This is a genomic window from Nocardioides sp. Z35_8 (assembly GCF_059621125.1).
The window spans coordinates 904026-1130461 of record NZ_JCAQIE010000001.1 but is presented as its reverse complement, the minus strand read 5'-3'; the positions used below and the strand labels follow the sequence as shown (position 1 = coordinate 1130461).

Here is a 226436-nt window from a genome sequence, read left to right as displayed (position 1 = left end):
TTCCCGCGGCTCGAGGCCGTCGACGGCGACGACGTGCTGGCCCGACGACCGATGACCGGCGAGCGCGACATCCGCTCCGAGGACCGCCAGCTCCTGCTCGACGCGATCGGCGCCGCCACCGAGACGCTCGTGGTGACCTACGCCGGCCGCGGCGAGCACACCAACGACGACAAGCCGCCGGCCGTCCCGCTCGGCGAGCTCCTCGACGCGCTCGACCGCACGGCCAGCGCGCCCGTGCGGGACCACGTCCTCGTCCACCACCCGCTCCAGCCCTTCGACGAGGCCAACCTCACCGCAGGCGCGCTGGTCGCCCCCGGCGACCGCCCTTTCTCCTTCGACCGCACGGCACTCGCCGGCGCCCAGGCGGCGCGGGCACCCCGGCCGGCGCCGCGCTCGCTCGTGCCGGGCCCGCTCGCGCCGCCCGAGCCCGCCCGCGAGGTGGAGCTCGCCGACCTCCACGACTTCCTCGCCCACCCGGTGCGCAGCTTCCTGCGCCACCAGCTGCGCATCACCACCCCCTACGACGTCGACGAGACCAAGGACGCGATCCCGATCTCGCTCGACGGGCTGGAGAAGTGGGACGTCGGCGACCGGCTGGTGCGCGACGTGCTCGACGGCGGCGAGCCCCAGGCCGCGATGCTCGCCGAGCAGCTGCGCGGGCTCCTCCCGCCCGAGGACCTCGGCGCCGCCATGCTCACCGAGATCGTCCAGCGGGTGCGTCCGCTCGTCGAGGCCGCGGTGCCGTTGCGCCGGGGTCCCGCCCGCACCCTCGACGTCGACATCGACCTCGGCGACCGCCGGCTGACCGGCACGGTGGGCGGCGTCTTCGGCAACAACCTCGTCGCGGTGAGCTACTCCAGCCTCGGCGCCAAGCACCGGCTGGCCGCGTGGCTCGACGCCCTGGCCCTGGCCGCCGGCCACCCCGACGAGAACTGGACCGCCCACACGATCGGCCGATGGGGGCGATCCGGACGTCGGGCGCTGGTGTCCCCGATGCCCGACGACGACGCCCGCGCCCACCTGCGCGACCTCGTGGCCGTGATGGAGCGCGGACGCTGCGAGCCCCTGCCGCTGCCGGTGCGCACCAGCCTGGCCTACGCCGAGGAGCACGCCATCGCCACCCGCGCGGGCGGCGGCAGCCAGGCCGACCCCGACGCCAAGGCCCGCGCCGAGTGGGAGACCCCGCGCTTCAACGAGTCCGGCTTCCCCAAGGAGGACGGCGACCAGTGGCACGTCCGCGCCTGGGGCGAGCGCGCCCCCTACGACCTGCTCGCGGCGCCGCTGCTCCCCGACGAGCGGGCCGCAGTCGACGAGCCGGCCGGTGGCACCGCGGCCCCCCACCGCCTGGGCCACTACGCCCTGCGGGTCTGGTCGCCGCTGCTCGCCCACGAGCTGGTACGGGGGATCTGAGATGAGCGAGCTGCCCGACCTGGCTGCCATGGAGACCTTCGACATCTGCGGCCCCCTGCCCACGGGCACCACCCTGCTCGAGGCGAGCGCCGGCACCGGCAAGACCTGGACGATCGCCGCGCTGGTGACGCGCTACGTCGTCGAGGGCGTGGCCACGTTGGAGGAGATGCTCGTCGTCACCTTCACCCGCGCGGCCAGCCAGGAGCTGCGCGACCGGGTGCGCCGCCAGCTCGACGAGGCTGCCGCCGTCCTCGCCGACCCGACCACCGCCGACCCGGCCAACCGCCTGCACCACTGGCTCCTCGACGCCGACGAGGCCGAGCGCGTCGTGCGCCGCGCCCGGCTCACCGAGGCGCTGACCTCGTTCGACGCCGCGACCATCGCCACCATCCACCAGTTCTGCCAGCTGGTGCTGCGCAGCCTCGGCGTCGCCGGCGACACCGACACCGGCGCCGTCCTCGTCGAGGACCTGGAGCAGCTGACCACCGAGGTCACCGACGACCGCTACCTCCACCTCTTCGCCCGTCAGCAGCACGCCTCGTGGACCCGCGACGACGCGCTGGGCATCGCCCGCGCGGTCGTGGGCGATCCCCGCGCCCGGGTGGCGCCGCAGGAGGCGCTGGTCGAGGAGCCCGACGGGCTCCCGGCCGCGCGCGTGCGGTTCGCCTGCGACGTGCTCGGCGAGATCGAGCGCCGCAAGCGCCGCCTGGGCGTGCTGTCCTACGACGACCTCCTCGGCCAGCTCGCCGACGCGCTGCGCGACGACGACGCCCCGGCCCGCGCCCGGATGCGCCAGCGCTGGAAGGTCGCGCTGATCGACGAGTTCCAGGACACCGACCCGGTGCAGTGGCAGGTCTTCGAGCGGGCGTTCCACGGCGTCGCCACGCTGGTGCTCATCGGCGACCCCAAGCAGGCCATCTACGCCTTCCGCGGCGGCGACATCGTCACCTACCTCGAGGCGGCCGAGCAGGCCACGACCCGGCAGACCCTCGGGGTCAACTGGCGTGCCGACCAGCCGCTGCTCGACTCGCTCCACGTGCTGGTCGAGGGCGCCGCCCTGGGCGACGAGCGCATCGCCGTCCACCCCGTGTCCGCGCACCACCGCACCCCCCGGCTCGACGGGGCCGGGCCGCCGTTCCGGCTGCGGGTGGTGCGCCACGACGAGCTCGGGCGCCGGCGTCCGCGCATCGGCGACTGGCGCCAGCACGTGCTCACCGACCTCGCCGCCGACGTCAAGCGGCTGCTGACCAGCGACGCCACCGTCGGCGCGGGCGACGAGACCCGGCCGATCGAGCCCAAGGACGTCGCGGTGCTCGCCGCCCGTCGAGCCGACCTGCTCGCCGCGCAGGACGCCCTGGCCGCCGTCGGGGTGCCCGCCGTGCTCAACGCCGGCGGCTCGGTCTTCAAGACCGCCGCGGCCACCCAGTGGCTCACGCTGCTCGAGGCGCTCGAGCAGCCCCACCGCGCCGACCGGGTGCGCGCCGCGGCGCTGACCGACTTCTTCGGGCGCACGGCCGAGGACCTCCAGGCCACGCCCGACCCCACCGACGCGCTGAGCGAGCACGTACGCCGCCTCGCCGACGTCTTCGCCGCCCGCGGGGTCGCCGCGGTGCTGGAGAGTGCGGTGCTCGACGGGCTCACCGCCCGGGTGCTGGGCCGCGTCGCGGGCGAGCGCACGCTCACCGACCTGCGCCACGTCGGCGAGGCGCTGCACAAGGTCACCGTGAGCGAACGGCTCGGCGTGGTCGGCCTGCTCGGCTGGCTGCGCGCGCAGGTGGCCGACGACAAGGTCGAGGTCGCCTCCGAGCGCACCCGACGGCTCGACTCCGACGCCGCCGCCGTCCAGCTGGTCACGATCCACGGCAGCAAGGGACTCGAGTACCCCGTCGTCTACCTGCCGACGCTCTGGGACCGCTGGGTGCGCGACGAGGACGTGCCGCTCTTCCACGACGCCGACGGCGAGCGCTGCCGCGACGTCGGGGGCCCCAGCCGGTGGCGCGACGCGGCCGTCGCCGCGAGCCGCCACGAGGACGCCGGCGAGTCCCTCCGGCTGCTCTACGTCGCCCTCACCCGGGCGCAGTCGCAGGTCGTCGCGTGGTACTGCCCCACCGCCAACAACACCGCCAGCGCGCCGCTCCACCGGATGCTCTTCGGGCGCGCGCCCGGGCACCCCCGCGTCAACGACGAGCAGCCGGTCGTCGGCGACGACGAGCTGGTCGAGATCCTGGGCCGCTGGAAGTCGGCCGGCGGGCCGCAGCCCGAGCTCGCCGTCCTCGCGCCCGTCGACACCACCCCGATCCAGCGCGACCTCCCCCCGCTGGCGGTGCGCCGCTTCGACCGCGACGTCGACACCGACTGGCGCCGTACGTCCTACTCCGCGCTGGCCGCGGCCGGCGCCCCGCACGGCGGTGCCGCCGAGCGGGTGCTGTCCGAGCCCGACGACGCGCCCGAGCTCGACGACGTCGAGCTCGACCCGCTCGACGACGGGCCCGTCCTCGACCCCGACCTCGACCTGGCGGCCGTCGCCTCGCCCATGGCCGACCTCCCGGTGGGCGCGGAGTTCGGCTCGCTGGTCCACGAGGTCCTCGAGCACGCCGACCCCGCCTCGCCCGACCTCCGCGCCGAGCTGCTGGCGCAGATCGAGGAGCACCGCGCGTGGTGGGCCGTCGACGTCGACGCCGACGCCCTCGCCGACGCGCTCGTCGCGGTCTGCGACTCCCCGCTGGGCCCGCTCGCTGGTGGGCTGACGCTGCGCGACATCCACGTCGGCGACCGGCTGCGCGAGCTCGACTTCGAGGTGCCCCTCGCCGGCGGCGACCTGGCCGCCGCGCGCGACGCGGCCCCGGTCGTCCTCGGCGACCTCGGCCCGCTGCTCCGTGCGCACCTGCCGGCCGGCGACCCCCTGCTGGCCTTCGCCGCGACGCTCGAGTCCGATCCCGACCTCGCGGCGCAGCGCCTGCTGGGCTACCTCACCGGCTCGATCGACGTGGTGGTCCGGGTGCCGGTCGAGGGCCGCACCCGCTACCTGACCGTCGACTACAAGACCAACTGGCTGGGCGACCGCGCCACGCCGGCGACGGCCTGGGACTACCGCCCGGCCGTCCTCGACGAGGCGATGGGGCACTCCGACTACCCCCTCCAAGCGCTGCTCTACGTCGTGGTGCTCCACCGCTACCTGCGCTGGCGGCTGCCGGACTACGAGCCTCACCTGCACCTCGGTGGGGTGCTCTACCTCTACCTGCGCGGCATGTGCGGCCCCGAGACGCCCAGCGTCGACGGCCGGCCGTGCGGCGTCTTCTCGTGGCAGCCGCCGGTCGCCCTCGTCACGTCGGTGTCCGACCTGCTCGACGGGGTGCGGCCGTGAACGCCCCCCGCCGTCCCTCACGCCCGCTGCGCTCCTCCGACCGACGCCCCAGGGACCCCGCATGAGCGACCTCTTCGAGCCGGTCGACGGCACCGACGCCCGGCTGGCGCTGGGTGCCACCGGGCTGCTGGCGGCCTTCAACGCCGCCGGCGTCCTCACCACCGCCGACGTCCACGTCGCCGCCGCCCTCGGCCGCCTCGGCCAGGAGTCCGACGAGCGGGTGCTGCTCGCCGTCGCGCTGGCCGTGCGCGCCGTGCGTGGCGGGTCCGTGTGCGTCGACCTGGCGACGGTCGCCGACCCGCCCGACCTGCCCTGGCCCGAGACCGGCGACTGGACCGCATCGGTCGCCGCGAGCCCGCTGGTGACGGCCGGCCTGGTGCGCTGGGACAACGACCTGCTCTACCTCGACCGCTACCACGAGCAGGAGACCCAGGTCGTCGACGACCTGCTCTCGCGCGCCGCCACCTCGCCCGAGCACGACCCCGACCTCATGCGCGCCTCGATGGCCCGGGTGGTGGCGGCGATGCAGCAGGCGCGCCCCGGGACGACCTACGACGAGCAGGTGGCGGCGTGCCTCGCGGCGGCGGGCCAGTGGACCACCGTGCTCACCGGCGGCCCGGGCACCGGCAAGACCACCGCCGTCGCCTCGCTGCTCGTCGGGCTCCTCGACCAGCACCCGCGCGGGCTGCGGATCGCGCTCGCCGCCCCGACCGGCAAGGCGGCGGCGCGCCTGCAGCAGGCGGTGCACCAGGAGGCGGAGGCCTTCGAGGAGGCCGACCGGCTGCGCCTGGCCGGTGTCACGGCCTCCACCCTGCACCGGCTGCTGCGACCCGACCCGGGCAACTCGACCCGCTTCCGCCACCACCGCGGCAACCGGCTGCCCCACGACGTGGTCGTCGTCGACGAGTCGTCGATGGTCTCGCTGACCCAGATGGCGCGCCTGCTCGAGGCGGTGCGCCCCGACGCACGCCTGGTGCTGGTCGGCGACCCGCACCAGCTGTCGTCGGTGGAGGCCGGCGCGGTGCTCAGCGACGTGGTGCGCGGCTTCGCGGGACGGGCCGACTCGCCGGTCACGGCGCTGGAGTCCACCCACCGCTTCGGCCCCGACATCCGCGAGCTGGCCGAGGCGCTGCGCACCGGCGACGCCGACGCCGCGCTGGAGGTGCTGGCGGCCGGTCACGACGCGGTCGAGTGGGTCGACGAGCCCGACCCGTCCTCGCGCATCCGCACCACCGCCCTCGACGCGGCACTCGCCGTGCGCGACGCCGCCGAGCGCGGCGACGTGCCCGGTGCCCTCGCCGCGCTCGACCGGCACCGCCTGCTCTGCGCGCACCGCGACGGCCCGTTCGGCGTACGCCACTGGAACCGGCGCATCGAGCACTGGCTCACCGCCGTCACCGGCGACCCGCTCCACGAGCGGGCCTACGTCGGCCGGCCGCTGCTGGTCACGGCCAACGACCACCAGCTCGGCGTCTACAACGGCGACAGCGGAGTGGTCGTGCTGACCCCCGCCGGGCCCCGCGCGGTGATCGCCGCCAGCGACGGACCGCGCGACCTGGCGCCCTCCCGCCTCGGCGACGTCGAGACCATGCACGCGATGACGATCCACAAGTCGCAGGGCTCGCAGGCCGACGTCGTCACGGTGCTGCTGCCCGACGAGGACTCCCGGCTGCTCTCGCGCGAGCTCTTCTACACCGCTGTCACCCGGGCCCGGTCCCGCGTGCGCGTCGTCGGCTCGGAGCCGGCGATCCGGGCGGCGATCGGGCGCCGGGCCCAGCGCGCGAGCGGCCTCGCGGTGCGGCTCGCGGCCGCGGGGCGCTCCGGCGACCATGACGACGACCACGGCGTCGGCGCCCCGCCGTCGCGCGTCTGAAATGTGCATGACACGCGTGACCGCTAGCCTCGACGCATGCCCTACCTGATGCGCGTCGAGCTCCCGGACGTCCCCGGGTCGCTGGGTCGTGTCGCGACCGCCATCGGTGAGGCCGGCGGCGACATCGACGCGATCGAGATCGTCGAGAAGCGTGACGGCTTCGCCGTCGACGACGTGCTCCTCGAGATGGCGCACGGGACGATGCCCGACTCGGTGGTCTCCGCCTGCGGCACCCTCGACGGCGTCAGCGTGCTGTGGATCAACCGCTACGCCGCGGGCGGCAACCTCTTCCTCGACCTCGAGGTCGTCGAGGCCCTCACCGAGGACCCCTCCACCGCGCCCGACCGGCTCGTCGAGATGCTGCCGGTCGCCTTCCGCGTCGACTGGGCGGCCCGCGTCACGCCCGGCGTCGACGGCGTCGGGGCGCGGGTCGTCCACGCCACCGACGCCGCGCCGTCGGCCTACGACGTCGAGCAGGTCGCCACCCCCACCCGCCTGCCGGGCGACGAGGTCTACGTGGAGTGCGCCGCTCCCTTCGGCGACGACCTCGTCCTGATGGGACGTCGCGGCGGCCCGGAGTTCCTCGACTCCGAGCTCGCGCGGTTCGGGCACCTCCTGGGCCTGGCGATGACGATCAGCCGCGCCTGAGCGCTCCGCTCCAGGCGTGCGCGAGGCGTCCGGCTCCAGCCGTCCCGGACCGGTCGTCCCGGCCGCGGCGGAGTCTCCCCGCGACCGGCCCACCGGGTCGAACGGCACCGGTCGGACGCCTCTGGGCAGCCGCGCGTGTGCGCATAGCCTCGATTGAGGACCCACACAACCGCGCAGATCGGAGATGAGTCATGACCTCACCGCAGACAGACGGCCCGTCGGAGCCGCTCTTCTCTCGGCCCGGCGAGGCGACCGTCGCCCCGCGCCGCACCATCCCCCAGCAGGAGTCGTTGCCGGAGACGGCGAAGCAGATCGTCGACGACGAGACCATCCTCGACGGCAACTCGCGGCTGAACCTGGCGACCTTCGTCGGGACGTGGATGGACGACGACGCCCGTCAGGTGTACGAGAACGCGTTCGACAAGAACATGATCGACAAGGACGAGTACCCGCAGACCGCCGCGATCGAGGACAACTGCTGGCACATGCTCGCCGGTCTGTGGAACGCGCCGGACCCCGAGACGAGCATCGGCACCTCAACCATCGGCTCCTCGGAGGCGTGCATGCTGGGCGGGCTCGCGTTCAAGCGTCGCTGGCAGCACGCGCGCCGCGAGGCGGGCAAGGACACCACCAAGCCCAACCTCGTGATGTCCTCGGCGGTGCAGGTCTGCTGGGAGAAGTTCTGCAACTACTTCGACGTCGAGGCCCGCCTGGTGCCCATCAGCGAGGAGCACAAGACGCTCGACGGCCACGACCTGGACACCTACGTCGACGAGAACACCATCGGCGTCGTCGCCATCATGGGCGTGACCTACACCGGCATGTACGAGCCGGTGGCCGACATCGCCCGGGCGCTGGACGAGATCCAGGCCAAGACGGGCCTCGATGTCCCCATCCACGTCGACGGAGCCTCCGGGGCGATGATCGCGCCGTTCCTCCAGCCCGACCTCCTCTGGGACTTCCGCCTCGAGCGCGTGCACTCGATCAGCACGTCGGGCCACAAGTACGGCCTGGTGTTCCCGGGCCTCGGCTGGATCGTCTGGCGCGATCGCCAGTGGCTGCCCGAGGACCTCGTCTTCGAGGTCAGCTACCTCGGCGGCGAGATGCCCACCTTCGCGCTGAACTTCTCCCGGCCGGGCGCCCAGGTGCTGCTGCAGTACTACATGTTCCTGCGACTGGGTTACGAGGGATACCGGTCGGTGCAGCAGGAGTCGCAGAAGGTGGCGAAGTTCCTCGCCGAGGGCATCGCCAAGATCGACGCGTTCGAGCTGTGGAACGACGCCAGCGACATCCCCGTCTTCGCCTGGCGTCTCAAGAAGGGCCACACCGACAACTGGAACCTCTACCACCTCCAGGACCGGTTGCGGATGAAGGGCTGGCTGGTGCCGGCCTACCCGATGCCCGACGACATGACCGACCTCACGGTCCAGCGGATCGTGGTGCGCAACGGCCTGAGCATGGACCTGGCCGCCGATCTCCTCGCCGACATCGAGAAGGAGACGGTCTACCTCGACAACCTCGAGGGGCCGATGCCGGTCGAGGCTCCCCACCCCGCCTTCCACCACTGAGGGTCTGCCGCTGCAGCGAGCCGGAGCCCCCGCACCCGGTCACCTGGGTCGGGGTCGCTCCGGGTCGGGCTCCGTGGCGGTGGCGTCAGGAGGAGCTGCGGCAGGCGGCGGCTCCGCGCCGACGGCCGGCTGAGGCTCGGACCAGAGCCACTCCGCGGCCATGGTGAGCAGCACCCAGCACAGTCCGGTCACGAGCAGGTAGCGACCGAGGGCGACGTCGAGCGGCACGGCACCGGTCGCGGCGCCCGCCAGGGCCGGCGAGGTGAGGAGCGCGGCGACGACCAGCACCGTCCCGGAGATCGGCTTCACGCGGTCACCGCCAGGCGGTCGCCGGTGACGGTGCCGGCCGAGCGCACCTGCGCGGCGCCGGCGAGCTCGGTGTAGGACAGGACGGGGGTGCTCGGCAGCGCCGGGGCGACCATGCGGCGTACGGCCGCGCGCAGCTGGGGCGCGCAGACCACGACCGGGCGCAGGCCGCGCTCCTCCGCAGCCGTGCGCAGGTCGGACAGCTCGCCGAGCACGCTCTGGGCGATCATCGGGTCGAGCGCGACGACCGGGCCGTGGTCGCCGGGACGGACCGCCTCGAGCATCCGCTGCTCGAGCATCGGCTCGAAGCTGATGACGTGGATCGCGCCCTCCGTCAGGTGCGGGGCGGCGATGGCCGGGCCGAGCGAGGCGCGAGCGGCCTCGACCAGGACGTCGGGGTCCTTGGTGGCCTGCGCCTCGAGCGAGAGCGCCTCGAAGATGCGCACCAGGTCGCGCACCGCGACGCCCTCGGCGAGCAGGCCCTGCAGCACGCGCTGCACCTCGCCGAGGCTCAGCTGGGCCGGGGTCAGCTCCTCCACCACGACCGGGTGGCTGCTCCGGACCAGGTCGGTCAGCGTCTTGACGTCCTCGCGGCCCAGCAGCCGGGCGGCGTGCTGGCCCACGACCTCGGCGAGGTGGGTGGTGATGACCGAGGACCGGTCGACGACCGTGGCCCCGTTGAGCTCGGCCTGCACCCGCAGCTCGGCGGGGATCCACGACGCCTCGAGCCCGAAGACGGGCTCGCGGGTGGGCTGGCCGGGCAGGGCGCCGAGGTGGTCGCCGATCGCGAGGACGGTGCCGCGCGGGGCCTCGCCGCGCGCGACCTCGATGCCGAAGAGGCGGATGGCGTACGTGCTCGCGGGCAGGTCGATGCTGTCGCGGGTGCGCACGGGCGGCACGATGATGCCGAGCTCGCCGGCGATCTTGCGGCGCAGGCCCTTGACCCGGTCGAGCAGGTCGCCGCCGCTGGCGGGGTCGACGAGGTCGATGATGTCGGGCGAGAGCTCGAGGCCGAGCGGGTCGACCCGGATCTCGGCGGCGAGCAGCTCGGGGGTGTCGGGCGCGGAGCTCAGCGCCTGCTCCGCCACCACCTCGGGCTCGTCGGCGGCCGGCTGGGGCACCCGCGTCGAGGCCAGCAGCATGATCCCGCCGGCGACGACGAAGGGCAGCTTGGGCAGGCCCGGGATCAGGCAGATGCCGAGCGCGCCGAAGCCGGCGATCTGCAGCGGCACCTTGTTGTTGGTGAGCTGTCGCAGGATGTCGGAGCCCATGTCGGAGTCGCCGGTGTTGCGGGTGACGATGAGGCCGGTGGCCGTCGACAGCAGCAGGGCGGGGATCTGCGAGACCAGGCCGTCGCCGACCGAGAGCAGGCTGTAGGTGGTGATCGCGTCGCCGAACGACATGCCCCGCTGCGCCATCCCGACGGCGAACCCGCCGAGGAGGTTGACGAGGGTGATCACGATCGCGGCGATGGCGTCGCCCTTGACGAACTTCGACGCGCCGTCCATCGAGCCGTAGAAGTCGGCCTCGGCGTGCACCTCGTGGCGGCGTCGCCGGGCCTCGTCCTCGTCGATGAGCCCGGAGTTGAGGTCGGCGTCGATGGCCATCTGCTTGCCGGGCATCGCATCGAGGGTGAAGCGCGCGCCCACCTCCGCGACCCGCTCGGCGCCCTTGGTGATCACGACGAACTGGATGACCAGCAGGATCGCGAAGACGATCAGCCCGACGATCAGCGAGCCGCCCACCACGAAGTGGCCGAAGGTGTCGATGACCTTGCCGGCGTAGCCGTCGAGCAGGACCAGCCGGGTGGCGCTGACGTTGAGCGCCAGGCGGAAGAGGGTGAGCACCAGCACGACGGCGGGGAAGGCCGCGAACTCCAGGGGCCGGTGCACGAACATCGCGACGAGCAGCACCAGCAGGGCGCTGGTGATGTTGAACGCGATGAGCATGTCGAGCATGACCGGCGGCAACGGCACCACCAGCATCACGATGATGAGCACGATGCCGGCGGGCACACCCAGCTGGAGAAGGCGCTTGGAGACCACGGGTGAGGATGCCTTTCGGGTCGTCGCTGACGCGGGTCGCGCCGTCCGTGGCACCGGGTGACGCCGTCCTGGCCTCACGCCTCCCATCGGCCGGCGGCGCCCGCACCTGAGGGATTGGCGGTGGCCGGTCCCGGCGCGACGGGAGCAGCGGGCCCGACCGCCCGGCGCCGACGTCCCGCCGCGGGCGCGTCCGGCAGCTCGGGGTCGGTCCGCGGGGTGCCGTGCTCGCCGCCGCGCACCCCGGACACGCGGCGCGAGATGACGAACGCGAGGACCTGCGCGACCGCGGCGTAGAGCTCGGCCGGGATCTCCTGGCCGACCGTGGTGGAGCGGTGCAGGGCCCGGGCCAGCGGCACGTCCCGCACCAGCGGCACGCCGTGCTCGAAGGCCCGCTCGCGGATCCGCTGGGCCACCAGCCCCTGGCCGCGGGCCACCACTCGCGGCGCCCCCCGGCTGGCGTCGTACGACAGCGCGACGGCGACGTGGGTGGGGTTGACGAGCACCACGTCGGCGGTGGGCACGTCGGCCATCATCCGGTTGCGCGAGGCGGCCAGCTGGCGCGAGCGGATCGCCCCCTTGAGCATCGGGTCGCCCTCGGTCTGCTTGCTCTCCTGCTTGACCTCGTGCTTGGACATCCGGGTCTTCTTGCCCATCCGGCGCCGCACGACCGCGTAGTCGGCGACGGCCATGACGAGCCCGGCGACCGCGACGGTGCGCAGCAGGCCGAGCACCTCGTCGTGGACCGCCTCGAGCACCGCGCTGATCGGCACGAGGCCGCCGATCAGCGGCATGATGGCCGTCACCGCGCCGTAGGCCACGAAGCCGACGACGGCGCTCTTGAGCATCATCTTGGCGCCCTCCCACAGCGCCTGCGGGCCGAAGACGCGCTTGAAGCCCTGGATCGGGTCGAGCTTCTTGAGCGAGGGCTTGACCGACTTGGTCGCCATGAAGAACCCGCCCTGGGCCAGCGCTGCGGCCACGCCGACGACCATCACCGCCGAGCCGAGCACCACCAGCGTCACCAGCACGTGCTGGGCCCCGCGGCCGAGCAGCGTGGTGGCGTCGGCGACCTCCACCCGGCCGTCGAGGCTGAAGCAGTCGCGCATCAGCTCGGCGAGGGCCGTGAGCTCGCGGCCGAGCAGGGGCGGCAGCACCATCGCCACGATCAGCAGCGTCAGCCACCCGCCGAGCTCCTGGGTGCGCGGGACCTGGCCCTCCTTGCGCGACTCCTTGCGCCGGCGCGCGGTGGGCTTCTCGGTCTTCTCCTCCGACATCGCTCACCCACCCACGAGCGTGAACTGGGCCTCGTTGGCGAGGTCGACGAGACGCGAGACCGCCTCCGGGAGCACGGGGAAGGACAGGCCGAGCAGCAGCAGGGTGAGGCCGATCTTGGCCGGGAACATCACGTTGATGGCGTTGAGGTGAGGCGCCACCTTGGTGAGCAGCGCCAGCCCGAGGTCGGCGACGAAGAGGACCGCCACGAGCGGCAGCGCGATCTGCACGGCGGTCACGAAGAACATGCCGAACGCCGTCAGCAGCACGTGCGAGGCGCCCTCGAGGCGCGGCACCTCACCGAGCGGCAGCACGTCGAAGGTGCGCAGCAGGCCGCCGAGGACCAGCAGGTGCCCGCCCGTGGCGAACAGGATCATCACGGCGAGCATCTGGTGGAGCTTGCCGAAGACGGTGTTCATGTTCATCGACAGCGGGTCGAAGCCCTGGGCGAGCTGGAAGCCGCCGAAGGTGTCGATGAGCGAGCCGGCCGTCGCGACCGCCGCCAGCAGGACGTAGGTCACCAGGCCCAGCGCCGAGCCGACGACGACCTGGGTGAGCGTGGTCAGGAGCAGCCCGCCCGTCGCGGTGGGGATGCTGCCGCCCTCGACGGAGGGCACGACGGCGAAGGCGAGGCCGAGCGAGAGCACCACCTTGGCCATGAGCGGGACGGCGCGGCCGGCGAAGGGCGGCACGAGGGCCAGCCAGGCGATGATGCGCACCGACGCCAGCAGGTAGGCCAGCAGCGGCTCGCCCGCCACGGTCAGGGTCATGGCTCAGCCCAGCAGCGTGGGGATGAGGTCGAAGAGGTCCTCGGTGAAGTCGACGAGGGTCTGCAGCATCCAGCCGCCCGAGATCAGCAGCGCGACCCCGACCCCGACCAGCTTGGGCACGAAGGCGAGGGTGAACTCCTGGATCTGGGTCATCGACTGGAACAGCGAGATGGTGAACCCGATGACCAGCGAGGTCACCAGGATCGGCGCGGAGAGCTTCAGCGCGACCACCATGGTCTGCAGGGCGATGTTGATGACGGTGGTGTCGGTCATGGCGGCCTACCGATAGCTCGACACGACGGAGGTGATGACCAGGCCCCACCCGTCGACGAGGACGAAGAGCAGCAGCTTGAACGGCAGCGACACCATCACCGGCGGCATCATCATCATGCCCAGCGCCATCAGCGCCCCGCTCACCACGATGTCGATGACGAGGAACGGGATGAAGACGATGAAGCCGATGATGAAGGCCTGCTTGAGCTCGCTGAGCACGAAGGACGGCACGAGCGTGGCCATCGACACGTCGTCCCGGTTGGCGGGCAGGTCGCGCCCGGCCACGTTGGTCAGCAGTCGCAGCTCGTCGTCGCCGGTCTGGTCGAGCATGAAGTCGCGCAACGGCTCGACGCCGTCCCCGTAGGCCGCGGTGGCGGTCTTGTCGCCGTCGAGGTAGGGCTGGAGGCCGGTGTCGTTCATCTGGCCCAGCACCGGCGCCATGATGAACAGCGACAGGAAGAGGGCGAGCCCGGCGAGCACCTGGTTGGGCGGGATGCCCTGCAGGCCGAGGGCGTTGCGGGTCAGGCCGAGCACCACCAGGACCTTGGTGAAGCTCGTGCAGGTCAGCAGGATGGCCGGGAGCAGCGAGAGCAGCGACAGCGCCAGGATGACGGTGACCGGCGTGCTGGGCTTGTCGGTGAGGCCACCGAGGTCGATCGTCACCGAGCTGTCCCCGCCGCCGGGGCCGTCGGGGGCGCGCGGGCCGCGGGGGCCGTCGGGCGCCGTGGGCGTCATCGGCACCGCGACCACCACGGTCGCCGCGGGGCCGGCGGCCGGGGCCGCCGCGGCCGCCGGAGCGCCCAGTCCGAGCAGCACGGCGACGGCTCCCAGGGCCGAGGCGACGGTGGCGACCAGGAGTCGGGCCAGGAGTCGGGCGAGCCGCCTGCGCGCGCTCACGACGCCTTGCCCGTGGCGGCCGCGACGGCCTGGCGCCACGTCTGCGCGGACAGGACCGACCCGGACAGGACCGACCCGGACAGCGCGCCGTGCTCGGACGGCGTACGTCGTGCGGCGGGGGTGGCGCGGTGTGCCCCGCGCCGGGCGTCGGCGACGTCGACCGGACGCGGCGCGGGTGCCTCGGCGACGGCGCAGGCGGGCAGCTCGTGGTCGAGGAGCGCCCCGTCGAGCCCGTCGAGCCCGTCGAGCCCGTCGAGCTCGTCGGGGTCGAGCTCGGCGAGCAGGCTGACCTGGTGGTCGGTGCTGCCGAGGACCAGCACCCGCCCGCCCACGGTGATCACCGAGACGGAGGCGCTGCGCGAGAGCGCTTGGCGGTGCACGACCTGCACCGGGGCACCGGGGCGGGCGCCGTAGCGCTTGCCGACCAGTCGCGCGAGCAGCAGCAGGAGTCCCACGACGACCGCCAGGGAGGCGACCAGTCGTACGGTCAGCTCGAGCACGTCAGCCCGCTGCGCTGTCGTCGACGATCTCGGTGATCCGCAGGCCGAAGTCCTCGTCGACGATGACGACCTCGCCGCGGGCGATGAGGCGGCCGTTGACCAACAGGTCGGCGGGGCCGCCGGCGGCGCGGTCGAGCTCCAGCACGTCGCCGGGTGAGAGGGCGAGCAGCTCGCGCACGGTCATCCGGGTGCGGCCGAGCTCGACGGCGACCTCGAGGTCGACCCCGTACAGCATCTCGATGCCGCGCGAGGCGGGCAGCGCGATGGCCTCCTCGGGGGCTGCGGAGGCGACACCTGGGGCGAGCGCACCCGCCGTCGCGATCACCGCGTCGGGCACGAGAAGCGCGCCGCACGGCACGCCGCCGCCCAGGAGCGGGACCGCGGTGGCGGGCCCGGCGACGTCGGATCCGACGAGCTCGGTCGCGACCTCGCGGGCCGCCCCGCACCCGGTGCCGAGCGCGGCGGCTGCGGCGTCGAGGGCCGGCTGCGTCGCAGCGGCCAGGTCGAGGCCACCGAGCGGGCTGGCGGCGAGGGCGTCGACGAGGTCGGCGCCCACCAGGACGGCGATGCGCGGCGCGCCCGGGAGGTGCAGGTCGGCGACGACCGCCCCGGCGAAGCCCGCCGCGGCGTCCGGGCCACCGGGCGCCGGCGTGCCCGCGACGAGGGCCGTCGGCGCCGGCAGCACGCCGGCCGCGGCCGCGGCGGCCGCCGTGACGGGTCCGAGGGCCTGCTCGGCGGTGGGGACGGTCAGGGTGCTCATGCGTTCTCCTTGGTCGTGCCGACGACCAGCGCGGCGAGCCGGGCACCGTGGGTGCCGGCCGTGGCCTGGGCGAAGGTGGTCTCGCCGACGACGACGTCGAGCGGGTCGGTGGCGCCGTGGCCGAGGCGCACCACGTCGCCGACGGCGAGGGTGGCGAGGGCGTCGGGCGGAAGGTGGGACGTGCGGAACCGGACGACGGCGTCGACGGGCACGTCCCGGAAGCGCCGGTCGACGAGCTCGGCCGCCCGGGAGCGCTGCTGTCGCTGCTTCTCGGTGACCGGTGCGGGGGCCGCGGCGCGGACCAGGTGGGGGTGAAGGCCCACGAGCGGCAGGCACAACGTCACCGGATGCCGGCGGTCCCCGACGAGGAGCTCGAACGCGGCGACGACGACCGTCTCGCCGGGCGCGGCCGCCTGGACCATCCGGGGGTCGTACTCCACGCCGACGAGGGCCGGTGTGGTCGCGACGATGCCGGCGAGGCTGCGGGAGAGCTCGTCGAGCAGCCGCACCGCGAGGTCGTGCACGACGGCGGACTCGAGCTCGGTGAGCGGGCGCCGGGGCTGCACACCGGCGCCGGCGCCGCCGAGCATGTGGTCGATCGCGCTCATCACGAACGACAGCGGCACGTCGAGCAGCGCGTGCCCGGGCAGCGGCTCGGCACTCATCGTCACCGCGTACGTCAGCTCGTCCAGCGTGGCGACGTGCTCGTCGTAGGTGCGCTCCGACACGTCGAGCAGCTGCGCGGTGCACACCGTGCGGAGCGCGGACGTGACCACCGTCGCCATCTGGCGCGCGAACCGGTCGAGGCACACCTGGAGGAGCCGGGCGTGCTCGCGGGACAGCTGCACGGGCCGGCGGAAGTCGTACGCCGTCGGTGTCGCGCCGCCGCGGGCGCGCCGGCGCGACCGGGCACCGGAGTGCACGGTGGGGCGCAGGTCGTCGCGGGGCGGCGGGGAGGTCACGCACCACCCATCGGCCCGGGCCGGACCGAGTTGAGGACTACTGGGTGACGAACTCTGTGAAGTACACCTCCAGCACGTCGCCGTGGTAGTCCTCGTGGAGCCGCTCCTCGAGCCGGTCCTTGAGCTTCTGGCGCTCGCCCGCCTTCGCCAGCTGGGCCTCGTCCCCGCCGCTGAAGAGGTCGATCGTCGCGTCGAGCGCCTTGCTGCCGTCGGCCGCGTGGGCGTCGGCGGAGAGCTGGAGCGCGACGCCGATGCGGAGGTAGTGGCCGTCGGCGAGGTTGATCTGGATCGGCTCCATCGTCATCACCTCGCCCGGCTCCGGCTCGGTGGGCGCGCCGGGTCTCAGCAGGAACCACCAGCCGGCGGCGACCAGCGCCAGGGCCAGGCCGACGAGGACGAGCGTGTTCTTGCCCCGCTTCGGCGCCGCGGTCTCGGTCGCGGGCGCGGTGGGCCGGTCCAGCATGGTGCTCATGACGATCCTCCGGTGGTCGGGTCAGGGGTGGCCGCGACGTCGTCGAGCAGCTCGCGAGCCGAGGCGGGGAGCGCGGAGAGGACGACGAGGTCCACCCGCTTGTTGACCCGCTGCGACCCCGGCCGCGCGGGGTCCACGAGCGGGTCCTCGTGGCCGAACGCCGCGGCGCTGAGGCGTTCGCCGGGCAGGCCGCCGACCTCCTGCAGGTAGCGCAGCACGGTCACCGCCCGCGCCGAGGACAGATCCCAGTCGGTGGCGAAGTAGCGCGGCTTCACCGGCACCTGGTTGGTGTGGCCGTCGATGCGCAGGTCCTCGGTGCTCGCGCGGAGCACCGGCGCGACGGCCTCGAGCACCCGGCGGCCGCGACCGCTGAGCTCGGCACGGTCGGGCTCGAAGACGACGTGGCGCGAGGTGAGGCTCAGCACCAGGCCGCGGTCGTCGATGGTGCGGGTGACGTCGTCGGCCAGCCCGGCGCGGCGCAGCGCCCGGGCGAGCTGGTCGCCGAGCTCGTCGAGCCGGGCGAGCTCGGCACGCGCGTCGGCGTACCGCGCCTCCTGGGCGGCCAGCGCCCGCTCGGCGCGCTGGTCCCTCGGCGAGGATCCGGGGAAGTTCTCGGCACGCACCGGTGCGATCGAGGCCGTGCCGGGCTGCTCGAGGATCGACTCCGAGCCCGTCATCACCGACGTGGACTCCCCGAAGCCGGCGGCGAGGCCGGCCTTGAGGGCGTTGAACTTGCGCTCGTCGACGACGCTCATCGAGAACATCACGATGAACAGCACCATCAGCAGCGTGACCATGTCGGCGTAGGTGACCAGCCACCGCTCGTGGTTCTCGTGCTCCTCGGGCTCCTCCACCCGACGCCGGCGCGACCCGGCGCTCACGACACCGCCCCGCACACGTCAGGCCGCCTTCGCGTCGGCGGGCTGCTCGCCGGCCGGCAGGAGGGAGGACAGCTTCTGGGCGATGATCCGCGGGTTGGCGCCGGCCTGGATGGCCGCGACGCCCTCGATGACGAGCTCCATGCGCGCCGCCTCGAGCTCGGTGAGCCGCTTGAGGCGGTTGCCGATGGGCAGCCAGATGACGTTGGCCGACATCACGCCCCACAGGGTCGCGATGAAGGCGGCGGCGATGAGGTGGCCGAGCTCCTCGGGCTGGGCGAGGTTCTCCAGCACGTGGACCAGGCCCATCACCGTGCCGACGATGCCGATCGTCGGGGCGTACGCGCCGGCGTCGGCGAAGAACTTCGCCGACTGCCTGCCCTGCGCCTTGCCGGCGCGCACCTCCGCCTCGAGGATGTCGCGCACCTCCTCCGGGTCGGTGCCGTCGATGGCCAGGGTGACCCCCTTGACGAGGAACGGGTCGTCGACCGACTTCAGGTCCTCCTCCAGCGCGAGGAGGCCCTCGCGGCGCGCCTTCTCGGCGAGCGCGACGACCATCGGGACGATGTCGCCGGCCGGGCGCACCTTGGCGGTGAAGGCGGTCTTGAGCGAGACCAGTGCGTGCTTGGCGTCGGGGATCGTGCCGCCGGCCATCGTCACCATCAGCGTGGTGCCGAGGACGAGCAGCATCGGCGGGGCGAGCAGCAGGCTGGTGGGGTCGCCGCCCTCCATGACGTTGGCGACGACGATGATGACGAGACCCGCCAGGACCCCGATCAGGGTTGCCGGATCCATCAGTCCTCCGCTCCCGTCGCGACAGTGCTGGGCACGGCGGCCAGGTGGGCGCGCTGCGCCCAGGCGTGGGCCTCGCCTCCGGTGCTGGCCGCGATGATGCCGCCACGCCAGGCGCGGACCAGGTCGACGACCTGGGCCAGGCCCTCGGCGACGACGTACTTCTTGCCGTCGACGAGGGTGACCACCGTGTCCGGCGTGCTGTCGAGTCGCTCGATCAGGTCGGCGTTCAGGACGAACGCGGAGCCGGAGAGCCGGGTCAACACAATCATGTCGGTGCACCATCCCTGTGCGAGAGAACGCGATGCCCGTCCGTGGGCCTCGACTCCCCCATCGGTCCCCGGGCGCCCGACCTGAGACAAGCGCGGGAGGGAAATTCGCCCACGCGGAGTGGGACGTGCAGTGGGCGCGGTCAGCAGGCGCCGGAGGAGTACTCGACGTCGACGTCGACGTCCGCGTCCTGGAACAGGCCGCCCTCGTAGGACACCTCGAGGCAGCCGGCGATGGAGGCGTCCTCGGCGCTCACGAGCTCGAAGCGGTCGGTGGTGGGGGTGGGCGCGCCGAACGCCGAGTCCTCGGTGACCGTGCCGGCCTCGGTCACCGTGACGTCACCGCGTCCGAGCGCCTTCGCGACCCGCTCGACCCCGGGCGTGCCGTACTTGAAGTAGGGGCCGGCGAGCTCGCTGGCCGCGTTGCGGCCCGCCGCGTCGAGCCGGTCCTGGCTGAGCGGTGCGGCGGCGCCGGCCGTCGAGACCAGCGCGGCCAGGCCGACGACCACGGCCGCGACTCCCGACACGACCCGGCCCAGCGCGAACACCGCCGCGGACGGCTCGTTGGCCTCCGGGTGCCTGAACTGCCAGGCGGTCGTGGCGTACCAGAGCCTGCGGGGATCGATGACCGTCAGGAGTACCAGCACGATCGTGAGGAGCCACAGCACGGCGATCATGACCCGCACCGTTCCCCCCACGCCGGCGGGCCAAACGCCCGCCGCGACCGACCCCCGTGGCCGGGCGGCGAGCGGGCCGCCCGGCCACCGCGGTCGTCAGCGCTTCTGCCGGAATGTCAGGGGTGTCTCCTCTGTCCGTTGAGAACGAGGGTGTCTCTGCCGTTTGAAGACCCCTCACAGTGCTCGGAGCATCAAACCTGTCTCTAGTATCGGCCGCCGACCAAGCACCTTGAGGGTGCGACTGCGCGGCCGACTGGATGGGTCTAGCGCCGACGTCGCTTGGCTCGGTTGGCAGCGGCTTCGACTCGCCGTTTGATGTCCGGCGTCTCCTGGACGTACAGCAGCGGCATGCCCATCGACAGGACCGAGAACGAGTACCCGGGGCCGTCATCGTCCTGCGGCGGGGACAGGAGCGCGGAGATGGTCTCGCGCTGGAGCGGCTTGACGCGATGCTTGCCGGTCTGGTTGGTGTAGCGGAGGCGAGCGACGGTCCAGAGGTTCTCGATCTGGTCGATCACCAGGTGGGTGAGGGCCAGCCTGCGGTCCGCTGGGATCCAGTGGGTGGTCTGCTGCCACTGGCTGCGTCCCGCCTTGTCGTTCATGACCGTTTCGAGGAGGGTGATCGAGGGGCCCGTGCTGGACAAGAACGGGTTGGCCGGGTCGTCTTGCGACAGCATCTGCATGGCTGCGTTGCCGGGGACAGCACTGAGGCCGTGCTTGGCGGAGTTGTACAGGCTGGCCTCGCGGTCGTGGCGGTCGCAGCACTCGCCGATCAGGATCGTGAGCCCCTCCATGGCGGAGACCCATGCCTCCTCGCTCGTGTCAGGGGGGAGGGTGTTGCGGTCCTGTCGGTAGTAGAAGACCTTGGCGAGGTTGTCCTGGGTGTGTGGTTCGAACAGTCGCTTGCGGAGGTCGCGCAGTCGCTGAGGGTAGACACCCCGCTGCTTGAGGCGAGCGACCTCCAGCCATGGGCAGAGCGCGTCGTTCTCCAACGCGATGAGGAGGCGCAGCAGGGTCTCGGCGGCATGGTGGAACAGCACGATGGCTTCGAGTGCGACAAACAGCGATCGGTCGTCGTCGGTGACGTCGTCTCCACCCATGTCGCCGCGGCTCTCCAGTTCGCCCACCTTCAGGCCAGCGTCGAGAGCCGCCTGGACGTGCTCGCCTCCGTGCGCGACGAGCATGGCCCCTTGCAGGCGGTGACGGAGGAAGACGTGGGGGGCGTGCTGACCGGTGAAGAACTGCTGATTGAGGTCGTCGTACTGCTCGACTGCGAGCCCGATGTCCTCGATTCGTTCCGCCCCCATGTGACAGAACGTATGCGACATCGGGGGCTCCCGTGGGCGAACACCTCGTCATCCAGTGGTGGGGTGTCGGGAGAGGTGGCTACGGTCGTCCGTACAGGTCGCATGGTCGAGCGACGCCCATCTAGTGACGCTGGCGAGGTTCGACCGTGATCGAGGAGATCGAGATCCCGTGGCCGGTCGAGGTGCTGCGAGACCTTGGCTTCCAACCGCGTGACGCGGTCCGGCTCAGCGCTGTGCTGCCGCCGGTGGAGGTGGGCGTCGTGGCGCCGCTGCATCAGCATGTGCTGGAGACGACTCCCGAGATGCGCTACTGGTACTGGCACGAGCCAGCCGCACACGTCTTGTGGGCGCTGACAAACATCACCATCCACCAAGCCATCAGCCTGACCAGAGCAGGGCGAGGCCTCATCGACGTGATCGTCATCTACGACGCCGTCGAGGCTCATGTACACCGGCGGATGTCGATCGAAGGCTTCGACATCGTGCACGCGTGGGCGATGGAGCGGCTGGTCCCCCGTCACCGGCTGGCGCGGTACATCGGCCTGGGCTTCCCTCCGGCGAAGGCTGCTGCGTTGGAGGCTGATCCCGGCGGGCCACCCTCGGAGGACGCGCTCGACATGCTTGCCGCACTGCGGCGGTCCCCGCTCTAACCGAGCCCAGACCGGCTCGCGGCTCGCCTCCGATCGAGGACTTGGCCGCTCACGCAACCCCGGCCGAGGAGGACGAGGATGCGCCCATGAAAGTGACCCGAGCCGCCTGCAACGACGGCTCGGGCCACTCGGGATGATCCAGTTCGCCTACCACTGCGCCCCGGACCCACGCGGTCAACGTCGAGAGCCCTAGCACCGGCCCTCGACGCGACAACGCTGGGTGGCGCAGTCCACCTGTCAACCGTGGACCGATCCACCACAGTCAGTATGGGTCAGAGGACCGACGGCCCCGGTAGAACCGAAGCCGGAGGCCTCGCAGCCAGCCCTGTGTGAGCCCATCGCGGCCGATCCGGACACCCGCGATCTAGTGCTCGGCGGGCGGGACGACCTCGTCCCTAGCGCTTCTGCGTCGTACATGCTCGTCGACCACCTGTTGGTGCGTGCTGGTCCTGCCAGCCTCGGCGTCGGACAGGCCCTCCCGAATTGCGGCCATCAGCGTTGTGTCAGCGAGAACCTCCGCGGTGACGGCCTCTGGGTCCTCGTGCCCCGCCATGCGCACAAGACTACGCCGACTGCGCTCCGTCGGGAGCGCCCGCGAAGCAGCGACGGGCCCGCACGCCGCATGCCGGAATCCGGCGCCATCAGTGGCCTATTGGGCGAACACGGACGCACTCATCGCGGCAGATCCGGACGTCTGGCCGCGTGGCAGGCACAGAGATTGGTGATCCGCTGCTGGAACGGCGGATGGGACCGTAGCGTCCAACGCCTATTCGAGGAGGGGCGTTATGCAGACTCAACGACTGCGGGGGGCTTGTGCCCTGGCCCTCCTCCTCACCTGCGGTTGCGGCCATGGTCAAGCCGCCGAGCCTGCGAACGAGTCTGAGGCTTCCTCAGGGGTGTCACTCCCTTGCACCCGTACTCGTCAGACGCTCATCGACTACGGCGGACCCGGACAGCCGTCGCCCGAGGAGGCGGTTGCGCCGTTTGCCGGCGGCCTCACGCTCGTGTCGGAAGGGACCGCGAATGCTCCGCGCATCCACGGACTGGACACTGATGGCACCGTCGTCCGCACCTTCAAGGTCGCGAAGCACGACGACGGATGGTGGACCGACGGATGGGCTGACTGCGGAAACTAGGCCTAAGCCGCATACGCATCTCGGCAGATCCGTGCGTGGCCTCTCGGGATTCAGCCCTCAGCCGATGGGCTGGAAGGGCAGCACGCGCGCCTCTTCGAGCCCTTGGTCGCCCTCGATGGCTCGAAGGCGCTCGTGTGCCGCGAGGGCGTATCGACGGAGGTGTTCGTGGCGTTCGGTGAGGGCGGCATGGTCTGCACGGAGTGCGGCTAGTGAGGTATCGCGCTGCTGGAGGTCGTCGCGGAGCCGGGCGGCTGCGGCAGGGTCGACGACGTCGTCGGCCATCTCGGCGACGAGGTGGGGAACACGCTCACAGAGTGCGGCGAGGAGGTCGCTGTAGTGGGTCTGTGAACTGCCGTAGGAGTAGCCGCCGACCTTGGACATGCCGAGCCGGGTGGGGGCGCCCCCGCGTGCGCTCATCAGGACAGCGGCGATGAGGGCGCGGGTGGGGACGGCTACCTGTTCCTCGCGGAGGGCTTCGGCGAGGGCTTGGGCCAGTTCGCGGTTGGTGGTCATGCGGTGGGCTCCTCTTGTGCGGCGCGGGCGATGGGGAAGGGGAGGTCGTTGATGACGAGGTTGCGGACGGCGTCGTCGTCGAGGGAGGCGAACTCTGCTTCGAGGTCGGGGGCGTCCTCGTCGATCTTGGTTCGGGCGCGTTGGAAGACGCCGTCGCGTCGGGCCCAGCCGCGTCGTCGCAGTTCGAGTCGGGCTCGTTGGGCGCGGGTCATGGCTGAGTTCTTGCACTTGAAGGGGCGGCACAGGAGCCAGTCGGCTTCGTCCTCGCTCCCGCACAGGCCGCCTGGACCTTGGACGCAGACGGTGAGTTCGCCAACGAAGACGTGCTCGGTCTGGCGCGCGAGGACGTTCAACTGGCGTTGGGTCACGGCGCCGGTGGCGAGGTCGAGCGCCTTGGTCTCGTCGAGGAGGGTCCGGAGCCGTTTGCTGCCGCCTCCTGCGACCTCGGTGGGGTCGGCGTCGACGGTGGCCGCGATGTCGAGGAGGGCTTCGGTGCGAGCGGCCTCGACGGCCTCCTCGATCGCGTCGGGGTCGGCGAGGTAGACCGAGCGTGGGAGGTGGCCGAGGTAGCCCTCCGCGACCGTGCGGTTCGACCAGTGCGCTTGTGCGGCTGCGAGGGCGTCGCCCCAGGTCTGGCTGGCGTAGGACTGGATGCCGGTGATCCTGAGCGTGCGGTGGCTCAGCCACGCAGGCAGGTCGGGGAGGGGCGGCACGATGCCGCGTTCGGCAAGGTGCGCGCCGGAGGTGCGGAACCAGCGGAGCCACGAGAGTTGCAGGGTGAGGGTGTCCTGCTCCTTCTCCGCGCCGCGTGCGCGGCCGAGGTCTGGGTGCAGGAGTACTTCGCGGCCGGTCTGAGGGTGGAACTTGGGTTCGAGGCCGAGTGCGGCCTTGAGGCGGTGGAGCACCGTGACGGCTCGCACGACGTCATCGGAGATGACCCACGTTGAGGGCACAGGGGTGTCCCGGTTCTTGACGAGGAAGCCGGACATGCGGGCGACTGGGACGTCCGCGTCGCCTCGGTCGTAGGTGTCGAAGCGGAGGCAGTCATGGGGCAGCGCCGCGAGTTCTCGGTCGCGGACGGTGGTCAGCATCGTGATCGTGAGGGCGCAGGCGTAGGCGAGCGCAGGTACCCAGTGGTCGAGGCCGAGGCGGAACTTGCTGGCGGGCAGAGCGTCGACCCAGGGCACGAGCGCGCCTGATGCATCTGGGACCTCGGTGATGCCGAGGTCGAAGCCGTCCTCACGGGTCGAGATGGGGAGTTCATGGCGTAGCCGGTTGAACTCCTTGCCCGAGCGTCCCACGGGGTTCCGCATCACCTTGTTGGAGCACCCAGCCAATCGCACAAACACACCCCACGAAGCGCTGAGTTCGCCCGTCTTGAGGTCAGGGAGGGCGGGCAAGGCACGGCCGCTACGTTCGTAGTCCCGAAGGACGGCGAGCACGTGTTCGTCTTGGTCATCGCGGCTCAGCCCTGAACGGTCGGGGACTGCTGCGAGCGCATCGAGGCGGGTCAGGACGTCCTCCGCGCAGTGGTCGAGCATGAACAGCGCCAGACCAAGGAGCGGCCCACACAGTTCGGCATTGGGCCTGGTGCCGTTCTGGAACCTGTCCGGCACCTTGAACAGTTTCTCGACGGTGCGCCCGTTAAAAGGGGTGCCGCCGAACAGGTCCTCTGGCAGTCCGACGACGGTCCGGTAGGACCACAGCGAGATGAGAGGTCGGGCGTACCCGGCGAGGGTCGCAGCCGTCGCGTTGGGGTAGGTCGCCCGCATGGTCGTGGCGAACTGGTTCCACTCGGCTGCTTCCAGCCGCTGGTGGGCCAGCCGGTCGATGACAGTGAGGCTGGCACCCACTGCGTGGATGTACGCCGCGGCGCTGGGCACCTTGAGGGGCTTCTCGTGGGAGGCGACCTCAGCCATGGCTACGCCGACGTGGAGGCCTGAGTCGCCCGAGCGCGCGAGTTCGGGGTTGAGTCGCATGAGGACCCAGTCCTTGACCGCAGGACGCCAGCGGGCCGGGACGTCAGCGAAGTCGAGGTAGGTGACCGTCTGGTTCACGAAGGGGTACCCAGCGAAGTCCCAGCGCTCATCCGAGTAGCGGATGGGCGTGCTGATGCGGTGGCCGTCGTCAAGCAGGTCACGCACGTCGATGTGGTCGCCGAGGGTGTCGATGGCGCCTTGAACGGCGAGCGAGCGCACCTGTGGGGCGAGGGCTTGTTCAGTCACGTCGGCGGCCTTCCATGTAGACGCAGGCGATGAGGACGCGGGCGTTGTTGACGTCGTCGCGACTGACGGCCGCCACGACAGGTTGAGGGAACTGATCGAGGGACTTGCGGGCCAACGTGTTGAGGACGGGGGCTTCGCCGGAGACCCACTCGTGGGGCTCGTGTTTCCGGATGCCGTCGGTGAACTCGACAGCAGCGACCAGTCCGGGGATGACTTCGGGCGTGCGGTACCCGTTGGGGCACACGAAGCAGGCAACAGGTCCGAGCCCGCACGGCTTGTCGTTGTCGGTCGGGGACTGCCCGTTGCTGGCACACATAGCGACGCCCACGTCCAACACCGCCGCGGCGGCCACGAGGTCGTCGGCCGCCTCCTGATCGTCGGATCGAGTGGGGATCATCTGGGTGCGCCAGTAGTCCGTCACGCTGTTCTGGGTGTCGACGAGTCCGGGGATGAGGATGACGTCTGGGAGAGCGTCAGCGAGGTAGAGCCGAGCGGTGCGTCGACTCTGACCGACCACGACCCGTGCGTGCTTCTTGCCGCGCAGGAGTGCTGCCTTGCGAAGCCGTGGAAACGACAGGGTGTCGGGCCGAGGGATGTCTGGGTCTGGCCACTCTGCAGCGGTGCTGCGCCACCATCCGTTGACCTGCTGGGCGGTTGTCACTCTCGTGCCACCCGTGGCGACGAAGAGGAGTCGGGCGAAGTCGGATCCGTCGTCACGGTAGTGCCGGGCCACCCTCGTCGCGGCAGTGACGAACTCCAGCAGCCCCGCGTACGAGAACAGGCCGCCCCGGGGTGCAGGTGTGTGGAGCACCTGGCGGTTGCGCGCCTTGACGCTCGTGACGAACGCGTCATCCCCGGCGGCCTCGACCGAGTCACTGGTGTGCGAGTGGATGACCGAGAGGTTCGGACCCTTGTCGTCAATCAGGCTCAGCAAGACCATCGCCGCAGCAACTTCCTGGTGGGTGACCACGAAGAGACCTGGGCATAGCGCGGCATCGCCGCATAGGTCCTCCGCCGGGAGGCGCATCCAGTCGCGCGGCAGGTCACCGAGTGCCTCGCGAACGGCCTCCTGGTGGCGGACGAACCATCGTCCGACGTGCACCTTCGCGACCCGTTCGATGGCATCGGTCACATCGGGCGCGTAACCCTCCAAGTCGTACTGCTCCACCGGCAGCGACCGTCCGTGCAGTAGCGACCGGTGGCTTTGGTGGTCGGTCCGCAGACTCCGGAGCGTTTCAGCCAGGAACGTGCGGAAGTTGCGCTGCCGACCGCCGGACCCACCCACGGCGGACACTCCTTGCCACGCCATTGCAGGCGTGAACTCAGGACTCGTCAGATCGTCGATCGCAGCCTCGTCGCGCAGCCAGCGAAGGAAGGTCTGACACGACAAGCGTTGCTTGTCGAACGTCGCCCACGAGGTCCATGTGCCCCCGCGAATGTGGAGGTGATCCAACAGTGATTCAGTGAGTTGCAGACCGGCCGGGCCGTCGAGGACTGCCCGGCGGTAAGGCTGCGATGTCCCCCTGGTGTGAATCAGGATGAAGCCGTCGACCACTTCGGCCTGGGTGACGAAGTTGATATGCACGCCAGCGTCGTCGGCGGTCTTACGGCGTGGGACCTCGCGGTCGCTTCGACTCGGCATCAAGACCGCCCGAGGAAGTCGCCGAGGGTGTGCCGCGTGACCATGAGACCGATCTGCTGCGTATAAAGCGCCGTCGTCCCCTCGTTGAGGTGCCCTAAACCAATCGAGGCCATCTGGATGGCGTTGCCGATGTCGACACGGTGGGGCCTGCCATGCATGTCGCGGTCGTTGCTCGTTGGGACGCCGAGCATGAAGGCCGCGGCGAGGTGTGTGGCGTAGGTGTGTCGCAGGTCGTGAGTGTGGACGTGAGGGAACGAGGTGTCGTTCAAGTGGGCATTGTCTTCGGCGATGCGAGAGACGTCCCCCGTGATGGCCTGCGCACTGTCGCGCGACAAGGGTCCACCGGCGTAGGCCGTGAGGAACAGGAGGGGCGAGTGCCCTTCTCGCGTGACGAGGCGTCGACGTTCGTCGGGCTTGAGTTCGTTGAAGGCGTGCTGGCGTCCTTGGTCGTCGGTGATGCCCCAGAAGCGGCCGGACGTGTTGTGTACGTCCGCGACGCGGATGGGGTCCTTGGGTCGCCAGTCCTTGAGGAGCAGGTTGCGCGAACCGCTGGTGGGGTGTGCGTAGGACCAAACGTGCTTGAGGTGTGCCCGGAACGCGGGCAGGCGGACCTCGCGTCGGCCCTTGACGATGGCTCCCGGCAGGCGCATCTCGATCAGGTCACCCGGCTGTGAGGGGTCGGGGAGTTCCCAAACGGTGAGGTGCGTGAGGGTGTTGAGTCGAGCCCCGCACGCCAGTCCCAAACCGATGAAGGCGGCGTCGCGGCCACCGACCAGTGTGTCGCCGAGGGTGCCGTTCGGGCTCATGCGCCACGCGGCCGCCAACAGGTCAGGGATCTGCGATGGGGTCAGAGGGGTGCCGGAGGCAGCCGAGGATGGGACGCCTCGCCCCTCTTGCATCGACTCCACCGGACCGCGTGGGGTCTGGACAGTGGTGAGCGTGAAAGGGATGGCGATGCCGTACATCTCGCGGAGCCATGTGTGGAACTGCTTGATCGCGGTGCGGTCGCGTTGCCAGGTGGTACCCGCGACCCGGGTGTCTGAATCAACCGTGCGGACCTTCACGTACTCGATGAAGTGGTCGCGGGTGGCGCCGCGCAGGTTCGTGTTGTGACGGAGGAGGTGAGCAACCCACGCCGCAAGGCTGTCGCCGTACGACTGAGCCGTAGCAGTGCCGTCAGTGCGCGCGTGGACCTCGGAGAGCCACCGGGTCGCGTCCGGCTCGATGCGGCCGTCGACGAGCAGGACTGGAGATAGGACTGGCCGGAGGTCGAGCGGTGGGATGCCGAGGTCTCCTTTGATGACCTCGGCATCCCATGTGCCGCCTTGAACTACTTGCACGCGGGTCACGCGCTTCCCCTGCCTCAGACTGCTGCCTGGTCGTTGTGAGATGACCTTGACAGAGACAACCGACATTCCGGGAATAACGCTTACGACACGCCCTTCCTCGAACGAGGAGGAGACACCTAAAGATTGCTGCTTTTCAGCGCTTGATGTTGACGAGCTCCTCGAGCACCTGGTCGGAGGTGGTGATCACGCGCGAGCTGGCCTGGAAGCCGCGCTGGGCGAGGATCAGGTTGGTGAACTCGGCCGACAGGTCGACGTTGGACATCTCGAGGGCGCCGCCCACGAGGTCGCCGCGACTGCCCTGCCCGGCGACGCCGAGCTCGGGGGCGCCGGAGTTGGCGCTGGCCCGGAACGCCGTCTCGCCCACCCGCTCGAGCCCGGCCGGGTTGGTGAAGTCGGCGACCGCGACGACGGCGATGTCGCGCTGCACGTCGTCGGAGAACGTGCCGCGGACCACGCCGTCGCTGCCGATCGAGTAGGAGGTCATCTCCACGCCGGCCGGCAGGCTGGCGGCGAGGGCGTCGAGGTTGACGTCCACCAGGGCGCCGCCGGTGGCGCCGGGGGCGTAGCCCTGCACCTTCTTGCCGCTGGCGGAGACCAGGTTTCCGGCCTTGTCCCAGGTGAAGGCGCCCGAGCGGGTGTAGACCCTCTCGTCACCGGAGCCGAGCACGAACATCCCGTCGCCCTGGATCATCAGGTCGGTGGCCGAGCCGGTGGCCTGCGCCGAGCCCTGGGTGAAGTTGCCGCGGGTCGCGGCGACCTGCACGCCCAGGCCGACCTGGATCGGGTTGGTGCCGCCGTTGCCGTTGCCGGCCGCGGCGGCGCCCCGCATGACCTGGCTCAGCGTGTCCTGGAAGACGGTGGTGGAGGCCTTGAAGCCGACGGTGTTGGCGTTGGCGATGTTGTTGCCGGTGACGTCGAGCATCGTCTGGTTGGCGCGCAGGCCACTGATGCCGGAGAAGAGTGAGCGAAGCATGGGTGGGGTCCTTTCGGTGACGGCCTCAGGCCGTGGCGGGGTCGGTGGTCCCGGGAGTGGTGCCGGGAGTGGTGCCGGGAGTGGTGGTGCCGACGGAGAGGAGCTGCGCGAGCGGCACCTGTGCGCCGTCGATCTCGAAGACGGGGCCCTGCGCGCCGAAGGTGACCCCGGCGATCGCCCCCGAGTGCGTGGTCACCCCGTCGGCGTCGATCCACGAGACCTGCTGGCCGACCATGGCGCCGGCGCCGAAGGCCATCTGCGAGCCCAGCAGCGCACCGACGCGGTCGGAGACGTCCTGCATCTTCTCCAGCGCGGTGAACTGCGCCGACTGGGCGAGGAACGCGCTCGAGTCGGTCGGGTTGAGCGGGTCCTGGTAGCGCAGCTGCGCGACCATCAGCTCCAGGAACATCTGCTTGTCGTCGGCGGACGCCGGTGACGTCGACGTCCCCGTGGGAAATGCGGTGGTCGCGGTGGTCGACGCCTCGGTGGCGGAGATCGACACGACTCCTCCTCACATGGTCAGGTCGATGCCCTGCCGGGCACCGCCGACCTGGTCTGGACGGGGCGCGGTCGCTCCGTCGGTGACGCCGTCCGTGGCTGCTGGTCCGCCGTGCGTCCGTGCGCGGCGGTCGTGCTGCGCGGCGTCCCCACCCGGGGACGGCGTGTCGCCGCCCGCGCTGCTGCGCGGGTCGTACGACGTGTCGTGGCTGCCGGTGCCCGTGGCCGCCGGCGCCGGGCTCGCGGCCTGACCGGCGAGGTCGCGCACGACGACACGCGCCTCGCTCGCCCCGGCGAGCTCGAGCACGCGACGCAGCTCGGGGGCCCCTTCGGTGAGGGCGCGGACGGCCTCGCCGCCGCCGCTCAGCTGCACCTGGACGGCGCCGTCGCGGACGGTGAGGGTCACCCGCACCTCGCCGAGCGCCTCCGGCTGCAGGAGCATGGTGAGCCGGTGCACGCCGTTGCCCCGGGAGACCAGGCGGGTCACCTCCGGCACGACCTGGGAGACGGCGGGCGGGGGCGGCGCGGGGCTCGCCACGGCGGCGCCCGGCGTGGTCGACACCGTGGTCGACGCCATGGTCATCCCCCCGGTGGCCAGCCCGGTCGCCGACGCGGCCGCCGAGCCCGACGCGGCACCGGACACCGCACCGGACACCGCACCGGCCGCCGGTGCCGGGCCGGTGTCGTCGGCGGGGCCGCCCGGCGTCCCACTGGGGGTCTCCGGAACGTCGGTGGCGGGGGTGGGACCGGCGTCCGGACCGGCGCCCTGGCCGCTGCCGGACCCGGCACCGCCGGTCGTGGTCGCGCCGGCGGAGACCGTGACCGGGGCACCGGCGTCGCCCGGCGCGGCCGGCGCGGCGTGCCCTGACGGGTCGACCACGAGGGCCGCCTCCGGCGCGGCGGCGGGGACGCCCGCGGCGAGCGTCGAGGCGAGGTGGGGCGCGACGGCGGCGAGCGGTGCGGTGGGCACCACGACGGGCGGAACGGCGGACGCGGTGTCCGCGCCGTCCTCCGTCCCCGCCTCCCCGGAGTCCGCCGGAGCCGGCGCCGGATCGCCGCCGTCCGCGCCTGCGACGGTGTCGCCGCTCTCGCCGGCGAGGAGCTGGGCGACCAGCGCGGCGAACCCCGCGGGACCGGCCTGCTCGCCGACCGCACCGGGTCTCCCGGCCGGAGCGGACGTCGGGGCGACCCCGGGCATCCGGCCGGCCGGCGGGGCGGCGCCGGTGATGGTGGTCGAGATCGTGCTCATGCGGCCCCCTGCCAGCTGGTCATCACGGACTGCACGTAGGCGCGCGTCTCCGGGTAGGGCGGCACCCCGTCGTAGCGCATCACGGCCCCGGGGCCGGCGTTGTAGGCCGCCAGGGCCAGCTCGACCGAGCCGAAGCGGGTGAGCAGGTCGCCGATCAGCCGCGCCGCTCCGTCGACCGCCTGCGCCGGGTCGAACGGGTCGGCGACGCCGAGTCCGCGGGCCGTGGCCGGCATCAGCTGCATCAGCCCCTGCGCACCGGCGGGGCTCACCGCTCGCGGGTCGAAGCCCGACTCGTGGCGGGCCACCGCGGCCAGGAGGGCGGGGTCGACACCGCGGGTCGAGCCCGCTCGTTGGAAGAGGTCGGCGTAGGGCGTGCCGGCGGGGGCCGCGCCCGGCGCGGTGGCCGCCGTCGGCGCCGTGGCCGGCGTGGTGGCGAAGGGCGCGGGGTCGGCGAGGATGCGCCGGACGTAGTCGGGCGGGGTGGTCACGGGGACGACCTGCACCTCACCGCCGGGGCGCGGCGCCTCGATCATCATCCCGTTGCCGATGTAGATGGCGATGTGGTCGGCGCCGACGTTGCGCCCGGAGTTGTCCCAGGCGATGAGGTCGCCCGGCAGCGCCTGGTCGAGGCTCGCGACCGGCGTTCCGGCGCGGGCCTGGTCGGCGGACAGCCGGGGCAGGTCAATGCCGAAGGTGGAGTAGACGGACTTCACCAGCCCGGAGCAGTCCACGCCGCGCTCGGGGTCGGTGCCGCCCCACACGTAGGGCAGCCCGACGAGCTCGAGGGCGCGCGTGACGACCTGGTCGCCCGTCACCGACCCGGCCGGGCCGGGCGCGCCCGCGGGGGCACCCGGCGCGTAGGCCGCCGTGGTGCGCGACAGCGCGTCGGTGAAGGTGGCCGACGCGCCGCCGGCGCGCGGCAGCAGGGCGAGCTGGGCCTGGATCTGGGAGATGCGGGCGGTGACGTCGGTGATGCTCATGCGGCGCCTCCGGCGCTGGGGTCGGTCAGAGGGTCGGTCAGGGGGTCGGCCGAGGGCTCGGTGGGGCGGGCGCGCATCCAGCGGGCGGCGACGAGGTCGTCGACCTCGACCCGTTCGCGTCGCAGCCGCTCGGCGCGGCGCTGCTGCGCGCGGTGCTCGAGCAGCAGCTCGACGGCCGAGAGCCGGGTGCGGTCGCGCTGCCAGTGCTCGCGCGCGAGGGTGGTGAGCGTCGCGGCCGATGCGAGGGCGGCCCGGGACGCGGTGACGTCCGCGGCGAGCGCGGCGGCGGCGCGCCTGGCGGCCGTGTACGCCTCCGGGTCGGCGACCGACGGCTCGGCGGCGGAGGCGAGGCGCGCGACCACCGCGTCGAGGCGGCGTGCGGACTCGCGCTCGTCGGCGGCGGCGCGGGCCACGCCGAGGCGGCTGTCCTGCTCGCGCACGCCGCGCACGCGGGCGACGGCGCGCATCCCGGCGTCCGGGTCGTTGTCGCGCGCCATCAGGCCACCAGCTCGCGCAGGCTCTGCCAGGTGGTGGCCAGGTCGCTCGGCTCGTCCATGCCCTGGCGGAGGAACGCGTCGATCGCGGGCATCCGGGCGAGCGCGACGTCGGCGTCGGGGTCGGCGCCCGCGACGTAGGCGCCGATCTCGACGAGCTCGCGCACCGAGCGGTGTGCGGCCAGCAGGCGCCGCAGCCGGGTGGCGTCGGCGCGCTGGGCGACGTCGGTGACGGAGCCGGTGACCCGCGAGATCGACTCGAGCACGTCGATGCTGGGGAAGTGGCCAGCGGTCGCGAGGCGGCGCGACAGCACGACGTGGCCGTCGAGGATCGACCGCGCGGTGTCGCCGATCGGGTCCTGCATGTCGTCGCCCTCGACCAGCACGGTGTAGAGCCCGGTGATGCTGCCGGTCGGCGACGTGCCGGCCCGCTCGAGCAGCTGGGGGAGCAGGGTGAAGACGCTGGGCGGGTAGCCGCGCGTGGCCGGCGGCTCGCCCGCCGAGAGGCCGATCTCGCGCTGGGCCATGGCGACCCGGGTGAGGCTGTCCATCATCAGCACCACGTGCTTGCCGCTGTCGCGGAAGTGCTCGGCGACGCGGGTGGCGACGGCGGCCGCACGCAGGCGCTCGACCGGCGGTGCGTCGGAGGTGGCGACGACGACGACCGAGCGCGCCAGGCCCTCGGGGCCGAGGTCGTTGTCGATGAACTCGCGGACCTCGCGGCCGCGCTCACCGATCAGCGCGATGACCGAGACCTCGGCGTCGGTGCCGCGCGCGACCATCGAGAGCAGGCTCGACTTGCCGACGCCGGAGCCGGCCATGATGCCGATGCGCTGGCCGCGGCCGCAGGGGGTGAGGGCGTCGAGCGCGCGGACTCCGAGGCCCACCTGGTGGTCGATGCGCGGGCGGCTCAGGGCGGCGGGCGCGGCCTGGGAGACGCCGACCTGCGGCAGGTGGTCGAGCGACGGTCCGCCGTCGAGAGGACGGCCGAGCCCGTCGAGCACCCGCCCGCGCAGCTCGTCGCCCACCCGCACGAGCAGCGGGCCGCCCGTGTGGCGTACGACGTCGCCGACCCGCAGGCCGGTCGTGCTGCCCAGCGGCAGGCAGGTCAGGCCGCCGGGGCCGCTGGCGGCCACCTCGGCCAGGACGACGGCCCCGCGCTCCCCCTCGACCGAGACGAGGTCGCCGACGGCCGCGGCCAGCCCGGTGATCCGGAGCCGGAGGCCGAGGAGCTCGGCGACGCGGCCGAGCCGGAGCGGCGCCACGGCGTCGAGGGCACGCGCTCGGAGGTCGGGGGACAGGACGCTCATCGCAGCACCTCGGCCAGCCGGGCCAGCGCCTCGTCGACGCGGAGGTCGACGACGTGGTCGCCGGCGTGGGCGACAGCGTCGGCGCGCCCGAGCGTCGGGTCGGCCACGACGGCGATGGACAGCTCGCGGAGGTCGTCGGCCAGCGGGGCGACGTCGGGGTGCAGGCTCACCGAGACCACCGCGTGCTCGGGGAGCAGCCCGAGGACCCGTCCGAGGACGTGCGCCGGGTCGGGCTGGGCCGCGCCGACCAGGGCTCGGGTGAGCTCGAGGGCGAGCGCGGCGGCCTGGTCGTCGACGCGCCGGCAGGCGTCGGCCAGGAGCTCGTGCGCCGCGCGCGCGGCCTCCCGGAGAGCGTCCATGGTGGCGGCGTGCTCGGCCCCGCGGCGGGCCTCCTCGGCCGCCGCCCGGCGGGCGAGCTCGTCGGCCTGGGCCGCCGCGGCGGCCGCGGCCTCGCGGCGACCCTGCGCCCAGCCCACGGCGTAGCCCTGTGCCTGTGCGGCCGCACGACTGGTCTCCACGGTCTGCAGCTCGGGCATCCGCAGCGTCGACAGGGCCGGCAGCGCCGCGGCGCCGGCCCCTGCCCGGGCCTCAGTCGATGAACTCATCGTCGCCTGCCCTCCGCACCACGACCTCGCCGCGCTCCTCCATCGCGCGGATCGTGGCGATGATCGCCTGCTGGGCCTCCTCCACCCGCGTGAGCCGCACCGGGCCGAGGATCTCGACCTCCTCGAGCACGTTCTCCGCGGCGCGCTCGGACAGGTTGTGGGTGATCTTGTCGCGCACCGGAGCCGAGACGCCCTTGAGCGCCAGCGCGAGCTGCGCGGTCTCGATCTGGCGCAGCACCTGCTGCACGTCGCGGTCCGAGAGTCGGATGATGTCGTCGAACACGAACATCCGGCTCCGCACCTCCTCGGCCAGCGTGGCGTCCAGTGACTCCAGGCCCGCCACGATCTGGCGCTCGGTGGAGCGGTCCGCGCGGTTGATGATGTCGACGAGCGGGCCGAGCCCGCCGACGCGGGAGGCGTCGCTGGGCGCCAGCACGGAGGAGAACCGTCGCTCGAGGACGGACTCCACGACCCGCACCGCGGTCGGGTTGGCGCGGTCCATCGTCGCGATGCGGTGCGCCACCTCGGCCTGGAGCTCCGACGCGAGCCCGGAGAGCACCAGCGACGCCTTCTCGGCACTCATGTGGGCCAGCACGATCGCGATGACCTGGGGGTGCTCGTCGCGGACGAACGAGCGCAGCTGGTCGGGATCGGCCCGGCTCAGGAGCTGGAAGGGCAGCTGCACCGCCCGTGCGTGCAGCCGCTGCACGGCCTCCTCGGCGCGGTCGTCGCCCAGGGAGCGCTGCAGCAGGTCGCGCGCGAGGTCCATGCCGCCCTGGAGCTGGCGGCGGCGCGCGGCGAACAGGTCGGAGAACTCCCCCATCACGGTCTGCGCCTCGGCCGGCTCCACGGCCGCGAGCTGGGCGATCTCGGCGGAGACCACCTCGACCTCCTCGTCGCTCATGTGGGACATGACCTCCGCGGCCCGGTCCTTGCCCAGGCGCACCAGCACGATGGCCACCTTGCGGGCCCCGGTCCCGGTCACGACGCCCATCACGGGCGCTCCACGAGCCAGCCGCGCAGCAGCGAGGCGACCTCGTCCGGCTGGCGCTCGACGAGGGCGACCAGCTCGTCCCGCATCCCGTCCACGGGCTCGACGACCGGCGCCATCGCGAGCGCGGTCGGCGCGTCGTCCACGACCTGCGAGGCCTGCAGCGCGGCCCGCGTCGCCTGCTCCTGCCGCAGCTGCTCCACGACGTAGGTGGTCGCGTGCTCGCGGGCCTGGGCGTTGCGGCGCGCGCGCAGCCACGCCAGGCACACCAGCAGCAGGACCCCGCCGCCGAGCGCACCGTTGCGCAGCCAGGCGTTGCGCTTGGCGGCCGCCTCCTCGGCGGCCGCGCGCTCGAGCGCGGCGGCGTTGGCGTCCTTGAGCGAGGTGTCGAAGGGGACGCTGGAGGTCTCGATGGTGTCGCCGCGCTCGGGCACGATGCCGATCGCCGACGACACGAGCGCGTCGATCTCGCTGGCGTCGACCGCGACCGCGGAGTTGGTGTCGATCACGACGGCCGCGTGCAGCGAGTCGACCGACCCGGGCGAGGTCTCCGACTGCTCGACGACCTTGTCGACGCCGTTCTCGCGGACGGTGGCGGAGTTGTTGTAGCTGCCGTCGCCACCGGCGCCCCCGGTCTCGAGCTGGGCGTCCGGGCCCACGACGCCACCGGCGGTGCCGGGCGCCGCGGAGCCGGAGTAGGTCTCCGACTGCACCGACTCGGAGAGGGTCGGGGCGTTCTTCCGCCCGTAGGTGGTGGTCTCGGTGACCACCTTGTCGAAGTCGAGCACCGCGGTGACCTGGACGGAGGAGTTGCCCGGGCCGAAGACCCGGTCGAGCATGGCCTGCGCCTTGGCGGCCAGCTGGTCCTGGTAGTCCTGCACCTGACGGTTGCGACCGCTGCTGAGCCCGCCGGCCCCGTCCCCGCTGTCGGACAGCACCCGGCCGGTCGCATCGGCGACGGTCACCTTCGCCGGGTCGAGGCCGTCGACGCTGGAGGCGACGAGGTGCACCACGGCCTGCACCTGGTCTGGCGTGAGCGTGCGGCCCCCGGAGTCGATGAGCACCGACGCGGTGGCCGGGTCCTGCTCCTCGGCGAAGACCTCCTTGGGCGGCAGGGCCAGGAGCACGTCGGCGGCGTCGACGCCGTCGATGGACTCGATCGTGGCGGCGAGCTCGCCCTCCATCGCCCGCTTGAAGTCGGTCTGCTCCTTGAACTGCGAGGTCGAGATGTCCTGGCCGTCGAGGAGGGCGTAGCCGCCGTCGCCGTTGGCGGAGGGGATGCCCTCGCCGGACAGCGCGATGCGCGTGGCGTAGACCCGGTCGCGGGGCACCGAGATGGTGCCGCCGCCCCCGCCGATCTCGTAGGACACACCGTCCGCCTCGAGCTGCTCGACGACCGCCGAGGCGTCCTCGGCGGAGAGGTTGGAGAACAGCGGGGCGTACGACGGCGCGGAGGCCCAGCGGAACACCATGACGGCGGCCAGCAGCAGCGCCGCCGTGCCGATCACGGCGACGACCTTCTGGCCCGGGCTGAAGAGCGCGAACGAGCGGCGGAGACGGTCCAGCGCGCGGGTGATCCCGGTCCTCATCAGCCGACCTGCATCCGCATGATCTCGGTGAACGCCTCGATGGCCTTGTTGCGCACGGCGACGGTCAGCTTGGTCGCGACCTCCGCCTCGGTCGCGGCCAGCGTGTAGTCATGGATGTTGGGCAGCGTGCCCGACGCGGCCCGCACCGCGAGGGTGTCGGCGGAGTCCTGGATGCCCTCGAGGCGCTCGAGCCCGTCGAGCACCATGCTCCCGAAGTCGGCGCCGGAGGTCGGGGCCGTGGCCGTCGACGGGGCGGAGACGACGGGTGCGGCCAGCGGCATGAAGCCGCCGATCGACTCGATGCCACCGATGCTCATCAGCGCTGCCCGATCTGGAGGGCGGCGGTGTAGGTGTCCTGCGCGGTGCGGGTGACCTGCACCGAGGCCTGGAAGCCGCGCTGGGCCTGCACGAGGCTGGTCATCTGCACCGTCATGTCCATGCCCGGCACGCGCACCATGCCGTCGGCGTCGGCGAGGGGATGGTCGGGGGCGTGCTGCAGGACGCCCTCGGCGTCGCCGAGCTCGATGCCGCTCACGTCGACACCGCCGTCGGGGCGGGCCGTGGCGACCACGAGCTGCTCCTGGAAGGCGTCCTCGCTCGTCGCCCGGACGGTGGACGCGTTGGCGATGTTGTGGGCCAGCGCGTCGAGCCACGTCTGGTGCATGCCCAGGCTGCTGTTGGCGATGCGCAGCATGTCGAAGGCGCCCATCACATGGCCCCGGCGGCGACCGAGAGGAGCGAGGCGCGGTCGGAGACGGCGCGGGTCATCACCTGGTACTGGAACTGCGACTGCACCGCGGCGAGCGACTCCTTGCGCAGGTCGACGTTGTTGCCGTCCTGGCCGGCGGGCGCGTTGGTCGCTCGAGCGACGGGGGCCACGCCGGAGGCGGGCATCTCACCGTGCTGCAGGGCGGCCGCGAGCGAGGACTCGAAGTCGACGCTGGTGGCGCGGAAGCCCGGCGTGTCGACGTTGGCGATGTTGTCGGCGATGACGCTCTGGCGCAGCGCCAGGCCGTCGAGGGCCGAGACGAGGACGGACGACACGGCGTCGGGCATGCCCAGGGACACGGGTGCTCCTGCAGGAGGAATCGGGTGCCGGTCCGTCGGCGGGGGTCGAGCGTTCCGTGCTCACCCCCCGCATCGGCCGTTCGCGCTCCTCGCTGAGGGAATCGGGGCGACTTCCTGGCCCGCGGCCCGAGGTCGGGACCTTGGTCCCGGCGCGCACCACCCGGCCGTGCCATGCCGGGCCCACCCGGCCGGGAGGCTCAGGCGGAGAGGTCGACGTACGCCGGGCCCGTCGCCCGGGCGACCGGCGCGGTGCGCCTCAACCGGGCGAGGTCGACCCGGGCGCTGCCGACGGCGCCCGCCAGCTGCTCGCGGACGGCGGCCTGGCGGCGCAGCAGGGCTGCGGCCCGGGGGACGAGGGTGGCGGGGATCGTGCCCTCCAGCTCGGTGGGCACCCATCCGCTGGGCAGCTCGGCCCCGCGGGCCAGCACGCCGGCCGGGTCGGCCACGAAGCCCTCGGCCAGGAGCACGTCACGCTCGAGGGCGTCGATCGCCCGCTCCCACGCGTGGAACAGCTCCTCGCCGTCCAGGGGGACTCGCCCGATCATGCCGTCACCGCGGCCTGCAGGGCGGCCTGGCGCCAGGCGTCGGCGAGGCCGTCGACGAGGTCGAGGCAGTGCCGTGTCGCGACGACGTCGCGGTCGACGTTGGCGCGCACGAGCTGCACGAGCAGGTGGGAGTAGAGCGCGGAGAGTCCGGGGCCACCGTCCCAGGCGTCGACCCGGAGCGAGGAGTGCAGCTCGGTGACGATGTCCTGCGCGTGCAGCAGCTGGGGGCGGGCGGCGTCGTGGTCGCCGGCCTCCTGGGCCGCGACGGCGCGGCGGCAGTCGAGGGCGAGCCGGTCGTAGAGCATCACCAGCAGCCGGGCCGGACTGGCGGTCTCGACGGACGCCTGCAGGTAGGCGGCGGGGTTGGAGTAGGCCATGAGGGTGCTGTCCTTAGCTTCCCGGGGGCGTGAGTGCGGAGATCTGGCCGGCCAGCCACGAGGACTGGCTGTTCATCTGGCTGAGCGCCGTCTCCAGGGCGGTGAACTGCCGGGTGAGCGCGGTCCGTCGCAGCTCGAGCCGGAGGTCCCACGCCTCGATGCCCTCGTCGAGGCGACCGATGGCGTCGTTGCGGCCGGTGATGGCGCTGGTGACCGTGCCGTCGACGCGGTCGCTGGCGACCTTGGCGACGTCGGCGATGCGGGCGACGAACCCCGTCGCGGGGGCGGTGAGCCGGGCCTGGACGCCGGCCGGGTCGGCGGCGTACGCCTTGGTGAAGGCCGCCTCGTCGAGGACGAGCTTGCCGTAGCGGTCGGTCTGCACCCCGAGGTCGGCCAGGCTGCCGTCGCCGGCGAACACCGACGACAGGAGCCGGTCCCGCAGCGAGAGCAGGGTGCTGTCGCCCGCGAGGGGCCCCCTGCTGCCCGTGCCGGTCCGGGTCTGGGCGTCGATGTCGGAGAGCGCGGAGTTGACCGCGTCGACGAGGCCTTTGAGCGCCGTCGTGGCGGCCGCGGGGTCACGGGCCAGGGCCACCTGCGAGGTGGTGCCGGTGGCGTCGGAGGCCAGGGTGAGGGTCACACCGGGGATGAGGTCGGCGAAGGTGTTGGTGACCGACGTGGCCACGATCGAGTCACCGATGGTGACCTGCGCGTCCCGCCCGGCGCGGACGGTGGCCCCGCCGAGCAGGTCGGACCCGTCGGCGGCGGTGAGCGTGAAGTCACCGGCGGCGCCGGTCTCGGCCGCCTCCACCACGAGCCGGTACTGCTCGGTGCCGACCTTGACGGTCGTGGCGCGCAGGCCGGTGGCGTTGGCCGGGTCGTTGATCGCGGCGGCGAGGCCGGCGAGCGTTCCGTCGGTGGTGAGGTCGAGGGGTGCGGAGCCGTCGAGCCGGTCCAGCCGCAGGGCGGTGGGGACGGTGCCTGCCGCGTCCAGCCCGACCGCTGTCGCGAGCTCGAGCCGGTGGCTGGCGGCGGTCTGGTCGACGCGCACCGAGAAGCCGGCGGGGCTGGCACCGGCCGAGGCGCTGACCGCCACCTTGGTGTCGGAGCTGGTGGCGGTGAGCGGCGTGAGGCCGCCCGGCTTGACCAGGTCGCCCGCCCGCGTCGCGAGGGCCGCGATCTTGGTGTTGAGCGCCTGGAGGAGTGAGACGACCGACCTCTCCGTGGCGGCCCGGGACTTCAGCCGCGTCTGCCCGACCGCCTCGAGCTGCATGAACTGGTCGACGATCGTCGCGGTGTCGAGGCCGCTGCCGAGCCCGCTGATGCTGGCCGATCCCATCGCCGTCCCCTCTCGTCGGTCGGCCCCGATCAGGACCGGTGGTGCCGGGCGGGTCGCGACGGCCGCGACCCGCCCGGCATCGGGTGGGTGAGAGCTCCCTCAGCCGATCAGCGGAGGAGGGACAGCACGCCCTGCGAGGCCTGGTTGGCCTGCGCCAGCATCGCCGTGCCGGCCTGGGACAGGATCTGCGAGCGGGTGAAGCTCATCATCTCCTGCGCCATGTCGGTGTCGCGGATGCGCGACTCCGACGCCGACAGGTTCTCGATCGCGACGTTCACGTTGTTGATGGTGTGCTCGAAGCGGTTCTGGATGGCACCCAGCTCGGCACGCTGCGTCGAGACCTCCTTGATGGCGGCCTGGACCGTGTTGCTGTCGGTGATGGCGACCGCCGCCATGTCCGTGCCCTCGTTGAAGTTCGCCAGGGCCGTGACGGAGACCGCGATGATGTCGCCGCTGTCGTGGCCGACCTGGAAGTTCTTCTCCACCCCGCCGAAGAGCACGTCGCCGTTGAACTTGGTGTTCTCCTGGATCCGACCGATCTCTTCCTTGAGCTGGTCGAACTCAGCCGTGAGCGCAGCCTGCGAGTCGGCGTTCTGGGTGCCGCTCTTGTGCTGCACGGCGAGGTCGTTCATCCGCTGCAGCATGGAGTGGACCTCGGTCAGCGCGCCTTCGGCGGTCTGGACGAGGCTGACGCCGTCCTGGGCGTTGCGGGCGCCCACCTTGAGGCCACCCACCTGCGAGCGCAGGCCCTCGGAGATGGCCAGGCCGGACGCGTCGTCGGCGGCGCGGTTGATGCGGAAGCCGGAGGACAGCTTCTCGAGCGACTTGGACATCTGGCCCTGCGTGACCGACAGGTTGCGGTACGAGTTGGCGGCGTCGATGTTCTGGTTGATGCGAAGACCCATGATGGATTCCTTCCGTGGTGTGGATCACTAGCTGGAGTCCGTCCGTGGACTCCGTCGAGGTCCTGTTCGGTCGCCCGGGTGGGCACCTGAGGTTTTCGGGGGAGGTTTCTGCCGCGGCGCCGGTCAGGCGCTCGTCGCCACCCGCGCGGCGGGGGCGTGCGCCGCGGCGTGCCGCTCGGCCACCGCGGCGAAGTAGGCCTCGCGCCGGCGCGCGGCCACGCCGCCGGGCCGCTCGTGGGCGGGCACCAGCAGCGGGTCGAGCTGGGAGTTGATGCCGTCGCGCAGCAGCACCATCGCCTCGGCGCGCAGCTGGGAGATGCGCGACTCGGTGACGCCGAGCTCCGCGGCGAGCTCGGCCATCGGCTGCTCGGCGAGGAAGAAGCCCTCCACGACGCGACGCAACCGCTCGGGCAGCGCGGCGACCGCGTCGGCGAGGTAGTCGAGCAGCTCGGCGTGCACCAGGGCCTGCTCGGGGGTCGGAGTGGTGGACACCAGCGAGCCGGCGTACGACCCGTGGGCGTCGTCGGCCTCGAGCGACCTCACCTGGGCCCGCGCGAGGTCCTCGCGGTTGGCCAGCACGTCGTCGACGGCGATGCCCTGCGCCGAGGCGACCTCGGCATCGGTGGGCACCCGGCCCAGGCTCTGGGTCAGGCGGGTCCGCGTCTCGTCGAGGCCTCGCGCGGTGCGTCGCACCGAGCGCGTCGCCCAGTCGACCCCGCGCAGCTCGTCGAGCAGCGCCCCCCGGACGCGGGTCGAGGCATACCGCGCGAACGGCACCCCGCGGGCGGCGTCGAAGCCCTGCGCCGCCTGCACCAGGGCGGTCAGGCCGGCCGAGGTCAGGTCGTCGCGGTCGACGTGGCCGGGCACGCGCGCCAGCACCTCTCGCACCAGGTGTCCCACGAGCGGGATGTGGGCGGTCACCAGGTCGTCGGTCGTCGCCGGGGCGGCGGCGGGGGACCCTGCGGACGACGGGCTGGCGACCGCAGCGGTCTGGACCGGGGAAGGGAGCGAAGGACTAGCAGGCACGGGGTAGATGCTTGGTGCCCCGGGGCGATTCCGCTGCCGGATCAGCACATCCGAGGACCTTCGCGGCCTGATCGAGGACCGTGGTCCCGACCGGGATGGCCCGAACGGGCCACGGGTGGGTGGTCAGTCCCGCCGGACGGGCATGACCCGACCCGCCGCGCGGGCGTCGCCGCCTCCGCCGCGAACTCCTCAGGTGGCTGCCGGCGCGGCCGATGGACGTCTCGTGACCATCACTGACACCCCGCCGGCGGCTGTGGAGCGGCTCTCCCTCGTGCTCTGGCGCGAGCGCGAGCTGCTCGAGGAGCTCCACTACCGGCTCGAGGTCGAGCAGCTGGTGCTGGCCAGCGGCCGGAGCCGTTGGCTGGCGCACGCCACGCGCGACATCGACGGCCTGCTGGCGACGATCCGCGAGACCGAGGTGCTGCGCGCGGTCGCGGCCGACGCGGCCGCAGCGGCGTTCGGGATGGAGGCCAACCTGAGCCTGGCCTCCCTCGCGGAGGCGGCCGACGAGCCGTGGCGCACGATCCTCACCGAGCACCGTGAGGCGTTCGTCCAGCTCACGCACGAGATCACCCGTCTCGCCGACTCCAACAAGCACCTGATCTCCGCCGGCTACCGCTCGGCGCGCGAGACCCTGCTCTCCCTCGGTGACTCCGTCGACGGCTACTCCGCCGACGGCAGCGCGACCGCCGAGCCCGCCCGCAACCGCCTCGTCGACCGGAGCCTGTGACGTGGCCGGCACCTTCGGCTCGATCTCCACCTCCGCCAGCGCGCTGCGCTACCACCAGGCGGTGATGGAGGTGGCGAGCGGCAACATCGCCAACGTCGCGACCGACGGCTACGCCCGCCGCCGGGTCGTCGGCCTCTCCGTCGGCGCGCCCGCGCAGCCGGCCATGTGGAGTCGCTACGAGGGCCACGGCGAAGGGGTGCGCGTCGGATCGGTCGACCGGCTCGTCGACCCGCTCCTCGACGCCCGCGCCCGCCGCGAGCACGGCAGCCAGGCCTACCTCGACACCCGCGCCGCCGCCCTCGCCCGCGTGGAGGCCTCCCTCGGCGAGCCGGCCGGCGACGGGATCTCCGGCGCCCTGGGCGAGGTGCGCAAGGCCTGGCACGACCTGGCCAACCACCCCGACTCCGCCGCCGTGCGCAGCCAGGTGCTCGCCACCTCGCAGACCCTCGTCGAGGCGGTCGCCGCCCAGCGCCGCAACGTCGCCGCCGAGGAGGGCGACCAGCGGATGTCGCTGCTCGCCGATGTCGGCGAGACCAACACGCTGGCGCGGGACCTCGCTGCGGCCAACGAGGCGATCACCGCCGCCCGACTCTCCAACACCGACGCGTCCGGCCTGCTCGACGCGCGTGACCAGATGGCGCTGCGGCTGGCCGAGCTGACCGGCGGCACCGCCGTCGAGAACGGCCAGGGCGGCCTCGACGTCAGCGTCGGCGGCGTCGCCCTCGTGACGGGCAGCCGGGCCGGCAGCCTCGCGGTGACGAGTGGCGTCGCGCCCGACGGGACCGCAGACGGTGCGGCGCTCGCGCTCGCGGTGACCGGGCCGGACGGCGCCACCACCCCCGTGTCGGGGCTGCGCGGCGAGATCGGCGGCACCTCCGAGCTGCTGACCACCACCCTCCCCGGGCTGCGCGCGGACCTCCAGGCCGTCGCGCAGCACCTCGCCGACGCCGTCAACGCCGCGCACGGCGCGGGGCACGACGCCAGCGGTGCGCCCGGACAGCCCGTCTTCGCGGTGGACCCGAACGCCCCCGGCGGTCCCCTCGTGCTGCTCCTCACCGACCCGGCCGCGCTCGCCGCGTCGGGAGTCGCCGGCGGCGCCAACCGCGACGGGAGCAACGCGACGGCCGTAGCCGCTGCCCTCGGCGGGCCCGAGCAGGGCTACCAGAGGTTCGTGAGCGTCCTGGGGACGGAGGTCTCCTCCGTCCGGCGCCTCGCCGCCGCGCAGGCCGGCCTCACCGGCCAGGTCGACGGCGCGCGTGAGCAGCTGTCCGGGGTCAACCTCGACGAGGAGATGGTGACGATGATGCAGGCCCAGCGCGCCTACGAGGCCGCGGCCCGGGTGATGACGACCCTCGACTCGGTGCTCGACACCCTCATCAACCGCACCGGGCTGGTGCGCTGATGACGACCATCAATCGCGTCACCCAGTCGATGCTCACCGACCGGTCCCTCGACCGGCTCCAGGGCAGCCTGTCGCGCCTCGCGGAGATCCAGGAGCACCTGTCCACCGGCCGCGTGCTCAACCGTGCCTCCGACAACCCCGGCGACGCCGCCACCGCGATGCGGCTGCGCGCGTCCATCGGCGCTCAGCAGCAGTACGCCCGCAACGCCGCGGACGGCACCGGCTGGCTCGACACCCTCGACAGCACCCTCGGGGCGTCCAACGACCTGGTGCGCCGCGCCCGCGAGCTCGGCATCCAGGCCGTCAGCGGTGCCGCCGGCCCCCAGTCGCGTGAGGCGCTGGCGGTCGAGATCGACCAGCTCCGCTCCGCGCTCCTCGGCGTCGCCAACACCACCTACGTCGACCGACCGGTGCTGGGCGGCACCACGGCCGGGTCCGCCGCCTTCACCGAGGCGGGCGGTGCCGTCACCTTCGCCGGCGACGCGCACCCGGTCCACCGCACGGTCGCCGACGGCGTCGTCGTCGACGTGTCGCTGCCCGGGCCCGCCGCGTTCGGCGCCGACGGCGACAACGTCTTCGACCACCTCACGGCGCTCTCCGCGGCGCTGCGCTCGGGCGACGAGACCGGCATCCGCGCCGGGGTCGCCGCGCTCGAGGACGACGGCAACCGGCTCGTCGTGGCCCGTGCCGACGTGGGCGCGCGAGCGGCCCGGGTCGAGCGGGCGAGCACCGCCGCGGTCGACGCGGAGCTGTCCCTGACGAGCGCGCTCGCCGAGATCGAGAACGCCGACCTGCCCCGCACCATGGTGGACCTCAAGATGCAGGAGGTCGCCTACCAGGCAGCGCTCGCGGCGACCGCCCGCGTCCTCCAGCCGAGCCTGATGGACTTTCTGCGATGATCGCCACGATGGAGACCGTGATGCCGCCGAGCAGTGCCCCCGAGATCCCGGTGATCGAGCTCGCCCAGCCGCTGCCCGGCTTCCCCGGGCGCGAGCGTTTCGCGCTGGTGCAGGTCGACGACGACGGCGTGCTGTGCAGCCTCACCTCGCTCGACGAGCCGGGGCTGCGCTTCCTCGTGGTGCCGCCGGCGCCGTTCTTCCCCGACTACGCCCCCGAGGTGGACGAGGCGGTCCTCACCGAGCTGCGCTCGACGTCGGTCGACGACCTCGTCGTGCTCTGCGTGCTCACCGCCGGCGCGTCCCTCGCCAGCACCACGGCCAACCTGGCCGCGCCCGTCGTGCTCGACGTCGCCACCCACCGCGCGGTGCAGGTGGTGCTCGACGACCCGGGCCTGTCGGTCGCCACGCCCCTGATCGCGTGAGGCGTCGCGCGACGCCTCGGGTAGCGTGACGCCATGCTGGTCGTGAGCCGCCGTGCCGGAGAGAGCGTCGTCATCGGCGATGACGTCACCGTCTCGGTGCTCGAGGTGCGCGGCGACGTCGTCCGCATCGGCATCGACGCGCCGCGGTCGGTCGCCGTCCACCGCGCCGAGCTCCTGGCCCAGCTGGCCCGGTCCAACCAGGAGGCCGCCTCCCCGACCGAGGACGCCGTCGACTCGCTGCTCAGCGCGATCCGCGACCGCCCGCAGGGCGACTGACCGGTCCCACCGGCCCCTCCCCGGGGCCGGCTGCCGGGACTGGCCCCCGTGTCGGGTCCGGCGTCAGCGGGGTCGCCGGCGCCCGAGCGCAGAGGCCAGCACCGCGGCCTGGGTGCGACGCTGCACGCCCAGCTTGGCGAGCAGGCCGGTGATCTGGTTCTTGACCGTCTTCTCCGCGAGGTGCAGCCGCTCGCCGATCTGCCGGTTGGTCATCCCCTCGGCGATGAGGTCGAGGACCCGCCACTCGCCGTCGGTGAGCCGGGACAGGCCCGGAGCCTGGTTCCGCGCTCCCATGCGCTCCACGACACGGAGGGCGACATCGGAGCCGACGAGGGACTGGCCGTGCCCCACCGCCCGCACGGCGTCGACCAGCTCACGCTCGTCGGCGGTCTTGAGGACGTAGCCGGACGCACCGGCCAGGACCGAGTCGACCATCGCGTCCTCGTCGTCGTCGCAGGCGAGGATCAGCGCCTGCACGCGCGGCTCGGCCGACCTGACCTCGCGGCACACGTCGATGCCGCTGCCGTCGGGCAACCGTCCGTCGAGGACGGCGACGTCGGGCACCAGCTCGCGGATCTGGGGCACCGCCTCGGCCACGGTGCCCGACTCACCGACGATCGCGATGCCGTTCTCCGCCTCGAGCACCGCCCGGAGCCCCCGCCGCACGACCACGTGGTCGTCGAGCAGGTAGACCCTCAGGGCCGTCGATCCGTCCGTGCCAGCAGTGCCAGTCATGCCACATCCCCCCGTTGTCCCGAGGGCCCCACCCTAGGCGGGCGGGGTAGCCGTGACGAAGCAGCGGGGTGTCAACGGCAGACCGGGCTGCGCGCCGGCGTCAGACGCGCTCGAGCAGGAAGAGCGGGATCTCGCGGTCGGTCTTCTCCTGGTAGGAGGCGTACGTCGGCCACGTGGCGACCGCGTGCTCCCACCAGTCGGCGCGCTCCTCGCCCTCGAGGATGCGGGCGGTGTAGACGTGCTTCTCCGCCCCGTCCTGCAGCTCGACCTCGGGGTGGGCGACGAAGTTGTAGTACCACTCCGGGTTGTCCGGGGCGCCGCCCTTGGAGGCGACCGCGAGGTAGGCGCCGTCGCGCTCGACCCGCATCACCGGGTTCTTGCGCAGGTTGCCCGACTTCGCGCCGACCGAGGTCACGACCACGATCGGGTAGTCGGTGTCGCCCAGCGTGTTGGCCCGCTGGCCGTCACTCGCCTCGAACTCGGCCACCTGGTTGCGGACCCACTCGGAGCTGCTGGGGACGTACGTTCCTGTCAGTGCCATGCCTGCCACAACACCACGGGCGGCGGCGATCTTCCAGTCCCCGTCGGGGTGGGGCCGCAGGGGGCGGTCGGCGGGCGGGCCTCGGGGCAGCCGCCTCCCACGGGACCATCGGGCGATAGCCTCCGGATCCATGAGTGCGATCGAGGGCGTCAGTGAGATCTTCGACCCCGAGGACTGGGACGTGGTGCCCGGCTTCGACGACCTCACCGACCTGACCTACCACCGTGCGCGCGAGCACGGCACCGTGCGCATCGCGTTCGACCGCCCCGACGTGCTCAACGCGTTCCGCCCGCACACCGTCGACGAGCTGCTGCGCACCCTCGAGCACGCGCGCACGTCGGCCGACGTCGGCTGCGTGATCCTGACCGGCAACGGACCGAGCGCCAAGAACGGCAAGTGGGCCTTCTGCACCGGCGGCGACCAGCGCATCCGTGGGCGCGCCGGCTACCAGTACGAGGACACCTCCGCCGGCGCCACCGACACCGGGGCCGAGGAGCCCAGCCCCATCGACAAGGCCAGGCTCGCGCGCCTGCACATCCTGGAGTGCCAGCGGCTGATCCGCTTCATGCCGAAGGTCGTCATCTGCGTGGTCCCGGGCTGGGCGGCCGGCGGCGGGCACAGCCTCCACGTCGTCGCCGACCTCACCCTCGCCAGCCGCGAGCACGCCCGCTTCAAGCAGACCGACGCCGACGTCGGCTCGTTCGACGGCGGCTACGGCTCGGCCTACCTCGCGCGCCAGGTGGGGCAGAAGCTCGCCCGCGAGATCTTCTTCCTCGGCGACGAGTACGACGCCGAGGAGATGCACCGGATGGGCGCGGTCAACCGCGTCGTCGCGCACGCCGAGCTGGAGAAGGTCGCACTCGACTGGGGCCGGAAGATCAACGGCAAGTCCCCGACCGCCCAGCGGATGCTGAAGTACTCCTTCAACCTCCTCGACGACGGCCTCGTCGGCCAGCAGCTCTTCGCCGGCGAGACGACCCGCCTGGCCTACATGACCGACGAGGCGCAGGAGGGACGCGACCAGTTCCTGGAGAAGCGCGAGCCCGACTGGTCGCCCTACCCCTGGTACTACTGATCTTGACATGGCGCCAGATTGGGCGTGGGGTACCGCGATTCGTGCGGTCTTCGCAGGAGTTTTCGTTCTCCGACGGGTCCCTGGGCGGGCGTAGACTCGACCCATGTCCATGAGCGAGTCGGAGGCCTACGAGGCGGGGATGTCCCTGCCGAGTGATGCGCGCAGACGCCTCGCAATCCGACTCCTCGAGTCGGTCGACCCCGATGAGGCGTTCGACGCGGCAGCGGAGTCGTGGCTTCGCAACGAAGCCGCCGCGGCGTACGACGCTCTCAAGGCGGATCCGTCGCGAGCCATCCCGGCTGAAGATGTGCGCGCCCGCTTCGAAGCCAAGTGGGCCGCCCGTTCATGACGGGCCGCATCAACCTCACTCCGGAAGCCGAACGGCAACTCAACGAGATCGACGACTGGATCGCCAAGAACGCGACCTCTGAGATTGCTCGGCGCTTCGTCTCGGCGATCCTCGAACACATCGACGCGCTTCTCGTGTTCCCGCTCGCCGGTCGACCGCGCGACGACGTACGGCCGGGTATGCGGACGACCACCCACCAGAAGCGGACGCTCGTGGCCTACGAGGTTGACGAGTCGTCTGGCGAGATCGTGGTCAACGTCGTCGGCGTGTTCCACGGCGGCCAGAACTGGGAGGCCGCGCTCAGCGCCGATGACGACTCGGAAGAAGGCTGACAGCGTGGCCCCGTGCGTGGCAAAAGCGTGGCAGGAGAGTCGTCGTAGGCCGTCGGCGACCAACGCCCCCAATCACGTTTCCGCAGGTCAGCCGCATAGTGCCGTCACTGACCACCAACAACCGCTGAGCGTGCCGCCCTACCCCTGGTACTACTGAGCGTCCCTCCCGTCGCCGGGGCAGGCCTCAGCTGGTCGCGAGGGTGTGGTTGTCGATCTCGGGGTAGTGGCGGCGGATGTCCACCTTGCGCTCGAGCTCGGCGATGATCGCGGGGGCGAAGTTGACCTCGTAGAGCGCGTGGGCGCTGCCGAGGCCGCCGGGGCTGAAGACGTTGATCTCCATCAGCTTGTCGCCCACGATGTCGAGGCCGACGAGGAACATCCCGTCGGCGACGAGCTTGGGCCGCACCACCTCGACCATCGCGAGCATGTCGTCGGTGACCTTGACCTTCTCGGCCTTGCCGCCGGCGGACATGTTGGAGCGGATGTCCTTGGTGGAGGGGGTGCGCCGGAACGCCGCGTACTCGCCGTCGACGACCAGCGGCCGGCCGTTCATCACGAACATCCGCACGTCGCCCTTGGCCGCCTCGGGGAGGTACTCCTGGGCCACGACGTAGCCGTCGCGGGAGATGGCCTCGATGATCTGCTTGAGGTTGGGCGCCTCCTTGCGGTCGACGAGGAACACACCCGCGCCACCCGAGCCCTGCAGAGGCTTGAGCACCGCCTTGCCGCCGAGGTCGGTGATGAAGTCCTCGATCATGTCCTCGTCGCGCGAGATGAGCGTGCGCGGTCGCACGATCTCGGGGAAGTGCTGGAAGTAGGCCTTGGACAGCGCGTTGGCGAGGCTGGTGGGGTCGTTGACCACGAGCACCCCGCTGGAGGCGATGAGCTGGCCGAAGGCGACGCCCGCGTTGTTGCGCCACGGGTCGGTCTCGGCGTCGTCGGCCGGGTCGTTGCGCAGCATCACCACGTCGAACTCGTCGAGGCCGATGAGCTGCTCGACGTCGGGCTTCTGCACGTCGGCGAGGTGCCGGTCGAGCGAGCGGTAGGTCTTGGCGTGGCCCGCGCGGGCCTTGGTGCTCAGCGACCCGTCCGGCTCGTAGGCGAAGTCGCCGATGCCCATGTACCAGGCCTCGTGCCCCATCTCCTTCGCCGCGAGAGCCAGCCGGTTGGTGGTGTACTCAGCCTTCTCCGTCTCGATGTCGTTGACGACGAATCCGATCTTCATGCGGGTCCTTCCAGGAGTGTGCTGAGGTCGTCGGTGCCGGCCGCACGGGCCAGGTGGTCGTGCGCGGCCGGGTCGCGCAGGTAGCGCGGCAGCACCCGGGGCGGGTGCAGCAGCCCGCGGGACTCGAGGTCCCCGACCAGGGGCAGGTCGCGCAGGGAGAATTTCCCGAGCCAGAGCTGGTCGAGCGAGCCGCCGGAGCCGAGGTGGTCGAGCAGCTCGACGAGCCCGCGGAGGTAGATCGCGTCCTTGGTCATGCCGCCGGAGCGGTAGACCCGCATGACCGTGGTCCAGGCGCTGGCGCTGGGGAAGTCGTCGGCGACGAGCGCCTCGTGGGCCTCGGCGAACGTCGCGCCGCCGATCATCCGGTGCACCGTCACGACGCGGCCGGCGAGCTGGCGCAGCCGGAACGCCGTCAGGCCGCCGCAGGCGATCTCGGCGAGCACGGCGAGTCCCTCCTGCGTCTCGTCGTAGCCCGCCAGCCCGACGCCGAGCACCTTGATCGGCTGGTGGCTGCCGTTGGCCTGCGTCACCAGGTGGGTGCCGACCTCGTGGTGCAGCAGCGCCTGCGCGCGGGCGCGCTGCACCCGGGTCTCGGGTCCGATGAGGAGCACGTCACCCGAGACCATCACGCCGTTGACGTCCGAGCGGATCTCGGCGTGCATGTCGAGGTCGGGATCCTCGTCGCGGTAGCGCGCGATCTCGGCGTCCGCGAGCGCGAGGAACTCCTCGGCGTCGAGGGCCGTGCCGCTGGGCTCGGTGCGGGTGATGCCCGTCAGCAGCGCCTCGGCCTGGGCGCGCAGCGCCGGCGACACGCCGCCGTAGAGCTCCACGCTCAGCGGGAGGAAGTCCTCGGTGTCGCGCGCCTCGAGCATGTCGAGCTGGAGCTCCATCTCGCGCTGCTTGGCCCGCAGCAGCTGGCCGAGGACGGCGTCGTCGACCGCACCGGGGTCGATGTCGTCGAGCTCGGCGCGTACGACGGCGGGGTCGGTCTCGAGCTCGCGGTAGGTGAACGGCGGGTCGGGCTCCCGACCGGCCAGGAAGTCCTCACGCAGGTCTTCGGCGTCGACCGGCGTGACGTCGAGCAGGAAGCGGAAGCTCTGGGCGAGCAGGGAGAGTCGGTGGTCGACGGCCAAGTCGGCGGCGCTGAGCCCGGCACCCGGTCGGGCCGGGTCGCCGTCGCTCACCGCAGGCGCTCGAGCTCGTCGTGGAGGCCCGGCACGGCTGCGGCGAGGCCTTCCTGGGCGCGGCGGAACCGCTCGGCGTCCAGCTCGCCGGACCACTCGTCCATGAAGGTCTTCTTGAACTCGATGGCCAGCACGCAGCCCACCCGCGGGTAGCGGTCGTGCACCCACCACGCGAGGCCGCGGCCCTCGAAGACGACGTTCTCGCGGGCGTCGAGCGGCCCGCAGCCCACCGACGCGTCGCGCAGGTCGGCCATGAACCGCTCGACCAACGGGCCGAACAGCTCGTGGTCGAGGCTGCCGGTGCCGACGTTGACCTCCGGGTTGTCCTCGGCGGGGGCGGCCGGCCGGTCGGCGCCGTCGCGGCGGTGGTTGTAGGAGTGCACGTCGAGCAGCACGAACGGTCCGCGCTCGGCGAGCGCGTCGAGCCGCGGGGCCAGGGCGTCGTAGAAGGCGTCGTAGGTGGCCAGGCTGCCCTCGTAGAGCTCCTCGGACAGCACGCCGTCGCGCCACACCTCGAGCCCCCAGCAGTCGTCGGGCTTGCGGTAGATGGCCTCGCGGCGAGGCCGGTTGAGGTCGGCCTCGAAGCGCGAGCGCCGCGTCACCACCCGGTCGGGCACCACGGCGGCGAGCCGGTCGGTGAACGGGTCCTCCTCGCGGAGGCGCTCCGCCTCGTCGAGCACCATCGCCTCGGCGATCTCGGGGCGCAGGTCGTGTCCGGCGTGCACGGCGGTCGCCACGACCGGGCCGTCCCACTCGCCGACGAACGCGACGGCGCCCGGGGTCCCTCCGACGTCAGCCATGGCGGAGTGTTCTACCGGAGTCCGCACCTCACCTCCACCCGGCTCGCACCCCTACGGGTGACCGGCTGGTAGGACTGGGGCCATGAGGATCGTCGTGCTGACCGGGGCGGGCATCTCGGCCGAGAGCGGCCTGACCACCTTCCGTGACGCGGGTGGGCTGTGGGAGGGCCACGACCCGATGCAGGTGGCGACGCCGGAGGCCTACGCCGACGACCCCGGCCTCGTGCAGCGCTTCTACGACGCGCGGCGGGCGGCCCTCGCCCGGGTCGAGCCCAACGCCGCACACCACGCGCTCGCCCGCCTCGAGGACGCGCTCGGTGACGACCTGCTCCTCGTCACCCAGAACGTCGACGACCTCCACGAGCGCGCCGGCTCGCGACGGGTCCACCACATCCACGGCCGGCTGCAGGCGGCGTGGTGCACCGGCTGCGACGAGCGGCACGAGTGGCACGGCACCCTGGCTGACGAGCCGCCGTGCCCCGGGTGCGGCGCGAGCGACCTGCGTCCCGACATCGTCTGGTTCGGCGAGGTGCCCTACGGCATGGACGTGGTCGAGGAGGCCCTCGAGCGGTGCGACCTCTTCGTCTCGATCGGCACGTCGGGCGTCGTCTACCCGGCCGCGGCGTTCGTCCACTGGGCCGCCGGCGAGACCCTCGAGCTCAACCTCGAGCCGAGCGCCGGCGCGTCCGACTTCGACGCCTCCCGGCAGGGCCCGGCCACCCGGCTCGTCCCCGCGTGGGTCGACGAGCTGCTGGGCTGAGCCGCGTCAGGGCCCCGCGGCCCCGTGGTGCGCGAGGGGCCGGAAGTGCAGGCGTACGCGGGTGCCGCGACCGAGCACCGACTCGATCTCGATGCGCCCGCCGTGCCGTTGCATGATCTCGCGCACGATGCCGAGGCCGAGGCCGGTGCCCGGGCGCATCAGCGCCTCCTCGTTGGTCGAGCGGAACAGTGGCGAGAACAGGTCGGCCTGGTCGGCCTCGGAGATCCCGATGCCCTCGTCCCTGCAGGAGAAGGAGAGCCCGCCGTCGGCGCGGCGCTCGATGCCGATCCACACCTCGTCGCCGGGGTCGGAGTACTTCACCGCGTTGTCGACGAGGTTGGACACCGCGCTCGCGATCTCGCGCGGGTCGCCCAGCACGACGGCCTCGCTCAGGTCCCCGACGAGCTGGAGGGTGACGCCCGACCGCTCGGCCACGGCGGTCATCGCCGCGACCGTCTCCTCCACCACGGGGACGAGGTCGACGTGCTGCATCGCCGGGCGGTGCTGCGGGTCGCTGACCCGGGTCAGCATCGCCAGGCCCTCGAGCAGCTGGCCGAGTCGCTCGCTGCCGCGCAGGATGGCCTGCGCGCGCCTGCGGTCCTGCGCGTCGGCGTCCTGGCTCTCGAGCAGGAACTCCGCGTTGGCGGCGATGACGGTCATCGGGTTGTTGATCTCGTGGGTCAGCTCGCGCAGGAACCGGTGCCGGGCCCCCTCGACGCCGCGCAGCTCCTCGAGCAGCCGGCGTTCGCGCTGGGTCGCGCGGGCGTTGGCGATGGCGCGACCGAGGTCGTGGCCGAGCTCCAGCGCCGCGTGGCCCTCGCTGTCGGTCCAGCGTCGTGAGCCGGTGCGCCGTGCGCACATGAGCATGCCCAGCAGCTCGTCGTCGACACCCACGGGCGCCACGACCACCGCCTCCAGCCGGGCCAGGCCCAAGGCGTCGGTGAACCAGCCGGTGTGGGCCGCGAGAGCGGCGTCGCCCCAGACCTGGCCGGGCTCGATGATGGTCACCCGCTGTGCCGCCCAGGCGCGGGCGGCGGCGGCGTCGAGCGCGCTCCTCACCTCGGGGACCGTGTCGAGGCCCAGCACGTCGGGGCCTTCGCGGTCGTCGCGGAAGAACACGCGGATCTCGAGCTCGTCGACCGACAGCGCACCGAGCAGCGTCGAGCGGGCCTCGCGCAGGAGGTGGTTGACGTCGTGGCGCGCCGTGTTGGACCGGGCCAGGCGCCGGGTGGCACGGATGACCCTCATGTGGTCGGCGTACTCCTCGCGCTCCACCACGGCGAGGATCGAGCGCAGCACCACCTCCAGGTCGTCGCCCAGCTCGAGGAGGCGCGCGACGCCGGGTCGGCGCAGGTCGGTCGGGACGTCGAGGTAGAGCAGCGCCCGCAGGTCGCCGCGCTCGTCGGTGATCTCCGCGACGAGCATGTCGAAGGCGTGCCACGTGTCGGGGCAGTCGGTCACCGGGATCTCGGGCACCACGACCACGCCGTCGATGCTCTCGCGGACCTCCTCGGACAGGCTGTCGGCCGAGATCCACACGAGGTGGCCCAGGCGCACGCCCTGTGCGAAGACGAGCTGCATGTCGACGAGGCTGGACGCGGTGCCGAGCCGCTCCTCCGCGTTGGGCTCGTCGCCGACGATCGCGACGAACTCGAGCAGACCCTGGGGCCGCACGACCTCGATGGCGCAGACGTCGAATCCGGCGCGCCTCGCCGCGTCGCGGGCCAGGTCGTGCATCAACGCCCGGGCGCGCGCGTCACCCCAGCTGAGGTCGCGCGTCCTGCGCTCCTCGGTCCGCGCCTGCTCCATGGCGTCGTCGCCCTCCCCATCCCCACCGGCGATCGTAGGGGGCCGGCCCCGTCGCGCCGGTCGGTATCCACCCACCGGGCCCGATCTTCACCGTCGGGCGTCGCCGTCAGGCGGGCGGGCGCGGCCCTCCGGCCGGGATCCACGCGGCGAACGTGGTGCCCTCCCCCAGCGTCGAGGTGACCTCGAGGGTGCCCCCGTGGGTGGTCACGACGCGCTCGATGATGGCCAGGCCCAGCCCTGTGCCCGGACGCCGCCGTGCCTCGGCGCTGCTGGATCGGAAGAACGGCTGGAACACCTTGTCGAGCTCGTCGGCAGCGATGCCGATGCCGGTGTCGGCGCAGGTCATCCGTACGCCGTCCACGCCGCCGGCGGCGTGCGCCGACGCCACCAGGGCGACCCGCCCGCCGGCCGGGGTGTACTTGACCGCGTTGCCCACCAGGTTGGCCACCATCCGCTGCAGGCCGGCGGCCTCGCCGATCAGCGTCAGACCGTCGGCCACCGAGGAATCCACCTCCACTCCGGCCGCGGCCGCGGTCGACGCCAGGTCGCCGCAGGTCTCGCGGACCAGCGCCGACAGGTCGACCTCCAGCGCCGCCGGCCCGTTGTCGGGGTCGCTCACCGAGGCCAGGGTCATCAGGTCGGCGACCATGTCCTCGATGCGCCGGGCCGAGCGGCCGAGCGCCCCGAGGGAGTCGCGGACGTCGTCGGGCGTGGGGTCCTGGTCGAGCAGCTCGAGGTGGGTGAACAGCACGCTCACCGGGTTGCGGAGCTCGTGGGCGAGGGTCAGCACCATGTCGCGCCGGTAGTCGTTGACCTCGCGCAGCTGGGCGTTGAGCGCCCGCTCGCGCTCCATCAGCCGTGCCTCGAGCATCAGCCGTGCCACGTCGCCGGCGACCGTGGTGGCGGCGTTGATCTCGGAGGCGTTCCAGCGCGGCGCGTCGGGTGCGCGTCCCATCACCAGCGTGGCGAGGTACTCCTCTCCCGCCCCGATCGGCACGAGCAGCCCGGACCCCATGCCGCGGGCGTCGAGCAGGCGCACCAGGGCGTCCGGTGTCTCGATCGACTCCTCGTGCATGCTCCAGGTGCGCTGCGTCTCGACCACGACGTGCCCACGCCGGCGCCACTGGTGGCGCATCAGCTCGGCGAGCTCGGCGCGTGCGGCCTGGAGTCCCTCGACCACGGTGCCCGTCGCGACCACGGCGACCTCGGCCGTGTCCATCGCCTCGGTCATCGCCCGGGACAGCTCACCGACGAGCTCCTGCGCGCCCAGGCCGGGGCGTACGCTCTCGATCGCCCGGCGCGCCTGGGTGACCATGCGGAGCTGCTCGCCGTAGAGCTCGCGCTCCACGATGCTGATGACCGCGTCGAACATCGCGCCGACCTCGAGGTTGATCGCCTCCGCCGTCTTGGCCGTCGGACGCAGCCCCGAGTGCGGCTCGTCGAGGTAGACGATCGCGCGCAGGTCGCCGTCCTCGTTCTCCAGCAGGCGCAGCATCTGGTCGTCGGGGTCCCACCCGTCGGGCAGGCCGGACGGGGCCGTCGCGGGCTTGTGGCCGTACTCGTCGAGCCACGCGCGGGTGTCGTCGTCGAGGCGCTCGCCCGCGATGTGGCGCCAGCCCGCGAGGTCCTCCCCGAGCGCGTGGATGTGGTCGAGTGCGAGCGGCGAGGCCTGGCCGATCATCTTGTCGCGAGCCGCGTCGTCGCCGGCGATCGCCACGAACTCCAAGAAGCCGTCCGTGCGCAGCGCCTCGATGGCCACGACCTTGTGCTGGGTGCGGCGCGCCAGGTCCTCCGCGACGGCGTGCAGGACCGCGCGCTGGGCCTCGTTGCCCCACGCCTTCCCCCGTGGGCGCACCCACCCCGCGTCGTCGCCCACCAATGCTCCTGCCACCGAGACGAGCCAGATGGCGCGACGTTACCCGCCATCGGCGGGTTCGGTGCGGCTCTTGGGCAGGATCGTCGAGATGGTGACCCGCGGGTAACATAGCGGCATGAAGCGTGAGATCTACGACGAGGACCACGAGGCCTTCCGCGCCTCCGTCAAGCAGTTCCTGGACCGCGAGGTCGTCCCGCACCTCGACAGCTATGCCGGCAACCACGGCCTGGACCGCGACTTCTGGCTCGCGGCGGGCAAGCAGGGCTTCCTCGGCCTCGAGATCCCGGAGGCCTTCGGCGGCGCCGAGGCCGGCGACTACCGCTTCAACGCGGTGCTCACCGAGGAGCTCGCCAAGGTCAACATGACCCTTCCGAGCTGCGTGGGCATCCACGCCGACATCACCGTGCCCTACCTCGTGCACCTGACGAACGACGAGCAGAAGGCCCGCTGGCTGCCGCGCTGCGCGACCGGCGAGCTGGTCACGGCCATCGGGATGACCGAGCCCGGCGGCGGCTCCGACCTGGCCAACCTCAAGACGACGGCCGTGCGCGACGGCGACGACTGGATCATCAACGGGTCCAAGACCTTCATCACCAACGGTGGCTCCGCCGACCTCGTGCTGGTCGCGGCGCGCACCAGCCCGGAGAAGAAGGCCAAGGGCATCTCGCTCTTCGCCGTCGACACCACGCTCGACGGCTTCAGCGTCGGCCGGGTGCTCGACAAGGTCGGCCAGGACGAGTCCGACACCGCCGAGCTGTCGTTCGAGGACGTGCGGGTCAGCAACGACGACCTCGTCGGCCCGCTCGACACCGGCTTCATCTCGATGATGCAGTTCCTGCCGCAGGAGCGCCTCGGCTCGGCCGTCACCAACCTGGCCCACGCCCGGCAGATCCTCGAGGAGACGATCCAGTACGCCAAGGACCGTCAGGCGTTCGGCCAGCCGATCGGCGCCTTCCAGAACACCCAGTTCCTGCTGGCCGACCTGGTCACCCGCGTCGACGTCACCCAGGCGTTCGTCGACCAGTGCGTGCTCGCGCACACCAAGAAGGAGCTGACCCCCGTCGACGCCGCCAAGGCGAAGTGGTGGACCTCGCAGGTGCAGAACGACGTGCTCGACCACTGCGTGCAGGTGCACGGCGGCTACGGCTACATGAACGAGTACCGCGTCGCCCGCGCCTGGCGCGACGCGCGCGTGACGAAGATCTGGGCCGGCTCGAACGAGATCATGAAGATGCTGATCGGGCGCGACCTGGGCCTGTGATGCGGGCCTTCGTCGCCGTCCTGCCGCCGGCGGGGGTCGTCGAGCACCTCGACGACTTCCTGGCCGTGCGTCGGGAGGCGGCGGAGCTCCGCTGGTCCGCGCCCGAGCAGTGGCACGTGACCCTGGCGTTCGCGGCATCGTTGCCCGAGCGCTCGCTCGACCAGCTCGAGGAGCTGCTGGCCGCGGCCGCCGGGCGGCGGGCGTCCTTCGAGATGCTCGTCGCCGGCGGCGGCGCCTTCCCTCACCCCGACGCCGCACGCGTGCTGCACGCCGGCCTCGAGGTCGACGACGACGCCGGGCTCGACCGGCTCGCGGCGGCCTGCCGGGCCGCGGTGTCCCGTGCGGGCGGCCGGGTCGACGGCCAGCGGTTCCGCCCGCACCTCACCCTCGCCCGGCTCGGCAGGCCGGCCAACGTCACCTCGTGGGTCCGGGTCCTCGACACCTACGCGGGCCCGCGCTGGCAGGTCACCGAGGTCGCGCTGGTGGCCTCCCACCTCGGCGAGGGCCCACGCCGAGGCCCGCGCCACGAGGTCGTCGCGACCTTCCCCCTCGGCTGACGCCGGGCTCGCAGCCAAGGCTCCCCTTCGTTGCATCCGGCCGGGCGCCGAGCGACGATCGATGGGTGATCCCGGAGACCGGCACCGACGACGACCCGAAGCACTTCCATGCCGAGATGGGCGGCGCCGTCGGCGAGCGCCTCAACTGGCTGCGGGCCGCGGTGCTCGGCGCCAACGACGGCATCGTGTCGACCGCCGGCGTCGTGATGGGCGTGGCGGGCGCGACCGACGACAGCGGCGCCATCGTGATCGCCGGCATCGCCGCCCTGACCGCCGGCGCGCTCAGCATGGGCGCCGGCGAGTACGTCTCGGTCAGCACGCAGCGCGACTCCGAGCGGGCGCTGCTCGACCTGGAGGCGAACGAGCTGCAGCAGATGCCGCAGACCGAGGAGCGCGAGCTCGCCCAGAAGTACGTCGACAAGGGCCTGTCGCCCGAGACCGCGGAGCAGGTCGCCCGCGAGCTCACCGAGCACGACGCCCTGCGCGCGCACGCCGAGATCGAGTTCGGCATCGACCCCGACAACCTGACCAACCCCTGGCACGCCGCCTGGGCCTCGATCCTCGCCTTCACCGCGGGCGCGCTGCTGCCGCTGCTGATCGTGGCGTACGTCCCCGCCGGGCAGCGGATCCTCGTCACGGTGCTCAGCGTCGCCGCGGCGCTCGCGCTCACCGGCTTCGTCAGCGCGCGGCTCGGCTACAGCCCGCGAGGCCCTGCCGTGGTGCGCAACGTCGGCGGTGGGCTGCTCGCGATGGGCGTGACCTACCTGATCGGCACGCTGGCCGGCGTGCAGGTCGGCTGAGCCGCCCCTCCAGCGGAGCGAGGTCGGGCGTCGCGGTCGTCATCGTGGGCGCTGCGCGGCCAGGGTGACGTACGCCGGTCCGGTCTGCCCCGCGCCGCTGGTTCATCAAGGTATGTCGACGAACCGTCACTTCCCACGGCGAGTTCACGCAGGGAAGTGCGGGTTGGTCTGCATACCTTGATGAACCGTCACGGCGGCGCGCCAGGCGCAGCACGAGCTGCGGGTCGATGGCGTACGACGACGGGGCCCCGGGGGTCCGCCGTCAGGACAGCGCGGACGCCACGTCGCGCGCGAGCCCGAGCCATCGCTCGAGCTCGTCGGCGTCCGGCTCCCAGTGCGCCATGACCGTCACGACGCCACCGGAGACCACCACCCACACGCCGCTGTCGACGATGCGCTGCATGAGCGGGGCCAACCGCTCCCGCGTCGCCGCGACGTCACCCGCCGCCAGCACCCGCTGCGGGCCGGCGTCGCTCGCCCGTCCGTGGAACCGGTCGGGGAACAGCAGGGGGGTCCACACCACGGGCAGGTCGCGCACGACCAGGTCGGCCTCGACCCCGGGCGCCTCGACCTGCGTGACGTGCACCCGGATGGCGTACTTCATGCCCGAGCCGCGCCGGGAGGTGTACGCCGTCCACGACCGTGACCGGAAGCCCTCGCCCGTCACGTCGAGGTCGCACTCGCCCACGTCGATCGCGTGGGCGCGCAGGTCGGCGGGGAAGGCACCCGCGGCGGCCGGGCCGCGGCGTACGGTCCAGCCGCGGTCGGCGGCGAGCCGGACCACGCTCTCCTGCGTGGCGTGCGCCTTCTCGACGAGCTCGCGGTCGCCCGCTCCGCCGCGACGGTAGTGACGCAGCCACGACCGTGCGCGCAGTGCGAGCACGACGACCAGGACGACGAGCAGGCCGACCCGCAACCAGTCCGAGATCTCCACGCGGCGGAACCTAGTAGCCCCTCGCCCGCCGCGCCCAGTCCTCGTCGTCCTCGTCGTCCTCGAGGCTGGCCGGGTCGACGTGCGCGGCGAGGTCGACGTCGCTCTGGGTCTGGATGTGCGTGCGGAGCTGGTCGTCCTCGGCCAGCTCGTGCTCGGTGATCTCGCGCACCTGGCGGTTCCAGTCGGCGACCGCCCGGTCGTGCGCCTGCTTGACCATCTGGCCGAGCACGGCGTGCGAGGAGGCGGCTCCCTCGGAGAACCGGATGTCGGTGACGACGGCGCTGCCGTCGACGGTGACCTCGACGAGCCCGCGACTCGAGCGGCCGACTGCGACGATCGCCATGATCCGGTCGCCCGCCGCGTCGGCGCGGCGGGCCCGCGCGGTGTGCTCCTCGCGCAGCCGGGCGAGGCCCGCCTCGGTGAACTCGGTGGGGATCTCGAAGCTCATGCGCCGGCACCGCCGCGGTCGATGCCGGAGTCGACGGCCTGGACGGCGTTGAGCATCGCGCCCCAGCCCGTGTCGACGAGCTCGGCGACGATCTTGAAGTCGGTCATGCCGCGCACCAGCGCCTGCGTGAAGGTGGTGCAGTCGGTGACCGTGATGCTGATCCGGGCGGTGGCCTTCGGGATGACCCACGACGCTCCGATGCCGACGGTCGCGGCGACCTCGCCGGCCCACGCGATGAGCGCCCCCACCAGGTCGGCGATCAGGTCGCGGACGAAGCTGCGCACGGCCTGGACGACCCCGCTGGCCAGCTGCATGCCCTGGGCGATGCACCGGCAGACGAACGCCGAGCGGTGCATCGCGTCGACCAGCGCGGCTGCCACCACACCGAAGGCGGTGGCGGCGAGTCCGCTCCAGCCGGACATCGCCGCGTTGAGGGCACTCATCAGGTCGGCCGCGGAGGACTCGAGGTGGTCGGCGATGTTGCCCCAGGAGACGCCGATCGACTCCACCAGCGCCGGGTTGCCGGCCAGCGAGTCGAGCATCTGCGGCAGGGGCGGGACGTAGTCCATGAGGAACCCGGCCACGCTGCTGAGCAGCGTCGCGAACGGGTCGATGGCCATCATCACCATGTCGGTGGCGACGCCGGCGAGGGCGATGACGCCGCTGAGCTCGTCGCCCTGGGCGAACGCCTGCCCGGCCGCCACGGCGCTGGAGGCGCCGGGGTGGAAGCCGACCAGACCGGAGTAGTCGCCCCCCGCCACCTGCTCGTAGGGAGAGCCCGCGAGGTCGATCGGCTCGACGGCGATCAGGTCGGACATCAGAGTGTTCCTCTCAGCTTGTCGTGCATCTGCGCCACGGCCGCGTCGGTCTTCTGGAAGTCGGCCGAGCACGCGTCCACCGCACCGGCCCCCTTGCCGAGGGCGCCCTCGATGGCCCCGATCGCCGTCAGCGCGGCGCTCGAGAAGGCCAGGCACGGCGGGGTGAAGAACGAGCAGATGATGCCGAACGCCTGCGGCGAGAGCGCCGTGACCGCGGCGCCGGCGGATCCGGCCTCTCCTGTCTGACCGGCGGCAGTGCTCAGCGCGGCCGAGATCCTGGACAGCTCGGACGGTTCGACGTAGAACCCGTTGCTCACGGTGTCTCCTGGGGGTCGAGGAAGCGGAGCAGCGCCTGTGCCACGCTGCGGTCGAAGAGTGCGTCCACGGCCCGACCCGCGGACCGGGACCCGAGACCGAGGCCGGCCTTGGCCTGCTGCAGCGCCGCCAGCGTCTCCTCGCGGAGCTCGTCGGCGCTCAGCCCGGTGATGCCCGGCTCGAACGACACCGACTGGATCATCCCCCGGGAGTCGACGCGCACCTGGACCGCACCGTCGAGGGCCTCGCCGCTGGCGCCGGAGCCGGGGGTGAGCATCTGCTCCTTGGCGGCGGCGTCCAGCTCACGAGCCCTCTCCAGCTTGCGCAGCACCTGCTCGTGGATCTCGTCCATCAGCTCGCGCTGCGCCGCGGACGCGCGGACCGGATCGGCGGGCGGCCGGACCGGTCGCAGCCACGGGCCGGGGGGAAGTTGGTCGGTCATGGGTGGATAGATACCGTCTCGCGGCCGGCTCAAACACGTGTCTCACGATCGTGGGCAGATCCCTGCCCCGATGCGCCCCGCACGCGCCCCTCAGCCGAGCGCCGCGACGATCTCGGTGACCTTGTCCTTGGCGTCGCCGAAGAGCATCTGGGTGTTGTCCTTGAAGAAGAGCGGGTTCTGCACCCCGGCGTAGCCGGTGGCCATCGACCGCTTGAAGACGATCACGTCGCGGGCCTTCCACACCTCGAGCACCGGCATGCCCGCGATCGGCGAGCCGGGCTCCTCGAGCGCGGCCGGGTTGACGGTGTCGTTGGCGCCGATGACCAGCACGACGTCGGTGTCGGCGAGGTCGTCGTTGATCTCGTCCATCTCGAGCACGATGTCGTAGGGGACCTTCGCCTCGGCGAGCAGGACGTTCATGTGCCCGGGCAGGCGGCCCGCGACGGGGTGGATGCCGAAGCGGACGTCGACGCCCTTGTCGCGCAGCTTCCGCGTCAGCTCGGCGACGGGGTACTGCGCCTGGGCCACGGCCATGCCGTAGCCGGGCGTGATGACCACCGACGAGGCCCCGGCGAGCAGGTCGGCGACCTCGCCCGCCTGGATCTCGCGGTGCTCGCCGTAGTCGCGGTCACCGCCCACGGTGGCGCCGTCCGAGCCGAAGCCACCGGCGATGACGCTGACGAACGAGCGGTTCATCGCCGTGCACATGAGGTAGCTGAGGATCGCGCCGGACGAGCCGACGAGCGCGCCGGTGATGATCAGCAGGTCGTTGCCGAGCATGAAGCCCGCCGCGGCCGCGGCCCACCCCGAGTAGCTGTTGAGCATCGACACCACGACCGGCATGTCACCGCCGCCGATGGCGGCGACGAGGTGGAAGCCCAGCGCCAGCGCGAGGACGGTCATGAGCGCGAGCGGCACCATCCCCACCCACCCGTCGGCGAGCATGAACCACACCATCAGCGCGGCGGACACCAGCAGGACGGCGAGGTTGAGCAGGTGGCGCGCGGGCAGCACCAGCGGCGAGGACTTCATCCGGGCGCTGAGCTTGAGGTTGGCCACGATCGAGCCGGTGAAGGTCACCGCGCCGATGAACACGCCCAGGAAGACCTCGGCGTTGTGCACCGCGTCGGACTCCAGCCCGAGCTCGCCGTGCAGGGAGGCGACCTCGATGAAGGTGTTGTAGCCGACCAGCACGGCGGCGAGGCCGACGAAGCTGTGCATCATCGCGATCAGCTCGGGCATGCCGGTCATCTCGACGCGCCGGGCGAGCCGGATCCCGATGACCGCGCCCACCGTGCCGGCGACGAGGATGATGACGAGCCCGACCACGACCGGGCCCTGGTCGACGTAGTCGGCGCCGAGGCGGTCGAGCACCAGCAGCAGGCTCGCGACCAGCGCGAGGGCCATGCCGGCCATGCCGAACGCGTTGCCGCGCCGTGCCGTCTCGTGCTTGCTCAGCCCGGCGAGGGCGAGGATGAACAGCAGCGCCGCGAGGATGTAGGCGCCCGTGACGAACGAGACCAGGCTCGAGTCCCTACCGAGGTCCATGCCGGTCTCAGCCCTTCTGGAACATGTTGAGCATCCGCCGGGTGACCAGGAAGCCACCGAAGACGTTGATGCTGGCGAGCAGGATGGCCACCCCGGCGACGATCTGGACCGCGAGGTTGTCGACCGGGGCCTGCAGGATCGCCCCGACGACGATGATGCCGCTGATCGCGTTGGTGACGCTCATCAGCGGGGTGTGCAGCGCGTGGTGCACGTTGCCGATGACGTAGAAGCCGATCACGACGGCGAGCACGAAGACCGTGAGGCTCGGCAGGAAGCTCACCGGCGCGGCGGTCGCGAGCGCGAGGAACACCACGGCGGCCAGGCCGGCGGCGTAGAGCCGGCGACGCGGGTCGGGCGGCGGGGGCGGCTGCTTCTCGACGGCCGCGGGGGCGGCGGGGGCGGGCGCGGCAGAGACCTGCACGGGGGGCGGCGGCCACATCACCTCCGCGCCCTCGCCGGTCGATCGCGTCACGGTGATGCCACGCTGGACGACGTCGTCCAGGTCGAGGGTGAGCACGCCGTCCTTGCCGGGCGTCAGGAGCTTCATCAGGTTGACCACGTTGGTGCCGTAGAGCTGGCTCGTCTGCGCGGCCAGCCGGCCGGCGAGGTCGGTGTAGCCCAGCACGGTGACGCCGTTGGCGGTCACCACCCGCTCGTCCTCGACCGTCGCGGCGACGTTGCCGCCGTTGGCCGCGGCCATGTCGACGACGACCGACCCGGGCCGCATCGCCGCGACCGTCTCGGCGGTGATCAGCCGCGGTGCCGGCCGGCCGGGGATCAGCGCGGTGGTGATGACGATGTCGGCCGCGCGCGCCTCCTCGTCGTACATCGCGGCGGTCGCGGCCTCCTGCTCGGCGGTCATCTCCTTGGCGTAGCCGTCGGAGGACACCTCCTGCTCCATGTCGACGGTGACGAACTGCGCGCCCATCGACTCGACCTGCTCGGCCACCTCGGGACGCACGTCGAACGCGCGCACGACCGCGCCCAGGGAGCCCGCCGCGCCGATCGCGGCCAGACCGGCCACCCCGGCGCCGACGACGAACACCCGTGCAGGCGGCACCTTGCCGGCGGCGGTGACCTGGCCGGTGAAGAGCCGGCCGAACTCGTGGGCCGCCTCGATCACCGCGCGGTAGCCCGCGACGTTGGCCATCGAGGAGAGCACGTCCATCGACTGCGCGCGCGAGATGCGCGGCACGGCGTCCATCGCGAGCGCGGTCACGCCCTGCGCGGCGAGGCGCTCGACCAGCTCGGGGCTCCGGGCGGGCGCCATCAGGCTGACGACCGTCGCGCCCGGGCGCAGCCGGCCGATCTCGTCGTCGGTGGGCGCGTCGACCTTCACCACCACGTCGCTCGACCACACGTCGGCACCGGTCCCGACCGCGATGCCGGCCTCGGCGAACGCCGTGTCGGGCTGGTCGGCGGCCACGCCGGCCCCCGTCTCGACCACCACGTCGTAGCCGAGCGCCGCGAGCTGTGACGCCGTCTTCGCCGTGGCGGCCACCAGGGTCTCCCCTGGCCGGGACTCGCGAGGGATGCCGATGCGCACTACTGCCTCCTGGTGGCGGGCCGGACGGTCGGGCCGGGCACAAGGTACCGAACGTGTGGCGTGAGTCACGGCTGCACACCGTGGCGTGGACCACAGCGGCGCGGCCCGAGCAGCGGCGGGGGTCCTGCGCGAAGATGGTGCCCCCGACCGGGGCGACCGCCCTCGGCGACCCGTGATGGGGTGATCTCGTGCGACGACAGATCCCGAGGCGGCGCGACCTCGCTCCGCTGCTGCGCTTCAAGGAGCCCACCTGGTCGGCGCGCGAGCGACGCCTCGCCAACGCGCTGACCGTCGAGGACCTGCGTCGCATCGCCAAGAGGCGTACGCCCCGCGCGGCGTTCGACTACACCGACGGGGCCGCGGACGGCGAGGTCTCCCTGGCCCGCGCCCGGCAGGCCTTCGCCGACGTGGAGTTCCGGCCCGCGATCCTCCGCGACGTCTCCGAGGTCGACACCTCCCGCGACGTGCTCGGCGCCCGGGTGGCGCTGCCGTTCGGGATCGCCCCCACCGGCTTCACCCGGATGATGCAGGCCGAGGGCGAGATCGCCGGCGCGACGGCAGCCGCGGCCGCCGGCATCCCGTTCGCCCTCTCCACCATGGGCACCACCTCGATCGAGGAGGTCGCCGCCGCTGCCCCGGCCGCGAGCGGCGCGCGCAACTGGTTCCAGCTCTACATGTGGAAGGACCGCGAGCGCTCGATGGCGCTCGTCGAGCGGGCCGCCCACGCGGGCTTCGACACGCTGCTCGTCACGGTGGACGTGCCGGTGGCCGGCGCCCGGCTGCGCGACGTGCGCAACGGCATGACGATCCCGCCGACCCTCACCCCGCGCACCGTGCTCGACGCGATCCCCCGCCCCGCGTGGTGGTTCGACTTCCTCACCACCGGGCCGCTCGCGTTCGCCTCGCTCGACGCCTGGTCGGGCACGGTCGCCGAGCTGCTCGACACGATGTTCGACCCGACCGTGACCTACGACGACCTGGCGTGGATCCGGGACCAGTGGCCCGGCAAGGTCGTGGTGAAGGGCGTCCAGACCGTCGACGACGCGCGCCGCTGCGCCGACGTCGGCGTCGACGCGGTGCTGCTGTCCAACCACGGCGGGCGCCAGCTCGACCGGGCGCCGGTGCCCTTCCACCTGCTGCCCGACGTCGTCGCGGCCGTCGGCGACCGCGTCGAGGTGCACGTCGACACCGGCATCATGTCGGGGCAGGACGTCGTCGCCGCCGTCGCCCACGGCGCCACCTTCACCCTCGTCGGGCGCGCCTATCTCTACGGCCTGATGGCCGGCGGTCGCGAGGGTGTCGACCGGGTGATCGACATCCTGCGCGGGCAGGTCGAGCGGACGATGAAGCTGCTCGGCGTCCGCACGCTCGACGAGCTCACCCCCGACCACGTCGTGGCCCTGCGGCGGCTCACCGCCCGGTGAGCTGAGGGCTCGCCGTCAGTGCGCGACGCCGTAGAGCCGGTCGCCGGCGTCGCCGAGGCCCGGGACGATGTAGCCCTTGTCGTTGAGCATCTCGTCGATCGCCGCGGTCACGACGGTGACCGGGACGTCGAGGCCGGCGAGCCCCTTCTCGAGCCGGTCGACGCCCTCCGGCGCGGCGAGCAGGCAGATCGCGGTGATGTCGTCGGCTCCGCGGTCGGTGAGGAAGCGGACCGCCGCCGCGAGGGTGCCACCGGTGGCCAGCATCGGGTCGAGCACGTAGCACTGGCGCCCGGACAGGTCCTCGGGCAGCCGCTCGGCGTAGGTCGAGGCCTCGAGCGTCTCCTCGTTGCGCACCATGCCGAGGAAGCCCACCTCCGCCGTCGGCAGCAGCCGCATCATCCCGTCGAGCATGCCCAGGCCCGCCCGCAGGATCGGGACGACCATCGGCTTGGGGTGCGCGAGGTAGACCCCCGACGTGGGGCCGACGGGCGTGGTGATCGGCCGTGGGTCGACACGCACCTCGCGCGTCGCCTCGTAGGCCAGCAGCGTCACCAGCTCGTCGGTCAGCCGTCGGAACGTCGGGGAGTCGGTCTGCTCGTCGCGGAGGACGGTCAGCTTGTGGGAGACGAGGGGGTGGTTCACCACGTGCAGGCGCATGGGGTCACCCTAGTGGGGTACGAACCCGGCGACCGCGGCGCCGGCGAGGGTTGGCGGCCCCCGTGCTTTCTGCGACATTTGACGTCGACGGTGGTGGAGGAGGTGTGGGGATGTCCGAGCCCGGCCAGGTCGACTTCGCGCTGGTCGCCTTCCGCGAGGACGGCGCGTGGCAGGTGCAGGAGATCGCCTCGCCCGCGTTCGACACGATCGACTCGCTGGGCCACGCGCTGCGCCAGGTCTCCGGCGACGATGGCGCCGTCGGGATGGTCGCGGTCGACGAGGACTTCTTCGTGCTGGTGCGCGTCGTCGGTGCGCGTACGCGCGTGCTGCTCTCCGACGTGACGGCCGCCGACACGTGGGAGCTCGCGCAGTCTGCGATCGACCACCTCGGCCTGCCCCCGCCCGAGGACGACGACATCGAGGTGCCGGCAGGCGACCTCGACCTGCTCGCCGACCTCGGCCTGCACGCCGTCGACCTCGGCGCGCTCCTCGACGACGTGGAGCTCTACCCCGACGAGATGCTCTCCGACATCGCCCGCCGACTGGGCTTCGGCGAGCTCTTCGACGACGCCGTGGGCCTCACCTCCGCATGACGCTGCACACCACCCGGGTCGGCACCTGGGACGACGCCATGCGCCTCGCGCTCGCCGAGGCACGGGCCGCCCTGGCCGCCGACGACGTGCCGGTCGGCGCGGTGGTCCTCGACGAGTCGGGCGCGGTCGTCGCCACCGGCCACAACACCCGCGAGGCCGAGGGCGACCCCACCGGCCACGCCGAGGTGGTGGCCCTGCGCGCCGCGGCGGCCGCCCGCGGAGAGTGGCGGCTGTCGGGGTGCACGCTGGTCGTCACGCTCGAGCCGTGCACGATGTGCGCCGGCGCGGTGGTCCTCGCCCGCGTCGACCGCCTCGTCTTCGGCGCCTACGACGACAAGCTGGGCGCCGTGGGCTCGCTCTGGGACGTGGTGCGCGACCGCCGCCTCAACCACCGTCCCGAGGTCGTCGCGGGGGTGCTGGCCACGGAGTCCACCGCCCTGCTCGACGACTTCTTCGCCCGCCACCGCACGGTCGCCCCGCCCGCCGGCTGACCCGGCCCGACCCCGCTGACGCGGCCCGCCCGGCGACGTACGCTCGCTGCATGACCGTCGTGCGCCGCGCCGCCGTCGAGGACGCCGAGGTGCTCGGGCGCCTGCTGTGGGACTTCAACACCGAGTTCGACACCGAGACCGACGACGCCGAGGTGCTCGCGGGGCGCTTCGCCCGCCTGCTGGGCCTCGACGGCGTGCTCGCCGTGCTCGCGGAGGACACCTCCGACCTCGCGGTGGGGTTCGCCCTGGTCACGCTGCGCCCGGCGATCTGGTACGACGGCCCGGTGGCGCAGCTCGAGGAGCTCTACGTCGTCCCCGCCCTGCGCTCGCGCGGCGTCGGCACCCGGATCCTCGCCCTGTGCCGCGACCTCGCCCGCGACCTGGGGTCGCCCGAGATGCACATCAACGTCGACGAGGTCGACACCGACACCCGGCGCTTCTACGAGCGGCACGGCTTCGCCACCATCGAGGAGGGCTCCGAGCACCGCATGCTCTGCTACGTCGGCCCGACCGCCTGACCCGTCGCGCGCCCGGCCGCGACCATCTCCTCGACGCCCTCGCCCAGGCACTCCTCCAGCGCACCGAGGTCGGCCACCGCGCTCGCGTCGACGTTGACGCCGATGCACGCGGTGTCGGCGCAGGTCACCAGGCACACCGTCAGCGCCGAGCCGGGCAACGGCCCCAGGACGTACATCCCCTCCACCTCGGCCCCGGCCATGAAGCGTCGGCGTGGCGGGCCCGGCAGGGAGAGGACGAACGCGTCGGGGGCCGTGGCGGCGCGCAGGGCGGACGCCCCGACGACGGCCGGGAGCCGGTTGATCAGCGGCGCCGCGGCGTCGAGCACCTCGAGGGCCCGCTCGGTGTGCAGCGACAGCACCTCGCCGCGCACCGCCGCGACCCGGTCTACCGGGTCCTCGACGGCGAGCGGACCGCTGACCTGCGCGGTGGCGAAGCGGTTGCCGAGGTCGTTGGCGCGGGCCAGCGAGACGCGGACGCCCACCGGGATCTCGGCCACCGTGCTGCCGCGCCGCGCGTGGTAGCGCCGCAGCCCGCCGAGGACCAGCGCCACGGTCGTGTCGTCGACCGACCCCCCGGCGAGGCGGGCGACGGAGCGCAGCGGCTCGAGGGGGGCCCGGAAGGTGAGGAACCGCCAGCGCCGCCCCGTGCGCGGCGAGAGCTCCGGCGAGGGCGGCGCGGCCGGGGTGAGGAGCCGGCGCACCGAGGCGCCGTAGCGCAGCGTCGAGGCGACGGTCGCCTGCGGTCGCACCGCCGCCAGCGCGGCGCGGCGGGCGGCGGCGCGGGCGAGGTGGGGAAGCGCGGCGACCTCGGTGCGCAGGCCGGTGACGGCCAGGTCGACCGGGTCGGCGTCCGCCGGCGCCACGTGCTCCTCGCCGAGCGGCTTGAGCGGGGTGTGCGCGCGGCGATCGGACTGGAGCATCGAGAGCAGCTGCACCGTGCCGAGCGGGTCGGCGAGCGCGTGGTGGATCTTGAGGACGTACGCCGCCCCGCTCGGCATGCCGTCGAAGAGGACCCCCTCCCACAGCGGGCGCGACCGGTCGAAGGGTCGCAGCGCGATCTGTGCGGCCTCGCCGAGCATCTCCTCACGGCTGGCGACCCGCTCGCGGCGCAGGTGGTAGCCGAGGTCGAAGGTCGGGTCGTCGGCCCAGACCGGAGCGGCGGTCGGGACGGCCGGCTCGACGACGCGCTGGCGCAGGCGGCGCACCAGCTCGGTGCCCCACTCGGTGGCCGTTACGAAGCGCTGCCAGTCGGGCGCCCGGTCGAGGTCGATCACGACGGTGGTCGTCGACGACTGCACCGGGTGCCGCTCGGCACGCCACAGCAGGGTCTGCATCGGCGTCAGCTCGCCGCCGGTGGCCATCGACGCGGCCGCCACCCAGCGCTCGACGTCGGCGGGGGTGCTCATGCGGGGTCCCCGCGGCGTTGTTCGGGGGAGCGCAGCGGAGGAGAAGAAGGTCGTGGGGTGCTCATGCGGGCCACCTCGCGAGTGTCTGCTCGAACCTCGTGTGCAGCGCCGCGATCCGCTCGCTCATCTCGTCCACGCTCCAGTCGGTCTCGGGCTCCAGCACGCACGCGTCGACGACCCCCGGGTGGAGCACCATCGACCCGCGCCGCATCAGCTCCCCGGTGTTGCGGAGCACGATCGGCACCACCGGCACGCCCGCCTGGGCGGCGAGGTGGAACGCGCCCTTGCGGAACGGACCCAGCACGGGGGTCGGCGACCGCGTCCCCTCCGGGAAGATCATCAGCGAGGTGCCCGAGCGGATCCGCTCGACGACCCCGTCGAGCGTCGCGCGCGCCGACGCGGAGTCGGAGCGGTCGATCCAGGCCGGGTCGACGACCACCGAGCCGACGACGGCGCGGGGGTCCCAGCGCGCCTCCTTCTTCGCGACGATCGTGAAGTCGCGCTCGAGCAGGCGGCCCAGGACCGGGACGTCGAGCGCGCTCTGGTGGTTGGCCACGAAGATGGCCGGGCGGTGGGTCCACAGCCGCTCCCGGTGGAGCACGTCCAGGCCGACGCCGGCCAGCGCCATCGGCAGGTGGGTGGCGAGCCGGAGCGCGGCGTTGCGGCCCTCGCGCAGGTCGCCGCGCGCCAGCCCGTAGGCCAGCCCCAGGCCGACCCCCGCGTTCATGCCGGCCAGCGCGAGCGCCGTACGCCCGGCCGCGCGGAGCGAGCCGCCCACCGGGTCGGAGAGGTCGAGCACCGGCCACCCGAGGCGGGCGGCGGCGGCGCGCAGGTCGCGGTGCGGGTTGAGGGCGGTGGGGCGGCCCACCGAGGAGAGGAACGCGACATCCTCGTAGCCGTTGCCGTAGGCGTAGGAGTCGGCGAGGTCGAGCGCGTGCTCGCGGGCGAACGCACGCACCCCGCTCGCCTTGTGGCGGCCCCACAGCATGGGTCCGTCGGTGGCCCCGGTGAACTGGCCGTCCTCCACGACGAGGCGGGTGCAGACGAGGTGGTCGACGCCGAGGTCGCGGGCCACCGGAGCGACCTGGTAGGGCGTGGCGGCCGACGCGACGGCGACGGTGTGGCCGGCGCGCTGGTGCGCCGCGACGAGCGCGCGCGACTCGCGGCGGATGGTGCCGGCGATCTTGGCGCGGAAGAGCCGCTCACCGAGGTCGGCGAAGGCCTCCTCGGACTCGCCCCGCATGGCGGAGAAGGCGACGTGTGCGATGCGGGTCGGGTCGCCGCCGAGCTCGCCGTCGACGGCCGTGACGACGGTGCGCAGGAACTCGGCCGGAGAGACTTCGCGGCCCCGGAGCCGGTCGCCGTAGAACGTGGCGGCGGTGTAGCCGGCGACGAGGGTGCCGTCGAGGTCGAAGAACGCGCCCACCGACGGGCCCTGCGGCCCGGCCTCGATGGCCTCGATCGCCTCCTGCGCTGCCCTCGAGAGCCCGCTCACACGCGCTCCGCCCTCGGCACCGGCTGCCGCTGCGGCGCCGGGTCGGGGTCCGGGCCGGGGTCGGGCGTCGGCTCGGGGTGGCCGACCGTGACCGTGTCACCGGCCATCTCCCCGACGATGTTGACGCGCCGCACGGAGTCGCGCAGCTCGGCGGCGAACGCCTCCCGGGCCGACCCGACGCCCGCGCCCTCGGCGAGCAGCCCCCGGTGGCGGGCGAGCGCCAGCGCGGACCGGAAGAGCTCGAGCGAGATCGACTCCTGGCTCGCCACCCGGCGCTGCAGTGCCCACTGGCGGCCCACCGCGAGCGAGTCGGCGAGCAGCTCGTCCTCGTCGACCGGGCCGTCGCCGTGGTCGGCGAGCCGGTCGGCGACGACGAGGTAGGCGTCGAGGAAGGGGCGCAGCACGAGGTGGGCCAGGTGGGGCCGGGCCTGCACGAGCAGCTCGCGCGCCCGCGCGGGCGTCATCTCCGTGACGCCTTCGCCGGCCAGCAGCCGCAGCTCGGTGCGCAGCTCGGCCTCGAACCGGCCGCGCGAGGGGAAGAAGAACTCGAACTTGAGCAGGTCGCGCATCCGCTTCGCCTCCTCCCAGCCCACCTGGAGCTCACCTCCCGGCGGCAGCTCCGCGCCGGGCTCCAGCTCGCTGACGGTGAGGAGGGACAGCTCGCCGATCGCCCGGTCGACGAGCACGTGGATCACGGTGTTGCGGTAGAACGCGGCCACGAGGTGCTGGTCGTCCCCGATCTTCCAGACCGGCTCGGTGCCCTGGTCGTACGCCGTGAGCACGCCGCTGCGGGTCAGGTCGGCGAGGGCGCGCCGGATGGTCGCGCGGTCGCGGAGGTCGGCCGCCCCGGCGACCGGCCAGCGGCGCGCGTCGATGTAGGCGGCGAGCGGCTCGACCGTCTCGAGCACCTCGTCCACGGTCAGCGCCCGGTCGGCGCCGAGGAGGGCGAGGGAGACGATCGCGGTGGTGGTGACCGGGGTGGCCCGGTTGAGCCGGTGGGAGATGTCGAGCGCGACCCGCTCGACGGCCTGGTGGCCGGTGACGCCCTCGGCGGCGAGCTCGGCCATCCGCTCGCCGAGCGAGAACGGCTCGCCGACGGTGAGGTAGGCGCGCCCGAGGCGCTTGTGCTGGAGGCGGGCGAAGCGCACCAGCCAGCGCCAGTCCTCGGGCGTCTTGCTGGCGCCGCGCGCCTCCTCGGTCATCGACGAGACCTCGTGGAGCTGGTCGTAGACGACCGAGACCGGCACGACCTGCACGTCGGGGGCGTCGTCGTGCTCGTCCTGACCCTGCACGGTGTCGGTGAGGTACTTCAGGATCCCGTGCACCGGCGGGCGCAGCTTGCCCGTACGCGTCCGGCCACCCTCGATCGACCAGGCCAGGTTGCGCTTGTTGGCCACCAGCCGGCGGATGTAGGAGCGCAGCGCGAGGCGGTAGACCGGGATCTCCTGGGTGGCGCGGCGGATGAAGATGAGGCCGGTGCGGCTGGCGACGGAGCCGATGACCGGCAGGTTGAGGTTGGCGCCGCCGAAGGTGTAGGTCGGGGAGAACCGGCGTGCCCGCAGCACGTTGGGGATGACCATGCCGTCGAGGTAGGAGCGGTGGCTGAAGGCGAGGGCCAGGCTGTGCGTGCGGTCGAGCTTGCGCAGCTGCTGCACCTGGTCCTCGTCGACCAGGACGTCGTAGGCGCGCAGGAACCACTCGCCCATCCGCGCCCAGCCCTGCGACGCCCGGTCGTCGTGGGCGGCGCACATCTCGTGGAGGTAGCCCGTGACCTCCTGCCAGACCTCCTCCTCGGGGCGGCCCTGCTCGTCGGCGTGCGCGGCGACGGCGCGCTGGAACCGCTTGTCGTGGAGGAGCTCGGTGACCTCCGGGGGCGGCGCGGCCGGCAGCCGGTCCCCCACGCTCCTCGGCAGTGCGGCGCGCGCGAGGTCGCGGGCACGTCGGACGACAGCCACAGCCCCTCCTTCCCGCACGCGCGGCGGCGCGAGCACAGGCGTCCGCCGAAGTTACCGTCGTACGCGCTCCGTGACCACGGCATCGACGCACTTCGTGGACCACCCGCGGTTTTCGGCTCGCCCGACCTCTCCGGTAACGTTCGGCGCGGTGACGTGTCCGAGCGGCCTAAGGAGAACGCCTCGAAAGCGTTTGTGGGCGCAAGTCCACCGAGGGTTCAAATCCCTCCGTCACCGCCACCTGATGTCTCTGGACATCGGAGACTCCCGGATCCGCGACTCGCAGGTCCGGGAGTCGTCATTTCGCGGTCGTCGCGGCCCGATCGCCCTCATCGGTCGTCATCCCCGCTCGCCGTAGGCTCGGGTGCATGGCCGACCACAATCCCGCGCTGCGCGCCCTGGCCGAGTCGGGCCTCGACCACGAGGTCACCCGCCACGGCCGGGTCGGCTCCCTGGCCGAGGCCGCCGCCGCCCGCGGCGTGGAGCCGTCGGCGATCGTGAAGACGATGGTGGTGCGCCGCGGTGAGGGCGACCACCTGTTCGTGCTCGTGCCGGGCGACCGGGAGATCTCGTGGCCCAAGCTCCGTGCCCTGCTCGGCGTCAACCGGATCTCGATGCCCGACGCGGAGGCCGCGCGAGAGGTCACCGGCTACGAGCGCGGCACGATCACGCCGTTCGGGTCGAGGACGGCGCTGCCGGTGGTCGCCGACGAGCGCGTCACCGGCCGGACCGTCTCCATCGGCGCGGGCGCCCACGGCCTGGCGGCCACCGTCTCCGGCGACGAGGTCGTGGCCCACCTCCAGGCGCAGGTCGCGGACGTCACCGACCCCGCCTGAGCCCCACGTGAGCGGCCGGCAGGCGGCCCAGACGGGTCGCCTCTGGGGTGCCTCACGCGTGCATCCCGCTTGTACCGTGTCCGCGTGACCGCCACGGTGCTCGTCGTCGAGGACGAGCCCGACCTCGCCCAGATCATGGTGCTGGCCCTGCGGCGGGCCGGCTTCGAGGTGCTCGCCGTCGAGTCGGGGGCGGCCGCCGTCGCCTCGGCCCAGGACCAGTCGGTGGGCTTGGTCGTCATCGACCGCGGTCTGCCAGACATGGACGGGCTGGAGGCCGTCGCGTCGCTGCGCGCGGGCGGCTACCGCGGTGCGGTGCTCGTGACGAGCGGCAACGCCGGCGAGGCGCACGTCGCCGAGTGTCTCGAGGCCGGCGCCGACGACGTGCTCGACAAGCCGTTCTCCCTCGCGCAGCTGGTGGCGCGGGTGACGGCGCTCGAGGGACCTCCGACCCGGTGACCACCACCTGACCACCGCCTGACCGCCGCCTGAGCACTGCTCCACCCCCACCCGGCCACCGGGCACAATCGTCCGGTGCGTGCCGTGGTGTTCGACGAGGTCCGGTCCCAGCCCGAGGTCCGCGAGGTGCCCGCCCCGTCGGCGCCTGCCGGCGGCGTCGTCGTACGCGTCGCGGCGACGGGCATGTGCCGCAGCGACTGGCACGCCTGGGCCGGCCACGACGACGTCGCGCTGCCCCACGTGCCCGGGCACGAGCTCGCCGGGCACGTCAGCGAGGTCGGTGAGGGGGTGACCCGCTGGCGGGTCGGCGACCGGGTGACCGTGCCCTTCGTGTGCGGCTGCGGACGGTGCGAGTGGTGCCGCGGCGGCGACGCCCAGGTGTGCCCCGACCAGCAGCAGCCCGGGTTCACCCACTGGGGCTCGTTCGCCGAGCTCGTGGCCCTGCACGCGGCCGACGCCAACCTCGTCGCCGTGCCGGGGTCCGTCGACCTCACCACCGCGGCCGGCCTGGGGTGCCGCTTCGCGACGGCCTACCGCGCGCTCGTCGGCCGTGCCCGCGTGGCCGCGGAGGAGTGGGTCTGCGTCGTCGGCGCCGGCGGGGTCGGCCTCAGCGCCGTGATGATCGCCCGCGCCCTCGGCGCCCGGGTCGTCGCGGTGGACCGCACCCCGGAGGCGCTCGCCGCGGCGACGCGGATCGGCGCCGAGCACACCGTGCTCGCCGACGGCCGCGACGTGCCGGAGGCGGTCTCCGACCTGACCGGTGGCGGCAGCCACGTCGCTGTCGACGCGGTGGGCAGCGAGCAGACCTGCGCCGACGCGATCCTCAGCCTGCGACGTCGCGGGCGCCTCGCCCAGGTGGGGCTGCTGCCGCCGGTCGACGGGCACCCGCGCGTGCCGATGTCGCGGGTGATCGCGTGGGAGCTCGACCTGCTGGGCAGCCACGGCATGGCGGCCGTCGACTACCCGGCGATGCTCGCGCTGGTCGAGGCGGGCGAGCTGCGGCCCGACCTCCTGGTCGAGCGGACGATCGGCCTGGCGGAGGCCGCCGCACTCCTGCCCGTCCTCGACCGGGCGACGGTCGCCGGCATGACCATCGTCGACCCGTCGGTCTAGGGAGTCGGCGCGGATCGCGTCACACCCATCCAGCGCCCCACCGGGCCCTATTTGCACTGAGTGCAACAATTATCGGGTGCCGATGACCCTGCCCACCGACCGCCGCAGCGCGCTGCGTGCGGAGCGCCGACGGGCGATCCTCGACGCCGCCCGCGCGCTGGCCACCGAGCACGGCGCCCATGGCTTCACCGTCGAGCAGGTCGCCTCCCACGCCGGCGTCTCGCGGCGCACGGTCTTCAACCACTTCGCGGGTCTCGACCAGCTGCTCGTCGCGGTCTGCGAGCAGGTGCTCGACGAGGCGACCGCGGCGCTGCTCGACGACGTCGACCGCCGCACCGCCGAGCTGCCGCCCGGCGAGGCCGGCGCCCGCACCGCGCTCGACGCGGTCGGCGAGGCCACCCGCCGGGTCGACCTCCCCACGGCCATCGCCACCATCCACGTCGCCCTGGGCTCGCCGCAGCGTGGCGACGAGCGCGCCCAGGGGATCTCGCGCACCGCCTTCGAGCACGTCGGCGGCCGACTGCGCCAGCAGCTCCTGCGACGCGCACCCGACCTCGACCCGGTCGACCTCGACCTCAGCCTGGCGCTGCTCTTCAGCGGCATCACCACCGTCGCCGGGCTCTGGGTCGAGCGGCGTCCCGGCCTGGCCCCGCCCGTCCCGCCCACCGCCCGCACCGAGTGGGACGCGCTCCTCGACCGCGTCCTCCACCGGCTCCGGGTCGGCCACGCCGGCTGACCCACCCGACCCCCGCACCACAACGAAAGGCCCGACCTCCGTCATGGCTGAGCTCCTCTACCGCATCGGTCGCTTCTCGGCGCGCCGCCACTGGACCGTCATCGGTGCGTGGCTGGCGGTCCTCGCCCTCACCGCCGTCACCTACGTGTCGTTCGCCGGCGCGCTGACGTCCTCGATCTCGCTGCCCGACACCCCCACCACGCGGGTCTCCCAGCAGCTCGAGGAGGAGTTCGAGGGCACAGGCGGCGGCAACGGCGCCCTCGTCGCCGAGACCACCGACGGCTCGGCGTTCACCGCCGACCAGCAGCGCGAGCTGGTCGACCTGCTCGACCGGATCGCGGACGTCAAGGGCGTCGCCGAGGTGACCGACCCCTTCCGGACCCAGCAGCAGGTCGACGACTCCGCACGGCAGGTCGAGAAGGGCGAGCAGCAGCTCAAGGACGGGATGGCCGAGCTCACCGAGGCGCAGGCGCAGATCGACGCCGGCCGCCAGGCGCTCGCCGACCAGCGTCGCCAGGCGCGTGAGGCCGGCATGCTCGACGCCGTGCGCCCGCAGCTGCGGGCGGCGCAGCAGCAGCTCGACGAGGGCCAGGCCGAGCTCGACCGGCAGCGCGCCAAGGTCGAGGAGCAGGCACCCACGCTCGAGGACGGCGCGACCCTCTCGCGGCTGTCCTCCGGCTATCGCACGGTGTCCGAGGACGGCTCGGCCGCCGTCGCCAACGTGGTCTTCGACGGCCCGACCAACGAGGTCACGACCGAGACCAAGGCCGAGATCGAGGACCTCGCCGCCGATGCCGGCATCGCCGGGGTGGCGGTGCACCCCTCGCAGGAGATCGCCCAGACCGTGCCGTCGATCCTCGGCCCCGGCGAGATCGCCGGCGTCGTGATCGCCGCGATCGTGCTGGCCGTCATGCTCGGCACGCTGGTCGGCGCCGCCCTGCCGCTCATCACCGCCCTGCTCGGCGTGGGTGTCGCCTCGCTGGCGTCGCTGTCGTTCTCCGGGCTGGTCGAGTTCGTCTCGGTCACGCCGGTGCTCGGCGTCATGCTCGGGCTGGCCGTCGGCATCGACTACTCGCTCTTCATCATCAACCGCCACCGCCGGCAGCTGAAGCAGGGCGCCGGCCTGCACGAGTCGATCGGGCTCGCCAACGGCACCTCCGGCAACGCGGTCGTGTTCGCCGGCGTCACCGTGATCGTCGCGCTCCTCGCGCTCAACGTGACGGGCGTCGACTTCCTGGGCCTGATGGGCACCGTCGGCGCCGTCGCCGTGCTCGTCGCCATCCTGATGGCCGTCACGCTCACCCCCGCGATCCTCTCGCTCGTCGGCATGCGGATCCTCAAGCGGCGCGAGCGCGAGCGGCTGGCCGCGGGCGAGCGTACGCACGACGGCGACATCACCGACCGCGACCGGCCGATGCGCACCTCCCGCGCCTGGGGCGTGCTCGGCCTCGGCATCGTGGCGCTGCTGGTCGTGGCCGCCCCGGCGACGCAGATGCGCCTGGGGCTGCCCGACGGGTCCACCCAGCCCCCCGAGTCCTCGGGCTTCCGGGCCTACGACGTGCAGGCGGAGCGCTTCGGCGAGGGCTACAACGGCCCGCTGCTCGTCGTGGCCGACCTGCCCGGCGCGATCAGCGAGGACGAGGTGCTGCCCGAGCAGGCGGCGGTCGCCGAGCGGATCGGCGAGATGTGGGCCGTCGACGCCGTCGTGCCGATCGGCGCGTCGCAGGACCGCACCTCGCTCGCCTTCCAGGTGATCCCCCGCGAGGCGCCCTCCAGCGAGTCGACCGAGGCCCTCGTGCAGGACCTGCGCGAGCTCACCCCGCAGACCGTCGACGGCGACGAGGTGACGCTCGGCGTGGCGGGCAACGCCAGCGCCAACATCGACATCTCCGAGCAGCTCTCCGACGTGCTGCCGACCTACCTGGCCCTGGTCGTCGGGCTGTCGCTGCTGATCCTCGTGCTGGTGTTCCGCTCGATCCTGGTGCCGCTGACCGCGACCCTCGGCTTCGTGCTGTCGCTGCTCGCCGCCTTCGGCGGGATCACGGCGATCTTCCAGATCGGCTTCCTGGCCGACCTGTTCGGCGTGCACGCGCCCGGACCGGTGCTGAGCTTCCTGCCGATCATCGCCACCGGCATCCTGTTCGGGCTGGCCATGGACTACCAGCTGTTCCTGGTCTCGGGGATGCGCGAGGCGTACGCCCACGGGGCGCCCGCCCGGGTCGCGGTGCAGCACGGCCTGCACGCCGGCCGCGCGGTGGTCACGGCCGCGGCGATCATCATGATCTCGGTCTTCGCCGGCTTCATCTTCAGCCACGACGCCACCATCAAGCCGATCGGCTTCGGGCTCGCCTTCGGCGTGCTGCTCGACGCGTTCGTCGTCCGGATGCTGCTGATCCCCGCCGCGATGCACCTGCTCGGGGAGAAGGCCTGGTGGCTGCCCGGCTGGCTCGACCGGATCCTGCCCGACGTCGACGTCGAGGGCGCCCAGCTCGAGCGCAGCCACCCGGTGCACACCGGCGAGGACGTGCCCGCGAGCTGACCGGATGGTCGTGGGGGTCCCGGTGCGGACCGGGGCTCCCACGGCAGCTCACGCGTGGACCACAATGGTCACGTGACCGAACCCCGCGCCGTCCACACCTGGCTCACCGACATGGACGGCGTCCTGGTGCGCGAGGAGGACCCGATCCCCGGCGCGAAGGAGTTCATCGCCGCGCTGCGCGAGCAGGACGTCCCGTTCCTGGTGCTGACCAACAACTCGATGTTCACCCCGCGCGACCTGCGCGTGCGGCTGCTGCGCAGCAGCGGCATCGACGTGCCCGAGAGCGCCATCTGGACCTCGGCGCTCGCCACGGCCCAGTTCCTCGATGACCAGCGCCCGGGCGGGTCGGCGTACGTCGTGGGCGAGACGGGGCTGACCGCGGCCATCCACGACATCGGCTACGTGATGACCGACCAGGGCCCCGACTACGTCGTGCTCGGCGAGACCCGCACCTACTCGTTCGAGGCGATCACCCGCGCGATCCGGCTGATCAACGGCGGTGCGCGCTTCATCGCCACCAACCCCGATCCCAGCGGACCCAGCGTGCACGGGATGCTGCCGGCGACGGGGTCGGTGGCGGCGCTGATCAGCACCGCGACCGGACGCCAGCCCTACTTCATCGGCAAGCCCAACCCGCTGATGATGCGCAGCGCCCTCAACCGCATCGACGCGCACTCCGAGACCACGGTGATGATCGGCGACCGGATGGACACCGACATCATCAGCGGCCTCGAGGCCGGCATGCGCACGATCCTGGTCGCCACGGGCGCCACCCAGCGCCACCAGGTGGAGGACTTCCCCTACCGCCCGACGCTGGTCGTCGACTCGATCGCCGACGTGGTGCCCTACGTCGCGCAGAGGCGGCTGCCCGAGGACGCCTGACGGCGTCCGCGCGCGCAGCTCCCCGCGGTCAGCTCAGCGGCCGCGGGTGCAGCAGGTAGCCGCGCCGCCAGGCCCGGTGCAGGACGACCGCCGCGACCACCGCCCCGGCGCAGCCGAGCGTCAGGTCGCCCAGCGTGTCGGCGTAGGCGAACTGGCGCTCGGTCGAGCGGCTGATGAAGGCGAAGAACTCCGCGACCTCCCACGCGATCGCCGCGGTGGCCCCGAAGGCGAGCGCGCGCTCGAGCACCCGCCCGAACCCGACGTCGCGGGACAGGGTGAGCAGGATGAACGCCGCCGCGAGGAGGCCGGTGTTCATGAAGTGCATCCAGTCGTCGAACCACACGACGGTGTCGTAGAGGTCCATCCGGTTGCCGAGGATGTCGGTGAAGCAGGTGATGGTGATGAGCAGGTCGGAGACCCAGGGGAACGAGATCCGGTCGCGCCACAGCGCCCACCAGAGCACCGGCAGCGTGAAGGAGATCAGCGGGTAGCCGACGGCCCGCATCCCCGCCGCCTTGTCGCGGAGGTTGGCCTGGTCGGGATAGAGCACCGCGAAGGCCAGCAGCAGGACCAGTGCGCCCTTGGCGATGACGTTGGCCGTCTTCGCCAGGGCCGGGGTCACCGGATGCTCGATCGCTGCCTCAGTCACACGTTCCCCTGCCGCCATGGCGCCACGACGGTCGGGCGTCCGCGGCATAGTGTGGCAGCACCGCGCGGGGGCCTCACCACGTGGCTGCGTGGCACTCCCGCGCCGGGTGGTCCTCGACCTGGAGCGTGGCGTGGTCGATGCCGTGCCCGTCACGCAGGGCCGCGCGGGCCGCGGTGAGCACCACCTGGGCGTCGGCCCCCACCCGCAGCACGAGGTGGGCGGTCGCCACGTCCATCCCGGAGGTCAGCGTCCACACGTGCAGGTCGTGCACCTCGGCCACCCCCGGCACCTGGTCGAGGTCGCGCACGACCGCGTCGAGGTCGACGTCGTGCGGCGCGTGCTGCCCGAGCACGGCCAGCACCTCTCGTCCGAGCAGGAGCGCGCGCACCGCCACGAAGGCGCCGATGGCGACGGCCACCAGGGTGTCCCACTGGCCGACGCCCGTGAGGGCGACCAGGGCGCCCGCGACGAGGACGCCGACGCTGCCGGCGGCGTCGGCCATCACCTCGAGGTAGGCGCCCCTGACGTTGATCGACTCGTGCGCGCCGCCGTGCAGCAGCACCAGGCAGACGAGGTTGACCGCCAGCCCGACGGCGCCGACCACCAGCAGCGGGCCCGAGGCGACGTCCACGGTCTCGCCCCAACGGCGTACGGCCTCCACCACGACGTAGACCGAGACGCCCAGCATGATCAGCACGGTGAGGCCGGAGGCGAACACCTCGGCGCGGTAGGAGCCGTAGGTCCGACGGCCGGTGTCGTCGGGACGGGTGGCGATCCGCGTCGCGACCAGCGCGGCGCCGAGGGCCACCACGTCGGCGGCCATGTGCCCGGCGTCGGAGATCAGCGCCAGCGAGCCGCTGACCAGGCCGACCACCAGCTCGACGACGAAGAACGCCGCCACCAGCCCGAACGCGACCGCCAGCCGCCAGCGGTGCCGGGCACCGGCGTGTCCGTGTCCCGCGCCCATCCGGTCCTCCGTCGCCCGCAATCCGTATCATCGGCTCTGAGCGATGCTAGCGGTCGCGCGCGTCGGCGTCGACGGGCCGGCTGGTGCGGTCACCGGTCGTCCTGCGACAGGCGGCGCCGGTTGGGTCGGCGGCGGCGCGTACCGGAGGATGGGGCCTCCCGCCCGCCCGCACCCCAGGAGTCCGGTCCGCCATGAGCACCTACGCCCCTCCCGGCGAGCCGCAGGAGCGTCCGCTGGCCACCGGCCTGCTCGTCGGCGGTCTCGTCGGCCTGCTCGCCGCGACCGTGCTGCTCGTCGAGCGGATCCGGCTCGCGCAGGACAGCGACTACGTGCCGACGTGCAGCATCAACCCGGTCCTGAGCTGCGGCAACGTCATGGAGTCGGCGCAGGCGGCCCTGCTGGGGTTCCCCAACCCGGTGATCGGCGTGGCGGCGTTCCCGGTGGTCGTCGCCACCGGCGCCGCGATGCTCGCCGGGGCGCGGCTGGCGCGGTGGTACTGGCTCGGCCTGCAGGCCGGGGTCACCGCGGCGATGGCGTTCGTCGCCTGGCTGGTCTTCCAGAGCCTCTACCGGATCGGGGCGCTGTGCCCCTACTGCATGGTCGTGTGGGCGGTGGTGATCCCGCTGTTCTGGTACGTCACCGCGCGCAACGCCACCGCGGGCGTGCTGGGGCCTCCCGACGGGCGCCTCGCGAGCCTCCTGCGCGACTGGCGCGGGCCGCTGGTCTTCGGCACCTTCCTGCTCGTCGTGCTGCTCGTCCTCGAGCGCTTCTGGTCCTACTGGTCCTCGCTGCTCTGAGGCCGTCGGCTCAGGGATGCCGCTCCTCGTAGTGGTGCCCGGAGCTGACCCCGGTGAGGGCGAGCAGGCGCTCCGCGCTCTCGAGGACGCCCTCCAGCTGCGCCTGATGGGTGAGCGACCACAGCGAGGCGCGCCCCTCCGGGCGTGAGGTCACCAGGCCGCAGTCGCGCAGGCAGGCGAGGTGCTGGGAGACGGTGCTCTGCGCCAGGCCCAGGTGTGCCGTCAGGTCGACGACCCGGTGCTCGCCCAGCGCGAGGTGCCGCACGATGAGCAGCCGCGACGGGTCGGACAGGGCGTGGAAGAGCCCCGCCTCCGCCGTCAGCCCGGACGCCCCCGCTCTCATCGCCACCCGACGATGCTAGGCCATCCGGAGGTCGTTCCGCGGGGCCGCTCGCCTAACCTGCCCCGGTGGAGAGGCGACTGCTGGCGGACACGCGCCCACTCGCCAACCCCCACTTCAAGCGGCTGTGGCGCGCCAACATCATCACGGTCATCGGGGCCCAGCTGACCGTCGTGGCGGTCCCCGCGCAGATCTACGCGATGACCGGATCGTCGGCCTACGTCGGGCTGACGGGCGTCTTCGGCCTGGTGCCGCTGGTGGTCTTCGGCCTGTGGGGCGGCGCGCTCGCCGACGTCTTCGACCGGCGCACGCTGCTCCTGATCACCACCACCGGGCTGATCGCGACCAGCGCCTGCTTCTGGCTGCAGGCGGCGCTCGGCGCCGAGGACGTGTGGCTCCTGCTGACGCTGTTCGCCGTGCAGCAGGCGTTCTTCGCGGTCAACCAGCCCACCCGATCCGCGCTGCTGCCGCGGATCATCGAGCCGGAGCTGCTGCCCGCGGCCAACTCGCTCAACATGACCGTCATGCAGGCCGGCGGCATCGCCGGGCCGCTCGTCGGCGGCGCACTGATCCCGCTGATCGGCTTCTCGTGGCTCTACCTGCTCGACACGATCACGCTCTTCGCGACCCTCGGTGCCGTCGTACGCCTGCCGCCGCTGCCCGTCCTGGGCGTCACCGTCACGCCGGGCATCCGCGCGGTGGTCGACGGCTTCCGCTACCTGCGGACCCAGCCGGTGCTGATGATGTCGTTCGTCGTCGACATCATCGCGATGGTCTTCGGCATGCCACGCGCGTTGTTCCCGGAGATGGCCGACGTCGACTTCGGCGGGCCCAGCGAGGGCGGGCTGGCGTTCGCGCTGCTCTTCGCGGCGATCCCGGCCGGCGCGGTGGTCGGCGGCGTCCTGTCCGGCTGGGTCTCGCGCGTCGAGCGGCAGGGCTATGCGGTGATGGTGTGCATCCTCGTGTGGGGGTTGGCGATGGTCGGCTTCGGCGTCGCCGCCCTGCTCGCGCCGGCCGCACCGGCGCTCTTCCTCGGCGTCGCGGTGCTGATGCTCGCGGTCGGCGGCGCCGCCGACATGGCCTCGGCGGCCTTCCGTACGTCGATGCTGCAGGCCGCGGCCGACGACTCGGTCCGCGGCCGGCTCCAGGGCATCTTCATCGTCGTCGTCGCGGGTGGCCCCCGCGTCGCCGACGTCGCCCACGGCGCCACCGCCGCGGTCACCGGGGCAGCGGTCGCCGCGGCCGGCGGCGGGGTGCTGGTCGTCGTCGGCACCGTGCTCGCGGCCCTCGCCGTCCCGGCGTTCGTGCGCTACCGGGTGACGCGGGCGGCCTGAGCCCCCGCCCTCCTCGCTGTTTCACCAAGGTATGTCGGCGAACCAGCACTTCCCGGGGTGAGTGGACGCCGGGAAGTGCGGGTTGACCGACATACCTTGGTGAACCGACCGCGCGTCGGCGACCGGTGAACCGACCGCGGGTCGGCGACCGGTGAACCGACCCCGTCGGCGGGTGCTGCGGGTCAGACCACGCGGGTCTTGGGCGTCCCCTCGGCGGTCTTGCCCGGGTCGCGTACGACGACCGAGCCGAGGGCGTCGTCGATGCGGGACATCACGTCCGCGTCGAGCTTCACGCCGGCGGCCTTGACGTTGTCGGCGACCTGCTCGGGGCGGGAGGCGCCGACGAGGGCAGCGGCGACGTTGTCGTTCTGGAGCACCCAGGCGATCGCGAGCTGGGCCATCGTGAGGCCGCAGTCCTTCGCGATCGGCTCGAGGTCCTGCACCGCGGTGAGCACCTCGTCGCGCATGAAGCGCGAGATCATGTCGGCGCCGCCCTTGGTGTCGGTGGCGCGCGAGCCCTCGGGCGGGGCCTGGCCGGGCTTGTACTTGCCGGTCAGCACGCCCTGCGCGATCGGGCTCCACACGATCTGGGAGACGCCGAGCTCCCGCGACGTCGGCACGACCTCGTCCTCGATGACCCGCCAGAGCATGGAGTACTGCGGCTGGCTGGAGATCAGCTGGAAGCCGAGCTCCCTCGACAGCTCCACGCCGGCGCGGATCTGGTCGGCGGTCCACTCGCTGACGCCGATGTAGAGCGCCTTGCCCTGCCGGACGATGTCGGCGAAGGCCTGCATCGTCTCCTCGAGCGGCGTCTCCACGTCGTAGCGGTGGGCCTGGTAGAGGTCGACGTAGTCGGTCTGCAGCCGCTGGAGGGAGCCGTCGATCGACTCCATGATGTGCTTGCGCGAGAGGCCGGTGTCGTTCTTGCCCTTGGGCCCGGTGGGCCAGTAGACCTTGGTGAAGATCTCGAGTGACTCGCGCCGCTCGCCCTTCAGCGCCTCGCCGAGCACCGTCTCCGCCGCGGTGTTGGCGTAGACGTCGGCGGTGTCGAAGGTCGAGATGCCCTCGTCGAGCGCGGCGCGCACGCACTGCGTGGCGACGTCGTTCTCGACCTGGGACCCGTGGGTGAGCCAGTTGCCGTAGGTGATCTCAGAGATCTTGAGTCCGCTGTTGCCGAGGTATCGAAACTCCATCCCCCCAACCTAGCGACGGGTGGGGCGCACCCGTGCGCCGTCCCGCCCCGACGGGCGGTCAGTCGAGGACCACGAGGACGTCGCCGTCCTGCACCACGTCGCCCTGGGTGACCCTGATCGCGGTGACGGTGCCGCCACGCTCGGCGAGCATCGGGATCTCCATCTTCATCGACTCCAGGAGCACGACGGTGTCGCCGGCCTCGACGCGATCACCCTCGGCGACCTCGATCGCGAGGACGTTGGCGACAAGCTCGGAGACGATCTCGAGGGAGGTGGGGCGGGCCATGGCCCCGACGCTAGTGGTTACCGGGCCGTAGCCGCTGATCGTCAGGCGTGCTCAGAGCTCGGCGAAGCGGCTCGGCTCGGGGCGGTGCGGACCGGCCTCCTCGGCGCGCCGGCCGCGGCGGCCCTTGGGCCCGGTGAGCGCGACGTCGGCGCGGATCACCAGCCAGCCGATGGCGAGGCCGAGCACGAGCGAGTACGCCGCGCGCAGCCCGGCCTGGAGGTAGGAGGTCTCGGGGGAGATCAGGCCCGTCGCGAGCGGCACGGTGGCGGCGACGCCGAACGCGCAGACCCACCAGCCCTGCCGCCGGCGGGCGCGGACGTGGGTGCCCCACACCAGCGCCGGGATGCCGAGCAGGACGACGAGCGGGCGCGGGAAGGCGCCGATGCGGGCCGCTGTCCAGTCGGCGAAGTCGAGGACCGACGACACGAAGGTCTGGGCGCCGTAGCGGCGCAGCAGCTCGGCGTAGGCCAGGGTCGCGATGAGGACGCCGAGGCCGATCGCGACGACGATCGCGCCGCGGCGGCCGAGGCCGTGGAGGCCGGCTCCGAGGCGGTGGACGATCGCGAGCACGAGGCCGAGGGCGAGGAGCAGCGAGATGATCTCGAAGCGCTCGGTCGCCACGGTCGGCTCGAAGCCGACGGCGGCGAAGGCGGTCACCGCGGCGACCACGGTGGCGATCAGCGCCTCGCGTATCGCCTTGAGCCCGGTCACCGCGGGCACCGTCACCATCACGGCGTAGACGCTGCCCACCACGCACGTCATCACCGCGGCCCCGGTCGGCAGCACCCGGCCTCCCACGAGGAGGCTGGTCGCGCCGAGCACCAGCGCCAGGCCCGCCGAGACCAGTGCCCGGCCGGCGGTCCGGGTCGCCAGCAGCCACGACAGGGCCGTGACGACGGCGACCGCGCCCACTCCGTCGAGCCACCCGGGTGCGGCCGGGAGCCCGTCGACGCCCTGGGCGCCACCGAGGGCCGCCCACCCCAGCGCGGCCGACCCGAGGGCCAGCAGACCGAGCCAGAACGCGAGGAGCGAGCGCCGCGGCCCGGCGGGGAAGGAGGTGGTCGCGTCCTCGTCGACCGTGGGCGCAGCGGAGCGGGTGGCGACCCGGGACCGGGCGGCCGACGGAGCGGGAGCCTGCGCAGGCGTGGGGGCCGGAGCCGGAGCCGGGACGGGCGTCGGGGCGGGCGCCGGCTCCGCGGTGGGCGCGGACTCGGGGCGGGGGGTCGGCCCGGTCACCTCGGGCTGCGGTGACCCCCGCCTGCGCCGCAGCCGCGAGGGCGGGCGCTCGGCAGCCCGCTTGCCGCGGGAGGACCCGCGGGGGCTGTCGGAGGTGGGGGAAGGCACGACGGAGGAGGTTACAGCCGGCGGTTGGCGAGGGAGGGATTGGTGCGACGGGCCCCGTCGAGGTCGGCGCGGTCGAGGACCGCCTCGATCACCTGCTCCGTCCCGTCGGCCTCGGCGAGGGTGTCGCCGAGCGGGCCGAACACGGCCGAGTGCCCGACGTAGCGAGGCTCCGGCTGGCCGGCGCCGACCACGAAGCAGGTGTTCTCGATCGCCCGGGCGGCCAGCAGCGTGCGCCAGTGGGCGACCTTGCGGTCGCCGGGAAGCCAGGCGGCCGGGACCACGAGCACCTCGGCGCCGGCGTCGACGAGGCGGCGGGCGAGCTCGGGGAACCGCAGGTCGTAGCAGGTCATCAGGCCCACCTGCCAGCCCGCGACCTCCACGACGACGGGCTCGAGCGCGCCGCCGGTCAGCCGGTCGGACTCGCGGTAGCCGAAGGAGTCGTAGAGGTGGATCTTGCGGTAGGTCGCGGGGCGGGGTCCGCGGACGAGGAGGGTGTTGAAGGGCCGGGCCGGGTCGTCGGCCGTCTCGAACATGCCGGCAACGACGGTGCACGAGCAGGCGTCGGCGACGCGGGCCACCTCGCGCGCGAACGGGCCGTCGAGCGGCTCGGCGAAGGGGCTCACGTCGGAGCCCGCCTGGCCGAAGTCGCGCGCGAACGCCTCCGGGAGCACCACGAGGTCGGCGCCGGGCGTCACCTCGGCGAGGCGCGCGCGGTTGTCGTCGGGGTCGAGCCCGCTCGCCCACTGGTGGACGCGCACCCGCAGCCGCTCGGTCATCCGGCGTGTCCGTGCCGACGCGCGGTCGACCGCCGCCCAGCAGGAGAACGCCGTGGAGCAGGAGAACGCCGTGAGGTGGAGTCCATGATCCCAAGGGTAGGCCGCGCGCCCGCTGCGGCTGGGAGGATGGCGGCATGGATCCGGACCGCGCTGCCGACGGCTTCGACGGGGTGGTCCTCGCGGGCGGCACGGGCGAGCGGATGGGCGGGGTCGACAAGGCCGCCGTCGAGCTGGCCGGGCGGACGTTGCTCGAGCACGCGCTCGACGCGTTCGGCGACGCCGACCGGGTGGTCGTCGTGGCACCGGCGAGCGTGCCCACCGCGCGGCCGGTGACGTTCGTGGTCGAGGACCCGCCGCGCGGCGGCCCGGTCGCCGGGCTGCTCGCCGGCGTCGACGCGCTGGCGGGTGCGCCGGCCCCGCTGGGCCTGGTGGGCGTGCTGGCGGTGGACATGCCGCGGGTCACCGCGGCCACGATGCGGCGTCTGCGCGACGCGGCGGCCGGGCGCGACGGCGCGTTCCTCGTCGGCGGCGACGGACGACGGCAGCTCGCGGGGGTGCTCGACGCCGCCCGGCTGGGCGCCGTACGCCCCGAGCCGGGCGGCCGGCACGGGATGCCGCTGCACCGCCTGCTCGCGCCGCTCGACCTCGCCGAGGTGGCCGCGATCGGCGACGAGGCCGTCGACGTGGACTCCTGGGCCGACCTGCGCGACCTTCGTCGCTGAGCCGCAGGCTCCCTTGCCGCACCCCCGTGGGGTGCGAGAGATTGGGCTCGTGAACCTCCACGACTGGATCGATGAGCTGAGCGACGTGCTCGACGTCGAGACCGAGGTCGACGAGGGGCTGGTCCTCGACCTGGCCCGCACCGCCTCGCAGAACGTGCAGCGCACGGCCGCACCCATCACCGCCTACCTGCTGGGGATCGCGGCCGGGGCACGGGACGCCGACCCGGAGGAGATCGAGCGGCTCGCCGCTCGCGCCCAGCTGCTCGCGGAGAGCTGGGACCGGCCGGCCGACGCGCCCGACCCCGACGACATCGACGACGACGTCCCCGACGACTCGACCGTCGATCACTCCACCGATCTCTACGAGGACTGATCCCTTGCGTGCTGTCATCGCCACCGGGGCCGGTGGCCCCGACGTCCTGTCCGTCGGCGAGGTCGAGGACCCGCGCCCGGGCCCCGGCGAGGTGCTGGTCGACGTGGTCGCCACGGCCGTCAACCGCGCCGACACCCTCCAGCGCCAGGGCCACTACCCGCCGCCGCCCGGCGCGTCCGAGGTGATCGGCCTCGAGTGCAGCGGCCGGATCGCCGAGCTCGGCGCGGGCGTCGAGGGCTGGAAGGTCGGCGACGAGGTCTGCGCGCTGCTCGCCGGCGGGGGGTACGCCGCCCGCGTCGCCGTGCCGGTCGGGCAGGTCATGCCGGTCCCGTCCGGCGTCTCGCTCGTCGAGGCGGCCTCGCTGCCCGAGGTCGCGGCGACGGTGTGGTCCAACGTCTTCATGACCGCCCACCTCGACAAGGGCGAGCGCCTGCTCGTCCACGGCGGGGGCGGCGGCATCGGCACGATGGCCATCCAGCTCGCCGCCGCTCGTGGCGCGGAGGTGTTCACCACCGCCGGCTCCCCCGAGACGCTCGAGCTGTGCCGCTCGCTCGGCGCCACCCGCGCGATCAGCTATCGCGACGAGGACTTCGTCGAGGTGCTCCGCGAGGCCGGCGGGGCCGACGTGATCCTCGACAACATGGGCGCGAAGTATCTCGGCCGCAACGTCTCCGCGCTCGCCACCGGCGGCCGGCTGGTGATCATCGGCATGCAGGGCGGCACGCGGGCCGAGCTCGACATCAACGCCCTGCTGCGCAAGCGGGCGTCGGTGACGGCGACGTCGCTGCGCTCCCGGCCGCTCGCCGAGAAGGCGCAGATCTGCTGCGGGGTGGTGGAGGACGTCTGGCCGCTCGTGGCGTCGGGCCGGGTGCGCCCGATCATCGAGACCACGATGCCGCTCGAGGACGTCGCCCGCGCCCACCGGCTGATGGACGACGGCGGGCGCGCGGGCAAGATCGTCCTGACGCTCTGACCCCTCGGCCCCCGGTCTCCCTCACGCTCGGACGGACCGCCCGACCGGACCGGGCATAGGCTGGGGGTCATGACGGAGCAGCAGCAGCCCGCACACCCGGCCGGCGACGGCGCGCGCGAGGAGCTCGTCGTGGTGGTCGGCCCCGACGGCCAGCCCATCGGCACCATCCCGGCGAGCGCGCTCCCGGCGATGACGCAGGGCCAGGAGGGCGAGGGTGAGGGCGAGGGTGAGGGCGAGGAGCACGGCGAGCGCCAGCTCACCGAGCTGGTCGAGCAGCCGGCGAAGGTGCTGCGCATCGGCAGCATGATCCGCCAGCTCCTCGACGAGGTGAAGGCGGCGCCGCTCGACGAGGCCAGCCGCAACCGTCTCAAGGACATCCACGCCGCGTCGATCAAGGAGCTCGAGTCCGGCCTGGCGCCCGAGCTGGTCGAGGAGCTCGAGCGGATCTCGCTCCCCTTCACCGAGGACGGCACGCCGTCCGAGGGCGAGCTGAGGATCGCCCAGGCCCAGCTCGTGGGCTGGCTCGAGGGCCTGTTCCACGGCATCCAGACCGCGATCTACGCCCAGCAGATGGCCTCGCGCGCCCAGCTCGAGCAGATGCGGCGCGCGCTGCCCGCCGCGGCCGGCGGCCCCCGCCAGCAGCCGACCGGCATGCCCACCATGCCGACCGCCGACGCCGACGACCCGGCCGGCAGCCGCGGGGGCATGTACCTCTGACCGGGGTATCCCCCGTGTCCTGACGACGGGCACACCTCCGGATCCGGGCATCCGTGCCCGAGGAGCGAGCCTCCCGGCCGCCCAGTTCGCCGTGAGAGGGTGGCCGGGTGAGCGGCGGGGGCGTGTTCATCTCCGCGTCGTTCCTCCGCTACTGGCGCGCCACGGCCGTCTCGGGGCTGGGCACGTACGTCACGGTGTTCGCGCTCCAGGCGCTGGTCGTGCTCACCCTGGACGGGACGGCCGCGGACGTCGGGTGGCTCAACGCTGCTCGCTGGCTGCCCTACCTGATCTTCGGCCTCGTCGTCGGGGCGCTCGTCGACGGCAGGCGCCGTCTTCCCCTGATGGTGCGCGCGGACGTCGCCCAGGGCGCGCTGCTGCTGGTGATCCCGGTGCTGTGGTGGATCGACGCGCTCTCGCTGCCCGCCCTCCTGGCCGTCGTCTTCGCCTACGGCACCGCAGCCGTGGTCAACATGGCGGCGAGCATGTCGTTCCTCCCGCGGCTGGTGGATCGCGACCAGCTGCAGCCCGCACACGCCCGCGTGGACGGCGCCGACGCGGTGTCGTCGACCGCAGGTCCCGCGCTCGGCGGCCTGTTGGTCAGTGCCGTCGGTGCGCCGTTCGCGGTCGTCCTGGACGCGGCGACCTACGCCTACTCCGCACTCACCCTGCGCAGGATCGCGGTGGACGAGCCGCCACCCCGCACTGGCGTCACCGTGCGCGGGCTGCTCGGCGAGATCCTCGAGGGTGTGCGCTGGGCCTACGGCGCCTCGGGGCTGCGGACACTGGCGATCGCCACCCACGGGTGGTTCGTCGGCAACGCGATCGTCGGGGTCGTGCTCGCCCCGTACGCGTTCCTCGTGCTTGACCTCAGCGCTGCGGAGTTCGGCCTCGTCGGCGCGGCCGGGGGTGTCGGCGCGGTGCTCGGCGCCGTGGTCACCACCGCAGTCGGCCGACGCCTCGGGACCGGCCGCACGGTCATCCTGTGCCACCTGCTCACGACGGGCGCCGTGGTCACCATGACGCTGGCCGGTGAGTCCCCGTACGCCGCCTGGGTGCTTGGGCTGGGCCAGGGCATCTACGGGCTGGCGATGGGGATGAGCAACTCGCACGAGATGAGCTATCGACAGCTCGTCACCCCTGACGCGTTGCAGGCGCGGACCAACACGACGCTGCGGTCGCTCAACCGGGCCGTCGTCGTCGTGGCCGCGCCCGTCGCGGGTCTGCTCGCGGACGCGGTGGGCATCCAGACCATGCTGGCGGTCGCGGCCGGGGCGTTCGGCGCCGTGGCCGTCGGCCTGGCCGCCACGCCGTTCAGGGCCGTGCGAGCCCCCACCTGAGTGGCCTCGTCATCGCGTCGCGGACGACCGCGTCAGCGGGCGAGGCGTCGTACGACGACCAGGCCGAGGAGGCCCACGATCGCGGCCGCGGCGCCGGGAGCCGCCGTCCGGGCGAAGCCGGCGGGCGGGGAGTCCTCGACCAGGGTGCGCACCGCCGTCGGCGGCGGCGGCGGCTCGACCGAGGTGCCCTCGCCGAGGAGGGCCTCGACCTTCGCCACCTTGGTCGGGTTGGCCACGGTGGTGCCGCCGCAGCGGTCGGCCTCGAACGGCGCCTCGGTGCCGGTGACGAGGAAGAGGTAGGAGGTGCCGACCGCGAGCTCGCCGAGACCGCACGCGTCCTTGCCACCGGCGGAGAACACCTGGGTGGAGCGCTCGGGCAGGCCCTCGTAGGCCCGCGAGGCGGTGACGTCGTAGGTGTGGTCGTCACCGGCGACCTCGACGTTGTCGACGGTGCCGATGAAGACCGCGTCGGCACGCTCGACCTGCTGCTGGAGCTGGCCGCGCTTGCACGTGCAGTCGGCCGCTGCCGGGGCCTGGACCGTCACCACGAGGCCCAGGCACGCGAACAGCAGCGCGACGACGACTCGGACGGCTCGGATCATGGCGCGAAGCCTAGCGAGACAGCCCGAAGAGGGAGGCCAGCACCACGGCCACGCCGTCCTCGTCGTGGTGCGGCGCCAGGTGGTCGGCCAGGCCGCGCACCGTCGGGTGGGCGTTGGCCATCGCGTAGGAGGTGCCCGCCCACTCCAGCATCGGCAGGTCGTTGGGCATGTCGCCGAAGGCGACCACGTCGCGGGGACCGAGGCCCATCTCCCCGGCGACCGTGGCGAGGGTGGACGCCTTGGTGACGCCGGCGGCGCTGATCTCGACCAGCGCGAACGTCGACGAACAGGTCGTGGTCACCAGGTCGCCCACCGCGTCGTCGACGCGCCGCCAGAAGTCCTCGGGGTCGAGCTCACGGTGCCTGGCCAGCACCTTCACCACGTCGTCGGTGTAGATCGACTCCCACGCCCCGCGCTGCGACTCGCGGTCGTCGGGGTGGCGGGGGAAGGCGTCCTCGCTCGCCCACCCCGCGGTGTGCTCGACCGCGAAGGTCGTGCCCGGCACCGCCTCCCGCACCCGCTCGGCCACCTCGGCGCCGACGGCGCGCGGCACCGCGCTGAAGTCACGCACCCGCCGGTCGGCGACGTCGTACACGATCCCTCCGTTGCTGCAGATCGCGAGGCCGTGGCCGCCCACCTCGTCCCACAGCTCCTCCATCCAGCGGACGGGACGCCCGGTGGTGAAGACGACCGGCACCCCGGCAGCGTCGAGCTGCTCGAGCACCGACCGGGTCCGTGCCGAGACCTTGCCGTCGGAGTGGAGGAGCGTGCCGTCGAGGTCGGTCGCGACGAGCCGCGGGCGGCTCCCGGTCCCGGCGCCCACGCCTCAGGAGCCCTGCGGGAACCAGCGCGAGATCTCGACCGCCGCGCCCTCGTCGTGCACCGCGGCGGTCACGTCGTCGGCGGCCTCGCGGACCTCCTCGACGGCCTGGCCCATGGCGACCCCGCGGCGGGCCCACCGGAGCATCTCGATGTCGTTGCGACCGTCGCCGATGGCGAGCACGTCGGCGGCGCTCAGCCCGATCCGCTCGCAGACGTGCTCCAGGCCCGAGGCCTTGGAGACCCCGACCGGGGCGAGGTCGAGCCACGCGGTCCAGCCCACGACGTAGTCGGTGCCGTGCAGGCCGAGCCGGGCGGCGAGCTCGATGAAGTCGTCGGCGGTGGCCTCGGGGTCGCGGATGATCACCCGGCTGACCGGCTCGCCGACGATGTCGTCGACGTGGGTGATCAGCTGCTCGCCCGACAGCTCTCCCTCGGGGAAGACGCGGTTGACGCGGTAGCCGCCGACCTCGCGCTCCTCGACCGCGACCAGCGCCCGCGGGTGGTGCTCGAGCACCGCGGCCACGGCCGGCGCGGCGTCGAAGGTCTCCTCGTGGACGACCTCCATCGGCGGGTAGCGGAAGACCACGGCGCCGTTGGACGCGACCACCCACAGCCGGTCGGCGTCCTCGCGGGGGATGTGGAGCAGGTCGGCGATCCGGGTCATGCCGTGCGGCGAACGCCCGCTGGCCAGCACGATGTGCGCGCCGGCGTCCAGCGCGCGGTGCACGGCGTCGTGGACCGGCTCGGTGATGGCCTCGTAGTCCTCGGCCTGCCCGTCGACCCACTTGAGCAGGGTGCCGTCGATGTCGAGCGCGACCACCCGCGGCTGCCAGGCCTCACCGGGGTCGCCGGGCACCCGTCCGGCGTACGTCTCAGCGGCCAACGGGCTTCATCACTTCCAGGCCGCCGAGGTAGGGACGCAGCGCCTGCGGCACCGTGACCGACCCGTCCTCGTTCTGGTGGGTCTCGAGGATCGCGACGATGGCGCGGGTGACGGCCGTGAGGGTGCCGTTGAGGGTCGCCACCGGCGTGGTGTGCCCGTCGACACGGGTGCGGATGTCGAGGCGGCGCGACTGGAACTCGGTGCAGTTGGACGTCGAGGTCAGCTCGCCCCAGCCCTGGCGCGTCGGGATCCACGCCTCGCAGTCGAACTTCCGCGACGCGCTCAGCCCGAGGTCGCCGGCGGCGGTGTCGATCACGCGGTAGCAGAGCACGAGCTTGTCGAGGAACTCCTTCTCCCACGCCAGCAGCCGCTGGTGCTCGCGGTAGGACTCCTCGACGGTCGTGTAGACGAACATCTCGACCTTGTCGAACCAGTGCACCCGCCAGATCCCGCGGGTGTCCTTGCCGTGCGAGCCGGCCTCCTTGCGGAAGCACGGGCTGAACGCGGCGTAGCGCAGCGGGAGCGCGGCGGCGTCGAGGATCTCGTCGGAGTGGAAGGCCGCCATCGGCACCTCGGAGGTGCCGACGAGGTAGAGCTCCTCGCCCTCGATCCGGTAGACGTCGTCGGCCGCCTGGCCGAGGAAGCCGGTGCCCTCCATCGCCCGGGGGCGCACCAGCGACGGCGCCGCGGTCTGCACGAAGCCGGCGGCGCGGGCCTGGTCCATCGCCATGGTGACCAGCGCCATCTGGAGCTGGGCGCCGATGCCGGTGAGGAAGTAGAAGCGCGAGCCGCTCACCTTGGCGCCGCGCTCGAGGTCGAAGGCGCCGAGCAGCTGGCCGAGCTCGACGTGATCGCGCGGCTCGAAGTCGAACTCGCGGGGTGTGCCGACCTGCTCGAGGACGGTGTAGTCGTCCTCGCCGCCGGCCGGGGCGTCGTCGTCGGCGACGTTGGGGATGGCGCGGATCGCCTCGTCCCAGGCGGCCTCGGCCACGGCGCGCGCGGCCTCGGCCTCCTTGACGCCGGCCGCGAGCTGCTTGACCTGCGCGAGCAGGGCCTGCTTCTCCTCGCCCTGGGCCTTGGCGACGAGGGCTCCGCTCGACTTCTGCTCGGCGCGCCGGGCCTCGAAGTCCGCGATCGCCTGCCGGCGCGCGGAGTCGGCCTCGAGCGCCCGGTCGACCACGTCGGTGGACAGTCCGCGCTTGGCCTGGGAGGCACGCACGCGGTCGGGGTCGTCACGGAGCAGGCGGGGATCGATCACTCCTGAAGGCTATCCGGCGGCGGTGCGGTCCGTACCACCCGGCGGCGCGGCTGGATGAGCGAGACCCCCGCCGCTGCGCATCGGGCGAATGCCCTGGGGAGACCCTTCGGCATACTGAGCCGGTGCTCGATCACCGCCGTTCCGTCCTGCTCGCCTGGGCCGCGCTCGCCTCACTGGCGTTCGCCGCGCTGGCGTTCGCGGTGACGCGCGACCGCCTGCCGCTCGACGGGCTCGACAGGCTCGGCCGGTCCGCCGAGGACTGGGCGGACGAACACGCACTGCTCGTCGACGTGCTGCGCGTCGTGGAGGTGGCGTTCGGCACGATCGGGATGACGGTCCTCACGGCACTGCTGGCGCTGGTCCTCCTCCTGCGGCGCCACCGCTGGGCGGCGCTGCTGGTCGTCGTGGTGATGGCGGTGACGTCGGCGGCGACCACGGGTCTCAAGCTCTGGCTGGGTCGCGACCGGCCCGACTGGCAGGACACCTTCGGCTCCCACCTCAACTTCTCCTTCCCCTCCGGACACGCCTCGTCGACGGCTGCGTTCGCCGCGCTGCTGGTGATCCTGCTCGCGCTGTTCGTCCGGCGTACGAGCGCGCGCCGCCTCGGGATCGCGATCGTCGTGGCGTGGTGGCTGCTGGTGTGCCTGGACCGGGTGCTCCTGGGCCGGCACTTCCCGACCGATGTCATCGGCGGCTCGCTGCTGGGCGTCGTGGTGGCGCTGGTCGCCCTCGCGTTCATCGACCCGCGGCCGCGCTCGATCGCGGCGCGGACCGAGCCGCTGACCGAGGTCTACGCCTCGCAGCGCCGGCTCGCCGTCATCCTCAACCCGATCAAGGTCGAGGACGTCGGCCAGTTCCGCTCGCTCGTCGCCTCGATGGCCGAGGAGGCCGGCTGGTCCGAGCCGACCTGGCAGTACACGACCGTCGAGGACCCCGGCCGCGGCATGGCCGAGCGGGCGGCCGTCGCGGGCACCGACCTGGTGCTGGTGTGCGGCGGCGACGGCACCGTGCGCGAGGTCTGCGCCGAGCTGGCCGGCACGGGCATCCCCGTCGGCATCGTCCCGGCGGGCACGGGCAACCTGCTGGCCCGCAACCTCGGGCTCCCGCTCTACATCCGCGCCGCCATCGACGTCGCGCTCAACGGCCAGGACCGGGCGATCGACATGGTCGAGGTCGGCGGCGACGGCATCGAGGACACCCACTTCATGGTCATGGCGGGCATGGGCTTCGACGCCGCCCTCATGGAGGGCGTCAACGAGGACATCAAGAAGCGGATCGGCTGGGCCGCCTACTTCGTGTCGGGCCTGCGATCGCTGATGTTCCCGGCGGCCAGGTTCGAGATCCAGATCGACGACGAGGAGCCCACGGTCCACCGCGCCCGGACGGTCGTGGTCGGCAACGTCGGCTTCCTGCAGGCCGGCATGCCGCTCCTGCCCGACGCCACCATCGACGACGGCATCCTCGACGTGGTGATCATCCACCCGCGGCAGTTCCTGTCCTGGATCACGGTGGCGATGCGCGTGCTGCGCAAGAGCACGATCATCGACGAGACGATCGACCGCCGCACCGGTGCGCGCGTCCGGATCAAGGCGTTCGCCGACACCCCCCGCCAGCTCGACGGCGACTCCGTCGGCGAGGGCCGCGAGCTCTGGATGGAGTGCATCCACGGCCGGCTGCTGGTGCGTGTGCCGCGCTGATCAGTGGCCTTCGGCGAAGCGGTGGCCGATGCCGGGCTCGGTGACGAAGAGGACCGGGTGGGCGGGGTCGGTCTCGAGCTTCTTGCGGATGCTGGCCAGGTGCACCCGGAGGTAGTTGGTCTGGGTGTCGTACGCCGGACCCCACACGGCCCTCAGCAGCTCGGCCTGGCGGACCAGGCGGCCGCGGCGGCGGGCGAGCACGTCGACGATGCGCCACTCGGTCGGGGTCAGGTGGATCTCCTCGCCGCCACGGGTCGCGCGCGAGTCGGTGAGGTCGAGGCGCAGGCCGTCGACCTCGACGACGAGGTCCGGCTCCTCCCGACCGGAGCGCCGAGAGGCCACCCGCACCCGGGCGAGCAGCTCGTCGATGGAGAACGGCTTGGTGACGAAGTCGTCGGCGCCGAGGTCGAGGGCCTCCACCTTGTCGTCGGACTCGGCCCGCGCCGAGACCACGATGACCGGCACCTGGGTGAAGGAGCGGAGCTGGCGCAGCACCGCGACCCCGTCGAGGTCGGGCAGACCGAGGTCGAGCAGCACGACGTCGGGCATCCGCTCGTCGACGACCTGCAGCGCGGACCGGCCGTCGCGCGCCGTCTCGACCTCGTAGTCGCGGGCGCGCAGGTTGATCGACAGCGTCCGCCGCATCGCGGGGTCGTCGTCGACGACCAGCACGAACGTCATCGGGCTCCCTCCAGCTCCAGGATGAACGTGAGTCCCCCTCCCGGCGTCTCCTCGGTGGCGATCGTGCCACCCATCGCCTCGGTGAGGCCGCGTGCCACGGCGAGGCCCAGCCCCACGCCGTCCTGCCGCGGCACGTCACCGAGCCGCTGGAACGGCGCGAAGAGTCGCTCGTGGTCGCGGTCGCGCACCCCCGGGCCGGTGTCGGCGATCCGCAGCACCACGCGCTCGCCCGCGGCCGCCGCGTCGATACGTACGCTCGCCGACTCGGGCGTGTAGGTGAGCGCGTTCTCGCAGATGTTGGCCAGCACCCGGTCGAGCAGCCCGGCGTCGGCGAGCACCACCACGTCGGGGTCGACAGCCACCTCGATGCGCGCGCCGCCGGGCAGCGGCGCGATGCTCCCGCGCACGGCCGCCGCCAGGTCGACCTCGGTGAGCACGGCGCTGACCGACCCGGTGTTGATCCGGCTCATGTCGAGCAGGTTGGCCACCAGGGCGGCGAGGCGGTCGGTCGCCTCCTCCACCGTCTCGAGGAGCTCGTCGCGGTCCTGCTCGGAGAACGTCACGTCGGTGGAGCGCAGGCTGGCGACCGCGACCTTGGCAGCGGCGAGCGGGTTGCGCAGGTCGTGCGACACGGCCGCGAGCAGGGCCGTCCGGGTCCGGTCGGCCTCCTCGAGGCGCAGCCGCTCGACCTCGGCTGCCGTGGCGTCCCGGCGCTCGGCCATCACCTTGGCGTAGGCGGCGTACGCGTTGAGCAGGCCGCGCTGCGACGCCGGGAGGGTCGTGCCGGAGAGGACCAGGGTCGTCCGGTCGTCGATCGCGGCGGCCATGTCGGCCCGTTCGACGCAGCCGGGGGGCTCACCCCAGGAGGCCACGACCGTCTCGACGCCCGCGGGGTCACGGCGCAGGACGGCGGCGCCCGTGGCGTTGAAGAGCCGGCACGCCGACGACAGGAGCCCCTCGGTGTCGGCCGTCGAGGTCAGCAGGTTGTGCGCCAGGACGGACAGGGCGTCCGCCTCGGCGCGGGCGGCCCTGGCCTCCGCTGTGCGACGCGCGGCCCGGTCGACGACCGATGACACCGCGATGCCCACGGCGACGAAGATCGCGATGGTGACGACGTTCTCCGTCTCGGCGACGCTGAGGGTGTAGAGCGGCGGGGTGAACAGGTAGTTGAGCAGCAGCGCGCCGACGAGGGCGGACACCACGGCCGGGGCCAGACCACCGACCAGCGCGGTGGCGACCACGACCAGCATCAGCGACATCGCCTCGATCGGCAGGGCGTGCAGGTCCCTCGTCAGGTGGAGCGCGAGGCTGAGGCAGAGAGGTGCCGCCACCCCGAGCACGAGGCCGGCCGCGCGGCGGCGCGGCCCGATGGTGTCGACGGCAGGCGCGGGCGACGTCCGGGCCCGGGCATGGTCGTGGGAGACGATGTGCACGTCGATGTCGCCCGACCCCGCGACGACCCGCTCGCCCACACCGGGCCTCAGCAGCGTCGAGATCCGGCCCCGTCGGCTCGCTCCGATCACGACCTGGGTCGCGTTCTCCGCCCGGGCGAACGCGAGGATCGCCTCGGCCGGGTCGTCGCCGACGACGGTGTGGAAGGAGCCGCCCAGCTCCTCGGCGGCCGTGGCGAGCCCGGCTAGTCGGTCGGGCGAGGTGCCCGTGAGGCCGTCCTGCCGGGTGACGTAGAGCGCCTGCCACTCGCCCGCGGAGCGCCGGCTGGCGATGCGGGCCGTGCGCCGCATGAGGGTGGTGGACTCCGGCCCGCCGCTGACCGGGACGACGATGCGCTCGCGCGTGGCCCAGGTGGAGTCGATCTCGTGCTCGTCGCGGTAGCGGGAGAGGCCTTCGTCGACCCGGTCGGCGAGCCACAGCAGCGCGAGCTCGCGCAGCGCGGTCAGGTTGCCCTCGCGGAAGTAGCGCGACAACGCGGCGTCGATCCTGTCCGCGGCGTAGATGTTGCCGTGGGCCATCCGGCGGCGCAGCGCCTGCGGGCTCATGTCGACGAGCTCGATCTGGTCGGCCGAGCGGACCACGTGGTCGGGCACCGTCTCGCGCTGCCGGATCCCGGTGACCTGCTCCGTCACGTCGTTGAGCGAGGCGAGGTGCTGGATGTTGACGGTCGTGACCACCTCGATGCCGGCGTCGAGCAGCGCCTCCACGTCCTGCCAGCGCTTCTCGTGCGTGCTGCCGGGGGCGTTGGTGTGGGCGAGCTCGTCGACCAGCACCACCTCCGGCCGCCGCGCGAGGATCGCCTCGAGGTCCATCTCCTCCTGGCGGGTGCCGCGGTGCTCGAGCGTGGCGCGTGGCACGACCTCGAGCCCCGCGACGGCACGCTCGGTGCCCGGGCGGCCGTGCGTCTCGACGTAGCCGACGATCAGGTCGGTGCCCCGCTCGACGCGACGACGACCCTCGTCGAGCATCGCGTAGGTCTTGCCCACTCCGGGGGCGGCGCCGAGGTAGACGCGCAGCCGACCGCGAGCGGTGGACGAGGGCATGGGCTCAGTCTCCACCAGCGGCGGCGACGGCGACGTTGAGATCGAGCACGTTGACCCCGGGCTCGCCCAGGAAGCCCAGCCCGCGCCCGCCGGTGTGCTCCTCGACGAGCCGCTCGACCTGCGCGACGGTGAGGCCGTTGGCCTCCGCGACGCGCCGCACCTGGAGGGCGGCGTACTCCGGGGAGATGTGCGGGTCGAGCCCCGACCCCGACGCGGTGACGGCGTCGGGCGGCACCGCGGATCGGTCGACCCCCTCGCGGGCCGCGACCTCGGCGCGGCGCTCCTCGATGGCGGCGAGGAGGTCGGGGCTGAGCGGGCCGAGGTTGCTGGGAGCCGAGGCCAGCGTGTCGTAGTCGTTGGGCGAGGGCCGCGACAGGAACCACCGGTCGCCCTCGAACCGCTGGCCGAGGAGGCGCGATCCGACCACCACGCCGTCGACGCGCACCGGCGAGCCGTCGGCGCGGTCCCCGAACGCCTGCCCGACGGCCCACACGGCGCCCGGGTAGCCGACGCCGAGCAGGACGGTCATGACGAGGAGGAGCCGCAGTCCGGCCAGGGACTGGCGCAGGAGGTCGATGAGCGGAGTGGTGAGCATGGTCAGCCGATCCCGGGGATGGTGGAGACGAGCAGGTCGATGAGCTTGATGCCGGCGAACGGCACGAGGATGCCGCCGAGGCCGAAGACGAGGATGTTGCGGCGCAGCACCGACGTCGCTGAGGCGGCGCGGAACCGCACCCCCCGCAGGGCGAGCGGGATGAGGGCGACGATGACCAGGGCGTTGAAGATGACCGCCGACAAGATCGCGGACTGCGGCGTCGCCAGCCCCATGACGTTGAGCCTGTCGAGCGAGGGGTAGGCCGCGACGAACATCGCCGGGACGATCGCGAAGTACTTCGCGACGTCGTTGGCGATGGAGAACGTCGTCAGGGCACCACGCGTGATGAGCAGCTGCTTGCCGATCTCGACGATGTCGATGAGCTTCGTCGGGTCGGAGTCGAGGTCCACCATGTTGCCGGCCTCCTTGGCGGCGGCCGTCCCGCTGTTCATCGCGACCCCGACGTCGGCGGCCGCGAGGGCCGGGGCGTCGTTCGTGCCGTCACCCGTCATCGCGACCAGCCGGCCGCCCTGCTGCTCGCGGTGGATGTAGGCCATCTTGTCCTCCGGGGTCGCCTCGGCGAGGAAGTCGTCGACCCCGGCCTCGGCCGCGATCGCCCGCGCGGTCAGGGCGTTGTCGCCGGTGATCATCACCGTGCGGATGCCCATGGCTCGCAGCTCGGCGAACCGCTCGGCCATCCCCTTCTTCACCACGTCCTTGAGGTGGACCACACCGAGCACCCGGCCGGCACCCGCGGGGTCCTTGCGGCCGATCACCAACGGCGTGCCTCCCGAGCGGGCGATCTCGTCGACGGTGTGCTGCACCTCGATCGGAGGCTCCGTGCCGAGCCAGGCGGCGATGGCGGAGCCGGCCCCCTTGCGCAGCTGCGTGCCGTCGGCGAGGTCGACGCCGGACATCCGGGTCTGGGCGGTGAACTCCACGAAGGCCGCCCCGCGCGGCAGGGCGCCGTCGTCGGCGCCCCGGCTGAGCGCGAGGTCGACGATCGAGCGGCCCTCGGGGGTCTGGTCGGCGAGGCTGGAGAGTCGTGCGGCGTCGCGCAGCTCGTCCTCCCCTACGCCGGGTGCTGCCACCAGCCGGCTGGCCTGACGGTTGCCGTAGGTGATCGTGCCCGTCTTGTCGAGCAGCAGCGTGCTCACGTCGCCGGCGGCCTCGACGGCACGACCCGACATGGCCAGGACGTTGACCCGCACCAGCCGGTCCATGCCGGCGATGCCGATCGCCGAGAGCAGCGCGCCGATCGTGGTCGGGATCAGGCAGACCAGCAGCGCCACGAGGACGACGACGTCCTGAGGGGCACCGGCGTAGGACGCCATGGGGGCGAGCGTGGCCACCGCGGCGAGGAAGACCAGCGTCAGGCTGGCCAGGAGGATCGAGAGCGCGATCTCGTTGGGGGTCCGTCGCCGGGAGGTGCCCTCCACCAGGGCGATCATCTTGTCGAGGAAGGTCTCCCCCGCCGCGGCGGTGATGCGCACGACGATGCGGTCCGAGAGCACCCGGGTCCCGCCCGTGACGGCACTCCGGTCACCGCCCGCCTCCCGGACGACCGGGGCGGACTCCCCGGTGATGGCCGACTCGTCGACGGACGCGATGCCCTCGACGATGTCGCCGTCGCCCGGGATGACCTGACCCGCCTCGACGACCACGTGGTCGCCGACCTCGAGCTGCGTCGCCGGCACCTCGGACTCCGAGCCGTCGGCCCCCAGCAGGCGCGCGACGGTGTCGGTCCGAGCGGCCCGCAAGGACGCGGCCTGCGCCTTGCCGCGCCCCTCGGCCACCGCCTCGGCGAGGGTGCCGAAGAGGACGGTGAGCCAGAGCCAGACCGTGATCGAGACGGTGAACGTGCTGGGGTCGCGGAGGGCCGCGACGGTCGTCGCCACCGACCCGAGCAGCACCAGGAACATCACGGGCGAGCGCCACAGGTGGCGGGGGTCGAGCTTGCGCACGGCCTCCGGCAGCTGCTGAAGAGCCTGACCGACCAGCACGCCCAGCGTCAGGCCCGCGGCCGGCGCCCGCCCGCGGCGGCCCGCCGCGTCGTGCTCCGCGCTCGTGGGCGGGATCGGGCTCAGGGTCGAGGTGGGAGGTGTCATGCGAGGGCCTCAGCAATCGGTCCGAGGGCGAGCGCCGGGAAGTAGGTGAGGCCGGTCATGATGAGGATGACGCCGACCAGCATCCCGACGAAGAGGGGCTTGTGGGTGGGCAGGGTCCCCGCGGTGACCGGGACCTTGCCCTGCTCGGCCAGGGAGCCGGCGAGCATGAGGACGAGCACGATGGGCAGCAGCCGGCCGAGGAGCATGGCGAGGGCGAGCATCACCTGGAAGAAGTCGGAGGTCACGGTGATGCCGCCGAAGGCGCTGCCGTTGTTGTTGGCGGCGGAGGTGAAGGCGTAGAGCACCTCGGAGAAGCCGTGACCGCCCGGGTTGCCCATCGCGTCGGAGGTGGAGTCGCGCGAGATCGCGATGCCCGTCCCGACGAGGACGAGCGCGGGCGTGGTGAGGGTGTAGAGCGCGACGTAGGTCATCTGCCTCGCACCGATCTTCTTGCCGAGCAGCTCGGGGGTGCGCCCCACCATCAGCCCGGCGACGAAGACGACCAGGATCGCCGTCACGAGGATGCCGTAGATGCCCGCCCCGACCCCGCCCGGCACGATCTCGCCGAGCATCATGTTGACCATCACCACGCCACCGCCGGTGGCCGTCAACGAGTCGTGCGAGGCGTTGACCGCTCCCGTCGACGTCCCCGTGGTGGCGACCGCGAAGAGGGCGGACGCCCACTCCCCGAACCGGGTCTCCTTGCCCTCCATCGCGGCGCCGGCCGCCTGCGCGGTCGGCGAGTGGGCACCCACCTCCGCCCAGGTGGCCACCGCGAGCGACGCCGACCACAGCACGCCCATCACGGCCAGGACCGCCAGGCCCTGCCGGCGGTTGCCGAGCAGCGTCCCGAGGGTGCGGGTCAGGGCCACGGGCAGCACCAGGATCAGGAAGATCTGGAGGAAGTTGGTGACGGCGGTGGGATTCTCGAAGGGATGGGCGGAGTTGGCGTTGAAGAACCCGCCACCGTTGTTGCCGAGCTGCTTGATCGCCTCCTGACTGGCGACCGGGCCGCCGGTGAGCACCTGCGAGTGCCCCGCCAGGGTGCCCATCGTGGAGTCGGTGAAGCTCTGCACGACGCCGCCGGCGACCAGCAGGACGGCACCGACGAACGCCAGCGGCAGCAGGATCCGCACGGTGCCTCGGGTCAGGTCGACCCAGAAGTTGCCCAGTGCGCCCGTCCGCGAGCGGACGAAGCCGCGGACCAGCGCGACGGCGACGGCGATCCCGACCGCGGCGGAGAGGAAGTTCTGCACCGCCAGGCCGGCCATCTGCGCGGTGAAGCCCATCGTGGACTCCCCGGCGTACGACTGCCAGTTGGTGTTGGTGACGAACGAGACCGCGGTGTTGACGGACATCCAGAACGGGACGCCCGGCAGGCCGCGGTCCATCGGCAGGGCGGCCTGGCCGAGCTGGACCGCCATCAGGACCACGACGCCCACGAGACTGAACCCGATGACGCTGGTGGCGTAGGAGCGCGCGCCCTGCTCGGCGCCGGGATCCACGCCGCAGAGGCGGTAGACCACGCGCTCGGCGCGCAGGTGGCGGGTGTCGGTGTAGACCCGCGCCATGTGGTCGCCCAGCGGGACGTACGCCGCAGCGAGCAGGGCGACGAGGAGGGCGATCGTCAGGAGACCGCCGAGGGTGTCGGACACTAGAAGCGCTCCGGGAAGACCAGGGCGGCGAGGACGTAGAGCGCGGCGCAGACCACCGCGACCACGAGCAGGCTGGATTCGATGCTCATGCCGGCCAGCAAAGCCCCGACGGCGGTCCGGTCAGCCCGCCTTGACGCGTTCTTGGCGCGCGTTGACGCCCACTTGGCGCCCACGTGGCCCGCGCCACTCCCTCGGGCCCGGCGCGCTGATCGACGTCAGGACGCGACGGCGAGCAGCATCCCGGCGGCGACACCGCCCAGGACGACGGCCGCAGCCATGGCCCAGGTCGCCCGCCACCCCATCGCCCGGCCGACCATGACCACCGACGGGACGCTGAGCGCCGGCAGCGTGATGAGCAGGGCGCCTGTCGTCCCGGCACCTGCACCGAGCGCCAGCAGGGCGGCGACGACGGGGATCTCCCCGCCGGTCGGGATGACCAGCAGGGCCCCGAGGACGGCCACGACCAGCACCGCTGCCACACCGAGGCTGGCCTCGACGCCGGCGAAGTCGCTCAGCCACGGACTCAGCAGGCCCATCACGAAGACGAGCGCGACGTACTCCGGCACGAGCACGAGGACGAACCGGCCCAGCGAGCGCAGGTAGCGGCCCGGGAGGTCGCCCAGCCGCACCGGTTCGTCCACCGGTGGCGCTGCGACGGCGGGTGCGCCTGCCCCGCGAGCGTCGAGCAGACGGCCGATGAGCGCGCTGGCACCGACGACGACGGCCAGGCCGACGACCACGCGCGTGACGGCGTACTCCGCCGGCAGCACGAACGCCAGGAACACCAGCACGGCCGGGTTGAGGAGGGGGTTGCCCACCCAGTAGGCGAGAGCTGCGCTCGTGGACACCCCGCTGCGGCGCAGCCCGACCGCCACCGGCGCCGTGCAGCAGCTGCACATCATCGACGGCAGGGAGGCCGCCCCGCCGGCGACGGCCTGTCCCGTCGGCGAGCGGCGGTTGAGCAGGCGCGTCACCCAGCCGCGCGGCACGAGGGCATCGACCGCGGCGGCGACGAGCAGGCCGACCACGACCGCGCGCCACACCGCGTCCAGGTAGGCCACGGTGAAGTCCCAGGCGCCCGAGAGCGACGGCCCGTCTCCACCTGCCGACTCGAAGATGGGTCCCGACGGCCACGTCGGCGCGGCCTCCAGGGCGAGGGCGCGGTCCCAGTAGGGCAGCCACTTCGACCACGCGAAGCCGATGGTCGCCACCAGCACGAGGACGACCAGCCCGGCGACTCCCACCCGGGGGGGACGTCGTTCGACCGAGATTCCCGAGAGCATGCCACCCATCGTCGGACGCGGCGGCGGGACCGGCAAGGGGTCCCACCCGTCGGGAGGACCGGTGGCTAGGGGGCCGCGCGGCGGTACTGCACCGGCCACAGGTCGGTGCCGGTCTCGCCCAGCTCGTGGGCCGCGCGGAGCGGCCAGTGCGGCTCGCGCAGCAGCTCGCGACCGAGCAGCACGACGTCGGCCGACCCGTCGGCGAGGATCTCCTCGGCCTGCTTGGGCGTGGTGATGAGCCCGACGGCGCCGGTCGGGACGCCGGCCGCGGTGCGGATGCGCCGCGCGAACCGCACCTGGTAGCCCGGTTCGACCGGGATGTCGGCGCCCGGCACGTTGCCGCCCGTGGAGGTGTCGACGAGGTCGACGCCCTCCTCGTGCGCCAGGGCGGCGAGCCGCACGGTCTCGTCGGCGGTCCAGCCGCCCTCGACCCAGTCGGTGGCGGAGACCCGGAGCAGCAGCGGGAGCCCGGCCGGCACGCGGGACCGGACCTCGCGGACCACCTCCAGCACCAGGCGTACGCGCCCGTCGAAGGAGCCGCCGTAGCCGTCCTGGCGGTGGTTGGACAGCGGCGAGAGGAACTCGTGGAGCAGGTAGCCGTGGGCGCCGTGCAGCTCGATGACGTCGAAGCCGGCGGCGACGGCGCGCTCGGCCGCGTCACCGAAGGCGGTCACCACGCGGGCGATGCCCGCCTCGTCCAGCGGCTCGGGGTCGGGACGCAGCCCGGCGAAGGGCTCGGCCGACGGGCCGACGGGCCGCCAGCCGCCGTCGGAGTCGGGGACGCCGCCTCGCTCGCCGGTGAAGCCGCTGTAGGTCGACGCCTTGCGGCCGGCGTGGGCGAGCTGGACGCCCGCCGCGGCCCCCTGTCCGTGCACGAAGTCCACGATCCGGGTCCACGCCGCCTGCTGCTCGTCGTTCCACAGCCCGGTGTCCTCCGGCGAGATCCGCCCCTCCGGCACCACCGCGGTCGCCTCGGTGAGGACCAGTCCGGCGCCGCCGCGCGCGAAGGAGCCGAGGTGGACCAGGTGCCACTCCCCCGGCACGCCGTCGGCGGCGGAGTACTGGCACATCGGCGCCACCCAGACGCGGTTGCGGAGGGTCAGGTCGCGAAGGGTGACAGGGCTGAACAGACGACTCACGGGGGCGCTCCTGCGTGGCTGCTGGTGGGGGACGGTCCGTGAGTCCGAACCGGCGAGGACGCCGTGTTGTTCCGCCCCGTCCGTGGTGCGTGCCGAGCGGCCCGTCAGGGTCGCGCGTGCTCGATCGCCTCCTCCTCCTCGGGCGAGAGCTGCTGCTCGCACGACCAGGAGGAGATCGACTTGGCGTACGTGCGGGCCTCGCTGCGCCCGTGGATGGACGTCAGCACCACGCCGTGGCCGGCGTCGTCGAGCACGGCCAGGCTCCAGCTGAGGTGACCGCCGACGTCGCCGAACGCGTCGTAGCGCACCACCGACAGGTGGCGCAGCGCGTCGGCGCTCTCGGCCTTGAGGGCCGCGACCTCCTGTCGCAGGCCGTGCACATCCTCGGGCAGCGCCTCGACGCCCTCGCCGGAGGTGCGTGCCGTCGTACGACGGAGGGCCAGCGCGGCGAGCGCGCAGGCGACGGCGGAGAGGACGACGGCGACCACGGCGAGCATGGAACGACCCTATGTTCGGCGGCTGGTCACGGCCGGTCGGACACGGCCGGAGGTGACACACTCGCGCACGTGACAGCTCGACGGATCGCCTACCAGGGAGAGCCCGGCGCCAACTCCCACCTGGTGTGCCAACAGGCCTACCCCGACTGGGAGCCGCTGGCGTGCCCGTCGTTCGAGGACGCGTTCGCCGCGGTCGAGGGCGGCGAGGCCGACCTCGCGATGATCCCGATCGACAACTCGATCGCCGGGCGGGTGGCCGACATCCACCACTTCCTGCCCACCTCGAGCCTGCACATCGTCGGCGAGCGGTTCCTGCGCATCCAGTTCTCCCTGATGGCGCTGCCCGAGGCGAGCATCGACTCGCTGCGCACCGTGCACAGCCACGTCCACGCCCTCGGCCAGTGCCGCGGGGTGATCCGCGAGCTCGGCCTGACCCCGGTGGTGGCCGGCGACACCGCCGGCGCGGCCCGCGAGGTCGCCGAGGCCGGCGACCCGACCCAGGCCGCGATCGCGCCGCCGCTGGCCGCCGAGATCTACGGCCTGCAGGTGCTGCGCGAGGAGATCGAGGACGAGGACCACAACACCACGCGCTTCGTGGTGCTCTCCCGCGACTTCGAGCAGGCGCCCGCGGACGGCAGCCCGGTCGTGACCACGTTCATCTTCAACGTGCGCAACCTGCCGGCGGCGCTCTACAAGGCGCTCGGCGGCTTCGCGACCAACGGCGTCAACATGACCAAGCTGGAGAGCTACATGGTCGGCGGCCAGTTCACCGCCACCCAGTTCCTCGCCGAGGTCGACGGCCACCCCGACGACCCGGGCGTGCGCAACGCGCTGGAGGAGCTCGCGTTCTTCACCACGGAGGTCACGGTGGTCGGTGTCTACCCCGCCGACTCCTTCCGCGCGCGATGACTGCGACACTTCCCCGGTGATCGACCTGCTCGTGGTGGCGCTCGCCTTCGGCGCCATCTTCGTCGTGGAGCTGCCCGACAAGACCTTCATCGCCACGCTGGTGATGTCGACGAAGATGCGTCCGCTCCTCGTCTGGCTCGGCGTCGCGCTCGCGTTCCTCGTCCAGACGGGCGTCGCGGTGGGCGTCGGCAAGGCCGCCTCGTTCCTGCCCGAGCAGCTGGTCCACACCGTCGCCGCGGTGATGTTCGCGATCGGGGCGGTCATCCTCTTCCGCGAGGCCCGCTCCGCCGACGACGACGAGCCCGGGCAGGAGGACGAGTTCGCCGCCAGGGCCGACTCCGGCGCCCACGGGCTCAAGGTCGTGGCGACGTCGTTCCTGGTGCTCTTCGCCGCCGAGTGGGGCGACCTGTCGCAGCTGCTCACCATCTCGCTGGTCGCGAAGTACGACGACCCGGTGTCGGTGTTCCTCGGCGCCTGGGGCGCCCTGCTCGCGGTCTCCGGCCTGGCGGTCATCGTGGGCCGGCTGCTGCTCCAGCGGGTGCGGCTGGCGGTGCTCCATTATGTGGGTGCGACGGTGTGCCTGCTCATGGCAGCCTTCACGGTGTGGGAGATGACACGCTGACCGACCCGGTCCACGGCGGCCTCCGCAACGAGGTCCGCGACCGGTTCGTCGCCGTCAACGGCGACCACGCGATGTCGTCCGAGGACGACGCCTACGTCCGCGAGCACTTCGTGGAGGCCTCGCCCGGAGCGACGCGGCTCATGCTCGACGGCCGGCTGCCGCTGCCGTCGTACGTCCTGGGCGACGGCACCGCGATGGTGCCCGCCGACCACGGCCGTCTCGCGGAGCTGGCCGGCGGCCTCGACCGGCTGCACGACTGGTTCGTGGCGTTCTGGGAGGGGGACGAGGCGGCCGGCGAGCGCGAGTGGCAGGCCTACCTGTCCGGGCAGCACGCCGGCCTCCGCGAGGTGTCGCCCGTGCGGATCAGGCAGGTGGCCGAGCGCGTCGCCGAGGCCCGGGCCGCCCTCGACCTGCTGCGCCGCGACCCGCACGACCCGATCGGACGCGGCATGCTCGGCGAGGCCGTCGACGGCGTCATCGCGGTGCCGGGACTCGACGCGATGCTCCTGCCGATGACCGCCTACGACCGGCTCCGCGCCGGGGGGCCCACGATCCGCGAGCGCTGGGTCGACGCCCCACGGGCGGCGTACCTGACGCCTGCGCCCCCGGTGTGGCCGCTGCGCACCGAGCGCCTCCTGCTGCGCCCGCACGAGCTCGGCGACGCCGACGCCTTCGTCACCGCCTGGGGCTCCGAGGAGTGGACGAGCCTGCTCCTCAGCCGCCCGATGAACCGGGCCGAGGTCGTCGAGATGGTGCGCCGACGCACCGAGCGCGGCGACGGCACGTTCCTCGGCCTCGCGGTCACCACCCTCGACGGCACCGTCGTGGGCGACTCGATCCTCCACCTTCAGGGCACCGGCCTCAGCGAGGCCGAGATCGGCTGGACGGTCCTGCCCGAGCACGCCGGGCGGGGCTACGCGACCGAGGCGGCGCGGGCCGTGCTCCGGCTCGGCTTCGAGCACTACGGGCTGCGGCGCATCATGGCCAACCTCGACGTGCGCAACGAGCGCTCGGCCGCCCTCTGCGAGCGCCTCGGCATGCGCCGCGAGGTGCACCGCATCGCCGACTTCTGGTCCAAGGGCGAGTGGACCAGCTCCTACGAGTACGCCCTGCTGCGCGAGGAGTGGCGCGCGGCCCGGGGTTAGGTCGTTCGTCGCCGTGTTGGTTCGCGCCTCTCTCTCGTTTCCCTCGTTGGTTCATCAAGGTATGCAGACGAACCCGCGCTTCCCACGGTGAGCTCATCGAGGGGAGTGCGGGTTGAGCGACATACCTTGATGAACCGACGCGACGGCCCCCGCGCGGACGATCGAGCACCCCCGAGCCCGGATAGAGTCCCGCCCATGGTCACCACCCCGCACGGAGCCGACAGCGAGGTCGGCCGCCTGGCCACCGTGATGCTCCACCGCCCCGGCAACGAGCTCAAGCGGCTCACGCCTCGCAACAACGACCGGCTGCTCTTCGACGGCATCCCGTGGGTGAGCCGGGCCCAGGAGGAGCACGACGCGTTCGCCGAGACGCTGCGCGACCGTGGGGTCGAGGTGCTCTACCTGACCGACCTGCTCACCGAGACCCTCGAGAGCGATCTCGCCCGCAACCACGCGATCACCAGCGCGCTGTCAGGGCTGCACCTCGGCGACACCATGCGCCGCTACCTCGCGCAGGCGCTGCGCGACCTCGCCCCGGCGGAGCTGACCGACGTGCTCACCGCGGGCATCCGCAACGACGAGGTACGCGGCGGCCACGGCCTGGTGACCAGCCTGCTCGACCCGCACGACTTCCTCATCGACCCGCTCCCCAACCTGCTCTTCACCCGCGACTCCAGCGTCTGGGTACGCGACCGCGTGGCCGTCACCAGCCTCGCCATGCCCGCCCGCAAGCGCGAGACCCAGCTGACCGAGCTCATCTACACCGAGCACCCCCGCTTCGCCGGCACCCGCAAGATCCATGGCTGGCACAACGAGCACGTCGAGGGCGGCGACGTCCTGCTGCTCGCGCCGGGCGTGATCGCGGTCGGCGTCGGGGAGCGGACGACCCCCGCAGGCGTCGAGCGGCTCGCGCGACAGGTGTTCCACGCCGGCCTGGCCCACACCGTGCTGGCGGTGCCGATCGCGCAGGAGCGCGCGACGATGCACCTCGACACCGTCTGCACCATGGTCGACGTGGACAAGGTGGTGATGTACCCCAACGTCGCCGACACGCTTCGCGCCGTCACGGTGACCCTGCTCGACCCGGGGTCGGGCGAGGCCGACCTGACCCTCGACATCAGCGACCACGAGCCGTTCCTCGTGGCGGCGGCCAAGGCGATGCAGATCGACACGCTGCACCAGATCGACACCGGCCTCGACCCGGTCACGGCCGAGCGCGAGCAGTGGGACGACGGCAACAACACCCTCGCCCTGGCGCCGCGGGTGGCGGTGGCCTACGAGCGCAACGACGAGACCAACGACCGGCTCGAGGCCGCCGGGATCGAGGTCGTCCGCATCGCCGGGTCCGAGCTCGGGTCCGGTCGCGGTGGACCGCGCTGCATGAGCTGCCCGGTCGCCCGGCAGCCGCTCCGCGAGGACTGAACGGGCGCGCGTCACGTTCGGCCCGGTGCGTCGTTGACGGGGCATGAACGCGTCGATGCTGGACGGGCTCGGGCCCGCGGACGTCGAGCGCGTGCTCGCCGCCGGACGTCCGCTGAGCCTGCCGCAGGGCTGGTCGCCGACCGCCGGGCAGGCTCCCGCGGAGGGTGCCTACCTCATCACCGAGGGCCGGGCCTCGGTCCGCGAGAGCGGTGTCGAGGTCGCCGTCCTCGGTCCCGGTGCCGCGGTCGGTGATGCCGCCGCGATCGTCGGCCGCACGCTGCGCTCGGCGACGGTGGTGGCCCTGACGCCGCTGCGGGTCGTGCACTTCACCCGAGAGACGATCGAGACACTGGTCGCCGAGATGCCGGCGTTCGGAGCGGCGCTGCGTGCTGGCGCCGGGAGCCGCGACAGCGACTGAGTCCGAGCGCCGGGAGGCCGCCCCACTTCCCCGTCGGTCGTCACGTCTCCGGGCTCGTGGTGTGCTTGGCGTCGGCGACCATCTCGGCCCGCTCGTCGGCTGTCAGCGACGACAGGTAGCGGCGGTAGTCGTCCATGCCCACCGCGATGACGTCGGAGAACTCCGGATCGTCGGCGAGGTCGCGGATCGGTCGGCGACCGGCGAGGACCTCCCCCACGACGGCCTCGACACCGGTGCCCGGATGGTCCTCGGCGATGCTGATCAGGTTCGCGCGCAGGCGAGCCGCGGACGCCTGGTCTCCGGTGAACGCCAGGAACTCGTCGTCCTGGCCCTCTGCCGACTCCGCTGCGGGGTCAGGTGCGGAGTCCTCGGGCGGCCAGGTCATGTCAGGACCCGGGGACGTAGAGCTGGTCGGCGGGTACGGGTCGGCCGGTGGCGGTGTCGACGACCTCGATGCCGTTGCCCTCGTCGACGATCTGCAGGTCGGAGCCCACGGGGAGGTTCCAGATGCCGATGAGTGCCGGCTCGAGCTCGCACACGGAGTTGAAGTCGGTGATGACGAGGTTGCTGGCGTCGTGGAGGTATTCGGTGGTGTCGATGTCGGAGAAGATCCGCCACCCGTTGTCGGCACGCGCTCGGGACTCCTCGCGGACCATCCACTTGATGCGGCCGGCACCGGACAGCACGTTCTTCGACGCCAGGCAGGCGCCGGCGGCGGGGATGAACTCGATCGGCATGTGAGGCCTCCGTGGTGTCTGCGGTGGGATCGTGGCGGCGTCGATGCGGCTGGCGAGGGCCGCTTGTCACTGGGCGGGCGGCGGGACGGGTATCCCGCGGTCGGTGAGGGTCTGCTCGGCGCGGATGACGAGCTCGCCGCGCTTGGCCGACCACTTCCGCAGGTTGGTCAGCACGGTGCGACCGTCCAGGCCGGGCTGCAGCAGGTCGAGGTCGGGGCGGGCGAGGAGGACGTCGTAGAAGGGCGTGAGGGTGACGTCGCTGAACTTGAACTTCGCGGCGAGGGTCTCCAGTGGGGTGCCGACCTTCGCGTCGAGCTCGTTGACGTCTGCGCCGGCGTCCAGCAGGCGCTTCAGCAGCGGCGCCTCGGCCACGAAGTCGTGTGCGTTGCGGGCCAGGAAGCGGTGCAGCAGCATGGCCCTGCGCACGTCGGCGCCGTCGTCGAGGAGGCGGTTGGCGATGGCGACCCGGGAGGGTGAGTCGTCATTGGTCAGGGCCAGCGACAGCAAGGTGTCGTGCTCGTACTCGTAGTTCACCCACGCCGGGTCGTAGACCTTCTCGAAGTCCGCGTAGGTGCCCCGGGTCAGGGCTGCGTGCAGCGCGCTGGTGTCACGAGGCTTGGTGCGGTTGAACAGTCCCATGGGGTCAGTGTGCCAATCTGTCTCGTCGCGGCAGTCCCACGCCGTCTGGTTCGCGCTGGTGCGGGCCGGGAGCCGCTCGGGTCAGGGAGCCTCGTCGACGTGCGAACGGTTTCGCCCGGGGTGGGCGACCTCGTAGTTCCTGGGGTCTTGGTAGCGCTCCAGGAACTCCTCCTTGGTGATCTTGCCGGACAGGTACTCGTCGCGCAGCTTGCGGTACTCCTCGCCGCGCACGTGGCCCATGTCCCACACGTCCTTCTGGGGGTCTCCGGGCCGCCAGTCGATCTTGACCAGGTTGCCGTCCTTGTCGAGGACCCACACCTCGCCGTTCTCGTCCTTGGCGTTCTCCCAGACCTCGTCGACCTGGCCCTTGCCGTAGTCGGGTCGGGAGTTCGCGTAGGGCAGGCGGTCGCCGTTCTTGTCGTAGCCGTAGGAGTTGGGCTTGCCCTTCTTGGGCAGCTTCCCCGTGGGGCGGCGCCGCATCGCGCGGGCGGAGCGGAACTTGCGCAGGATGCGGGTGACGTCGGTGAGCTTGTCGACCGTGCGGACGATGGTGAACACGGCCCGGACCCCGCGGATGGCCGCCAGCGCCGTGATGACCCGGCGCGCGTAGTTGGCGGCTCGGGCCGCGATGAGCGCGGCGCCGCCGCCGGCGGCGGCGCCAGCGGTGAACAGCGACCCGATGCCGGCCACGACCACAGTGGCGCCGACCTCGATCGCGAGGTCCTTCATCAGGCCCTTGACGGTGCTCTTGGTCTCCTCGACCTGGTTGGCGTAGTCACGGCACGCGGTCGCGAGCTCGCGGCAGGCGCTCGCGATGTCGGCGGCGGCCTGCTTCACCTCCCCGACGGCCTTCTTCGCAGCCGGGATCTCAGGAGAGCGCTGGTTGCCGAGCTGGGTGGTGGCGACCTCGCAGTAGGACCGCAGACCGTCCAGGGACGACGCGGCCGCGTCCCAGGCCGACGCGGCCTGACCCAGGCGGCCGGTGTCGGCGCCGGGCCACGTGTAGCCCTCGAGGTAGTCGAGGATGACGTCCCAGAACTGCGGGGTGTCCTCCGCGTTGGCCCCCGACGCCGTCGGTGGCGAGTAGGGGGCGACCTCGACGGGGTCGACCTCCTCGGGCGCGCCGGGGCCGCCTCTGCTGCCGTGGACCGATCCGGCGTCCGCGTCGGCGTGGTTGGCGCCCGAGGCCTCGGCGATGATGGCCAGGGACCCGAGCGCCGTGACCAGGTCGGCGATGGCGGTCACCGCGGCGGCGGCACCGGAGTCGTAGTGGGGGACGAAGTCCTCCGAGGACTTGTCGTCGCCGCCCATGCCGCCGAACCCGCCGAGCTTCCCGGTCAGCGTCTCGTAGGCGTCGGCCGCGAGACCGTTGGCGGTCTCGAGCGAGGTCGCGGCGCTCGTGTAGCCCCCGGAGTCGACCTCGATCCTCATGAGAACGACTCCCACATCTTCACGTTGGCGTCCGCCGCTCCGGTGTAGTTGGTGTGGGCGTTCCGCGCGGACGCCCGCAGCTCGGCGAGGGCGGCACGCATGCCCCGCATGCCCTCCTCCCACGTCTGGTGGGCCTCGGCCTGCGCCTCGGCGGCGAGGCCCTCCCACACCGCTTGGAGGGCCGCGACCTGCTTCTCGATGTCGTTGGTCAGTGCCTCGAGGGCGTTCTCGGTCGCCTGCACATCCGAGATGACGGCGTCGAGGTCGTCGGTGTCGATGGTGAAGATGCGCCCGGCCACGGCTCAGCCCAGCCTGTCGATGATGCGCGCCGACAGCGCATCGAGGCGCTGCTGGGAGGAGTCGTCCGAGGCGATGAAGTCGCGGTGGGTCTCCTCGAGGAGCTCGCGCATCGCCGTCAGCCCGGTGAGGACCTCGCCGGCGGACTCCTTCCACTCCTCCCACGCCTCGGAGAACGACTCGGCCGCCTCACCGGACCAGCCGGCGTCCAGGAAGCCGCGCACGCGTCCGTCGATCTGGCTCCGGTCCGTGCGCAGCCGCTCGGCCGCGTCGTCCACATCGTCCTTCGCCTTCGCGAAGGCCGCGTGCATCACCTGCACCTGGTCCACGATGTGCCCCCTGCCCGAGTCGGTCACCCAGGGTTCTACCCACCCGCGAGGGGGCCGAACCCTCCAGCAGGCCGAATTCGACGGCGCTCCGCGGCAGTCTCCCGTTTCATCAGGAGGGTGGCCGGGTAGATGGAGGGACGTGAAGAGCCCGGTCGTTGTTGACGGGGGAAACAACAACGACCGGGCACCAAGGAATCTACTCCGCTCCGGAGCACGGGCACAACCGTTGAGTTCGTTGTATTCGCCACGTGGCCAGATGGTGGGGCGCGACTTACCGGATCGTCACCTGACGGTTGGCCAGCCCCGCTCGCGCGGACCGCTCGGCGGCGGTGAGCTCGCCTCCTCGCAGGGCCTCCTCCAGGTCGGCGGCGAACCGCGCGGCAGGCTCCTCGAGGACCTCGGCGCCGGTGCCGACGGGGAGGTCCCACACCGGCGCGAGCAGCCCGTGGGCGCGGAACATCCCGACCAGGCGCGACTCGTCGGCGATCGAGTCCTGTCCGGCGGCGTGGAGGCGGGCGAGGGCGTCGAGCAGGGCGTCCTCGGGGTGCGGCATCACCCAGCGCAGGTGCTCCTTGGTGCCGACGTTGGTCCAGTACGCCGCCTCGACCGAGGACAGCCGGCTGGTCGGCATCACGCCGGCGTTGGCCTGCTCGAGCGCGGCCTCCATCGCGGCGTCGCGCTCGGGGACGTCGTCGATCCAGTAGTCGAACCCGTCGTGGAGGGTGATGTCGAGGCTCGTGTCGCTGATCAGGTCCTGGAGGCGCGGGCCGTCGCCGGGGTCGGTCATCAGCCCGACGATGCCCGGCTCCTCGGTGGCCAGCGCGGCCTCGAGGACGGCTCCGAGGTCGCGCGCGGGGTTGCCGTAGGAGTGCTGGACCTGCAGGCCGAGCCAGATGTCACCGGAGTCGCGCACCATCGCGGGGGCGGCGCCGGGCAGGAGGGTGGCGAGGCGGACGTTGCGCTCGCCCTCGGCGAGGGTCAGCGGGGCCGTCGCGGCCGGGACGAGCTCGCGCAGGGCGATCACGTCGCACTCGCTCGGCATCCCCTCGAAGGGGCGCGCGACGAACGTCGGAGCGGCGCCGCCGGCCGCCCCGTGGCACGCCTTGTAGCGCTTGCCCGACCCGCAGGGGCAGGGCTGGCGGGGGCCGACCTCGCCGGGGGCGGGAGCGGACTGGGCGCGGGTGCGGGACTTCTTGGCCATGCCCGAGAACCTATCCGTCCAGCAGCTCCAGCATGTAGGCCGGCCGGTCGCTGATGACGGCCGCCACACCCAGGTCGAGGCACAGCTCGAGGTCGTCGGCGGTGTTGACGGTCCAGACGTGGATCTCGCGGCCGTCGGCGACCAGGTGCCGACCCAGGCCGGGGTGGTCGCGCAGCTCGCGGATTCCGGGCCCGATGATCCAGTCGTCGCCGGCGACCGGTCGCAGCACCGGCCAGCGGTGCGCCTTCTCGATCAGCAGGACCACGTCGAGCGCCGGCGCGAGCCGTCGGACCCGGTTGACGGCGTTGAGGGAGAAGCTCATCACCCGCGCCGGCGAGCCGGGGCCGTCCCACCCGAAGTCGCCCAGCGTGTCCAGCAGCCGCCGCTCGACCAGCCCGCCGTAGCGGGTGGGGTGCTTGGTCTCGATGGCGAGCTCGACGCGCCGGTCGTAGTCGGCCACCGTCTCCAGCAGCCGGCGCAGGGTGAGCACCTTGCCCGCCTCGGGGTCGCGGTCGGGGGCCTCGTCGTCGAGGTCGGACCACGGGTTCTTCCACGACGCGAAGTCGAGCTCGTCGAGCTCGGCCAGGTTCATCGTCGAGACGATCCCCTGGGTGGCGGCCGTCCGCCGCAGGTCGCGGTCGTGCACGCACACGAGGTGCCCGTCGGCGGTGAGCCGCACGTCGCACTCGAGCGCCTCCGCCCCCTCGTCGAGGGCCTTCACGTAGGCCGTCAGCGTGTGCTCGGGGTTCGCGTGGCTGCTGCCCCGGTGGGCCACCACCTGCGGCCGCCGTCGGGGGTCGGCCGTGCGGGTGGCGCGGGCGCGCCGCGTACGTCGCATGGATCGAGCATGCCATGGGCCAGCAGGGGCGACCCCGGGGGCATCAGCGGACGTGGTCGCGCCAGTCGTCGGGCACCCGGCCGGCGGGTCCCGGCACCGGCTGGTCCTCCGGCCGGCTCTGCGGGTCGGCCAGCCGCGGGCCCGTCACGCCGACGGAGCGGTCGAAGTCCCAGTACCAGTCCTCGCCCGGCTCGAAGCTCTGGATCACCGGATGACCGGTCGCCCGGTGGTGCGCCGTCGCGTGCTGGGACGGGCTGGAGTCGCAGCACCCCACGTGCCCGCACTGGGCGCACCGTCGCAGGTGCACCCACCAGCCGCCGGCCTCCTCACACTCCACGCACCCCGGCCCCGACGGGGGCACCTCCGGATCGATCCCAGCCGTCACGGTCCCAGCCTGCCCGTCCGCTGCGCACGGGGGAAGGCCCCCGCGAGGAACCCGGGCAGCCAGTGCGCCTCCCAGTCGGGGATCTCCTGGCGCTCGACCACGGAGCGGATCGGCGCCTGCGCGGCTGTCCGGTAGCGACCGTCCGCGCGCTGGAGGTAGTGGTAGTTCACCAGCTCGCGGCGCAGGTAGGCGACGTCCTCGTGGACACCGCGCAAGACGTCGTTGACCTCGGGCTCGGAGTAGTCGCGGCCGGGCTCGAAGCGGCTGAGCACCTCGAGCAGCACCGCCGCGCGCACCGTGCGCTTCGCCGGCACCCGCGCGAGGCGCCCGTCGCGCACGAACCGGTCGACGACGCGCCGCTGCTCGGCGAGCGCGGCGTCGTACGCCTCCTGCTCGAGCGCTGCCCGCGCGGCGGCGTAGCCCTCGCCGCTCTCCGCCATGCGCGCCCGCACGACGCGCTTGAAGTCACTGTCCTTGGTCACTGTCATCACCTTCGACTGCGCTGCGCCCCCAGTGCGCCGCTGCAGCGGGCGACGATCTGACCTGATCCGGTGGATGCGTCCGAGGATCTGCTCCCCTTCGCCGGGCTGCGCGGACTGGGGCCGACGCGACGGGCTGGGCGGTGGACGGCGCCCTCGCCGGTGAGTCTCCCAGAGACTCACCGGTCACGGCAACGACGTTGTCGGCGTCGCCGCCGACTGACAGGGGTGTCGGCAGCACCCAGACTGTGCCCATGCCGTCACCGAGGCCAGGAGTCCGCGTCCACCGTCGCGCGCGCCCGCGACCGGGCGTACGACGCACCGGTGCCCTGCTGGCCGCGCTCCTGCTGGCCGTGACCCTCGCCCCGGCGGCATACGCCGAGCCGCTGCCGGTGCCGCTGCCGGTGCCGCTGCCGGTCGGCACCGACGTCGACTACCAGCTCGGCGGCGTCGCCGCGCTGCCCGACCACGTCGGGATCGTGGTGCGTGACCGGGCGGCCGAGCCCGCTCCGGGTCGCTACAACGTCTGCTACGTCAACGGCTTCCAGACCCAGCCCGGAGAGCGACGCTTCTGGCGCCGGCACGCCGATCTGCTCCTCACCGACGGCGGCCGGCCCGTGGTCGACGAGGCGTGGGGCGAGCGGCTCCTCGACATCCGCACCCCCGCCACGCGCGAGCGGCTGGCCCGCGTCGTCGGGCGCTGGACCCGTGGCTGCGCGCGCGACGGCTTCGACGCCGTGGAGTACGACAACCTCGACTCCTTCTCCCGCAGCCGCGGGCTGATCCGGGCGCGGCACGCGCGCGCGTTCGCCCGGTTGCTCGTCGCAAAGGCCCACCGGGTCGGCCTGGCCGCGGGCCAGAAGAACTGGGCCGACTGGGACGGCACGCAGGCCGGCTTCGACTTCGCCGTCGCCGAGGAGTGCGGCCGATATGCGGAGTGCGACCGCTACGTCGACTCCTTCGGAGACCGGGTGCTGGTCGTGGAGTACCGGACCCGCGACTTCTCCGCGACGTGCCGCGAGCACGGCGACCGACTGGCCGTCGTGCTGCGCGACCGCGGCGTCACACCCGCTGGCGTACGTCGCTGGTGCTGAGCCGCTCGCGGCGGTTGGCCCACAGGCTCGAGGCGATGGTCGCGGCGAGGATGGCGACGATGACCACCAGGGAGGCGAGGGTGGGCACGTCGGGGACCGACGGCCACACCAGGTGGGCCCAGTGCAGCACCAGCTTGGCGCCGATGAAGCCGAGGATCGCGGCCAGGCCGTAGCTCAGGTGCCGCAGCGCGCCGAGGGCGCCCTCGAGCACGAAGTAGAGCGCGCGCAGGCCGAGCAGGGCGAAGGCGTTGGTGACGAAGACCAGGTAGGGGTCGCCGGTGATGCCGTAGACCGCGGGCACCGAGTCCACGGCGAAGACGATGTCGGTGGCGAGCACGGCGACCGTCACCAGCGCGAACGGGGTCAGCGCGCGGGCGCCGTCGCGCACGACGGTGAAGCGGGTGCCCTCGTAGCTGTCGGAGACCGGCATGATCCGGCGCATCACGCGGACCACGCGAATCTGGGCGACGTCGACCTCGTGCTCCTGCCCGCGGATCGCGTCGCGCAGCAGCTTGGCGCCGGTGGCGAGCAGGATCGCGCCGAAGACCAGGAACACCCAGTCGAAGCGCGAGAGCGCGGCCGCACCGAGGGCGATGAAGATGCCGCGCAGCACCAGGGCCCCGACGATGCCGTAGAGCAGCACCCGCTGCTTGAGCACCTCGGGCACCGCGAAGGCAGCGAGCAGCAGCATGAAGACGAAGAGGTTGTCCACGCTCAACGTCTTCTCGACCAGGTAGCCGGTGTAGTACTCCAGCCCGCGGTCGCCGCCGTGGGTGGTCCACACGTAGAGGCCGAACGCCAGCGGCAGGGCGAGGTAGAACGCCGACCACGCGATCGCCTCGCGCATCGAGACCTCGTGCGGGCGGCGGGTGGCGACGAAGTCGACCACCAGCAGCGCGAGCACGGCCGCGAGGGTGATGAACCACAGGGTGGGTGACGCGATGGACGACATGGGTCTCCTCAGGAATGAGCTCCTGAGGTCTCTCCCGCCGCGGCCCTGCCGTGGTCTCCGCCGGGGCGCCTGCGGAGGCGCCGTAGTGACCGGCGATGGTTGATGGGGTACTCCCCTCGACGGCACATGGTAGTTGAAGGTGCAAGCGCCACCCACCTGGGCGGCGGCACGCCGTATCGTCCCCGCATGGAGACAGTCGAGTACGACGTCGTGGTCATCGGGGGCGGACCCGCGGGCGAGAACGCCGCCCAGTACGCCGTGGAGGGCACCACGATGACCGCCGCCATCGTGGAGCGCGAGCTGCTCGGCGGCGAGTGCAGCTATTGGGCGTGCATCCCCAGCAAGGCCCTGCTGCGCCCGGTCGCCGCGGCCGACGTCACCGGCGACCTGCCCGGCGTCTCGACCGCGCGGGTCGCTCCCAAGGCGCTCCTCGAGCGCCGCGACACGTGGGTCTCCCACTACGACGACTCCGGGCAGGCGCAGTGGGCCGGCGGTGCCGGGATCGCCGTGGTGCGCGGCGACGCCCGGTTGAGCGGTGAGCGGACCGTGCGGGTGTCCTCCGCCGACGGCGACCGGCTGCTGCGCGCACGACGGGCGGTCGTGATCGCCACGGGCAGCGATGCCCGCGTCCCCGACGCCTACGCCGACGCGCTGCCGTGGGGCTCGCGCGACGCGACGGGCGTGGTCGAGGTGCCCGACCGGCTGGCGGTCGTCGGCGGGGGCGTGGTGGCCTGCGAGGCGGCGACCTGGATGAGCGCCCTCGGCTCGGCGGTCACCCTCGTCGTCCGCGGCCCGCGGCTCCTCGACCGGACCGAGCCGTTCGCCGGCGAGGCGGTGCTTGCGAGCCTGCGCGAGCGGGGCGTGACGGTGCTGCTCGACACCTCCGTCGAGTCCGTACGCCGCTCCGACCCCGCCGCGACCGGCACCGGACGCGTCCACGGCGGCACCGTCACGCTCACCACCTCGGGCGGCGAGCTGGAGGCCGACGAGGTGCTGCTGGCGATCGGCAGGACCCCGCGCCTCGACGACCTGGGCCTGTCGTCGGTGGGACTGACCCCCGACGACGTGACGTCGGGGCGGCTGCCGGAGTGGCTGCACGCCGTCGGCGACGCCAGCGGCGGCCCGCCGCTGACCCACTGGGGCAAGCACCAGGCCCGCCTCGTCGGCGCCCGGATCGCGGCCGCCGCGGCCGGCGACGTCGCCTGGGAGCCCGACCGCGAGGCGCCGGTGCCGCAGGTCGTCTTCACCGAGCCCGAGGTCGCGAGCGTCGGGCTCACCGAGGCGGAGGCGCGCGCGGCCGGCCACGACGTCGTGGTCAGCCGGGTGCCGACGTCGTCCGCCTCCGGCACCGCGCTGCTGCGCGACCACGTGGTCGGCGACGCCCAGCTCGTCGTCGACCGGCGTACGCGCCTGCTGCTCGGCGCGACCTTCGTCGGCGTCCGCGCGGGCGAGCTGCTCCACGCCGCGACCGTGGCGATCACGGGCGGGGTGCCCGTGCACGTGCTGCGCCACGCCGTGGCGTCGTTCCCGACCGCGGCCGAGCTCTGGCTGCGGCTGCTCGAGGAGCTGCCGCGCGAGCTGCGGACGCCCCCGCCCGTCGACTGAGCGGCCTCAGCCGCGCTCGCGCAGGTAGCGCCCGAAGTGGGGGACGGTGAACGCGATGCGGCCGCGCTCCCCGGAGTAGACGAGGCCCTTCTTGAGCAGCGAGTCGCGCGCGGGCGAGAGCGACTGCGGCTTCTTGCCGAGCGCGGCGGCGACGTCGGCGCTGAGCACCGCGTCGCCCTCGGCCTCGCCGTCGGCGGCCTGCGCGATCGCGACGTCGGCCATCGCCATCAGGTAGTCGCGCTCCCCCGGCGTCGCCCGCTCGTAGCGCGAGCCGAAGAACCCCACGGCCAGCTCCGACTCGGCCTCGGGCGCCGCCACGGCGACGTCGGCGGCGGTGATCGGCGAGCGCGGCGCGAGGTCCCACACCGCCTTGCCGTAGGCCTGGATGAAGTAGGGGTAGCCGCCGGTCGCGTCGTACATCGCGGCGAGCGCGTCGGGCTCGTAGGCCGCGTCCTCGTCGGCCGCGGGGGCCTCCAGCGCCCGGTCGGCGGCCTCGCGGGAGAGCCGGTCGATGCGCTGGTAGCGGAACAGCCGCTCGCTGTAGGACTTGCTGGCACTCAGCACGGCCGGCAGGTGCGGGAGCCCGGCGCCGACGACGATGACCGGCAGCCCCGACTGGCTGAGCTCGTGGCAGGCGGCGCAGAGGGCGGACACGTCGTCGGGCCCGAGGTCCTGCATCTCGTCGACGAAGACCGCGACGCCCTTGCCGACGTCGGCGGCGAGACCGCCCAGGTCGGTGAAGAGCTCGACGAGGTCGATCTCGATGTCGCCGGAGTCGGCCCGACCGCGTACGGCGGCGGCGTCGATGCCAGGGCTCCACTGGTCCTTCAGCTTCGCGCCCACGCCGGCGTCACGGTGGGCGAACGACTTGACCACGCCCAGGACGTGGTCGACGGACTCCTCGTCGCCGTGGCCGAGCTCGCGCACGGCCTGGTGCAGCGCACTGCTCAGCGGGCGCCGCAGGGTCTGCCCCGGGCGGGCCTCGAGCTTGCCGGTGCCCCAGCCCTTGCGCACGGCCGCGCCGCGCAGCGCGTTGAGCAGCACCGTCTTGCCGACGCCGCGCAGGCCGGTCAGGACCAGGCTGCGCTCGGGGCGCGCCTTGGCCACCCGCTCGAGCACCACGTCGAACGCCGCGAGCTGCTCGTCGCGGCCGGCGAGCTCGGGCGGGCGCTGGCCCGCGCCGGGGGCGTAGGGGTTCCGGATCGGGTCCACGATCACACGCTATCGGCGCGTCTAGGCCGATCCCTAGATCGCCCGATAGTCGGCGAGTCAGCCCGCCTCGGGGCTCCGGCCGGCGCAGACGTTGTCACGCCACAGCGACAGCACCACGAGCTGCGACTCCTCGTGCCACGTGACCCGGAGCGAGCGGTCGTCGCCGCGGCGGTCGAGGAAGACCGTCCCGGTGCGAGGCACGCGCGGCTGGACCATGGGCCATGGTGACGCGCACCACCTCGATCCGAGAAGACCTGCCTAGACTCGGTGCGTGCCCGAGCTGCCCGAGGTGGAAGCCCTCGTCCAGGACCTGCGCGGTCGCCTGGTGGGCCGCGCCATCAGCCGCGTCGACCTGGCCGCCTTCAGCGCCCTCAAGACGTTCGACCCGCCGCTGCAGGCCCTGCACGGCACGCTGGTCGACTCGGTGACGCGCCACGGCAAGTTCCTCGACATCGACGCCAGCGGGGTGCACGTGGTCATCCACCTCGCCCGCGCGGGCTGGATCCGCTGGCGCGACGAGGTGCCGGTCCTGCCGGCGCGACCCAACAGCAAGAACCCGCTCGCCGCCCGGATCGTCATCGACGACCCCGACCTCGACGCGCAGCCGGGTCTCGACATCACCGAGGCCGGCACACGCAAGGGCCTGGCGATCTACGTCGTCCGCGACCCGCAGGAGATCGAGGGGGTCGCCCGGCTCGGGCCCGACCCGCTGTCCGACGACTTCACCGTCGAGGCGCTGCAGCGCATCCTCGAGGCCGAGGGGCGCAAGCAGATCAAGGGCGTGCTGCGCATGCAGTCGATCGTCGCGGGCATCGGCAACGCCTACTCCGACGAGATCCTGCACGCCGCGCGGATGTCACCGTTCAAGCCCGCCAACAGCCTCGACGAGACCGAGCTCCAGACCCTCTACGGCGCCATCCGCGACACGCTGGGCGACGCCGTCCAGCGCTCCAGCGGGCTCGCGGCGAGCGAGCTCAAGGGCGAGAAGAAGAGCAACCTCGCCGTGCACGGCCGCACCGGGCAGGCCTGCCCGGTCTGCGGCGACGTCGTGCGCGAGGTGTCGTTCGCCGACTCGAGCCTGCAGTACTGCCCGACCTGCCAGACCGGCGGGAAGCCGCTCGCCGACCGCCGGATGTCGCGGCTGCTGAAGTAGCCGCCGTCATCGTCCTGGGCCGTCCCGGGGCACGGGCGACATCTGTCGGGGCCCGTGGTGCGAAGGCGCCGGTCAGGCCCACCCCCGTGACAGCCCTACCGGCACCTCGCGCGTCAAGCCTAGCCTGACGAGAGGGATCCTCTCACGCCGTGGCGCCCTTGTCGGGCGTCCGGCGCGAGAATCGCTCCCACGCCGCCTGTCGCGAGACGCCCAGCGCACGCCCGATCTCCGCCCACGAGATGGCACGCTCGCGGAGCAGGTCGACCCACTCCTGGGCGAACGCGACGTTCTGCTCGGCCGAGGCGAGGATCCGCGGCAGCGTCGCGAGCAGCTCGGCCTGGCCCATCCGCTCCCACGGCATCTCCGCGCGGGCGGCCCGCCAGCTGGCCTCGTCGTGGAGGAGCGCATGGAAGTCGTCGACGCACCGCTCGCACACCTGGGCGCCGAGCCCGCCGATCAGGCGCAGGTCGGTGTCCGGTCCTCCGGGCTCGCCACAGAACGAGCAGATCCTGCCCTCGCGCGCGATCGCCATCCACTTCCTCCCTCACCGGCACTGCGCGACATCGTACGACCCGGGCCGCGGCCCCGACGCCGGCCGGCGCGGTCGTCAGCCGACGGCGTCCGGACCCTCGAGCTCGGGCATCTCGAGGTCGTCGATCGGGTCGCCGCAGGTCTCGGCCAGGTAGTCGCCGAAGGCGTCGGTCTGCGCCTGCACCTGCTCCGAGGAGTCGGCGCCGCCGCCCTCGAGCTCCCTCAGGGTCTCGAGCGAGAAGTCGGAGGCGTCCATCCCCTTGGCCTGCTCGACGACCGCCTCGAAGCCCTTGCGCGCCTCGTCGGGGATGCCGGCCGGGGTGCCGACCTCCTCCATCCGCGCGCCCCAGTCCCGCACGGCGCGCGCCATGTCCTCGTCCCTCGGCAGCTCGGAGTCGGTCGGGTCCTCCGGCAGCAGACCGGACATCAGGCTGTCGGCCGTGTCGCAGAAGCGGTCCTCGTCGGCGTCGGTGGGAGGCTCGCCCGCCCCGCACGCGGAGGTGGCTGCGAGCAGCACCGCGGCGCCCGCCAGACCGAGCCGGGCATGGATGGTCATCTCGGGTCCCCTCCGGTGGGGCACGTCCCACCAGGCAGTCGCGTCGCGCGGGCGTCCACCCTCTCGCGACCGTCCCTACTCGTCCATCCCGAAGGGCTCCGGGAGCGGGAGGTCGAGGCAGCGGCCCAGCGACTCGAGGTAGTCCTCGCGCGGGCGTCGTACGACGCCCAGCGAGGCCAGGTGGGGGGTCTGCCACTGCACGTCGAGCACCCGCCGGTCGGCGTACCGGTCGCTCATCAGCTCGACCAGCGCCAGCAGCGCCACCTTCGACGCGTCGCGCCCGCGGTGGAACATCGACTCCCCCGCGAAGAGGCCGCCGACGCTGACGCCGTAGAGCCCGCCGGCGAGCTCGCCGTCGCGCCACGCCTCGACCGAGTGGGCCCAGCCGAGGCGGTGCAGGCGCGCGTAGGCGTGGCGGAACTCGGGCGTGATCCAGCCGTCGGGGCGATCGCGGCTGCCGCACGCGGAGATGACCTCGTCAAACGCGGTGTCGATGCGGATCTCGAAGTCGCGCGCGGAGCGGCGCAGCGAGCGTGAGACGCGCAGCCCGTCGAGCGGCAGCACCCCGCGCTCGACGGGCGAGAACCAGCCCAGGTGCTCCTCGCCGTCCAGGGTCACCGGCATCGGGAAGAGGCCGAGGGCGTAGGCGGTGACCAGGGTGCCCGGCTCGAGGTCGGCGCCCAGGGCGACGAGGTCGTCGTCCGGGTCCCACGTCGAGCGTGGGGGGAAGCCCCACGGCGTCGGAGCGGGGGCGATGGGCACGTTTCGCACGGTAGCGAACGGTCCAACCGGCCCGCGCGCCGGACACCTCGGCAAGGACCGGGGACGCTGGGGCGGCCCACCCGCCTCGGGGTGACGCCGGGTGGGACGCCGGGTGGGACGCCGGCCGTACGATCGGGGCATGGGCCTGAAGCAGACCGTGGGGCGGCAGCTCGCCCCCCGCATCCAGGAGCTCGCGCCGGGGTTGACGGGCGGGTTCGTGCGCGAGGCGCTCAACCGTGCGATCGACGGGATCGGCCCGCTCGCTCCCGCCGCGGTCGCCGCCGACAAGCAGCTGCGCGAGCAGCGCGGCGACGTCGAGCGGGCGATCCACGAGGTCATCGAGAACAACGTGCGCATCGCCGGCGCCCAGGGCTTCGCCACCAACGTCGGTGGCCTGGTGACGATGGCGGTCACGATCCCCGCCAACGTGACGGGCCTGGCGATCATCCAGTGCCGGATGGTCGCCGGCATCGCCCACCTCCGCGGCCACGACCTCGCCGACCCGCGCGTACGCAACGCCGTCCTCGCGGTGCTGCTCGGCGAGGACCAGGTCGACGAGATGGTGAGGAAGCGCCGCCTGCCGAGCACCCCGATGGCGCTGGCCACCGCCCCGGTGCACGACCCCACCCTGGACGGCAGCATCTCGGCCGTCGTGGCGACCGACATCATCGCCCGGGTGGCGGGCAAGCGACTGGCCACCACGCTCGGGCGTCGGGTGCCGGTCATCGGCGGCGTGGTCGGCATGAGCGCCGACGGCTTCGCCACCTGGCGGATCGGCCGCTACGCCGACCGCGAGCTGCTCGCGCGCCGGGCCTGAGCCCTTCGGGCCCCGACCTGGTGGCCCGGTCTGACACCTGGAGGCCGTTGCAACCCCCTCCAGGTGTCGGAGTCCCCGCTCGAGCGGGGACTTCGACAACCCGACGAGGGCGAACGGCGAGCCGCGAGAACGACCAGCCCGGGTCAGCCGCGGCGGCGGAGCCGGCGGTAGACCTCGAGCGAACCCCGGCCGGCGGCGGTCTCCTCGAGCGTGGTGACCACCTTGCGCCTGGCCCGGTAGGCGGGGGTCGCGCGGGCCCGGTCGAGCTGCTCGCGGGTCTCGTGCAGCTCGCGGTGGAGCCGCTCCTCGACCGCGCGCAGGCGGGCGGCCTCCACGAGCAGGGCGCTGATCGCGTCGAGCGCCGGCGGCAGCAGCTCGTCGGCGGTGACGGCGTCGGGGTCGGCGTACGTGCCGAGGTCGGGGCCGCGCAGGTCGTCGAGCGAGCCGACCACGTCGTAGCCGCGCGCGGCGAGCACCTCGATCCAGTGCTCGGAGAGCTCCCGCGCCCACGCGTGGTCGTCGGGCGGCAGGCCGAGCCGGGCGGACGTCACGCTCCGCGACAGGGTCTGGTGAGCCAGCGTCTCGCGGACCAGCGGGCGGTAGTCGGGGGGCGCGATGATCGAGGTGACCCGCTCGTTGATGGTGCGCAGCAGCGCGGTCTCGGGGACGCCGAGGGACGGGTTCTCCCGCTCGGCGGTCAGGTCGAGGGGCAGCCCGTCGAGGCCGAACGTCCGCGAGAACCGGCGCCACAGCTCGCCGCGGTCGGCACCCGGGGGCGGGAGCGTCACGAGGTGGACGCGCTCGGGCGGGAGCGAGGAGCCCCAGCGGTCGAGGATGTCGGGGACCTCCTGCACGGCCCAGAACCACGAGCCGATCCGCGAGTCGCGGGCGGGGTCGCGGATGGTCCGCAGGAACTGCGCGTAGGTGATGTGGCTGCGGTGCTTGACGTTCTCCTGCCACTCCGCGGGCACCTGGCGCACCAGGTCGCGCGCCGACAGCACGAGGTGGACCTCGGCGTCGCCGAGCGCGGCCAGCGCCCGCTCGACCTGCGTGGGCGTGGCCCGCGCGAAGATCTCGTGGCTGATGATCGAGGTGCCGTGCCACGACCGGACCTGCTCGGCCAGCCGGTCCCACGCGCCGACGGCCTCGGTCTCGATGCCGCCCCACGGGAGCGTCATCAGGTCGAGCGCGGCCAGGAAGTGGGCGTCGAACCGGTCGGCCGGGTAGAGGATGTCGTGCTCGCGGAGGACCGCCTGGTTGCGGAAGAGGACGTCCTGGAGGTAGGACGTCCCCGTCTTGGGGCAGCCCACGTGCAGAAGCACCCGCCTGCTCACCGCTCCACCGTCCTCTCCGCCGCGCCCGTGCGCCAGCGCGGGTCGACGATCATCCGGATCGCCAGGTCGAGCACCTGTCCGTCGTCCGGGGCGTCCGCACCGGCCCGCTCGGACCCGCGGGGGGCGAGGTCGGCGAGGTCGCCCACGACAGGGTAGCCAGCGCGGGTCAGCGCGCGGGTGGTGCGGGCCGTCGACGCGACCACCCAGTCGTGCTCCGCGGCGGGTACGCCGACCGGCGCGACCCCGGTGTCGGGGATCCGCCGCTGCAGGGTGCGCATCAGCGCGGGACGCTCCGCGACCGGCACCCGCAGTCCGACGACGGCCGCGACGCGACGCGCGAGCTCGGCCTGGTCGGCGCCCGGCACCCGCACCGCCGGCAGCCGGCGCACGCCGACCTGGCGCGGCAGCTGGTCGAGGTCGGTCACCACCCGGACGAACGGCCGGCGCCCGCCCCAGCGTCGTACGGAGTCGGCGAGGTCGACCCGGGCCGGCAGCTGGTCGCGCTGGCGCCAGAAGCGCAGCCAGTCGATCCACGGACGGCTGCCGTGCTCGAAGCAGCGCTGGGTCCAGGTGTGGACGAGCAGGTCGTCGAGCGGGCCACCGACCGCCACGACGAAGGCCCGCGGGCCGCCCTCGGGCCGGCCGCGGGCGAGCAGGTGCTCGCGGGTGGCGGTGGCGACCAGCGGGTCGCCCACGAGTCGGTAGCGGCGGCGCCAGGGCCGGGACAGGCGGGGGCGGACCGGGTCGGCGCCGAGCGCGACGAGGTCGTCGGCCAGCAGCGAGGCGGCGACGCGGAGCAGCTCGTGCTCGCCGACCGTCGCCGGGTCGACCGGGCGGGGACCGAACGCGGCCGGCGCGGCCCCGACGAGCGGCAGGTCGGCCTTGCCGCGCCCGGCGGCCGGCGCCGCGAGCACCCGGTCGGCCAGCTCGGGCGAGGCCTGATCGGCGCCCGCGCCCCCGGCACTCGCCCGGGCGACGTTGACGCGGCGCAGCAGCTCGAGCTGCTGGGCGCCGGGCAGGGCGCGCCCGGCAGCCGGGCGACCGACGCCCGGGCGACCGGCGCCCGGGCCGGACACGGGGTCGAGGTCCGGGCCGGTCCACTCCAGCCAGGGCGTGGTGCCGCCGGCGCGCAGGTGGGCGATCCAGCCGTGCACGGACCCCGCCGGCCCGGTGGCGCCCGCGGGGCGCGTCACCGGTCGCGCAGCCGACGCGCGGTGTCGCGCAGCCGTCCGCCGAGGGAGTCGGAGGACGCGCGGGCCGCTGCCTCCTGCGTCATCACCGTCAGGGCGTCGAGCGCGGCGGAGAGCTCGAGCTTGGCGCGCACCCGGTCGGGGTCCTTCCACTTCTCGCCCTCGGCGGGCCGGCGCGGGCGCAGGTCCTCCACGTCGCCGATCACGTCGACGCCGCTGCCCCTGATCCAGTCGATCCACAGGTCGGCCTGCTCCTCGGCGAAGCCGTAGCGGTCGGGAGGGAGCCGGACCGGGACCGCCGTGCGGGAGACGAGCACCTGCTGGGCGAGCAGCTCGCGGATCAGCGCGTCGTACGCCGGGTCGCGCCACACGCCGAGCTCGAGGCGTCGGTTGAGCTTGCGCAGCAGCGAGGTCTCGGCGATGCCCAGCGAGCGGTTGTCGCGCTCGGAGTCGAGCGGGGCCCACGCCGGGTCGATGCCGAAGGCCCGGCAGAACCGCAGCCACAGCTCGTCGCCGTTGGGGCCGCGGTCGTGGGGGACGGTGACGACGTGCACCCGCTCCGGGGGGATCTTGGCGCCCCAGCGCGCGAGCACCGTGGGGAGGTCCATCGCGTTGAAGAACCACGTCTGGCTGCGCTCGACCTTGGTCAGGAAGCGCTTGAAGGGCCACTTGCGGCCCTGCTTGATCGACTCCTGCCACGCCGCGGGCAGCTGCCGGCCGAGGTCGCGCGCGGAGTAGACGACGTGCACCTCCTGGCCGGCGAGGTCGTTCATCGCCCGGGCCACCTTGTCGGGCTTGGCGCCGGCGAGGATCTCGTGGCTGATCACGACGTTGCCGTCGGCGCGGCGCACCTTGCGCATCATCGACTCCCAGGCGCCCTGGGCGTGGCCGGGGGCACCGCCCCAGTCCTGCTCGAGGAGGTCGAGCGCGGCCCGGAAGTGGAACATGTCGGAGCGACCGCCCCGCGGGCTGGGGATCGTCACGCCGTGCCGCGCCAGCGAGGAGGCGTTGAGCAGCAGCCGGTCCTGGAGGTAGGTCGTGCCGGTCTTGGGGGCGCCGATGTGGAGGTGGACGACGCGGCTCATGCGGCTGATTGTGCCCGAGCCGGGATGGTGCCGTGCGATGCGGCCGGCCGATCGCGCCGTCGGGGACCCTCCGGCACCGGGCTACCCGTCCCCGCCGAGGGCGCGGACGACGGCGCTGGGGCTCGGCCGGCCGAGCTGGGCGGCCATCCAGGTGCTGGTGGCGACGACGGCGTCGAGGTCGACCCCGTGCTCGATGCCGAGACCGGTCAGCATCCAGACCAGGTCCTCGGTGGCGAGGTTGCCGGTGGCCGACTTGGCGTAGGGGCAGCCGCCGAGCCCGCCGGCGCTGGCGTCGAAGGTGGTGATGCCGGCCAGCAGCGCGGCGTGGGTGTTGGCGAGCGCCTGGCCGTAGGTGTCGTGGAAGTGCATCGCGAGCCGGTCGGTGGCCACGCCCGCCTTGCCGAACGCCGCCACGAGCGCCGCAACGTGGCCGGCGGTCGCCACGCCGATGGTGTCGCCGAGGCTGAGCTGGCTCGCGCCGAGGTCGAGCAGCCGGGTGCCGGCGGTGACGACCTGGTCGATCGGCACCGCGCCCTCCCACGGGTCGCCGAAGCACATCGAGACGTAGGCGCGCACGTCCATGCCGGCCTCGCGCGCCCGCGCCACGGTCGGCTCGAACATGGCGAACTGCTCGTCGAAGGTGCGGTTGAGGTTCTTGGTCGCGAAGGTCTCGGTCGCGCTGCCGAAGATCGCGATGTGCTCCAGGCCGAGCTCGAGGGCCCGGTCGAGGCCACGCTCGTTGGGCACGAGCACCGGCAGCCGGCGGGCGGCCTCGCCCAGCTCGCTCATCAGCTCCGCGGCGTCGGCGAGCTGCGGCACCCAGCGGGGATGCACGAAGCTGGTCGCCTCGACGATCGGCAGGCCCGCGGCGACGAGACGGCGGACGAACTCGGCCTTGACCGCCACCGGCACGATCGCCTGCTCGTTCTGCAGCCCGTCGCGCGGGCCGACCTCGTAGATCGTGACGCGCTCCGGCAGGCCCTGGGCCCGCACCGTCATCGGGAGCTCAGTCATCGGCCGGCTCCACGGTGAAGAGCACCGCGCCGAGCCTGACCAGGTCGCCGACGGCGGCACCGACGGTCGTGACCGTGCCGGCGAACGGCGCCCGCAGCGCCAGCTCCATCTTCATCGCCTCCATCACGCCCATCGTCTCACCCTCGGCGACGGCCTGGCCCTCGGCGACGTTCACCGCCAGGACGGTGCCCGGCATCGGCGCCAGCAGCGTGCCGTCGCCGGCCGCGACCGTGTGGTCGCCGAACGGGTCGGGGCGCTCCCACGCCCATCGCTGTCCGCGGTGCACGACGTCGACGAGGTCGCGCTGGACGTTGAGGACGGCGTGCTCGGCGACCCCGTCCACGAGCAGGTGGACGGTGTGGTCGGCCGCCGACACCAGGCGTACGTCGTGGCTGGTGCCGTCGTGGGTGACCGTGCCGCGGTGCCGGTCGACGACCACCAGGTCATCGCCGAGCACCACCGTGTCGGGCGCGGGGTCGGCGCCCATCCGCCATCCGTCGGCCCGCCACGGCCCGGGCTCGCCCATCGTGTCGAGCAGCACCTCGGTCCACGCGCCGAAGACCCGCGCGAGGTCCGCGTCGGGCGCCGCGACCTCGTGGCGGTCGAGCCATGCCGTGTCGATGGTCGCCCCGCGGAACTCCGGGGAGTCGGCCAGGGCGCGCAGGAAGCCGGTGTTGGTGGTGATCCCGAGGATCGCGGTCTCATCGAGGGCGCCGACGAGCGCAGCGCGGGCGGCCTCGCGGTCGGCGCCCCACGCGATGACCTTGCCGAGCATCGGGTCGTACGCCGTGGAGACCTCCTGCTCGGGCTCGAGCGCGTGGTCGACGCGGATCCCGGGAGTGCTGGAGCGCTCGACTCGGTGACCTGTCAGCTCGCTGGCGCTCGCGGACAGCTCACCGCTCTCAGGCCACCGCACGATCGACGTGCGCCCGGCCTGGGGCAGGAAGCCGTGGAAGGAGTCCTCCGCGTAGACGCGGGCCTCGATCGCGTGGCCGTCGAGGGTGACCTCGTCCTGGGCGAAGCCGAGCGGCTCGCCCGCAGCCACCCGCAGCTGGAGCTCGACCAGGTCGACGCGCTCGCCGCGGATCCGGACGACCTCCTCAGTGACCGGGTGCTCGACCTGGAGGCGGGTGTTCATCTCGAGGAAGTAGAACTCGCCGGTGGCGTTGTCGAGCAGGAACTCGACCGTGCCGGCACCGGTGTAGCCGCACTGCTCGGCGAGGGCGACGGCCGACGAGGTGATCGCGGCGCGCTGCTCGTCGGTGATCGTCGGCGCGGGCGCCTCCTCCAGCACCTTCTGGTGCCGGCGCTGGGTCGAGCAGTCACGCTCGAAGAGGTGCCGCACGGTGCCGTGGGGGTCGCCGAAGACCTGCACCTCGATGTGGCGCCCCGACTCGACGTACTTCTCGATCAGGAGCGTGTCGTCGCCGAACGAGGAGGCGGCCTCGCGGGCGGCGGCCTCCCTCGCGTCGGGCAGCTCGGCGGCGCTGCGCACCACCCGCATCCCCTTGCCGCCACCGCCGGCGGCGGCCTTGACCAGGACCGGGTAGCTGAAGGTCGCCGGGTCGTCGTCGAGGGCGTACGACGGCACCACCGGAACGCCGGCCGCGAGCGCGATGTCGCGGGCCCGGTCCTTGCGGCCCATCGCGTCCATCACCTCGGCGCTCGGACCGATCAGGGTGATGCCCGCTTCGGCCAGCGCCCGCGCGAAGGGCGCGCGCTCGGACAGGAAGCCGTAGCCGGGGTGCACGGCCCAGCAGCCGTGGCGACGCGCCTCGCGCACGACCTCGTCGACGTCGAGGTAGGACGAGACGCGGCCCACCTCGTCGCAGGCCCGCACGTGGGGGGCGTCGGCGTCGAGGTCGGTGTGGATGGCCACCGTCGGCAGGCCGAGGCGCCGACAGGTCCGCGCGACGCGCACCGCGATCTCACCCCGGTTGGCGATGAGCACGCGCATGGTCTCGGGTCGGTCCATCGTCATCACATCCTGAAGATGCCGTAGGACGGCTCGGGGATCGGGGTGTACGACGTCGCGGCGAGCGCCATGCCGAGCACGCGGCGGGTGTCGGCGGGGTCGATGACGCCGTCGTCCCAGAGCCGGGCGCTGGCGTAGTAGGACGAGCCCTGGGTCTCGTACTGCTCGCGGATCGGCGCCTTGAACTCGTCGTCGTCCTCGCGGCCCGCGACGCTCGCGAGCACCGAGGCGGCCTGCTCCCCGCCCATGACCGAGATCCGGGCGTTGGGCCACATCCAGAGGAAGCGCGGGTCGTAGGCGCGACCGCACATGCCGTAGTTGCCGGCGCCGAACGAGCCGCCGATGACGACGGTGAACTTCGGCACGACGCTGCACGCGACCGCGGTGACCAGCTTGGCACCGTCGCGGGCGATGCCCTTGTTCTCGTACTCGCGCCCGACCATGAAGCCGGTGATGTTCTGCAGGAACACCAGCGGGATCCCGCGCTGGTTGCACAGCTCGATGAAGTGGGCGCCCTTGAGCGCCGACTCGCTGAAGAGGATCCCGTTGTTGGCGACGATGCCGACCTCGTAGCCGTCGATGCGGGCGAAGCCGCACACCAGCGTGTCGCCGTAGAGCCTCTTGAACTCGTGGAAGCGGCTCCCGTCGACGAGCCGGCGGACCACCTCGCGCACGTCGTAGGGCGTGCGGGTGTCGGTGGGCACCACGTCGTAGAGCGACTCCGGCGGCTCGTGCGGCTCCTCCACCCCGGCCCGCGGCTGCCGGGCCGGCTGCGCGGCGGGGAGCGTGTCGACGATCGAGCGGACGATCGCGAGCGCGTGGGCGTCGTCCTCGGCCAGGTGGTCGACGACGCCGGAGGTGCGGGCGTGGACGTCGCCGCCGCCCAGGTCCTCGGCCGTGACGACCTCGCCCGTCGCTGCCTTCACCAGCGGCGGGCCACCGAGGAAGATCGTGCCCTGCTCGCGGACGATGACCGTCTCGTCGGACATCGCCGGGACGTACGCCCCGCCGGCGGTGCACGAGCCCATCACGCTGGCGATCTGCGGGATCCCCTTCGCCGACAGGTTGGCCTGGTTGAAGAAGATCCGGCCGAAGTGCTCGCGGTCGGGGAAGACCTCGTCCTGCATCGGCAGGAACGCCCCACCGGAGTCGACGAGGTAGATGCAGGGCAGCCCGTTCTCCGCGGCGACCGTCTGCGCGCGGAGGTGCTTCTTGACCGTCATCGGGTAGTAGGTGCCGCCCTTGACGGTCGCGTCGTTGGCCACGACGACGCACTCGCGGCCCGCCACCCGGCCGATGCCGGCGACCACGCCGGCGGACGGGACGGCGTAGTCGTCGCCCCCCGACCCGCTGCCGTACATCCCGAACGCCGCCAGCGGCGCCAGCTCGAGGAACGGGCTGCCCGGGTCGAGCAGCCGGTCGACCCGGTCGCGGACCAGCAGCTTGCCGCGGTCGGTGTGCTTGCGCCGCGCGGACTCCGACCCGCCCTGGCGCACCCGCGCCAGCCGGGCGCGGAGGTCGTCGACGAGCTCGCGCATGGTGGGGGTGGTGCTCACGGGATCGGACACCGGCTCAGGTTAGCGATCGTTAACCTCCGGTGTCCATCACTCCGCCCGACGGTCCGTGGGTCGACGACCGGGGGGCGGGAACTCACCCCGCAGCACCGTGCCGCGACCCGGCGCGGTGTCGAGCGCGAGGCGCCCGCCGGCCGCCTCGACGCGGGCCTCCATCCCGAGCAGCCCGCCGACGTCGACGCTGGGGCGGTCGAAGCCCCGACCGTCGTCGCTCACGGCGAAGGAGAGGTGCGGACGCCCGCGGACGGTGATGACGACCTCGGTCGCGCCGGAGTGCTTCGCGGCGTTGGTCAGCGCCTCGAGGATGCAGAAGTAGGCCGCCGCCTCGACGTCGCGGCTGTGCCGCTCGACGTCGGCGACGTCGAGGGTGACCGGCACCGCGGAGCGCCGCGCGGCCGATTGGAGCGCCGCCACCAGCCCGCGCTCGCTGAGCAGCGGCGGGTAGATGCCGCGGGCGAGCTCGCGCAGCTCCTCGGCGGTCGCACGAGTGTCGCCGGCCAGCTGCTCGAGCAGCGTCGCCGCTCCGTCGACGCTCCCGGCGGCGAGGGCCTTGCGGGCCCGCTCGATCGTCACGCTGGTGGCCAGCAGCCGCTGCTGCACGCCGTCGTGCAGGTCGCGCTCGAGACTGCGACGGGCGGCGTCGGCGACCTCGACGACCCGGCGCCGCGACTCCACGAGCTCGCCGGACTGCTCCTGCAGTCGGGCGTACGCCCCGCGCACCAGCAGCACCACCACGACCACCCCGGCCGGCAGCGACGACGCCACCACCAGGGCGTTGGCCCACCAGTGCTCGCTGACCGCCTCCGGCCGCCGCCACTCACCCAGCGCGGCGACGCCGGCGCTGCCGACCACCGCGACCACGCTGAGCGCCAGGATCCACCGCCGTCCCAGGAAGGAGGAGCCGATCAGCAGCGGCACCATCGTCAGCAGGGCGGTGAGCGGGCTGAGGACGGGCGTGGCCCAGGTGCCGCCGACGGCGAAGACCAGGGCGGCGAGCGTGAGGCCGACGACCGCCGCCGGGGCGCCGTGCCGGCGCGACAGCGGCGCGGTGGCCAGCAGCAGGGCGATCGAGAGCGCCATCACCGCGAGGTCGACCTCGGCCGCCCGGGGGCGGAAGCCGAGGACGTACGCCGCCGCGAGCAGCACCGTCGCCACGCCCAGCACGGCGAGGTTGATCCGCATCAGCCGCCGGAGCGCCGGGTCGAGGCTGTCCCAGCCGCCCAGGACCGAGCTCACCCTGGCCCGCTCACCCGAGCGCGATGCCGCCGACGCCGGCCTCGCTGAGGAAGACGAGCGTCGCGGCGACGCGGCGGTGGACGGGGGCGTCGGCGGGCAGGTCGAGCTTGGTCAGGATCGAGCCGACGTGCTTCTCCACCGCCCGGTCGGTGACGGCGAGCTGGTCGGCGATCGCGGCGTTGGTCATCCCGCGGGCCACCATGCCCAGCACCTCGAGCTCGCGGGGGGTGAGCCGGTCGAGGACGGAGTCGGCGCGCCGCGCGCCGCCCGCCACCAGGGAGTCGACCACGAGCTGGTCGATGACCGATCCGCCGGCCGCGACCGTGCGCAGCGCCGTGACCAGCTCGTCGACGTCGGCCACCCGCTCCTTGAGCAGGTAGCCGCGCCCGTCGCTGCCCTCGCGCACCAGGTCGAGGGCGTACTCCACGTCGGAGTACTGGGTCAGGGCGACCACCCCGACGCCGGGATGGGTGCGGCGCAGCTCGCCGGCCGCGCGGATCCCCTCGTCGGTGAGGTCGGGCGGCATCCGGATGTCGGTGAGCACCACGTCGGGACGGTGCTCGTCCACAGCCGCGAGCAGCTCGGGCAGGCTGGTGGCGGCCGCCACGACCTCGATGTCGTCGTGTCCCTCGAGCAGCGCGAGCACCCCGGCGCGCAGCAGGTCGCCGTCCTCGGCGAGCACCACGCGGATCGGGGGCATGGGCGCATCGTAGCGACCGAGTCCACTGTCCCACCCGCACCACGGGTCACGCGGCACGAGGCCGCTCCCACGCTGGATTCCGTGGTCATCGGACAACTTCGCGACGGGATCCTTGGCCCGATGGTGGTGCTGGCACCACTCACGCCTGAGGGTGTAGCGCCTACGCTCTAGCATCGGGTCAGAGTTCATCGGTCGTGGGGACCGGCTGGACCGACGTGGGGCTGGTGCCAGGGGTGGCAGCATCGGGGAGCTGGGAGGCACGTGTGATTCCGCTGGCAGTCTGGCAGGCGCCGGAGCGTCCGATGAGGCTCCCGTCGCCGCGCGAGCCGAAGGAGCGGTTAGCAGGCACTAACCTCGTCGCCGTGACTCCGCGCCGGCAGCAGATCCTCGACATCGCTGCCGACCTCTTCGCCGCCCGGGGCTTCCACGGCGTGTCCGTGGCCGAGCTCGGCGCCGCCTGCGGCATCTCCGGCCCGGCGCTCTACAAGCACTTCGAGTCCAAGGACGCGATGCTCGCCGAGATGCTGGTGAGCATCAGCGAGACCCTGCTCGCCGAGGGCAGCAGCCGCGTCGCCGCCGCCGACGGCCCGCGTGCGGCGCTCGAGGCGCTCGTCGAGTGGCACATCGAGTTCGCCCTCGGGCACCGCGCGCTCATCGTCGTGCAGGACCGCGACTGGAGCAGCCTGCCCGACCGGGCACGCGAGCGCGTACGCGCCCTGCAGCGCGCCTACGTCGACGTGTGGGCCACGCAGATCCGCCGCCACGACCCGACCCTGAGCCCGGAGACCTCGCGCGCCCGCGCCCACGTCGTCTTCGGCCTGCTCAACTCCACCCCGCACAGCGGCCGGCTCCCCGACCCGCAGATGCACGCGGTGCTCCGCGACATGGCCCACGGCGCGCTCGGGCTCTCCTGAGCATCGCCGCTCACCAGGCCTCGAACGGGCTGTCCTGCCCGAGCAGGCGGGCCGCACGGACGGCCGCGTCCTCGGCGACCACCAGGTCGTCGACCTCCGCCTGCCCGTCGTGCCCGCCGGGCCCGGTGGCCGGGTCGTCGTCGGGCGACGCGTCGGGCCGAGGCTGGCGGACCAGCCGGTGCAGGTCTCGCAGCACCCGCTCGCGCGAGAGCCCGCGCAGGTGGGTCAGCACGAACGGGTCGGCCTGGATCAGCCACGCCAGCTGGGTCAGCACGGCCAGCGCGTGGGGGCACGGGTCGAGCCAGGCGTCGCAGGTGCACGCCGAGCCCAGCTCGCCGCCGTAGGGCAGCAGCTCGACGCCGGCCTCCTCGACCGCCTCGACCAGCGAGTGCGGCAGCTGCCCGGCCAGGAGGGCGCCGATCCGCCCGGACTCGGCGGCGACGAGCTCGATGAACGCCGACGCGTCGGCGCCGTCGAGGACCGGGACGGTGACCTCGACGGTCCAGGCGTCCTGGCCGTCGTCGACTGCCGCCACCGCGCCGCCCTCGGTGACGGTGATCGCGCCGACCGACCCGGCGCGCGCGAGCGCACGACCGCGGCGCAGGTCGGTGACGCTGAAGGCGGCCTCCTCCACCGCGCGGAGCACGGCCTTGCTCCACCAGGTGCCGGACCCACCCCCGCGGCGGGGCGGCAGGCGGGGATGGGTGGTCGCGGTGTCGTCGGGCGGGGCCATCAGGTGCCCTCGCGACGCAGCTCGACCAGGTCGCGCAACTCGGCGTCGGAGAGCTCGGTGAGCGCCGTCTCACCTCGCGACAGCACCGAGTCGGCCAGGGAGCGCTTGCGGGCCAGCAGCTCGGCGATCCGCTCCTCGATGGTGCCCTGGGTGACGAAGCGGTGCACCTGCACCGGTCGGGTCTGGCCGATCCGGTAGGCACGGTCGGTGGCCTGGTCCTCGACGGCGGGGTTCCACCAGCGGTCGAAGTGGATGACGTGGTCGGCCCGGGTGAGGTTGAGCCCGGTGCCGCCGGCCTTGAGGGAGAGCAGGAACACCGGCGCCTCGCCGGCCTGGAACCGCGCCACCATCTCGTCGCGCTGGCGCACCGGCGTGCCGCCGTGGAGCAGCTGGTGGGGCACCCCCGCCGCGGCGAGGTGGCGCACGAGCAGCTCGGCCATCGCGACGTACTGGGTGAAGACGAGGACGGCACCCTCCTCGGCCATCACCGTGCCGACCAGCTCGTCGAGGAGCTCGACCTTCTCCGAGCGCCCGCGCAGCTTGGGGTTGGCCTGGCGCAGGAAGTGGGCGGGATGGTTGCAGATCTGCTTGAGGCCGGTGAGCAGCTTGAGCACCAGGCCGCGCCGGGTCTCCTCGTCGGCCTCCTCGATGCGCCGCATCGACTCGCGCACCAGGGTCTCGTAGAGGACGACCTGCTCGCGGGTCAGGCCGAGCAGGTGGTCGGTCTCGGTCTTGGGCGGGAGCTCGGGGGCCACGCCCGGGTCGGACTTGCGGCGGCGCAGCAGGAAGGGGCCGATCAGGTCGGCGAACTGCCGTGCCTTGGTGGGCTCGAGGCCCGACTCGATCGGGCCGGCCCACACCTTGCGGAACGCGTTGCGGCTGCCGAGCAGGCCCGGGATCGCCCAGTCGAGGATCGACCAGAGCTCGGTGAGGTCGTTCTCGACCGGGGTGCCGGTGAGGGCGACCCGGGCGGTGCTGGGGATGGTGCGCAGCGCGCGGGCGGCGGCCGAGCGGGAGTTCTTGATGTGCTGCGCCTCGTCGGCCACGACGAGGTCCCACGGCACCTCGGCCAGCAGGGCGGCGTCGTTGCGCATCGTGCCGTAGGTGGTGAGGACGAAGCCGTCGCGCACGCCGTCGAGGTCGCGCGTGCTGCCGTGGTGTCGGCGTACGGCGACGCCGGGGGCGAAGCGGCGGATCTCGGCCTCCCAGTTGCCGAGCAGCGAGGCCGGGCAGACGACCAGGGTGGGGGCGCCGCCGCGCCCTTCGCTGCGGTGCAGGTGCAGCGCGATGAGCGTGATCGTCTTGCCGAGGCCCATGTCGTCGGCCAGGCAGCCGCCGAGGCCCAGCGACGTCAGCTCGGCCAGCCACGACAGGCCGCGGCGCTGATAGTCGCGCAGCTCGGCGCGCAGGCCGGCAGGCACGTCGACGAGCTCGCCGGTGACCGCGTCACGCACCCGGTCGCGCATCGCGAGCAGGCTCGCGCCGACGACCGCCTCGTAGGGGGCGTCCTCGATGTCGACGACCCCGGTGAGGGTCGCGGCCAGCGCCTGCACGGGGGTGACGGTGCGGATCAGCCTCTTGCGGGCCCGCTTGATCACGGCGGAGTCGACGGCGACCCAGTTGTCGCGGAGCTTGATGATCGGGCTGGTCGTGCGGGCCAGCTCGTCCATCTCGTCGTCGGTCAGCTCCTCGCCGTGCAGCGACAGCTGCCACTCGAAGCCGAACAGGGCCTGCGGTCCGAACAGGCCGTCCTGCAGCGGCTCCTCCCGCCCGCCGGCCGGCGCCCGGCGGCCCAGCTCGACGCGCTGGGTCACCTCGCGGTCGAGGTACTTCGGCCACATGACCGGGTGCCCGGCCTCGGTGAGCGCCGCGGCGCCGCCGTCGAGCAGCGAGAGGATCTCGTCGGTGTCGAGGGTGATCTCGTCGGGGACGCGCAGGTCGAGCAGCCGGTCGAGCACCGGCCAGGCGTCGGCCGCCGAGCGCAGGGCGATCGCGGCGTGGGTGCGGGCCCGCTCGCCGAAGCCGTGGGCCGCCTCGGGGCCGGTCTCGGCCCACAGCTCGGAGGCGTCGGCGACGTGGGCGGGGTTGTCGACGGCGTGCACCTGCATCACCAGGCGCACGGCGCCCGCGACCAGCTCCTCCTCGTCGGCCTCGACCCGGAAGGAGATCGAGACCAGCTGGGGTCGGTCGTCGCGCCCGCGAGCCCGGATCCGGGCGATCCGCTGCTGCAGCCGGTCGCTGAAGTCGTCGGGGCTCCGCTGGGCGGGCGCGTGGTCGGGTGTGCGGGCGGGGCCGCGGTGCCGCGAGCGTCCCGGGGTGGTGCGGGGCATGGTGTCGATGACCGCGTCGAGCATCCCGCGCACCATCCCCTCGGCGGTCGCCTCGTCGAAGCCGTCCCACGCCCGCGAGCGCGCCAGGTCGGCGATCCGCTGCTCGTCGGCCGCGTCGAGACCCGCGACCTGCCAGTGCCGGCCCTCGGGGTCGGGGGCGAAGCGGCCCGACGCGACCAGCTGCAGGCCCATCAGCGCGGCTCCGGCGAGCAGCGCGACCGACGGGTGCACGTCGGCCTGGTCGCGCACCTTGCCGAGCACCGGCAGCGCGCCCCTGATCGGCATCACGATGGTGCGGCGCGCGTCGGTGAACTCCACCGACCCCTCCCGGGGCGGCTCCCCCACCAGCAGCCGGGCCGGTCCCGTGACCGGCACGAGGCTCATGCCCGCCCACCCTGGCGCGACGCCGCGGCCGGCGGCGGAGGTGAGGACCACGGTGGGATGTCGGTCATCTGGCCCCTCTCCGGTCCACCGGGTGGTGGACGACGAGACGCTAACGCCTCGCACCGACACGGAGTTCCCGCCCCCGGCTCGCCCCGGGCCTCGCGCAGGTGCTCGACCGGCTACGGTCGACGACCATGGGCACCCCCGTGGACGTCTCCGCATTGCTGGCCGCACACCCGGTGATCGACGGGCACAACGACCTGCTGTGGGAGGCGCGCGCGCAGGCGGCGTACGACTTCTCCCGCCTCGACGTCGGCGCGGGCGGCACCCCCACCCACACCGATCTGCCCCGGATGCGCGCGGGCGGGATGGGCGCGCAGTTCTGGTCGGTCTACGTGCCCACGCGGCTGACCGGCGACGCCGCCGTGAGCGCCACCCTCGAGCAGGTCGACGCCGCGCGGATGCTGACCGAGCGCTACGCCGACCAGCTGGTGTGGGCGACGACGGCCGACGAGGTCGAGGAGGCGTGGGTCTCCGACCGGATCGCCTCGCTCGCGGGCGCCGAGGGCGGCCACTCGATCAACTGCTCGCTCGGCACGCTGCGCGCGCTCCACGCGCTCGGCGTGCGCTACCTGACGCTCACCCACAACGCCAACACCCCCTGGGCCGACTCGGCCACCGACCGCCCGGTGGCCGGCGGGCTCACCGACTTCGGCCGCGAGGTCGTGCGCGAGATGAACCGCACCGGGATGATGGTCGACCTCTCCCACGTCTCCGCCGACACGATGCGCGACGCGCTCGAGGTCGCCGAGGCGCCCGTCATCTTCAGCCACAGCTCCGCGCGGGCGGTGACCGACAGCCCTCGCAACGCCCCGGACGACGTGCTCGAGGCGATGGCCCGCGGCGGCGGGGTGTGCATGGTCACCTTCGTGCCGAAGTTCGTCAACGAGGCCTGCGCCGACGCCCACCGCGAGATGGTCGCGGCCGCGGCGAGCGAGGGCGTCCCCGAGGCCGACGGCGTCCGGTTCGCGGCGTTCGAGCGGGCGTGGGTGGTCGACCACCCGCAGCCCACGGCCACGCTCGGCGACGTCGTCACCCACGTGGAGCACGTGCGCGAGGTGGCCGGCATCGACCACGTGGGGCTCGGCGGCGACTACGACGGGGTCGAGACCCTGCCCGCGGGGCTGGAGGACGTGTCGGCCTACCCGCGGCTGCTCTCCGCGCTGGCCGATCGCGGCTGGTCGACCGGGGACCTGGCCCGGCTGACCTGCCGCAACACCCTGCGGGTGATGCGCGAGATCGAGGCGGTGGCGCTCGACCTGCAGTCGGAGCGCGGACCGAGCCTGGCGCGGATCGAGGACCTCGACGGCGTACGCCCGAGCACCGGTGACGGTGACAGGGGCCGCGCGTAAAACGATTGCGCCGGTGTCGCCCGCACCGCCTACCGTGGCTGGGTGACCCACACCCAGACCCAGCCCGGCGAGATCCGCCCCGAGCGCTCCGACAAGCTCGACAAGAACGTCCTGATGGTGGCCGGCGTCGTCGTCCTCGGCGCGATCATGTCGATCCTCGACATCACCGTCGTGTCCGTCGCGCTCAACACCTTCCAGGAGGAGTTCGACGCGACCGCCGCCGAGGTGGCCTGGACGATGACCGGCTACACCCTCGCCCTCGCCAGCGTCATCCCGCTGACGGGCTGGGCGGCCGACCGCTTCGGCACCAAGCGGCTCTACCTCCTCGCGGTGCTGCTCTTCACCCTCGGCTCGGTGCTGTGCGCCGCGGCGACGTCGCTGGAGACGCTCGTGCTCTTCCGGGTGCTCCAGGGCCTCGGCGGGGGCATGCTGATGCCGCTCGGCATGACGATCCTGACCCGCGCCGCCGGCCCCGAGCGGGTGGGCCGCGTGATGGCCGTGCTCGGCATCCCGATGCTCCTCGGCCCGATCTTCGGCCCGATCGTCGGCGGCGCCCTGATCGAGAGCGCGTCGTGGCACTGGATCTTCCTGATCAACCTGCCCATCGGCCTCGCCGCGATCGTCTACGCCTGGATCGTGCTGCCCAAGGACGACGTCGAGCCGTCGGAGACCTTCGACTGGCTGGGCATGCTGCTGCTCTCGCCCGGCCTCGCCGCGTTCCTCTACGGCGTCAGCTCCATCCCGGAGGAGGGCACCGTCATGGCCGCCCGGGTGCTGGTGCCGATGGTCGGCGGCCTCGCCCTCATCGCGGCGTTCGTGCCGTGGGCCCTCGCGCGGCGCAACGTCCACCCGCTGGTCGAGCTGCGCCTGTTCGCCAACCGCAACCTCACCGTCGCGATCATCGCGATGACGCTCTTCGCCATCGCCTTCTTCGGGGCCTCGCTGCTGTTCCCGCTCTACTTCATCCAGGTCCGCGGCGAGGGCACCCTCTTCACCGGCTGGCTGCTGGCCCCACAGGGCGTCGGCGCGATGCTCACCATGCCCCTCGCGGGCGTCCTCGCCGACCGGATCGGTCCCGGCAAGATCGTGCTCGTCGGGATCACGGTGATCACCGTCGGCATGGCGATGTTCACCCAGATCGGCGCCGACACCTCCTACGTCTACATCCTCGGCGCGCTGTTCATCATGGGCCTCGGCATGGGCGGCACGATGATGCCCATCATGTCCGCCGCGCTGGCGACGCTCACCGCGCACAACGTCGCCCGCGGCTCGACGCTGCTCAACATCACCCAGCAGGTCGCGGCCTCGATCGGCACCGCGCTCTTCTCGGTGATCCTCACCAACGAGCTCAAGGACTCGCGCTTCGTCGCCGCCGGCACCGCTCTGGCCGAGGCCGGCGACGACCAGACCAAGGTGGCCGCGATACTCGAGCGCTTCGGGATCTCGCCCGACCAGCTCGGCAGCCTCGAGCAGCTGGTCACCAGCGACATGGCCGACGCGTTCGCGACGGTGTTCGTCGTCGCCACGGTGCTCGTCGCGTGCTGCCTGATCCCCGCGGCGTTCCTGCCCCGCAGGAGGCTCGCCCCGGTCGACCCCACCGTGCTGGTGGGTCACTGACGGCCCGCGTGCGAGGCATGGACGGTCTCGGGGCGGAGCTGCCGCAACGCCACACCTTCGTGTGGGTCCTGGCCGCCGCCGCGGCCGTCTTCGCGGTGCCCGTCGTGCGCACGGTCCGCACCGCCACCGGCGAGTCGGGCGGCACGGCGGTCGGCGCCTGGGCGATGGCCGCGGTGATGGCCCTCGTGCTCGTCGTGGCGCCCGTGCTGCTCGTGCGCAGCATCCTCACCCGCCACACCTACGTCTCGGACGAGGCGGTGTCGGTGGTCGCGGGCGGCGAGGTCCGCCAGCAGATCGCCTTCGACGACCTGACCGAGATCAAGGTGCGCTACACCGGTGACGGCGGCAAGGTCATGCCCAGCGAGCGGATCCTCCTCTCCGGCGAGCCCCGGGTCGGCCGGGGCACGATCGTGGTGTCCCGCTTCCACGTCGAGTCGCTGCAGCCGCTGCTGCGCCGCCTCGCGGCGGAGGTCGCCGAGCGTCCCGCGCTGCTGCAGGGAGACCTCGAGCGCGACTACTTCCAGCACGCGGTGACGACCGCGCTCTGACCGCCGTCGCTCAGCCCTGGGAGGCGAGGGCCAGCGGGAGGACGGCGCTCGCCCCCGCCGCGCGGATCGCGGTCGCGGCGACCGTGAGCGTCCAGCCGGTCGCCACCTGGTCGTCGACGAGCAGCACGGTGGCGCCGGCCGGCACGTCGGCGTCGAGGCCACCGCGACGGCGTACGGCGGCGACGCGCTGGGCCGAGTTGGACTGGCCGGCGCGGGGCGGGACGGAGGGGTCGCGGATCGCCCACGTGCCGACCACGGGGACCTGCATCACGCGGGACAGGCCGTCGGCGAGGTCGCGGGTCAGGGTGGGCCGGGTCGCCGACTCCACGACGACGATCACGTCGGGACGCGACCTCCACTCGGGGGCCCAGTCCTTCATCACGTCCATCACCGCCTGCGCCAGCCCGGGCGGGACCGGACCGTCGGGGGTGTCCTCGCGGAAGAGCGCCCGCAGCGCCTGCCCGTGGCCGAGGTCGGTGAGGCGGGCGACCGTGCGACCGGGCTCGGCGCCCTGGGTGATCTTGCCCTTGAGGTCGAGGCCGAGGTTGGCCAGCGCCGTGGGCCACATCCGACGCGGCTCGAGCACGACGCCGGGGCGGGAGAGCCGCTGGCCGGCCTCGGCCACCGCCGTGTCGCTCACCGCCGTGGACAGGCTCAGCCCGCCGCAGTTGTCGCAGCGACCGCAGTCGGCGGCGTCGGGGTCGTCGAGCTGCTCGCGGAGGTAGCGCATCCGGCACTCGGTGGTCTCGAGGTATCCCAGCATCGCCTGCTGCTCGCGCTCGCGGGCCTCGGCCACCCGGGCGTAGCGCTCGGCGTCGTAGTGCCAGGGACGCCCGGTCGCGACCCAGCCGCCCTGCACGCGCTGGACGGCGCCGTCGACGTCGAGGACCTTGAGCATCGACTCGAGCCGGTTGCGGCCGAGCTCGACGCGGGTCTCGAGGGTGGCCGTCGACATCGGGCGCTCGGACGCGCCGAGGGCGGCGAGCGTCTCGCGGACCTGCTCCTCGCGTGGGAAGCCGAGCGAGGCGAAGTAGGCCCAGATGTCGCGGTCCTCGAGCTGGGGCAGCAGCACGACCGTCGCCTCGTCGGTGCCACGGCCGGCGCGGCCGACCTGCTGGTAGTAGGCGACGGGCGACGCCGGGGCGCCGAGGTTGATCACGAAGCCGAGGGTCGCGTCGAAGCCCATGCCCAGCGCGCTGGTGGCGATGAGGGCCTTGACCCGGCCGTCCACCAGCGCCTGCTCCAGCGCGTGCCGCTCGTCGGGCTCGGTCTGGCCGGAGTAGGCCGCGACCTCGAGGCCGCGGTCGCGGAGGTAGCCCGCGACCTCCTGCGTGGCGGCGACGGTGAGGCAGTAGACGATGCCCGACCCGGGCTGCTCGGCGAGGTGGTCGGCCAGCCAGGCGAGCCGCTGCTCGGGCGTCCGGAGCCGGATGACGCCGAGCCGGAGGGACTCGCGGTCGAGCGTGCCGCGCTGCACGAGCACCTGCGAGTCGGCGGCCCCGTCGGCGTGCACCCCGAGCTGCTCGGCGACGTCGTCGGTCACCCGGGCGTTGGCGGTCGCCGTCGTGGCGAGCACCGGGATGCCGGTGGGCAGCTCGGCGAGCAGGGTGCGCAGCCGGCGGTAGTCGGGGCGGAAGTCGTGGCCCCAGTCGGAGATGCAGTGGGCCTCGTCGACCACGAGCAGGCCGCAGGTGGCGGCGAGGCGCGGGAGCACCTCGTCGCGGAAGCCGGGGTTGTTGAGCCGCTCGGGGCTGACGAGGAGGACGTCGACCTCGCCGGCGCGGATCTGCTCGTTGATCGGCTGCCACTGGTCGATGTTGGTCGAGTTGATCGTCACCGCCCGGATGCCGGCCCGCTCGGCGGCGGCGATCTGGTTGCGCATGAGCGCGAGCAGCGGGCTGACGATCACGGTGGGACCCGCACCCCCCTCGCGCAGCAGCTTGGTCGCGACGAAGTAGACCGCCGACTTGCCCCACCCGGTGCGCTGGACGACGAGGGCACGGCGCCGGTCGACGGCGAGCGCCTCGATCGCGGCCCACTGGTCCTCGCGCAGGGCGGCGTCGTCACGCCCGACCAGCGCCCGCAGGTGCCGCTCGGCGGCCTCGCGGGCGGCGGGGCGTACGTCGGCGGGGGTGGTGGGGACGGCGGTCATGCCACCTGTCTACCAACCGCCACCGACGCAGCGCACGGCGCCTCAGGCAGTCTGTGGATCGCGGTAGTTGTCGAGCTGGGTGGTCGACTTGATCAGCTGCTGGAGCGCGGTGAGCTCGCTCGCGTTCATCTCCGAGGCGTAGCGGGAGGCCTTGGCCAGGGCGGTCGAGGCCTTCTCCAGCGCCGGGGAGATGTCGGCGACGAGGTCGGCGAACTTGTCGAGCGACTTGGCCAGGTCGGTCATCAGCGTCCGGGTCCTCTGGATCAGCTCGCGGGCCTTGTTGGCCGCCGTGGTGATCGCGTGCGGGGCGGCGATGCCGAGGGTGGCCGCGGCCTCGCCGAGCAGCTTGATGATCTGGCCGATCGCGTCGGACATGATCTGCACGATGAACTCGCGGACACCGGCGAGCACCGTGCCGCCGAGGGCGACGCCGGCGCCGACCCCGGTGCAGACGTTGCCCATGCCGCGCACGAGCGACTCCTCGGTCTCGGCGAAGTCGCGATAGGCGTCCATCGTCATGCCCTGCAGTCCGCTGAGGTCGCCGGCGACGGCGCCGCGATAGTCGTCGGCCAGGCCGCGGAGGTGGCCGGCGCAGTTCTCCCACGTCTGGGCGAAGGACTGGATGGTGGCGGGGTCGCCCAGCAGCTCGTCGAGGGCGTCCTGCACCGGGCCGATGTGGGAGAGCAGCCAGCCGGCGAACATCGAGCCGAGGGTGCCGATCGGGTCGACGACCGCGCCGACGACGTCGACGGCGGCGCTGAGACCGTTGGCCGAGCCCTCGATCCAGTCACCGCGGTCGAAGGCCTCGGCGGAGTCGGCGGCCCCGTCGATCATCTTCAGCCCGTTGGTCATCTCGTTGAAGCCCGGGTTGCGGTCGACGACGGCGACCAGGTCGTTCACGACAGCGCCTTGTGGATCGCCTCGTTGAGCTCGGCGACCTTCTCGTCGACCAGCTCGAACAGGTCGGCCGCGGACCGCATGCCCGTGGCGGTGGCCGACAGGGAGTCGCTCGCGGCGCGGGTGGCGCCGACGCCGGCGACCTCGAGCGGCGCGATCAGCGGGTAGACCAGCGCGGCGCCGATCTTGCCGAAGGTGTTGGGGTGGAAGGAGACCGAGTCGGCGGCCTGCACGGCACTGTCGGCCCGGCCCTTGAGGTGCTCGACCTTGCCCGCGTGGCTCCGCATCGCGGCGAGACTGACGTCGATGCTCATCGTTGGTACTCCTCGTAGCCGAACGTGTTGCGGTAGGACTGCGTGATCGTGGACGCCGCGGCGACGTCGGGACCGTAGATCTCGCGGGCGGCCTGCTCGACCTCGAAGCTCAGCCGGCGCTTGGCCTGCGAGTGGGCCTCGAGCACGCTGTGCGCGAGCCGGGCGGGCTCCTGGCCGGCGAACGAGTCGTCGAAGCGCAGGTCGACCATCTGGCCGTTGCCGTCGACGACGACGGTGACGACGCGGTCGGTCGACTCGCCCTCCACCCGCATCCGCTCGGTGGTGGCGGCCAGGGCCTGGGCCTGGTCCAGTCTGGCCTCGGCGGCGTCGAACGACTCGTTCATCGCCGCCAGATAGGCATCGAGCCGTGAGCTCATCAGTCCTCCGGGGATGTCGTCGTGCCTGGGGATCCTTCCCCGCCCTACTGTGGGCAAACATGGAGAGCCCGCCCGGTGCATCGCCGCCGGCGACCGTCCTCACCCCGCGCCCGCTGGTGCTCCACCTGGCGATCGGGGTGCTGGTCGTCGGGATCCTGCTCGCCTCGGCCACGTGGGCCGGCGGCGGGGACCAGCGCGCGCTGCTCACCGTCGCAATCCTCGTGGTGACGGTGGCCCTGCCGGCGTGGGCGATCTGGTGGGCGCGGGGTCGCACGATCCTGGTCCGCCCGGACCGCGTCGTCGTACGCCGGGGGGAGCGCGAGGTGCGGACGTTCGCCTTCGACGACCTGACCGAGGTCCGCCCCGGGGTCGACGGCTCGGCGGGCGGGGCCACCCCCGAGCTCTGGAACAAGTCGGTGACCCTCCTCGGTCGGACCACCGCGGGCAGGCGACGCGGCCTCAAGGTCACCGCGCAGACCGTCGAGAGCATCGACCCCCTGCTGCTCGCCCTGGCGCCGGTGGTGGCGCGGCGCCCGGAGCTCCTGCCGCACGCGGTGCACCGCGCCCTGTTCGAGGAGTACGTCCGCGACCTCCGCTCCGGCCGCGGCCGCCAGCGCGGCTGAGGCGGGCTCAGTGGGCGCTGCGGGCGCCGCGGGCGCCGCGGGCCAGGAACCGGTCGAGGTCGACGCCGGCGCGCCGGGCGGCCCGCCGGGCCTCGGGGGTCGTCAGGTCGGGAGCGACGAACGTCTCGGGCTCGATGGTGCGGTCGGCGGCGGCGTACTGCTGCTGCAGGGCTGCCTGCGCGTCGGCGCCGGCGGCCGCGGCGGCCGCGACGTCGGCGGTGACGGCCACGGCGGCGCCGGTCAGCAGCGGGCTGACGACCGGGGTGTAGCCGGAGGTGTGTCCGGAGACCTTCGGGTGGTAGCTCTCGCTGATCGGGGTGGACAGCCCGTTGATCCACTCGGCGTCGTCGCACACGGCGTGCCCGACGAAGCGGCTGGTCGGGTCGGCGAAGGAGAAGCCGGCGGCCGACGCGGCGGTGGCGAGGCGGCTGTTGAGCAGGTCGGCGGTCTGGTTGAGCCGCGTCTCCTCCGCCGGGGAGAACCAGGTCAGTGCGTTGCAGTCCTCGCCGTTGAAGATGCGCGGGTAGCCGACGACCACGACCTTGGCCTGGGGCGCACGGCTGCGGATGCCGGCGTAGAGGGTCGCGAGCCGCGAGGGCAGGGTGGAGGTGATGAAGGACTGCGCGCCGTTGATCGCGCGGTCGCAGCTGCTCAGCCAGCCCGGCAGGGCGCACTCGGTCAGCACGCTGGCGAACCCGGCGTCGTTGCCGCCGACCGACACCGAGACGTAGGCGGTGCTCGCGGTGAGGGCGGGGAGCTGGGTGGAGGTGACGTCGGGGATGGTCGCGCCGGAGCAGGCGCGGAAGTTGAGCGCGTAGCCGCGGGCGGCCGCGATCAGGCTCGGGTAGGCCGACGTCGAGCGCTGACAGCCGGTGCCGTCGGCGATGTAGGAGCGGGTGCCGGTGCCCGAGGAGTAGGAGTCGCCGAGGGCGACGTAGGCCGGTGCGGCGGCCTGGGCGGGCTGGGCCAGGACCGGGGTGAGCAGGCCGGCGAGCGCCGTGCCGAGCACCGCGAGGCGGGACGAGCGGTTCATCTGTGTCCTCCGAGATAGGTGCCACCCGAGCGTGGCCCTCATCACACTAGGGACGCGCGCTCCGCTCCACCAGACCGGACCGGACGGGCGGCAACGGCACGAGGTGCCCCGCCGGCGTCACCGGCCGGGGTCAGTCGCCGATGCGGCGCAGTCGGGCGCCCGGGGGAGGCGGCGCGGCCGCGGCGTCGCGGAAGGACTCGCCGACCAGCTCCGGCACGACCTCGCTGACGTCGTGCTTCGCGGCGATCTCCACGTCGGCGACGAACCCCACCTCGGTCAGCTCGCGTCCGCCCGCGCAGAGGAGCAGGTCGTGCGGCAGCACCGCCGCCTGCCAGGCGGCCATCGCCATCCGGGCCTCCGGGCTGGCCCCGGCCTCCGCCTCCTGGTCGAGGGCGGTGAGGACGGCGCCCGCGCCCCACAGGTCCTCCGCGGCCGGGCGGAGCGTGTCGTCGTACCACCGCTCCCCCGCGGGTACGACGACCACGCTGGCGCCGTCGGCGACCTTGGGCGCCAGCCACCGCGCGACCGCGCCGGCGTTGCGCAGGCAGGCGCCGACGACCTGGGCGCCGGACTCGGCGAGCGAGAAGGCGATGGTCGAGCCGTTGGGCGAGGGCAGCACGAGCCGCTCGACGCCCTCGACCTCGGCGAGCCCGGCGGGCGAGAGCGAGACGTGGCGGGCATCGCCGCGCGAGAGCGCCTCGAACCGGCCGACGGCGAGCGTCGCCCCGTGCCGCATCGCGTGCTCGGCGGCTCGGGAGTCCTTCCAGCGGAACGGGAAGACCTCGATGCCCCGCTCGAGCGCCACGGTCAGGGTGGTGGTGAAGGACAGCACGTCGACGACGACCGCGTAGTCGGCGGGCACGGCCTCGGCACCCGTCGGGCCCCACTCCATGCGGAGCCGATAGGTCGACTGGTCGTGCCCGGGCAGCGTCACCGCCTCATTCAACAGCCCCGGCGGCTCGCGCGCAGCACGGCCCGCCCGAGTCGGCCGCGATCAGTCGGGGACGTTGGGCACGACGAGCACCGGCACGCGCGAGGCCCGGACGACCTGTGCGGCGGTCGAGCCGAACCGCAGGCCGGCGAACCCGCCCGCGCCGCGGGTGCCGACGACCAGCATCTCCGCGTCGGCGGCCGCCGCGACGAGCCGCTCGGTGGCCTGGCCGCGCAGGGCGTAGAGCTGCACGTCGACGTCGTCGGGGATCCCGGCCGCCGCGCAGTCGTCCTCGAGGTCGGCGATGACCGCGCGCTCGAACTCCGCGAAGGGCGGGACGTAGCCGCCCACCATCGAGTCGGGGCGCGGGGCCGTGGTCACGCTCCACACGCGGATCACGTGCAGCGTGACGCCGAGGCGCCGGGCCAGGTCGGCGGCCCGCCGCACGACGGTGGTCCCGACCCGCGACCCGTCGTGTCCGACGACGATCCCGCCGGTGATATCAGCGCTCTTGCTCACCATGGCGTCATCGTAGAGACGCGGGCAGGCAGCACGTCAGGGCCGAAGGTCCTCCGCCGACTCACCAGATGCGGACGCGGCGCTCCGGGTCGAGCCACAGCCCGTCCTCGGGCCCGGTCTCGAAGACCTCGTGGAACTCGTCGAGGTTGCGCACGATGTTGGCGCGGAACTCGGCGGGACTGTGCGGGTCGATGGTGAGGTACTGGAGCTCCTGCTCCTTGCGGCGCTTGGTGCGCCACACGTGGGCCCAGTTGAGGAACAGGTCGCGCCGGTCCTCGAGCGACGCCTCGCCGCCCTGGCTGATCACGAACGCCTTGTGGGCGATGGTGAGCCCGCCGAGGTCGCCGATGTTCTCGCCGACGGTGAGGCTGCCGTTGACGTGCTCGCCGGGCAGGTTGCGCGGCTCGAAGGCGTCGTACTGGGTGATCAGCGCCTGCGACTTGGCCTCGAACGCGGCCTTGTCGTCGGCGGTCCACCAGTCCTGGAGGTTGCCGTCGCCGTCGTACTGGGCGCCCTGGTCGTCGAAGCCGTGGCCGATCTCGTGGCCGATGACGGCACCGATGCCGCCGTAGTTCTCGGGGTCGGTGGCGTCGGGGCTGAAGAACGGCGGCTGCAAGATGGCGGCCGGGAAGCAGATCTCGTTGGTGCCGGGGTGGTAGTAGGCGTTGACCGTCTGGGGCAGCATCAGCCACTCGTCGCGGTCGACCGGCTGGCCGACCTTCTCCAGCTGGCGGTCGGTCTCGAACGCCGACGCCGACGCGACGTTGCCCATCAGGTCGTCGGCGGAGACCGTGAGGGTGGAGTAGTCGCGGAACTCCGTCGGGTAGCCGATCTTGGGGTAGAAGCGGTCGAGCTTGTCGAAGGCCTTCTTCTTGGTGTCCTCGCCCATCCAGTCGAGCGCCTCGATGGAGCGGCGGTAGGCGGTGACGAGGTTGGCGACCAGCTCGTCCATCCTCTGCTTCGACCGCGGCGGGAAGTGGCGCTCGACGTAGACCTTGCCGACCGCCTCGCCGATGGCGCCCTCGACGAAGTCGACGCCACGCTTCCAGCGGGCGCGCAGCTCGGGGGTGCCGTTGAGGGTGCGGCCGTAGAAGTCGAAGTTGGCCTCGACGAACGGGTCGGGCAGGTAGGCAGCGGAGCTGCGCACGACGCGCACGTGGAGGATGTCGCGCCAGGTCTCGATCGGCGTCTCCTCCAGCACGGTGGAGAGGTGGGAGAAGAAGTCGGGCTGCATCACGATCGAGCGCCGCAGCATCTCCTCGGTGCCGCCCAGGCCGGTGATCCAGGTGACCCAGTCGAAGGCGGGGCTGAGCTCGCGCAGCTCGTCGAGGCTCTTGTGGTTGGTGGTCTTCTGCACGTCACGGGTCTCGGCGGCCTCCCAGTGGCCCTCGGCCAGCCGGGTCTCGTAGGCCAGCACGCGCGCCGCCGCACCGGCCGGGTCGTCGTGCTCACTCAGCTCGAGCAGCGTGGTGAGGTAGGCGAGGTACTTCTCGCGGATCTCGGCGAACTTGTCGTCGCGGTAGTAGGACTCGTCGGGCAGGCCGAGGCCGCCCTGCGCGAGGTAGACGATGTTGCGCGAGGCGTCGCCGCGGTCGGGCGTGATGTAGGAGCCGAACACGCCTGGCCCGCCAACGCGCTCGAACGCGCCGAGGAAGGCGGCGAGGTCGGTGAGGTCGGCGACGCGGTGGGCGCGCTCGAGCAGCCCGCGGATCGGGTCGAGGCCCTTGGCGGCGATCGTCTCGGTGTCCATGAAGGAGGCGTAGAGGTCGCCGATCTTGCGCTCGTCCTCGTCGAGCTGGTCGGCCGGGCGCTCGGCGAGCTCGGTGATGATGTCGCGCACCTGCTGCTCGGCGGCGTCGGCCAGCGCGATGAACGCGCCCCAGCTCGACTTGTCGGCGGGGATCTCCGTCTCGTCGAGCCACCGGCCGTTGACGTGGCCGAAGAGGTCGTCCTGCGGGCGGATGTCGAGGTTCATGCCGTCGCGGGCAGCGTCGAGGATCGTCACGTCGCGACCCTAACCCCGGCGGCCCAGTCCCGGGCGCGGCGGAGGGCCCCTGTGGACGACGCGGTCGCTCGTCGTTCGGCCGGGCTCAAGCGGTCACCGCCTCGCTCAACACGTCGGATCCGACGTGTTGAGCGGGGACCGCACCGCTTGAGCAGCCGCGTCAGCGGCGGGAAGGCGATGGGCCGGCGGGGTCAGCGCACCCGGACGACCGACTTGCCGAGGGTGCGCCGCTCGTCCATGTCGACCAGCGCCTGCCCGAAGCCGGCCAGGTCGTACGTCGCCCCGACGGGCGGCTTCACAGCACCGGACTCGATCATCGGCAGGAGGCGGTGCCACTGCTGCTGCATGTAGCCCGGTCGCACCATCGCGTAGGCACCCCAGCCGACGCCGCGGACGTCGGTGTTGCCGAGCAGCAGCCGGTTGACCTTCACCTGGGGGATGCCCTGCCCGGCGGCGAACCCGACGACGAGCACGCGTCCCTGCTCGGCGAGGCAGCGGAGCGAGTCGGTGAACGCGTCGCCGCCCACCACGTCGAGGACCACGTCGACGCCGCGGCCGCCGGTGAGCTCGCGCACCGCGTCCTTGAAGTCAGGGCCCACGACGACCTCGTCGGCGCCGGCCGCGCGGGCGAAGTCGGCCTTCTCCTGGGTGCTGACCACCGCGATCGTCCGTGCGCCGAGACCTCGCGCGACCTGCAGGGTGGCGGTGCCGACGCCGCCGGCGGCTCCGTGCACCAGCACGGTCTCGCCCTCGCGCAGCCCGCCGCGCTCCTCGAGCGCGAACAGCGCGGTGAGGTAGTTCATCGGCAGCGCCGCACCCTCGTCGTACGACATCGCGTCGGGCAGGGCGAAGGTGAAGATCGCCGGGTTGGCGACCTGCTCGGCGGCGCCGCCGTTGAGGTTGACGCCGGCGACCCGCTGGCCGACGGTGAACCCGCTCGACTCCGGGGAGCCCGGGTCGAGGACGACGCCCGCGAAGTCGACGCCGAGCGTGAACGGCGGCTCGGGCTTGAACTGGTACTCCCCGCGGCTGAGGAGCAGGTCGGGGAAGGCGACACCGACGCTGTGCACCTCCACCAGCACGTCGTCGGGGCCCGGGACCGGAGGGTCGACGTCGCGGACCTCGATGTCGGCGGGACCGGTGGGCGTGACGACCTGGACTGCGCGCATGCGCCGACACTAGTCAGGTGCTCACCCGACCCGCTTCACCTCGGCGAGCTCGAAGTGCATCGGGTCGGTCCAGCGCCAGTCGCCACCCCAGGCGAAGCCCCACGTCTTGAAGATCGCCACCACGTCGCGGTCGATCGCGCCGACGGTCCCGCGCTGGTTGTCGCGGGTGTTGAGGTCGAGGGCGAGGCCGAAGGAGTGGTTGGACAGCGTCGTGGTGCCGGCGATGAAGCGCGGGTAGTAGCACCCGGCGTACTGGCCCGGGTCGATCTCGTCGGCGAGGCCGCGCTGCTCGACCTCGAGCAACGCCGCGCGCAGCTGGGGGAAGAGGTCCTTGTGGCAGGTGACGCTGCCGAGGATCGGCACGGACTCCGTGCGGATGCTGGCCGCGACCCAGGCGGGCTCCGGGGCGATCCGGCCCCCGCCGAGCACCTGGTAGCGGAAGGTGCCGACGACGCTGCCCAGGGTGCCGCCGGCGGGCACCGCGGTGAGCCTGGCGTCGGGGTCGAGCCCGAGGCGGGAGGCCACGTCGAGCATCTGCACCGAGGCGTCCTCGCCGACCAGCCGCTGCAACGGCTTGCGGATGCCGGCGGGGGCGACGGCGTCGGTGGAGATGAGCAGCCCGTTGTCGGTGTCCATCCCGATGTCGTCGGCCCAGGCGGTGTTGACGACCATGTCGATGGTCGGCAGCTGCGGGGTGTAGGCGCCGACGTGCAGGCTCGGCGCGTCGTCGGCGCCGAGCCGCACCATCCCTGTCTCCGGGTCGGCCACCCGCTCGGCGACCGTGCGGTCGATGGCCAGCTCGCCCCCGGCGACGCGGTCCCAGGCCTCCTGGAGGTCGGCGACCTCGGCCTGCGTGAAGTGCCGGTAGGCGCCCGGGTCCACGGCGGCGACGGTGAGGACGCGGTTCTCCAGGCTCACCTGGCCCAGGCCGATGCGCTCGGTGTGCGCGACGCCGCGCAGGTCCTCGATCCGCGCGAGCAGCGCGTCGTCGATGGGCTTGTCCCACTGCACGAGAACGTCGGCGCTCCACAGCCGTCCGTCGCGCTCGCCGGGCGGGTCGACGGCGTGGTCGGTGTCGGCGACGGGCGGCGTCGTGTCCGACGCGGTCGGCTCGGGGGCGGGCGACGCGGGGGCCGGGTCGGGACGCTCGCGCGCGGCCGGCTCGCTGCAGGCCGCCAGGCCCACCAGCCCCGCCAGCAGGGCGGCCGTCGCCGCGGCCGCCACCCGTCGTCGTCCGCGCACGCCTCGACCCTAGGCAGACGGTGTCTGGACGCGGCGGGGGATGGTGACCCAGGAGACGAGGCCGCCCAGGGCGAGCAGCGCCGCGCACGCGAGCAGCGCGGTGCCGTACGCCGCGTCCAGCCGGGCTGGGTCGCGGTAGTCGTCGCCGGCCAGGCCCACGGCCGTCGGCAGCGCGGCGACGGCCAGCAGCGACCCGGCCCGCGCGACGGCGTTGTTGATGCCGCTGGCGATGCCGGCCACCTCGTCGGGCGCGGCCGCCAGGACGGTGGCGGTCAACGGGGCGACCATCAGGGCCAGGCCGAGGCCGAAGACCGTCAGGCCGGGCGCCACGTCACGCCACCAGGTCACCCCGGGTCCGACGAGCAGCAGCCACAGCGTCCCGGCCGCCATCACCAGCGGTCCGAACGTCAACGGGATCCGCGGCCCGATCCGCTCGCCCAGCGCGCCGCCGCGGGCCGCGAGCAGCAGCATGCACAGCGTGATCGGGAGCGTGGCGAGGCCGGCCTCGAGCGCGGTGTAGCCGCCCACGGTCTGCAGCTGGAGCACCAGGAAGAACAGGACGGCACCCAGCGCGGCGTAGACGAGCAGCGTCATCAGGTTGGCGGCGCTGAAGGTGCGGTCGCCGAACAGCCCGAGCGGCACCATCGGCGCACGGGTGCGGCGCTCCACCACGACGAAGGCCGCGGCCGCGGCGATCCCGCCCCCGGCCGCCCACGGCGTCGCGGCTACGCCGGCGTCGGTCAGCGCCCACGTGACGCCCGCCAGGGCGAGGGAGGCGAGCGTCGCGCCGGTGAGGTCGAAGCGTCCGTGCGTGCGGGGGTCGCGCGTCTCGGGAACCCACCGCAGGGCGAGCCACACCGTCAGCACCGCGAGCGGCAGGTTGATGAGGAAGATCCACCGCCACGACGCGTGGTCGACCAGCAGCCCGCCGACCAGCGGCCCGATCGCGGAGGCGATGCCGCCGAGGCCCGACCAGGCACCGATCGCCCGGCCGCGGTCCTCGGACCGGAGCGCGCCCTGGATCATCGCGAGGCTGCCCGGGGTGAGCAGCGCGCCGCCGACGCCCTGGAGCACGCGGGCGGCGATCAGCACCTCCGCGGTCGGGGCGAGCCCGCACAGCAGGGAGGCCAGCGCGAACCACACGGTGCCGACGACGAAGACCCGACGCCGGCCGAGGCGGTCGCCGAGGGAGCCGCCCAGCAGGATCAGCGAGGCCAGGGAGAGGAAGTAGCCGTTGGTGATCCACTGCAGCGCCGCCAGCGAGGCGTCGAGGTCGGCACCCATCGACCGCAGTGCCACGTTGACCACGGTGCCGTCGAGGAGCGTCATCCCGGAGCCGAGGGTCGCCGCGGCCACGACGCCGCGCGCGGTCGGCGTGCCCCAGGCGACTCCGCTCATCGGCTCGCCCGGCCTCAGTCGCGCGGCACTCGGGTCGACGTCGTGGCCATGAGCCGAGTGTGGCAGGGCTCAGTCGTGCTCGGCGTGGCGTCCTTCGGGCACCTTGGTGACGAAGGTGAGCGCCACGGAGGCGAGCGCGACGACGCCGATCGTGGTGTAGGCCAGCGTGTAGGCCTTGTCCTCGCCGATGAGCGCCGAGGCGAGCACCGGTCCGATCACCCCGCCCAGGCTCCAGCCGACGAGCATCAGTCCGTAGATCGCGCCGGCGTTGCGCACGCCGAAGAAGTCACCGGCGGTCGCGGGCATCGTGCCGAACGTGCCGCCGTAGCAGAGGTAGATCACCGCGGCGAGCACGGAGAAGAGCGCCACGCTCCCGGCGTGCGGCAGCACGATCAGGCACACGCCCTGCAGCGCGAGGATCGCGGCGAACGTCCTCATCCGGCCGATCCGGTCGGAGATGCCGGCCCAGACGATGCGCCCCGCGCCGTTGAAGATCGCGAGCACGCCCACCAGCGTCGCGGCGCCGGTGACGCTGACGCCGGCGATGTCGGTGGCGCTGAGCTTGGCCTGGGAGATCAGCGAGATGCCGGCGCTCACGCTGAGGGTGAGGATGGCGGTGAGGAGGTACCACTGCGGCGTGCGCAGCGCCTCGCCCTGGGTGTAGTCGCGGCCCGCGCCGGTGGCCGCGCCGCCGGTCGTCTCCATCCCGGGCACGACGTAGTCGGCGGGCGGGTTGCGGAAGATCGAGGCGCCCACCAGCGACATCACCAGGTAGGCGATGCCGAGCGGGATGAACGCCCCGGTGGGGTCGTCGGGGTCACGGTCGATGAGCCACTGGGCGACCGGCGAGGTGAGCACGGCGCCGAATCCGAAGCCGCCCACCGCCAGCCCGGTGATCAGGCCCGTCTTGTCGGGGAACCACTTCTGCAGCATGGCGATGGGCACGATGTAGGCGAAGCCGAGGCCGAAGCCGCTGATGACGCCGTAGCCGAGGATCAGCAGCCAGTAGTCGTCGGAGCCGTTGGTGAGCCCCGCCAGCAGGATGCCGACGCCGTAGACGACACCGCCCGCGAGCGCCACGACCCGCGGCCCCCGGGCGTCCTGGAGCCGGCCGCCGAGATAGCTGCCGATGAAGATCATGCCGATGGTGACGGTGAAGGGCAGCGAGGCGCGCACCTTGCTGAGCTGCCACGACTCGGCGTCCTCGAGCGCGCCACCGAACACCGACCAGGCGTAGACCGCCCCGATCGAGAACTGCAGGAGCAGCCCACCCCCGACCAGCAGCCAGCGGAAGCCGCCGGGTCCGGAGCGGCTCGAGGCAGCGGGATCCTGCGCTCGCGTGGGTGTCTCGTCCATCGCTGTCTCCTTCGTCCGGCCCCGGCCGTCGGTCGGCCCGAGAGGCGCCGTTCTGGCTCAGCCCTGGTGGCGCACCTGCTCGCCGCGCTCGACCCGCTCGCGCTGCGGCACCACCGTGTACTTCGGGTCGTTGGCCGAGGCCAGGCCGGCCTCGTAGACGCCCATCCGGGTGCACAGCGAGCCGGCCATCAGTGCAGTGCCCGCGACGGCCGAGAGCATGCGGCTGCGCCCGCCCGCGAGCGCGCCGGCGGCGCCCGCGACGGTGAGCACCTTGCTGGCGCGCATCCACCTGCCGGCCACGCCGGTGTGCAGCGTCTCGGCGGACAGGCCCATCGAGGCCTCCATGCGGTGGGCCATCACCAGCTCGACCGCGGCGCCGCCCACCGCGAACGCGCGGGCGGGACCGGCCTCGGCCACGGGAGCGGTGGCCATGCACCAGCCCCCCGACGCGGCCGCGGCGGAGCCGCAGAAGACGAAGGGCAGCTCCGCGTAGGCCGAGTGCCACGCCGGGGTGGCGGTGTCGGCGATCAGCACCGCGGTGTACGCCGCCACCGGCGGGGCGGTGATCGCCCCCACCAGCCCGGCGGGGCGTCCCAGGCGCAGCAGCAGCCGCACCGGTCCGCGCTGCCACCGGGTCGGGAGCATGCCGACCAGCTCGGCGGCCGTGGCGAGGCTCGCGAACGGGGCGTGCAGGGTGAGGATCCAGGTGCCGACCGACATCGGGGAGGTCAGCTTGACGACCCGCAGCATGTTGAGGAACCGGCTGGGCCTGCCGAGGTCGTGGACGAGCGCGACCATGCTGAGGAGCAGGGCGATGAGCGAGCCGATCCGGCCGGCGCGCCGCAGTCCGGGGCGGTCGGTGAGGTCTGCCCCGGCGGCGAGGAGCGAGGTCCCGGCCGCGACTCCCCCGGTGAACAGGTAGTAGGCGATGTCGTGCTCCCACGGCGCCGCCTTGACGATCGGGCGGCCGTAGTAGGAGGTGAAGTCGGCCTCCGGCACCATCACCCGGTCGCCGCCGCCGCGGCCACGCCCGCGGCCGCGCGAGCGACCCGGGCTGCCGCCGTGCCGGACCTGCGGGCCGGCCCCGTCGACCTCGCTCACGAGCGCCTCCGCACGAACGACAGCGCCGCGCCGAGCAGCAGCGCCGTGCCCGCCATCCCGGCGCGGCTGAACATCTGCGGCAGGTCCCGGGTGGTGACGACCGGGTCGGGCGGCAGGCCGTAGACCTCCGGCTCGTCGAGGAGCAGGAACATCGCCCCGGTGCCGCCCACGCCGTCCTCGGGGTCGTTGCCGTAGAGCCGGGCGTCCATCACCCCGCGCTCGTGGAGCAGCGCCACCCGGGCGTCGGCGCGCTCGCGCAGCTCCTCCACGTCGCCGTACTGGATCGACTCGGTCGGGCACGCGGCCGCGCACGCCGGTCGTTGGCCGTCGGTGAGCCGGTCGTAGCAGAGGGTGCACTTCTGGGCGATGCCCACCTTGGGGTCGCCCTCCGGACCGCGGCGGCGGTCGATCACGCCGTAGGGGCAGGCGGCGACGCAGTAGCCGCAGCCGTTGCAGATCTCGTCCTGCACCACGACCGTGCCGAACTCGCTGCGGAAGAGCGAGCCGGTCGGGCACACGTCGAGGCAGGCGGCGTGGGTGCAGTGCTTGCACACGTCGGAGGACATCAGCCACTGGAAGTCGGGCTTGGCCTCCTCGGGCACGTCGCTGGGTGGGGCGCCGACGGTCGGCATGCCGAGGTCCGCGCGCTGTGGCTGCGGTGCCTCCGTGCGGGCGGAGCGCTCGATGAAGGCCACGTGGCGCCACTGGTTGGCGTTGAGGGAGTGGCTGTTGTCGTAGGAGGTGCCGAGCATCTCGAAGAGGTTCTCCGGGACGTCGTTCCACTCCTTGCACGCCACCTCGCAGGCCTTGCACCCGATGCACACGCTGGTGTCGGTGAAGAAGCCCTTGCGCTTGGGCGGATCGACGTAGCCGGCGTCGGGCGCCGGGTCGAGTGGTCCGAAGAGGCTGTTGCGGCCGATCACTGGCCCTCCTGGTCGTGCTCGTCGTCGTCGCTGGTGTCGGCGCCTGCCAGTGACCTGGCCTGCGCCCCTTCGGACGCGGTGACGATCCGCGTGTGGACGCCGTCGTCCACCCCGGCCCGCCGCGCGTAGTCGGTGACGAGCGTGCGCAGGGCCGCACCCTGCGGCCGCCGCCCCGGGCGTACGTCGCAGGTGCCGACCTTGCTCTCCTGGATGAGCACGTTGGGGTCGAGCGAGATGCCGAACAGGTCGTTGGTCGAGTCGCCGCTGACCAGCCCGCCGCTGCCCCAGTGGTAGGGCATCCAGACCTGGTGGACCGTGCGGCCCTCGACCCGCAGCGGGCGCAGCCGCTCGGTGACGAGCACCCGGCCCTCGATCGCCGAGCGGGCGGTGATCACGTGGCACCACCCCATGTGCTCGAGGCCCCGCTCGCGTGCGAGCGCCGGCGACACCTCGACGAACATCTCGGGCTGGAGCTCGGCGAGGTGCTCGAGGTAGCGGCTCATGCCGCCGGCGGTGTGGTGCTCGGTGAGCCGGCTGGTGGTGAAGACGAAGGGGAAGACCTCGCTGTGCTCCTCGGGGGGCGAGGGGTTCATCCGGTTGTCGTCGCGGTCGTAGGCCTTGCGCGTGGGGTTGCCCTGCTGGCCGTAGAGCGGGTTGCGGAACGGCGACTCCACCGGCTCGTAGTGCGTCGGCATCGGGCCGTCGATGAGGCCCTGCGGGGCGTAGAGCGCACCCTTCCCGTCGCCCTGCATGATGAACGGGTCGATGCCCTCGATCGCCTCGACACCGTCGGACCCCTCGGGCGAGCGGTAGGACGGCGGCTTGGTCTTCTCGAAGTCGGGGACGTCGTCGCCGGTCCACTCGCCGGCCTCGCCGAGTGTCGGGTCCCACCAGACGTAGGCCTTGCGCTCGCTCCACGGCCGGCCCTCGGGGTCGGCGGAGGCGCGGTTGTAGAGGATGCGGCGGTTCATCGGCCAGGCCCAGCCCCACTCCGGCGCGACGTACGACTGGTCGTGGCGCGACGTGCGGCGGTTGGCCTGGTTGACGCCGTCGGCGAAGACGCCGGTGTAGATCCAGCAGCCGCCGGCGGTGGACCCGTCGGCCTTCATCTCCCCGAAGGACGAGAGCGGGCGGAGGGTGGCGACGTCGTAGCCGTTGATCTCCTTGAGCACGGCCTCCGCGCTGGGCTCGCCCCAGGCGGCGGCGCCCTCGCTGCCGAGCGCGCCCTCGTCGTGCACGGGGTAGTCCCAGGCGAGGTCGAGCACGGGCCGGTCGCGCTCGTCGGTCGAGCCCGCCAGGCGCTCGCGGACCATGCGCCCGAGGTGGTAGAAGAACCACAGCTCCGAGCGGCAGTCACCCGGCGGGTCGACGGCCTTCTCACGCCACTGCAGCATCCGCTGGGTCTGGGTGAAGGTGCCCTCCTTCTCGGCGTAGGACGCGGCCGGGAAGAGGAAGACCTCGGTGCGGCACTCCTCGGGCACGATCTCGCCGGTGGCGACCTCGGGCCCGTCCTTCCAGAACGACGCGCTCTCGATCTCGAACAGGTCGCGCACGACCAGCCAGTCGAGGTTGGCCATGCCCAGGCGCTGCGCGCGACCGTGGGCCGAGCCGACCGCGGGGTTCTGGCCGAGCAGGAAGTAGCCGGAGACCTTGCCGTCGATCATGTCGAGCACGGTGCGGTAGGTGCCGTGGTCGCCGGTGATCTTGGGCAGGTAGTCGAAGCAGTAGTCGTTGTCGGCGGTGGCCGCGTCGCCCCAGTAGGCCTTGAGCAGGCTCACGGTGTAGGCGTCGGCCTTGGACCAGAAGCCCTTGCTGCCGGGGTTGCGGATGCTGTCGACGTAGTCCGACAGGGTCGCGTGCTGGCCGGGGTTGGGCATCGGCAGGTAGCCGGGCAGGAGGTTGAACAGGGTGGGGATGTCGGTGGATCCCTGGATGCTCGCGTGGCCGCGCAGCGCCATCACGCCGCCTCCGGGACGACCCATGTTGCCGAGCAGCAGCTGCAGGATCGCTCCGGTGCGGATGTACTGCACGCCGACGCTGTGCTGGGTCCAGCCGACGCTGTAGACCAGCGCGGTCGTGCGCTCGCGGCCGGAGTTCTCCGTCCAGGCCCGGCACACCTCGAGGAAGTCGGCCTGGCTCACGCCGCAGGTCTGCTCGACCACCTCGGGGGTGTAGCGGGAGAAGTGGCGCTTGAGCACCTGGTAGACGCAGCGCGGGTGCTGCAGCGTCTCGTCGCGCCGCGGGTGTCCCGCCACCTGCATGCCGTGGGCCTCGTTCTGCATGCCGGCAGCGGTGTCGCTCTGCTCCTGGGTCTCCTCGGAGTCGTCGGCCTGCGCCGAGCTCTGCTCGCCCGGGCCGTCCTCGACGTCATAGGCCCAGCTCGTCGGGTCGTAGGTGCGCCTCTCGGGGTCGAAGCCGCTGAACAGCCCGTCGAGGTCGTCGGTGTCCTCGAACGCATCGCTGACGAGCGTCGCGGCGTTGGTGTAGTTGACGACGTAGTCGCGGAAGTCGAGCTCGTTCTCCAGGACGTAGCGGACGATGCCGCCCAGGAACGCGATGTCGCTGCCGACGCGGATCGGGACGTGCTTGTCGGCCACCGCGCTGGTGCGGGTGAACCGCGGGTCGACGTGGATCACCTTCGCGCCACGCCGTTGCGCCTCCACGACCCACTGGAAGCCCACCGGGTGGGCCTCGGCCATGTTGGAGCCCTGGATGATGATGCAGTCCGCGTTGGCGAGGTCAGCCGTGAAGCCGGTGGCGCCGCCGCGTCCGAAGCTGGTCCCCAGACCGGGGACGGTGGCGGAGTGTCAAATACGCGCCTGGTTCTCGATCTGGATGGCGCCCATCGCGGTGAAGAGCTTCTTGATGAGGTAGTTCTCCTCGTTGTCGAGGGTCGCCCCTCCGAGGCTCGCGATGCCCATCGTGCGGCGCACCCGGCGGCCCTTCTCGTCGAGCTCCTGCCAGGCGTCACGGCGCGACGTCACCACGCGGTCGGCGATCATCTCCATCGCGGTGGTGAGGTCGAGGTGCTCCCACTCGGTCGCGAAGGGGCGGCGGTACTTCACCGTGGTCTCGCGCAGCTCGCTGGTCACCAGGTTCTTGCTGGCCGAGCCCTTCGGGCACAGCCGGCCGCGGTTGACCGGGCTGTCGGGGTCGCCCTCGATCTGCACGATCTGCTCGTCCTTGACGAAGATCTTCTGCCCGCAGCCGACCGCGCAGTAGGGGCACACGCTGCGCGCGACCCGGTCGGCGGTGGTGGTGCGGGGCTCGATCTCGTCGGTGGCCCGCGAGCGCACGGCCTTGCCGCGGCCGAGGAGGTCGCCGCTGACGAGCTGGCGGAGCACAGGCCACGGCAACTGGGAACGAGACTCACCCATGGCCCTCACCTCCCCGCAGTGTGCGCTGTGCCTCGACCCTACGGCGCCCGCCGGGGGCCGTCCACCACCCCGAGGGTGGTCAGCGCACGACCACCGCGCGCTCGCCCGCGGCCACGACCTCGCCCACCACCGGGTGCCCGGGAAGCTCGCCCACCACGAGGAGGCCGCCGGACGTCTGGGCGTCGGCGAGCAGCACCAGCTCGTCCTCGTCGACCGAGGCGTCGAGGTGGGGCCGCACCCAGTCGAGGTTGCGCCGGCTCCCGCCCGGGACGTACCCGTCGGCGAGCGAGGCGCGCGCCCCGTCGACGTAGGGCACGGCGGCCGCGTCGATGACGGCCGTGGTGCCGCTCGCGCGCATCATCTTCATCAGGTGGCCCAGCAGGCCGAAGCCGGTCACGTCGGTCGCCGCCCGCAGGCCGGCGTCGACGGCGGCCCGGCTGGCGTCGCGGTTGAGCTGCGTCATCACCGCGACGGCCTCCTCGAACCACTCGCCGGTCGACTTGTGCCGGTTGTTGAGCACGCCGAGGCCCAACGGCTTGGTCAGGGTCAGCGGCATGCCCGGCTGCGCCGCGTCGTTGCGCAGCAGCCGCTCGGGGTCGGCGAGACCGGTGACGGCGAGCCCGTACTTCGGCTCCGGGTCGTCGATGCTGTGCCCGCCGGCCAGGAACGCGCCCGCCTCGGTGCACGCGTCGTCACCGCCGCGCAGCACCTCCGCGGCCACGTCGAACGGGATCCGGTCGCGCGGCCAGCCGAGGAGGTTGACCGCGACCACGGGCGTGCCGCCCATCGCCCACACGTCGGACATCGCGTTGGTCGCGGCGATGCGGCCGAAGGCGTAGGGGTCGTCGACGACCGGGGTGAAGAAGTCGGCGGTCGCGATGATCGCGCGCCCGGTGCCGTCGGGAGCGGGGTCGATGCGCACGGCGGCCGCGTCGTCGCCGTGGTCGAGACCGACCAGCAGGTCGCCCGAGGCCCGGCCCCGGCCCAGCCCGCTGAGCACCCGCTCGAGCTCGCCGGGCGGGACCTTGCACGCACAGCCGCCGCCGGAGGCGTACTGGGTGAGGCGGATTGCCGGGTCGGACGTGCTCGCGCGCTGGGTCACCCGGCCAATCTAGGCACGGCCGGGTCAGGGCCGCGAGCACGTGCCCGGCGTGCGGACCGTGGGCGCGGCCGCGAGGACCGGACTAGGGTGGCGCGCGGAGGCGGTTCTCGTCTGGTGACGGACGCGGTCCTCAAAACCGTTGCGACCCAGCAGCTGGGTCGGGCGGGTTCGATTCCCGTCCGCCTCCGCCACACGTGAGCCGGGTCGTCGGACGAGGAGGGGCGGGTGCCGGATCCGCGGCGGGCCACGCCCCGCACCGACCAGGTGCTCGCCGACGAGCGCCTGGTCGCCGCCGCCGGGCGGCTGGGGCCCGGCCTGGTCAAGCAGGCGGTGGCCCGCGCGCAGGAGCAGTGCCGGGCGGGCGACGTCGCTCCCGAGGACGTCGCCGACGTCGCGGTGGCGTCGCTGCCCGAGTCGGCGTCGAGCCTGCGGCGGGTGCTCAACGCGACCGGGGTCGTCGTGCACACCAACCTCGGCCGCGCGCCGCTGTCGGAGGCGGCCGTCGAGGCGGTGCGCACCGCCGCCGGCGCCACCGACGTCGAGCTCGACCTCGCCACCGGTCGCCGCGGCCGCCGCGGACGCCGTGCGCTGGACGCCCTCGGCGCCGCCGTTCCCGACGCGGGCGGCGTGCACGTGGTCAACAACGGTGCGGCGGCCCTCGCCCTGGTCACCCGGGTGCTGGCGCGCGGCGACGACGGGCGCGACACCGTGGTGATCGCGCGCGGCGAGCTGGTCGAGATCGGCGACGGCTTCCGGATCCCCGAGCTGATGGAGTCGGTCGGAGCCCGGCTGCGCGAGGTCGGCACCACCAACCGCGTCCACCTGCGCGACTACACCTCGGCCGTGGACGACACGACCGCGTTCGTGCTCAAGGTGCACCCCTCCAACTTCGCGGTCACCGGGTTCGCCTCCTCGGTGCCGGCCCGCGAGCTCGCCGGGATCACCCACGCGGGACGCCGGGTCCCGCTCGTCGTCGACATCGGCTCGGGCCTGCTGGCGCACCACCCCCGGCTCCCCGACGAGCCCGACGCCGCCGGGGCGCTGCGCGCGGGCGCCGACCTCGTCACCGCGTCCGGCGACAAGCTCCTCGGCGGCCCGCAGGCCGGCCTGCTCCTCGGCGAGGCTGGCCTGGTCGAGCGGCTGCGGCGCGACCCGTTCGCCCGGGCCCTGCGCGTCGACAAGCTCACCCTGGCCGCGCTGGAGGCCACGCTCGCCGGTCCGCTGCCCCCCGTGCCGGCCGCCCTGGGCCGCTCGGCCGGCGACCTCCGGGCACGTGCGCAGGCGGTCGTCGCCGCCTGGCCCGCCGACGTGGTCGCCGCGCTCGATGCCGAGGTCGTCGACTCCGCCGGAGCCGTCGGCGGCGGCGGCGCGCCGGGCGTCGAGCTGCCGAGCGCGGCGATCTCGCTGCCCGAGCGCCTCGCGGCACCGCTGCGCGCCGGCGACCCGCCGGTGCTCGGCAGGACGGTGCGTGGCCGGCTGCTGCTCGACCTGCTCGCGCTCGACCCGGCCGACGACACCGCGCTCGCCGACGCCGTACGCCGCGTGGCGGGCGCGGACCGACCCTGATGCACGTCATCGCCACGGCTGGTCACGTCGACCACGGCAAGTCCACCCTGGTGCGCGCGCTCACCGGCACCGACCCCGACCGGCTCGCCGAGGAGCAGCGGCGCGGGCTCACCATCGAGCTCGGCTACGCGTGGACGGCGTGGCCCGGCGCGGGCGACGTCGCGTTCGTCGACGTCCCGGGGCACGAGCGGTTCCTCACCACCATGCTCGCCGGCGTCGGCCCGGTCCCGGCCGCGCTGCTGGTGGTGGCGGCCGACGACCCCTGGATGCCGCAGTCGGCCGAGCACCTCGCCGCCCTCGACGCCCTCGGCGTCGCCCACGGCGTCGTCGCGGTCACCCGCAGCGACCTGGCCGACCCCGCGCCGGCCATGGCCCGCGCCGCCGCGGAGGTCGGGCGCACCAGCCTGATCGGGGCGCCGGTCGTGGCGGTCAGCGGTCGCACCGGCAACGGCCTCGACGAGCTCCGTGCCGCGCTCGCGACGATGCTGGCGCGGCTGCCCGTCCCGGACCCGGCGGCCGACGTACGTCTCTGGGTGGACCGGCGGTTCACCGTGCGGGGCGCCGGCACCGTGGTCACCGGCACCCTGCCCGCCGGCACCGTGCGGGTGGGCGACACGCTGTCCCACGGCGAGCGCACGGTGCGAGTCCGCGGGGTGCAGGCCCTCGGCCGCGACGCCGAGGCGGTCAGCGGCACCGCCCGGGTGGCGCTCAACCTCACCGGCGACGTCGCCGGCATCGGGCGCGGGACCCCGCTGACCACCCCGGCGGCGTGGCACCACACCGAGGTGGTCGACGTACGGCTCCGGGGCGACGACCACGACGCGGGCCCGCCGCTCTCGCCGCAGCTGCACGTCGGGGCGGCCGACGTCGCCGTGCGCCACCGCCCGCTCGGCGACGCCGCCGACGGCATCGCCCGGCTGACGCTCGAGCGGCCGCTGCCGCTGCGCGTCGGCGACCGGATGGTGCTGCGCGACCCCGGACGCCGAGCGCTGTGGCGCGTGGACGTGCTCGACCCCGACCCGCCGCGGTTGCGCCGGCGCGGCGCATCGGCACGACGTGCGGCGCAGCTCGCCGGCGCCGACGGCACCCCGCGGCTCGCCGACGAGCTCGCCCGCCGCGGCCTGGCCCGCCGCGACCGGCTGCGGCGCATCGGCGTCGACCCCGCCGCCGGCGACCACCTCGAGGCCGGGCCGTGGCTGGTCAGCCGCGCGCTCGCCGCCACCCTCGCCCAACGGCTGCCCGGGCTCGTGGAGGAGCATGCCCGCGCCCATCCGCTCGACCCCGACGTGCCGCTCACCGTGCTGGCCGACCGACTCCGCCTGCCCGACCCGCAGCTCGTCGCCCCGCTCATACGCCCGCCGCTGCAGGTCGTCGGCGGGCGGGTCCGCTCCCCCGGGTCGGGACTCCCGGCGGCGGTGGCCGCGGCCGTCGACGTCGTACGCGGCGAGCTCGCGACCGAGCCCTTCGCCGCCCCGACGGCCGACCGGCTGCGCGAGCTCGGCCTCGACGACCGCGCCCTCGGTGCGGCCGAGCGCGCCGGCCTGTTGTGGCGGGTGGCACCGGGCCTGGTGCTGCTGCCCGGGGCCGACCGCGACGCGGCCGCCCGGCTCGCGCGGCTCGAGCAGCCCTTCACCACCAGCGCTGCGCGCCAGGAGCTGGGCACGTCGCGGCGGGTGGTGCTCCCGCTGCTCGACCGGCTCGACCGGTCCGGGCTGACCCGCAGGCTCGCCGACGACCGGCGCCAGGTCGCCGTCCCCGGGGTCGAGGGATGAACCCGTCGTGCCGTCTCGCCGGTGTTGCGCCGGTCACACCCGGTCGACGCTGACGATAGGTTGGTGGCCATGGAGCATCCCTTCGGCATCGACTTCGGCGGCACCGGCATCAAGGGCGCCCCGGTCGACCTCGAGGTCGGCGACTTCGCCCACGACCGGGTGCGCATCGACACCCCGCGGCCGGCCACCCCGCAGGCGGTCGCGGCGGTCTTCGGGCAGATCATCGACAACTTCGACGTCTCCACGCGGCCCGTGGGCGTGACGGTGCCGGGCATCGTGCGCCGCGGCGTGGTCCACTCGGCCGCCAACATCGACAAGTCGTGGATCGGCCAGGACGCCGACGCGATCTTCACCGAGGCCCTCGGTCGCGAGGTGCACGTGGTCAACGACGCCGACGCCGCCGGGCTCGCCGAGTCGGAGTACGGCGCCGCGAAGGGCCGAAGCGGGCTGGTCATGGTCATCACGCTCGGCACCGGCATCGGCTCGGCCATGATCTGGGACGGTCAGCTCGTGCCCAACTCCGAGCTCGGCCACCTCGAGCTCGGCGGGGCCGTGGCCGAGTCGACGACCGCCACCAGCGCCCGCGAGCGCGAAGGGCTGAGCTGGGAGGAGTGGGGGAAGCGGCTCACCGCCTACTTCCGCCACGTCGAGCGGCTCTTCTCCCCCGACCTCTTCGTGATCGGCGGCGGCGTGAGCAAGTCGTGGGACAAGTTCGGCCACCTCATCGAGGTCGACACCGAGATGGTCCCGGCCACGCTGCAGAACCGCGCCGGCATCGTGGGCGCCGCGCTGGTCGCACACCGCCTCGCCGGCGTCGAGGACTGAACCGGGCCCGAGCCGACCGCAGACGGCTCAGGGCTCGAGCGCCCGCTCGAAGGCCTCCGTCGCGCCGCGCAGGTAGCGCTCGACGACCGCCTTCTCCTCGTCGGTGAACCGGGAGTCGTGCTCGTCGAGGGCGCGGAACATCGGCATCAGGTGCCCGATCACCTCCGTGCGCCCGGAGTCGGTGATGTGCAGCTCGGTGCGCCTGCGGTCGCCCTCGTGGGGGCGACGCTCGACGTGCCCGCGGGAGACCAGCCGGTCGACGATGCCCGTGGCCGCGGCGGTCGACACCTCGAGCCGGCGCGCGACCTCCGCGGGCCCGATCTGCTCGCGGCTGAGGTGGTCGAGCGCGACCAGCTCCGACTCGCTGAACCCGGCACGCCGCGACACGACGTGGTTGACCCGGCTGCCGACCGCGATCAGGTCGCGCAGGGCCATGAGGGTCGCGGGACGCGCGCTCTCGTTGCCCCGGCCGATCCAGCGCGGCGTCGTGGGGGGTGCCTCCGCGTCCGTCACCGAGTGTCGACCTCCCCGTCGTGTCCGTTGGCTTGCCTCTCCATGATACTACCTATAACTTGATAAGTAACCTTCTTAGCAACCATCTTTCCTAGACTTCTCGCCTGACGTCCCGTCCACACCTTGGAGACCCTCGTGACCTCCCACCGCCCTCCTGCCCTCGCGCGGGCGATCACCGGGCCCAGGCTCGCCTGGCTGTTCGCCCTCGTCCCGATCCTGATGGCGCTGGCCGCGATCGCCTTCGTCCCCGAGGGCGAGCGCGACACCACCCCCGTCGACCAGCTCCCCGTCGGGGCCGACAGCACCTACGCCGTCGAGCTCGAGGACCAACTGCCCGACGACGAGGGCCAGGTGGCCATCGTGCTGTGGACCGCGGAGTCCGGCGAGCTCGACCGCGCCACGCAGGGCGAGCTGACCAAGCAGGCGGTGGCGCTGCTGTCGGAGGCCGGCGGTGGTGAGGACGCCCAGGGCGCGCCCGACGGTGCCCAGGGTGGCGGCCAGGACGGTGCTCAAGGCGGCGGCCAGGGCGGTCCCGACGGGACCCAGGGCGGCACCGGCGGCGGACCGCCCGGCGGCGAGGGCGAGCAGTCGCCCGTCGTGGTCGCCGAGGACGGCACCGCGGCGCTCCTCGCCCTGCCCGTGTCCGCGAGCTCCGCCACCGACAACATCGACAGCGTCGAGGAGCTGCGCGAGCAGCTGCGCGCGGACGCCCCAGACGGCGTCGAGGTCCAGGTCACCGGCCCCGCGGGCATCCAGGCCGACATCGGTCAGGTCTTCGACGGCGCCGACATCCGGCTCCTGGCCGCGACGGCGGGCGTCGTCGCGATCCTGCTGATCATCACCTACCGCAGCCCCGTGCTCTGGGTGATCCCGCTGACCGTGGTCGGCGTCGCCGACCGCTTCGCCGCGATCGCGTCCACCAACGTGCTCGAGGTGGCGGGCTTCGCGTGGGACGAGTCCACGGTCGGCATCCTCAGCGTTCTCGTCTTCGGAGCCGGCACCGACTACGCCCTGCTGCTGATATCTCGCTACCGCGACGAGCTCAAGACCACCGACTCACGCCACCTGGCGATGGCGCGCGCGCTCAGCCGGACGTTCGAGGCCGTGCTCTCGAGCGCCACCACGGTCGTGCTCGGCCTGCTGACGCTGCTGCTGTCGGCCGTCCCCACCACCCGCGGCCTCGGCCTCGCGTGTGCGGTCGGCGTCCTGATCGCGGCGACGTTCGCCTTGGTGGTGCTGCCGGCGGCGCTGGTGCTGTTCGGCCGGTGGGTGTTCTGGCCGCGCGTCCCGCACGTGGGCGACGAGGTGCTGGTCGACTCCCGCGGCTTCTGGTTCCGCGTGGGCCGGGCCGTCTCGCGGCGCCCGCGCACCTTCGTCGTCGCCACCATCGCGGGCCTCGCGGTGCTGGCCACCGGCACGGCGTCCATCACCACGGGTCTCGACCCGGCCGACCAGTTCCTGCAGCGACCCGAGGCGATCTCGGCCGCCGAGCGGCTCGGCGAGTCGTTCCCGGCGGGCACGAGCGACCCGGTCCAGGTCATCACCCGCGACGAGCCCGACAAGGTGCTCGCGGCCGTCGAGGAGGTCGACGGTGTCGACTCCGCGCGCATCACCAACGACGCCGACGGGATCGCCCGCATCGACGCCGTCCCCGACGCCGCACCGGGCAGCGACGACACCCGCGACATCGTGCTCACGCTGCGCGACACGGTGGCCGACTTCGACGACACCTACGTGGGCGGCGGCGACGCCGAGGCCATCGACGCCAGCGACTACGCCGCGAGCGACCGGCTGCTCATCCTGCCGCTGATCCTGCTGCTGGTGCTGGGCGCGCTGCTCCTGCTGCTGCGCTCGATCGTGGCCCCGCTGCTGCTCGTCGCCACCGTCGTCGCGACCTACGCGGCCAGCATGGGCGCCTCGTGGTGGCTCTTCCGGACGGTGTTCGACTTCGACGCGATGGACACCGGGGTGCCACTCCTGGCGTTCCTGTTCCTCGTCGCGCTGGGCGTCGACTACAACATCTTCCTCGTCACCCGGGCCCGGGAGGAGGCGCGCGAGCACGGCACCCGCACCGGGATGCTGCGCGCGCTGACGGCCACCGGCGGCGTGATCACCAGCGCGGGCATCCTGCTCGCCGCGGTCTTCGCGGTGCTCGGCGTGCTGCCGCTGGTCGTGCTCGCCCAGCTCGGCGCGATCATCTGCGTCGGCGTGCTGCTCGACACCCTGGTCGTCCGCACCGTGCTGGTGCCCGCCCTCGCCCTCACCCTGGGCGACAAGTTCTGGTGGCCCCGCAAGGTGACCGCCTGACCGGGCGCTCTTCCGGCTCGCTCCGTGTCGGAGTCCCCGCTCGAGCGGATCGTCGGAGTCCCCGCTCGAGCGGGGACTCCGACACCTGGAGGCCGTTGCGACCCCCACGAAGTGTCGGACTCCCCCACCAAGAGGGCGGTTATGTCACGCGCCGCACCACGCGCCCGCGCCCGGCCCCCCGCGCCCGGCCCCCCGCGCCCGGCGCCCCCGCCCGGCGCGTACGACGCCGCAGCGTACGCCGCCCGGGCTCAGGCCTCGCGGCCGCTGATCGCCGAGGCGACGCGCTTGGTGACGTCGGGGTGGAAGACGCTCGGGATGATGAACGCCGCGTGCAGCTCCTCGGCGCTGACGGTGTCGGCGATGGCCTGGGCCGCGCGGAGCAGCATGTCGGTGGTGACCTCGTCGGCGCCGGCGTCGAGGAGGCCGCGGAAGACGCCGGGGAAGGCCAGCACGTTGTTGATCTGGTTGGGGTAGTCGGAGCGGCCGGACGCCACGACGGCGGCGTAGCGGTCGGCCTCGGCCGGGTCGACCTCCGGGTCGGGGTTGGCCAGCGCGAAGACCACCGGCTTGGGCGCCATCGTCGGGATCCACTCCGGGTCGAGGATGCCCGGGGCGGAGACGCCGATGAAGACGTCGGCGTCGACGAGGACCTCGCGCAGCGACCCGCGGGCGCGACGGGGGTTGGTCGCCGCGGCCAGCTCGGCGTGGGACGCGGACAGCGACTCGTCGCCGGCGGCGAGCGCACCCGCGCGGTCGACCACGACCACGTCGCGCGCGCCGGCGGCGAGCAGCAGGGTCACGATGGCGGTGCCTGCGGCCCCGCCGCCGGACACCACGATCCGCACGTCGGCGAGCTCCTTGTCCACGCAGCGCAGCGCGTTGGTCAGCGCGGCGAGGACGACGATCGCGGTGCCGTGCTGGTCGTCGTGGAACACCGGGATGTCGAGCGACTCCCGCAGCCGGGCCTCGATCTCGAAGCAGCGCGGCGCCGCGATGTCCTCGAGGTTGATGCCGCCGAAGCCGGGGGCGATCATCTCGACGGCCCGCACGATCTCGTCGGTGTCCTGGCTGGCCAGGCAGATCGGCCAGGCGTCGATGTCGGCGAAGCGCTTGAACAGCGCGGCCTTGCCCTCCATCACCGGCATCGCCGCACCGGGGCCGATGTTGCCGAGGCCGAGGACGGCGGAGCCGTCGGTGACCACCGCGACCGAGTTGCCCTTGATGGTCAGCTTGCGGACGTCCTCGGGGTTGTCGTGGATCGCCATCGACACCCGCCCCACTCCGGGCGTGTAGGCCATCGAGAGGTCGTCGCGGGTGCGCAGCGGCACCTTGGACTCGACGGAGATCTTGCCGCCGAGGTGCAGCAGGAAGGTGCGGTCGCTGACCTTGTGGACCCGCACGCCCTCCACCTCGGCCACCGCGGCGACGACCTCCTGGGAGTGCGTCGCGTCGGAGGCCGAGCAGGTCACGTCGACGGTGAGGCGGTCGTGGCGCGACTCCGCGACGTCGATCGCGGTGACCACCCCGCCGTTGCGGGCGATCGTGGTGGCGACGGAGCCGACGACACTGTGGTCGGCTGCGGTGTACAACCGCATGGTGATCGAGTACGACGACGCGGTTGCTGCCATGCCCAGACCCTCCCGCCCCGGCGGGGTTACCGGCAAGTCGGCGGCGTCCTGGGCTCGCCACGTGGACACCCGCGCGGTCCCGGGGGGTTTGGCCGCTCAGGCGCCGGGGAGGCCCTATAGTCGCCGCGACGGCGCGGGAGACCGGGGGGTGCGCATGGCCGAGGGGGCCACGGGTGTCGATGGTGCCGACCGGGCCATCGCGAGCCGGCTCGGGTTCGTGTCGCGACCCGTCCGCGGGCTGGTCAACGCGCCGCACCTGCTGGTCCTGGTCGTCCTCGGGATCTGGGTGGCCTGCTCGCTGGTCTACGCCCTGCTCGAGGGCAAGGGGCCGATCGAGGGTCTCTGGTGGGGCGTCGTGACCGGCTCGACCGTCGGCTACGGCGACTTCTATCCCGCGTCCACCGCCGGGCGTGCCGTCGGGGCGGTCCTCATCGTCTCGATGCTCGTCCTGGTGCCCATCGCCATCGGCCACGTGATCGCCAACCTCGTCTTCGACAAGGAGTCGCTCGCCGTGGCGACGGTGCTCGAGGACGTCCACGAGCGGATCGACCGGCTCGAGCACCTCACCCTCGCCTCGCTCGAGGCGCAGCACGGCCGCGAGTGGCTCGAGCAGCGGCTCGCCGAGCACGAGGCCGCCGACGCGGCCACCACCGACGTCGCCGAGCAGATGCTTGCGATGTTCACCGACAAGAACGACGTCCAGGACCCGCCCGGAGGCCTCCGATGACCACGCCCGCGCGCCGCATGCGCTCGACCAGCATCTCGCTCGGCATCACCGCGCTGATGGCGAGCACGCTGACCGGGTGCTCCTCGAGCGCCGACTACGCCGCGGTGTGCGTCGACCCCGACACCAAGGAGCGCGTCGCCGACGACCAGTGCGACGACGACTCCGACTACAACGGCGGCGGCTCCGGCTTCTTCTGGTACTACCTCGGCGCCAGCTCGCGGATCCCGGCGGTCGGCCAGACGACGACGGGCGGCACCTTCAGCGGCAGCTCGCTCAACGGCACGGTGCAGCGCGGCGGCCTGCCGACCACCGGCGGCTCCAGCGTCAAGTCCGCCACCACCAAGGGCGGCTTCGGCGGCAGCTCCCGCGGCTTCGGCTGAGCCGAGCCCCCACCACCCACCCACCATCCACCGCCCCGACAGCCCGACAGCCCCGCTCCCAGGAGACACCCGTGACCGACCTGATCGACGCCCTGCTCCACGCCGTCGCGTACGCCCTCGTGGGCGGCGCGATGCTCGTCGCGGCCTACTACGTCCTCGACCTGGCGACCCCGGGCCACCTCGGGACCCACCTGCGCGGGGTCGACGAGAACGGCAACGAGTCGGTGCACGCCCACTCCAAGGGCGCCGGCCTGGTCACCTCCGCGTGGCTGGTGTCCAACGCGGCGGTGCTGTTCACCGCGATCTGGACCAACGGGGAGACCTCGCTCGGTTGGGCCCTGGCCTGGACCGTGTGCTTCGGGGTGGTCGGCATCGCCCTCAACACGCTGATGTTCTTCGCCGTCGAGGCGATCACGCCGGGCGACCTGCGCTCCATCGTCACCGCCCCGGGGCCGGTCCGCCCGCTGGCCCACGTCGCCGCCGCCGTCGCCCTCTCCGTCGGCGCCATCGTGTGCGCCAGCATCGCCTGAGCGGCGGGGCACGCACCGATGTGGCGACACCGGTCGCGGGCGCGTGAGGGCTGGCGCGACACCGTCGTGGAGCAGGGCCTGGTCTTCCCGACCACGAAGATGCCCGACGGCTCCGAGCTTCCCTACTGGAACGAGGACGCCTGGTACGAGGTGACGATGGAGGAGGTGGAGGCCCTCGAGGCGGCCACCGAGGAGCTGTGGGCGATGTGCCTGCAGGCCGTCACCCACATGGCCACGACGATGACCGACGAGCGGCTCGGCCTGCCGCCCGGCTCGCTGGGCGTCGTACGCCGCTCGATCGAGGCCGGCGACCCCGCCCTCTACGCCCGCTTCGACCTGGCCTACGGCGCGGACGGCTCGATCAAGATGCTCGAGATCAACGGCGACACCCCGACCGGCCTCGTCGAGACCGGGATCATCCAGTGGAACTGGATGGAGGACGTGATGCCGGAGATGGACCAGTGGAACTCCGTCCACGACCGCCTCGTCGCCGGCTGGCGCACCCTGCGGCGCTCGGGACACTTCGACGGCGACCGGATGCACTTCCTCTACGACCTCGGCGAGGAGGACTCCTACGACGGCGGCGAGATGGAGATGACGGTCCACTACCTGATGGACACCGCCGTCCAGGCCGGCTGGATGACGATGGCGCACCCGATGGCCGAGGTCGGCTGGAACCCCGAGACCCGCGACTACCGCGACGTGCACGACGAGCCGCTGCGCAACGCCTTCAAGCTCTACGCCTGGGAGGAGATGCTGGCCGAGCCGTTCGGCCGCCACGTCGTCGAGCAGGCCGAGGCGCGGCCCACGCGATGGATCGAGCCGGCCTGGAAGGTGCTGCTCAGCACCAAGGCGCTGCTGCCGGTGCTCTGGGAGCTGTTCCCCCGCCACCGGCTGCTGCTGCCGGCCTACTTCGACGAGCCGCGCGACCTCCAGCGTTGGGTCGCCAAGCCGCTGCACGGGCGCGAGGGCGACAACATCCGCGTCCACCTCGACGACATGCTGGAGGACGTCGTGATGCCCGGCGGCTACGGCGCCGAGGGCTGGGTCTACCAGGCCTACACCGAGCTGCCGAGCTTCGAGGGCAACCGCGTGGTGCTCGGGTCGTGGATCGTCGACGGCGAGGCCGCGGGGATGCTCGTGCGGGAGTCGGACGACCTGGTCACCGACTACTACTCCCGCGTGGCGCCCCACGTGATCAGCGACGGCCTCGCGCCGTCGGAGGAGCAGGTGGCGCAGTGGCTGGCCGAGCGCGTCGGGCCGGACGCGCCCACGCCGGCCTGAGCCGCCGGGTCAGCGCACGACCGAGTCGGTGATCGTGCGGCTCGCGCCGAGGAAGAAGATGCCCGGCAGGGTCTCGAAGCCGTCGCTGGGGTTGTCGGTGAGCCGCGAGCCGCGGACGGTCAACGTGCCGGTGCGGTCGTTGGAGACGAAGAAGATCGCCCCGCCTCCCTCGCGGGCCCGGTTGCCGCTGATCGTCGAGTCGTCCACCGTGAGGTGGATGTCGTTGCCGTCGAGGTAGACCGCCCCGCCCGACCCGCCGCCGGGCGTGTCCGGCCGCGCCGGGTTGGCGCCCCGGCCGACCGCCCGGTTGCCGGTGAACGTCGAGCCGCTGATCCGCCACGAGACGCCGATGCTGCTCAGCGCCGAGCCGTTGCTGCAGCGTCCGCCGGTGAAGGTGGAGCGGCGTACGACGACCGGGCGGTCGCGGTGCTGGTCGAGCACGCGCACCGCGGCGCCGCCGACGTCGGGACCGGTGCGGTCGCAGCGGTTGTCGGCGAAGGTCGAGTCGACGATCCGCAGCCGGCCGCCGCGCACGAAGATCGCGCCGCCGCCCCCGCCGTCGGTCGACTCCCCGACGCTGCTGCCGCGGACCAGGCTCATTCGCTTCACCACCAGCCGAGGCTCGGCCTGGTCGTTGCAGTGCGAGGTCGTCCAGACCTGCGCCCGGTCGCAGGTGTTCATATAGAGGATCCGCCGCTGGCCCGCACCGCTCAGGGTGACCAGGCCGCCGCCGTCGAGGACGACGCGGGCCGAGGTGTTGACCACCTTGGCCGTGCGAGTCATCTCGATCGTCACCGGCGCCGGACCGCAGTCGAACGTGATCACGCCGCCCTTCGCGACCGCGCGGACCACGGCGCGCGAGGTGCACGACGCCGGCGTGCCCGTGCCGACGACCACGTCGGCGCGCGCCGCGGCCCGCGTCGCCGTCGCCGTCGCCTCGATCCGGGCGGCTGCGACGCCGGTCGTGGGGGCGTCCGCCGTGGCCGGGGGTGCCGGCACCACCACTGCGGCGAGCACCGCCGCGGCGACGCCGGCGCGCCTCACGACGCCTGCCCGGGCGCGTCCTGCAGGGCCTTCTCGATGTCGCCGGCGAGCTTCTCGGGCTCGGTCTGCGGGGCGAAGCGGTCGATCACGTGGCCGTCGCGGCCGACGAGGAACTTGGTGAAGTTCCACTTGATCTTGCTGCCGAGCAGGCCGCCCTTGGAGGCCTTGAGCCAGTCGAAGAGCGGGTGCGCGTCGTCGCCGTTGACGTCGACCTTGGCGAACATGGGGAACGTGACGCCGTAGTTGCGCTCGCAGAAGTCGGAGATCTCCGCCTCGTCGCCGGGCTCCTGGTGGCCGAACTGGTCGCAGGGGAAGCCCAGCACGACCAGGCCCTGGTCGGCGTAGGTGTCCTGCAGCTCCTGCAGGCCCTGGTACTGCCCGGTCAGCCCGCACTGGGAGGCGGTGTTGACGACCAGCACCACCTTGCCGTCGTACTGGCCGAGATCGGTGTCGGTGCCGTCGATGGCGGTGGCCGAGAAGTCGGAGAGAGTGGTCATGGCCCGAGTGTGCCAGCGGTGCCGGCACGACCGCTCCCCTCAGGTGTCGAGGGCGTCGAGCTCCACCAGCGCCGACTCCCACCGCTCACGGCGCTCGGCGTCGGTCTGCTCCCACCACGGGGTGCCGCGCTCGCCGAGGCCGACCTTGGCCAGCGGGTACGCCGTCGCGTCGCCGCGAGCTCGTCGTCCCCCCGGGCCGAGCGGACGCCCGCGCGTCCCCTGCCGAGGTGGGAGGTCAGGCGTTCGCGCTCGGCCGCCGGGATCGCGGGATCCGTGCGCCGCCACCGCCGGCCGTCGACGACCAGCCACTTCTCCGCATCGGTCGGGGAGTCGGTCGGCTCGGCCACGTGGCCAGTCTGCCCCGGTCGACCAGCAGCGGCTGGTGGTGCGCCGCTACCTGCGCGGACCCGACGCCGCCCCCGCCACCCGGTCCGCCGGTGCGTCCTCGACCGCGGGCGACGAGGCGGACCGCGCCCGGATGATCGCCTTGCGGACCTCGTCGTACCAGAGCACCACCGACGCCAGGGCCACGCACGCGCCCCAGTGGGCGAGGTCGAGGGAGTGGGTGCCGAAGGCGACCTGGAGGAAGGGCACCTCCACCACGGCGAGCTGGAGGACCGCGCCCAGCGCGATCGACGCCCACAGCCACGGGTTGGCGAACAGGCCGTGGAACGCGCTGGTGGTCTCCGAGCGGGCGTTGAGCGCGTTGAAGAGCTGGGCCAGCACCAGGGTGGTGAAGCCGGCCGTCCGGGCGACCTCGAACGTGTCGCTGCCCTCGACCAGGCCGCCGGGCAGGAACAGGTCGATCGCGAAGAGGGCCACCAGCGCCATCACCAGGCCGACCGTCACGATGCCCCCCCACATGCGCCCGTCGATCGCCCGCTCGGTCAGCCGGCGCGGCCGGCGGGCCATCACGTCGTCGATCTCGGGGTCGACGCCCATGGCGAGCGCCGGCGTGGAGTCGGTGACCAGGTTGATCCAGAGGATCTGCGTGGCGAGCAGCGGCAGCACGATCGCCTCGTCGCTCGCCGCGCTGAGGCCGAGCATCCCGGCGAAGACCACACCGAGGAACACGGTGAGCACCTCGCCCATGTTGGACGACAGCAGGTAGCGCAGGAACTTCTTGATGTTGTCGAAGATGACGCGGCCCTGCCGCACGGCCGCGACGATCGTGGCGAAGTTGTCGTCGGCCAGGATCATCCGCGACGCCTCCTTGGTCACCTCGGTGCCGGTGATGCCCATCGCGACCCCGATGTCGGCCGACTTCAGCGCCGGGGCGTCGTTGACGCCGTCGCCGGTCATCGCCACGATCTCCCCGTCGTCCTGCAGCGCGTCGACGAGCATGAGCTTGTGCTGCGGCGCCACCCGGGCGTAGACCGACACCTCCCGGATGACCTCGCGCAGCGCGTCGCCCTCGAGGCCGTCGAGCTCGGCCCCGGTCACCGCCCGCGCGCCCGGTCCGACGATGCCGAGGTCGGTGGCGATGCGCCGAGCCGTGGTCGGGTGGTCGCCGGTGATCATGATGACCCTGATCCCGGCGCGGTGCGCCTCGGCGATCGCCGCGGCCACCTCGACCCGCGGCGGGTCGATGATGCCGACCACCCCGACGTAGACGAGGTCGTGCTCCAGCCTCGTGTCGAGGTCGTCCGCGCCTGCCGATCCGTCGGGCGGCGCCTCGTCCGGGTCGTCGACGACGCGGTAGGCGACGCCGAGGGTGCGGAACGCCTCGCCCGAGAGGGCCTCGACCTCGGCGAGGCGCTCGGCCCTGGCCGCGTCGGTGAGGGGGACCGTCGTCGCACCCACCTGCTGGCGGGTGCAGTTGGCGAGCAGGACGTCAGGCGCCCCTTTGCTGAACAGCAGGCGGGTGCCGTCGGGGCGCTCCTCGTGCAGCGTCGACATCATCTTGCGCTCGGAGGTGAACGGGATCTCGGTGCGGCGCTCGAAGCGTTCCAACCGCTCGGTGACGCCCTCGAGCTTGCGCGCGGCCACCAGGAACGCCGCCTCGGTGGGGTCGCCCTGGATGGTCCACTCGCCGTCGCGCTCGCTCAGCTGGGCGTTGTTGGCGAGCGAGCCGGCGCCCAGCAGCAGCCGCGCCTCGGCGAGTTGCGCCTCGCTCAGGTCGCCGCCGTCGGCCGTCACCGCCCCGTCGGGGCGGTAGCCCACGCCGCTGACGTCCGCGCGTCCCGACGCCGTGACCAGGCGCTCGATCGTCATCTCGTTGCGGGTCAGGGTGCCGGTCTTGTCGGTGCAGATCACCGACGCCGAGCCGAGGGCCTCGACCGAGTCGAGCCGCTTCACCACGGCGTTGCGCCGCGCCATCCGCTGGACGCCGATCGCCAGGACGACCGACAGGATTGCGGGCAGGCCCTCGGGCACCGCGGCGACCGCGAGCGACACGCCGAGGAGCAGGACGACGACGAAGTCGCTCGCCGTGCTGACGCCCTGCACCACCACGATCACGGCCATCACGACGACGGCGATGACGACCACGATGATGCCGAGCATCCGGCCGATCCGGCCGACCTCGGTCTGCAGCGGGGTGGGCTCCTCCACGGTCGCGTCGAGCATCTCGGCGATCGCGCCGACCTCGGTCGACATGCCCACCCCGGTGACCACGGCGCGACCGACGCCCTGCGCCACGGCCGTGCCCTTGTAGACCATGTCCACCCGGTCACCGAGGGGGACGAGCTGCTCCAGCGTGGCCGGGGACTTCGTGACGGCCTCGCTCTCGCCGGTCAGCGACGCCTCCTGGACGCGCAACGCGGTCGCGCTCAGCAGTCGCCCGTCGGCGCCCACCGCGTCGCCCTCGTTGAGGACGAGCACGTCGCCGCGCACCAGCTCGGCCGACGGCACCACCTCGAGCCGCCCGTCGCGCAGCACCGTCGAGGAGGCCGCGGTCATGGTGCTCAACGCCGCGACGGCGTCCTCGGCCCTGGCCTCCTGGGTGTAGCCGAGCACCGCGTTCATCACCACGATCGCGGCGATCACGATGGCGTCGACCGGCACCCCCTCGCCGCCCTCGACGAACCACGAGATCGTCGAGATCGCGATGGCGGCCAGCAGCAGGTAGACCAGCGGGTCCTCGAACTGCGCCAGGATCTTGCGCCAGGTCGGGACCGGCTTCTTGGCCCGCAGCTCGTTGGGCCCGTCGCGGCGCAGGCGGCGCTGTGCCTCCTCGGTCGAGAGGCCGGTCGCCGGATCCACCTCGAGCCGGCCGAGCAGCACCTCGGCGTCGACCTGGGACGGATCGACCGGCTCCGGCATCACGACACCACTCGGCTCATCCGTCCATCATGCGCCTCCGGCGGCCGTCCCGGACGTGCCGGACGCCTCGGGGCGCACCCCGGACGGACGCGGATCGTCTGTCGAGTCGTCGCGTCCTGACACGGCTGACGCCAAGATGAGCCGACTCGACGGGTTCGGGCGGTCAGGATGCGCCGACTCGACCTCGCTGCCGCCGGCTACGGGCGGTGCGGCTCCGGAGCCAGGCCGAGGTAGCCGCCGAACAGCCGCCGGAGCACGGCCAGCGCCTCGTCGGGGGTGAGCGGCGCCTCGGCCGGCGTGCCCAGGCCGCGCGCCAGGGTGTCAGGTGGGGTGGTTGTAGGTGCCGCTGAAGGGCGGGGCGCCCCACGGGTAGGTCGTGAAGGTGATGACGGGCGCCGACCAGGTGACGTCCTGGCCGCTGTCCATCTGCGCGAATCCTCGGGTGAAGTCCCAGTCGGAGCTGTGCTCCGACAGGTCGACGCTGACCCGGGCCACCCTGTCGCTGCTCGGCTGGAAGCCACCGACGGTCACGTAGAACCTGGTGCCGTTCTCCCACCCGGCGTCGAACCTCACGTCGTCGACGGTGCAGGTCCCGACGACCTCGCCGGTGGCGTTGTCCAGCACCTCGCACGAGTCGCCGCCGGCGGTGGCCCAGGTGCCGGACGTGGCCCGGGTGGCGAACACCGCTCCGTCACTCCACGCCGCGACCGTCCGGTCCGCGGTCGTGGCGACGATCAGGGCGACCGCCACGAGGGTGCCCATCGCGGCGAGCAGACGCCGTCGCGTGGCGGGCCAGGTCATGCTGTGGCTCCTTCTCTCTCATCAGGTTGGCAGGGGTCTCGGCAGGGTCTCGGCAGGGCAAGGGGTGGGACTGGGCGCGGCCGGGCCTGCGCCGGCCGCGCCCAGCAGGGCCCTAGCGGGCCTCGTGCGACGAGGCGGCGACCAGGTCGCGTGTCGCCTCGTCGTCGTGCGGGTCGCGTGCCGCGTCCTGCCGCCTCCCCGCCGGGACGGGGCCGGGGCGGGGCATCAGGCTGAGCGCGAGGATCGCCGCGACCGCGATCACGAGCGGCACGGCGACGCTCGGCTGCGTCAGCCGCAGCCAGGCATCACCCACGCCAGCGAACTGCCAGCGCGGGGACAGCACCGTGTCGTCGGTGACGACGTACTCCCCGGCGTCCGGGCTGTCGTTGGCGTCGCCCTGCATGCGGACGTGCCATGACCCGTCGTCGTGCTGCGCCACGTCGATGACGCGGTGCGTGACGAGCCGGTCCGAGACGTCGTTGTGCAGGGACAGCACGTCCCCGACCTCGACGTCCTCGATCGGCACCGGGGTGGCGACCACCAGGTCGCCGGTCATGATCTCCGGCTCCATGGACCCGGAGACGACGATGAGCGGCTTGATCACACCCAGCGTGGTCGCGCACCACAGCCCCAGGCTGAGGACCCCGATGACGGCGAGGCCCCAGACGAGGACGTCAGCGGCCGTGCGCAGGACGCGCACGGCCACCGCGCGGCCCGCCATCTCGTCAGGACTCTCCGGTGAACTGCAGGGTCATCGTCCCCTCGGTGCCCTGGTAGTCCTCGGGCCAGTCGTCAGGGGTGGTGACCTGCAGGATCACCGTGTCCGTGGCACCGGCGTCGAGCTGGGACGACGACGGGTCGTGGATGGTGGCCGTCGCCGGCGCGGTCCCCTCGAACAGGGCACCCTCCGTGGTCAGGACGCCCTTGCCGAGGGTCAGCGGGACGCTGCCGGCGTTCTTCAGCTGCAGGCTGACGGTCTTGTCGGCGCCCTGGTTGAGGTCCTTGAACGCGTCGGCAGGGATCGACACGGCCTGGTTCTCCGTGTCTGCGTCGTACCAGGTGTTGCCACCGTCGACGCTGGCCTGCAGCTCGACGCTCTCGACGGCGCTCGCGCCGCCGTCGAACCATGCGTCGTCGGTCCACGTGGCACTGGTCAGGGCCGCTCCGACGCCCAGCACGGCGACGCTGGCCAGCGCGAAGCGGACGATCGCTCCGCGGCGGCGGCGCTTGTCGCGGTCCTGGTCAACGGCTACGACGTCGGTCGTAGTCATGTCTGCTCCTTTCTTCGGTTCGGCGTTCGCCGGATGACGGTCGGCGCGCGCCCGGACGTCCGGGCATGACCCGTCGACCGCCCGCTCGGGTTCGCAGGCGGTCCTCCCGCCGGGCATGACCGGGGGCGGGCACTGCACGACCGGGGCGGCGGAGCCGCGACCCGACGGCCGTCGTGGACGCTCGCGCGACGAGAAAATTCTGACGGCCGCCGAGCGAGCGCCCAATATCGGCGGGCGTGACGTTGGTCATCCCGCGGGCGCCGCGTCGCCTCTCAGGTGGCGCCGAGGGCGTCGACGACTGCGCGGACCGCGGGCGACTCGGCCATCGACGCGCGGTGCACGACGGTGATCTCGCGCGACGGCACCGGGCGGTGCGCGGCCACCGCGACCACGTCGTCGGGCAGCGCGGACCGCCCGAGCCGCGGCACGAGGGCGATCCCGAGCCCGGCCCCGACGAGCGCGAGGTGGGAGTCGAACTCCATCGCGACGTGGGCGATGCGGGGAGCGCGGCCGGTGCCGTCGTACATCCGCCGCAGCCACTGCCGGCAGATCGACCCCTCGGGCGTGGCCACCCACGCCTCGTCGACGAGGTCGCGCGGGGAGACGCGGGTACGCCCGGCGAGGCGGTGGTCGCGCGGCACGATCACGTCCGCGACGTCGCGGGCGATGGTCACGCTGACGAGGTGGTCGGGCAGGTGGAGGGGCACGTCGCCCCACTGGTGCACGATGCCCAGGTCCTGCTGACCGGCGGCGACGAGGTCGACGGTGTCCCACGGCTCGCGCTCGGTCAGCGTCAGCGACAGCTCCGGGTGGCGGTCGAGGAGGTCGCGCACCGACGCGGCCACCAGCCCGCGCATCGCCGTCGAGAACGCGGCGACGCGCAGCCGGCCGGTGACTCGGCCGGCATCGCGCTGGAGCCCGGACTCGATCCTCTCGAGCTCGGTGAGGAGACGCGAGCCGTCGTCGACGAGGCGGCGTCCGTGCGCGGTGAGCATCACCCCTCGGCCGACCCGTTCGAGCAGCGCGACCCCGGTCTGCTTCTCCAGTCGCTTCACCTGCTGCGACACCGCACTGGGCGTGAAGCCGAGGGCGTCCGCGGCGCCCGCGACGCTCCCGTGGGTGTCGACGGCCCGCAGGCTGGTGAGAGCGGCGAGATCGATCATGCAGGAACGCTACCGCGTGAGGTGAACGATCGTTCGCTGGTGCTTCATGATTGCGCACCGCAGACTGAGGACGTGAACCTCCGCGACTCCCTGCTGGCCGCCCTCGTCGCCACGATCTGGGGATTCAACTTCGTCGTCATCGACTGGGGCATGGCCGACGTGCCGCCCTTGCTGTTCGTGGCGATCCGGTTCGCTGCCGTCGTGCTCCCGGCGGTGCTCCTCGTCCCGCGGCCCGACGCGCCGTGGCGGATCATTGCGGCGGTCGGCGTGTTCATGTCGCTCGGCCAGTTCGGGTTCCTCTACCTCGCGATGGCGGCCGGGATGCCGCCCGGCCTCGCGGCCCTCGTCCTCCAGGCACAGGTGGTCTTCACGATCGTCATCGCGGCGGGTGCGCTGCGCGAGGTCCCGACGCCGCTCCAGGTCGGCGGCGTCGTGGTCGGTACGGCCGGTCTCGTCGTGGTCGGGCTCGGACGCGGTGGCCAGGTCCCGCTCGTCGCCCTGGTGCTGTGCCTGCTCGGCGCTCTCTCGTGGGGCATCGGCAACGTCGTCGCCCGTGCCGCGAAGGTGCCCGGCGGGTTGTCGCTCACGGTGTGGTCGGCGCTCGTCGTGCCGCTCCCCCTCCTCGCGCTCTCCCTCGTCGTGGACGGGCCGTCCGCGGTGGCCACCGCGCTGGCCGGCTTCTCGTGGCAGGCGGCGGTGTCCACCGTCTACACCGCCGGCCTCGCCTCGTTGGTCGGCTACGGCATCTTCAACGGCCTGCTCGCCCGCTGGCCGTCGAGCGCAGTGGTGCCGTGGGTGCTGCTCGCCCCCGTCGTCGCCATGGCGTCGGCCTGGGCGCTGCTCGACCAGCGGCCCAACGCGGCTGAGCTCGGCGGCGGTGCGCTGCTGCTCGTCGGGGTGCTGGTGGCGCTGCGTCCGTCCCGGGGCCGAGGGGCCGCGCGTGAGGCGGACCCCGCCCCCGAGCTCGTGCGGTGAGGTGAGGTGCGGTGCGGTGAGGTGGCGCCCGGACCCACGTTGGACCAGAAAGGGCTCCTGACCTCGATCGAGGTCAGGAGCCCTTCTGCCACATGAGCGATCCGGGCTTCGACCCGAACCGCTCCTGCTCGTGGTGCGCGAGGGGGGAGTTGAACCCCCACGTCCTTTCGGACACACGGACCTGAACCGTGCGCGTCTGCCTATTCCGCCACTCGCGCCAGAAGCGGGCTCAGGCTACCCCACGGCCGAGGCTGGCTCCCAATCGGCCGGGAGGTCGTGCCGGACCGGCGCGGCGATCCCGGGCCGACCGGGGCGGCACCGTGGCGAGGGGGCGGGCGGCCGGTACGCTCGGCCGCACCGGCCGGGCGGTGGGTCATGCCTGCCCGCCCACGACGATCCGACCGAGCGCGACGAGAGGAGGCCCGATGCCGAACCCGCTGCAGCGCTTCGAGCAGCGGCTCGAGACCGTGATCTCCGGTGTCTTCGCCCGGGCCTTCCGCAGCGCCGTCCAGCCCGTCGAGATCGCCGCGGCCCTCCAGCGCGAGTGCGACAACAACGCCCAGGTGCTCAGCCGCCAGCGCCGGCTCGTCCCCAACGACTTCCACGTCGAGCTGTCGGCCACCGACCTCGAGCGCATCGTCGGCCTGGGCCGCGCGCTCGAGCAGGACCTCGTCGACCAGCTCCAGGACCACGCGGACGCCCAGGGCTACGTGTTCACCGGTCCCATCGGCATCGCCTTCGAGACCGCCGACGACCTGACGACCGGCCGCTTCCGCATCCGCTCCAAGGCGCAGGCGAGCGTGACCGACAACGACCAGCGCACCCGTACGCGCTCCTCGCACGCCACCCTCGAGGTCAACGGCACCCGGCACCCGCTGCGGCCCCCAGGCCTGGTGATCGGCCGCGGCACCGAGGCCGACCTGCGCATCAACGATCCCGGCGTGAGCCGGCGCCACCTCGAGCTCGTGGTGAGCATCGACGGCGTCGAGGCCGTCGACCTCGGCTCGACCAACGGCATCCTCGTCGACGGGTCGAAGGTGACGCGGGCCCGGCTGCGCGACGGCTCCACGCTCCGCATCGGCCACACCGACATGACGGTCCGCATCGACGGCGGTCGCGACGAGGCCGGGGGCTGGAATGTCTGAGCTGACCCTGTTCCTGATCCGGATGGCGTTCCTCGCGATCCTCTGGATCTTCGTGCTGTCGGCGATCTCGGTCATCCGCTCCGACATGTTCGGCGCGCGCGTGCCCGAGACCGCGCGCAACGGCGCGCCGGCGCCGAGCCGCAAGGCCAAGGCCACCAAGACCAAGGCGCCCCGCAAGCCGCGCCGCGGAGCGCCCACCCATCTCATCGTGGTCGAGGGGGAGAACGCCGGCGTGCGCGCCGAGCTCGCCGACGCCCCGCTCCTCATCGGCCGCGGCAGCGACGCCGCGATCAAGCTCGACGACGACTACGTCTCCACCCGCCACGCCCGCGTCGCCGCGAGCGGCGACGAGTGGTTCGTGGAGGACCTCGGCTCCACCAACGGCACCTATGTCGGCCCCGTCCGCATCACCCAGCCCACCACCATCGGCCCCGGCGTCCAGGTCCGCGTCGGCAAGACGATCCTGGAGCTGAGGAAGTGATGTACCTCCACTACTCCGCGATCTCCGACGTGGGCCGGGTCCGCCGGGAGAACCAGGACAGCGGCTACGCCGGGCCCTGGCTGCTCACGGTGTGCGACGGCGTCGGCGGCGCGGTGCGCGGCGACCTCGCCTCCAGCACCGCCGTGCAGGCGCTGCGCAAGCTCGACCAGGAGCCCGACGACGACATCCTCGGCCAGGTGGCGGGCGCGGTGCACCGCGCCGACGACCGCATCGCCGAGCTCGTCGAGGAGGATCCCGGCCTCAACGGCACCTCGACCACCGCCACCGTCGCGCTCTTCGACGGCCACCGTTTCGGCATCGGCCACATCGGCGACAGCCGCGCCTACCTGCTGCGCGACGGCGAGCTGCGCCGGCTGACCCACGACCACACCTTCGTCCAGTCGCTCATCGACGAGGGGCGGATCACCGAGGAGCAGTCGCGCACCCACCCGCACCGCAACCTCATCCTCAAGGCGCTCGACGGCGTGCGCCACGAGGAGCCCGACCTCTTCGAGGTGCCCGCCGAGGCCGGTGACCGCATCTTCGTCTGCAGCGACGGCGCGTGCGGCACGCTCACGGACGAGCGGATGGCCGACATCCTCTCCACCGGCACGCCCGACTTCGCCGCCGTCGAGCTCGTCCGGGCGAGCCTCGAGGCCGGCAGCACCGACAACGTCACCTGCATCGTCGCCGACGTCCTCGACGAGGCGCCGCCCGAGGACCTCGCCCCGCTGCTCGTCGGCGCGGCCGCCGACCTGCCGCGACGGCTCCCGCTCAGCGGCGCGGTCGGCGGGCTGTTCCGCGGCCACCGCTCCGGCGACACCGGCGAGATCCCGCCCGTGCCCGACGACGTGCCCGAGGGCGCCTACGTCGCCGACCCCATCGACCCCGAGGCCGCGCGCTACGCGCCCCGCGACCCCGGCCGCTACGCCTTGCTGCGGCGGCTGCTGGTCGCGGCCGTGCTGCTCGGCCTGGGCTGGGTGGTGCTCGCCGCCGCCTGGTCGTGGAGCCAGCAGCAGTTCTACGTCGCCGAGGACGACGGCAGGGTGACGATCTTCCGCGGCATCGACGCCGACCTCCCGGGCATCTCGCTGTCCCACCCCTACGAGGTCACCGACGTCGAGCTCACCCGCCTCAGCGACATCGACGCCGAGACGGTGCGCGAGGGCATCGAGGCCGACGACCTCGAGGACGCCCACCTGACCGTGGACAACTACGCCGCACGCCAGGACGTCGACCCAGGGTGACGGGACGAGTGCGATGAGTCAGACCGGGACCCTGATGGGCTTCGTGCACCGGCGACGCCGGGGTGCGGAGCTGTTCCTGCTCGTGCTGGCGCTGGTGGTGGGCATCGGCGCCTACGCGGCCGTGGGCCTCGGTGTCGAGGGCGTCGTGCCCGCCGACCTCGTCGGCTACGGTGGCTGGCTGACCGCGCTGATCGTCGGGGCCCACATCACCGTGCGCCTGGTCGCGCCCTACGCCGACCCGGTGCTGCTGCCGCTCGTCGCGGCCCTCAACGGGCTCGGGCTCGCGGTGATCCACCGCCTCGACCTCACCTACGAGGCGCTGGGGCGCCCCAACTTCACCTTCGCGCGCCAGCAGCTGATCTGGATGACGCTGGGCGTCGCGCTCTTCGTCGCCACGCTCGTGCTCCTGCGCGACCACCGGGTGCTGCAGCGCTTCACCTACACCGCCGGCCTGCTCGGCATCGTGCTGCTGATCCTGCCCTTCCTGCCCGTCATCGGCAGTGGCAAGAACGGCGCCAACATCTGGATCAACGTGGCCGGCTTCAGCTTCCAGCCCGGCGAGGTCGCCAAGGTGCTGCTGGTGATCACCTTCGCCGGCTACCTCGTGCTGCACCGCGACGCCCTCGCGCTCGCGGGGCGGCGGGTGGTGTTCATCGACCTGCCGCGCGGGCGCGACCTGGGCCCGGTCCTGGCGATGTTCGGCGTCTCGATGATGATCCTGGTGCTGCAGAACGACCTCGGCTCCTCGCTCCTCTTCTTCGGCCTGTTCCTGGTGATGCTCTACGTCGCCACCGAGCGGCCCGGGTGGCTCGTGGTGGGCGGGCTGATGTTCGCCGTCGGCGCGCTCGCGGCCTACACGTTCGTCGGCAACGTGCAGAACCGCTTCAACTTCTGGCTGCACCCGATGGACTACTACGAGTCCTCGCCGGGCAGCTACCAGCCGGTCGAGGCGATGTTCGGCATGGGCTGGGGCGGCCTCATCGGCCGCGGCCTGGGCAACGGCTTCCCCGAGCGGATCACCTACGCCGAGTCCGACTACATCGTCGCCGCGATCGGTGAGGAGCTCGGCCTGACCGCCGTCATGGCGGTCATCCTCTGCTACGGCCTCATCGTGGAGCGTGCGCTGCGCACCGCGCTGATCTCGCGCGACGGCTTCGGCAAGCTGCTGGCCGTCGGCCTCGGTGCGATCGTCGCGCTCCAGGTCTTCGTCGTCGTCGGCGGCGTCACCGGCCTGATCCCGCTGACCGGCCTCACCACCCCGTTCCTGTCCTACGGAGGCTCCTCGCTGGTGGCCAACTGGGTCCTGATCGCGCTGCTGCTGCGCATCTCCGACCAGGCCCGCCGTCCCGCCCCGCGCCTCGACCCGGTGGACGACGCCGGCGCCGACAGCGAGAGCACGCAGGTGGTGAGGCTGCGGTGAACAAGCCCATCCGGGTCTTCTCGGTCTTCTGCCTGGTCCTGTTCCTCGCGCTGCTCGTCAACGCGACCTACCTGATGTACGTCCGCGCCGACAGCCTGTCCGACGACCCGCGCAACCGCCGGATCATCACCGCGGCGTTCTCCCGCGAGCGGGGCGCGATCCTCGTCGGCAAGGACGCGATCGCGCGCAGCGTGCCCTCCGACGACAAGTACAAGTTCCAGCGCACCTACTCCCAGCCGTTCAAGTACGCCCCCATCACCGGCTACTTCTCGTGGTACGGCCAGACCGGGGTCGAGCGCTCCCAGAACGCCGTGCTCGCCGGCGACGACTCGCGCCTGTTCGTCACCCGCCTCGTCGACATGCTGAGCAACACCGACCCCAAGGGCGGCAACGTCCAGCTCACCGTCAACCCGGCGGCCCAGGACGCCGCCTGGACCGGCTTGGAGAACCTCCCCGGCGACGCGCAGGGCGCCGTGGTGGCGCTCGAGCCCACGACGGGCCGGGTCCTGGCGATGGCGTCCACCCCGACCTTCGACCCCAACAACTTCGCCTCCCACGACTTCGGCGCGGTCGCCGAGCTCAGCGAGGAGCTCAACGCCGACCCGCGCGAGCCGCTGGTCAACCGCGCGATCGGCACGACGCTGCCGCCGGGGTCGACGTTCAAGCTCGTCACCGCCGCCGCTGCGATCGAGTCGGGCAACTACGACGCCGACTCGCAGGTGCCGGGCGGCTTCCGGTTCAAGCTGCCGCAGTCCACCACGACCGTCGGCAACTACGACGGCGGCAACTGCGGCGGGCGCCGGATCACCCTGACGCAGGCGCTGCAGGTCTCCTGCAACGTCACCTTCCTCAGCCTCGCCAACGAGCTCGGGGTCGAGGCGATGGCCGACCAGGCCGAGGCGTTCGGCTTCAACTCCACGTCGCTGGAGGACCTCGGCGGGCAGGCCGAGTCGCTCTACCCGCGCGACATGGACCCGCCGCAGACCGCCCTGTCCGGCATCGGCCAGTCCAACGTCACCGCGACGCCGCTGCAGATGGCGATGGTCGCCGCGGCGATCGCCAACGACGGCGACGTGATGCGCCCCTACGTCGTCGACGAGGTGCGCGCGCCCAACCTGTCGGTCCTCGACCGCACCGACCCGCAGAGCATCAGCAAGGCCGTCTCCAGCACCACCGCCGACGAGCTGACCAAGATGCTCGTCGCCACCGTCGAGTCGGGCACCGCGACCCCCGCGCAGATCCCGGGCGTGGAGGTGGCCGGCAAGACCGGCACCGCCCAGTCCACGGCGGACCGCCCGCCCTACGCGTGGTTCGTCTCCTTCGCCCCCGCCAACGACCCCAAGGTCGCCGTCGCGGTGCTCGTGCAGTCGAGCGACACCTCCCGCTCCGAGATCGGAGGCGGCCGCCTCGGCGGCCCGATCGCCAAGTCGATCATGGAGGCGGTGATCACCCGATGACCGTGCTCGCCCCGGGTGGCCACGTCGACGACGCCCACCGCTACGTCCTCGAGTCGCGCATCGCCACCGGCGGCATGGGCGAGGTGTGGTCGGCGCGCGACACCGTGCTCGACCGCGCCGTCGCGGTCAAGGTGCTCAAGGCCGAGTACGCCGACGACCCGCTGTTCCGCAGCCGCTTCGAGACCGAGGCCCGCAACGCAGCCGCGCTGCACCACCCCGGCATCGCGTCGGTCTTCGACTACGGCCAGGGCGCGCCCGGCGACGGCTCCGGCACCCCGCGCCCCTACCTGGTGATGGAGCTCGTCGACGGCCAGCCGCTCTCGGCGCTGCTGCGCCCGGGCGCGCCGCTCGACCCCGCCGCCACCCAGGACCTGCTGGCCCAGGCGGCCGACGCCCTCGGCGCCGCCCACGCGGCCGGCATCGTGCACCGGGACGTCAAGCCCGCCAACCTCATCGTGACGCCCGACCGGCGGATCAAGGTCACCGACTTCGGCATCGCCCGCGCCGCCGAGGGCATGGCGCTCACCCAGACCGGCGAGGTGATGGGCACGCCCGCCTACATCTCGCCCGAGCAGGCCGAGGGCGAGACCGCCACGGCCGCGTCCGACGTCTACTCCCTCGGCGTCGTCGCCTTCGAGTGCCTCGCCGGCCGCAAGCCGTTCGTCGCCGACACCCCGGTCGCCACCGCGATCGCCCACGTGCGCCGCCCGGTGCCGGACCTGCCCGACACCGTGCCCGCCGACCTCGCCGCGGTCGTACGCCGCTCGCTGGCCAAGTCGCCCGGTGACCGCTTCCCCGACGGCACGGCCTTCGCCCGCGCGCTGCGCTCCCCCGCCTCCTACGCCGGCTCCTCTCCCGCGACCTCCTCCGACGCCTCGACGCCCGACGAGGACGCCACCGTCGTGGCGCCCGTCGCCGCCCCCGACCCTCACCGCGACCCGGCCAGCGACGTCGCGGCCACCCGGGTCGCCCCGGCCGCACCGCCGCCGGCCCCCACGCCCGCCGAGCCCGCGCCCACCCCCGGCAGCCGGCGTACGACGCCGTGGCCGACGATCGTCGGGATCGTCGCGGTGGTGCTGGCCCTGCTGGTGGCGTTCTGGCTCGGCACCCGCGACGACGACTCGCCGTCGCCCACCGACGAGCAGACGACCTCGGGCGACCGGTCCCCCTCGCAGCAGCCCAGCGACTCCCCGAGCGAGCAGTCCGAGTCGCCCACCAAGTCGCCCACCCGGACCCCGAGCCCGTCGCCCAGCGAGACGGAGTCGGAGACCCCGACCGAGACGCCCACCGAGACACCCACCGAGACGCCCACCGAGACCGAGGCCCCCACGGTCGAGGTCGACCCGGGCGCCTACGTCGGCCGCGACCACGGCGACGTCGAGCAGGAGCTGCGCGACCTCGGCCTCGAGCCGGTGCCCGTGGAGCTGGACAACCCCGGGGAGCAGCCGGAGGGCACCGTGGAGTCGGTCGAGCCGAGCGGCACGCTGCAGGAGGGCGACCGGGTCACGGTCAGCTACTGGGGCGCGGCCGCTGCCGGCCAACAGAAGGACGACGAAGGGAACGACGAGGGATGACGCAGCCGGAGCCGACGCTGATCGGCGGCCGCTACGAGCTCGGTGAGCTCCTGGGCCGAGGCGGCATGGCCGAGGTGCGCAAGGGCAAGGACCGCCGCCTGGGCCGCACCGTGGCGATCAAGCGCCTGCGCACCGACCTCGCCAGCGACCCGACGTTCCAGGCACGGTTCCGCCGGGAGGCGCAGTCGTCGGCGTCGCTCAACCACCCCGCGATCGTGGCGACCTACGACACCGGCGAGGAGATGGCCACCGACGGGTCGGGCGTCGCGCAGCCCTACATCGTGATGGAGTGCGTCGAGGGACGCACGCTGCGCGAGATCCTGCGCGAGGGCCGCAAGATCCTGCCGGAGCGGGCGCTGGAGATCACCGCGGGCGTGCTGTCGGCGCTCGACTACAGCCACCGCGCGGGGATCATCCACCGCGACATCAAGCCGGGCAACGTGATGCTCACGCCGTCCGGCGACGTCAAGGTGATGGACTTCGGCATCGCCCGCGCGATGTCCGACGCGTCGTCGACGATGACCCAGACGGCCGCCGTGGTCGGCACCGCGCAGTACCTCTCCCCCGAGCAGGCCCGCGGCGAGACGGTCGACTCGCGCTCCGACGTCTACTCCACCGGCTGCCTGCTCTACGAGCTCCTCACCGGCAGGCCGCCGTTCGTCGGCGACAGCCCGGTGGCGGTCGCCTACCAGCACGTGCGCGAGCCGGCGGCCCCGCCGTCCGACCTCGACGACCAGCTCGACCCCGAGATCGACGCCATCGTGATGAAGGCGCTCGCCAAGCGCGTCGAGGACCGCTACCAGAGCGCCGCCGCGATGCGCGCCGACATCGAGCGCTACCTCTCCGGCCACCCGATCCAGGCACCGGCCGTCGCGCCGGCCACGGCCGAGACGGCCTACGTCCCGCCGGCCCCGCCGGCCGACGCGACCTCCACGATGGCGGCCTCCCCGCCCCCTGGGCGCGACGAGCGGGGCCGCGGCCGGGCCGCGTGGTGGGTGCTCGGCGGGATCCTCGTCGTCGCGCTGCTCGCCGGTGGCGCCTACCTGGTCAACGGGATGCTCTTCGACGACGCACCGGAGCGGAAGCCCGTGCCCAACATCGTCGGCCTCACCGAGGACGAGGCGCGCATCGCCATCGGCGACGCGGGCTTCAGCGTGGGTCGCATCACCCGCGAGACCTCCGAGACCGTCCCGGCCGACACCGTGATCGGGCAGGACCCCAACCGCGACGTGTTCGCCGACCCCGACACCTCCGTCGACTTCGTGCTGTCGCTGGGCAAGCCCGAGGTGGAGGTGCCGTTCGTGGTGGGCACGCTCCGCAAGGAGGCACGCGCCGCGATGCTGGCGCAGAACCTCAAGGTGCGCTTCCAGGAGGAGGACTCCGACGAGCCGCGCTTCCAGGTGCTGCGCACCGAGCCGCCCGCCGGCACTGCCGTGGCCGAGGGCACCACGGTGACCCTGGTGTTCTCCGACGGGCCCGAGCAGGTGCCCGACGTCCGCGGGCTGCCCCAGCGCCGGGCCGAGCGGCAGATCACCGAGGCCGGCTTCGTGCCGAGCGTGCGCATCGACGCCTCGTCGACCGAGCCCAAGGGGACGGTCGTCGACCAGATCCCCGCCGGCGGCACGGCCGACCAGGGCAGCACCGTGACGCTCTTCGTCTCCGACTACGAGGAGCCGGTCGAGACGCCGACCGAGACCCCCGACACCGAGACGCCGACGCCCACGGAGACCCCGACGACGGAGCCCCCCACCGAGACCCCGGAGCCGCCGACCGAGACGCCCGACGGCCGTCCTGCGGCGCAACGCCCCGAGGCACCGCGGCGCGACTGAGCACCGCGACCCGGAGCGCGGGACGTACGCCGGCTGCCGGGCCGGTCGGCTACTCCGGCATCGGGGTGGCGTAGGTGAGGTCGAGCAGCCCCTCGTAGGCCGGCGCGACGGCCGCGTCGAGGGCAGTCATGTCCCAGGTGACGCCGCCGCCGGGGATCGCGGTGTAGTCGCGGTAGATCCCCAGGATCGGGTCGGTGGTCAGCTGGGCCTGCATCGCAGCCGGGTCGCCGATGCCGACGATGACGTAGGGCGGGGAGTAGGGGATGCCGTGCAGCGTCACCTGGTTGCCCTCGCACTTGATGCCCGTGGTCGAGATCAGGCGCTGGCCCTGGATGGTGACGGCGACGGCCCCGGCGTTCCACATGGCGTTGGCGACCGCCTGGATGTCCTGCTGGTGCACGACGAGGTCGTTGGGGTCGCCCTCGTAGGAGGCGCGCGCCTCCTCGGAGGCGTCGTCGAGGGTGACCCGCACCGCCGGTCCGGCCCTCTCCGTCAGCCCGGCGGGGTCGACCAGCGTGGCGATCTCGTCCTGGACGCGGCCGACCGAGCGGTCGCCGAGCTCGGCGCTGAGCGCCTCGACCTCCGTGTTGAGCGCGGCCGCCCGGGCGGTCAGCTCGGCCGCCTCGTCGCGCTCGGCGCGGACGACGGAGGCCAGGTCGGTGAGGCGCCCGCCGCGCAGGTCGAAGCCGTCGGCCTGCTCGGCGCTCACGGCGAACAGCGCCCCGCTGAGCAGCACGACCACCGGGGTCGCCACGCGCCATGCGCGCCGGCGCCCGGGGGACGACTGGGGCGGGGGCGGCATGCCGACTACGCTAACCCCCCGTCGGGCGCCTGCCGCCCGCGCCCGGCGTTCGCACTCGCCGCGACCCGCACACCAGCCCCAGGAGAAGCAGTGTCGAAGTCCCCCACGATCACCTCTGCGGAGAAGACCTCGCTCTTCACCCCCAGGTTCCTGATCGCCCTGCTCCTCGTCGTCGTCGGCATCGCGTGGCTGGTCTTCTACTACGTCGAGGGTCGCGGCAACCCGACCGCGTTCCCCCCGGTCGAGGGCAGCCCGAAGGCGATCGCCGACCTCGGCAAGTGGAACTACGCGATCGGCTTCGGCCTGCTGATGCTCGGCTTGATGATCTCCGCCCACCCCTCGACCCCGCTCGGCCGCGGCCGGGGCGTCGTGGTCGGCATGCTGGGCTGCTTCCTGGTGGGCCTGCTGTGGATCTGCACGTTCTACGTCTTCTCCGACGACCTCTCCAAGCTGTGGATCCTCAACGACCTCGGCCAGTGGAACCTCGTCGTCGGCATCGCCTTCATGGCGGTCGGGTTCAGCTTCGCGACCAAGTGGGAGTAGGTTCTCCCCTGGCCCGGTGATCCGGGCCCCACGGCATCCGTCGCCTCGAGCGGTGGGTGAGGCGCCTTCCTGGGGAAGGGGAGGCGTCTCTCCCACCGCTCGAGTCGTTTTCGGGTCCGCCCGGTTCTCCACACTGTGGAGAACCTCTGTGGAGAATTACATCGGTGTAGTTATCCACAGGTGTGTGCACACCTGTGCACGACCGACCGTCCCGCGCCCGCACGCAGACGGCCCCCGCCACCGTCGTACGACGAGGTGGCGGGGGCCGGAGGCCGGCGCTCAGGTGAAGGAGGCGGCCCGGGCGAGCGAGACGGCGACGAGGGCGACGGCGAGGATGCCGAGCCCGGTCCACTGCACGAGCGAGCGGTGTGACTTCGGCGCGTAGGCGATGATCGCGGCGGCCGCGATGCCGCCGAGGAGGCCGCCGAGGTGTCCCTGCCAGGAGATCATCCGCCAGCCGACGACCGTGATCACGACGCCGAGCACGAGGTTCTGCACGAGCCACTGGGAGTTGAGCCGCGCCTTGCGGGCCGTGACGAGCAGCGCACCCAGCAGCCCGAAGATCGCGCCCGAGGCACCGACCGTCGAGCCGTACTCGAAGCTCAGCCACATCACCATCGCCGAGGAGGCGAGCCCGCTGACGAGGTAGACCGCGAGGAAGCGGCTGCGCCCGACGATGCCCTCGAGCGTCGGGCCGAGGATGAACACCGCGAACATGTTGAGCGCCACGTGCCAGATCTCGACGTGGGTGAAGACGCTGGTGATCAGCTGCCACCAGGCGCCGTCGGCCACCCCCGGCACCTCCCGCGCGACGGCGCTGGTGCACGCCGGGTGGGTCTGGTCGTAGATGTAGCCGTCGCCGGGCGCGCAGTAGCCGTCGGGCCGCAGCGCCAGCAGGTCGACCAGCCGGGAGCGGCTGCCGCCGGTGACCGCGATCGCGAGCCAGACGAGCGCGTTGATGCCGATGATGACGTACGACGTCAGCCGCGGGTCGGCGCTGCGCTCGCCGCCGTACAGGGCGCGGTTCTGGCGCGAGCCCTGGGCGGCCTGCTTGACACAGTCGGGGCACTGGAAGCCCACGGCGGCGTCGCGCATGCAGTCGGGACAGATCGGCCGTTCGCATCGCTGGCAGCGGATCCAGGTCTCGCGGTCGGGGTGCCGGTAGCAGGTGGGCACCCCGGCCGCGGACTGGTCCGCAGCCGGCCCCTGGGGCGGCTCCGTCATGGCTGGGTCATGGCTGGGTCGTGTCTCGCGTCGCGGGCGGCGGCGGGCGGGTCAGCGCTCGATGACGACCGACTCGATGACCACCGGCTCCTGCGGGCGGTCCATCGCGCCGGTGGGCGTGGTGGCGATCGCGTCGACCACGTCGCGGCTGGCCTGGTCGGCCACCTCGCCGAAGATCGTGTGCTTGCGGTTGAGCCACGGGGTCGCGGCCACGGTGATGAAGAACTGCGAGCCGTTGGTGCCCGGGCCGGCGTTGGCCATGGCGAGCAGGTAGGGCTTGTCGAAGACCAGCTCGGGGTGGATCTCGTCCTTGAACGTGTAGCCCGGGCCGCCGGTGCCCGTGCCGAGCGGGCAACCGCCCTGGATCATGAAGCCGTCGATGACGCGGTGGAAGCCGAGCCCGTCGTAGTACCTCTCACCCGACCGGCCGGCGTCGTCGCGGTAGTCCTTGGTGCCCTCGGCGAGGCCGATGAAGTTCTCGACGGTCTCGGGCGCGTGGTGGGGGAACAGGTTGACGACGATGTCGCCCCGGTTGGTCTTGAAGATCGCCTTGGGGTCGGCCATGGAAGTGCCTCTCAGCTGTGGGTCTGGTCCTTCTGTGGTGGCACGGCAGTCGGCTGCCGCCCGACTCGATCCTGCCACGACGGGCCCATCCGACGACGAGGCGGGCGACCCCTGACAGTGCGCGTTCCCGCCCACCCGGCCGGGGCTGGTCGCCTCAGGGTCCCCGTGGTGAGATGGACCCACACTGACAGAGGAGGTCACGCATGCCTTTCGGCCGCAAGAAGTCCCTGATGGACCGCGCGCACGACTACGTGGAGCAGCTCTCGGAGACCGTCAACGACACCGTCATCCCCCAGCTGGAGTCGACCTGGGAGCAGGCGATGGACAAGGCCGGGCCCGCGCTGGCCGAAGCGCGCGAGAAGGCCCAGCCGCTGGTCGAGGAGGGACGCACCCGCGCGAGCGAGGCGGCCGCCGCCGGCGCCGCGCTGGCCGCCGTGAAGGCCGCCGAGGCGCGGGAGAAGGCCGGCCCGCTGCTCGCCGAGGCCAAGGTGAGCGCTGCCGAGAAGGCGGCCGCCGCCGCGACGCTCGCCGCCGAGCGCGCCGCCGAGGGACGCGACCTGGCGATTGCCAAGGTCAACGAGCTGCGCGGCGTGGAGCCCGAGCCCAAGGGCGGCAAGCTGAAGAAGCTGCTGCTCGTCAGCGGGCTGCTCGCCGTCGGCGGCTTGGTCTTCAGCAAGCTGCGCGCCAAGAAGGACGCCGACGCCAACTGGCAGTCGACCTACGTGCCGCCCGCTCCGCCGAAGCCGGCCTCGACCACGATGGCGTCCCCGCCGCCGACGCCCGCCTCCCCGGCGAGCACGTCGGCCGCCCCCGGTGGCGACCCGCTCACCGACCCGCTGCCCGACGACGTCACGGCCGACGACGTGGTGACCGCCGAGCCCCCCGCGACCGACGACGTCGGCGGCGGCGCCCCGGGCGAGGCGATCAGCGACTCGGTCGAGGAGGCGCACAGCCCCTCCGACCCCGACAGCCCTGCCGAGGTCATCGACATCGACGACGTGCCCAGGAAGGGCTGACACCCAGCCACACCAGCGCCGCACGGGCGGTGCGTGAGCGGAGCCTCCGACCCGGGGGAGCCGCCTCACGCACCGCCCGTACGCGTCTCCGGAGCCGGGAGGCTCGGACCGGCCGGCTCAGACCGGCTCGGGGCGGTTGTCCTCGATCCAGTCGTCGATGCGCTCCCACCAGTGGTAGAGCCACTCGATGCGCGCGTCGCGGTCGGCCGGGATCTCCTCGCGCGCGACCCGCCACCAGCGCATGGTGATCTGCTTGTCCATCGGCAGCTCGCGCCAGACGTCGGCGACGGTGAGCATGTGGTCGAGCCCGGTGTGGGCCACCATCAGCACGTCGGCCTCGGGTGCGGCCTCCAGCGCCGCCAGCACGCCGCCGGGCCGCGGGGCGAGCACGTGGGTCATCTCCTCCGCGCGCACCGCCATCCGCTCCATTCCGAGCCGGCGCAGCCGGGCGATGGCGCGGTCGCGGCGGGCGGGGGTGAAGTTGCCGCCCTCGGGGAAGATCACGAACGCGTCGTTGACGTCGAGGCCCGTGGCGAGCGAGGAGATCTGCGACTCGAGGTCCTCGCCGGCGACCGGGTCGGGCGAGATGAAGCGCGCCGGGACCCGGTTGAGGATCACGTCGATGGCGGGGTCCCAGGCGAGGGTGTTCTTCAGCACCACCCGCGGCTCGCGGTGGTACCAGTGCAGCAGGGCGTACATGAGGATGAACGAGTCGCCGGGCCCGGCGTGGCGACACATCACCAGCACCGGGGCGTCGGGCCAGCGCGACGGGTGCGGCCCGTCGGTGCGGATGCGCAGCGCCAGCACCCGCCGGGCCTCGCGGAAGAACACGATGAGCGTGCCCTGCACGAGGTCGTAGTGGATCCCCGAGAAGTAGGGCGAGCGGATCCGCCAGCCGAAGCCGCTGGCCAGCCACAGCCCGAGCAGCACGGCGAGCAGCAGCGTCTCGAACGTGAGGTAGAGCAGCGCCAGCCAGAGCACGCGCAGCGCCCGCCACCGTCCCGGCAGCGCGGGCGAGAGCACGGCCGCCACCAGCAGCCACCCCGGCAGCGTCACCCACATGAGGACCGTCAGGCCGATCACGGCCGGGGCCACGACCAGACGGCGCAGCGCCCAGACGAGGGGGCGCCTCACGACGCGCCGAGCTCGGCGTCGAGGTAGGCCCGCGAGGCGGCGTACGTGGCGTCGATGCGCGCCTGGACGCGGGAGAAGTCGCGGTGGGCGAGCAGCGAGTCGTCGCGCGACGAGGTGCCGCCCGCCGGCAGCACGTGCGCCTCGACGCCCTCGGGGATGGTGGCCATGTCGCGCGTGAAGCGGTGCCGGCGGGCCACCTCGAAGCTCACCCGGGCGACCTCCCACGGCCGGGTCGGCACGCGCAGCGGCCGGTCGATGCGGCCCACCTGGAGCACGAAGACGCGCGTCGCGCCGAGCTCGACGGCCCGGCCGACCGGGATGGAGTTGACCAGCCCGCCGTCGAGGAAGTGCTCGCCGTCGACCTCCGCGGGCGGCAGCAGGCCGGGCACGGCGGCACTGGCGAGGATCGCGGGCACGAGGGGGCCGCTGGTGAACCAGTGCTCGGCGGCCCGCTCGATGCTGGCGGCGCACACCTCGAGGTGCACGGGCAGGTCCTCGAAGCGGAGGTCGCCGAGCTCCTCCTCGAGCCGCGCGCGCAGCGGCTCCGAGGAGTAGATGTGGGTGCCGCTGGAGACGGCCCGCCGCACGGTGCGCAGCGGGCGGTCGCCGTAGACGTCGCGCCCGCGCGCGGTGGCCGCCCACAGCTCGGTCAGCCGGTCGACGACCGCCGGCTCGGGGCGCCTGGCCACCATCGCGCCGTTGAGGGCGCCGACGCTGGTGCCGAGGACCAGGTCGGGGACGATGCCGCGCTCGAGCAGCGCGCGCAGCATGCCGACCTCGACCGCGCCGAGGACGCCGCCGCCGCCGAGCACGAACGCGGTGACCATGGCACGACCCTAGTGAGGATCAGGCGATCTCGGGGTGCTCGGCGCGCACCCGCTGGGTGGCGCGGTGCTCGGCCCAGAACGACAGCACGGGGATCGTGCCGCACACGAGCGTCACCAGGGTGAACGGCAGGTCCCACCCGGCGCGACGGGAGAGCAGGAACGCGCTGAAGAGGAAGATCATGTAGAGCCAGCCGTGGGCCACGCCGAGGTAGGTGGTGATCAGCTCGCCGACGTGCTGGGCGTCGGAGCCGGGGGTGACCCAGGCGGGCGTGCTGTCGAACAGGCCCCACATGGGGGAGCCGTCGAAGTTGGCCAGCGGGACGCCGACCAGGCAGAGCACCACGAGCAGGACCCCCACGATGGAGGCCATGACGCGGTAGACGGTGAGGTTGCGGGACACGGCGGTCAACCTATCCAGCGCTCGGTGAGCGCATCTCGGGAGTGGTGGCGTCGCGGCGCCAGCGCCACCAGATGTAGGCGGCGAAGGCACCGAAGACCCACCACTCGGCGGCGTACAGGAGATTGCGGATGCCGGTCGAGCGGCTCGGCGAGGGCAGCGACTCGAGCTCGGCCTCCTCGAGCCCGGGGCCGGGCTCGTCGCTGATGATGAAGGCGGACCAGAGGTCGACGTCGACGCGCTGGACGGCGTCGGCGACGCGGATCTCGGGGAAGACGTCGTCGTCGGGGTCGTCGTCGGTGACGATCGTCGCCTCGGGCGCCTGCAGCCACCCGGTCACGTCGGCCTCGCCGGACACCGCGAGCAGGTCGGGGTCGGGCTCGGGCGCCCACCCGCGGACGACGAGCACGGCGGCGTCGCCGGTCTGCAGCGGCGCGACGGCCCAGTAGCCGGGCTCGCCGGACCCCTCGCGGTCGGCGACCCAGAAGCCGCCGTCGAGCCACCGGCCCGACACCTCGACCGGGCGGCCGAGGTCGGAGGCGCGGAACGGGTCGTCGTTGCCCATCACGTCGGTCAGCGGCACCGGCGCGACGTCGGTCAGGTCGCGTGCCTCGGCGGCGCGGTCTGCCTCGAAGGCGTCGTACTGCCACTTGCCGAGCATCCCGGCGATCCCCACCAGCACCAGCGCCAACGCCGCAGCCGCGACGTCGATCAACAGGCTGGGTCGGCGGGGGGCGGTCACGGCCTCGATTGTCCCAGCCGTCCGGTCACCCTCCCGCGGCGCCTGCCAGCTCGTCCCGCCTGCGAGTGAGGTACGCCATCTCGGCGCGATTGCCGGCCAACTCGATCGCCCGGTCGTAGGCCTTCCGCGCCTCCGCGCTGCGGCCCATCCGGCGCAGCAGGTCGGCGCGGGCGGCGTGGAGGGCGTGGTAGCCGGCGAGCGCCCCGGCCACGGCCTCGACCTCGGCGAGGGCGACGTGCGGGCCGTCGAGCTCGGCGAGCGCGATCGCCCGGTTGAGCCTGACGATCGGCGAGGGGTCGAGGCGGGCGAGCTGGTCGTAGAGCGCCACGACCTGCGACCAGTCGGTGTCGCGGGCGTCGGCGGCGTCGGTGTGCACGGCGTTGACGGCGGCCAGGAGCTGGTAGCGCCCGGGCGGGCGACCCGACGCGAGCCGCTCCCGCACGAGGGCGTGCCCCTCCTCGACGAGCGCCCGGTCCCACGCGCCGCGGTCCTGGCGGTCGAGGGGGACCAGCTCACCGCCGGCCGAGACCCGCGCCTCACGGCGAGCCTCGATGAGCAGCATGAGGGCGAGCAGCCCGGCCACCTCGCCGTCGTCGGGCAGCAGCTCGCGCACCAGCCGCGTCAGCCGGATCGCCTCCCCCGTGAGCTCGGCGCGCACGGGCTCGGCGTCGGCGGTGGTGGCGAGGTAGCCCTCGTTGAAGATGAGGTAGAGCACCGCCAGCACCCCGTCGACCCGGGCGGGCAGGTCGGCGGCGTCCGGCACCCGCCACGGGATGCGCGCGGCGCGGACCTTGCCCTTGGCGCGGGTGATCCGCTGGGCCACCGTCGTCTCCTGCACGAGGAAGGCGCGCGCGATCTCCGCGACGGTGAGCCCGCCCACCAGGCGCAGGGTGAGGGCGACGCGCGCCTCCGGAGCGAGCGCGGGGTGCGCGCAGGTGAACAGGAGCCGGAGTCGCTCGTCCGCGACGGCGCCCGTGGGCTCCGGGGGATCGGAGAGCTGGTCGGACAACATGTGGGCCTGCCTCTGCTTGGCCTCGCGCCTGCCCTCGCGGCGCAGGCGGTCGAGCGCCTTGTTGCCGGCCGTCGTGGTCAGCCACGCGCCCGGGCTCGGTGGTACGCCGTCGGCGCGCCACCGCTCGACGGCGGTCGCGAACGCCTCGGCGGCGGCCTCCTCCGCGACGTCGAGGTCGCCGAAGCGCCGCGCGAGGGCGGCCACCACCCGGGCCCACTCGTCCTGGTGGACCCGGGCGAGGACGCCGTCGGGGTCGTCGCCGCGGCCGGAGTCAGGGTCGACGTCGGGCGGCGTCACGGATCAGGCGACGCCGCCGAAGGGGCGGACCTCGACCTTGCGGTGGCAGGCGCGCGAGGCGTCGGCCGACAGCGCGAGGGCCACGTCGAGGTCGTCGGCGGTGAGCACCCAGAAGCCGGCGAGGAACTCCTTGGACTCCACGAACGGTCCGTCGCTGAACACCGGCTCGCCGCCGCGGCTGTCCGTCACGGTGGCGTCGTCGGGACCGGTCAGGCCGCCGGCGAAGACCCAGCGGCCCTCGGCCCGCATCCGGTCGTTGAACGCGTCGATCGCGCCGGGCGCGGAGTCGTCGGCGGGGTTGTCGGTGTCGCCGATGACGCTGAGGAGGTAGTGCATGTCGTTCTCCTGTGCTCGGTGGCCGCCCCTGTCGGGCGGCCTCTCACCCCTACCACGAACGACGTGGCCGGGATACGACACCGCGCGACGACGTCTTTCCTCCGGTCCCCGCCTGGCGTCAGGCGGAGGCGAGGGCGAGCTTGACGGCGAACCCGACGAACACCGCGCCGACGGCCGACGTGGCGCCCGCCGACAGCGCCCGGCGACGGCGGAACGCGGCAGCGAGGTGGTTGCCGGCGAAGATCAGCACGCTGAGGTAGGTCGCGCTGGCGAGCGTCGCCAGCGAGCCGAGCACGAGGAACGACACCACCGGGTGGGGGTAGGCAGGGTCGACGAACTGCACGAAGAACGCGACGAAGAACAAGATGGCCTTGGGGTTGAGCAGGCTGATCACCAGCGCGCGGCGGTAGGGCCGCTCGCCCCGACCCTGCGGCTCGACGCCGGCCTCGTGCGCCGCGTCGGCGATCTGCTCGGCGACGGGCACCCGCGAGCGCCACGTCGTCCACCCGGTGCGCAGCATCCCGATCGCGAGCCACAGCAGGTAGGACGCACCCGCCCACTTCACCACCGCGAACGCCGCCGGGTTGGCCTGGAGCAGCGAGGCGACCCCCGCGGCCGAGAGCGTCATCAGCACCGCGTCCCCGGTCCACACGCCCGCCGCGCCGGCGTACCCGCTCCGCACCCCGCGGCGGGCGGCGACGGAGAGGATGTAGATCGAGTTCGGCCCCGGCAGCAGGATGATGAGGATGAGGCCGACGAGGTAGGTCGGGAGGTCGGTGATGCCCAGCACGGCACCAGTGTGCGACCTGGCCGGCGGTCGCGCCCAGCGGATTCCGCGCGGTGGAAGCGACGTCACACCGGGCTGGGCGCAGTCCCGGCTGGAGGGTCTGGTCTGGTGGAGCCTAGGGACTCGAGGTCTGCCCCGAGTTCGGTTGACACCTTGAGGTGGGCGGCGGGGTGAAGCCGAGGTCCTGCAACTCGCTTTTCCATGCGGCGGCCAGGTCGGCGCCGGTGCAGGGCACCACCTTGTCGGGACGAGTGTCGGCCCAGGCGCGTCGGTCCCACGTACGGTCGTGACGAAGTGATCGGATCTAAGTGCGTCAGGGTTAAGCTCACCGCCAAACTCGCACGTCCGCGTCGATTCCAGGGGGAGTGCGTGGCACAGGATCCACTCAGGCCGGGCTTGCGGGATGAGCTGGTCACCGAGGAGCTGAGTCAGCTTCTAGCCCAACTGGATCAGGAGCAGCTGATCTCCGACCCGCTGCGTGCTAGCGACGCCGTCGAACGACTGGGCAAGCACCTGCTGCGCGTGGCTCGACGGATGCGGACCCCGACTGACACCCAAGCCGTCGAGTCTGGGACCACGTTGGTGAACGCCGCGATCGTGGCTCTAGGGGCGGACTTCGCGGGTGATCGCGTGAGCCACCCTCCACGACTCCTCAAGGGAGTACGCCACCCTGTGGGACTCACGCGGGGAGCGTTGCCCGACCACCCGATGATCCCGCTCACTTCGAGCGAGCTTCTCGTGAACGGCGCTGGCGAGCCCGGCTTTGGCGCCGTGCTGAAGGAGGAGATCCGCTGCGCCGACGAGGTCGACCTCATCTGCGCCTTCGTCGGATACACCGGCTTCCAACCGCTCAAGGACGAGTTCCGGGCCCTGATCGAGCGGGGCGGGCGGGTACGCGTGATTACGTCGACGTATCTCGGGGCGACCAGTGCGAAGGCCCTCGATGAGCTGGTGACGCTCGGCGCCGACGTCCGAGTCAACTATCAAGGTCAATCGACGAAGCTGCACGCCAAAGCTTGGCTGTTTCGCCGCCCGGGCGAGCTCGATACCGCGTGCGTAGGCTCGTCGAACCTGTCGGACGCCGCCCTGTACTCCGGGCTTGAATGGAACGTTCGCCTCGCCAGGGCGGACGCGCCCGCGGTCCTCGGTCGGATTCACCAAACCTTCGAGAGCTACTGGCACACCGCGGTTTACGAGCCCTATTCGCTGGCCGACCGGCCGCGGCTCGACGCGGCCCTGCTCGACGCCAAGGGCTACGCGCACCGCGCCATCAGCCGGACGGCACAGCGCACAATCGACCAGCTCAATCAGCAGCTTGTTGACGCGTATGCCGAGATGCTGCTGGTGGCAAGGCCCCACCAACGCTTGGTTCTTGACACGCTGAAGCATCGACGCGAGTCGTTCGACGAGCACCGACACTTGGTTGTCGCCGCAACCGGCACAGGCAAGACGGTGATCGCCGCGCTCGATTACGCGCGCCTCTGCGTCCCGGGGCGACCGAGGCCGCGGTTGCTCTTTGTCGCTCACCGTGAGCAGATCCTTAATCAAGCGCGTGACACGTTTCGCAGGGCGTTGAAGGACCCGGGGTTCGGCGAGGTTCTCACGGGCAGCGCCGCGCCGCCGGCATCCGACCATCATGTCTTCGCCATGGTGCAGACGTTGCACCGCCGGCTGGCCGCGGTGCCAAGCGATCACTTCGACGTCGTCTATATCGACGAGGCGCATCACGGTTCCGCGTCGTCCTGGCGCGAGGTCATCGAGCACTTTGACCCCAGCGAGATCGTGGGCCTTACCGCTACACCTGAGCGGACCGACGGAGTCGGCGTTGCCGACCTTTTTGGCGGCGAGTACACCACCGAGTTGCGGCTGTGGGAAGCAGTCGACGACCAGTTGCTTGCGCCGTTTGAGTACGTCGGTGTGGACGACGGCACCGATCTCCGCCAGTTGCCCTGGCATCGAGGTGACTACGCGGTCGGCGAGTTAGCCGAGCTCTACACCGGGGATCACGAGCGCGTGCGCCTGATTGTCCAGGCGATTGAGCGGTGGGTCGACGTGCCCGCGTCCATGCGTGGACTGGGATTCTGCGTGTCGGTCGCGCACGCGCAGTTCATGGCGACCGAGTTCACCCGTCGGGGCTTCAAGGCCGACTACCTCGAGGGTCACCACGATCAAGCTCACCGCGACGAGGTCATGGCTCGGCTCAAGGCGGGTGAGCTTCAAGTGGTCTTCAGTGTTGACGTACTGGGGGAAGGCATCGATGCCCCCGACGTGGACACGCTCCTGCTCTTGCGCCCCACCCAGAGTCCGGTGCTTTTCGCGCAGCAACTGGGTCGCGGACTGCGAACTTCGCCGGGAAAGTCGACCTGCCTGGTGCTCGACTTCATCGGCCAGCACCGCGCGGAGTACCGCTTCGAGGAACGGTTCCGTGCGCTAATCAACCCCACCCGCGGGAGCCTACGCGCTCAAGCCGAGCAAGAGTTTCCATTCCTACCGGCTGGCTGCTCCCTCACCCTCGAACGCGTTGCACGTGAGCGGGTGTTGGCGCGGCTCAAGGCCGTTGCCCCAGGCGCAGGGCTGTCGGGCCTCAAGAAGGACCTCCTTCGGACACAGCCAAAGTCACTGGCGGAGTTCCTTGAGTCGACTGAGCGCACCGTCGAACAGCTGTACGCCGCTGATCAACGCAAGGTTTCCTGGACACGGCTCTTGCGCGCCGCCGGCGGATTCGACGTACCCGCCGAACCCTCCGAGCCCAAGCTGCGGCAGGAGGAGGCCGACCTGCTCAAGCGCGTCGGCTTCCTGCAGCACGTGACCGACCCACCGCGGATCAACGCCTGGACCACGTGGCTCAGCCGTCCGGCGTCCCCGGTTGCGGAGAAGCTCTCCGTCTCTGAGTCTCGACTGGCGATGCAACTGATGCACCTGCTGGGGATGACACCCGCCAGTCTCGAAACAGGCTTCGAGCAGCTTTGGCGCCACGATCCAGTTCGCGAAGAGATCAGCGAGTTGTTGACTCTCACCGGTTCAGCCCGCGATGCGACAGTCACGGATCTCGCCGGACTGGATCAGGTGCCGCTGATGGCCCACGCGCGCTACACACGCGCCGAGGTGTTCGCGGCTATGGGCGTCAGCACGATCGACAAGCCTAAAGAGCATCGCGAGGGCGTCTACTTCGTTCCTGACCTTCGCACGCAGTTGATGTTCGTGACACTGAACAAGGACGATGCCTCGTTCGCCTCGCACGTTCAGTACAAGGATCACGCCGTCTCGGCCGACCTATTCCACTGGGAGTCGCCCAACAACTGGCGCCAGCACACGCCAGCGATGCTGAGATGCATAGGTGACGGACCTGAGGCCTCCAAACACCGACTGCTCTTTGTGCGCGAGCGAAGCAGTGGAGGCGTCGAGGGTACGTTCCGCTGCTTCGGCCAAGTCGATCTGTATGGCGACCTCGAGGGCGATCGTCCTGTCGCACTCACTTGGCGGCTGCGTCAGCCGCTGCCTGAAATGATCTTTGAAGCGACCAATCTCTTAGCGACAAGCTAGGCAGCATGAGAGCCGTTTGAGGCAATAGAGCGATGCGGACCCGGGGCTGTACACATCGGGGGTCTTCTGCTGTGGGTGGTCGCTTAGGGTGGCGTGAACGCCGGGTCCCAGCGATGCAGGCAGCGCTGGGAGACGAAGCCCTGTGAGCCTGCCGCGCCGAACCTCTCCCGTGTCCACCCCACCGCCTCAGTCCGCACTCCAATGTCGAGCCGCCACTGGGGATGCGCGACGGAGCGTCCACATGGTCCGATGCTTGATGGTGCACGCCCGCCTGATCAAGGCCCTCTTGGGCTCGATCCTGGGATGAATAGTCGGTAGAGACCAACGCTGACGGTACGGAGTCGTCGACTTCGGTCGGCTCGACGCTGGCCGGGCGGAGCTTCGGCGGCGCCGCAGACCAGGCCCGCAGGTTTCCCAGCACTTCGACGTAGAAGGCGTCGACTGTGGTCAGCACGGAGTCAATGAACGATCCGCGCCCGCGCCCGCGCTTCATACCCAGGTTTCCCGAGACTGCGAGACGAAACGTCCGCAACTCCTTGGCCGGATCGAGGACGAGACTGTTTGGGTTCTCGCGCACCGTGGACAGGAGTTCCGCTGCTTGCGACCCGCGTGCATGTGCGGCGAACACCTCGATTCTTGTCCCGTCCGGCGCGTTCTTCAGCTGGCGCAGTAGCCAATTCACGCGAGTGGTGGGACGGCCCTCGCGCGGCGAGTCGACGTCCACGTGGCAGGTCACCCGTCCGGCGCGAAGGTCCGCGGTCACGACCAAGTGCCCCACCGTGTCAGGGATCCGAATGGCACCGGACATCTGACCGGTCGCGCATAGGGACTCCGTCAGGGCTTGGGCGCGGACCAATGGGTCAGCGGCCTCCTTGCGAGAGAGAACGGGAACGACCTCGGTGCCGAGCTGACGACCGAGCTGCAAGCTGGCGAACCTCAGCAGGGCGTCGAATCGGGCGACAACCTCGGCGATGCCCTTGTCAGTCGTGCGCAGGGTCCCTGTTGTGACCTGGTCACGGACCCCGACCCAGGCCTCACCCATGTCGTCGAACTCCAGCGCGCCTGACTTGCTGTGTTCGAGGTAGCGGATCAGTTCACCGAGGATCCAGGCTTGATCTGGGTCGGCGACGCCACGGAACTCCTTCTGCATGACCGCCTCGGCAAGTACCTGCGACCACGAGACGTGGTGAAGGGCGACCTTCTTCAGCTTGCGCTTGTCGACCTTGGTGGGGTGCAGTCCAGCGACCGCGGATATCTCATTCGAGATGGTGATGACAGCGTTGAAGCCATGGTCGCGGGCGATGTCGAGGTAGTTCTCCAACTGTTCAGTCGCGAGCTGGTTGGGGCCCGTCTTGACCTCGACGAGTGCTGTCCATGTGTTCGACCCGCGCGATACCCGGATCAGGCCGTCCGGGTAGAGGCGTTTCTCTCCGAGCATGAATGGCACCTCAATGAAGCACTCAAGAGCGCCAACGGGAGCACCGAACGGCTTGACGAAGCCGCGGCCGAACTCCTTGACCGCCGACAACACTGCCAGAAGCGCCGACGTCGCGCGTCGCTCCTGCTCCTCAGCGCCATTGATTCCCGAGGTGGGAATGAGCCGTGCTTCATGCCAGGACTCTTCAGCCATGATCTCCCCGTAAGTGGTGCATCGCGGTGGCAACTGGCCATGCGGCCAGAGGGCGGCGGTAGCGAAAGACACGCGCGTTTGCCGCGAATCGAACGACGCGACTCTCGAATGGCCCCGAACGCGGTCAGGCCGGCGACAGGGCGGACGCTATCCGCCTGTGCACATCCTCGAGGCCATCGACGTCCGATGCACCGCCGGCCTGCAGCAGCGGATACAACTTCTTGGGCCACATCACCTCGACGCCGCGTGTCGTGAACGAGCCGCCGATCAGCGGCCAGTCCGCCTCGACGAAACAGAGCACGCCCTGGACTGCGACCTGGTCGCCGACCACGCTGCGGACGATGTCGACCTGCTTTAGCACGCCGTCGACGAGCTTCGTGCAGTTGCGGCTGCCGACCATCAGCTTCTCGACACGCGGCCGGAGGAGTCCGCCCTCGACCTTGAGGTGCGGCCGTCCGGCGTACTTCTTCGCGTCGATGACGAACACGCCGGTGGGCGTGACGACCAGGTGGTCGATGTTCGCCCTGCTCCCAGGAATGCGCCGGTCGTGCAGGACGCGGAGAGTGTTCGAGGCGAGCTCGTTGAGACGCCTGCCGAGTCGCTCCTCGCCGAGCGCGCCGGTGTCCCATGACTTGGTCGACTGCGGCTCGTCGGTCAGTGCGTGGATGAGCCCGCCCAACCTGGGGTGCTTCTCCCGGATCCGTCGTTCCCTACTCTGCTCGCGCCGTTCAAACTCTCGCCGAGCGGAACCACCCGGGGTGCCGGGGTGGATCGGGTCTTCGACAGTGGGCACGTCGACACGCGACTGGTCGTGGTGCAGGCATCGCACGGTCTTCGTCAACCGCTCGTAGATCGCCTCGGTCTTGGGAGGCAGCTCGACGTCGCAGACGCGGCACGCCCCGGCGTATCGCAGGCGCATCCGCTTCTCGTCCGTCCTAACCGCGTCATCCACGCTCAGGACCGTAACGACGAGCCTGCGACCATGTTTGGATTTCGCAAATTTGCCGAGGCACGGGGCCGAGAGTGGTCCTTCCCCCCACCAGTCCCCCTAGAGCCCGATCTCGAAGTCGATCGGAATACTCCAGAAAAGAACAAACCCAGGCTGACCTGCGGTTTTGGTTGTGGAGCCTAGGGGACTCGAACCCCTAACCCCCTGCTTGCAAAGCAGGTGCGCTACCAATTGCGCCAAGGCCCCGTGAGCGCTTGGCGCTCGGAGGTGGGCTCAGGCCTTCTCGACGGTGTCGGTGGCCTCGGCCCAGAGGGCCTGCTCGTTCTTGCCCTCGTCCATCTTCTTCTTCGCCAGGACCGCGCCGGCGGCAGCGAGGGCGACCAGCAGGAGCTTCTTCATGGACTCTCCTCGAGAGCGGAGCGAAGGGGATGGAGTGGGCCTAGGAGGACTTGAACCTCCGACCTCTTCCTTATCAGGGAAGCGCTCTAACCGTCTGAGCTATAGGCCCGTGCACGCCGCAAGCGGCGACGCCGAAGGTTACCTGACCGCGGTCAGGCCGTGCCAATCGAGGTCGCGACTCACTTCTCGTCCTCCGCGAGGGTCACCTCGATGCCGCCCAGGAGGGCGGCCGCGAGGTTGTAGAGGAAGGCGGTGAGGGTCGCGATCGCGGTCAGCAGGATGACGTCGACCACCGAGACGAGCAGCGTGAAGCCGAGCACCCGCGACATGCCGACGTAGTTGGTGACGTCGAAGGACGAGTTGCCGCTGTCGCCCTCGACGATGCTGCCGACGGCGGAGTTGATCGAGTCCCACACGCCGGCCGCGCCGAGCACCGACCACACCATGAAGATCGCGACGAACGTGACCACACCGAAGGCGACCGAGAGCAGGAACGCCGTCTTCATCACCGACCAGGGGTCGATGCGGGTCAGCCGGAGGCGGGCGCGGCGCGGCTGGCGGCCGGACGTACGCCGGGCGCGGCTGCTCCGCCCCGACGACGGTCCGGCGTTGGCCCGGTGCTCCTCAGCGGCGCTGGACAGCGTGTCCTGGAGCCGACCGGTCAGCGACCTCTTGGCGGGCTCTCCGCCGGAGGTGCGGCGGGGCGTCGCGGTGCGTTCCGACATGGATCACTCCTCGGTGTCGTCGTCGGAGGGGGCTGCTTCCACAGCGTCCTGACCATCGATTGTTGCACCGTCGACCACGTCGGGCGATTCCGCAGCGGCCTCGCGGGCGGCTGCCTCGACCTCGGCGGCGCTCTCGGCGGCCAGCTCCTCGACCTCTTCGTCCTCGCGGGCCTCGACCGACCGGGCGACGACGGCGACGGTGTCGCCCTTCTTGGGCGTCACGAACTTCACGCCCTGGCTGTCGCGGCCGGTGGCCCGGAAGTTGGCGTCGATGGGGCTGCGGACGACCTGCCCGCCGCTGGTGATCGAGAGGACCTCGTCACCCTCCTCGACGATGAACGCGCCGACCAGGCCGCCGCGGTCCTCGTTGGCGAGCTTGACCGCGCGGATGCCGACGCCACCGCGGTTGGTGGTGCGGTAGTCGGTGATCCGGGTGCGCTTGGCGTAGCCGCCGTCGGTGATCGTGAAGACGTACTGCTCCTTCACCTCCGGCAGGTCGCCGGCCTCGATGGCCTCCGGCGACGCACCTTCCTGGACCAGGCGGGCCTCGGCGGCCTCCTCGGCCGCGACCTGGGCGGCGCGGATCACCGAGAGCGAGAGCACCGAGTCGTCGTCGTGCTTGAACTTCATGCCGCGCACGCCGCCGGTGGCGCGACCCATCGGCCGCAGCTGGTCGTCGTCGGCGCGGAACCGGATCGCCTGGCCCTTGCGGGAGACGAGCAGGATGTCGTCGTCGGCGTTGACCAGCTCGGCGCCGATGAGCTCGTCGTCGTCCTCGCGGAAGTTGATCGCGATCACGCCGGCCTGGCGCGGGCTGTTGTAGTCGCCGAGCTTGGTCTTCTTGACCAGGCCGGTGCGGGTGGCCAGGACGAGGTAGGGCGCCTGGTCGTAGTCGCGGATCGCCAGCACCTGGGCGATGTCCTCGTCGGGCTGGAAGCTCAGCAGGCCGGCGACGTGGCCGCCCTTGGCGTCGCGTGCGGCCTCGGGGAGGTTGTAGGCCTTGGTGCGGTAGACGCGACCGGCCGTGGTGAAGAACAGCAGCCAGTGGTGGTTGGTGGTGGCGATGAAGTGCTGGACGACGTCGTCGCCGCGCAGCGTCGCGCCACGCACGCCCTTGCCGCCGCGCTTCTGCAGCCGGTACTGGTCGGCGCGGGTGCGCTTGGCGTAGCCGCCGCGGGTGATGGAGACGACCAGGTCCTCGTCGGGGATCAGGTCCTCCATCGACAGGTCGCCGTCGGCCGCGATGATCTGCGTACGCCGGTCGTTGCCGTGCTTGTCGACGATCTCGGTCAGCTCGTCGGAGATGATCTGCCGCTGGCGGGCCTCGTTGGCCAGGATGTCCTCGAGGTCGGCGATCACGCGCTCGAGCTCGGTGAGGCGGTCCATGATCTTCTGCCGCTCCAGGGCGGCGAGGCGGCGCAGCTGCATCTCGAGGATGGCGTTGGCCTGCACCTCGTCGATCTCGAGCAGGCTCATCAGCCCGCTCCGCGCCTCCTCGACGTCAGGGCTGCGGCGGATGAGGGCGATGACCTCGTCGAGGGCGTCGAGCGCCTTGGCCAGGCCGCGGTAGATGTGCGCCTGGCGCTCGGCCTCCGCGAGGCGGAAGCGGGTGCGCCGCTGGATGACCTCGATCTGGTGGGTGACCCAGTGCGAGATGAACTGATCGATCGGCAGGGTGCGCGGCACCCCGTCGACCAGCGCCAGCATGTTGGCGGAGAAGTTGCTCTGCAGCTCGGTGTGCTTGAACAGGTTGTTGAGCACGACCCGGGCGACGGCGTCGCGCTTGAGGATGATGACCAGGCGCTGACCGGTGCGTGAGCTGGTGTCGTCGCGGACGTCGGAGATGCCCTGGATCCGGCCGGAGTCGGCGAGCTCGGCGATCTTGAGCGCGAGGTTGTCGGGGTTGACCATGTAGGGGAGCTCGCTGATGACCAGCATCACCCGGCCCTTGGAGTCCTCGTCGATCTCGACGACGGCCCGCTGGCTGATCGAGCCGCGCCCGGTGCGGTAGGCCTGCTCGATGCCCTGGCGGCCGACGATCAGCGCGCCGTTGGGGAAGTCGGGGCCCTTGATCCGCTCGAGGAGGGCGTCCAGCAGCTCCTCCTTGGTGGCCTCGGGGTGCTCGAGCGCCCAGATGGCTCCCTCGGCGACCTCACGCAGGTTGTGCGGCGGGATGTTGGTCGCCATGCCGACCGCGATGCCGGCCGAGCCGTTGACCAGCAGGTTGGGGAAGCGGCTGGGCAGGATGGTCGGCTCCTGGGAGCGACCGTCGTAGTTGGGCTGGAAGTCGACGGTGTCCTCGTCGATGTCGCGCACCATCTCCATCGCCAGCGGCGCCATGCGGCACTCGGTGTATCGCATGGCGGCGGCGGAGTCGTTGCCCGGCGAGCCGAAGTTGCCCTGGCCGTTGATCAGCGGCGCGCGCAGCACCCAGGGCTGGGCGAGGCGGACCATGGTGTCGTAGATCGCCGAGTCGCCGTGGGGGTGGTACTGACCCATCACGTCGCCCACGACGCGCGAGCACTTGGAGAAGCCGCGGTCGGGGCGGTAGCCGCCGTCGTACATCGCGTAGAGGATGCGGCGGTGCACGGGCTTGAGCCCGTCGCGCACGTCGGGCAGCGCGCGCCCGACGATGACGGTCATCGCGTAGTCGATGTAGGACTGCTGCATGAGCGTCTGCAGCTCGATGGGCTGCACGCGGTCGGTGCCGCCGTCGCCGGGTCCGCCCGTGAGGTCGGTGGGGATCTCGGTCATCTCGTTTTCTCTCCTGCGTTCTATCGATGTCTAGGTCAGTTCTTAGATGTCTCTAGAGACCTAGATATCGAGGAATCGAACGTCCTTGGCGTTGCGCTGGATGAACGAACGGCGCTGCTCGACGTCCTCGCCCATGAGGATCGAGAAGATCTCGTCGGCCTGGGCGGCGTCCGCGAGGGTGACCTGCTTGAGCAGGCGCGCGTCGGGGTCCATCGTGGTCTCCCACAGCTCGTCGGCGTTCATCTCGCCGAGACCCTTGTAGCGCTGGACCGGGTTCTCCTTGGGGAGCTTCTTGCCCTGCGCCTGGCCGTCGGCGAGCAGCGCGTCGCGCTCGGCGTCGGAGTAGACGAACTCGTGCTCGGCCGGCTTGTTCCAGCGCAGCCGGTAGAGCGGGGGCTGGGCCATGTAGACGTAGCCGTGCTCGATCAGCGGCCTCATGAAGCGGAACAGCAGCGTGAGCAGCAGCGTGTTGATGTGGTGGCCGTCGACGTCGGCGTCGGCCATCATCACGACCTTGTGGTAGCGCAGCTTCTCGAGGCTGAACTCCTCCTGGATGCCCGTGCCGAGCGCGGAGATGATGGCCTGCACCTCGGCGTTGGCGAGCACCTTGTCGATCCGGGCCTTCTCGACGTTGAGGATCTTGCCGCGGATCGGCAGGATCGCCTGGATCCGCGGGTCGCGTCCCTGACGCGCCGAGCCGCCGGCGGAGTCGCCCTCGACGATGAACACCTCGCACTCGGCGGGGTTGGTCGACTGGCAGTCGCTGAGCTTGCCGGGCAGGCCGCCGCCGCCGAGGAGGCCCTTGCGGTTGCGAGCCAGCTCGCGGGCCTTGCGGGCGGCGAGGCGCGCGCTGGCCGCGGCCTGCGACTTGCGGACGATCTCGCGACCCTCGGCCGGGTTCTGCTCGAGCCAGGCGCCGAGCTGGTCGTTCATGACCCGCTGGGTGAAGCCCTTGGCCTCGGTGTTGCCGAGCTTGGTCTTGGTCTGCCCCTCGAACTGCGGCTCGCCGAGCTTGATCGAGATGATCGCGGTGAGGCCCTCGCGGATGTCGTCACCCGAGACGCGGTCCTCCTTCTTCTTGATCAGCCCCCACTCCTCGCCCCAGTTGTTGACCAGGGAGGTGAGCGCGGCGCGGAAGCCCTCCTCGTGGGTGCCGCCCTCGTGGGTGTTGATGTTGTTGGCGAAGGTGTGGACCGACTCGGTGTAGGAGGTGTTCCACTGCATCGCGACCTCGAGGCTCATGTGCTGCCCGCTCGCACCCTCAGCGGTCTCGGCCTCGAAGGAGATGACGGTCGGGTTGGCCACGGTCTTGCGGCGGTTGAGGTGCTCGACGTAGTCGACGAGGCCGCGGTCGTACTTGAAGACCTGCTCGAGGCCCCCGGTCTCCGCGCGCTTGATCGCGTCGTGGCCGGCGTCGACCTCGTCGGTGACGGTGTCGTCCTCGACCGCGTCGGCGCGCGCGTCGGCGTCGGGACGCTCGTCGCGCACGACGAACTCGACGCCCTTGTTGAGGAACGCCATCTCGCGCAGGCGCGAGGTGATCGTCTCGAGGCTGTAGGTGGTGTGCTCGAAGATGTCCTCCGAGGCGTACCAGGTGACCGTGGTGCCGGTCTGCTCGCCGGGCTCCATCGGGCGGACCTGCTCGAGGTCGCCCTCCGGCACGCCGAGGTGGAACGTCTGGCGCCACAGGTGGCCGCGGTTCTTGACCTCCGCGACCAGGCGGGAGGACAGCGCGTTGACGACCGAGACGCCGACGCCGTGCAGGCCGCCGGAGACCTTGTAGCCGCCGCCGCCGAACTTGCCGCCGGCGTGGAGCATGGTCAGCGCCATCGTGAGCGCCGGCATGTCCTGCCCGGGGGCGGTGTCGGTGGGGATGCCGCGGCCGTTGTCCTCGACCCGCACGCCGCCGTCGGCCTGCAGGGTGAGCACGATGCGGGTCGCGAAGCCGGCCAGCGCCTCATCGACGCCGTTGTCCACGATCTCCCAGATCAGGTGGTGCAGGCCGCGCTCGCCCGTGGAGCCGATGTACATGCCGGGGCGCTTGCGCACCGCCTCGAGGCCCTCGAGCACCTGGATCGCGGACGCGTCGTACTCCACGCCCTCGTCGACGGCCGTGGTGGACCGCTTCTCGACGGTGGCCTCCACGGCGGCGGCGAGGGCCTCGGCGCGCTCGGCCTCCGTGGGCTGGGCGTCGGACGGATCGGGAGCAGAAGCGGAGTCGGGGGTGGCCGGGGTGGACTCGTGGTTCTGTTCGCTCAAGGCACAGCCTTCTGCTCATCGCCCCGGACCTGGCCCGGGGGCGCTCGACATGAGTCGAGTCGCGGCGGTTGCGGGTGCAACACGATCTGCGACTCGTACGCCCATATTACCCGTCAGGGCGCCCGGACCGAAGGACCAACCCCCGGTTGGGGAGGGATCCGGTCGGAAAATCGCGTCAGCGGGCCCGTGGGGGCCTGTCAGGCGCGCGAACGGGGGGGTCGGTGGGTCCCCATGTGGTCCGACGGCTGCCAGATCGACAGAACGCGGCTCCGGCGCTCGCGTCGGCGGCGGCCCGGCCCCGGGCTGACGGTTCATCAAGGTATGTCGCCGAACCCGCACATCCCATGGCGAGCTGAGCGAGGGAAGTGACGGTTCGCCTGCATACCTTGATGAACCAGCGTCGCGGAGGGGGCTCCGGCCGGCGAGCGGCGGCCCGGGTGCTCAGCCGTAGGTGTCGCGCGGGCCGCGGCCGTCGCGGCTGGACAGCCGGCCCTTGGTCCAGGTCGGCAGGTGCGGGCCGACCACCTCGATCAGCGTGACCGTGCCGTGGCCGAGCTCCTCGTTGAGCCGGCGGACGATCGTCGGCGCCAGCAGCTTGAGCTGGGTGGCCCAGGCGGTGGAGTCGGTGCGCACCACCAGCCGTCCGTCGGTGAACGACTCGGGCGTGCAGTGGTCGGCCACCTCGGAGCCGACCAGCTCGGCCCAGCGGCCGAACACCCCCTGCACCTTGAGGTCGAGCTCCCACCCGTGGTTGGCGATCAGCCGGCCCATCGCCTGGTCGATCGGTTGGGGGTCGCGGTCGTCGGGCCGGGCGCCGGACGCCCGCGGGGTCGTACGACGGCGTGGTCCCCCGGAGCGGCGCCGCGCGGGCTTCGAGCCAGGGCTGGCGGCGGCAGCACGTGCGGCAGCGCGGGCGAGGTCGAGGCCGTCGGCGCGGTGCTCGGCCACCGGGGCGGGATCGGCGCCGTCGGTGATGGCGGTGGTGTCGTCCCGCGCGGTCCCGGGGTCGCCGGGACGCTCGTCATCCGTCACGGGTCACCGCCCCGTCCGCGACGAGGTAGCGCACGCCCTGCAGCGACGCGGGCACGTCGGCGGCGACCGCGGCGGTGACCAGCACCTGCTCGGCTCCCGCGACGAGCTCGGCGAGCTGCTGGCGTCGTTCGGAGTCGAGCTCGGCGAACACGTCGTCGAGCACCAGGATCGGGTCGTCGCCGTCGGCGCGCAGCAGGTCGTAGGACGCCAGGCGGAGCGCGAGCGCGTACGACCACGACTCGCCGTGCGAGGCGTAGCCCTTGACCGGCAGCCGCAGCTGCGGGTCGCCGAGGGTGAGCAGCAGCTCGTCGCGGTGCGGGCCGACGAGCGAGATGCCGCGGTCGAGCTCCTCCTTGCGGCGTGCCGCGACCGCGTCGAGCAGCGCCCGCTGGAGGTCGCCGGTCGAGGAGGTCACCTCGACGCTCGCGCGGTAGTCGAGGTCGGCGTCGTCGCGGCTCGCGCCGCGCGCGACCGCCTCGTAGGCCTTGCCGAGGTAGGGGCGCAGGTCGTCGACCAGCCGCAGTCGGGCGCCGAGGATCTCCGCGCCGACCCGCGCCAGGTTGTCGTCCCAGATCTCCAGCGTCGACATCGCCGCGTCGCGCGCGGACCCACGCGCCACCCCGGCGGTCTTGAGCAGGCTGTTGCGCTGCTTGAGCACCCGGTCGTAGTCGGAGCGAACGCCGGCCAGGCGCGGGGTGCGCAGCACCAGCAGGTCGTCGAGGAACCGGCGCCGGTCGGACGGGTCGCCCTTGACCAGGGTCAGGTCGTCGGGGGAGAACACGACCGTGCGCACCAGGCCGACGATCTCGCGGGGGCGGGGGAGGGGGGAGCGGTTGATCCGGGCGCGGTTGGCCCGACCCGGGTTGAGCTCGACCTCGAGCAGCGCCGTGCGCCCCTCCTTGACGACCGAGGCCCGCACGATCGCCTGCTCGGCTCCGGCGCGGACGAGGGGTGCGTCGCTCGCCACCCGGTGGGACGACAGCCGGGAGAGGTAGTCGATCGCCTCGACCAGGTTGGTCTTGCCCTGGCCGTTGCGTCCGATGAACGCCGTCGCCCCCGGCTCCAGCGCGACGTCGATGTCGGCGTAGGAGCGGAAGTTGTGCAGGGTCAGGTGCGCGACGTGCAAGGGGACCTAGCTCTCGCTCGGCTCCTGGCCGCTGCCGGCGCCGGCCTTCTGCGCGGTCTCGGACTGGTCGGGCCCGGTGGCGCCCTCCGCGTCGCCGCCCTTGGGGGCCGGGGTGCGCACCGCGTGCCCGCCGAACTGGTTGCGCATCGCGGCGACCGCCTTCATCGCCGGGCTGTCGTCCTGCCGCGAGACGAAGCGGGCGTAGAGGGCGGCGGTGATCGCGGGGGTCGCGACGGCGTTCTCGATGCCTGCCTCGACGGTCCACCGGCCCTCGCCGGAGTCCTCGGCGTAGCCGGCGACCTTGCTCAGGCCCGGGTCGTCGTCGAGCGCGGCGACCATCAGGTCGAGCAGCCACGAACGGATGACGGTGCCCTCGCGCCACGAGCGGAACACCTCGGTGACGTTGTCGACCATGTCGACCTTCTCGAGCAGCTCCCAGCCCTCGGCGTAGGACTGCATGATCGCGTACTCGATGCCGTTGTGGACCATCTTGGAGAAGTGGCCGGCGCCCACCTTGCCCGCGTGGACGGAGCCGAAGTCGCCCTCGGGGGCGAGCGCGTCGAAGGCCGGCCGGACCTTGGCGATGTCGTCGCCGTCGCCGCCGTACATCAGGGCGTAGCCGTTGTCGAGGCCCCAGACGCCGCCGGAGACGCCGCAGTCGACGTAGCCGATCTCCTTCTCCGCGAGCAGCTCGGCGTTGGCGATGTCGTCGGTCCAGCGCGAGTTGCCGCCGTCGACGACGACGTCGCCCGGACCGAGCAGGTCGGCGAGCTCGGCGATCGTCGCGCGGGTCGGGTCGCCGGCCGGGACCATGACCCACACGACCTTCGGGCTCGGCAGCGCCTCGACCAGCTCCTCGAGCGAGCCGACGTCGCTGACGTCGGGGTTGCGGTCGAAGCCCACGACCGTGAGTCCCGCGCGGCGCATGCGCTCGCGCATGTTGCCGCCCATCTTGCCGAGCCCGACGAGTCCGATGTCCATGTCGGTGAGCCTAGCCGCAGTCCGGTCCGGTCCGGCCGGTCCGGATCCTGTGGGATCCGACGGCCGGGCGCGCGATCAGCCGAGCAGGCGCCGGGGCATCAGCAGGTAGCGGAAGGAGCCGGTGTCGTCGGTGTCGGTGCCGGAGATGACGACCGGCTTGGTCGCCTGGGTGAACGCCAGGTCGACCATCTCGCCGTCGATCGCGCTCAGCCCGTCGAGCAGGAACTGTGGGTTGAAGCCTGTCGTGAGGTCGTCGCCGGTGATGTCGGCGTCGACCGCCTCGGTCGCCATCGCCTCGTCGCCGGAGCCGGCGTCGAGGACGATCTGGTTGTCGCCGAACTTCATCTGCACCGCGGTGTTGCGCTCGGCCACCAGCGCGACGCGCTTGACGGTCTCGATGAGCTCGGCCTTGTTGACCTTCGCCACCGTGAGGTGCTCGGACGGGAACAGCGAGCGCACCTTGGGGAACTCCCCGTCGAGCAGGCGCGTCGTGGTGCGGCGTACGCCGCCGAGCCCGGTGCCCTCGAACCCGATCAGGCCCTCGCCGGCGCCGCTGGCGCTCAGCGCGATGGTGATCTCCGCGCCCGAGGTCAGCGACTTGGCCGTGTCGCCGAGCACCTTGGCCGGGACGAGCGCGGCGACCGACACGTCGGGCGACTGCGGGTTCCAGGTGAGCTCGCGGTGCGAGAGCCGGAACCGGTCGGTGGCCAGCAGCGCCATCGTGGAGCCGTCGATCTCGATGCGGACGCCGGTGAGGACCGGGAGCATGTCGTCACGGCCCGCGGCCGTCACGGCCTGGGCGACGGCGTGGGCGAAGTCGGCGCTGGAGACGGTGCCGGTGGCCGACGGCATCTCGGGCAGCGTGGGGTAGTCGGAGACCGGCATGGTCTGGAGGCTGAAGCGCGCCGACCCGCAGGTGAGCGAGACGCGCGGACCCTCGAGGGTCAGCTCGACGGGCTTGGCCGGCAGGCTGCGGCAGATGTCGGCGAGCAGGCGGCCGCTGACCAGCGCACGGCCCTCGTCGTTGACCTCCGCGGAGAGGGTGGCGCGGGCCGAGGTCTCGTAGTCGAACGTCGAGAGCACCAGCCCGGCGTCGCTCGCCTCGATCAGCAGGCCGGCCAGGACCGGCGAGCTGGGACGGACCGGCAGGCTGCGGGCAGCCCAGGCAACGGCATCGGCGAAGACGTCGCGTTCGACGCGGAACTTCACAAGGGTCTCCTCGACGAGAGGTGGTGGTGCGGGCAACGAGTGACTGCACGCAGACGAGAACCACACGCGTGCACGTGGGAAGTGCATCCTGCCACGCGCTGTCGGCGCGGCGGCAGGGTTCTCCCCAGAGGGAGGGTTGTCATTCGTTGGTGGGTGATGAGTCCCATGGTGAGGTTCATAGTCGTCATAGGGTCCGTGGAAACTGTGGATGGGACGCGTTGGTGCAGGTCAGGGCGCCGGAACGCTGTGGATGACGGGTGTGGACGCCGGACCGACGACTCGCGGGGTGGTGTGGACGAGCCGGCGGTTCGTGTCGTTCGTCCCATGAAGTCCACAAGGGCTGGGGACGACGCGGCGGACCGAACCACAAGTTCTCCACACACGAGCGACCTCCACGCGGGTGCGCCGGTGCGGGGCCGGTGCGAGCCCGGTGTCGAGTCTGGTCAGCGCTGGCGGGCCTGCATCTTGATCCGGTTGGTGAGCTCGCTGACCTGGTTGAAGACCGCGCGCCGCTCGGCGAGGAGCTGACGGATCTTGCGGTCGGCGTACATCACCGTGGTGTGGTCGCGCCCGCCGAACTCGCGGCCGATCTGCGGCAGCGACATCGACGTGAGCTCGCGGCACAGGTACATCCCGATCTGGCGGGCCATGACCAGGTGCCGGCCGCGCGAGGGCCCGGTGAGGTCCTCGAGGCTGACCCCGAAGTAGGCCGCGGTCTGGGCGATGATCAGCGGGTGGGTGATCTCGGGCTCGCCACCCTCGGGGATCAGGTCCTTGAGCACGATCTCGGCCAGGGTCATGTCGACCTCCTGGCGGTTGAGGTTGGCGAAGGCCGTCACCCGGATCAGCGCGCCCTCGAGCTCGCGGATGTTGGTCTGGATCTTGGAGGCGATGAACTCCAGCACGTCGGGCGGCGCGGTGAGCCGGTCCATCGCCGCCTTCTTGCGCAGGATCGCGATGCGGGTCTCGAGGTCGGGCGGCTGGACGTCGGTGATCAGGCCCCACTCGAAGCGGTTGCGCAGGCGGTCCTCGAGCGCCTCGAGCCGCTTGGGAGCGCGGTCGGAGGTCAGCACGATCTGCTTGTTGGCGTTGTGGAGGGTGTTGAACGTGTGGAAGAACTCCTCCTGCGTCTGCGTCTTGCCCTCGAGGAACTGGATGTCATCGATCAACAGCACGTCGACGTCGCGGTAGCGCCGCTTGAACCTGTCCTGGCGGTCGTCGCGGATCGCGTTGATGAACTCGTTGGTGAACTCCTCGCTGGAGACGTAGCGCACCTTGGCGTTGCTGTAGAGGCTGCGCACGTAGTGGCCGATCGCGTGGAGCAGGTGGGTCTTGCCCAGGCCCGACTCGCCGTAGACCAGGAGCGGGTTGTAGGCCTTGCCGGGCGCCTCGGCGACGGCGACGGCGGCCGCGTGCGGGAACCGGTTGGACGAGCCGATGACGAACGTCTCGAACGTGTACTTGGGGTTGAGCCGGGTCTCCAGCGCGGAGGGGCGACGCTCGGCGGCCCCGCCGCCCATCGGCTCGTAGGCCTCCGGCGCTCGTGGCGCAGGCGGCTCGTAGACCGCCTGCGGGTTTGTCGACAAAGAGACAGATCGATCTGTCGATTCGTCGATGTGGGACGGCGACTCGCCCTCGAGCGCGGGGTTGACCGTGACGAGCATGCGGATCTCGCGGCCGAAGCCCTCGGAGAGCGCGTCCTCGATGTGGTTGCGCAGCCGGCCCTCGAGCTGGTTGCGGGTGAAGTCGTTGGGGACCGCGATGATCGCGGTGTTCTCGTGGAGCGTCATCGGCACGCTCGGCCTCAGCCAGGCGCGCTGGTTGGGCTGGAGGTCCTCGACGATCTGCTGCCACGCCGTCCCGAGATCTACCTGCTGGTCGTCCACCCGGACCGCCTTCGCTTCCACCATGTCGTCATGCGCGTGTTGCTGCTCGGAAATCCCCCGCCTCGCACGGACGCGCCACCGATCCGACGGTGAGGCTTCCACAGAGTTGTCCACAAGCTGTGAACGGCCGGTCGCGACCCGGGGGGCCGGATCCCCGTGGCCTCCTCCTGCGTCGGGCCCCCACCATCGTCTCCGCAGGTCACGGGGCTGTTGGCGGCCGTCGTGGCCCGGGTCGCACGACCTCGTGGACCCTGGGGGGACCGTGGCCGGACGAGACCGCGGACACAGGGAACGTAACAACCGAGCGAGCCGTGGAGCAAGACGTCATCCACAGGGTCGGCCCCCGGGAGGGCTCGCGGGTTTGACCCCCCGTTTGCCCTCCGCGTACCGTTGGCCGGTCGCTCCCTGTCGACGGGTGCCGCATGTCCACGATCCGCCGCCTGGCGGCTGCGTGGGTGCGCGGTGCCGGCCGAACGCCTGCACCGACGCCGTGTGGAGTGGACATCCCTCGAAACCTTCGGAGAAATAGCCGTGAGCAAGCGTACGTACCAGCCGAACAACCGTCGCCGTCACAAGGTGCACGGCTTCCGCCTGCGCATGCGGACCCGTGCCGGTCGCGCCATCCTGTCCAGCCGGCGCCGCAAGGGCCGCAAGAGCCTGGCCGTCTGAGGCCGGGGCCCACGGCGCCCGCCGTGCTCTCCGCTGCCCACCGCCTCACCACCGCTGACGGCTTCCGTCGCACGGTGCGCCAGGGGCGGCGTTCCGGCTCCTCGACGCTCGTCGTCCACCTGTGGGTGGATCCCGACGCGACACCGGCGCCGGTGCAGGTGGGGTTCACGGTCGGCAAGTCCGTGGGCAACGCCGCCACGCGCAACCGTGTGAAGAGACGACTTCGGCACCTGACCCGGGAGCACCTCCCCGCACTGGAGGGGCTCCCGGGTCGTGCTGCGCTCGTGGTCCGTGCGCTCCCGGCCGCGGCCGATGCGTCGTACGCCACCCTCGGCGCCGATCTGGCCCGTACGCTGAGCAGGGTGAGCACCCCATGAAGCACCTCCTCATCGGGTTCATCCGCGCCTGGCGCTTCGCGATCAGCCCCCTCTACGGCCAGGTCTGCCGCTACCACCCGAGCTGCTCGGCCTACGCGCTCGAGGCCGTCACCGTGCACGGCGCCCCGCGTGGCACCTGGCTGGCCGCACGTCGTCTGGTCCGCTGCCACCCGTGGGCAGCCGGCGGCTACGACCCCGTTCCCTCCCGCGCCGGCTCGGCCGCGGAGTCCCCTGCAACTCGAGGAGCATGAGTGCTCGACTTCTTCGGTGCCATCGGCGGCGCGATCATGGCCCCGCTCTACTACGTCATCTCGGCGGTGCTGGTCGGCTTCCACAAGCTGTTCGGCTCCCTGTTCGGCGAGACGTCGGGCGTCGCGTGGGTCCTCTCGATCATCGGACTGACCCTCGTCATCCGGATGGCGCTGATCCCGCTCTTCGTCAAGCAGATCAAGTCCAGCCGCAACATGCAGCTCATCCAGCCCAAGGTGCGCGAGCTGCAGAAGAAGTACGGCCACGACCGTGAGCGTCTCGCGCAGGAGACGATGAAGCTCTACAAGGACTCGGGCACCAACCCGTTCGCGTCCTGCCTGCCGATCCTGCTGCAGATGCCGATCTTCCTCGCCCTGTTCCGGCTGATCGACCAGGCCGCCAAGGACCCCTCGCACGAGCGCGGCCTGATGACCGAGCAGCTCAACACGCAGTTCGGCGACGCGATCTTCCTCGGGGCCAAGATCTCCGACACGTTCCTCAACACCGACGACATCGGCGTTCGGGTGCTCGCCGCGTTCCTCGTGCTCGCCATGACGGCGACGACGTTCCTGACCCAGCGCCAGCTGATGAGCAAGAACATGCCGGCCGACGCGCTCTCCGGCCCCTACGCCCAGCAGCAGAAGATGCTGCTCTACGTCCTTCCGGTCGTCTTCGCCGTGGGTGGCATCGCGTTCCCCGTCGGCGTCCTCTTCTACTGGACGACCTCCAACCTGTGGACGATGGGCCAGCAGTTCTACGTGATCCGCAACAACCCCGCGCCCGGCACGCCCGCGGCCGACGCCAAGGAGCAGCGCGACCGCGCGAAGGCGGCCCGCAAGGGACAGAAGACGCCCGCGCAGCTCGAGGAGGAGCGGCTCGCAGCGGAGGCGGAGGCCAGGCGCGCGGAGAAGTCGCAGTCCCGCCAGCAGCCGCAGCGCCAGACCAAGGCCCAGCGCAAC

218 protein-coding genes, 5 tRNA genes and 2 pseudogenes (2 of these 225 cut by a window edge) are annotated in these 226436 nt (G+C 72.7%); 75 read left to right on the top strand and 150 right to left on the bottom strand.

Features of this window, described 5'->3' with window-relative positions:
- The 5 genes from recC to gad all read left to right on the top strand — a co-directional run.
- A protein-coding gene (recC, locus tag AC54T2_RS05465; RefSeq protein WP_496665714.1) for an exodeoxyribonuclease V subunit gamma crosses the window boundary here: on the top strand, positions 1-1410 show its 3' end. It extends 1980 nt beyond the left edge of the window; 1410 of the gene's 3390 nt are visible here — the last part of the coding sequence; its start codon lies off the left edge, out of view; its stop codon occupies positions 1408-1410.
- A 1-nt stretch (position 1411) separates the two neighbouring features.
- On the top strand, positions 1412-4774 hold the full coding sequence (locus AC54T2_RS05460) for a UvrD-helicase domain-containing protein (protein WP_241005283.1): 3363 nt from the start codon (positions 1412-1414) through the stop codon (positions 4772-4774).
- A gap of 61 nt (positions 4775-4835) precedes the next feature.
- Positions 4836-6647 (top strand): exodeoxyribonuclease V subunit alpha, encoded by a 1812-nt coding sequence (recD, locus tag AC54T2_RS05455; protein ID WP_186339873.1) that lies wholly within the window; start codon positions 4836-4838, stop codon positions 6645-6647.
- Positions 6648-6683: 36 nt separating this feature from the next.
- Positions 6684-7295 (top strand): ACT domain-containing protein, encoded by a 612-nt coding sequence (locus AC54T2_RS05450; RefSeq protein WP_186339872.1) that lies wholly within the window; start codon positions 6684-6686, stop codon positions 7293-7295.
- A 191-nt stretch (positions 7296-7486) separates the two neighbouring features.
- A complete protein-coding gene (gene gad / locus AC54T2_RS05445; RefSeq protein ID WP_186339871.1) occupies positions 7487-8863 on the top strand; it encodes a glutamate decarboxylase in 1377 nt (458 codons plus the stop codon).
- Between the two features lie 39 nt (positions 8864-8902).
- Here the strand turns inward: gad and AC54T2_RS05440 are convergent, their stop codons facing one another.
- The 15 genes from AC54T2_RS05440 to AC54T2_RS05370 all read right to left on the bottom strand — a co-directional run bounded on the left by AC54T2_RS05440 (position 8903) and on the right by AC54T2_RS05370 (position 21043).
- A complete protein-coding gene (locus AC54T2_RS05440; RefSeq protein ID WP_186339870.1) occupies positions 8903-9172 on the bottom strand; it encodes a hypothetical protein in 270 nt (89 codons plus the stop codon).
- Positions 9169-11214 (bottom strand): flagellar biosynthesis protein FlhA, encoded by a 2046-nt coding sequence (locus AC54T2_RS05435; RefSeq protein WP_496665713.1) that lies wholly within the window; start codon positions 11212-11214, stop codon positions 9169-9171. Before AC54T2_RS05435 ends, AC54T2_RS05440 begins: the two co-directional genes overlap by 4 nt.
- Before the next feature lie 74 nt (positions 11215-11288).
- Positions 11289-12488, bottom strand: coding sequence for an EscU/YscU/HrcU family type III secretion system export apparatus switch protein (locus AC54T2_RS05430; RefSeq protein WP_496665712.1), 1200 nt, complete (start codon positions 12486-12488; stop codon positions 11289-11291).
- Between the two features lie 3 nt (positions 12489-12491).
- A complete protein-coding gene (locus tag AC54T2_RS05425) occupies positions 12492-13256 on the bottom strand; it encodes a flagellar biosynthetic protein FliR (RefSeq protein WP_496665711.1) in 765 nt (254 codons plus the stop codon).
- A gap of 3 nt (positions 13257-13259) precedes the next feature.
- Entirely contained in the window at positions 13260-13529 is a 270-nt protein-coding gene (gene fliQ / locus AC54T2_RS05420; RefSeq protein WP_186339866.1) for a flagellar biosynthesis protein FliQ, read from the bottom strand.
- Positions 13530-13535: 6 nt separating this feature from the next.
- Complete coding sequence (gene fliP / locus AC54T2_RS05415; RefSeq protein ID WP_496665710.1) at positions 13536-14426, bottom strand: flagellar type III secretion system pore protein FliP; 891 nt, start codon at positions 14424-14426, stop codon at positions 13536-13538.
- Positions 14423-14926 carry a flagellar biosynthetic protein FliO gene (locus tag AC54T2_RS05410; protein WP_496665709.1) on the bottom strand — a complete coding sequence of 168 codons (504 nt, stop codon included), beginning with the start codon at positions 14924-14926 and terminating at the stop codon, positions 14423-14425. Before AC54T2_RS05410 ends, fliP begins: the two co-directional genes overlap by 4 nt.
- Before the next feature lies 1 nt (position 14927).
- Positions 14928-15686, bottom strand: coding sequence for a flagellar motor switch protein FliN (gene fliN / locus AC54T2_RS05405; protein ID WP_186339864.1), 759 nt, complete (start codon positions 15684-15686; stop codon positions 14928-14930).
- The gene (locus AC54T2_RS05400) at positions 15683-16648 is read right to left on the bottom strand and encodes a flagellar motor switch protein FliM (RefSeq protein ID WP_186339863.1); all 966 of its coding nucleotides are present in this window, start codon (positions 16646-16648) and stop codon (positions 15683-15685) included. Before AC54T2_RS05400 ends, fliN begins: the two co-directional genes overlap by 4 nt.
- Before the next feature lie 37 nt (positions 16649-16685).
- Positions 16686-17120 carry a flagellar basal body-associated FliL family protein gene (locus AC54T2_RS05395; RefSeq protein WP_489975480.1) on the bottom strand — a complete coding sequence of 145 codons (435 nt, stop codon included), beginning with the start codon at positions 17118-17120 and terminating at the stop codon, positions 16686-16688.
- Entirely contained in the window at positions 17117-18001 is an 885-nt protein-coding gene (locus AC54T2_RS05390) for an OmpA/MotB family protein (protein WP_496665708.1), read from the bottom strand. The genes AC54T2_RS05395 and AC54T2_RS05390 overlap by 4 nt, the downstream gene beginning before the upstream one ends.
- Positions 18002-18019: 18 nt before the next feature.
- Positions 18020-18793 (bottom strand): motility protein A, encoded by a 774-nt coding sequence (locus AC54T2_RS05385; RefSeq protein ID WP_186339860.1) that lies wholly within the window; start codon positions 18791-18793, stop codon positions 18020-18022.
- Positions 18793-19062 (bottom strand): flagellar FlbD family protein, encoded by a 270-nt coding sequence (locus AC54T2_RS05380; protein ID WP_186339859.1) that lies wholly within the window; start codon positions 19060-19062, stop codon positions 18793-18795. Before AC54T2_RS05380 ends, AC54T2_RS05385 begins: the two co-directional genes overlap by 1 nt.
- Positions 19063-19202: 140 nt before the next feature.
- Entirely contained in the window at positions 19203-19736 is a 534-nt protein-coding gene (locus AC54T2_RS05375; protein WP_489975477.1) for a DUF6199 family natural product biosynthesis protein, read from the bottom strand.
- 263 nt (positions 19737-19999) lie between these two features.
- A complete protein-coding gene (locus AC54T2_RS05370; protein WP_489975476.1) occupies positions 20000-21043 on the bottom strand; it encodes a hypothetical protein in 1044 nt (347 codons plus the stop codon).
- Positions 21044-21189: 146 nt separating this feature from the next.
- Here AC54T2_RS05370 and AC54T2_RS05365 point away from each other — a divergent pair, with 146 nt between their 5' ends.
- Entirely contained in the window at positions 21190-21693 is a 504-nt protein-coding gene (locus tag AC54T2_RS05365) for a hypothetical protein (protein WP_489975475.1), read from the top strand.
- A gap of 1193 nt (positions 21694-22886) precedes the next feature.
- Here the strand turns inward: AC54T2_RS05365 and AC54T2_RS05360 are convergent.
- From AC54T2_RS05360 to AC54T2_RS05260, 21 genes are all read right to left on the bottom strand, one after another.
- Positions 22887-23342 (bottom strand): hypothetical protein, encoded by a 456-nt coding sequence (locus AC54T2_RS05360; RefSeq protein ID WP_489975474.1) that lies wholly within the window; start codon positions 23340-23342, stop codon positions 22887-22889.
- The gene (locus AC54T2_RS05355) at positions 23339-25567 is read right to left on the bottom strand and encodes a hypothetical protein (RefSeq protein ID WP_489975473.1); all 2229 of its coding nucleotides are present in this window, start codon (positions 25565-25567) and stop codon (positions 23339-23341) included. Before AC54T2_RS05355 ends, AC54T2_RS05360 begins: the two co-directional genes overlap by 4 nt.
- On the bottom strand, positions 25560-27152 hold the full coding sequence (locus AC54T2_RS05350; RefSeq protein ID WP_489975472.1) for a hypothetical protein: 1593 nt from the start codon (positions 27150-27152) through the stop codon (positions 25560-25562). Before AC54T2_RS05350 ends, AC54T2_RS05355 begins: the two co-directional genes overlap by 8 nt.
- Before the next feature lie 56 nt (positions 27153-27208).
- A complete protein-coding gene (locus AC54T2_RS05345) occupies positions 27209-28558 on the bottom strand; it encodes a hypothetical protein (RefSeq protein ID WP_489975471.1) in 1350 nt (449 codons plus the stop codon).
- A 133-nt stretch (positions 28559-28691) separates the two neighbouring features.
- A complete protein-coding gene (locus AC54T2_RS05340; protein WP_489975470.1) occupies positions 28692-29531 on the bottom strand; it encodes a flagellar hook-basal body complex protein in 840 nt (279 codons plus the stop codon).
- 25 nt (positions 29532-29556) lie between these two features.
- Complete coding sequence (locus AC54T2_RS05335; protein WP_496665707.1) at positions 29557-30033, bottom strand: flagellar hook assembly protein FlgD; 477 nt, start codon at positions 30031-30033, stop codon at positions 29557-29559.
- Between the two features lie 9 nt (positions 30034-30042).
- A complete protein-coding gene (locus AC54T2_RS05330) occupies positions 30043-31278 on the bottom strand; it encodes a flagellar hook-length control protein FliK (protein ID WP_496665706.1) in 1236 nt (411 codons plus the stop codon).
- Positions 31275-32258, bottom strand: a complete 984-nt coding sequence (locus AC54T2_RS05325) for a transglycosylase SLT domain-containing protein (protein WP_496665705.1) — start codon at positions 32256-32258, stop codon at positions 31275-31277. Before AC54T2_RS05325 ends, AC54T2_RS05330 begins: the two co-directional genes overlap by 4 nt.
- The gene (locus AC54T2_RS05320) at positions 32255-32755 is read right to left on the bottom strand and encodes a flagellar FliJ family protein (RefSeq protein ID WP_496665704.1); all 501 of its coding nucleotides are present in this window, start codon (positions 32753-32755) and stop codon (positions 32255-32257) included. The genes AC54T2_RS05325 and AC54T2_RS05320 overlap by 4 nt, the downstream gene beginning before the upstream one ends.
- Positions 32755-34062: a FliI/YscN family ATPase gene (locus AC54T2_RS05315; RefSeq protein WP_186339852.1), complete on the bottom strand. Its 1308-nt coding sequence runs from the start codon at positions 34060-34062 to the stop codon at positions 32755-32757. The genes AC54T2_RS05320 and AC54T2_RS05315 overlap by 1 nt, the downstream gene beginning before the upstream one ends.
- A complete protein-coding gene (locus tag AC54T2_RS05310; protein ID WP_496665703.1) occupies positions 34059-34667 on the bottom strand; it encodes a FliH/SctL family protein in 609 nt (202 codons plus the stop codon). Before AC54T2_RS05310 ends, AC54T2_RS05315 begins: the two co-directional genes overlap by 4 nt.
- Positions 34651-35661 (bottom strand): flagellar motor switch protein FliG, encoded by a 1011-nt coding sequence (fliG, locus tag AC54T2_RS05305; RefSeq protein WP_186339850.1) that lies wholly within the window; start codon positions 35659-35661, stop codon positions 34651-34653. Before fliG ends, AC54T2_RS05310 begins: the two co-directional genes overlap by 17 nt.
- Positions 35661-37247: a flagellar basal-body MS-ring/collar protein FliF gene (gene fliF, locus AC54T2_RS05300; protein ID WP_186339849.1), complete on the bottom strand. Its 1587-nt coding sequence runs from the start codon at positions 37245-37247 to the stop codon at positions 35661-35663. Before fliF ends, fliG begins: the two co-directional genes overlap by 1 nt.
- Complete coding sequence (fliE, locus tag AC54T2_RS05295) at positions 37247-37564, bottom strand: flagellar hook-basal body complex protein FliE (RefSeq protein ID WP_186339848.1); 318 nt, start codon at positions 37562-37564, stop codon at positions 37247-37249. Before fliE ends, fliF begins: the two co-directional genes overlap by 1 nt.
- Positions 37564-37956: a flagellar basal body rod protein FlgC gene (locus AC54T2_RS05290; protein WP_186339847.1), complete on the bottom strand. Its 393-nt coding sequence runs from the start codon at positions 37954-37956 to the stop codon at positions 37564-37566. The genes fliE and AC54T2_RS05290 overlap by 1 nt, the downstream gene beginning before the upstream one ends.
- Positions 37956-38315 carry a flagellar basal body rod protein FlgB gene (locus AC54T2_RS05285; RefSeq protein WP_186339846.1) on the bottom strand — a complete coding sequence of 120 codons (360 nt, stop codon included), beginning with the start codon at positions 38313-38315 and terminating at the stop codon, positions 37956-37958. Before AC54T2_RS05285 ends, AC54T2_RS05290 begins: the two co-directional genes overlap by 1 nt.
- A 197-nt stretch (positions 38316-38512) precedes the next feature.
- Positions 38513-38860: a hypothetical protein gene (locus AC54T2_RS05280; RefSeq protein WP_186339845.1), complete on the bottom strand. Its 348-nt coding sequence runs from the start codon at positions 38858-38860 to the stop codon at positions 38513-38515.
- Positions 38857-39237 (bottom strand): flagellar export chaperone FliS, encoded by a 381-nt coding sequence (gene fliS, locus AC54T2_RS05275; protein ID WP_496665702.1) that lies wholly within the window; start codon positions 39235-39237, stop codon positions 38857-38859. Before fliS ends, AC54T2_RS05280 begins: the two co-directional genes overlap by 4 nt.
- Before the next feature lie 13 nt (positions 39238-39250).
- Positions 39251-40573, bottom strand: a complete 1323-nt coding sequence (fliD, locus tag AC54T2_RS05270) for a flagellar filament capping protein FliD (protein WP_496665701.1) — start codon at positions 40571-40573, stop codon at positions 39251-39253.
- A 107-nt stretch (positions 40574-40680) separates the two neighbouring features.
- Entirely contained in the window at positions 40681-41478 is a 798-nt protein-coding gene (locus AC54T2_RS05265; RefSeq protein ID WP_496665700.1) for a flagellin N-terminal helical domain-containing protein, read from the bottom strand.
- Between the two features lie 123 nt (positions 41479-41601).
- The gene (locus tag AC54T2_RS05260; protein WP_496665699.1) at positions 41602-42504 is read right to left on the bottom strand and encodes a sigma-70 family RNA polymerase sigma factor; all 903 of its coding nucleotides are present in this window, start codon (positions 42502-42504) and stop codon (positions 41602-41604) included.
- A 223-nt stretch (positions 42505-42727) separates the two neighbouring features.
- Between AC54T2_RS05260 and flgN the strand changes: the two genes are divergently transcribed.
- From flgN to csrA, 5 genes are read left to right on the top strand one after another with little or no spacing between them, the layout of a single operon-like run.
- Positions 42728-43234 carry a flagellar export chaperone FlgN gene (gene flgN, locus AC54T2_RS05255; protein WP_241005279.1) on the top strand — a complete coding sequence of 169 codons (507 nt, stop codon included), beginning with the start codon at positions 42728-42730 and terminating at the stop codon, positions 43232-43234.
- 1 nt (position 43235) lies between these two features.
- Positions 43236-44636, top strand: coding sequence for a flagellar hook-associated protein FlgK (gene flgK / locus AC54T2_RS05250; RefSeq protein WP_186339840.1), 1401 nt, complete (start codon positions 43236-43238; stop codon positions 44634-44636).
- Entirely contained in the window at positions 44636-45535 is a 900-nt protein-coding gene (flgL, locus tag AC54T2_RS05245; protein WP_186339839.1) for a flagellar hook-associated protein FlgL, read from the top strand. Before flgK ends, flgL begins: the two co-directional genes overlap by 1 nt.
- Complete coding sequence (gene fliW, locus AC54T2_RS05240; protein ID WP_241005278.1) at positions 45532-45957, top strand: flagellar assembly protein FliW; 426 nt, start codon at positions 45532-45534, stop codon at positions 45955-45957. The genes flgL and fliW overlap by 4 nt, the downstream gene beginning before the upstream one ends.
- A 33-nt stretch (positions 45958-45990) precedes the next feature.
- On the top strand, positions 45991-46233 hold the full coding sequence (gene csrA / locus AC54T2_RS05235; RefSeq protein ID WP_186339838.1) for a carbon storage regulator CsrA: 243 nt from the start codon (positions 45991-45993) through the stop codon (positions 46231-46233).
- Between the two features lie 63 nt (positions 46234-46296).
- On the opposite strand, the gene AC54T2_RS05230 is transcribed toward csrA, so the two are convergent.
- Both AC54T2_RS05230 and AC54T2_RS05225 read right to left on the bottom strand, forming a co-directional pair.
- A complete protein-coding gene (locus tag AC54T2_RS05230; protein ID WP_496665698.1) occupies positions 46297-46968 on the bottom strand; it encodes a response regulator in 672 nt (223 codons plus the stop codon).
- 100 nt (positions 46969-47068) lie between these two features.
- Positions 47069-47509 (bottom strand): nitroreductase family deazaflavin-dependent oxidoreductase, encoded by a 441-nt coding sequence (locus AC54T2_RS05225; RefSeq protein WP_496665697.1) that lies wholly within the window; start codon positions 47507-47509, stop codon positions 47069-47071.
- Between the two features lie 130 nt (positions 47510-47639).
- On the opposite strand from AC54T2_RS05225, the gene AC54T2_RS05220 reads away from it, so the two are divergent.
- The 3 genes from AC54T2_RS05220 (at position 47640) to AC54T2_RS05210 (ending at position 49265) form a co-directional block, all read left to right on the top strand.
- Positions 47640-48584 (top strand): 1,4-dihydroxy-2-naphthoyl-CoA synthase, encoded by a 945-nt coding sequence (locus AC54T2_RS05220; RefSeq protein WP_186339835.1) that lies wholly within the window; start codon positions 47640-47642, stop codon positions 48582-48584.
- Positions 48585-48687: 103 nt separating this feature from the next.
- Positions 48688-48933, top strand: coding sequence for an addiction module protein (locus tag AC54T2_RS05215; RefSeq protein ID WP_489975456.1), 246 nt, complete (start codon positions 48688-48690; stop codon positions 48931-48933).
- Positions 48930-49265, top strand: coding sequence for a type II toxin-antitoxin system RelE/ParE family toxin (locus AC54T2_RS05210; protein ID WP_496665696.1), 336 nt, complete (start codon positions 48930-48932; stop codon positions 49263-49265). Before AC54T2_RS05215 ends, AC54T2_RS05210 begins: the two co-directional genes overlap by 4 nt.
- A gap of 184 nt (positions 49266-49449) precedes the next feature.
- Here AC54T2_RS05210 and AC54T2_RS05205 read toward each other — a convergent pair whose 3' ends face one another.
- Genes AC54T2_RS05205 through AC54T2_RS05195 form a run of 3 tightly spaced genes read right to left on the bottom strand, consistent with a single transcriptional unit; the run spans position 49450 to position 52474 of the window.
- Positions 49450-50490: a glutathione synthetase gene (locus AC54T2_RS05205; protein WP_496665695.1), complete on the bottom strand. Its 1041-nt coding sequence runs from the start codon at positions 50488-50490 to the stop codon at positions 49450-49452.
- Positions 50487-51674, bottom strand: coding sequence for a peptidase MATCAP family protein (locus tag AC54T2_RS05200; protein ID WP_496665694.1), 1188 nt, complete (start codon positions 51672-51674; stop codon positions 50487-50489). The genes AC54T2_RS05205 and AC54T2_RS05200 overlap by 4 nt, the downstream gene beginning before the upstream one ends.
- The gene (locus AC54T2_RS05195; protein WP_496665693.1) at positions 51671-52474 is read right to left on the bottom strand and encodes an N-formylglutamate amidohydrolase; all 804 of its coding nucleotides are present in this window, start codon (positions 52472-52474) and stop codon (positions 51671-51673) included. The genes AC54T2_RS05200 and AC54T2_RS05195 overlap by 4 nt, the downstream gene beginning before the upstream one ends.
- An 82-nt stretch (positions 52475-52556) precedes the next feature.
- Here AC54T2_RS05195 and AC54T2_RS05190 point away from each other — a divergent pair, with 82 nt between their 5' ends.
- On the top strand, positions 52557-53234 hold the full coding sequence (locus AC54T2_RS05190) for an NAD-dependent deacylase (RefSeq protein WP_496665692.1): 678 nt from the start codon (positions 52557-52559) through the stop codon (positions 53232-53234).
- Positions 53235-53240: 6 nt separating this feature from the next.
- On the opposite strand, the gene AC54T2_RS05185 is transcribed toward AC54T2_RS05190, so the two are convergent.
- Positions 53241-55043 (bottom strand): sensor histidine kinase, encoded by a 1803-nt coding sequence (locus tag AC54T2_RS05185; RefSeq protein WP_496665691.1) that lies wholly within the window; start codon positions 55041-55043, stop codon positions 53241-53243.
- Positions 55044-55149: 106 nt separating this feature from the next.
- Positions 55150-56919, bottom strand: a complete 1770-nt coding sequence (locus tag AC54T2_RS05180) for a sensor histidine kinase (protein ID WP_496665690.1) — start codon at positions 56917-56919, stop codon at positions 55150-55152.
- A 115-nt stretch (positions 56920-57034) separates the two neighbouring features.
- Here AC54T2_RS05180 and AC54T2_RS05175 point away from each other — a divergent pair, with 115 nt between their 5' ends.
- The 3 genes from AC54T2_RS05175 to AC54T2_RS05165 all read left to right on the top strand — a co-directional run bounded on the left by AC54T2_RS05175 (position 57035) and on the right by AC54T2_RS05165 (position 59537).
- The gene (locus AC54T2_RS05175) at positions 57035-58180 is read left to right on the top strand and encodes an acyl-CoA dehydrogenase family protein (RefSeq protein ID WP_186339826.1); all 1146 of its coding nucleotides are present in this window, start codon (positions 57035-57037) and stop codon (positions 58178-58180) included.
- Positions 58180-58737: an RNA 2',3'-cyclic phosphodiesterase gene (gene thpR / locus AC54T2_RS05170; RefSeq protein WP_186339825.1), complete on the top strand. Its 558-nt coding sequence runs from the start codon at positions 58180-58182 to the stop codon at positions 58735-58737. Before AC54T2_RS05175 ends, thpR begins: the two co-directional genes overlap by 1 nt.
- A 65-nt stretch (positions 58738-58802) precedes the next feature.
- Positions 58803-59537 (top strand): VIT1/CCC1 transporter family protein, encoded by a 735-nt coding sequence (locus tag AC54T2_RS05165; RefSeq protein ID WP_489975450.1) that lies wholly within the window; start codon positions 58803-58805, stop codon positions 59535-59537.
- 262 nt (positions 59538-59799) lie between these two features.
- On the opposite strand, the gene AC54T2_RS05160 is transcribed toward AC54T2_RS05165, so the two are convergent.
- From AC54T2_RS05160 to AC54T2_RS05130, 7 genes are all read right to left on the bottom strand, one after another.
- Positions 59800-60471, bottom strand: coding sequence for a hypothetical protein (locus AC54T2_RS05160; protein ID WP_186339824.1), 672 nt, complete (start codon positions 60469-60471; stop codon positions 59800-59802).
- 10 nt (positions 60472-60481) lie between these two features.
- Positions 60482-60919, bottom strand: coding sequence for a YbaB/EbfC family nucleoid-associated protein (locus tag AC54T2_RS05155; protein WP_186339823.1), 438 nt, complete (start codon positions 60917-60919; stop codon positions 60482-60484).
- Positions 60916-61737 (bottom strand): WXG100 family type VII secretion target, encoded by an 822-nt coding sequence (locus AC54T2_RS05150; protein WP_186339822.1) that lies wholly within the window; start codon positions 61735-61737, stop codon positions 60916-60918. Before AC54T2_RS05150 ends, AC54T2_RS05155 begins: the two co-directional genes overlap by 4 nt.
- Entirely contained in the window at positions 61737-62054 is a 318-nt protein-coding gene (locus AC54T2_RS05145) for a type VII secretion target (protein WP_186339821.1), read from the bottom strand. The genes AC54T2_RS05150 and AC54T2_RS05145 overlap by 1 nt, the downstream gene beginning before the upstream one ends.
- The gene (locus AC54T2_RS05140; RefSeq protein ID WP_186339820.1) at positions 62051-62494 is read right to left on the bottom strand and encodes a hypothetical protein; all 444 of its coding nucleotides are present in this window, start codon (positions 62492-62494) and stop codon (positions 62051-62053) included. Before AC54T2_RS05140 ends, AC54T2_RS05145 begins: the two co-directional genes overlap by 4 nt.
- Before the next feature lie 90 nt (positions 62495-62584).
- Positions 62585-64042 carry a Re/Si-specific NAD(P)(+) transhydrogenase subunit beta gene (gene pntB, locus AC54T2_RS05135; protein ID WP_186339819.1) on the bottom strand — a complete coding sequence of 486 codons (1458 nt, stop codon included), beginning with the start codon at positions 64040-64042 and terminating at the stop codon, positions 62585-62587.
- A 7-nt stretch (positions 64043-64049) separates the two neighbouring features.
- The gene (locus tag AC54T2_RS05130) at positions 64050-65588 is read right to left on the bottom strand and encodes a Re/Si-specific NAD(P)(+) transhydrogenase subunit alpha (protein ID WP_496665689.1); all 1539 of its coding nucleotides are present in this window, start codon (positions 65586-65588) and stop codon (positions 64050-64052) included.
- 188 nt (positions 65589-65776) lie between these two features.
- Between AC54T2_RS05130 and AC54T2_RS05125 the strand changes: the two genes are divergently transcribed.
- A complete protein-coding gene (locus AC54T2_RS05125) occupies positions 65777-67012 on the top strand; it encodes an alpha-hydroxy acid oxidase (RefSeq protein WP_186339817.1) in 1236 nt (411 codons plus the stop codon).
- Between the two features lie 15 nt (positions 67013-67027).
- Here AC54T2_RS05125 and upp read toward each other — a convergent pair whose 3' ends face one another.
- The gene (upp, locus tag AC54T2_RS05120) at positions 67028-67669 is read right to left on the bottom strand and encodes a uracil phosphoribosyltransferase (protein WP_186339816.1); all 642 of its coding nucleotides are present in this window, start codon (positions 67667-67669) and stop codon (positions 67028-67030) included.
- Between the two features lie 110 nt (positions 67670-67779).
- Here upp and AC54T2_RS05115 point away from each other — a divergent pair, with 110 nt between their 5' ends.
- Genes AC54T2_RS05115 through AC54T2_RS05105 form a run of 3 tightly spaced genes read left to right on the top strand, consistent with a single transcriptional unit; the run spans position 67780 to position 69271 of the window.
- Complete coding sequence (locus tag AC54T2_RS05115; protein WP_186339815.1) at positions 67780-68262, top strand: tRNA adenosine deaminase-associated protein; 483 nt, start codon at positions 67780-67782, stop codon at positions 68260-68262.
- Positions 68263-68300: 38 nt separating this feature from the next.
- Positions 68301-68753 carry a deaminase gene (locus AC54T2_RS05110; protein WP_489976002.1) on the top strand — a complete coding sequence of 151 codons (453 nt, stop codon included), beginning with the start codon at positions 68301-68303 and terminating at the stop codon, positions 68751-68753.
- A 50-nt stretch (positions 68754-68803) separates the two neighbouring features.
- Positions 68804-69271: a GNAT family N-acetyltransferase gene (locus tag AC54T2_RS05105; protein ID WP_186339814.1), complete on the top strand. Its 468-nt coding sequence runs from the start codon at positions 68804-68806 to the stop codon at positions 69269-69271.
- Here AC54T2_RS05105 and AC54T2_RS05100 read toward each other — a convergent pair.
- From AC54T2_RS05100 to AC54T2_RS05090, 3 genes are all read right to left on the bottom strand, one after another.
- Entirely contained in the window at positions 69250-70677 is a 1428-nt protein-coding gene (locus AC54T2_RS05100; RefSeq protein WP_496665688.1) for a wax ester/triacylglycerol synthase domain-containing protein, read from the bottom strand. The genes AC54T2_RS05105 and AC54T2_RS05100 overlap by 22 nt on opposite strands.
- 61 nt (positions 70678-70738) lie before the next feature.
- Positions 70739-72172, bottom strand: a complete 1434-nt coding sequence (locus tag AC54T2_RS05095; RefSeq protein ID WP_496665687.1) for an HAD-IB family hydrolase — start codon at positions 72170-72172, stop codon at positions 70739-70741.
- Positions 72169-74127: a lysophospholipid acyltransferase gene (locus AC54T2_RS05090; protein WP_496665686.1), complete on the bottom strand. Its 1959-nt coding sequence runs from the start codon at positions 74125-74127 to the stop codon at positions 72169-72171. Before AC54T2_RS05090 ends, AC54T2_RS05095 begins: the two co-directional genes overlap by 4 nt.
- 147 nt (positions 74128-74274) lie before the next feature.
- Here AC54T2_RS05090 and AC54T2_RS05085 point away from each other — a divergent pair.
- The 7 genes from AC54T2_RS05085 to AC54T2_RS05055 all read left to right on the top strand — a co-directional run bounded on the left by AC54T2_RS05085 (position 74275) and on the right by AC54T2_RS05055 (position 80686).
- Positions 74275-74364: transfer RNA gene (locus AC54T2_RS05085), tRNA-Ser, on the top strand.
- A gap of 128 nt (positions 74365-74492) precedes the next feature.
- The gene (locus tag AC54T2_RS05080; RefSeq protein ID WP_186339810.1) at positions 74493-74960 is read left to right on the top strand and encodes an aminoacyl-tRNA deacylase; all 468 of its coding nucleotides are present in this window, start codon (positions 74493-74495) and stop codon (positions 74958-74960) included.
- 84 nt (positions 74961-75044) lie between these two features.
- The gene (locus AC54T2_RS05075; RefSeq protein ID WP_186339809.1) at positions 75045-75416 is read left to right on the top strand and encodes a response regulator transcription factor; all 372 of its coding nucleotides are present in this window, start codon (positions 75045-75047) and stop codon (positions 75414-75416) included.
- Positions 75417-75491: 75 nt separating this feature from the next.
- A complete protein-coding gene (locus AC54T2_RS05070; protein ID WP_489975444.1) occupies positions 75492-76529 on the top strand; it encodes a zinc-binding dehydrogenase in 1038 nt (345 codons plus the stop codon).
- A gap of 82 nt (positions 76530-76611) precedes the next feature.
- The gene (locus tag AC54T2_RS05065) at positions 76612-77265 is read left to right on the top strand and encodes a TetR/AcrR family transcriptional regulator (RefSeq protein ID WP_186339807.1); all 654 of its coding nucleotides are present in this window, start codon (positions 76612-76614) and stop codon (positions 77263-77265) included.
- Between the two features lie 43 nt (positions 77266-77308).
- Positions 77309-79804: an MMPL family transporter gene (locus tag AC54T2_RS05060; RefSeq protein WP_489975443.1), complete on the top strand. Its 2496-nt coding sequence runs from the start codon at positions 77309-77311 to the stop codon at positions 79802-79804.
- 111 nt (positions 79805-79915) lie between these two features.
- Complete coding sequence (locus AC54T2_RS05055; protein WP_489976001.1) at positions 79916-80686, top strand: HAD-IIA family hydrolase; 771 nt, start codon at positions 79916-79918, stop codon at positions 80684-80686.
- A 28-nt stretch (positions 80687-80714) separates the two neighbouring features.
- Here AC54T2_RS05055 and AC54T2_RS05050 read toward each other — a convergent pair whose 3' ends face one another.
- Positions 80715-81335, bottom strand: a complete 621-nt coding sequence (locus AC54T2_RS05050) for a DUF2238 domain-containing protein (protein ID WP_186339805.1) — start codon at positions 81333-81335, stop codon at positions 80715-80717.
- A gap of 73 nt (positions 81336-81408) precedes the next feature.
- Positions 81409-82302: a cation diffusion facilitator family transporter gene (locus tag AC54T2_RS05045; protein ID WP_186339804.1), complete on the bottom strand. Its 894-nt coding sequence runs from the start codon at positions 82300-82302 to the stop codon at positions 81409-81411.
- Positions 82303-82493: 191 nt separating this feature from the next.
- Here AC54T2_RS05045 and AC54T2_RS05040 point away from each other — a divergent pair, with 191 nt between their 5' ends.
- Complete coding sequence (locus AC54T2_RS05040; RefSeq protein WP_489975442.1) at positions 82494-83099, top strand: vitamin K epoxide reductase family protein; 606 nt, start codon at positions 82494-82496, stop codon at positions 83097-83099.
- A 10-nt stretch (positions 83100-83109) separates the two neighbouring features.
- Here AC54T2_RS05040 and AC54T2_RS05035 read toward each other — a convergent pair whose 3' ends face one another.
- Complete coding sequence (locus AC54T2_RS05035; protein WP_186340374.1) at positions 83110-83442, bottom strand: ArsR/SmtB family transcription factor; 333 nt, start codon at positions 83440-83442, stop codon at positions 83110-83112.
- Positions 83443-83507: 65 nt separating this feature from the next.
- On the opposite strand from AC54T2_RS05035, the gene AC54T2_RS05030 reads away from it, so the two are divergent.
- Entirely contained in the window at positions 83508-84773 is a 1266-nt protein-coding gene (locus AC54T2_RS05030; protein ID WP_186339802.1) for an MFS transporter, read from the top strand.
- Between the two features lie 182 nt (positions 84774-84955).
- Here AC54T2_RS05030 and AC54T2_RS05025 read toward each other — a convergent pair whose 3' ends face one another.
- From AC54T2_RS05025 to AC54T2_RS05010, 4 genes are read right to left on the bottom strand one after another with little or no spacing between them, the layout of a single operon-like run.
- Complete coding sequence (locus tag AC54T2_RS05025; protein WP_186339801.1) at positions 84956-85966, bottom strand: aldo/keto reductase family protein; 1011 nt, start codon at positions 85964-85966, stop codon at positions 84956-84958.
- Positions 85967-86024: 58 nt separating this feature from the next.
- Positions 86025-86252 carry a biotin/lipoyl-binding carrier protein gene (locus AC54T2_RS05020; RefSeq protein ID WP_186339800.1) on the bottom strand — a complete coding sequence of 76 codons (228 nt, stop codon included), beginning with the start codon at positions 86250-86252 and terminating at the stop codon, positions 86025-86027.
- A 51-nt stretch (positions 86253-86303) separates the two neighbouring features.
- On the bottom strand, positions 86304-87596 hold the full coding sequence (locus AC54T2_RS05015) for a hypothetical protein (RefSeq protein WP_496665685.1): 1293 nt from the start codon (positions 87594-87596) through the stop codon (positions 86304-86306).
- An 11-nt stretch (positions 87597-87607) separates the two neighbouring features.
- Positions 87608-88372: a carbon-nitrogen hydrolase family protein gene (locus tag AC54T2_RS05010; protein WP_496665684.1), complete on the bottom strand. Its 765-nt coding sequence runs from the start codon at positions 88370-88372 to the stop codon at positions 87608-87610.
- 134 nt (positions 88373-88506) lie between these two features.
- On the opposite strand from AC54T2_RS05010, the gene mobA reads away from it, so the two are divergent.
- The 5 genes from mobA (at position 88507) to AC54T2_RS04985 (ending at position 92494) form a co-directional block, all read left to right on the top strand.
- A complete protein-coding gene (gene mobA / locus AC54T2_RS05005; protein ID WP_186339797.1) occupies positions 88507-89094 on the top strand; it encodes a molybdenum cofactor guanylyltransferase in 588 nt (195 codons plus the stop codon).
- Positions 89095-89143: 49 nt separating this feature from the next.
- Entirely contained in the window at positions 89144-89467 is a 324-nt protein-coding gene (locus AC54T2_RS05000) for a DUF6457 domain-containing protein (RefSeq protein WP_489975438.1), read from the top strand.
- Positions 89468-89471: 4 nt separating this feature from the next.
- The gene (locus tag AC54T2_RS04995; protein ID WP_496665683.1) at positions 89472-90440 is read left to right on the top strand and encodes an NAD(P)H-quinone oxidoreductase; all 969 of its coding nucleotides are present in this window, start codon (positions 89472-89474) and stop codon (positions 90438-90440) included.
- Positions 90441-90509: 69 nt separating this feature from the next.
- Positions 90510-91157 carry a bacterial proteasome activator family protein gene (locus AC54T2_RS04990; protein ID WP_496665682.1) on the top strand — a complete coding sequence of 216 codons (648 nt, stop codon included), beginning with the start codon at positions 90510-90512 and terminating at the stop codon, positions 91155-91157.
- A gap of 107 nt (positions 91158-91264) precedes the next feature.
- A complete protein-coding gene (locus AC54T2_RS04985; RefSeq protein ID WP_496665681.1) occupies positions 91265-92494 on the top strand; it encodes an MFS transporter in 1230 nt (409 codons plus the stop codon).
- Positions 92495-92526: 32 nt separating this feature from the next.
- Here AC54T2_RS04985 and AC54T2_RS04980 read toward each other — a convergent pair whose 3' ends face one another.
- From AC54T2_RS04980 to serS, 4 genes are read right to left on the bottom strand one after another with little or no spacing between them, the layout of a single operon-like run.
- Positions 92527-93096, bottom strand: coding sequence for a hypothetical protein (locus AC54T2_RS04980; RefSeq protein WP_186339794.1), 570 nt, complete (start codon positions 93094-93096; stop codon positions 92527-92529).
- Between the two features lie 10 nt (positions 93097-93106).
- Positions 93107-93919 carry an HAD family hydrolase gene (locus tag AC54T2_RS04975; protein WP_496665680.1) on the bottom strand — a complete coding sequence of 271 codons (813 nt, stop codon included), beginning with the start codon at positions 93917-93919 and terminating at the stop codon, positions 93107-93109.
- Between the two features lie 3 nt (positions 93920-93922).
- Positions 93923-94801, bottom strand: a complete 879-nt coding sequence (locus AC54T2_RS04970) for an HAD family hydrolase (protein ID WP_222129346.1) — start codon at positions 94799-94801, stop codon at positions 93923-93925.
- A complete protein-coding gene (gene serS, locus AC54T2_RS04965; protein ID WP_496665679.1) occupies positions 94791-96059 on the bottom strand; it encodes a serine--tRNA ligase in 1269 nt (422 codons plus the stop codon). The genes AC54T2_RS04970 and serS overlap by 11 nt, the downstream gene beginning before the upstream one ends.
- Before the next feature lie 122 nt (positions 96060-96181).
- On the opposite strand from serS, the gene AC54T2_RS04960 reads away from it, so the two are divergent.
- On the top strand, positions 96182-97756 hold the full coding sequence (locus tag AC54T2_RS04960) for a bifunctional phosphatase PAP2/diacylglycerol kinase family protein (protein ID WP_496665678.1): 1575 nt from the start codon (positions 96182-96184) through the stop codon (positions 97754-97756).
- Here the strand turns inward: AC54T2_RS04960 and AC54T2_RS04955 are convergent, their stop codons facing one another.
- From AC54T2_RS04955 to AC54T2_RS04920, 8 genes are all read right to left on the bottom strand, one after another.
- A complete protein-coding gene (locus AC54T2_RS04955) occupies positions 97757-98437 on the bottom strand; it encodes a response regulator (protein WP_496665677.1) in 681 nt (226 codons plus the stop codon).
- Positions 98434-100932: a DUF4118 domain-containing protein gene (locus AC54T2_RS04950; protein WP_496665676.1), complete on the bottom strand. Its 2499-nt coding sequence runs from the start codon at positions 100930-100932 to the stop codon at positions 98434-98436. Before AC54T2_RS04950 ends, AC54T2_RS04955 begins: the two co-directional genes overlap by 4 nt.
- 4 nt (positions 100933-100936) lie before the next feature.
- Entirely contained in the window at positions 100937-101527 is a 591-nt protein-coding gene (gene kdpC / locus AC54T2_RS04945) for a potassium-transporting ATPase subunit KdpC (RefSeq protein ID WP_489975432.1), read from the bottom strand.
- A 2-nt stretch (positions 101528-101529) separates the two neighbouring features.
- Positions 101530-103635, bottom strand: coding sequence for a potassium-transporting ATPase subunit KdpB (kdpB, locus tag AC54T2_RS04940; protein ID WP_186339787.1), 2106 nt, complete (start codon positions 103633-103635; stop codon positions 101530-101532).
- On the bottom strand, positions 103632-105290 hold the full coding sequence (kdpA, locus tag AC54T2_RS04935) for a potassium-transporting ATPase subunit KdpA (RefSeq protein ID WP_496665675.1): 1659 nt from the start codon (positions 105288-105290) through the stop codon (positions 103632-103634). Before kdpA ends, kdpB begins: the two co-directional genes overlap by 4 nt.
- A 215-nt stretch (positions 105291-105505) precedes the next feature.
- Positions 105506-106573 carry a permease gene (locus AC54T2_RS04930; RefSeq protein ID WP_496665674.1) on the bottom strand — a complete coding sequence of 356 codons (1068 nt, stop codon included), beginning with the start codon at positions 106571-106573 and terminating at the stop codon, positions 105506-105508.
- Positions 106574-106638: 65 nt separating this feature from the next.
- A complete protein-coding gene (locus AC54T2_RS04925) occupies positions 106639-107712 on the bottom strand; it encodes an oxidoreductase (RefSeq protein ID WP_489975429.1) in 1074 nt (357 codons plus the stop codon).
- Positions 107713-107816: 104 nt separating this feature from the next.
- A complete protein-coding gene (locus AC54T2_RS04920) occupies positions 107817-108209 on the bottom strand; it encodes a DUF4446 family protein (protein ID WP_186339783.1) in 393 nt (130 codons plus the stop codon).
- A 69-nt stretch (positions 108210-108278) separates the two neighbouring features.
- On the opposite strand from AC54T2_RS04920, the gene AC54T2_RS04915 reads away from it, so the two are divergent.
- From AC54T2_RS04915 to AC54T2_RS04895, 5 genes are all read left to right on the top strand, one after another.
- On the top strand, positions 108279-109118 hold the full coding sequence (locus tag AC54T2_RS04915) for a prephenate dehydratase (RefSeq protein WP_186339782.1): 840 nt from the start codon (positions 108279-108281) through the stop codon (positions 109116-109118).
- A gap of 16 nt (positions 109119-109134) precedes the next feature.
- Entirely contained in the window at positions 109135-109740 is a 606-nt protein-coding gene (locus tag AC54T2_RS04910; protein ID WP_489975427.1) for a TMEM165/GDT1 family protein, read from the top strand.
- A complete protein-coding gene (locus AC54T2_RS04905) occupies positions 109722-110885 on the top strand; it encodes a GNAT family N-acetyltransferase (RefSeq protein WP_489975426.1) in 1164 nt (387 codons plus the stop codon). The genes AC54T2_RS04910 and AC54T2_RS04905 overlap by 19 nt, the downstream gene beginning before the upstream one ends.
- A gap of 195 nt (positions 110886-111080) precedes the next feature.
- Positions 111081-112307, top strand: coding sequence for an arginine deiminase (locus tag AC54T2_RS04900; protein WP_496665673.1), 1227 nt, complete (start codon positions 111081-111083; stop codon positions 112305-112307).
- 43 nt (positions 112308-112350) lie between these two features.
- Positions 112351-112725: a Crp/Fnr family transcriptional regulator gene (locus AC54T2_RS04895; protein WP_186339779.1), complete on the top strand. Its 375-nt coding sequence runs from the start codon at positions 112351-112353 to the stop codon at positions 112723-112725.
- 40 nt (positions 112726-112765) lie between these two features.
- Here AC54T2_RS04895 and AC54T2_RS04890 read toward each other — a convergent pair whose 3' ends face one another.
- The 10 genes from AC54T2_RS04890 to AC54T2_RS04845 all read right to left on the bottom strand — a co-directional run bounded on the left by AC54T2_RS04890 (position 112766) and on the right by AC54T2_RS04845 (position 119064).
- On the bottom strand, positions 112766-113110 hold the full coding sequence (locus AC54T2_RS04890; RefSeq protein ID WP_496665672.1) for a hypothetical protein: 345 nt from the start codon (positions 113108-113110) through the stop codon (positions 112766-112768).
- A gap of 1 nt (position 113111) precedes the next feature.
- Complete coding sequence (locus AC54T2_RS04885; protein ID WP_186339777.1) at positions 113112-113462, bottom strand: DUF2185 domain-containing protein; 351 nt, start codon at positions 113460-113462, stop codon at positions 113112-113114.
- A gap of 66 nt (positions 113463-113528) precedes the next feature.
- Entirely contained in the window at positions 113529-114101 is a 573-nt protein-coding gene (locus AC54T2_RS04880) for a hypothetical protein (RefSeq protein ID WP_496665671.1), read from the bottom strand.
- 81 nt (positions 114102-114182) lie between these two features.
- Positions 114183-115532: an HNH/ENDO VII family nuclease gene (locus tag AC54T2_RS04875; RefSeq protein WP_496665670.1), complete on the bottom strand. Its 1350-nt coding sequence runs from the start codon at positions 115530-115532 to the stop codon at positions 114183-114185.
- On the bottom strand, positions 115529-115831 hold the full coding sequence (locus AC54T2_RS04870; RefSeq protein ID WP_186339774.1) for a WXG100 family type VII secretion target: 303 nt from the start codon (positions 115829-115831) through the stop codon (positions 115529-115531). The genes AC54T2_RS04875 and AC54T2_RS04870 overlap by 4 nt, the downstream gene beginning before the upstream one ends.
- Before the next feature lie 3 nt (positions 115832-115834).
- A complete protein-coding gene (locus tag AC54T2_RS04865) occupies positions 115835-116158 on the bottom strand; it encodes a WXG100 family type VII secretion target (protein ID WP_186339773.1) in 324 nt (107 codons plus the stop codon).
- Between the two features lie 271 nt (positions 116159-116429).
- Positions 116430-117359, bottom strand: a complete 930-nt coding sequence (locus AC54T2_RS04860) for a DUF5926 family protein (RefSeq protein ID WP_186339772.1) — start codon at positions 117357-117359, stop codon at positions 116430-116432.
- Between the two features lie 10 nt (positions 117360-117369).
- Entirely contained in the window at positions 117370-118197 is an 828-nt protein-coding gene (locus AC54T2_RS04855) for a glycerophosphodiester phosphodiesterase family protein (RefSeq protein WP_186339771.1), read from the bottom strand.
- A gap of 43 nt (positions 118198-118240) precedes the next feature.
- Positions 118241-118582, bottom strand: coding sequence for a UBP-type zinc finger domain-containing protein (locus AC54T2_RS04850; RefSeq protein ID WP_186339770.1), 342 nt, complete (start codon positions 118580-118582; stop codon positions 118241-118243).
- Positions 118579-119064 (bottom strand): DUF2087 domain-containing protein, encoded by a 486-nt coding sequence (locus AC54T2_RS04845; RefSeq protein ID WP_496665669.1) that lies wholly within the window; start codon positions 119062-119064, stop codon positions 118579-118581. Before AC54T2_RS04845 ends, AC54T2_RS04850 begins: the two co-directional genes overlap by 4 nt.
- Positions 119065-119315: 251 nt before the next feature.
- On the opposite strand from AC54T2_RS04845, the gene AC54T2_RS04840 reads away from it, so the two are divergent.
- Entirely contained in the window at positions 119316-120155 is an 840-nt protein-coding gene (locus AC54T2_RS04840) for an endo alpha-1,4 polygalactosaminidase (protein ID WP_496665668.1), read from the top strand.
- Here the strand turns inward: AC54T2_RS04840 and AC54T2_RS04835 are convergent.
- The gene (locus tag AC54T2_RS04835; protein ID WP_496665667.1) at positions 120124-121107 is read right to left on the bottom strand and encodes a TerC/Alx family metal homeostasis membrane protein; all 984 of its coding nucleotides are present in this window, start codon (positions 121105-121107) and stop codon (positions 120124-120126) included. The genes AC54T2_RS04840 and AC54T2_RS04835 overlap by 32 nt on opposite strands.
- A 186-nt stretch (positions 121108-121293) precedes the next feature.
- Between AC54T2_RS04835 and AC54T2_RS04830 the strand changes: the two genes are divergently transcribed.
- On the top strand, positions 121294-122712 hold the full coding sequence (locus AC54T2_RS04830; protein ID WP_496665666.1) for a dihydrolipoyl dehydrogenase family protein: 1419 nt from the start codon (positions 121294-121296) through the stop codon (positions 122710-122712).
- 6 nt (positions 122713-122718) lie between these two features.
- Here AC54T2_RS04830 and AC54T2_RS04825 read toward each other — a convergent pair whose 3' ends face one another.
- The gene (locus tag AC54T2_RS04825; protein WP_496665665.1) at positions 122719-123924 is read right to left on the bottom strand and encodes an ATP-binding protein; all 1206 of its coding nucleotides are present in this window, start codon (positions 123922-123924) and stop codon (positions 122719-122721) included.
- Between the two features lie 57 nt (positions 123925-123981).
- Entirely contained in the window at positions 123982-124140 is a 159-nt protein-coding gene (locus AC54T2_RS04820; protein WP_496665664.1) for a hypothetical protein, read from the bottom strand.
- A 55-nt stretch (positions 124141-124195) separates the two neighbouring features.
- Here AC54T2_RS04820 and AC54T2_RS04815 point away from each other — a divergent pair, with 55 nt between their 5' ends.
- Entirely contained in the window at positions 124196-125077 is an 882-nt protein-coding gene (locus AC54T2_RS04815; protein WP_186339764.1) for an Fpg/Nei family DNA glycosylase, read from the top strand.
- Between the two features lie 142 nt (positions 125078-125219).
- Here the strand turns inward: AC54T2_RS04815 and AC54T2_RS04810 are convergent, their stop codons facing one another.
- The 3 genes from AC54T2_RS04810 to aat all read right to left on the bottom strand — a co-directional run bounded on the left by AC54T2_RS04810 (position 125220) and on the right by aat (position 126926).
- On the bottom strand, positions 125220-125609 hold the full coding sequence (locus AC54T2_RS04810; protein ID WP_489975416.1) for a ClpX C4-type zinc finger protein: 390 nt from the start codon (positions 125607-125609) through the stop codon (positions 125220-125222).
- 75 nt (positions 125610-125684) lie between these two features.
- Complete coding sequence (locus tag AC54T2_RS04805; RefSeq protein WP_186339762.1) at positions 125685-126164, bottom strand: hypothetical protein; 480 nt, start codon at positions 126162-126164, stop codon at positions 125685-125687.
- A 75-nt stretch (positions 126165-126239) separates the two neighbouring features.
- Complete coding sequence (gene aat / locus AC54T2_RS04800) at positions 126240-126926, bottom strand: leucyl/phenylalanyl-tRNA--protein transferase (protein ID WP_496665663.1); 687 nt, start codon at positions 126924-126926, stop codon at positions 126240-126242.
- A gap of 139 nt (positions 126927-127065) precedes the next feature.
- On the opposite strand from aat, the gene AC54T2_RS04795 reads away from it, so the two are divergent.
- On the top strand, positions 127066-127743 hold the full coding sequence (locus tag AC54T2_RS04795) for an EcsC family protein (protein WP_186339760.1): 678 nt from the start codon (positions 127066-127068) through the stop codon (positions 127741-127743).
- 143 nt (positions 127744-127886) lie between these two features.
- Here AC54T2_RS04795 and AC54T2_RS04790 read toward each other — a convergent pair whose 3' ends face one another.
- From AC54T2_RS04790 to AC54T2_RS04755, 8 genes are all read right to left on the bottom strand, one after another.
- Positions 127887-129077: a hypothetical protein gene (locus AC54T2_RS04790; RefSeq protein ID WP_496665662.1), complete on the bottom strand. Its 1191-nt coding sequence runs from the start codon at positions 129075-129077 to the stop codon at positions 127887-127889.
- Entirely contained in the window at positions 129074-130270 is a 1197-nt protein-coding gene (locus tag AC54T2_RS04785) for a hypothetical protein (RefSeq protein ID WP_496665661.1), read from the bottom strand. The genes AC54T2_RS04790 and AC54T2_RS04785 overlap by 4 nt, the downstream gene beginning before the upstream one ends.
- Positions 130267-131352, bottom strand: a complete 1086-nt coding sequence (locus AC54T2_RS04780) for a hypothetical protein (protein ID WP_489975412.1) — start codon at positions 131350-131352, stop codon at positions 130267-130269. Before AC54T2_RS04780 ends, AC54T2_RS04785 begins: the two co-directional genes overlap by 4 nt.
- A gap of 81 nt (positions 131353-131433) precedes the next feature.
- Positions 131434-132366, bottom strand: a complete 933-nt coding sequence (locus tag AC54T2_RS04775) for a hydroxymethylglutaryl-CoA lyase (protein WP_496665660.1) — start codon at positions 132364-132366, stop codon at positions 131434-131436.
- Positions 132359-134341, bottom strand: coding sequence for an acetyl/propionyl/methylcrotonyl-CoA carboxylase subunit alpha (locus AC54T2_RS04770; RefSeq protein WP_496665659.1), 1983 nt, complete (start codon positions 134339-134341; stop codon positions 132359-132361). The genes AC54T2_RS04775 and AC54T2_RS04770 overlap by 8 nt, the downstream gene beginning before the upstream one ends.
- Positions 134342-134346: 5 nt before the next feature.
- Complete coding sequence (locus AC54T2_RS04765) at positions 134347-135909, bottom strand: carboxyl transferase domain-containing protein (RefSeq protein ID WP_489975409.1); 1563 nt, start codon at positions 135907-135909, stop codon at positions 134347-134349.
- 36 nt (positions 135910-135945) lie between these two features.
- Entirely contained in the window at positions 135946-137151 is a 1206-nt protein-coding gene (locus tag AC54T2_RS04760; RefSeq protein ID WP_496665658.1) for a sensor histidine kinase, read from the bottom strand.
- Positions 137152-137161: 10 nt separating this feature from the next.
- A complete protein-coding gene (locus AC54T2_RS04755) occupies positions 137162-137851 on the bottom strand; it encodes a response regulator transcription factor (RefSeq protein ID WP_186339753.1) in 690 nt (229 codons plus the stop codon).
- 362 nt (positions 137852-138213) lie between these two features.
- Here AC54T2_RS04755 and AC54T2_RS04750 point away from each other — a divergent pair, with 362 nt between their 5' ends.
- Positions 138214-138765 carry an SACE_7040 family transcriptional regulator gene (locus AC54T2_RS04750; protein ID WP_489975406.1) on the top strand — a complete coding sequence of 184 codons (552 nt, stop codon included), beginning with the start codon at positions 138214-138216 and terminating at the stop codon, positions 138763-138765.
- Positions 138766-138775: 10 nt separating this feature from the next.
- On the opposite strand, the gene AC54T2_RS04745 is transcribed toward AC54T2_RS04750, so the two are convergent.
- Both AC54T2_RS04745 and AC54T2_RS04740 read right to left on the bottom strand, forming a co-directional pair.
- The gene (locus AC54T2_RS04745) at positions 138776-139498 is read right to left on the bottom strand and encodes an SWIM zinc finger family protein (protein ID WP_496665657.1); all 723 of its coding nucleotides are present in this window, start codon (positions 139496-139498) and stop codon (positions 138776-138778) included.
- Complete coding sequence (locus AC54T2_RS04740; protein WP_496665656.1) at positions 139498-142212, bottom strand: DEAD/DEAH box helicase; 2715 nt, start codon at positions 142210-142212, stop codon at positions 139498-139500. Before AC54T2_RS04740 ends, AC54T2_RS04745 begins: the two co-directional genes overlap by 1 nt.
- 194 nt (positions 142213-142406) lie before the next feature.
- Here AC54T2_RS04740 and AC54T2_RS04735 point away from each other — a divergent pair, with 194 nt between their 5' ends.
- Genes AC54T2_RS04735 through AC54T2_RS04725 form a run of 3 tightly spaced genes read left to right on the top strand, consistent with a single transcriptional unit; the run spans position 142407 to position 145789 of the window.
- Positions 142407-143624: a dipeptidase gene (locus tag AC54T2_RS04735; protein ID WP_496665655.1), complete on the top strand. Its 1218-nt coding sequence runs from the start codon at positions 142407-142409 to the stop codon at positions 143622-143624.
- A gap of 42 nt (positions 143625-143666) precedes the next feature.
- Complete coding sequence (locus tag AC54T2_RS04730; protein ID WP_496665654.1) at positions 143667-145241, top strand: DHA2 family efflux MFS transporter permease subunit; 1575 nt, start codon at positions 143667-143669, stop codon at positions 145239-145241.
- Between the two features lie 17 nt (positions 145242-145258).
- The gene (locus AC54T2_RS04725) at positions 145259-145789 is read left to right on the top strand and encodes a hypothetical protein (protein WP_496665653.1); all 531 of its coding nucleotides are present in this window, start codon (positions 145259-145261) and stop codon (positions 145787-145789) included.
- Positions 145790-145799: 10 nt separating this feature from the next.
- Here the strand turns inward: AC54T2_RS04725 and AC54T2_RS04720 are convergent, their stop codons facing one another.
- The 4 genes from AC54T2_RS04720 to AC54T2_RS04705 are packed head-to-tail and all read right to left on the bottom strand — an operon-like array spanning position 145800 to position 149529.
- Complete coding sequence (locus AC54T2_RS04720) at positions 145800-147941, bottom strand: RecQ family ATP-dependent DNA helicase (RefSeq protein WP_186339747.1); 2142 nt, start codon at positions 147939-147941, stop codon at positions 145800-145802.
- 42 nt (positions 147942-147983) lie between these two features.
- Positions 147984-148841, bottom strand: coding sequence for a hypothetical protein (locus tag AC54T2_RS04715; RefSeq protein ID WP_496665652.1), 858 nt, complete (start codon positions 148839-148841; stop codon positions 147984-147986).
- Positions 148838-149152, bottom strand: a complete 315-nt coding sequence (locus AC54T2_RS04710; RefSeq protein ID WP_186339745.1) for a type VII secretion target — start codon at positions 149150-149152, stop codon at positions 148838-148840. The genes AC54T2_RS04715 and AC54T2_RS04710 overlap by 4 nt, the downstream gene beginning before the upstream one ends.
- Entirely contained in the window at positions 149149-149529 is a 381-nt protein-coding gene (locus tag AC54T2_RS04705) for a YbaB/EbfC family nucleoid-associated protein (RefSeq protein WP_186339744.1), read from the bottom strand. The genes AC54T2_RS04710 and AC54T2_RS04705 overlap by 4 nt, the downstream gene beginning before the upstream one ends.
- 59 nt (positions 149530-149588) lie before the next feature.
- Here AC54T2_RS04705 and AC54T2_RS04700 point away from each other — a divergent pair, with 59 nt between their 5' ends.
- The gene (locus tag AC54T2_RS04700; RefSeq protein WP_186339743.1) at positions 149589-150152 is read left to right on the top strand and encodes a hypothetical protein; all 564 of its coding nucleotides are present in this window, start codon (positions 149589-149591) and stop codon (positions 150150-150152) included.
- A gap of 7 nt (positions 150153-150159) precedes the next feature.
- Here the strand turns inward: AC54T2_RS04700 and AC54T2_RS04695 are convergent, their stop codons facing one another.
- The 13 genes and pseudogenes from AC54T2_RS04695 to selD form a co-directional block, all read right to left on the bottom strand.
- Complete coding sequence (locus tag AC54T2_RS04695; RefSeq protein WP_496665651.1) at positions 150160-151185, bottom strand: SGNH/GDSL hydrolase family protein; 1026 nt, start codon at positions 151183-151185, stop codon at positions 150160-150162.
- 130 nt (positions 151186-151315) lie between these two features.
- A complete protein-coding gene (locus AC54T2_RS04690) occupies positions 151316-152119 on the bottom strand; it encodes a 2-phosphosulfolactate phosphatase (RefSeq protein WP_241005273.1) in 804 nt (267 codons plus the stop codon).
- Positions 152120-152179: 60 nt separating this feature from the next.
- Entirely contained in the window at positions 152180-152638 is a 459-nt protein-coding gene (locus AC54T2_RS04685) for a universal stress protein (protein WP_186339741.1), read from the bottom strand.
- A gap of 58 nt (positions 152639-152696) precedes the next feature.
- Positions 152697-154640: a M13 family metallopeptidase gene (locus tag AC54T2_RS04680; protein WP_496665650.1), complete on the bottom strand. Its 1944-nt coding sequence runs from the start codon at positions 154638-154640 to the stop codon at positions 152697-152699.
- Positions 154641-154831: 191 nt separating this feature from the next.
- On the bottom strand, positions 154832-155809 hold the full coding sequence (locus tag AC54T2_RS04675) for an NADPH:quinone oxidoreductase family protein (RefSeq protein ID WP_496665649.1): 978 nt from the start codon (positions 155807-155809) through the stop codon (positions 154832-154834).
- 21 nt (positions 155810-155830) lie between these two features.
- Positions 155831-157051 (bottom strand): M15 family metallopeptidase, encoded by a 1221-nt coding sequence (locus tag AC54T2_RS04670; protein ID WP_496665648.1) that lies wholly within the window; start codon positions 157049-157051, stop codon positions 155831-155833.
- A 9-nt stretch (positions 157052-157060) separates the two neighbouring features.
- Positions 157061-158449, bottom strand: coding sequence for an MFS transporter (locus AC54T2_RS04665; RefSeq protein WP_496665647.1), 1389 nt, complete (start codon positions 158447-158449; stop codon positions 157061-157063).
- Between the two features lie 69 nt (positions 158450-158518).
- Positions 158519-159805, bottom strand: coding sequence for an L-lactate MFS transporter (locus tag AC54T2_RS04660; protein ID WP_489975393.1), 1287 nt, complete (start codon positions 159803-159805; stop codon positions 158519-158521).
- A gap of 57 nt (positions 159806-159862) precedes the next feature.
- Complete coding sequence (nrfD, locus tag AC54T2_RS04655) at positions 159863-160906, bottom strand: NrfD/PsrC family molybdoenzyme membrane anchor subunit (RefSeq protein WP_489975392.1); 1044 nt, start codon at positions 160904-160906, stop codon at positions 159863-159865.
- Positions 160903-161829: a 4Fe-4S dicluster domain-containing protein gene (locus AC54T2_RS04650; RefSeq protein WP_186339736.1), complete on the bottom strand. Its 927-nt coding sequence runs from the start codon at positions 161827-161829 to the stop codon at positions 160903-160905. The genes nrfD and AC54T2_RS04650 overlap by 4 nt, the downstream gene beginning before the upstream one ends.
- Positions 161826-164624 (bottom strand): annotated as a pseudogene (gene fdh / locus AC54T2_RS04645) (formate dehydrogenase); the annotation flags it as partial. The pseudogene fdh and the gene AC54T2_RS04650, both read right to left, overlap by 4 nt.
- Before the next feature lie 12 nt (positions 164625-164636).
- Complete coding sequence (locus AC54T2_RS04640; protein WP_496665646.1) at positions 164637-165206, bottom strand: hypothetical protein; 570 nt, start codon at positions 165204-165206, stop codon at positions 164637-164639.
- A gap of 79 nt (positions 165207-165285) precedes the next feature.
- On the bottom strand, positions 165286-166308 hold the full coding sequence (selD, locus tag AC54T2_RS04635; RefSeq protein WP_496665645.1) for a selenide, water dikinase SelD: 1023 nt from the start codon (positions 166306-166308) through the stop codon (positions 165286-165288).
- A 96-nt stretch (positions 166309-166404) separates the two neighbouring features.
- Between selD and AC54T2_RS04630 the strand changes: the two genes are divergently transcribed.
- From AC54T2_RS04630 to ppgK, 4 genes are all read left to right on the top strand, one after another.
- Positions 166405-166499, top strand: a tRNA-Sec gene (locus tag AC54T2_RS04630).
- 34 nt (positions 166500-166533) lie between these two features.
- Entirely contained in the window at positions 166534-167874 is a 1341-nt protein-coding gene (gene selA / locus AC54T2_RS04625; protein WP_496665644.1) for an L-seryl-tRNA(Sec) selenium transferase, read from the top strand.
- The gene (gene selB / locus AC54T2_RS04620; RefSeq protein WP_496665643.1) at positions 167874-169646 is read left to right on the top strand and encodes a selenocysteine-specific translation elongation factor; all 1773 of its coding nucleotides are present in this window, start codon (positions 167874-167876) and stop codon (positions 169644-169646) included. Before selA ends, selB begins: the two co-directional genes overlap by 1 nt.
- A gap of 69 nt (positions 169647-169715) precedes the next feature.
- Positions 169716-170471, top strand: a complete 756-nt coding sequence (gene ppgK, locus AC54T2_RS04615) for a polyphosphate--glucose phosphotransferase (RefSeq protein ID WP_186339730.1) — start codon at positions 169716-169718, stop codon at positions 170469-170471.
- A gap of 27 nt (positions 170472-170498) precedes the next feature.
- On the opposite strand, the gene AC54T2_RS04610 is transcribed toward ppgK, so the two are convergent.
- Entirely contained in the window at positions 170499-170984 is a 486-nt protein-coding gene (locus AC54T2_RS04610; RefSeq protein ID WP_241005272.1) for a MarR family winged helix-turn-helix transcriptional regulator, read from the bottom strand.
- A gap of 135 nt (positions 170985-171119) precedes the next feature.
- Between AC54T2_RS04610 and AC54T2_RS04605 the strand changes: the two genes are divergently transcribed.
- Positions 171120-173291, top strand: a complete 2172-nt coding sequence (locus tag AC54T2_RS04605) for an MMPL family transporter (RefSeq protein ID WP_496665642.1) — start codon at positions 171120-171122, stop codon at positions 173289-173291.
- Positions 173292-173539: 248 nt separating this feature from the next.
- Here AC54T2_RS04605 and AC54T2_RS04600 read toward each other — a convergent pair whose 3' ends face one another.
- Positions 173540-174919, bottom strand: coding sequence for an NAD-dependent malic enzyme (locus AC54T2_RS04600; protein WP_186339729.1), 1380 nt, complete (start codon positions 174917-174919; stop codon positions 173540-173542).
- A gap of 154 nt (positions 174920-175073) precedes the next feature.
- Here AC54T2_RS04600 and AC54T2_RS04595 point away from each other — a divergent pair, with 154 nt between their 5' ends.
- The 4 genes from AC54T2_RS04595 (at position 175074) to AC54T2_RS04580 (ending at position 177840) form a co-directional block, all read left to right on the top strand.
- A complete protein-coding gene (locus AC54T2_RS04595; protein ID WP_496665641.1) occupies positions 175074-175646 on the top strand; it encodes a potassium channel family protein in 573 nt (190 codons plus the stop codon).
- Positions 175643-176026 (top strand): hypothetical protein, encoded by a 384-nt coding sequence (locus tag AC54T2_RS04590; protein ID WP_186339728.1) that lies wholly within the window; start codon positions 175643-175645, stop codon positions 176024-176026. Before AC54T2_RS04595 ends, AC54T2_RS04590 begins: the two co-directional genes overlap by 4 nt.
- A 71-nt stretch (positions 176027-176097) precedes the next feature.
- Entirely contained in the window at positions 176098-176556 is a 459-nt protein-coding gene (locus AC54T2_RS04585) for a DUF350 domain-containing protein (RefSeq protein ID WP_186339727.1), read from the top strand.
- Positions 176557-176574: 18 nt separating this feature from the next.
- Positions 176575-177840: a glutathionylspermidine synthase family protein gene (locus AC54T2_RS04580; RefSeq protein ID WP_186339726.1), complete on the top strand. Its 1266-nt coding sequence runs from the start codon at positions 176575-176577 to the stop codon at positions 177838-177840.
- Positions 177841-177849: 9 nt separating this feature from the next.
- On the opposite strand, the gene AC54T2_RS04575 is transcribed toward AC54T2_RS04580, so the two are convergent.
- From AC54T2_RS04575 to AC54T2_RS04540, 8 genes are all read right to left on the bottom strand, one after another.
- Complete coding sequence (locus AC54T2_RS04575) at positions 177850-178884, bottom strand: right-handed parallel beta-helix repeat-containing protein (protein ID WP_496665640.1); 1035 nt, start codon at positions 178882-178884, stop codon at positions 177850-177852.
- A complete protein-coding gene (locus AC54T2_RS04570) occupies positions 178881-179381 on the bottom strand; it encodes a glutathione peroxidase (protein ID WP_186339724.1) in 501 nt (166 codons plus the stop codon). The genes AC54T2_RS04575 and AC54T2_RS04570 overlap by 4 nt, the downstream gene beginning before the upstream one ends.
- A gap of 39 nt (positions 179382-179420) precedes the next feature.
- Positions 179421-179666 carry a hypothetical protein gene (locus tag AC54T2_RS04565; protein WP_496665639.1) on the bottom strand — a complete coding sequence of 82 codons (246 nt, stop codon included), beginning with the start codon at positions 179664-179666 and terminating at the stop codon, positions 179421-179423.
- 108 nt (positions 179667-179774) lie between these two features.
- Positions 179775-182645, bottom strand: a complete 2871-nt coding sequence (locus tag AC54T2_RS04560; protein ID WP_496665638.1) for a cation-translocating P-type ATPase — start codon at positions 182643-182645, stop codon at positions 179775-179777.
- Between the two features lie 321 nt (positions 182646-182966).
- On the bottom strand, positions 182967-183446 hold the full coding sequence (locus tag AC54T2_RS04555; protein WP_186339721.1) for a hypothetical protein: 480 nt from the start codon (positions 183444-183446) through the stop codon (positions 182967-182969).
- Positions 183447-183558: 112 nt separating this feature from the next.
- Complete coding sequence (locus tag AC54T2_RS04550) at positions 183559-184167, bottom strand: signal peptidase I (RefSeq protein ID WP_496665637.1); 609 nt, start codon at positions 184165-184167, stop codon at positions 183559-183561.
- A 4-nt stretch (positions 184168-184171) separates the two neighbouring features.
- Positions 184172-184717 carry a hypothetical protein gene (locus AC54T2_RS04545; RefSeq protein ID WP_496665636.1) on the bottom strand — a complete coding sequence of 182 codons (546 nt, stop codon included), beginning with the start codon at positions 184715-184717 and terminating at the stop codon, positions 184172-184174.
- Between the two features lie 272 nt (positions 184718-184989).
- A complete protein-coding gene (locus tag AC54T2_RS04540) occupies positions 184990-185880 on the bottom strand; it encodes a LysR family transcriptional regulator (protein ID WP_186339718.1) in 891 nt (296 codons plus the stop codon).
- A 72-nt stretch (positions 185881-185952) separates the two neighbouring features.
- On the opposite strand from AC54T2_RS04540, the gene AC54T2_RS04535 reads away from it, so the two are divergent.
- A complete protein-coding gene (locus tag AC54T2_RS04535; RefSeq protein WP_496665635.1) occupies positions 185953-186855 on the top strand; it encodes an EamA family transporter in 903 nt (300 codons plus the stop codon).
- Positions 186856-186986: 131 nt separating this feature from the next.
- Here AC54T2_RS04535 and AC54T2_RS04530 read toward each other — a convergent pair.
- Positions 186987-187073, bottom strand: a tRNA-Leu gene (locus AC54T2_RS04530).
- Between the two features lie 207 nt (positions 187074-187280).
- On the opposite strand from AC54T2_RS04530, the gene AC54T2_RS04525 reads away from it, so the two are divergent.
- The 7 genes from AC54T2_RS04525 to pknB are packed head-to-tail and all read left to right on the top strand — an operon-like array spanning position 187281 to position 196008.
- Positions 187281-188000 (top strand): FHA domain-containing protein, encoded by a 720-nt coding sequence (locus tag AC54T2_RS04525; protein WP_186339716.1) that lies wholly within the window; start codon positions 187281-187283, stop codon positions 187998-188000.
- Positions 187993-188481 (top strand): FHA domain-containing protein FhaB/FipA, encoded by a 489-nt coding sequence (locus AC54T2_RS04520; RefSeq protein WP_186339715.1) that lies wholly within the window; start codon positions 187993-187995, stop codon positions 188479-188481. The genes AC54T2_RS04525 and AC54T2_RS04520 overlap by 8 nt, the downstream gene beginning before the upstream one ends.
- Positions 188481-189728: a PP2C family protein-serine/threonine phosphatase gene (locus tag AC54T2_RS04515; protein WP_186339714.1), complete on the top strand. Its 1248-nt coding sequence runs from the start codon at positions 188481-188483 to the stop codon at positions 189726-189728. The genes AC54T2_RS04520 and AC54T2_RS04515 overlap by 1 nt, the downstream gene beginning before the upstream one ends.
- A gap of 13 nt (positions 189729-189741) precedes the next feature.
- On the top strand, positions 189742-191148 hold the full coding sequence (locus tag AC54T2_RS04510; protein WP_186339713.1) for an FtsW/RodA/SpoVE family cell cycle protein: 1407 nt from the start codon (positions 189742-189744) through the stop codon (positions 191146-191148).
- Complete coding sequence (locus AC54T2_RS04505; RefSeq protein ID WP_186339712.1) at positions 191145-192605, top strand: peptidoglycan D,D-transpeptidase FtsI family protein; 1461 nt, start codon at positions 191145-191147, stop codon at positions 192603-192605. The genes AC54T2_RS04510 and AC54T2_RS04505 overlap by 4 nt, the downstream gene beginning before the upstream one ends.
- A complete protein-coding gene (locus AC54T2_RS04500) occupies positions 192602-194179 on the top strand; it encodes a serine/threonine protein kinase (protein ID WP_496665634.1) in 1578 nt (525 codons plus the stop codon). Before AC54T2_RS04505 ends, AC54T2_RS04500 begins: the two co-directional genes overlap by 4 nt.
- The gene (pknB, locus tag AC54T2_RS04495; RefSeq protein ID WP_496665633.1) at positions 194176-196008 is read left to right on the top strand and encodes a Stk1 family PASTA domain-containing Ser/Thr kinase; all 1833 of its coding nucleotides are present in this window, start codon (positions 194176-194178) and stop codon (positions 196006-196008) included. The genes AC54T2_RS04500 and pknB overlap by 4 nt, the downstream gene beginning before the upstream one ends.
- A 49-nt stretch (positions 196009-196057) precedes the next feature.
- Here pknB and AC54T2_RS04490 read toward each other — a convergent pair whose 3' ends face one another.
- Complete coding sequence (locus tag AC54T2_RS04490) at positions 196058-196810, bottom strand: DUF881 domain-containing protein (RefSeq protein ID WP_496665632.1); 753 nt, start codon at positions 196808-196810, stop codon at positions 196058-196060.
- A 90-nt stretch (positions 196811-196900) separates the two neighbouring features.
- On the opposite strand from AC54T2_RS04490, the gene AC54T2_RS04485 reads away from it, so the two are divergent.
- Positions 196901-197353 (top strand): cell division protein CrgA, encoded by a 453-nt coding sequence (locus tag AC54T2_RS04485; RefSeq protein ID WP_186339708.1) that lies wholly within the window; start codon positions 196901-196903, stop codon positions 197351-197353.
- Between the two features lie 279 nt (positions 197354-197632).
- Here the strand turns inward: AC54T2_RS04485 and AC54T2_RS04480 are convergent, their stop codons facing one another.
- Positions 197633-198577, bottom strand: coding sequence for a rhomboid family intramembrane serine protease (locus AC54T2_RS04480; protein ID WP_186339707.1), 945 nt, complete (start codon positions 198575-198577; stop codon positions 197633-197635).
- 51 nt (positions 198578-198628) lie between these two features.
- Positions 198629-199141: a peptidylprolyl isomerase gene (locus AC54T2_RS04475; protein WP_186339706.1), complete on the bottom strand. Its 513-nt coding sequence runs from the start codon at positions 199139-199141 to the stop codon at positions 198629-198631.
- Between the two features lie 203 nt (positions 199142-199344).
- Here AC54T2_RS04475 and AC54T2_RS04470 point away from each other — a divergent pair, with 203 nt between their 5' ends.
- Positions 199345-200157 carry a hypothetical protein gene (locus AC54T2_RS04470; protein WP_186339705.1) on the top strand — a complete coding sequence of 271 codons (813 nt, stop codon included), beginning with the start codon at positions 199345-199347 and terminating at the stop codon, positions 200155-200157.
- A gap of 117 nt (positions 200158-200274) precedes the next feature.
- Here the strand turns inward: AC54T2_RS04470 and AC54T2_RS04465 are convergent, their stop codons facing one another.
- The 7 genes from AC54T2_RS04465 to leuE all read right to left on the bottom strand — a co-directional run bounded on the left by AC54T2_RS04465 (position 200275) and on the right by leuE (position 205692).
- The gene (locus AC54T2_RS04465; protein ID WP_496665631.1) at positions 200275-201291 is read right to left on the bottom strand and encodes a 1-acyl-sn-glycerol-3-phosphate acyltransferase; all 1017 of its coding nucleotides are present in this window, start codon (positions 201289-201291) and stop codon (positions 200275-200277) included.
- Positions 201288-202118, bottom strand: coding sequence for a patatin-like phospholipase family protein (locus tag AC54T2_RS04460; protein WP_186339704.1), 831 nt, complete (start codon positions 202116-202118; stop codon positions 201288-201290). The genes AC54T2_RS04465 and AC54T2_RS04460 overlap by 4 nt, the downstream gene beginning before the upstream one ends.
- Before the next feature lie 19 nt (positions 202119-202137).
- On the bottom strand, positions 202138-202518 hold the full coding sequence (locus AC54T2_RS04455) for a DUF3817 domain-containing protein (RefSeq protein ID WP_206054463.1): 381 nt from the start codon (positions 202516-202518) through the stop codon (positions 202138-202140).
- Between the two features lie 10 nt (positions 202519-202528).
- Positions 202529-203257 (bottom strand): SURF1 family protein, encoded by a 729-nt coding sequence (locus AC54T2_RS04450; RefSeq protein ID WP_496665630.1) that lies wholly within the window; start codon positions 203255-203257, stop codon positions 202529-202531.
- A gap of 25 nt (positions 203258-203282) precedes the next feature.
- A complete protein-coding gene (locus AC54T2_RS04445; RefSeq protein WP_496666253.1) occupies positions 203283-204476 on the bottom strand; it encodes an RNA polymerase sigma factor in 1194 nt (397 codons plus the stop codon).
- 93 nt (positions 204477-204569) lie between these two features.
- Positions 204570-204902 (bottom strand): YciI family protein, encoded by a 333-nt coding sequence (locus AC54T2_RS04440; RefSeq protein ID WP_496665629.1) that lies wholly within the window; start codon positions 204900-204902, stop codon positions 204570-204572.
- A gap of 118 nt (positions 204903-205020) precedes the next feature.
- Entirely contained in the window at positions 205021-205692 is a 672-nt protein-coding gene (gene leuE / locus AC54T2_RS04435) for a leucine efflux protein LeuE (protein WP_496665628.1), read from the bottom strand.
- Between the two features lie 366 nt (positions 205693-206058).
- On the opposite strand from leuE, the gene AC54T2_RS04430 reads away from it, so the two are divergent.
- On the top strand, positions 206059-209232 hold the full coding sequence (locus AC54T2_RS04430; RefSeq protein WP_496665627.1) for a DUF3427 domain-containing protein: 3174 nt from the start codon (positions 206059-206061) through the stop codon (positions 209230-209232).
- Here AC54T2_RS04430 and AC54T2_RS04425 read toward each other — a convergent pair.
- From AC54T2_RS04425 to dnaA, 13 genes and pseudogenes are all read right to left on the bottom strand, one after another.
- Complete coding sequence (locus tag AC54T2_RS04425; RefSeq protein WP_496665626.1) at positions 209162-210862, bottom strand: hypothetical protein; 1701 nt, start codon at positions 210860-210862, stop codon at positions 209162-209164. The genes AC54T2_RS04430 and AC54T2_RS04425 overlap by 71 nt on opposite strands.
- A gap of 124 nt (positions 210863-210986) precedes the next feature.
- A complete protein-coding gene (locus AC54T2_RS04420; protein ID WP_496665625.1) occupies positions 210987-211814 on the bottom strand; it encodes a nuclease-related domain-containing protein in 828 nt (275 codons plus the stop codon).
- Between the two features lie 170 nt (positions 211815-211984).
- Positions 211985-212057, bottom strand: a tRNA-Ala gene (locus tag AC54T2_RS04415).
- A 27-nt stretch (positions 212058-212084) separates the two neighbouring features.
- Complete coding sequence (locus AC54T2_RS04410) at positions 212085-212210, bottom strand: DLW-39 family protein (protein WP_222129345.1); 126 nt, start codon at positions 212208-212210, stop codon at positions 212085-212087.
- 35 nt (positions 212211-212245) lie between these two features.
- Positions 212246-212319, bottom strand: a tRNA-Ile gene (locus tag AC54T2_RS04405).
- 70 nt (positions 212320-212389) lie between these two features.
- Positions 212390-212935 (bottom strand): DUF3566 domain-containing protein, encoded by a 546-nt coding sequence (locus AC54T2_RS04400; RefSeq protein ID WP_186339692.1) that lies wholly within the window; start codon positions 212933-212935, stop codon positions 212390-212392.
- Between the two features lie 3 nt (positions 212936-212938).
- Positions 212939-215689 carry a DNA gyrase subunit A gene (gene gyrA / locus AC54T2_RS04395; RefSeq protein WP_496665624.1) on the bottom strand — a complete coding sequence of 917 codons (2751 nt, stop codon included), beginning with the start codon at positions 215687-215689 and terminating at the stop codon, positions 212939-212941.
- Between the two features lie 60 nt (positions 215690-215749).
- Positions 215750-217948 (bottom strand): DNA topoisomerase (ATP-hydrolyzing) subunit B, encoded by a 2199-nt coding sequence (gene gyrB, locus AC54T2_RS04390; protein WP_496665623.1) that lies wholly within the window; start codon positions 217946-217948, stop codon positions 215750-215752.
- Between the two features lie 441 nt (positions 217949-218389).
- Positions 218390-218980, bottom strand: coding sequence for a DciA family protein (locus AC54T2_RS04385; RefSeq protein WP_496665622.1), 591 nt, complete (start codon positions 218978-218980; stop codon positions 218390-218392).
- On the bottom strand, positions 218970-220106 hold the full coding sequence (gene recF, locus AC54T2_RS04380) for a DNA replication/repair protein RecF (RefSeq protein WP_496665621.1): 1137 nt from the start codon (positions 220104-220106) through the stop codon (positions 218970-218972). Before recF ends, AC54T2_RS04385 begins: the two co-directional genes overlap by 11 nt.
- Before the next feature lie 6 nt (positions 220107-220112).
- Positions 220113-221096 (bottom strand): annotated as a pseudogene (gnd, locus tag AC54T2_RS04375) (phosphogluconate dehydrogenase (NAD(+)-dependent, decarboxylating)); the annotation flags it as partial.
- A 66-nt stretch (positions 221097-221162) separates the two neighbouring features.
- Positions 221163-222296, bottom strand: a complete 1134-nt coding sequence (dnaN, locus tag AC54T2_RS04370; RefSeq protein ID WP_186339687.1) for a DNA polymerase III subunit beta — start codon at positions 222294-222296, stop codon at positions 221163-221165.
- Positions 222297-222739: 443 nt separating this feature from the next.
- On the bottom strand, positions 222740-224206 hold the full coding sequence (gene dnaA / locus AC54T2_RS04365; RefSeq protein WP_496665620.1) for a chromosomal replication initiator protein DnaA: 1467 nt from the start codon (positions 224204-224206) through the stop codon (positions 222740-222742).
- Positions 224207-224713: 507 nt separating this feature from the next.
- On the opposite strand from dnaA, the gene rpmH reads away from it, so the two are divergent.
- The 4 genes in view from rpmH to yidC are tightly spaced (at most 23 nt apart) and all read left to right on the top strand, a layout consistent with a single transcriptional unit that may run on beyond the window.
- Complete coding sequence (rpmH, locus tag AC54T2_RS04360) at positions 224714-224851, top strand: 50S ribosomal protein L34 (protein ID WP_011758123.1); 138 nt, start codon at positions 224714-224716, stop codon at positions 224849-224851.
- A gap of 23 nt (positions 224852-224874) precedes the next feature.
- Positions 224875-225228 (top strand): ribonuclease P protein component, encoded by a 354-nt coding sequence (rnpA, locus tag AC54T2_RS04355; protein WP_489976412.1) that lies wholly within the window; start codon positions 224875-224877, stop codon positions 225226-225228.
- A complete protein-coding gene (gene yidD / locus AC54T2_RS04350; RefSeq protein WP_186339684.1) occupies positions 225225-225479 on the top strand; it encodes a membrane protein insertion efficiency factor YidD in 255 nt (84 codons plus the stop codon). The genes rnpA and yidD overlap by 4 nt, the downstream gene beginning before the upstream one ends.
- Positions 225480-226436 carry the 5' portion of a membrane protein insertase YidC gene (yidC, locus tag AC54T2_RS04345; protein WP_186339683.1) on the top strand. 18 nt of this gene lie beyond the right edge of the window, so 957 of the gene's 975 nt are visible here — the first part of the coding sequence; it begins with the start codon at positions 225480-225482; its stop codon lies beyond the right edge, outside the window.

Coding starts and splice junctions, on each gene's coding strand:
- AC54T2_RS05460 (WP_241005283.1), top strand. CDS start 1,412: ATGAGCGAGCTGCCCGACCTGGCTGCCATGGAGACCTTCGACATCTGC.
- recD (WP_186339873.1), top strand. CDS start 4,836: ATGAGCGACCTCTTCGAGCCGGTCGACGGCACCGACGCCCGGCTGGCG.
- AC54T2_RS05450 (WP_186339872.1), top strand. CDS start 6,684: ATGCCCTACCTGATGCGCGTCGAGCTCCCGGACGTCCCCGGGTCGCTG.
- gad (WP_186339871.1), top strand. CDS start 7,487: ATGACCTCACCGCAGACAGACGGCCCGTCGGAGCCGCTCTTCTCTCGG.
- AC54T2_RS05430 (WP_496665712.1), bottom strand. CDS start 12,488: ATGTCGGAGGAGAAGACCGAGAAGCCCACCGCGCGCCGGCGCAAGGAG.
- AC54T2_RS05425 (WP_496665711.1), bottom strand. CDS start 13,256: ATGACCCTGACCGTGGCGGGCGAGCCGCTGCTGGCCTACCTGCTGGCG.
- fliQ (WP_186339866.1), bottom strand. CDS start 13,529: ATGACCGACACCACCGTCATCAACATCGCCCTGCAGACCATGGTGGTC.
- fliN (WP_186339864.1), bottom strand. CDS start 15,686: ATGAGCACCCTGACCGTCCCCACCGCCGAGCAGGCCCTCGGACCCGTC.
- AC54T2_RS05395 (WP_489975480.1), bottom strand. CDS start 17,120: ATGAGCACCATGCTGGACCGGCCCACCGCGCCCGCGACCGAGACCGCG.
- AC54T2_RS05385 (WP_186339860.1), bottom strand. CDS start 18,793: ATGGATCCGGCAACCCTGATCGGGGTCCTGGCGGGTCTCGTCATCATC.
- AC54T2_RS05380 (WP_186339859.1), bottom strand. CDS start 19,062: ATGATTGTGTTGACCCGGCTCTCCGGCTCCGCGTTCGTCCTGAACGCC.
- AC54T2_RS05375 (WP_489975477.1), bottom strand. CDS start 19,736: ATGATCGCCGTGCTGTGGCTCCTCACGATCGTGCTGGTACTCCTGACG.
- AC54T2_RS05370 (WP_489975476.1), bottom strand. CDS start 21,043: ATGGGGGCGGAACGAATCGAGGACATCGGGCTCGCAGTCGAGCAGTAC.
- AC54T2_RS05360 (WP_489975474.1), bottom strand. CDS start 23,342: ATGACCACCAACCGCGAACTGGCCCAAGCCCTCGCCGAAGCCCTCCGC.
- AC54T2_RS05340 (WP_489975470.1), bottom strand. CDS start 29,531: ATGCTTCGCTCACTCTTCTCCGGCATCAGTGGCCTGCGCGCCAACCAG.
- AC54T2_RS05330 (WP_496665706.1), bottom strand. CDS start 31,278: ATGAGCACGATCTCGACCACCATCACCGGCGCCGCCCCGCCGGCCGGC.
- AC54T2_RS05325 (WP_496665705.1), bottom strand. CDS start 32,258: ATGAGCATCACCGACGTCACCGCCCGCATCTCCCAGATCCAGGCCCAG.
- AC54T2_RS05320 (WP_496665704.1), bottom strand. CDS start 32,755: ATGGCGCGCGACAACGACCCGGACGCCGGGATGCGCGCCGTCGCCCGC.
- AC54T2_RS05315 (WP_186339852.1), bottom strand. CDS start 34,062: ATGAGCGTCCTGTCCCCCGACCTCCGAGCGCGTGCCCTCGACGCCGTG.
- AC54T2_RS05310 (WP_496665703.1), bottom strand. CDS start 34,667: ATGAGTTCATCGACTGAGGCCCGGGCAGGGGCCGGCGCCGCGGCGCTG.
- fliG (WP_186339850.1), bottom strand. CDS start 35,661: ATGGGCGTCGTGACCGGGACCGGGGCCCGCAAGGTGGCCATCGTGCTG.
- fliF (WP_186339849.1), bottom strand. CDS start 37,247: ATGAGGACCGGGATCACCCGCGCGCTGGACCGTCTCCGCCGCTCGTTC.
- fliE (WP_186339848.1), bottom strand. CDS start 37,564: ATGAGCATCGGTGGCATCGAGTCGATCGGCGGCTTCATGCCGCTGGCC.
- AC54T2_RS05290 (WP_186339847.1), bottom strand. CDS start 37,956: ATGGGCGCCTTCGACATGCTGCGCATCGCCAACAGCAGCCTGGGCATG.
- AC54T2_RS05280 (WP_186339845.1), bottom strand. CDS start 38,860: ATGATCGGGCGAGTCCCCCTGGACGGCGAGGAGCTGTTCCACGCGTGG.
- fliS (WP_496665702.1), bottom strand. CDS start 39,237: ATGGCCTACTCCAACCCCGCCGCCTACCTGCAGGCGTCCGTCGAGACC.
- fliD (WP_496665701.1), bottom strand. CDS start 40,573: ATGGGATCGGCCAGCATCAGCGGGCTCGGCAGCGGCCTCGACACCGCG.
- AC54T2_RS05265 (WP_496665700.1), bottom strand. CDS start 41,478: ATGGGTCTTCGCATCAACCAGAACATCGACGCCGCCAACTCGTACCGC.
- flgL (WP_186339839.1), top strand. CDS start 44,636: ATGACGACCATCAATCGCGTCACCCAGTCGATGCTCACCGACCGGTCC.
- fliW (WP_241005278.1), top strand. CDS start 45,532: ATGATCGCCACGATGGAGACCGTGATGCCGCCGAGCAGTGCCCCCGAG.
- csrA (WP_186339838.1), top strand. CDS start 45,991: ATGCTGGTCGTGAGCCGCCGTGCCGGAGAGAGCGTCGTCATCGGCGAT.
- AC54T2_RS05230 (WP_496665698.1), bottom strand. CDS start 46,968: ATGACTGGCACTGCTGGCACGGACGGATCGACGGCCCTGAGGGTCTAC.
- AC54T2_RS05225 (WP_496665697.1), bottom strand. CDS start 47,509: ATGGCACTGACAGGAACGTACGTCCCCAGCAGCTCCGAGTGGGTCCGC.
- AC54T2_RS05220 (WP_186339835.1), top strand. CDS start 47,640: ATGAGTGCGATCGAGGGCGTCAGTGAGATCTTCGACCCCGAGGACTGG.
- AC54T2_RS05215 (WP_489975456.1), top strand. CDS start 48,688: ATGTCCATGAGCGAGTCGGAGGCCTACGAGGCGGGGATGTCCCTGCCG.
- AC54T2_RS05210 (WP_496665696.1), top strand. CDS start 48,930: ATGACGGGCCGCATCAACCTCACTCCGGAAGCCGAACGGCAACTCAAC.
- AC54T2_RS05205 (WP_496665695.1), bottom strand. CDS start 50,490: ATGAAGATCGGATTCGTCGTCAACGACATCGAGACGGAGAAGGCTGAG.
- AC54T2_RS05195 (WP_496665693.1), bottom strand. CDS start 52,474: ATGGCTGACGTCGGAGGGACCCCGGGCGCCGTCGCGTTCGTCGGCGAG.
- AC54T2_RS05190 (WP_496665692.1), top strand. CDS start 52,557: ATGAGGATCGTCGTGCTGACCGGGGCGGGCATCTCGGCCGAGAGCGGC.
- AC54T2_RS05185 (WP_496665691.1), bottom strand. CDS start 55,043: ATGGAGCAGGCGCGGACCGAGGAGCGCAGGACGCGCGACCTCAGCTGG.
- AC54T2_RS05175 (WP_186339826.1), top strand. CDS start 57,035: ATGAAGCGTGAGATCTACGACGAGGACCACGAGGCCTTCCGCGCCTCC.
- thpR (WP_186339825.1), top strand. CDS start 58,180: ATGCGGGCCTTCGTCGCCGTCCTGCCGCCGGCGGGGGTCGTCGAGCAC.
- AC54T2_RS05155 (WP_186339823.1), bottom strand. CDS start 60,919: ATGAGCTTCGAGATCCCCACCGAGTTCACCGAGGCGGGCCTCGCCCGG.
- AC54T2_RS05150 (WP_186339822.1), bottom strand. CDS start 61,737: ATGTCCGACCTGATCGCCGTCGAGCCGATCGACCTCGCGGGCTCTCCC.
- AC54T2_RS05140 (WP_186339820.1), bottom strand. CDS start 62,494: ATGACCGACCAACTTCCCCCCGGCCCGTGGCTGCGACCGGTCCGGCCG.
- pntB (WP_186339819.1), bottom strand. CDS start 64,042: ATGGACCTCGGTAGGGACTCGAGCCTGGTCTCGTTCGTCACGGGCGCC.
- upp (WP_186339816.1), bottom strand. CDS start 67,669: ATGCGCCTGCACGTGGTGAACCACCCCCTCGTCTCCCACAAGCTGACC.
- AC54T2_RS05115 (WP_186339815.1), top strand. CDS start 67,780: ATGTCCGAGCCCGGCCAGGTCGACTTCGCGCTGGTCGCCTTCCGCGAG.
- AC54T2_RS05110 (WP_489976002.1), top strand. CDS start 68,301: ATGCGCCTCGCGCTCGCCGAGGCACGGGCCGCCCTGGCCGCCGACGAC.
- AC54T2_RS05105 (WP_186339814.1), top strand. CDS start 68,804: ATGACCGTCGTGCGCCGCGCCGCCGTCGAGGACGCCGAGGTGCTCGGG.
- AC54T2_RS05100 (WP_496665688.1), bottom strand. CDS start 70,677: ATGAGCACCCCCGCCGACGTCGAGCGCTGGGTGGCGGCCGCGTCGATG.
- AC54T2_RS05080 (WP_186339810.1), top strand. CDS start 74,493: ATGGCCGACCACAATCCCGCGCTGCGCGCCCTGGCCGAGTCGGGCCTC.
- AC54T2_RS05065 (WP_186339807.1), top strand. CDS start 76,612: ATGACCCTGCCCACCGACCGCCGCAGCGCGCTGCGTGCGGAGCGCCGA.
- AC54T2_RS05060 (WP_489975443.1), top strand. CDS start 77,309: ATGGCTGAGCTCCTCTACCGCATCGGTCGCTTCTCGGCGCGCCGCCAC.
- AC54T2_RS05055 (WP_489976001.1), top strand. CDS start 79,916: ATGGACGGCGTCCTGGTGCGCGAGGAGGACCCGATCCCCGGCGCGAAG.
- AC54T2_RS05045 (WP_186339804.1), bottom strand. CDS start 82,302: ATGGGCGCGGGACACGGACACGCCGGTGCCCGGCACCGCTGGCGGCTG.
- AC54T2_RS05040 (WP_489975442.1), top strand. CDS start 82,494: ATGAGCACCTACGCCCCTCCCGGCGAGCCGCAGGAGCGTCCGCTGGCC.
- AC54T2_RS05035 (WP_186340374.1), bottom strand. CDS start 83,442: ATGAGAGCGGGGGCGTCCGGGCTGACGGCGGAGGCGGGGCTCTTCCAC.
- AC54T2_RS05025 (WP_186339801.1), bottom strand. CDS start 85,966: ATGGAGTTTCGATACCTCGGCAACAGCGGACTCAAGATCTCTGAGATC.
- AC54T2_RS05020 (WP_186339800.1), bottom strand. CDS start 86,252: ATGGCCCGCCCCACCTCCCTCGAGATCGTCTCCGAGCTTGTCGCCAAC.
- AC54T2_RS05010 (WP_496665684.1), bottom strand. CDS start 88,372: ATGACCGAGCGGCTGCGGGTGCGCGTCCACCAGTGGGCGAGCGGGCTC.
- mobA (WP_186339797.1), top strand. CDS start 88,507: ATGGATCCGGACCGCGCTGCCGACGGCTTCGACGGGGTGGTCCTCGCG.
- AC54T2_RS04990 (WP_496665682.1), top strand. CDS start 90,510: ATGACGGAGCAGCAGCAGCCCGCACACCCGGCCGGCGACGGCGCGCGC.
- AC54T2_RS04980 (WP_186339794.1), bottom strand. CDS start 93,096: ATGATCCGAGCCGTCCGAGTCGTCGTCGCGCTGCTGTTCGCGTGCCTG.
- AC54T2_RS04955 (WP_496665677.1), bottom strand. CDS start 98,437: ATGACGTTCGTGCTGGTCGTCGACGACGACCCCGCGATGCGGCGGACG.
- AC54T2_RS04950 (WP_496665676.1), bottom strand. CDS start 100,932: ATGCCCTCGTCCACCGCTCGCGGTCGGCTGCGCGTCTACCTCGGCGCC.
- kdpC (WP_489975432.1), bottom strand. CDS start 101,527: ATGCTCACCACTCCGCTCATCGACCTCCTGCGCCAGTCCCTGGCCGGA.
- kdpB (WP_186339787.1), bottom strand. CDS start 103,635: ATGACACCTCCCACCTCGACCCTGAGCCCGATCCCGCCCACGAGCGCG.
- AC54T2_RS04930 (WP_496665674.1), bottom strand. CDS start 106,573: ATGCTCTCGGGAATCTCGGTCGAACGACGTCCCCCCCGGGTGGGAGTC.
- AC54T2_RS04920 (WP_186339783.1), bottom strand. CDS start 108,209: ATGCTCGCCGTGGTCGCCGTCGTCCTCTCCGCCGTCGCCTGCGCGCTC.
- AC54T2_RS04900 (WP_496665673.1), top strand. CDS start 111,081: ATGGTCACCACCCCGCACGGAGCCGACAGCGAGGTCGGCCGCCTGGCC.
- AC54T2_RS04895 (WP_186339779.1), top strand. CDS start 112,351: ATGAACGCGTCGATGCTGGACGGGCTCGGGCCCGCGGACGTCGAGCGC.
- AC54T2_RS04890 (WP_496665672.1), bottom strand. CDS start 113,110: ATGACCTGGCCGCCCGAGGACTCCGCACCTGACCCCGCAGCGGAGTCG.
- AC54T2_RS04885 (WP_186339777.1), bottom strand. CDS start 113,462: ATGCCGATCGAGTTCATCCCCGCCGCCGGCGCCTGCCTGGCGTCGAAG.
- AC54T2_RS04880 (WP_496665671.1), bottom strand. CDS start 114,101: ATGGGACTGTTCAACCGCACCAAGCCTCGTGACACCAGCGCGCTGCAC.
- AC54T2_RS04875 (WP_496665670.1), bottom strand. CDS start 115,532: ATGAGGATCGAGGTCGACTCCGGGGGCTACACGAGCGCCGCGACCTCG.
- AC54T2_RS04860 (WP_186339772.1), bottom strand. CDS start 117,359: ATGGCCAAGAAGTCCCGCACCCGCGCCCAGTCCGCTCCCGCCCCCGGC.
- AC54T2_RS04855 (WP_186339771.1), bottom strand. CDS start 118,197: ATGCGACGTACGCGGCGCGCCCGCGCCACCCGCACGGCCGACCCCCGA.
- AC54T2_RS04840 (WP_496665668.1), top strand. CDS start 119,316: ATGCCGTCACCGAGGCCAGGAGTCCGCGTCCACCGTCGCGCGCGCCCG.
- AC54T2_RS04835 (WP_496665667.1), bottom strand. CDS start 121,107: ATGTCGTCCATCGCGTCACCCACCCTGTGGTTCATCACCCTCGCGGCC.
- AC54T2_RS04830 (WP_496665666.1), top strand. CDS start 121,294: ATGGAGACAGTCGAGTACGACGTCGTGGTCATCGGGGGCGGACCCGCG.
- AC54T2_RS04820 (WP_496665664.1), bottom strand. CDS start 124,140: ATGGTCCAGCCGCGCGTGCCTCGCACCGGGACGGTCTTCCTCGACCGC.
- AC54T2_RS04810 (WP_489975416.1), bottom strand. CDS start 125,609: ATGGCGATCGCGCGCGAGGGCAGGATCTGCTCGTTCTGTGGCGAGCCC.
- AC54T2_RS04805 (WP_186339762.1), bottom strand. CDS start 126,164: ATGACCATCCATGCCCGGCTCGGTCTGGCGGGCGCCGCGGTGCTGCTC.
- AC54T2_RS04795 (WP_186339760.1), top strand. CDS start 127,066: ATGGGCCTGAAGCAGACCGTGGGGCGGCAGCTCGCCCCCCGCATCCAG.
- AC54T2_RS04780 (WP_489975412.1), bottom strand. CDS start 131,352: ATGAGCCGCGTCGTCCACCTCCACATCGGCGCCCCCAAGACCGGCACG.
- AC54T2_RS04775 (WP_496665660.1), bottom strand. CDS start 132,366: ATGACTGAGCTCCCGATGACGGTGCGGGCCCAGGGCCTGCCGGAGCGC.
- AC54T2_RS04770 (WP_496665659.1), bottom strand. CDS start 134,341: ATGGACCGACCCGAGACCATGCGCGTGCTCATCGCCAACCGGGGTGAG.
- AC54T2_RS04755 (WP_186339753.1), bottom strand. CDS start 137,851: ATGCCCCCGATCCGCGTGGTGCTCGCCGAGGACGGCGACCTGCTGCGC.
- AC54T2_RS04745 (WP_496665657.1), bottom strand. CDS start 139,498: ATGGCCCCGCCCGACGACACCGCGACCACCCATCCCCGCCTGCCGCCC.
- AC54T2_RS04740 (WP_496665656.1), bottom strand. CDS start 142,212: ATGAGCCTCGTGCCGGTCACGGGACCGGCCCGGCTGCTGGTGGGGGAG.
- AC54T2_RS04735 (WP_496665655.1), top strand. CDS start 142,407: ATGGGCACCCCCGTGGACGTCTCCGCATTGCTGGCCGCACACCCGGTG.
- AC54T2_RS04725 (WP_496665653.1), top strand. CDS start 145,259: ATGGACGGTCTCGGGGCGGAGCTGCCGCAACGCCACACCTTCGTGTGG.
- AC54T2_RS04720 (WP_186339747.1), bottom strand. CDS start 147,941: ATGACCGCCGTCCCCACCACCCCCGCCGACGTACGCCCCGCCGCCCGC.
- AC54T2_RS04710 (WP_186339745.1), bottom strand. CDS start 149,152: ATGAGCATCGACGTCAGTCTCGCCGCGATGCGGAGCCACGCGGGCAAG.
- AC54T2_RS04705 (WP_186339744.1), bottom strand. CDS start 149,529: ATGAGCTCACGGCTCGATGCCTATCTGGCGGCGATGAACGAGTCGTTC.
- AC54T2_RS04700 (WP_186339743.1), top strand. CDS start 149,589: ATGGAGAGCCCGCCCGGTGCATCGCCGCCGGCGACCGTCCTCACCCCG.
- AC54T2_RS04695 (WP_496665651.1), bottom strand. CDS start 151,185: ATGAACCGCTCGTCCCGCCTCGCGGTGCTCGGCACGGCGCTCGCCGGC.
- AC54T2_RS04685 (WP_186339741.1), bottom strand. CDS start 152,638: ATGGTGAGCAAGAGCGCTGATATCACCGGCGGGATCGTCGTCGGACAC.
- AC54T2_RS04675 (WP_496665649.1), bottom strand. CDS start 155,809: ATGCGCGCAGTCCAGGTCGTCACGCCCACCGGTCCCGCCGACATCGAG.
- AC54T2_RS04665 (WP_496665647.1), bottom strand. CDS start 158,449: ATGAGCGGAGTCGCCTGGGGCACGCCGACCGCGCGCGGCGTCGTGGCC.
- AC54T2_RS04660 (WP_489975393.1), bottom strand. CDS start 159,805: ATGGACGAGACACCCACGCGAGCGCAGGATCCCGCTGCCTCGAGCCGC.
- AC54T2_RS04640 (WP_496665646.1), bottom strand. CDS start 165,206: ATGGGTGAGTCTCGTTCCCAGTTGCCGTGGCCTGTGCTCCGCCAGCTC.
- selB (WP_496665643.1), top strand. CDS start 167,874: ATGCACGTCATCGCCACGGCTGGTCACGTCGACCACGGCAAGTCCACC.
- ppgK (WP_186339730.1), top strand. CDS start 169,716: ATGGAGCATCCCTTCGGCATCGACTTCGGCGGCACCGGCATCAAGGGC.
- AC54T2_RS04600 (WP_186339729.1), bottom strand. CDS start 174,919: ATGGCAGCAACCGCGTCGTCGTACTCGATCACCATGCGGTTGTACACC.
- AC54T2_RS04595 (WP_496665641.1), top strand. CDS start 175,074: ATGGCCGAGGGGGCCACGGGTGTCGATGGTGCCGACCGGGCCATCGCG.
- AC54T2_RS04590 (WP_186339728.1), top strand. CDS start 175,643: ATGACCACGCCCGCGCGCCGCATGCGCTCGACCAGCATCTCGCTCGGC.
- AC54T2_RS04580 (WP_186339726.1), top strand. CDS start 176,575: ATGTGGCGACACCGGTCGCGGGCGCGTGAGGGCTGGCGCGACACCGTC.
- AC54T2_RS04570 (WP_186339724.1), bottom strand. CDS start 179,381: ATGACCACTCTCTCCGACTTCTCGGCCACCGCCATCGACGGCACCGAC.
- AC54T2_RS04560 (WP_496665638.1), bottom strand. CDS start 182,645: ATGCCGGAGCCGGTCGATCCGTCCCAGGTCGACGCCGAGGTGCTGCTC.
- AC54T2_RS04555 (WP_186339721.1), bottom strand. CDS start 183,446: ATGACCTGGCCCGCCACGCGACGGCGTCTGCTCGCCGCGATGGGCACC.
- AC54T2_RS04550 (WP_496665637.1), bottom strand. CDS start 184,167: ATGGCGGGCCGCGCGGTGGCCGTGCGCGTCCTGCGCACGGCCGCTGAC.
- AC54T2_RS04545 (WP_496665636.1), bottom strand. CDS start 184,717: ATGACTACGACCGACGTCGTAGCCGTTGACCAGGACCGCGACAAGCGC.
- AC54T2_RS04540 (WP_186339718.1), bottom strand. CDS start 185,880: ATGATCGATCTCGCCGCTCTCACCAGCCTGCGGGCCGTCGACACCCAC.
- AC54T2_RS04525 (WP_186339716.1), top strand. CDS start 187,281: ATGCCGAACCCGCTGCAGCGCTTCGAGCAGCGGCTCGAGACCGTGATC.
- AC54T2_RS04520 (WP_186339715.1), top strand. CDS start 187,993: ATGTCTGAGCTGACCCTGTTCCTGATCCGGATGGCGTTCCTCGCGATC.
- AC54T2_RS04515 (WP_186339714.1), top strand. CDS start 188,481: ATGTACCTCCACTACTCCGCGATCTCCGACGTGGGCCGGGTCCGCCGG.
- AC54T2_RS04510 (WP_186339713.1), top strand. CDS start 189,742: ATGAGTCAGACCGGGACCCTGATGGGCTTCGTGCACCGGCGACGCCGG.
- AC54T2_RS04500 (WP_496665634.1), top strand. CDS start 192,602: ATGACCGTGCTCGCCCCGGGTGGCCACGTCGACGACGCCCACCGCTAC.
- pknB (WP_496665633.1), top strand. CDS start 194,176: ATGACGCAGCCGGAGCCGACGCTGATCGGCGGCCGCTACGAGCTCGGT.
- AC54T2_RS04490 (WP_496665632.1), bottom strand. CDS start 196,810: ATGCCGCCCCCGCCCCAGTCGTCCCCCGGGCGCCGGCGCGCATGGCGC.
- AC54T2_RS04480 (WP_186339707.1), bottom strand. CDS start 198,577: ATGACGGAGCCGCCCCAGGGGCCGGCTGCGGACCAGTCCGCGGCCGGG.
- AC54T2_RS04475 (WP_186339706.1), bottom strand. CDS start 199,141: ATGGCCGACCCCAAGGCGATCTTCAAGACCAACCGGGGCGACATCGTC.
- AC54T2_RS04470 (WP_186339705.1), top strand. CDS start 199,345: ATGCCTTTCGGCCGCAAGAAGTCCCTGATGGACCGCGCGCACGACTAC.
- AC54T2_RS04460 (WP_186339704.1), bottom strand. CDS start 202,118: ATGGTCACCGCGTTCGTGCTCGGCGGCGGCGGCGTCCTCGGCGCGGTC.
- AC54T2_RS04440 (WP_496665629.1), bottom strand. CDS start 204,902: ATGCACTACCTCCTCAGCGTCATCGGCGACACCGACAACCCCGCCGAC.
- AC54T2_RS04425 (WP_496665626.1), bottom strand. CDS start 210,862: ATGGCTGAAGAGTCCTGGCATGAAGCACGGCTCATTCCCACCTCGGGA.
- AC54T2_RS04410 (WP_222129345.1), bottom strand. CDS start 212,210: ATGAAGAAGCTCCTGCTGGTCGCCCTCGCTGCCGCCGGCGCGGTCCTG.
- AC54T2_RS04400 (WP_186339692.1), bottom strand. CDS start 212,935: ATGTCGGAACGCACCGCGACGCCCCGCCGCACCTCCGGCGGAGAGCCC.
- gyrA (WP_496665624.1), bottom strand. CDS start 215,689: ATGACCGAGATCCCCACCGACCTCACGGGCGGACCCGGCGACGGCGGC.
- dnaA (WP_496665620.1), bottom strand. CDS start 224,206: ATGGTGGAAGCGAAGGCGGTCCGGGTGGACGACCAGCAGGTAGATCTC.
- yidD (WP_186339684.1), top strand. CDS start 225,225: ATGAAGCACCTCCTCATCGGGTTCATCCGCGCCTGGCGCTTCGCGATC.